Annotated in this window: 238 protein-coding genes, 2 pseudogenes and 1 riboswitch (2 of these 241 running past the window's edge); of the genes and pseudogenes, 65 read left to right on the top strand and 175 right to left on the bottom strand. The window is 43.4% G+C overall.

Annotation, left to right across the window (positions count from 1 at the left end):
* The 3 genes in view from PFZ69_RS11485 to PFZ69_RS11475 are tightly spaced (each overlapping or abutting the next) and all read right to left on the bottom strand, a layout consistent with a single transcriptional unit that may run on beyond the window.
* Window positions 1-393, bottom strand: partial view of a DMT family transporter gene (locus tag PFZ69_RS11485; protein ID WP_270181222.1) — the beginning only. Its footprint begins 486 nt before the window's first position; 393 of the gene's 879 nt are visible here — the first part of the coding sequence; it begins with the start codon at window positions 391-393; its stop codon lies off the left edge, out of view.
* Window positions 390-1,631, bottom strand: a complete 1,242-nt coding sequence (locus PFZ69_RS11480) for an opine metallophore biosynthesis dehydrogenase (RefSeq protein WP_270181221.1) — start codon at window positions 1,629-1,631, stop codon at window positions 390-392. The genes PFZ69_RS11485 and PFZ69_RS11480 overlap by 4 nt, the downstream gene beginning before the upstream one ends.
* Window positions 1,628-2,434 carry a nicotianamine synthase family protein gene (locus tag PFZ69_RS11475; protein WP_270181220.1) on the bottom strand — a complete coding sequence of 269 codons (807 nt, stop codon included), beginning with the start codon at window positions 2,432-2,434 and terminating at the stop codon, window positions 1,628-1,630. Before PFZ69_RS11475 ends, PFZ69_RS11480 begins: the two co-directional genes overlap by 4 nt.
* 451 nt (window positions 2,435-2,885) lie before the next feature.
* On the opposite strand from PFZ69_RS11475, the gene arr reads away from it, so the two are divergent.
* A complete protein-coding gene (gene arr / locus PFZ69_RS11470; protein WP_270181219.1) occupies window positions 2,886-3,299 on the top strand; it encodes an NAD(+)--rifampin ADP-ribosyltransferase in 414 nt (137 codons plus the stop codon).
* Between the two features lie 51 nt (window positions 3,300-3,350).
* Here arr and PFZ69_RS11465 read toward each other — a convergent pair whose 3' ends face one another.
* The 3 genes from PFZ69_RS11465 to PFZ69_RS11455 all read right to left on the bottom strand — a co-directional run bounded on the left by PFZ69_RS11465 (window position 3,351) and on the right by PFZ69_RS11455 (window position 4,844).
* Entirely contained in the window at window positions 3,351-3,728 is a 378-nt protein-coding gene (locus PFZ69_RS11465; protein ID WP_270181218.1) for a VOC family protein, read from the bottom strand.
* A 119-nt stretch (window positions 3,729-3,847) separates the two neighbouring features.
* Window positions 3,848-4,570, bottom strand: coding sequence for a DUF421 domain-containing protein (locus PFZ69_RS11460; RefSeq protein WP_270181217.1), 723 nt, complete (start codon window positions 4,568-4,570; stop codon window positions 3,848-3,850).
* Between the two features lie 55 nt (window positions 4,571-4,625).
* A complete protein-coding gene (locus PFZ69_RS11455; protein ID WP_270181216.1) occupies window positions 4,626-4,844 on the bottom strand; it encodes a hypothetical protein in 219 nt (72 codons plus the stop codon).
* A gap of 238 nt (window positions 4,845-5,082) precedes the next feature.
* Here PFZ69_RS11455 and PFZ69_RS11450 point away from each other — a divergent pair, with 238 nt between their 5' ends.
* Window positions 5,083-5,604: a CPBP family intramembrane glutamic endopeptidase gene (locus PFZ69_RS11450; RefSeq protein WP_270181215.1), complete on the top strand. Its 522-nt coding sequence runs from the start codon at window positions 5,083-5,085 to the stop codon at window positions 5,602-5,604.
* Window positions 5,605-5,639: 35 nt separating this feature from the next.
* Here PFZ69_RS11450 and PFZ69_RS11445 read toward each other — a convergent pair whose 3' ends face one another.
* Both PFZ69_RS11445 and PFZ69_RS11440 read right to left on the bottom strand, forming a co-directional pair.
* Window positions 5,640-7,427, bottom strand: coding sequence for an adenylate/guanylate cyclase domain-containing protein (locus tag PFZ69_RS11445; RefSeq protein WP_270181214.1), 1,788 nt, complete (start codon window positions 7,425-7,427; stop codon window positions 5,640-5,642).
* A gap of 18 nt (window positions 7,428-7,445) precedes the next feature.
* A complete protein-coding gene (locus PFZ69_RS11440) occupies window positions 7,446-7,793 on the bottom strand; it encodes a DUF3307 domain-containing protein (RefSeq protein ID WP_270181213.1) in 348 nt (115 codons plus the stop codon).
* A 154-nt stretch (window positions 7,794-7,947) separates the two neighbouring features.
* Here PFZ69_RS11440 and PFZ69_RS11435 point away from each other — a divergent pair, with 154 nt between their 5' ends.
* Window positions 7,948-9,069 carry a GAF and HD-GYP domain-containing protein gene (locus PFZ69_RS11435; RefSeq protein ID WP_270181212.1) on the top strand — a complete coding sequence of 374 codons (1,122 nt, stop codon included), beginning with the start codon at window positions 7,948-7,950 and terminating at the stop codon, window positions 9,067-9,069.
* 83 nt (window positions 9,070-9,152) lie between these two features.
* Complete coding sequence (locus PFZ69_RS11430) at window positions 9,153-9,701, top strand: CBO0543 family protein (RefSeq protein WP_270181211.1); 549 nt, start codon at window positions 9,153-9,155, stop codon at window positions 9,699-9,701.
* Window positions 9,702-9,822: 121 nt separating this feature from the next.
* On the opposite strand, the gene PFZ69_RS11425 is transcribed toward PFZ69_RS11430, so the two are convergent.
* The 13 genes from PFZ69_RS11425 to PFZ69_RS11365 all read right to left on the bottom strand — a co-directional run bounded on the left by PFZ69_RS11425 (window position 9,823) and on the right by PFZ69_RS11365 (window position 18,199).
* Window positions 9,823-10,002, bottom strand: coding sequence for a YjcZ family sporulation protein (locus PFZ69_RS11425; protein WP_270181210.1), 180 nt, complete (start codon window positions 10,000-10,002; stop codon window positions 9,823-9,825).
* A gap of 218 nt (window positions 10,003-10,220) precedes the next feature.
* Window positions 10,221-10,322, bottom strand: coding sequence for an HTH domain-containing protein (locus PFZ69_RS11420; RefSeq protein ID WP_270181209.1), 102 nt, complete (start codon window positions 10,320-10,322; stop codon window positions 10,221-10,223).
* 20 nt (window positions 10,323-10,342) lie between these two features.
* Window positions 10,343-10,837, bottom strand: a complete 495-nt coding sequence (locus PFZ69_RS11415) for a GNAT family N-acetyltransferase (protein ID WP_270181208.1) — start codon at window positions 10,835-10,837, stop codon at window positions 10,343-10,345.
* Window positions 10,838-10,918: 81 nt separating this feature from the next.
* Window positions 10,919-11,302, bottom strand: a complete 384-nt coding sequence (locus tag PFZ69_RS11410) for a DUF4181 domain-containing protein (RefSeq protein ID WP_270181207.1) — start codon at window positions 11,300-11,302, stop codon at window positions 10,919-10,921.
* A gap of 223 nt (window positions 11,303-11,525) precedes the next feature.
* Window positions 11,526-12,002: a GNAT family N-acetyltransferase gene (locus tag PFZ69_RS11405; RefSeq protein ID WP_270181206.1), complete on the bottom strand. Its 477-nt coding sequence runs from the start codon at window positions 12,000-12,002 to the stop codon at window positions 11,526-11,528.
* A gap of 132 nt (window positions 12,003-12,134) precedes the next feature.
* Window positions 12,135-12,971: a DUF2785 domain-containing protein gene (locus tag PFZ69_RS11400; protein WP_270181205.1), complete on the bottom strand. Its 837-nt coding sequence runs from the start codon at window positions 12,969-12,971 to the stop codon at window positions 12,135-12,137.
* Between the two features lie 51 nt (window positions 12,972-13,022).
* A complete protein-coding gene (locus tag PFZ69_RS11395; RefSeq protein WP_270181204.1) occupies window positions 13,023-13,541 on the bottom strand; it encodes a GNAT family N-acetyltransferase in 519 nt (172 codons plus the stop codon).
* Between the two features lie 17 nt (window positions 13,542-13,558).
* The gene (locus PFZ69_RS11390) at window positions 13,559-13,744 is read right to left on the bottom strand and encodes a hypothetical protein (protein ID WP_270181203.1); all 186 of its coding nucleotides are present in this window, start codon (window positions 13,742-13,744) and stop codon (window positions 13,559-13,561) included.
* 13 nt (window positions 13,745-13,757) lie between these two features.
* Window positions 13,758-14,645, bottom strand: a complete 888-nt coding sequence (locus PFZ69_RS11385) for an EamA family transporter (protein ID WP_270181202.1) — start codon at window positions 14,643-14,645, stop codon at window positions 13,758-13,760.
* A 36-nt stretch (window positions 14,646-14,681) separates the two neighbouring features.
* Complete coding sequence (locus PFZ69_RS11380) at window positions 14,682-15,083, bottom strand: hypothetical protein (protein WP_270181201.1); 402 nt, start codon at window positions 15,081-15,083, stop codon at window positions 14,682-14,684.
* Window positions 15,084-15,238: 155 nt separating this feature from the next.
* Window positions 15,239-16,114 (bottom strand): phosphotransferase family protein, encoded by an 876-nt coding sequence (locus tag PFZ69_RS11375; RefSeq protein WP_270181200.1) that lies wholly within the window; start codon window positions 16,112-16,114, stop codon window positions 15,239-15,241.
* A 90-nt stretch (window positions 16,115-16,204) separates the two neighbouring features.
* Window positions 16,205-16,933, bottom strand: a complete 729-nt coding sequence (locus PFZ69_RS11370) for a PAS domain-containing protein (protein WP_270181199.1) — start codon at window positions 16,931-16,933, stop codon at window positions 16,205-16,207.
* Window positions 16,934-17,212: 279 nt separating this feature from the next.
* Window positions 17,213-18,199, bottom strand: coding sequence for a bile acid:sodium symporter family protein (locus PFZ69_RS11365; protein ID WP_270181198.1), 987 nt, complete (start codon window positions 18,197-18,199; stop codon window positions 17,213-17,215).
* 483 nt (window positions 18,200-18,682) lie between these two features.
* On the opposite strand from PFZ69_RS11365, the gene PFZ69_RS11360 reads away from it, so the two are divergent.
* From PFZ69_RS11360 to PFZ69_RS11310, 11 genes are all read left to right on the top strand, one after another.
* Window positions 18,683-19,243 (top strand): glycerol-3-phosphate responsive antiterminator, encoded by a 561-nt coding sequence (locus tag PFZ69_RS11360; protein ID WP_270181197.1) that lies wholly within the window; start codon window positions 18,683-18,685, stop codon window positions 19,241-19,243.
* Window positions 19,244-19,259: 16 nt separating this feature from the next.
* The gene (locus PFZ69_RS11355) at window positions 19,260-20,057 is read left to right on the top strand and encodes an HAD-IIA family hydrolase (RefSeq protein ID WP_270181196.1); all 798 of its coding nucleotides are present in this window, start codon (window positions 19,260-19,262) and stop codon (window positions 20,055-20,057) included.
* Window position 20,058: 1 nt separating this feature from the next.
* Window positions 20,059-21,348: an alkaline phosphatase family protein gene (locus PFZ69_RS11350; RefSeq protein WP_270181195.1), complete on the top strand. Its 1,290-nt coding sequence runs from the start codon at window positions 20,059-20,061 to the stop codon at window positions 21,346-21,348.
* Complete coding sequence (locus PFZ69_RS11345) at window positions 21,329-22,291, top strand: carbohydrate ABC transporter permease (protein ID WP_270181194.1); 963 nt, start codon at window positions 21,329-21,331, stop codon at window positions 22,289-22,291. Before PFZ69_RS11350 ends, PFZ69_RS11345 begins: the two co-directional genes overlap by 20 nt.
* A 15-nt stretch (window positions 22,292-22,306) precedes the next feature.
* A complete protein-coding gene (locus PFZ69_RS11340) occupies window positions 22,307-23,134 on the top strand; it encodes a carbohydrate ABC transporter permease (RefSeq protein ID WP_270181193.1) in 828 nt (275 codons plus the stop codon).
* A gap of 27 nt (window positions 23,135-23,161) precedes the next feature.
* Window positions 23,162-24,445 (top strand): ABC transporter substrate-binding protein, encoded by a 1,284-nt coding sequence (locus PFZ69_RS11335; protein ID WP_270181192.1) that lies wholly within the window; start codon window positions 23,162-23,164, stop codon window positions 24,443-24,445.
* A gap of 27 nt (window positions 24,446-24,472) precedes the next feature.
* Window positions 24,473-25,603: an ABC transporter ATP-binding protein gene (locus PFZ69_RS11330; RefSeq protein ID WP_270181191.1), complete on the top strand. Its 1,131-nt coding sequence runs from the start codon at window positions 24,473-24,475 to the stop codon at window positions 25,601-25,603.
* Between the two features lie 286 nt (window positions 25,604-25,889).
* Window positions 25,890-26,567, top strand: coding sequence for an ArsR/SmtB family transcription factor (locus tag PFZ69_RS11325; RefSeq protein WP_270181190.1), 678 nt, complete (start codon window positions 25,890-25,892; stop codon window positions 26,565-26,567).
* A gap of 5 nt (window positions 26,568-26,572) precedes the next feature.
* On the top strand, window positions 26,573-27,787 hold the full coding sequence (locus PFZ69_RS11320) for an MFS transporter (RefSeq protein ID WP_270181189.1): 1,215 nt from the start codon (window positions 26,573-26,575) through the stop codon (window positions 27,785-27,787).
* Between the two features lie 147 nt (window positions 27,788-27,934).
* Window positions 27,935-29,542 (top strand): ATP-binding protein, encoded by a 1,608-nt coding sequence (locus PFZ69_RS11315; RefSeq protein ID WP_270181188.1) that lies wholly within the window; start codon window positions 27,935-27,937, stop codon window positions 29,540-29,542.
* The gene (locus PFZ69_RS11310; protein WP_270181187.1) at window positions 29,535-30,221 is read left to right on the top strand and encodes a response regulator; all 687 of its coding nucleotides are present in this window, start codon (window positions 29,535-29,537) and stop codon (window positions 30,219-30,221) included. Before PFZ69_RS11315 ends, PFZ69_RS11310 begins: the two co-directional genes overlap by 8 nt.
* Window positions 30,222-30,277: 56 nt before the next feature.
* Here PFZ69_RS11310 and PFZ69_RS11305 read toward each other — a convergent pair whose 3' ends face one another.
* The 17 genes from PFZ69_RS11305 to PFZ69_RS11225 all read right to left on the bottom strand — a co-directional run bounded on the left by PFZ69_RS11305 (window position 30,278) and on the right by PFZ69_RS11225 (window position 41,714).
* A complete protein-coding gene (locus PFZ69_RS11305; protein ID WP_442865182.1) occupies window positions 30,278-31,795 on the bottom strand; it encodes a tripartite tricarboxylate transporter permease in 1,518 nt (505 codons plus the stop codon).
* Between the two features lie 15 nt (window positions 31,796-31,810).
* A complete protein-coding gene (locus tag PFZ69_RS11300; RefSeq protein ID WP_270181185.1) occupies window positions 31,811-32,260 on the bottom strand; it encodes a tripartite tricarboxylate transporter TctB family protein in 450 nt (149 codons plus the stop codon).
* Between the two features lie 63 nt (window positions 32,261-32,323).
* Window positions 32,324-33,337, bottom strand: coding sequence for a tripartite tricarboxylate transporter substrate binding protein (locus PFZ69_RS11295; protein WP_270181184.1), 1,014 nt, complete (start codon window positions 33,335-33,337; stop codon window positions 32,324-32,326).
* Window positions 33,338-33,664: 327 nt separating this feature from the next.
* On the bottom strand, window positions 33,665-33,859 hold the full coding sequence (locus PFZ69_RS11290) for a helix-turn-helix transcriptional regulator (protein WP_270181183.1): 195 nt from the start codon (window positions 33,857-33,859) through the stop codon (window positions 33,665-33,667).
* 6 nt (window positions 33,860-33,865) lie between these two features.
* Window positions 33,866-34,399, bottom strand: coding sequence for a DUF6773 family protein (locus PFZ69_RS11285; RefSeq protein ID WP_270181182.1), 534 nt, complete (start codon window positions 34,397-34,399; stop codon window positions 33,866-33,868).
* Between the two features lie 17 nt (window positions 34,400-34,416).
* On the bottom strand, window positions 34,417-35,136 hold the full coding sequence (locus PFZ69_RS11280; protein WP_270181181.1) for an ABC transporter permease subunit: 720 nt from the start codon (window positions 35,134-35,136) through the stop codon (window positions 34,417-34,419).
* On the bottom strand, window positions 35,133-35,981 hold the full coding sequence (locus PFZ69_RS11275) for an ABC transporter ATP-binding protein (RefSeq protein ID WP_270181180.1): 849 nt from the start codon (window positions 35,979-35,981) through the stop codon (window positions 35,133-35,135). The genes PFZ69_RS11280 and PFZ69_RS11275 overlap by 4 nt, the downstream gene beginning before the upstream one ends.
* Before the next feature lie 184 nt (window positions 35,982-36,165).
* Complete coding sequence (locus PFZ69_RS11270) at window positions 36,166-36,744, bottom strand: GNAT family N-acetyltransferase (protein ID WP_270181179.1); 579 nt, start codon at window positions 36,742-36,744, stop codon at window positions 36,166-36,168.
* 29 nt (window positions 36,745-36,773) lie between these two features.
* A complete protein-coding gene (locus PFZ69_RS11265; protein WP_270181178.1) occupies window positions 36,774-37,391 on the bottom strand; it encodes a hypothetical protein in 618 nt (205 codons plus the stop codon).
* 40 nt (window positions 37,392-37,431) lie between these two features.
* Window positions 37,432-38,379 carry a phosphotransferase enzyme family protein gene (locus PFZ69_RS11260; protein ID WP_270181177.1) on the bottom strand — a complete coding sequence of 316 codons (948 nt, stop codon included), beginning with the start codon at window positions 38,377-38,379 and terminating at the stop codon, window positions 37,432-37,434.
* Window positions 38,380-38,399: 20 nt separating this feature from the next.
* Window positions 38,400-38,606 (bottom strand): hypothetical protein, encoded by a 207-nt coding sequence (locus PFZ69_RS11255; protein ID WP_270181176.1) that lies wholly within the window; start codon window positions 38,604-38,606, stop codon window positions 38,400-38,402.
* A 287-nt stretch (window positions 38,607-38,893) separates the two neighbouring features.
* Window positions 38,894-39,157 (bottom strand): SunI/YnzG family protein, encoded by a 264-nt coding sequence (locus PFZ69_RS11250; RefSeq protein WP_270181175.1) that lies wholly within the window; start codon window positions 39,155-39,157, stop codon window positions 38,894-38,896.
* 225 nt (window positions 39,158-39,382) lie between these two features.
* A complete protein-coding gene (locus PFZ69_RS11245) occupies window positions 39,383-39,784 on the bottom strand; it encodes a hypothetical protein (RefSeq protein ID WP_270181174.1) in 402 nt (133 codons plus the stop codon).
* A gap of 153 nt (window positions 39,785-39,937) precedes the next feature.
* Entirely contained in the window at window positions 39,938-40,249 is a 312-nt protein-coding gene (locus PFZ69_RS11240) for a hypothetical protein (protein ID WP_270181173.1), read from the bottom strand.
* Window position 40,250: 1 nt separating this feature from the next.
* Window positions 40,251-40,451, bottom strand: coding sequence for a helix-turn-helix transcriptional regulator (locus tag PFZ69_RS11235; protein ID WP_270181172.1), 201 nt, complete (start codon window positions 40,449-40,451; stop codon window positions 40,251-40,253).
* Window positions 40,452-40,582: 131 nt separating this feature from the next.
* Window positions 40,583-41,317 carry a M48 family metalloprotease gene (locus tag PFZ69_RS11230; RefSeq protein WP_270181171.1) on the bottom strand — a complete coding sequence of 245 codons (735 nt, stop codon included), beginning with the start codon at window positions 41,315-41,317 and terminating at the stop codon, window positions 40,583-40,585.
* 130 nt (window positions 41,318-41,447) lie between these two features.
* Window positions 41,448-41,714: a hypothetical protein gene (locus tag PFZ69_RS11225; protein WP_270181170.1), complete on the bottom strand. Its 267-nt coding sequence runs from the start codon at window positions 41,712-41,714 to the stop codon at window positions 41,448-41,450.
* 163 nt (window positions 41,715-41,877) lie between these two features.
* On the opposite strand from PFZ69_RS11225, the gene PFZ69_RS11220 reads away from it, so the two are divergent.
* From PFZ69_RS11220 to PFZ69_RS11210, 4 genes are all read left to right on the top strand, one after another.
* Complete coding sequence (locus PFZ69_RS11220) at window positions 41,878-42,408, top strand: hypothetical protein (RefSeq protein ID WP_270181169.1); 531 nt, start codon at window positions 41,878-41,880, stop codon at window positions 42,406-42,408.
* 145 nt (window positions 42,409-42,553) lie between these two features.
* On the top strand, window positions 42,554-43,840 hold the full coding sequence (locus PFZ69_RS11215; RefSeq protein WP_270181168.1) for a purine/pyrimidine permease: 1,287 nt from the start codon (window positions 42,554-42,556) through the stop codon (window positions 43,838-43,840).
* Between the two features lie 141 nt (window positions 43,841-43,981).
* The gene (locus PFZ69_RS21025; RefSeq protein WP_442865152.1) at window positions 43,982-44,302 is read left to right on the top strand and encodes a transposase; all 321 of its coding nucleotides are present in this window, start codon (window positions 43,982-43,984) and stop codon (window positions 44,300-44,302) included.
* A complete protein-coding gene (locus tag PFZ69_RS11210; protein ID WP_442865150.1) occupies window positions 44,299-45,162 on the top strand; it encodes an IS3 family transposase in 864 nt (287 codons plus the stop codon). The genes PFZ69_RS21025 and PFZ69_RS11210 overlap by 4 nt, the downstream gene beginning before the upstream one ends.
* Window positions 45,163-45,261: 99 nt before the next feature.
* On the opposite strand, the gene PFZ69_RS11205 is transcribed toward PFZ69_RS11210, so the two are convergent.
* From PFZ69_RS11205 to PFZ69_RS11185, 5 genes are all read right to left on the bottom strand, one after another.
* Window positions 45,262-45,501 carry a hypothetical protein gene (locus PFZ69_RS11205; RefSeq protein ID WP_270181166.1) on the bottom strand — a complete coding sequence of 80 codons (240 nt, stop codon included), beginning with the start codon at window positions 45,499-45,501 and terminating at the stop codon, window positions 45,262-45,264.
* Between the two features lie 798 nt (window positions 45,502-46,299).
* Window positions 46,300-46,554 carry a hypothetical protein gene (locus PFZ69_RS11200; protein WP_270181165.1) on the bottom strand — a complete coding sequence of 85 codons (255 nt, stop codon included), beginning with the start codon at window positions 46,552-46,554 and terminating at the stop codon, window positions 46,300-46,302.
* A gap of 128 nt (window positions 46,555-46,682) precedes the next feature.
* A complete protein-coding gene (gene larA, locus PFZ69_RS11195) occupies window positions 46,683-47,945 on the bottom strand; it encodes a nickel-dependent lactate racemase (protein WP_270181164.1) in 1,263 nt (420 codons plus the stop codon).
* 59 nt (window positions 47,946-48,004) lie between these two features.
* Window positions 48,005-49,126, bottom strand: a complete 1,122-nt coding sequence (locus tag PFZ69_RS11190; protein WP_270181163.1) for a 2-keto-3-deoxygluconate permease — start codon at window positions 49,124-49,126, stop codon at window positions 48,005-48,007.
* Window positions 49,123-50,286, bottom strand: coding sequence for a glycerate kinase (locus PFZ69_RS11185; RefSeq protein ID WP_270181162.1), 1,164 nt, complete (start codon window positions 50,284-50,286; stop codon window positions 49,123-49,125). Before PFZ69_RS11185 ends, PFZ69_RS11190 begins: the two co-directional genes overlap by 4 nt.
* Window positions 50,287-50,429: 143 nt before the next feature.
* Between PFZ69_RS11185 and PFZ69_RS11180 the strand changes: the two genes are divergently transcribed.
* Window positions 50,430-51,509, top strand: coding sequence for a CdaR family transcriptional regulator (locus tag PFZ69_RS11180; RefSeq protein ID WP_270181161.1), 1,080 nt, complete (start codon window positions 50,430-50,432; stop codon window positions 51,507-51,509).
* 61 nt (window positions 51,510-51,570) lie between these two features.
* Here PFZ69_RS11180 and PFZ69_RS11175 read toward each other — a convergent pair whose 3' ends face one another.
* The 11 genes and pseudogenes from PFZ69_RS11175 to larE all read right to left on the bottom strand — a co-directional run bounded on the left by PFZ69_RS11175 (window position 51,571) and on the right by larE (window position 63,843).
* Window positions 51,571-52,182 (bottom strand): urease accessory protein UreH domain-containing protein, encoded by a 612-nt coding sequence (locus PFZ69_RS11175; protein ID WP_270181160.1) that lies wholly within the window; start codon window positions 52,180-52,182, stop codon window positions 51,571-51,573.
* An 81-nt stretch (window positions 52,183-52,263) separates the two neighbouring features.
* A complete protein-coding gene (locus tag PFZ69_RS11170; protein WP_270181159.1) occupies window positions 52,264-53,508 on the bottom strand; it encodes a lactate racemase domain-containing protein in 1,245 nt (414 codons plus the stop codon).
* Between the two features lie 69 nt (window positions 53,509-53,577).
* Window positions 53,578-54,579: a 4-hydroxythreonine-4-phosphate dehydrogenase PdxA gene (gene pdxA, locus PFZ69_RS11165; protein WP_270181158.1), complete on the bottom strand. Its 1,002-nt coding sequence runs from the start codon at window positions 54,577-54,579 to the stop codon at window positions 53,578-53,580.
* A 17-nt stretch (window positions 54,580-54,596) separates the two neighbouring features.
* Complete coding sequence (locus PFZ69_RS11160) at window positions 54,597-55,874, bottom strand: TRAP transporter large permease (RefSeq protein ID WP_270181157.1); 1,278 nt, start codon at window positions 55,872-55,874, stop codon at window positions 54,597-54,599.
* Window positions 55,871-56,362 carry a TRAP transporter small permease gene (locus PFZ69_RS11155; RefSeq protein WP_270181156.1) on the bottom strand — a complete coding sequence of 164 codons (492 nt, stop codon included), beginning with the start codon at window positions 56,360-56,362 and terminating at the stop codon, window positions 55,871-55,873. Before PFZ69_RS11155 ends, PFZ69_RS11160 begins: the two co-directional genes overlap by 4 nt.
* A gap of 72 nt (window positions 56,363-56,434) precedes the next feature.
* Entirely contained in the window at window positions 56,435-57,466 is a 1,032-nt protein-coding gene (locus PFZ69_RS11150; RefSeq protein WP_270181155.1) for a TRAP transporter substrate-binding protein, read from the bottom strand.
* Window positions 57,467-57,486: 20 nt separating this feature from the next.
* Window positions 57,487-58,803 carry a four-carbon acid sugar kinase family protein gene (locus PFZ69_RS11145; RefSeq protein WP_270181154.1) on the bottom strand — a complete coding sequence of 439 codons (1,317 nt, stop codon included), beginning with the start codon at window positions 58,801-58,803 and terminating at the stop codon, window positions 57,487-57,489.
* Window positions 58,804-59,091: 288 nt separating this feature from the next.
* The gene (locus tag PFZ69_RS11140; protein WP_270181153.1) at window positions 59,092-60,855 is read right to left on the bottom strand and encodes a sigma-54-dependent Fis family transcriptional regulator; all 1,764 of its coding nucleotides are present in this window, start codon (window positions 60,853-60,855) and stop codon (window positions 59,092-59,094) included.
* A gap of 17 nt (window positions 60,856-60,872) precedes the next feature.
* Window positions 60,873-62,225: pseudogene (larC, locus tag PFZ69_RS11135) on the bottom strand (nickel pincer cofactor biosynthesis protein LarC).
* 13 nt (window positions 62,226-62,238) lie between these two features.
* Entirely contained in the window at window positions 62,239-63,006 is a 768-nt protein-coding gene (gene larB / locus PFZ69_RS11130) for a nickel pincer cofactor biosynthesis protein LarB (RefSeq protein ID WP_270181152.1), read from the bottom strand.
* Between the two features lie 18 nt (window positions 63,007-63,024).
* Complete coding sequence (gene larE / locus PFZ69_RS11125) at window positions 63,025-63,843, bottom strand: ATP-dependent sacrificial sulfur transferase LarE (RefSeq protein WP_270181151.1); 819 nt, start codon at window positions 63,841-63,843, stop codon at window positions 63,025-63,027.
* A 355-nt stretch (window positions 63,844-64,198) separates the two neighbouring features.
* Here larE and PFZ69_RS11120 point away from each other — a divergent pair, with 355 nt between their 5' ends.
* From PFZ69_RS11120 to PFZ69_RS11110, 3 genes are all read left to right on the top strand, one after another.
* The gene (locus PFZ69_RS11120) at window positions 64,199-65,134 is read left to right on the top strand and encodes a hypothetical protein (RefSeq protein ID WP_270181150.1); all 936 of its coding nucleotides are present in this window, start codon (window positions 64,199-64,201) and stop codon (window positions 65,132-65,134) included.
* A gap of 175 nt (window positions 65,135-65,309) precedes the next feature.
* Window positions 65,310-65,516: a zinc ribbon domain-containing protein gene (locus PFZ69_RS11115; RefSeq protein WP_270181149.1), complete on the top strand. Its 207-nt coding sequence runs from the start codon at window positions 65,310-65,312 to the stop codon at window positions 65,514-65,516.
* A 55-nt stretch (window positions 65,517-65,571) separates the two neighbouring features.
* The gene (locus PFZ69_RS11110) at window positions 65,572-66,306 is read left to right on the top strand and encodes a potassium channel family protein (protein WP_270181148.1); all 735 of its coding nucleotides are present in this window, start codon (window positions 65,572-65,574) and stop codon (window positions 66,304-66,306) included.
* Window positions 66,307-66,384: 78 nt separating this feature from the next.
* Here PFZ69_RS11110 and PFZ69_RS11105 read toward each other — a convergent pair whose 3' ends face one another.
* The 16 genes from PFZ69_RS11105 to PFZ69_RS11030 form a co-directional block, all read right to left on the bottom strand.
* A complete protein-coding gene (locus tag PFZ69_RS11105; RefSeq protein WP_270181147.1) occupies window positions 66,385-67,170 on the bottom strand; it encodes a sulfite exporter TauE/SafE family protein in 786 nt (261 codons plus the stop codon).
* Between the two features lie 52 nt (window positions 67,171-67,222).
* Window positions 67,223-67,450, bottom strand: a complete 228-nt coding sequence (locus PFZ69_RS11100) for a sulfurtransferase TusA family protein (RefSeq protein WP_270181146.1) — start codon at window positions 67,448-67,450, stop codon at window positions 67,223-67,225.
* A gap of 19 nt (window positions 67,451-67,469) precedes the next feature.
* Window positions 67,470-68,603 (bottom strand): MBL fold metallo-hydrolase, encoded by a 1,134-nt coding sequence (locus tag PFZ69_RS11095; RefSeq protein ID WP_270181145.1) that lies wholly within the window; start codon window positions 68,601-68,603, stop codon window positions 67,470-67,472.
* A gap of 21 nt (window positions 68,604-68,624) precedes the next feature.
* Window positions 68,625-69,023, bottom strand: a complete 399-nt coding sequence (locus tag PFZ69_RS11090; protein ID WP_270181144.1) for a DsrE/DsrF/DrsH-like family protein — start codon at window positions 69,021-69,023, stop codon at window positions 68,625-68,627.
* Between the two features lie 24 nt (window positions 69,024-69,047).
* Window positions 69,048-69,620 carry a sulfurtransferase TusA family protein gene (locus tag PFZ69_RS11085; RefSeq protein WP_270181143.1) on the bottom strand — a complete coding sequence of 191 codons (573 nt, stop codon included), beginning with the start codon at window positions 69,618-69,620 and terminating at the stop codon, window positions 69,048-69,050.
* Between the two features lie 13 nt (window positions 69,621-69,633).
* Entirely contained in the window at window positions 69,634-69,933 is a 300-nt protein-coding gene (locus tag PFZ69_RS11080) for a rhodanese-like domain-containing protein (RefSeq protein ID WP_270182021.1), read from the bottom strand.
* A 483-nt stretch (window positions 69,934-70,416) separates the two neighbouring features.
* Complete coding sequence (locus tag PFZ69_RS11075; RefSeq protein ID WP_270181142.1) at window positions 70,417-71,325, bottom strand: collagenase; 909 nt, start codon at window positions 71,323-71,325, stop codon at window positions 70,417-70,419.
* A 190-nt stretch (window positions 71,326-71,515) separates the two neighbouring features.
* The gene (locus PFZ69_RS11070; RefSeq protein WP_270181141.1) at window positions 71,516-72,874 is read right to left on the bottom strand and encodes an SLC45 family MFS transporter; all 1,359 of its coding nucleotides are present in this window, start codon (window positions 72,872-72,874) and stop codon (window positions 71,516-71,518) included.
* A 311-nt stretch (window positions 72,875-73,185) separates the two neighbouring features.
* Complete coding sequence (locus tag PFZ69_RS11065; protein WP_270181140.1) at window positions 73,186-73,563, bottom strand: hypothetical protein; 378 nt, start codon at window positions 73,561-73,563, stop codon at window positions 73,186-73,188.
* 14 nt (window positions 73,564-73,577) lie between these two features.
* Window positions 73,578-74,243: an ABC transporter ATP-binding protein gene (locus tag PFZ69_RS11060; protein WP_270181139.1), complete on the bottom strand. Its 666-nt coding sequence runs from the start codon at window positions 74,241-74,243 to the stop codon at window positions 73,578-73,580.
* Complete coding sequence (locus tag PFZ69_RS11055) at window positions 74,240-74,785, bottom strand: stage II sporulation protein M (RefSeq protein ID WP_270181138.1); 546 nt, start codon at window positions 74,783-74,785, stop codon at window positions 74,240-74,242. The genes PFZ69_RS11060 and PFZ69_RS11055 overlap by 4 nt, the downstream gene beginning before the upstream one ends.
* On the bottom strand, window positions 74,778-76,283 hold the full coding sequence (locus tag PFZ69_RS11050; RefSeq protein ID WP_270181137.1) for a hypothetical protein: 1,506 nt from the start codon (window positions 76,281-76,283) through the stop codon (window positions 74,778-74,780). The genes PFZ69_RS11055 and PFZ69_RS11050 overlap by 8 nt, the downstream gene beginning before the upstream one ends.
* 71 nt (window positions 76,284-76,354) lie before the next feature.
* A complete protein-coding gene (locus tag PFZ69_RS11045; RefSeq protein ID WP_270181136.1) occupies window positions 76,355-76,681 on the bottom strand; it encodes a hypothetical protein in 327 nt (108 codons plus the stop codon).
* A gap of 845 nt (window positions 76,682-77,526) precedes the next feature.
* Entirely contained in the window at window positions 77,527-77,838 is a 312-nt protein-coding gene (locus PFZ69_RS11040) for a hypothetical protein (protein WP_270181135.1), read from the bottom strand.
* 7 nt (window positions 77,839-77,845) lie between these two features.
* On the bottom strand, window positions 77,846-78,052 hold the full coding sequence (locus PFZ69_RS11035; RefSeq protein WP_270181134.1) for a helix-turn-helix transcriptional regulator: 207 nt from the start codon (window positions 78,050-78,052) through the stop codon (window positions 77,846-77,848).
* Window positions 78,053-78,371: 319 nt separating this feature from the next.
* Window positions 78,372-79,145: a metal-dependent hydrolase gene (locus PFZ69_RS11030; RefSeq protein ID WP_270181133.1), complete on the bottom strand. Its 774-nt coding sequence runs from the start codon at window positions 79,143-79,145 to the stop codon at window positions 78,372-78,374.
* Between the two features lie 452 nt (window positions 79,146-79,597).
* Between PFZ69_RS11030 and PFZ69_RS11025 the strand changes: the two genes are divergently transcribed.
* Genes PFZ69_RS11025 through PFZ69_RS11000 form a run of 6 tightly spaced genes read left to right on the top strand, consistent with a single transcriptional unit; the run spans window position 79,598 to window position 85,028 of the window.
* Window positions 79,598-80,590: a tripartite tricarboxylate transporter substrate binding protein gene (locus PFZ69_RS11025; RefSeq protein WP_270181132.1), complete on the top strand. Its 993-nt coding sequence runs from the start codon at window positions 79,598-79,600 to the stop codon at window positions 80,588-80,590.
* Window positions 80,591-80,637: 47 nt separating this feature from the next.
* Window positions 80,638-81,069 carry a tripartite tricarboxylate transporter TctB family protein gene (locus PFZ69_RS11020; RefSeq protein WP_270181131.1) on the top strand — a complete coding sequence of 144 codons (432 nt, stop codon included), beginning with the start codon at window positions 80,638-80,640 and terminating at the stop codon, window positions 81,067-81,069.
* A 12-nt stretch (window positions 81,070-81,081) separates the two neighbouring features.
* On the top strand, window positions 81,082-82,578 hold the full coding sequence (locus PFZ69_RS11015; protein WP_270181130.1) for a tripartite tricarboxylate transporter permease: 1,497 nt from the start codon (window positions 81,082-81,084) through the stop codon (window positions 82,576-82,578).
* A 10-nt stretch (window positions 82,579-82,588) separates the two neighbouring features.
* Window positions 82,589-83,551 carry a sugar kinase gene (locus tag PFZ69_RS11010; RefSeq protein ID WP_270181129.1) on the top strand — a complete coding sequence of 321 codons (963 nt, stop codon included), beginning with the start codon at window positions 82,589-82,591 and terminating at the stop codon, window positions 83,549-83,551.
* Between the two features lie 13 nt (window positions 83,552-83,564).
* A complete protein-coding gene (locus tag PFZ69_RS11005) occupies window positions 83,565-84,224 on the top strand; it encodes a bifunctional 4-hydroxy-2-oxoglutarate aldolase/2-dehydro-3-deoxy-phosphogluconate aldolase (protein WP_270181128.1) in 660 nt (219 codons plus the stop codon).
* A 45-nt stretch (window positions 84,225-84,269) separates the two neighbouring features.
* Window positions 84,270-85,028, top strand: coding sequence for an IclR family transcriptional regulator (locus PFZ69_RS11000; protein WP_270181127.1), 759 nt, complete (start codon window positions 84,270-84,272; stop codon window positions 85,026-85,028).
* Between the two features lie 200 nt (window positions 85,029-85,228).
* Here the strand turns inward: PFZ69_RS11000 and PFZ69_RS10995 are convergent, their stop codons facing one another.
* From PFZ69_RS10995 to PFZ69_RS10910, 18 genes are all read right to left on the bottom strand, one after another.
* Window positions 85,229-86,062, bottom strand: coding sequence for a hypothetical protein (locus tag PFZ69_RS10995; protein WP_270181126.1), 834 nt, complete (start codon window positions 86,060-86,062; stop codon window positions 85,229-85,231).
* 198 nt (window positions 86,063-86,260) lie between these two features.
* Window positions 86,261-86,446, bottom strand: coding sequence for a hypothetical protein (locus tag PFZ69_RS10990; RefSeq protein ID WP_270181125.1), 186 nt, complete (start codon window positions 86,444-86,446; stop codon window positions 86,261-86,263).
* A 103-nt stretch (window positions 86,447-86,549) separates the two neighbouring features.
* Window positions 86,550-86,744 carry a hypothetical protein gene (locus PFZ69_RS10985; RefSeq protein WP_270181124.1) on the bottom strand — a complete coding sequence of 65 codons (195 nt, stop codon included), beginning with the start codon at window positions 86,742-86,744 and terminating at the stop codon, window positions 86,550-86,552.
* A 616-nt stretch (window positions 86,745-87,360) separates the two neighbouring features.
* A complete protein-coding gene (locus tag PFZ69_RS10980; RefSeq protein WP_270181123.1) occupies window positions 87,361-89,784 on the bottom strand; it encodes a DEAD/DEAH box helicase family protein in 2,424 nt (807 codons plus the stop codon).
* Entirely contained in the window at window positions 89,777-90,103 is a 327-nt protein-coding gene (locus PFZ69_RS10975; protein WP_270181122.1) for a nucleoside triphosphate pyrophosphohydrolase, read from the bottom strand. The genes PFZ69_RS10980 and PFZ69_RS10975 overlap by 8 nt, the downstream gene beginning before the upstream one ends.
* Before the next feature lie 74 nt (window positions 90,104-90,177).
* Window positions 90,178-91,365, bottom strand: coding sequence for a DUF6339 family protein (locus PFZ69_RS10970; RefSeq protein ID WP_270181121.1), 1,188 nt, complete (start codon window positions 91,363-91,365; stop codon window positions 90,178-90,180).
* Window positions 91,355-92,203 (bottom strand): hypothetical protein, encoded by an 849-nt coding sequence (locus PFZ69_RS10965; RefSeq protein WP_270181120.1) that lies wholly within the window; start codon window positions 92,201-92,203, stop codon window positions 91,355-91,357. The genes PFZ69_RS10970 and PFZ69_RS10965 overlap by 11 nt, the downstream gene beginning before the upstream one ends.
* 3 nt (window positions 92,204-92,206) lie before the next feature.
* Window positions 92,207-94,135, bottom strand: coding sequence for a hypothetical protein (locus PFZ69_RS10960; protein ID WP_270181119.1), 1,929 nt, complete (start codon window positions 94,133-94,135; stop codon window positions 92,207-92,209).
* A gap of 526 nt (window positions 94,136-94,661) precedes the next feature.
* Window positions 94,662-96,326 (bottom strand): DUF262 domain-containing protein, encoded by a 1,665-nt coding sequence (locus PFZ69_RS10955; protein WP_270181118.1) that lies wholly within the window; start codon window positions 96,324-96,326, stop codon window positions 94,662-94,664.
* A gap of 299 nt (window positions 96,327-96,625) precedes the next feature.
* The gene (locus PFZ69_RS10950) at window positions 96,626-96,988 is read right to left on the bottom strand and encodes a hypothetical protein (RefSeq protein WP_270181117.1); all 363 of its coding nucleotides are present in this window, start codon (window positions 96,986-96,988) and stop codon (window positions 96,626-96,628) included.
* A gap of 76 nt (window positions 96,989-97,064) precedes the next feature.
* Window positions 97,065-98,198, bottom strand: a complete 1,134-nt coding sequence (gene dcm / locus PFZ69_RS10945; RefSeq protein WP_270181116.1) for a DNA (cytosine-5-)-methyltransferase — start codon at window positions 98,196-98,198, stop codon at window positions 97,065-97,067.
* Window positions 98,199-98,683: 485 nt separating this feature from the next.
* Window positions 98,684-99,853 carry a restriction endonuclease PLD domain-containing protein gene (locus PFZ69_RS10940; RefSeq protein ID WP_270181115.1) on the bottom strand — a complete coding sequence of 390 codons (1,170 nt, stop codon included), beginning with the start codon at window positions 99,851-99,853 and terminating at the stop codon, window positions 98,684-98,686.
* A gap of 407 nt (window positions 99,854-100,260) precedes the next feature.
* Window positions 100,261-101,073 (bottom strand): hypothetical protein, encoded by an 813-nt coding sequence (locus PFZ69_RS10935; protein ID WP_270181114.1) that lies wholly within the window; start codon window positions 101,071-101,073, stop codon window positions 100,261-100,263.
* A 764-nt stretch (window positions 101,074-101,837) separates the two neighbouring features.
* A complete protein-coding gene (locus PFZ69_RS10930) occupies window positions 101,838-103,502 on the bottom strand; it encodes an ADP-ribosylglycohydrolase family protein (protein WP_270181113.1) in 1,665 nt (554 codons plus the stop codon).
* On the bottom strand, window positions 103,489-104,175 hold the full coding sequence (locus PFZ69_RS10925; protein ID WP_270181112.1) for a DarT ssDNA thymidine ADP-ribosyltransferase family protein: 687 nt from the start codon (window positions 104,173-104,175) through the stop codon (window positions 103,489-103,491). Before PFZ69_RS10925 ends, PFZ69_RS10930 begins: the two co-directional genes overlap by 14 nt.
* 10 nt (window positions 104,176-104,185) lie before the next feature.
* Window positions 104,186-105,628 (bottom strand): 3'-5' exonuclease, encoded by a 1,443-nt coding sequence (locus PFZ69_RS10920; RefSeq protein ID WP_270181111.1) that lies wholly within the window; start codon window positions 105,626-105,628, stop codon window positions 104,186-104,188.
* Between the two features lie 318 nt (window positions 105,629-105,946).
* Complete coding sequence (locus PFZ69_RS10915) at window positions 105,947-106,237, bottom strand: hypothetical protein (RefSeq protein WP_270181110.1); 291 nt, start codon at window positions 106,235-106,237, stop codon at window positions 105,947-105,949.
* A gap of 133 nt (window positions 106,238-106,370) precedes the next feature.
* Window positions 106,371-107,069, bottom strand: a complete 699-nt coding sequence (locus PFZ69_RS10910) for a DUF421 domain-containing protein (protein WP_270181109.1) — start codon at window positions 107,067-107,069, stop codon at window positions 106,371-106,373.
* A 284-nt stretch (window positions 107,070-107,353) separates the two neighbouring features.
* Here PFZ69_RS10910 and PFZ69_RS10905 point away from each other — a divergent pair, with 284 nt between their 5' ends.
* From PFZ69_RS10905 to PFZ69_RS10895, 3 genes are all read left to right on the top strand, one after another.
* Window positions 107,354-107,656, top strand: a complete 303-nt coding sequence (locus tag PFZ69_RS10905; protein WP_270181108.1) for a hypothetical protein — start codon at window positions 107,354-107,356, stop codon at window positions 107,654-107,656.
* A 97-nt stretch (window positions 107,657-107,753) separates the two neighbouring features.
* Window positions 107,754-109,295 (top strand): multicopper oxidase family protein, encoded by a 1,542-nt coding sequence (locus PFZ69_RS10900; RefSeq protein WP_270181107.1) that lies wholly within the window; start codon window positions 107,754-107,756, stop codon window positions 109,293-109,295.
* Window positions 109,296-109,632: 337 nt separating this feature from the next.
* Window positions 109,633-110,418, top strand: a complete 786-nt coding sequence (locus tag PFZ69_RS10895; RefSeq protein WP_270181106.1) for a TerC family protein — start codon at window positions 109,633-109,635, stop codon at window positions 110,416-110,418.
* Window positions 110,419-110,704: 286 nt separating this feature from the next.
* On the opposite strand, the gene PFZ69_RS10890 is transcribed toward PFZ69_RS10895, so the two are convergent.
* The 5 genes from PFZ69_RS10890 to PFZ69_RS10870 all read right to left on the bottom strand — a co-directional run bounded on the left by PFZ69_RS10890 (window position 110,705) and on the right by PFZ69_RS10870 (window position 116,007).
* Window positions 110,705-111,178, bottom strand: a complete 474-nt coding sequence (locus tag PFZ69_RS10890; protein WP_270181105.1) for an S-ribosylhomocysteine lyase — start codon at window positions 111,176-111,178, stop codon at window positions 110,705-110,707.
* 165 nt (window positions 111,179-111,343) lie between these two features.
* Window positions 111,344-111,499, bottom strand: coding sequence for a hypothetical protein (locus PFZ69_RS10885; RefSeq protein ID WP_270181104.1), 156 nt, complete (start codon window positions 111,497-111,499; stop codon window positions 111,344-111,346).
* Window positions 111,500-111,923: 424 nt separating this feature from the next.
* Complete coding sequence (locus tag PFZ69_RS10880; RefSeq protein ID WP_270181103.1) at window positions 111,924-112,070, bottom strand: hypothetical protein; 147 nt, start codon at window positions 112,068-112,070, stop codon at window positions 111,924-111,926.
* Between the two features lie 119 nt (window positions 112,071-112,189).
* Window positions 112,190-115,354 (bottom strand): bifunctional cytochrome P450/NADPH--P450 reductase, encoded by a 3,165-nt coding sequence (locus PFZ69_RS10875; RefSeq protein ID WP_270181102.1) that lies wholly within the window; start codon window positions 115,352-115,354, stop codon window positions 112,190-112,192.
* A gap of 74 nt (window positions 115,355-115,428) precedes the next feature.
* Window positions 115,429-116,007 (bottom strand): TetR/AcrR family transcriptional regulator, encoded by a 579-nt coding sequence (locus PFZ69_RS10870; protein ID WP_270181101.1) that lies wholly within the window; start codon window positions 116,005-116,007, stop codon window positions 115,429-115,431.
* 278 nt (window positions 116,008-116,285) lie between these two features.
* On the opposite strand from PFZ69_RS10870, the gene PFZ69_RS10865 reads away from it, so the two are divergent.
* Window positions 116,286-119,321, top strand: coding sequence for an efflux RND transporter permease subunit (locus PFZ69_RS10865; RefSeq protein ID WP_270181100.1), 3,036 nt, complete (start codon window positions 116,286-116,288; stop codon window positions 119,319-119,321).
* A gap of 49 nt (window positions 119,322-119,370) precedes the next feature.
* Here PFZ69_RS10865 and PFZ69_RS10860 read toward each other — a convergent pair whose 3' ends face one another.
* A complete protein-coding gene (locus PFZ69_RS10860) occupies window positions 119,371-119,835 on the bottom strand; it encodes a GNAT family N-acetyltransferase (RefSeq protein ID WP_270181099.1) in 465 nt (154 codons plus the stop codon).
* Between the two features lie 194 nt (window positions 119,836-120,029).
* On the opposite strand from PFZ69_RS10860, the gene PFZ69_RS10855 reads away from it, so the two are divergent.
* Window positions 120,030-120,620 (top strand): helix-turn-helix transcriptional regulator, encoded by a 591-nt coding sequence (locus PFZ69_RS10855; RefSeq protein ID WP_270181098.1) that lies wholly within the window; start codon window positions 120,030-120,032, stop codon window positions 120,618-120,620.
* Between the two features lie 63 nt (window positions 120,621-120,683).
* On the opposite strand, the pseudogene trxA reads toward PFZ69_RS10855, so the two are convergent.
* Window positions 120,684-121,004: pseudogene (trxA, locus tag PFZ69_RS10850) on the bottom strand (thioredoxin); the annotation flags it as partial.
* 99 nt (window positions 121,005-121,103) lie between these two features.
* Between trxA and PFZ69_RS10845 the strand changes: the two are divergent.
* Together PFZ69_RS10845 and PFZ69_RS10840 are read left to right on the top strand one after the other, a co-directional pair.
* Window positions 121,104-121,673: a CGNR zinc finger domain-containing protein gene (locus PFZ69_RS10845; RefSeq protein WP_270181097.1), complete on the top strand. Its 570-nt coding sequence runs from the start codon at window positions 121,104-121,106 to the stop codon at window positions 121,671-121,673.
* Between the two features lie 45 nt (window positions 121,674-121,718).
* Window positions 121,719-122,249 (top strand): GNAT family N-acetyltransferase, encoded by a 531-nt coding sequence (locus tag PFZ69_RS10840; protein ID WP_270181096.1) that lies wholly within the window; start codon window positions 121,719-121,721, stop codon window positions 122,247-122,249.
* 18 nt (window positions 122,250-122,267) lie between these two features.
* On the opposite strand, the gene PFZ69_RS10835 is transcribed toward PFZ69_RS10840, so the two are convergent.
* From PFZ69_RS10835 to PFZ69_RS10790, 10 genes are all read right to left on the bottom strand, one after another.
* Entirely contained in the window at window positions 122,268-124,274 is a 2,007-nt protein-coding gene (locus tag PFZ69_RS10835; protein ID WP_270181095.1) for a sigma-54 interaction domain-containing protein, read from the bottom strand.
* 25 nt (window positions 124,275-124,299) lie between these two features.
* A complete protein-coding gene (iadA, locus tag PFZ69_RS10830) occupies window positions 124,300-125,460 on the bottom strand; it encodes a beta-aspartyl-peptidase (protein WP_270181094.1) in 1,161 nt (386 codons plus the stop codon).
* Between the two features lie 24 nt (window positions 125,461-125,484).
* Complete coding sequence (gene nhaC / locus PFZ69_RS10825) at window positions 125,485-126,939, bottom strand: Na+/H+ antiporter NhaC (protein WP_270181093.1); 1,455 nt, start codon at window positions 126,937-126,939, stop codon at window positions 125,485-125,487.
* 270 nt (window positions 126,940-127,209) lie between these two features.
* A complete protein-coding gene (locus PFZ69_RS10820) occupies window positions 127,210-127,908 on the bottom strand; it encodes an ABC transporter ATP-binding protein (RefSeq protein WP_270181092.1) in 699 nt (232 codons plus the stop codon).
* The gene (locus PFZ69_RS10815; RefSeq protein ID WP_270181091.1) at window positions 127,905-128,285 is read right to left on the bottom strand and encodes a GntR family transcriptional regulator; all 381 of its coding nucleotides are present in this window, start codon (window positions 128,283-128,285) and stop codon (window positions 127,905-127,907) included. Before PFZ69_RS10815 ends, PFZ69_RS10820 begins: the two co-directional genes overlap by 4 nt.
* 3 nt (window positions 128,286-128,288) lie before the next feature.
* Window positions 128,289-129,059: a hypothetical protein gene (locus PFZ69_RS10810; RefSeq protein ID WP_270181090.1), complete on the bottom strand. Its 771-nt coding sequence runs from the start codon at window positions 129,057-129,059 to the stop codon at window positions 128,289-128,291.
* A 259-nt stretch (window positions 129,060-129,318) separates the two neighbouring features.
* The gene (locus PFZ69_RS10805) at window positions 129,319-130,461 is read right to left on the bottom strand and encodes a glycerate kinase (protein ID WP_270181089.1); all 1,143 of its coding nucleotides are present in this window, start codon (window positions 130,459-130,461) and stop codon (window positions 129,319-129,321) included.
* 11 nt (window positions 130,462-130,472) lie between these two features.
* Complete coding sequence (locus tag PFZ69_RS10800; RefSeq protein WP_270181088.1) at window positions 130,473-132,137, bottom strand: alpha-amylase family glycosyl hydrolase; 1,665 nt, start codon at window positions 132,135-132,137, stop codon at window positions 130,473-130,475.
* A complete protein-coding gene (locus PFZ69_RS10795) occupies window positions 132,134-134,785 on the bottom strand; it encodes a glycoside hydrolase family 38 C-terminal domain-containing protein (RefSeq protein WP_270181087.1) in 2,652 nt (883 codons plus the stop codon). Before PFZ69_RS10795 ends, PFZ69_RS10800 begins: the two co-directional genes overlap by 4 nt.
* A 68-nt stretch (window positions 134,786-134,853) precedes the next feature.
* Window positions 134,854-136,818 carry a fructose-specific PTS transporter subunit EIIC gene (locus PFZ69_RS10790; RefSeq protein ID WP_270181086.1) on the bottom strand — a complete coding sequence of 655 codons (1,965 nt, stop codon included), beginning with the start codon at window positions 136,816-136,818 and terminating at the stop codon, window positions 134,854-134,856.
* Between the two features lie 166 nt (window positions 136,819-136,984).
* Here PFZ69_RS10790 and PFZ69_RS10785 point away from each other — a divergent pair, with 166 nt between their 5' ends.
* On the top strand, window positions 136,985-137,734 hold the full coding sequence (locus PFZ69_RS10785) for a MurR/RpiR family transcriptional regulator (protein WP_270181085.1): 750 nt from the start codon (window positions 136,985-136,987) through the stop codon (window positions 137,732-137,734).
* Between the two features lie 77 nt (window positions 137,735-137,811).
* Here the strand turns inward: PFZ69_RS10785 and PFZ69_RS10780 are convergent, their stop codons facing one another.
* The 10 genes from PFZ69_RS10780 to fbp form a co-directional block, all read right to left on the bottom strand.
* Window positions 137,812-138,300 (bottom strand): hypothetical protein, encoded by a 489-nt coding sequence (locus PFZ69_RS10780; RefSeq protein WP_270181084.1) that lies wholly within the window; start codon window positions 138,298-138,300, stop codon window positions 137,812-137,814.
* Window positions 138,301-138,567: 267 nt separating this feature from the next.
* Window positions 138,568-139,338, bottom strand: coding sequence for a TerC family protein (locus PFZ69_RS10775; protein ID WP_270181083.1), 771 nt, complete (start codon window positions 139,336-139,338; stop codon window positions 138,568-138,570).
* Window positions 139,339-139,509: 171 nt separating this feature from the next.
* A complete protein-coding gene (locus PFZ69_RS10770; RefSeq protein ID WP_270181082.1) occupies window positions 139,510-140,430 on the bottom strand; it encodes a DUF6843 domain-containing protein in 921 nt (306 codons plus the stop codon).
* Window positions 140,431-140,664: 234 nt separating this feature from the next.
* A complete protein-coding gene (locus tag PFZ69_RS10765) occupies window positions 140,665-141,141 on the bottom strand; it encodes a GyrI-like domain-containing protein (RefSeq protein WP_270181081.1) in 477 nt (158 codons plus the stop codon).
* A gap of 27 nt (window positions 141,142-141,168) precedes the next feature.
* The gene (locus tag PFZ69_RS10760) at window positions 141,169-141,876 is read right to left on the bottom strand and encodes a DNA alkylation repair protein (protein ID WP_270181080.1); all 708 of its coding nucleotides are present in this window, start codon (window positions 141,874-141,876) and stop codon (window positions 141,169-141,171) included.
* 25 nt (window positions 141,877-141,901) lie between these two features.
* A complete protein-coding gene (locus PFZ69_RS10755; RefSeq protein ID WP_270181079.1) occupies window positions 141,902-142,273 on the bottom strand; it encodes a nuclear transport factor 2 family protein in 372 nt (123 codons plus the stop codon).
* A 22-nt stretch (window positions 142,274-142,295) separates the two neighbouring features.
* The gene (locus PFZ69_RS10750; RefSeq protein ID WP_270181078.1) at window positions 142,296-142,826 is read right to left on the bottom strand and encodes a DinB family protein; all 531 of its coding nucleotides are present in this window, start codon (window positions 142,824-142,826) and stop codon (window positions 142,296-142,298) included.
* 72 nt (window positions 142,827-142,898) lie between these two features.
* A complete protein-coding gene (locus PFZ69_RS10745) occupies window positions 142,899-144,356 on the bottom strand; it encodes a CoA-acylating methylmalonate-semialdehyde dehydrogenase (protein WP_270181077.1) in 1,458 nt (485 codons plus the stop codon).
* A gap of 19 nt (window positions 144,357-144,375) precedes the next feature.
* The gene (locus tag PFZ69_RS10740; protein ID WP_270181076.1) at window positions 144,376-145,563 is read right to left on the bottom strand and encodes an iron-containing alcohol dehydrogenase; all 1,188 of its coding nucleotides are present in this window, start codon (window positions 145,561-145,563) and stop codon (window positions 144,376-144,378) included.
* Between the two features lie 191 nt (window positions 145,564-145,754).
* Window positions 145,755-147,683: a fructose-1,6-bisphosphatase gene (gene fbp / locus PFZ69_RS10735; protein WP_270181075.1), complete on the bottom strand. Its 1,929-nt coding sequence runs from the start codon at window positions 147,681-147,683 to the stop codon at window positions 145,755-145,757.
* A 224-nt stretch (window positions 147,684-147,907) separates the two neighbouring features.
* Here fbp and PFZ69_RS10730 point away from each other — a divergent pair, with 224 nt between their 5' ends.
* Together PFZ69_RS10730 and PFZ69_RS10725 are read left to right on the top strand one after the other, a co-directional pair.
* A complete protein-coding gene (locus PFZ69_RS10730; protein ID WP_270181074.1) occupies window positions 147,908-148,762 on the top strand; it encodes a dimethylarginine dimethylaminohydrolase family protein in 855 nt (284 codons plus the stop codon).
* Window positions 148,763-148,788: 26 nt separating this feature from the next.
* On the top strand, window positions 148,789-149,523 hold the full coding sequence (locus PFZ69_RS10725) for a YqcI/YcgG family protein (protein ID WP_270181073.1): 735 nt from the start codon (window positions 148,789-148,791) through the stop codon (window positions 149,521-149,523).
* Between the two features lie 216 nt (window positions 149,524-149,739).
* On the opposite strand, the gene PFZ69_RS10720 is transcribed toward PFZ69_RS10725, so the two are convergent.
* On the bottom strand, window positions 149,740-150,237 hold the full coding sequence (locus PFZ69_RS10720) for a cupin domain-containing protein (protein ID WP_442865146.1): 498 nt from the start codon (window positions 150,235-150,237) through the stop codon (window positions 149,740-149,742).
* A 245-nt stretch (window positions 150,238-150,482) separates the two neighbouring features.
* Here PFZ69_RS10720 and PFZ69_RS10715 point away from each other — a divergent pair, with 245 nt between their 5' ends.
* Window positions 150,483-151,538, top strand: a complete 1,056-nt coding sequence (locus PFZ69_RS10715; protein ID WP_270181071.1) for an AbrB family transcriptional regulator — start codon at window positions 150,483-150,485, stop codon at window positions 151,536-151,538.
* 74 nt (window positions 151,539-151,612) lie between these two features.
* On the opposite strand, the gene PFZ69_RS10710 is transcribed toward PFZ69_RS10715, so the two are convergent.
* Window positions 151,613-151,996 (bottom strand): hypothetical protein, encoded by a 384-nt coding sequence (locus PFZ69_RS10710; RefSeq protein ID WP_270181070.1) that lies wholly within the window; start codon window positions 151,994-151,996, stop codon window positions 151,613-151,615.
* A 268-nt stretch (window positions 151,997-152,264) separates the two neighbouring features.
* Window positions 152,265-153,422 (bottom strand): hypothetical protein, encoded by a 1,158-nt coding sequence (locus PFZ69_RS10705; RefSeq protein WP_270181069.1) that lies wholly within the window; start codon window positions 153,420-153,422, stop codon window positions 152,265-152,267.
* 263 nt (window positions 153,423-153,685) lie between these two features.
* Between PFZ69_RS10705 and PFZ69_RS10700 the strand changes: the two genes are divergently transcribed.
* Window positions 153,686-153,931, top strand: coding sequence for a hypothetical protein (locus PFZ69_RS10700; RefSeq protein ID WP_270181068.1), 246 nt, complete (start codon window positions 153,686-153,688; stop codon window positions 153,929-153,931).
* Window positions 153,913-154,152 (top strand): hypothetical protein, encoded by a 240-nt coding sequence (locus PFZ69_RS10695; RefSeq protein ID WP_270181067.1) that lies wholly within the window; start codon window positions 153,913-153,915, stop codon window positions 154,150-154,152. Before PFZ69_RS10700 ends, PFZ69_RS10695 begins: the two co-directional genes overlap by 19 nt.
* Before the next feature lie 66 nt (window positions 154,153-154,218).
* Here the strand turns inward: PFZ69_RS10695 and PFZ69_RS10690 are convergent, their stop codons facing one another.
* The 10 genes from PFZ69_RS10690 to PFZ69_RS10650 form a co-directional block, all read right to left on the bottom strand.
* A complete protein-coding gene (locus PFZ69_RS10690; RefSeq protein ID WP_270181066.1) occupies window positions 154,219-154,545 on the bottom strand; it encodes a hypothetical protein in 327 nt (108 codons plus the stop codon).
* Window positions 154,546-154,584: 39 nt separating this feature from the next.
* A complete protein-coding gene (locus PFZ69_RS10685) occupies window positions 154,585-154,875 on the bottom strand; it encodes a hypothetical protein (RefSeq protein WP_270181065.1) in 291 nt (96 codons plus the stop codon).
* Window positions 154,876-154,892: 17 nt separating this feature from the next.
* Window positions 154,893-155,132, bottom strand: coding sequence for a hypothetical protein (locus PFZ69_RS10680; protein ID WP_270181064.1), 240 nt, complete (start codon window positions 155,130-155,132; stop codon window positions 154,893-154,895).
* A gap of 174 nt (window positions 155,133-155,306) precedes the next feature.
* Window positions 155,307-155,900 carry an NUDIX hydrolase N-terminal domain-containing protein gene (locus PFZ69_RS10675; protein ID WP_270181063.1) on the bottom strand — a complete coding sequence of 198 codons (594 nt, stop codon included), beginning with the start codon at window positions 155,898-155,900 and terminating at the stop codon, window positions 155,307-155,309.
* Between the two features lie 44 nt (window positions 155,901-155,944).
* Window positions 155,945-156,769 (bottom strand): sugar nucleotide-binding protein, encoded by an 825-nt coding sequence (locus PFZ69_RS10670; RefSeq protein ID WP_270181062.1) that lies wholly within the window; start codon window positions 156,767-156,769, stop codon window positions 155,945-155,947.
* A 106-nt stretch (window positions 156,770-156,875) separates the two neighbouring features.
* Window positions 156,876-157,424, bottom strand: coding sequence for a GNAT family N-acetyltransferase (locus PFZ69_RS10665; RefSeq protein ID WP_270181061.1), 549 nt, complete (start codon window positions 157,422-157,424; stop codon window positions 156,876-156,878).
* Window positions 157,425-157,531: 107 nt separating this feature from the next.
* Window positions 157,532-157,807 (bottom strand): CD3324 family protein, encoded by a 276-nt coding sequence (locus PFZ69_RS10660; protein ID WP_270181060.1) that lies wholly within the window; start codon window positions 157,805-157,807, stop codon window positions 157,532-157,534.
* A gap of 218 nt (window positions 157,808-158,025) precedes the next feature.
* Window positions 158,026-158,358: a hypothetical protein gene (locus tag PFZ69_RS10655; protein WP_270181059.1), complete on the bottom strand. Its 333-nt coding sequence runs from the start codon at window positions 158,356-158,358 to the stop codon at window positions 158,026-158,028.
* 62 nt (window positions 158,359-158,420) lie between these two features.
* Entirely contained in the window at window positions 158,421-158,723 is a 303-nt protein-coding gene (locus PFZ69_RS21020) for a TIGR04104 family putative zinc finger protein (RefSeq protein ID WP_442865145.1), read from the bottom strand.
* A gap of 82 nt (window positions 158,724-158,805) precedes the next feature.
* A complete protein-coding gene (locus PFZ69_RS10650; protein WP_270181058.1) occupies window positions 158,806-159,489 on the bottom strand; it encodes a VOC family protein in 684 nt (227 codons plus the stop codon).
* 254 nt (window positions 159,490-159,743) lie between these two features.
* On the opposite strand from PFZ69_RS10650, the gene PFZ69_RS10645 reads away from it, so the two are divergent.
* Together PFZ69_RS10645 and PFZ69_RS10640 are read left to right on the top strand one after the other, a co-directional pair.
* Window positions 159,744-160,577: a YitT family protein gene (locus PFZ69_RS10645; RefSeq protein ID WP_270181057.1), complete on the top strand. Its 834-nt coding sequence runs from the start codon at window positions 159,744-159,746 to the stop codon at window positions 160,575-160,577.
* A 267-nt stretch (window positions 160,578-160,844) separates the two neighbouring features.
* Window positions 160,845-160,947, top strand: a riboswitch (purine riboswitch).
* 119 nt (window positions 160,948-161,066) lie between these two features.
* Complete coding sequence (locus tag PFZ69_RS10640; protein ID WP_270181056.1) at window positions 161,067-162,257, top strand: NupC/NupG family nucleoside CNT transporter; 1,191 nt, start codon at window positions 161,067-161,069, stop codon at window positions 162,255-162,257.
* Between the two features lie 90 nt (window positions 162,258-162,347).
* Here the strand turns inward: PFZ69_RS10640 and PFZ69_RS10635 are convergent, their stop codons facing one another.
* Window positions 162,348-163,517, bottom strand: coding sequence for an MFS transporter (locus PFZ69_RS10635; protein ID WP_270181055.1), 1,170 nt, complete (start codon window positions 163,515-163,517; stop codon window positions 162,348-162,350).
* Between the two features lie 128 nt (window positions 163,518-163,645).
* On the opposite strand from PFZ69_RS10635, the gene PFZ69_RS10630 reads away from it, so the two are divergent.
* Window positions 163,646-164,089: a MarR family winged helix-turn-helix transcriptional regulator gene (locus PFZ69_RS10630; protein WP_270181054.1), complete on the top strand. Its 444-nt coding sequence runs from the start codon at window positions 163,646-163,648 to the stop codon at window positions 164,087-164,089.
* Between the two features lie 75 nt (window positions 164,090-164,164).
* Here the strand turns inward: PFZ69_RS10630 and PFZ69_RS10625 are convergent, their stop codons facing one another.
* Complete coding sequence (locus PFZ69_RS10625) at window positions 164,165-164,761, bottom strand: nucleotidyltransferase family protein (protein ID WP_270181053.1); 597 nt, start codon at window positions 164,759-164,761, stop codon at window positions 164,165-164,167.
* A gap of 169 nt (window positions 164,762-164,930) precedes the next feature.
* Between PFZ69_RS10625 and PFZ69_RS10620 the strand changes: the two genes are divergently transcribed.
* Window positions 164,931-166,400 (top strand): FAD-dependent oxidoreductase, encoded by a 1,470-nt coding sequence (locus PFZ69_RS10620; protein ID WP_270181052.1) that lies wholly within the window; start codon window positions 164,931-164,933, stop codon window positions 166,398-166,400.
* Between the two features lie 19 nt (window positions 166,401-166,419).
* Here PFZ69_RS10620 and PFZ69_RS10615 read toward each other — a convergent pair whose 3' ends face one another.
* The 5 genes from PFZ69_RS10615 to yfcC all read right to left on the bottom strand — a co-directional run bounded on the left by PFZ69_RS10615 (window position 166,420) and on the right by yfcC (window position 182,321).
* Window positions 166,420-167,421, bottom strand: a complete 1,002-nt coding sequence (locus tag PFZ69_RS10615) for an aminoglycoside phosphotransferase family protein (protein ID WP_270181051.1) — start codon at window positions 167,419-167,421, stop codon at window positions 166,420-166,422.
* Between the two features lie 124 nt (window positions 167,422-167,545).
* Window positions 167,546-177,832, bottom strand: a complete 10,287-nt coding sequence (locus tag PFZ69_RS10610) for an MSCRAMM family protein (RefSeq protein ID WP_270181050.1) — start codon at window positions 177,830-177,832, stop codon at window positions 167,546-167,548.
* Window positions 177,833-178,121: 289 nt separating this feature from the next.
* Window positions 178,122-179,459, bottom strand: coding sequence for a cyanophycinase (locus PFZ69_RS10605; protein ID WP_270181049.1), 1,338 nt, complete (start codon window positions 179,457-179,459; stop codon window positions 178,122-178,124).
* 171 nt (window positions 179,460-179,630) lie between these two features.
* Window positions 179,631-180,797: a beta-aspartyl-peptidase gene (iadA, locus tag PFZ69_RS10600; RefSeq protein WP_270181048.1), complete on the bottom strand. Its 1,167-nt coding sequence runs from the start codon at window positions 180,795-180,797 to the stop codon at window positions 179,631-179,633.
* Window positions 180,798-180,815: 18 nt separating this feature from the next.
* The gene (gene yfcC, locus PFZ69_RS10595) at window positions 180,816-182,321 is read right to left on the bottom strand and encodes a putative basic amino acid antiporter YfcC (protein ID WP_270181047.1); all 1,506 of its coding nucleotides are present in this window, start codon (window positions 182,319-182,321) and stop codon (window positions 180,816-180,818) included.
* A gap of 184 nt (window positions 182,322-182,505) precedes the next feature.
* On the opposite strand from yfcC, the gene PFZ69_RS10590 reads away from it, so the two are divergent.
* Window positions 182,506-184,533, top strand: a complete 2,028-nt coding sequence (locus PFZ69_RS10590) for a sigma-54 interaction domain-containing protein (protein WP_270181046.1) — start codon at window positions 182,506-182,508, stop codon at window positions 184,531-184,533.
* A 28-nt stretch (window positions 184,534-184,561) separates the two neighbouring features.
* Here the strand turns inward: PFZ69_RS10590 and PFZ69_RS10585 are convergent, their stop codons facing one another.
* Both PFZ69_RS10585 and PFZ69_RS10580 read right to left on the bottom strand, forming a co-directional pair.
* Window positions 184,562-184,966, bottom strand: coding sequence for a VOC family protein (locus tag PFZ69_RS10585; RefSeq protein ID WP_270181045.1), 405 nt, complete (start codon window positions 184,964-184,966; stop codon window positions 184,562-184,564).
* Between the two features lie 72 nt (window positions 184,967-185,038).
* A complete protein-coding gene (locus tag PFZ69_RS10580) occupies window positions 185,039-185,407 on the bottom strand; it encodes a MerR family transcriptional regulator (protein WP_270181044.1) in 369 nt (122 codons plus the stop codon).
* 91 nt (window positions 185,408-185,498) lie between these two features.
* Between PFZ69_RS10580 and PFZ69_RS10575 the strand changes: the two genes are divergently transcribed.
* Entirely contained in the window at window positions 185,499-186,269 is a 771-nt protein-coding gene (locus tag PFZ69_RS10575; protein WP_270181043.1) for an SDR family NAD(P)-dependent oxidoreductase, read from the top strand.
* 77 nt (window positions 186,270-186,346) lie between these two features.
* Here PFZ69_RS10575 and PFZ69_RS10570 read toward each other — a convergent pair whose 3' ends face one another.
* The 5 genes from PFZ69_RS10570 to PFZ69_RS10550 are packed head-to-tail and all read right to left on the bottom strand — an operon-like array spanning window position 186,347 to window position 188,855.
* Complete coding sequence (locus tag PFZ69_RS10570; protein WP_270181042.1) at window positions 186,347-187,219, bottom strand: DUF4097 family beta strand repeat-containing protein; 873 nt, start codon at window positions 187,217-187,219, stop codon at window positions 186,347-186,349.
* A gap of 20 nt (window positions 187,220-187,239) precedes the next feature.
* Window positions 187,240-187,416 (bottom strand): hypothetical protein, encoded by a 177-nt coding sequence (locus PFZ69_RS10565; protein ID WP_270181041.1) that lies wholly within the window; start codon window positions 187,414-187,416, stop codon window positions 187,240-187,242.
* Between the two features lie 39 nt (window positions 187,417-187,455).
* Window positions 187,456-187,692 carry a hypothetical protein gene (locus tag PFZ69_RS10560; protein WP_270181040.1) on the bottom strand — a complete coding sequence of 79 codons (237 nt, stop codon included), beginning with the start codon at window positions 187,690-187,692 and terminating at the stop codon, window positions 187,456-187,458.
* A gap of 26 nt (window positions 187,693-187,718) precedes the next feature.
* The gene (locus tag PFZ69_RS10555) at window positions 187,719-188,165 is read right to left on the bottom strand and encodes a GNAT family N-acetyltransferase (RefSeq protein WP_270181039.1); all 447 of its coding nucleotides are present in this window, start codon (window positions 188,163-188,165) and stop codon (window positions 187,719-187,721) included.
* 15 nt (window positions 188,166-188,180) lie between these two features.
* Complete coding sequence (locus tag PFZ69_RS10550) at window positions 188,181-188,855, bottom strand: GntR family transcriptional regulator (protein ID WP_270181038.1); 675 nt, start codon at window positions 188,853-188,855, stop codon at window positions 188,181-188,183.
* A 175-nt stretch (window positions 188,856-189,030) separates the two neighbouring features.
* Between PFZ69_RS10550 and PFZ69_RS10545 the strand changes: the two genes are divergently transcribed.
* From PFZ69_RS10545 to PFZ69_RS10535, 3 genes are all read left to right on the top strand, one after another.
* Window positions 189,031-190,713 (top strand): M20/M25/M40 family metallo-hydrolase, encoded by a 1,683-nt coding sequence (locus tag PFZ69_RS10545; protein ID WP_270181037.1) that lies wholly within the window; start codon window positions 189,031-189,033, stop codon window positions 190,711-190,713.
* A gap of 73 nt (window positions 190,714-190,786) precedes the next feature.
* Entirely contained in the window at window positions 190,787-190,966 is a 180-nt protein-coding gene (locus tag PFZ69_RS10540) for a hypothetical protein (RefSeq protein WP_270181036.1), read from the top strand.
* A gap of 166 nt (window positions 190,967-191,132) precedes the next feature.
* Entirely contained in the window at window positions 191,133-191,318 is a 186-nt protein-coding gene (locus PFZ69_RS10535; RefSeq protein ID WP_270181035.1) for a YjzC family protein, read from the top strand.
* Window positions 191,319-191,460: 142 nt separating this feature from the next.
* Here PFZ69_RS10535 and PFZ69_RS10530 read toward each other — a convergent pair whose 3' ends face one another.
* Together PFZ69_RS10530 and PFZ69_RS10525 are read right to left on the bottom strand one after the other, a co-directional pair.
* Window positions 191,461-192,075, bottom strand: a complete 615-nt coding sequence (locus PFZ69_RS10530) for a DUF3885 domain-containing protein (RefSeq protein ID WP_270182020.1) — start codon at window positions 192,073-192,075, stop codon at window positions 191,461-191,463.
* Between the two features lie 160 nt (window positions 192,076-192,235).
* Window positions 192,236-193,114 (bottom strand): LysR family transcriptional regulator, encoded by an 879-nt coding sequence (locus tag PFZ69_RS10525; protein WP_270181034.1) that lies wholly within the window; start codon window positions 193,112-193,114, stop codon window positions 192,236-192,238.
* 135 nt (window positions 193,115-193,249) lie between these two features.
* Here PFZ69_RS10525 and PFZ69_RS10520 point away from each other — a divergent pair, with 135 nt between their 5' ends.
* A complete protein-coding gene (locus tag PFZ69_RS10520; protein ID WP_270181033.1) occupies window positions 193,250-193,828 on the top strand; it encodes a LysE family translocator in 579 nt (192 codons plus the stop codon).
* 137 nt (window positions 193,829-193,965) lie between these two features.
* Here PFZ69_RS10520 and PFZ69_RS10515 read toward each other — a convergent pair whose 3' ends face one another.
* Window positions 193,966-194,883 (bottom strand): AraC family transcriptional regulator, encoded by a 918-nt coding sequence (locus tag PFZ69_RS10515; RefSeq protein WP_270182019.1) that lies wholly within the window; start codon window positions 194,881-194,883, stop codon window positions 193,966-193,968.
* 113 nt (window positions 194,884-194,996) lie between these two features.
* Between PFZ69_RS10515 and PFZ69_RS10510 the strand changes: the two genes are divergently transcribed.
* A complete protein-coding gene (locus PFZ69_RS10510; RefSeq protein WP_270182018.1) occupies window positions 194,997-195,917 on the top strand; it encodes a DMT family transporter in 921 nt (306 codons plus the stop codon).
* A gap of 807 nt (window positions 195,918-196,724) precedes the next feature.
* On the opposite strand, the gene PFZ69_RS10505 is transcribed toward PFZ69_RS10510, so the two are convergent.
* The 4 genes from PFZ69_RS10505 to PFZ69_RS10490 form a co-directional block, all read right to left on the bottom strand.
* Entirely contained in the window at window positions 196,725-196,874 is a 150-nt protein-coding gene (locus tag PFZ69_RS10505) for a YvrJ family protein (protein ID WP_270181032.1), read from the bottom strand.
* A 60-nt stretch (window positions 196,875-196,934) separates the two neighbouring features.
* The gene (locus PFZ69_RS10500) at window positions 196,935-197,150 is read right to left on the bottom strand and encodes a DUF2922 domain-containing protein (protein WP_270181031.1); all 216 of its coding nucleotides are present in this window, start codon (window positions 197,148-197,150) and stop codon (window positions 196,935-196,937) included.
* A gap of 37 nt (window positions 197,151-197,187) precedes the next feature.
* Window positions 197,188-197,406, bottom strand: a complete 219-nt coding sequence (locus tag PFZ69_RS10495; protein ID WP_270181030.1) for a DUF1659 domain-containing protein — start codon at window positions 197,404-197,406, stop codon at window positions 197,188-197,190.
* A gap of 180 nt (window positions 197,407-197,586) precedes the next feature.
* A complete protein-coding gene (locus PFZ69_RS10490) occupies window positions 197,587-197,844 on the bottom strand; it encodes a hypothetical protein (protein WP_270181029.1) in 258 nt (85 codons plus the stop codon).
* A gap of 209 nt (window positions 197,845-198,053) precedes the next feature.
* On the opposite strand from PFZ69_RS10490, the gene PFZ69_RS10485 reads away from it, so the two are divergent.
* On the top strand, window positions 198,054-198,602 hold the full coding sequence (locus PFZ69_RS10485) for a hypothetical protein (protein ID WP_270181028.1): 549 nt from the start codon (window positions 198,054-198,056) through the stop codon (window positions 198,600-198,602).
* A 148-nt stretch (window positions 198,603-198,750) separates the two neighbouring features.
* Entirely contained in the window at window positions 198,751-199,353 is a 603-nt protein-coding gene (locus PFZ69_RS10480) for a cupin domain-containing protein (protein ID WP_270181027.1), read from the top strand.
* Window positions 199,354-199,409: 56 nt separating this feature from the next.
* On the opposite strand, the gene PFZ69_RS10475 is transcribed toward PFZ69_RS10480, so the two are convergent.
* On the bottom strand, window positions 199,410-199,847 hold the full coding sequence (locus PFZ69_RS10475; RefSeq protein ID WP_270181026.1) for a cell wall hydrolase: 438 nt from the start codon (window positions 199,845-199,847) through the stop codon (window positions 199,410-199,412).
* 83 nt (window positions 199,848-199,930) lie between these two features.
* A complete protein-coding gene (locus PFZ69_RS10470) occupies window positions 199,931-201,205 on the bottom strand; it encodes a histidine--tRNA ligase (protein ID WP_270181025.1) in 1,275 nt (424 codons plus the stop codon).
* Window positions 201,206-201,710: 505 nt separating this feature from the next.
* On the opposite strand from PFZ69_RS10470, the gene PFZ69_RS10465 reads away from it, so the two are divergent.
* The gene (locus tag PFZ69_RS10465; protein ID WP_270181024.1) at window positions 201,711-201,869 is read left to right on the top strand and encodes a hypothetical protein; all 159 of its coding nucleotides are present in this window, start codon (window positions 201,711-201,713) and stop codon (window positions 201,867-201,869) included.
* A gap of 55 nt (window positions 201,870-201,924) precedes the next feature.
* On the opposite strand, the gene PFZ69_RS10460 is transcribed toward PFZ69_RS10465, so the two are convergent.
* The 3 genes from PFZ69_RS10460 to hmpA all read right to left on the bottom strand — a co-directional run bounded on the left by PFZ69_RS10460 (window position 201,925) and on the right by hmpA (window position 204,392).
* Window positions 201,925-202,548, bottom strand: a complete 624-nt coding sequence (locus PFZ69_RS10460; protein WP_270181023.1) for an HAD family hydrolase — start codon at window positions 202,546-202,548, stop codon at window positions 201,925-201,927.
* A gap of 51 nt (window positions 202,549-202,599) precedes the next feature.
* Window positions 202,600-203,046: a pyridoxamine 5'-phosphate oxidase family protein gene (locus tag PFZ69_RS10455; protein WP_270181022.1), complete on the bottom strand. Its 447-nt coding sequence runs from the start codon at window positions 203,044-203,046 to the stop codon at window positions 202,600-202,602.
* Window positions 203,047-203,177: 131 nt separating this feature from the next.
* On the bottom strand, window positions 203,178-204,392 hold the full coding sequence (gene hmpA, locus PFZ69_RS10450) for an NO-inducible flavohemoprotein (protein ID WP_270181021.1): 1,215 nt from the start codon (window positions 204,390-204,392) through the stop codon (window positions 203,178-203,180).
* A gap of 192 nt (window positions 204,393-204,584) precedes the next feature.
* Between hmpA and PFZ69_RS10445 the strand changes: the two genes are divergently transcribed.
* Entirely contained in the window at window positions 204,585-205,031 is a 447-nt protein-coding gene (locus tag PFZ69_RS10445; RefSeq protein WP_270181020.1) for an RrF2 family transcriptional regulator, read from the top strand.
* A gap of 23 nt (window positions 205,032-205,054) precedes the next feature.
* On the opposite strand, the gene PFZ69_RS10440 is transcribed toward PFZ69_RS10445, so the two are convergent.
* Window positions 205,055-205,636: a helix-turn-helix domain-containing protein gene (locus PFZ69_RS10440; protein ID WP_270181019.1), complete on the bottom strand. Its 582-nt coding sequence runs from the start codon at window positions 205,634-205,636 to the stop codon at window positions 205,055-205,057.
* 93 nt (window positions 205,637-205,729) lie between these two features.
* Here PFZ69_RS10440 and PFZ69_RS10435 point away from each other — a divergent pair, with 93 nt between their 5' ends.
* Entirely contained in the window at window positions 205,730-206,704 is a 975-nt protein-coding gene (locus PFZ69_RS10435) for a DMT family transporter (RefSeq protein ID WP_270181018.1), read from the top strand.
* Between the two features lie 21 nt (window positions 206,705-206,725).
* Here PFZ69_RS10435 and PFZ69_RS10430 read toward each other — a convergent pair whose 3' ends face one another.
* Window positions 206,726-207,163, bottom strand: coding sequence for an NUDIX domain-containing protein (locus tag PFZ69_RS10430; RefSeq protein ID WP_270181017.1), 438 nt, complete (start codon window positions 207,161-207,163; stop codon window positions 206,726-206,728).
* 442 nt (window positions 207,164-207,605) lie between these two features.
* Here PFZ69_RS10430 and PFZ69_RS10425 point away from each other — a divergent pair, with 442 nt between their 5' ends.
* Window positions 207,606-208,565 carry a sodium:calcium antiporter gene (locus tag PFZ69_RS10425; protein WP_270181016.1) on the top strand — a complete coding sequence of 320 codons (960 nt, stop codon included), beginning with the start codon at window positions 207,606-207,608 and terminating at the stop codon, window positions 208,563-208,565.
* 35 nt (window positions 208,566-208,600) lie between these two features.
* Here PFZ69_RS10425 and PFZ69_RS10420 read toward each other — a convergent pair whose 3' ends face one another.
* The 3 genes from PFZ69_RS10420 to PFZ69_RS10410 all read right to left on the bottom strand — a co-directional run bounded on the left by PFZ69_RS10420 (window position 208,601) and on the right by PFZ69_RS10410 (window position 210,253).
* Window positions 208,601-208,918, bottom strand: a complete 318-nt coding sequence (locus PFZ69_RS10420) for a hypothetical protein (RefSeq protein ID WP_270181015.1) — start codon at window positions 208,916-208,918, stop codon at window positions 208,601-208,603.
* A gap of 104 nt (window positions 208,919-209,022) precedes the next feature.
* Window positions 209,023-209,604: an ATP-dependent Clp endopeptidase proteolytic subunit ClpP gene (gene clpP, locus PFZ69_RS10415; RefSeq protein WP_270181014.1), complete on the bottom strand. Its 582-nt coding sequence runs from the start codon at window positions 209,602-209,604 to the stop codon at window positions 209,023-209,025.
* A gap of 16 nt (window positions 209,605-209,620) precedes the next feature.
* The gene (locus PFZ69_RS10410) at window positions 209,621-210,253 is read right to left on the bottom strand and encodes a sigma factor-like helix-turn-helix DNA-binding protein (protein ID WP_270181013.1); all 633 of its coding nucleotides are present in this window, start codon (window positions 210,251-210,253) and stop codon (window positions 209,621-209,623) included.
* 214 nt (window positions 210,254-210,467) lie between these two features.
* On the opposite strand from PFZ69_RS10410, the gene PFZ69_RS10405 reads away from it, so the two are divergent.
* Entirely contained in the window at window positions 210,468-211,943 is a 1,476-nt protein-coding gene (locus PFZ69_RS10405) for a flavin monoamine oxidase family protein (protein ID WP_270181012.1), read from the top strand.
* 89 nt (window positions 211,944-212,032) lie between these two features.
* Here the strand turns inward: PFZ69_RS10405 and PFZ69_RS10400 are convergent, their stop codons facing one another.
* The 9 genes from PFZ69_RS10400 to PFZ69_RS10360 all read right to left on the bottom strand — a co-directional run bounded on the left by PFZ69_RS10400 (window position 212,033) and on the right by PFZ69_RS10360 (window position 219,841).
* Window positions 212,033-213,178 (bottom strand): ABC transporter permease, encoded by a 1,146-nt coding sequence (locus tag PFZ69_RS10400; protein WP_270181011.1) that lies wholly within the window; start codon window positions 213,176-213,178, stop codon window positions 212,033-212,035.
* Window positions 213,175-213,873 carry an ABC transporter ATP-binding protein gene (locus tag PFZ69_RS10395; RefSeq protein ID WP_270181010.1) on the bottom strand — a complete coding sequence of 233 codons (699 nt, stop codon included), beginning with the start codon at window positions 213,871-213,873 and terminating at the stop codon, window positions 213,175-213,177. The genes PFZ69_RS10400 and PFZ69_RS10395 overlap by 4 nt, the downstream gene beginning before the upstream one ends.
* A 147-nt stretch (window positions 213,874-214,020) precedes the next feature.
* Entirely contained in the window at window positions 214,021-215,442 is a 1,422-nt protein-coding gene (locus tag PFZ69_RS10390; protein ID WP_270181009.1) for an alanine/glycine:cation symporter family protein, read from the bottom strand.
* Window positions 215,443-215,586: 144 nt separating this feature from the next.
* Window positions 215,587-216,345, bottom strand: a complete 759-nt coding sequence (locus tag PFZ69_RS10385) for a MerR family transcriptional regulator (RefSeq protein WP_270182017.1) — start codon at window positions 216,343-216,345, stop codon at window positions 215,587-215,589.
* 111 nt (window positions 216,346-216,456) lie between these two features.
* Window positions 216,457-216,579 (bottom strand): hypothetical protein, encoded by a 123-nt coding sequence (locus tag PFZ69_RS10380; RefSeq protein ID WP_270181008.1) that lies wholly within the window; start codon window positions 216,577-216,579, stop codon window positions 216,457-216,459.
* Window positions 216,580-216,693: 114 nt separating this feature from the next.
* Window positions 216,694-217,257 carry a GNAT family N-acetyltransferase gene (locus tag PFZ69_RS10375; protein ID WP_270181007.1) on the bottom strand — a complete coding sequence of 188 codons (564 nt, stop codon included), beginning with the start codon at window positions 217,255-217,257 and terminating at the stop codon, window positions 216,694-216,696.
* Window positions 217,258-217,272: 15 nt separating this feature from the next.
* Window positions 217,273-217,893 carry an NUDIX hydrolase gene (locus PFZ69_RS10370; protein WP_270181006.1) on the bottom strand — a complete coding sequence of 207 codons (621 nt, stop codon included), beginning with the start codon at window positions 217,891-217,893 and terminating at the stop codon, window positions 217,273-217,275.
* Window positions 217,875-218,987, bottom strand: a complete 1,113-nt coding sequence (locus tag PFZ69_RS10365; RefSeq protein WP_270181005.1) for a peptide ABC transporter permease — start codon at window positions 218,985-218,987, stop codon at window positions 217,875-217,877. The genes PFZ69_RS10370 and PFZ69_RS10365 overlap by 19 nt, the downstream gene beginning before the upstream one ends.
* Window positions 218,984-219,841, bottom strand: coding sequence for an ABC transporter permease subunit (locus PFZ69_RS10360; RefSeq protein WP_270181004.1), 858 nt, complete (start codon window positions 219,839-219,841; stop codon window positions 218,984-218,986). Before PFZ69_RS10360 ends, PFZ69_RS10365 begins: the two co-directional genes overlap by 4 nt.
* 220 nt (window positions 219,842-220,061) lie before the next feature.
* Between PFZ69_RS10360 and PFZ69_RS10355 the strand changes: the two genes are divergently transcribed.
* Both PFZ69_RS10355 and PFZ69_RS10350 read left to right on the top strand, forming a co-directional pair.
* A complete protein-coding gene (locus PFZ69_RS10355; protein ID WP_270181003.1) occupies window positions 220,062-220,244 on the top strand; it encodes a hypothetical protein in 183 nt (60 codons plus the stop codon).
* A gap of 17 nt (window positions 220,245-220,261) precedes the next feature.
* Window positions 220,262-220,711 (top strand): hypothetical protein, encoded by a 450-nt coding sequence (locus tag PFZ69_RS10350; protein ID WP_270181002.1) that lies wholly within the window; start codon window positions 220,262-220,264, stop codon window positions 220,709-220,711.
* Between the two features lie 219 nt (window positions 220,712-220,930).
* Here the strand turns inward: PFZ69_RS10350 and PFZ69_RS10345 are convergent, their stop codons facing one another.
* Window positions 220,931-221,128, bottom strand: a complete 198-nt coding sequence (locus tag PFZ69_RS10345) for a hypothetical protein (RefSeq protein WP_270181001.1) — start codon at window positions 221,126-221,128, stop codon at window positions 220,931-220,933.
* 361 nt (window positions 221,129-221,489) lie between these two features.
* On the opposite strand from PFZ69_RS10345, the gene PFZ69_RS10340 reads away from it, so the two are divergent.
* A complete protein-coding gene (locus tag PFZ69_RS10340) occupies window positions 221,490-223,013 on the top strand; it encodes a BCCT family transporter (protein WP_270181000.1) in 1,524 nt (507 codons plus the stop codon).
* A gap of 43 nt (window positions 223,014-223,056) precedes the next feature.
* Here PFZ69_RS10340 and PFZ69_RS10335 read toward each other — a convergent pair whose 3' ends face one another.
* The 3 genes from PFZ69_RS10335 to PFZ69_RS10325 all read right to left on the bottom strand — a co-directional run bounded on the left by PFZ69_RS10335 (window position 223,057) and on the right by PFZ69_RS10325 (window position 226,216).
* Window positions 223,057-223,554: a DoxX family protein gene (locus PFZ69_RS10335; protein WP_333489745.1), complete on the bottom strand. Its 498-nt coding sequence runs from the start codon at window positions 223,552-223,554 to the stop codon at window positions 223,057-223,059.
* Window positions 223,555-223,810: 256 nt separating this feature from the next.
* Window positions 223,811-224,314 (bottom strand): hypothetical protein, encoded by a 504-nt coding sequence (locus tag PFZ69_RS10330; RefSeq protein ID WP_270182016.1) that lies wholly within the window; start codon window positions 224,312-224,314, stop codon window positions 223,811-223,813.
* A 93-nt stretch (window positions 224,315-224,407) separates the two neighbouring features.
* The gene (locus tag PFZ69_RS10325) at window positions 224,408-226,216 is read right to left on the bottom strand and encodes a sulfatase-like hydrolase/transferase (protein WP_270180998.1); all 1,809 of its coding nucleotides are present in this window, start codon (window positions 226,214-226,216) and stop codon (window positions 224,408-224,410) included.
* 156 nt (window positions 226,217-226,372) lie between these two features.
* On the opposite strand from PFZ69_RS10325, the gene PFZ69_RS10320 reads away from it, so the two are divergent.
* On the top strand, window positions 226,373-227,149 hold the full coding sequence (locus PFZ69_RS10320) for a 3-hydroxybutyrate dehydrogenase (protein WP_270180997.1): 777 nt from the start codon (window positions 226,373-226,375) through the stop codon (window positions 227,147-227,149).
* Between the two features lie 343 nt (window positions 227,150-227,492).
* Here PFZ69_RS10320 and PFZ69_RS10315 read toward each other — a convergent pair whose 3' ends face one another.
* The gene (locus tag PFZ69_RS10315; protein ID WP_270180996.1) at window positions 227,493-227,693 is read right to left on the bottom strand and encodes a tautomerase family protein; all 201 of its coding nucleotides are present in this window, start codon (window positions 227,691-227,693) and stop codon (window positions 227,493-227,495) included.
* Window positions 227,694-227,792: 99 nt separating this feature from the next.
* On the bottom strand, window positions 227,793-228,671 hold the full coding sequence (locus PFZ69_RS10310) for a LysR family transcriptional regulator (protein WP_270180995.1): 879 nt from the start codon (window positions 228,669-228,671) through the stop codon (window positions 227,793-227,795).
* 130 nt (window positions 228,672-228,801) lie between these two features.
* On the opposite strand from PFZ69_RS10310, the gene PFZ69_RS10305 reads away from it, so the two are divergent.
* The gene (locus PFZ69_RS10305; RefSeq protein WP_270180994.1) at window positions 228,802-229,566 is read left to right on the top strand and encodes an NAD-dependent epimerase/dehydratase family protein; all 765 of its coding nucleotides are present in this window, start codon (window positions 228,802-228,804) and stop codon (window positions 229,564-229,566) included.
* A gap of 74 nt (window positions 229,567-229,640) precedes the next feature.
* Here the strand turns inward: PFZ69_RS10305 and PFZ69_RS10300 are convergent, their stop codons facing one another.
* Window positions 229,641-230,686: the 3' portion of an MFS transporter gene (locus tag PFZ69_RS10300; protein ID WP_270180993.1), read on the bottom strand. It continues 220 nt past the right edge of the window; the window shows 1,046 of its 1,266 coding nt (coding positions 221-1,266); the start codon falls outside the window, past its right edge; its stop codon occupies window positions 229,641-229,643.

Below are 230,686 nucleotides of genomic sequence, written 5' to 3'. Positions count from 1 at the left end.
CAGCACGATCCCAACAAGAACAAGCGGTAGGATGAGCAAAACTTGCTTAGACACCCGCTCTTTTAAGAACATGTATGAAAAGAACACCGCAAAGAAAGGTGATAGATGCGCGAGAATACTCGCATCCGCTAGCGGTATCTTAGAAATCGTATAGAAATATGCGAGCAAATACAGCGCTCCAAACGCACCTCTCAGCATCAGAAACGGAATTCCTTTTCTCGAGAAAGAAACCTTTCTGCTCCTCATAAAGAAGAAAATCAGGACAGTTCCTATGAAACTTCTAAAAAACACGATTTCAGAAGTCGGCACCGTGTCACTTATACTTTTCACGAGGGCGTTCATGATACTGAAGATCAAGGAAGATAGTATTGCAAGCAGGACGCCATTTTTCATCGAATCTCCCTTTCTGCAAGTCTCTGAAACCCTCTTACCTGCTCACCCTTCAAGCTTTGCCACTCATGGACTTTTTGCTCGAAAGATTGAATCAAGCGAAACATTTCTGGTAATCTGATTCCCCTTTCAAACCCAAGGTGGTGCATTTGCTTTAAGTTCATATAATCTTCGAATGGGATTCTAGGAACGCACCATTCCCCAGAAGGGCTCCTTGAAATTTGTTGAAAAGGTACTTTCGAGAAATCAAAGTATGCACCGTTTTTATCAGGTTGTGAAAAAGGATCGATCAAGATCGACGCATAGCGAATGTAGAGTAAATACTCCTGTTTCACAGCTTCTAACTCTTGAAAGCCATCAAGATCCGAACGGGACAGCGACTCCTCGTGTACAGGGTAGTTATCATCGTTAAGGAATTGAAGTAAATTGATCGGTTCCCCTCCTAATTTCACAGTTAGCGCTGAGATCTCTTTCCACAGCTTCACCATGACCATGATCGTTTCTTTCGTGATCGGTCCTTCAGGATAAAGCTTGTAGAGGGACTTCAAGGATTTCTTCTCTGAAAAGATCTCATTCAATGAAAAAGAATTGATGAAGAATGCAGGATGCACATAGGTCGTGATGTTCCGACATTCCGCATCGATCGGGTTTTCTTTTACAACGGTCTCGACCCCAGCTTCTTGTAATAGCATTTCGATTTCATTTAGAGACCCTTCATTACTCGTAGCTAAGTAAACCCGTTTTTTTACCGCCTTCGTAAACGCAACAAGGTCGCCCTCAGGCACGAATTTAGTTGCGGCATAATAATTTGAAAGGCTAATTACTTCAATGCTCTTATCTGTTTCAGAAACGATCTCTCTAACAAGTTCGTTCGATCCTATTACGGGTGACAGCAAAATAATCTTGTTAAGTTTTGTTAGCCTTCCAATCCCAATCGATCGAAGGACATCTTCATAACTGTAGCTTGGAACACAGACGATCATCGTGTCGAACCGATCTTCAACGCTCTCTAAGCCATTGTAGAAACGAGAGATTTCTACTTTTCCAGAAAGGGAAGGCCAATTCGGGGCGATTGCCGTGACCACATGTTGAGTATTCTTTAGTTGATTTTGCACCCGTCCTGAATAGGAGCCATTACGATTTACAATCGATACGTCTCCCTTCCAGCTCTTCTTAACAGCAACTGCTGTTTGGATGGCCGCAGGACCTGCCCCGACAATCAATGTATGCCTTCCACTCATGAGATCACCTGAGTCTTTTTCTCAAGAACGAGTGTTTCATAGATTCTGTCACTGTTTTCAGTGTGAATGTACGTCTGAACCCAGTTTCCTGTGATGATGTTATCGATTGGGTAATTAAAGATCGACTTCAAACCGTTCCCGAATCGTACGATGACTTTTGTACCTTCCCATACCTTCTCCTTAAGCACCTCGATGACTTCATGTTTGTCTTTCACAAGTGAAGCAATAAAAACATGTGTGATGCCCTCGAAGCTATGGTGAGCGTGGATGTCACCGTGGAAAAATGAGATCTTCTCTTCTAGTCCTGAAGCACGCGCCACTTCTCGAGATAACGCAATCGCTTCTTGATCGATGTCCAAACAAATCACTGCAGCACCCGTCTCTTTCGCAATCGTTAAAGCTGTCGTTGGAAATGCACCAGAGCCAATAAATAAAACGTTTGAATTACTATGTATTCCGAAGTTGTTGTACTCATCCCTTACCGTTTTCGCTAACGAGGATAAATATTGTCCGACGGGAAGTCCCACCTGCTGAGCGCGATTGGACTGGTATTTCTCTACTTCACATAACGCATTGACTGATGTTTCGCGAAGTTGATGCGAAAGGACTTGAACTTCTTCGATCGCGCCCCATTGGTCCCATTTTTGATCGTTCTCTTTACTCGTGATGAACGTACACAAATCATCCAACTTGCTCTTTAAGAGATCGTAGCACCCATCGAATTCCTTTGCATACCTGGCGAGTTCTGCAATTTCGACTTCGATTACTTTCAACGAACAAAGTAGTTCATATTTTTCTTTCAATAAGTTCACCTCACAATAGTGGTTTTCACAAATCGAAATCGTTTCGATTTATAAACTATAGTATAGGTAAACCCTTTTGCTCTGTAAATTCTTTTTTCCAATTTCTATATAAATGAGCCAATAGTCTTTATAACGCTGACTCCATCAAAAACACCCACGGTATCATTCTCAAACGTGGGTGTTGGCGTGATCTATACATTTCTTTTATTACTGAGTAAAAGGTGATGAACAGGTCAAAATACCTATTCACGATTCGTTACCGGTCGTATGTACACAGAATAGAAAAAAGCACCGCCAAAAACGGCACTGCTCATTAATTCATCCTATAAACGACTTACATTTCTTCCTTCTACTTTTATTATAATCCTGAAATCAGAAAATTTATAGACTACTTTTTTTAATATTTCTCCCCTATACTCTTACTTACAAATCAAATGAGAGGTGGATTCGAATGAATGATAAAGATGTGTTGGATAACGGTCCTTTCTTTCATGGAACGAAAGCGAAACTCAACATCGGAGATCATTTGAAGCCGCAGCATTTATCAAATTTTCAGGACAAAAAATCGAACCACATTTATTTTACCTCGACGTTAAATGCTGCAAAGTGGGGTGCTGAACTAGCGAAATCAACCGGAAAAGAAAGAATTTATATCGTTGAACCATTAGGTGAGTTTGAAAACGATCCAAATCTAACGGACAAAAGATTTCCAGGAAACCCAACACGTTCGTATCGCTCGAAATCACCTTTGAAGATCATAGCAGAGTTAAAGTCATGGGAAAGGCACTCAGATGAAGAAATCAACCAAATGCTTACTTCACTGAAAAAATTGCGTGAAGAAGGAAAAGACGTGATCTATGACTGATTCTTTGTATTGTAAAAAAGGGAGTCTGGTTTAAACCAGACTCCCTTGCAACTACTCCGCTCTCTCCCCAACCGCAAAATAATTCTCTTCAAAATCCGAAAAGTTAAAGACGCGGTTAGTTCCCATCTTCACGATTTCCCCAACCTTCACACCTTTCAGTTTTAGATCTTCATGCAGATGATCGAGCTCTTTAGTAAAAAACATGAGTGAAGGCGTGTCGAGATTCATATCTGGCTGCATTTTTGCGATAACGTCTTTGTTATGAAGAACGATGCTCGTTTCTGCAGATGTAGACGGTGCTACTTCGATCCAACGCATCCCCTTATTTTCTTCTGTGATGACGTCAAACCCCATTTTCTCTGTCCAAAACGTGACGGCTTGATCTTGATCCTTCACATACACCATTACCTGTCCAAGCTTTGCGATCATGGATTTTCCTCCTCGTTTCCTTCAATTCTCTCTTGCGCCTTTTCTTTTCTCTAAGCGCTTAAAGATATCCTTTAAATGTCGAAATGATGAGAAGAAAGTCGGTAGGAAAATAAGCCCGATTAATGCTCAATAGGAGGAGCATCATTCGTTTGAAGATCTTTCTTTGAAACGGAAAGCTCTCCCTGGCCCGTAACACCAGCATAAAAAATCTCACTTACGTCGCCTTTTCCAGTCGTATGTAGTTCATTCAATAGCCATTGCTCCGTCTTGCCGATTCGCTCAAGCAGATCCCTCTGCACCCTGCCATCTAAAATCACAGGAATTTCATAGTCGTTCCCAGCTTTGTAGATCTGCATATCTTCCCGTAAAATGCCTTCTTTACCAGGATAGAGTTTTACACTCAGCTGTCCGTTCGCTTCAACAATCGCAAGCTCAACGTCACTCGTATGAAACACATCTTTTTCTCGTAACATCTGCAGGATGTTGTCGACCGAATACTGAATGCGTTTCATATTTTTCTTTAGAAACGTACCTTGGTACATCACAACGGTTGGCTCGAAAGTAAAAAGCTTCCCTAGCTTTGGATTCTTTAGTTTCACTTTAATAATCAACTTTTGTAAAAGCGCAATCGCAATCATCGCGATAACCGTATGAACATGGTCGATCTTAGGATCTGCGATATCCGCTCCGACAACAGCACCAAATACGAGTACGACGAGAAAATCAAAAACTGGGAGCTCTCCGATCGAGCGCTTCCCCATATATAGTCCGATCGCAAGCATGAGCGGAAGAATTGTAGCAATACGAAAGATAACCTTCAAGGAGTCCATTAAAATGTCCATGATGAGCACCTCTTTCATTCTTTACGCTCATCATTCCCAAACTCTCCTTAATCCATTAAACGCTTTTAATGACTCTCGACACAACGTAAGCGATCGCTACACTGAGTAAGAGTAAGATAAGTGAGACGCTGTTTTCTCCAAATTGAACCGTTTGTAGGAACGTGGACTCACCAGCATCCGGTGTATGTAACGCCGTTAGGAGAAACCCTGAGCCCCATTGCAAAAGAAAAAACACCACGATAAAACTTGCGATAAATACGACAAATCTTTTCATACAATCACCCCGTAGTAGTGTTTACGATACAGAACGGCTTTCGTTTCACTTCGATGTGCTACGATGTGCTACGATGTGCTCCTTTCAGCATGATTGCATCACTCGATGGGTAATCATATGTAGATACGTAGAAATCAGAGACCAGATAGGATGATGACATATTCAAAAAACAATACTTTTCAGCTCTCTGTTTCTAGCTCATGCACTACTTTTTATTAGCTTCGTCTACTTTCCAATCATGTTTTGGCCTGTTTTCTCTGTAACGCTTGCGATCTTAATCGTGATCAGCATCACGACCGGCAAGCTGGTATTTAAGAAGATTACAGGAACGGACCTCATATACATCATCGTCAGTGCACTCTTCCTGTACGGGTTAAGCTATGTAGGGATCGAACTCATCATCTGGGCGACTCCCTCTCTATTTGATAACATGGAACAGTTTTATGATATCGTGCAGCCTGTTAAACCGTGGCATTTCATCAGCCTTATTCTCATCGTAATTCCAGGTGAGGAGATTTACTGGAGAGGCTACGTCCAGCAGCAGTTCAAAAAATACAAAAGTGGGGATACCATCGTTCTCGCAACGCTTCTCTATGCAGTCGCTCACCTTTATTCAGGTGCCCCGCTTCTCATTGTCGCCGCTCTTGTTGGAGGGATCGTGTGGGGATGGATTTATGAGAAACGGAAGAATTTCTGGGTGCCGCTTCTCTCACATATTTTGTTCGACCTGCTCATCCTCGTCTTCATTCCACTGCTTTAGATATAAAAAAGGAGCTTGCGAAGGCAAGCTCCTTTTTACACAGTAACAAATTCCCTCGTTGTCTTTATTCGAACAAGCGAAACTTCCTTTCGAATTCCCATCAACGCTGCTTCGTACGATTCCATTTCGTACACTTTTAGAATCGCTCGAATCTCCTTCCGTTCAAGCATATCAGAGGAAAGCATAATATCGTTCCCTTTGCTTTCTTGCTCGATTCTTGAAGCCATGTTGACGGTATGACCGAAGTAATCCAGTTGGTTGTTCGCCGTTACCGCGATCGCTGGACCTGTATACATGCCGAGTTTTATCGTTAAGTTCGTTCCATGCTCTGCATTGAAATCGCCGATCGAATGTTGAATGTCGAGCGCCGCTTTTACCGCATTCTCTGGTACAAAAAAGGCTGCCATCACAGAGTCGCCGATCGTTTTGATAATCGTTCCCTTATGGTTCTTAAATTTCTCTGATAGAAACTGAAAGTGATCGTTCACCTGGCGATAAGCGCGCGCATCTCCTGCTGATTCATAAAGGGAAGTTGAGCCTCGCAAGTCACTAAAAACGATCGTCACATTTTCAACGCCGATCTCCTGGCCTTCTGCTAGTACCTCAGACGAAAAGAGTCGTCGAAACTTTGTCATCGTCGTTACGTTAGCAGCGGTCACAACGTTCGGATCGCGCTCGACTTCTTCAACCACCGCTACGATATCGCGGCTGCTCTCATTTTGAAGGGTGCAGCCTTGAATTGAAAAATGATCGCTATCAAATCCATCATCACGATACGTTAGCGCCACACCCTCCTCATCACATTGAAAAACGAGATGACTCCTTGTTAAAATGCGGAGCCTCACGTCTTTTTCTGAATGAATCGCAGGGAGTTCACTTGAAGTCCCTGAACGGATGCGTTTCTGCAAAAGGATATGCGGCGTAATATTTGGCCCTCCGATACAATAAGTCTGTGAAACGGCTTTTCGAACCGCCGGGTGGACCGTAAATCGCAGTTCGATCGTTTCATCGAACGTCATGTCGTACGTTATGCCGCAAAGGTCACAGTGCACCTCGTTTTTCACATCTCGAAGGGAAGACGCGCTCTCTTTTGCGACACGACACGTCGGACACATCAAACTCCAGGATAAGGTTAGGACGCCAGCTTTTGTTGCTTCAAGAAACAGCACTAACACTTCTTCGCGATCGATCCCCCATTGATCTGCAAGTTTATACGGCTGCATCTCAACAAGCGCTTGATCATGAGACTGAATGATGTGCTGCTTGAGGAACTCTTTTGCTTTCGAAGGTTCGAGCTTGTCCATCGCATAGGAAAGGGCTTGTTTGTTTGTGGATGAAAGGTGTTTTGGTGGAGGCAACACAACGATTCGTGAGTCGAGCGCTATGTATTTTTCAATATATGCGATCGTTTTTTTCATACCAGGAATCGCAATTGCAGGGATCGCGAGTTTTCCGATGATGTTTGCCGGGCGTAACATCGAAAATACCTCGACTTCTGTCATTGGGTTCTCATCGACCGATACATCCCTCATTTTGATTCCTGCATAAAATTCAGCGAGTGGACCTGCTGTGTACAGCCTTTGAACCGAATACTGTTCTCCCTTCACCCATTCGAACGGATACTCCTTCCATTCAAGCGAGACGCCACCTAGCTTTGCCTTTGCAGGACGGTAAAAAAGAGATTCATCGAATCGCGCATCTGAGAATTCTACTGGAAACAAACCGATGAGCCTGTTCAAATGATCGTTTGTTGCGAGAATGTCCCACGCTTCTTCTTTCCGTATTGGAAATTGCTTCACGAGTGAAAAGTGACGTTCCTTCATCTAGTAACCTCCCAGACATTATAAAATCGATACGATGATCGCAATAACGATAAGATGAAACACTTGGTCTGTGATTACTTTCAACCACCCTACAGAATCATCAACATCCCTCATTACAGTCCTCGTCCACCATGTAACGAACGTTCTCCGGTCGAGAATGACATGAGTGATGAAGATGAAGCCGAGCTGTAACATCGAAAGGCCTCCGAATCCGAACCAGGCAACGATACCTAACACGCCTGTATAGATTAAGACGTGAGATAACAGTGGAAGCCACCTGTTATGCTTATGCTCAGCCATCCATTTCGTCTGAAAAAGAAAATCTCCAATCAAATGGGCGATAAATAAATATTCAAACGGAGTCATGTTTTGCCTTCCTTTACCTACCGCTTTAATACATCAGCGTGTATGATAGAATTATCCTACAAATCCTTATTTTTCTTATCATACCATTTTTTATAGAAAGAAATAGAACGAATAGACTAGAATCCCAAATAGGTAGACGAGGAGGTCTCGACTTGTGGAATCGAATCAGTATCATAAAAGTGAATTAAATTCTGAAGAACTTCTCCAAATCATATTCGATTATGCTGCACAGATCACGACCGAAAACAGCCTCGATCGTTTGCTGATGTTGATGGCAGATATGGGACGAAAGATGACCTTAGCGGATCGGTGTACACTTTGGCTTTATGATGAAACAAAAAATGAGCTATGGGCACGGGTCGCCCATGGAATGGAAGAAGTTCGGGTCCCTTCATCAGTAGGTCTCGCGGGACACGTATTCCAATCCGGGGAACCTCTTGTAATCGATGATGCTTATCAAGATGAGAGATTTCATTCTGTCATCGATATACAGACCGGGTATCGAACGAAATCCGTCATGGTGATCCCTGTGAAGAACAAACTCAATAAAACGATCGGTGTTTATCAGGTGATCAATAAGCTAACGGAAGAGTCTATTTTTCATCCGAATGACTTGAAGTACTTAAGTCTTGCAGCCTCCTATACAGGTCAAGCACTAGAAGCGATGCTCGTCAACATCGAAATCGAAGAAACGCAAAAGGAAATCCTCTTCAAGATGGGAGAGATCGGAGAAGGACGCTCGAAGGAAACCGGTGCACATGTGAAACGTGTCGCTGAGTATGCGAAACTCCTCGCATTAAAGGCAGGGTTAGATGAAGATGAAGCTGAACTGATCAAAGTTGCTTCTCCGATGCACGATATCGGAAAAGTCGGGATTCCAGACGCTATACTGAATAAACCAGGAAAGCTCTCTACGGAAGAATTTCAATTGATCAAAAAACACTCAAAGATTGGGTACGACTTATTGAAGAGCTCAAAAAGATCGATTCTTCAAGCCGCTGCGATCATCGCAGAGCAACACCATGAGCGCTGGGATGGTAAGGGTTACCCTAATGGGCGGAGCGGAGAAGACATCCACCTATATGGGAGAATCGTCGCCGTCGTTGATGTCTTCGATGCCCTTGCATCACACCGCCCGTATAAAGAAGCATGGGAGCTCGATCGCATCCTTACATACTTTAGAGAAGAAAGAGGCAAACACTTTGATCCGATGTTAGTCGATATGTTTCTTCGGAATGTTGAAGCGTTTGTGAAGATTAAAGAGCAGTATTCGTAATGAAGGATTATGTGTATAAAAATAACAAACTAGCCAACTTTAAGTACTAACCGAAAAAATAATAGTGGCGAGGTAATATGGAAATGGGAGCACCTTCATGGGAATCGATTACATCCATCAGAGAGTCTTTTCAAGTACAATATTGGAACCATTGGTTACATGATGATTTGTTTTCATTTGGTTGGTGGTTAGTACTGATCATCAATTTGATTTTTCTATATGTAGCATTCAAACTCATTGATCGCAAACGTTTATTTGAATTATTGACTGTTGGTGGAATCGTCATCGCCATCAGTACGTTGATGGATGTTATTCTGATACAATATGGTTTTACTGCCTATCCAACAAGTATAACACCATTAAGCCCATCGTTTTTTGTTTCAACCTACATCGTTTTACCAGTGATCTTCATGCTGTTATATCAATACTTTTTCACTTGGAAGAGCTATATGCTTGCTATGATTATCACATCGTTACTACTCGCTTTCATTGTAGAAAACCTTCTTCGCTGGGTGAACGTGTACGAATATATCAAATGGAATAATGTTTATTCCATGATTGCTTATTTATTGATCGGTATCATCGTGAAAGTTCAGATGACTATCTTTAGTAAAGCATCGATCCGCTCGTAAGAAAACCATCTGCTAAAGTATGAAAAGATCGCATTCGCATCCAATAAAAAAAGCGTTCCATAAACGAAACGCTCTTTTCCACTGGTTTTATAGGGGCATGTCCGATGCCCAGCAGCTCATTTTAGTAGAAGCCGCCTCCGAAACCACCGTAGTTTCCGCCGTAGTTGCCTCCAACATTACAACAACGACCTCTTCCGCCTGCGTAGCCAGCAGCACCAACGATAATTAATAGAATAAATAGAACCACAACTAAAGCAAATAGTCTGCCATCATCGCGTCTATGCTTCTTGTCAGCACCCATCTTCTCAACCTCCCTATTCTAGTTTCTATACAGTGTATGTCCAAGCTACCATGACTGGATAGGCAGGAATTGAAGTTATGTGAAAAGAGGCATCTACCTCTAGTACTGTCTATCATATTCTTCAAGAAAACTATGAAAACGCAAAAGAAATGCGGATCTCATAGAGAAGTGATTGGAATACCCGCTAGTTCAATGGACTCCATATCACGTTGAATCGTTCAAACGGAAACTTCGAAATAATCCGCTAGTTCTTTTGCCGTCATCTTCTTTTGATTCAAGAGTTTAATCACAATGGCGAGTAAACGCTCTGTCTTCATCATTCAACACCCCACCGTCTGCACTAAACACCTACAACATCACTTCTTTTTTCGAATAGAATCACATCTCGCCATCGCCCATCTTGCATGCGTCCCACCCTTTTCCGAATTCCTAGTTTTTCAAAACCATTCTTCTTATGTAACGTAATACTACCGATATTTTCAGGAAAGATCCCAGCACTTAGCGTCCAAAAGCCCGCTTCTTCAGACCTTTTGATTAACGTTTGCAGCAACAAATTCCCGATTCCCTTCCCCTTTTCACGTGGATGAACATAGACGCTCACCTCTCCGACTCCGCGATACACGTATCGACTCGACGATCGATTGCATTTACACCACCCTTGAACACCACGTTCGTCCACTGCGACCAAGGTACATTCATTAACAGCGTTCGAGATGAACGCTTCGTAGGTAGGTGTGCTATGCTCAAATGTTGCGTTACCCGTCTCGATTCCGAACCGATAGATTTCTTTCACTTCTTCCCAGTCTTCCCTCGTCATTTCTCGAATGTTGGTCATTGTTAAACTCCTTATTTGATCGACTAGCGGTATTTATACGACCTAAAAGCAGAAAACTTCCTAGCGAGAAGTTCATCCAATTCAAATGCTTCCTCTTTCCCATAAATAGAACACTCCAAATGCAAGAACGACCATACATGCAGCTAACCACTCATGGTAATGTGCTTTACTCGTTGGATCTTGAAGATAATCCTCCACTCCACGATTGATGGATATGAGAAAGGCCATGATCATCGATGGCATTAACATCACGATCGCTGGGGAATTTGGTCTCTCAACGATGAATTCAAATGAGATAAAAATGAAGGCAAGTACAATCACAACATCGATGATCATCGAAACTTTATACCTCTCATCATGGAAAATCCATCTACTACGCTCTTTAATACCTAGCATTCGCTTCATGTAAATTTCGCTTACGAAGAGATAGATGACGGTTAAAACGATTAAATAGAAGAACAACACAGTACCGCCTCCTCTAAAATCTACTGTTCTTGCCTATACTCCTTTGAATTCCATGCCCAAGAGAAAAACATATGAATGAGCATCGCTAAAAACGACACCATGAAATATTCCCCCCACGTGAAGGGGCTTCCGTTGAAGGTATCTACAGTAAGATGACCTAAAAACAAACTAGCAAAAGTAACAAAAAACCTGCTTTTTTTCTTATTCTCCTCTTCTTTCATTCTTAGAACCTCGCTAACGTTTTATCTAAACTATAGTATTGCTTCCCTTCGTACGCCCGCTCATCATAAACTTCAAACCCAATCGAACGCCAAAAACGTAACGCGTATGAATTTTCCGCATGGACAGCGATTTGAATGAGATCGGCACCTTTTTCAACCATCTTACTCTCATAAAGACCGTACACTTTCCTAGCATAGCCTCGCCCCTGGTATTGCCTATCGATTATCAATAAACTTAACCACGGCTTTCGAGATCGAGGACTCTCCATGCCGTATTCGATGACCCCTAGAACGTGATCATTCTCCTTCACCAAGTACCGTTCAGTATGAAACTCCTTCATATCACGATACTGCTCTTGTAGATCTGAGTCATCTAGCGTTTCTTTATCAAACGCGATCACATTATATGCAGGGTTACGATTGAAAATCTCCTTCTCAACTTCGAGCTGCGTGCCATCACATGGTACAAATGTAATCATTCTCCCTCTCCTTTTATCAGAAAAATCGCATGATCATGCGTGGAATGAACATGAGGATATTTGCGATGATCTCGAGAAACGTATATTCTCCAAGTTCTCGTAGAAACCCTTTTTCTTTCCGCTTTCTCACCGTTACTCACCGCTTCCATAAAACTTCTTCATCCATTTCTCTAGTACATGCTCGATCGCAGTCATCGTTTCTTTTGCCTCATGACGAAATTTTAGTCTGAAATAACAACTTTTAAGAAAGCCTAATACGTTCGCTTTCGTATGAGAAAACGCGGCGCTAAATCCTTCTTGGTCGAACGAAGAAGTGAGCTCATCGTCAACTCGCTTCACCCATGTTGCGAGGACATCATCTTTTAACCCTTTATGAAGAAGTGCCTCTATCGCCATCAGTAACCGCTCGTCTTCATCGTCAACGTACACACCTTTTTTAAAGAGACAGCCCGCAATCGTATTCAGACAAGAATCGATCTGTTCTCTACGAAACACATCATGACGAATCGCTTCATCAAGTGCATCAGCACCGTGCGCGATACTGTGCGCCCAGCCCTTCCCCTTCACATAACCTCTTACATCACACTCTTCCTGAAGGTAGCGCACTACTGCTTCAGTTGTAATTTGAATCAGTTCATCTGGTAAAAAAGAGGATTCGCGGTCTTTATGTAAAATCAATGCGATTACCAGTACAGAAAATGAGCGAGTAAAAACGGCTTCACCTTTTTCCGCTCCAATTTTATAGAAAAGATGCTGATCATCAAGACATGTCTTCAACGTTTCGATCAACTGCTCTTCACTTAGATGATTCTCCATCACAAGATGACAAAACGTGCGATAGATTAACTCATCCCGCAGCACCGGATCCGTCGTCCCGATTTCACTTAGCATCTCTTGAAGAAGCGCATCCATGTCAACGGCTTCACAATCTAACTCTCTTAACGTCTTCTCTAGCGTTTCAACACTCACTGACACCACCCCTTCTTCCATAGTTTAACAGGTTTATTACGAATGTCAGACTTAATCTAACAACCGACGAATCGAAGACCATCCATAGTTTACCGTGACAAGAGGATGGCCGTTGATAAGATCGGTCTGCTCACTGAAAACCTCCCCATCCAATCGGTCATAAAAAGCTCTGGCAGCTTCGTTCGCTTTGAAAGTCCCGATAAACATAGACTCCACATGATGGTTCAAGAAATGCTGAACCGCGTTTTGTAGGAGCTGCTTCCCTATTCCAACATGTTGATACTCCTGCAAGACATAGAGCATCTTGATTTCACCTTTATGACCTTTTGGAGGATGTAACGCGAACGTTCCAAGAACAAATCCTACGATTTTCTCATCGCATATTTTTACGAAGGAAAAAGGACGTCGAACGTCACTTTGGAAGATGCGCTCAAATCGATCGAGGACCGTTTTATATGTAACCGTTTCTAAGAAATCTCGTGGTAGAATGGCTGCGTGACTTGATAGAAATACTTCTATATAGATATCCACCAACTCTGGTAGATCTTCTGATGTCATCTTTCTGATCAACGTTATCCCCCCTCTCATTACCTTATTGCCTGCGTTAACACATACATGAGCAGCAGCGCACCGATTCCAGCAGCGCGTATCCCGTAGAGCTTTTTCTCACTAACCTCTTCTCCTTTCATCCTTAACCAAGCAGGATAAAAGAACCCGATTACCGGCGCAAGTATGAGTCCGATCGACATCAGTACAACTGCAATAACATCCATATTTAACACGTCCTTACTCAAGAGCTTTGTCTCTCGCCATATCCCCGAGTTCATTAATTACGATTGCTGCAACGATCAACAGCACCCCTATCCACTGTAAAAACGAAACGGCTTCCGACAGCACGATCATAGCCGAAATAATGGCAACAGGGAGTTCGATGGAACTTAGTACGTTCGCGAGTCTTCCTGAAATGAGCGGAGCGCCCTTTGCAAAGAACAGCGTGGGAATAACACCTCCAACGAGCGCAAGCCCTACCCCTAATAACCACAAACGACCGTCTATCACAGCGATCGTTGGGATGTCTCTGATGAACACAATTAGGACGAGAACGAGAGAACCAGCCACCATCAGCATACTGCGTACGATTGGGTTGGACTCTGTTGCGACTTGCCCACTAAAGAAAATAAAACCGGCATAAGATGCACCTGCGAGAAACCCTAACAATAAGCCGAGGGGATGAAGTGACGACACCCCGCTAACGATGATGTTCGATGCGAACACAACTCCTGTCAACGTGACGAGTAATGAGAGGAAATTCATTCTGGTCGGCTTGACCTTGCTGAAGATCCACTCGTAGATCATGCCGATCCAAACGAATTGAAAGAGCATGATGATGGCTAATGATGCGCTCAAATACAACATGGCACCGTAATAGAAGATGCTCGTTAGTCCCATCGCCGTCCCTGTCATCATGATTTTTATCAAATCATTTTTCGACTGGTTAACTCTTAACCCTTGTAACAGGCATAAACCGAGCAATAATAAAAAGGCGAGTAGCATCTGAACAAGATTGACCTGCCCTAATGTGTACTCATAGCCAAAGGCTGTCTTCACAAAGATCGGTGTGAACCCAAAGCTTCCTGCCCCGATTAGGACATAGGTGATTCCTCTTATCTTCATACAGTTACCTCCTTCCCTAAACAAAAAGACGCACCCCTACTTAGGAGTTACGCCTTTGTCATACCGTTGCTGCTTGAAAAACAATACATCGAAGAACGTGATCCCAACCGCAATCCCGAACGACGTGAAGAAATCAAGGGGACGTATATCCGTTGACGTGATCAACGAGACCGCAACATCCATTACGGTCAGACCTCCAAACCAAGCTAAAAACTTAAGGAGCCTCCCCTTCTTTTCATCTCGGTCCATTCCAAACAATTTCACGATTGCAAGGATGGCAAGATAAAAAACATAGAGAAATACGAACACCAAACCAGCGATCACGATCCCTATCCCTAAGTTGCTGTTTATATCTCTGTAGACGATCAGCACCATGAGCACTAAGCTGATTAGTAATAAGCTAAACAACGTGACATTTACTTTATGTAGTCTTTTCAACGTAATTGCTCCTTTTGCGGGACAAGGGGACAGGTTCACTGTCCCTCTCACGTGAATATCAATTAGTTTAATTGGGACATGGAACCTGTCCCTACGTCCCTCTCTCCTTCCATAGTTTAACAGATTGCAAGACAAGGGGACAGGTCCTCTGTCCCTCAAGTCTTATGGAGAAACCCTCTTAACAAACCATAGTTCCGCTCCATAAATGACCGATTTCTTTCAATCCCTCTCCTTTTGCACCAGCCAATCGAGTTGAAAGCATCTACGAATGCATAAAAAGGTAAAACTTTTTCTAGATCGATGAGTGGGCGAACCGTTCGATACCCTTCCTGAAAGGCTTCTAACGTTCCGGGAAAGACGCTGAAGATATCACGATTAATCTTTGTAAAGTCGATTTCTGTTGAACCGATTCTGACACTTTCAAAATCAATAATCCCTGCAACGCGATTCTCATAAACCAAAATATTTCCTGGACGAAAATCCATATGTATAAAACTCGGACCATCTTTAGGTGGAAGAGAATGCTGGAGCTGGTGAAAATGGTGAAGTGATCGCTCATACAACCTGTGATCGATGACTTCCTTCACATCCTCCGCAAATGAATAAAACTGTCGTTCAATGAACTGAGACCAATCGTCATACTCGTTCGAAACGGCACTCTCGAAATCCAATTTCTCTGGAACGATGGCATGTAGTTTGGCATGATGAACACCGATATCATACGCCAAAGCGGGGTCAACTTTTTCAGAAAGAGGAACCCCATCGATTGCAGATAATAATAGTGCTCCAGTGATGTCATCATCACCTTCCCAGTAATCTAGCAGTTTCGGCACAGGCAGTTCGTTATGTAAACGCTTGAGAACCGTTACTTCACGATCCCGTTTGACCTTGGTGTATTGAATTTTAATATATACAAGCTGTTGATCACTGAGTTTCACCTTGTATACAGTCGAACTAAATGACTCTGGAACATTCTCGACTGCTAGCACGTTCAATTTGAAGGTGTCGATTACTTTCTGTAACTCATTCATGGGCATACCTCTTTTCTGGGACACAGGGACAGGTTCACTGTCCCGCTCACCTGATATGTCACTGGGACAAGGAACCTGTCCCTTCGTCCCTCACCCAAACACGTCTCTTAATGCGATTCCTAAATTCTGATAAAAAGCTGCTTGAACGTTCTCTTCATGCGATTTACTCCATTCGATTGCGACAGACGGACGGACTCCCGTGATGATGACGTTCGTACCGATGAGGGAAACTGTTTTTACTAGCTTTTGAATGTTTGCGAGAAGAACTGGATCAATGTTTCCAATCGAGGAAAGGTCGAGGATTAATCTACTCACCCTGAGCTCCGAAACCCTTTCGACCCCTTTATCGATGATATGATTAAACTCATTTTCATCCATCGTGGATTGAAGAGGAAGTACCGCGATTCCTTTACTAAGAGGAATGACGTTTACTGACAAGCTTTCGACACGACTTACGAGCTGCAATTGTTTTTTATAGAGGTCCGTGACATCTGTAAACTCAACCATTGCACCGACGACGATGTCATCTTCTCGTAGCAGTCTCGTTTGAATCGAGAGGAATGTATCGTATTTCCCATATTGATAAGGCATCACATCGATGTGATATTCTTTATGAGTTTTAACCGTCCTCTCTACGTGCCGAACCTCTTCAGGAGCATCCGGGAACACCTCATACATGTCTCTCCCCAGCACTTCTTCAGGTGATAATTCTAGTAAACTTGCTCCGGATTTATTAAGTAACGTGATGCGATATTCCGTGTCGATGGCTAAGACTCCGTAAGAAACGTGATCTAGCACTGCACGAGAAAGGTCGTTCACATTCATTCCCCCTTCACTACTTGAGTGATTCTTGATTTGATGCCGAACTTTAGTAATAGGAGCTATTCTCTATTAATTCGTCATCGTTCGTCATGTCTCCTTTTTTTGGGGGACGGAGGGACAGGTTCACTGTCCCTCTCACCTACAGGGAGCGTGGAACATGCTTGAAGCGATCCATCTACTAAACATATAGCGTGTCAGACTTTGTCGGTCTGACACGCTATGGCATATTTATTCAAAGAAAGCCCAGGTCATCGAGAATATGACCTGGGCTTTCTTTTAAATTCCGGTTCTTTGCAATTCAGTTTTAACCTGAGTGGTTGAATCACTCTCTTTTCCTTCAATCGGCTTCTTCGACCAAATCGTAGCAAGAATCGGCCCTGATATATTATGCCATACTGCTGCGATGACATTTGGAAGTGCCGCTAGTGGACCGAAGTGAGCCGTTGCGAGGGCAACACCGAGTCCAGAGTTTTGCATACCGACTTCAATCGAAATCGCACGGCGTTTACTTTCATCTAACTTCATCACTAATGCTGTAACGTAGCCTAGCGAGAGTCCTAATAGATTATGAACCATCACAGCTGAGAAGATCAATAAACCTGACGTTGTAATACTTTCAACGTTTGCTGAAACAACAGCAGACACGATGATAATGATCGCCATGACTGAAATCAGAGGGATAACGGCAGAACTTTTATCAACCGCGGTTGGAAACACTTTTCGAACGAGTACCCCTAACGTAATCGGTACGATGATGACTTGTACGATCGATAGAAACATAGCGATGGGATCCACTGGTAACCATTGCCCGGCTAGTGCTAACAATATGAGTGGAGTTACGATCGGTGCGAGCATTGTAGACAACGATGTCATCGCAACAGAAAGAGCAAGATTCCCTTTTGCTAAATAAACCATCACGTTCGACGATGTTCCACCAGGTACAGATCCTAGCAATACAAGACCAGCAGCTAATTCAGCGGGCAGCTGAAAGACGATGGCTAGAAGCAAGGCGATCAAAGGCATGATGATGAATTGAGCCGCAACTCCTATGATGACAGGAACAGGCTTTTTTAGAACCAATTTAAAGTCTACTGGCTTTAGTGTAAGTCCCATTCCAAACATCACGACTCCTAATAGAATCGTAATGTAACTTCCTAACCCCAAGAACGGTGTTGGAATGAAGTAAGCAATCAGTGCTACTCCAATCACCCATAGAGCGAAGTATTTTCCTGCAAGATTACTGATTGATTCTAAGATTTTCATAGACTACACCCCCTTATGCCAGTGGTTTCGACAGGTAAATCGACGGATCAAATGCTCACCTCGTATGACAAGTCGAATAGCTAATGAATCGAATTATACACAATAATCTAAATATTTCAACAGGAACAGCACAATTCTTTGGGACAAAGGGACATGGGACAAAGGGACAGGTTCACTGTCCCTCTCTTCCATCTCTACTAATTTGGGACATGGTACCTGTCCCCACGTCCCTTTACAAACCCTCCATATTTATTTACAAAATTCGACGTTTTCCTTAATACCGACTTTATAAACACGTTGTAAGCTGTAGTTGTAATTGAATAACTGATTGATAGAACAAGTGGAGATCATACGGAGAAAATCTTGTTCATGTCAAAAGAAGGAAACACGTTCCGGAGCACTATGCTCTTATTTTCGGCGCGTCCTCTTTTGACATGGATGGATTTTCTCTTTTTTATTTCGTGAGTTCAGGAGGGAATTTACATGATTCAATTAACTGATCTAAACCCGATGGTCGCTGCCGTTCGCGAAGAAGCGCACGTACAGGAGGCGATCGATTCGAACGTCGATATCATCTCGATGATGACGGGGAACTTGTCGAACATCGAAGACATTGTGAAAACAATCCATGAGGCAGGAAAATACTCCTTCCTTCACGTCGATCTCATCAAAGGACTCGCGAACAACAACGAAGCTGTCGACTACCTGGCAAACAGAGTTCAGCCTACAGGCATCGTGACGACGAAGGGCCGACTGATCAAACGTGCAAAAGAGTCCGGGCTTCTCGCCATTCAGCACAACTTTATCATCGACACACAGGCATTCGCGATGAGCATCCGCTCCGTGAAGCAGAATCAACCGAACGCGATTGAAATCATGCCAGGCTTGATGCCTCGTGTGATACGGGATCTAAAAAAGGAGATTGAACAACCACTCATCGTCGGTGGGTTGTTGAACACACAGGAAGAGATCGAGGAAATCCTCGAAGCCGGAGCAAGCGCAGTTGTATCTGGGAAACCAGAGCTTTGGAACTTGAAACTTTAGGATTGGAGCAGTAAGGATGAACAACTTCAGAGGATTTTTATTTGATTTAGATGGCACGATTTATGCCGGCACAAAGCTGATCGACGGGGCAACTGATTTACTTACCCTTTTACGCAAAGAAGGAAAAACGATCGCGTTCATGACAAACAATTCGACGTTGAACGCTGCAGAGATCAGAATGAAGCTCGCAAAGTTCGGTGTTCCCGCTGAAGAAGAGGAAATCATTTGCCCAACCGATTGCGCAGGGACATTCTTAACCGACCACTTCGGTCCTTCTAATGTATACGTGATTGGCTCAGACGCACTTAAGGAAAACGTCGCACGAAGCGGTCACACGCTTTTACATAGCGTAAATGCCCATTGTGACGTCGTCCTCGTCGGAAGAGACCTGGAATTCACTTACAGAAAGCTCGAGGATGCGTCCATCCACGTTCAAAAAGGCGCTCTGCTCGTAGCTACAAACATGGACCACACGCATCCGATTCAAACGGGTGATGACGTTCCAGAAACAGGTGCCCTCGTTGCGGCCATTCAGGCAACCGTGAGCATCGAGCCACTTATTATTGGAAAGCCTGACGCCTACTTATACGATACCGCTTTGAAACGGTTCGGGCTTACGCCAGAGGATACGGTGATGATCGGCGACAACCCGCTTACGGACATCCAGGGTGGCATCAACGCAGGTCTCCATTCCGTTCTAATCGATTTACATGGTAAGAAAATGCTTCCAATGACGGGAGACGTTCGCACCGTCGAACGACTCAAGGACCTTTATGATACCTATCGTCAATCACTTGTAACAGGAGGATTGTGAAATGAACAACCGAACGCTTCTCATCTGTATCGATGGATTAGCTGGAGCATATTTGGAAGACCCTTCCGTAAATGCGCCTCATCTTAAAAAGCTGATCAAAGAAGGCAGTCTCGTTTCCAGATTGACGACGACGTATCCGAGCGTCACATGGACGGCGAACACGAGTGCAATCACAGGCTGTCATCCTGATCGTCATGGGGTTCTAGGCAATTCTGTTTATGACCGAACAACGAACGAAATTCGGCATCATTGGGGCGATCAGCTTGGGTCGAAGGAAGACATCATCAAAGTTTCAACGCTCTATGATCTCCTCGCTGAGAAAGGGATGAAGACGGCGTCGGTGTGCTGGCCGCTAACGAGAGAGGCTACAAACATTTCTTACAACATCCCTGAGTTTTATGACCAGGCGCTTTTTGAGCAATACGCTACTCCAGACTTCTGGGATGAGCTAAAGAAAACTCTCCCGGTCGATCGCTATGGTGAGTGGAGTTCCGATTTTGCACTAGGAGATAAACAGGACTGGCTCACAAAGGAAATCTTGCTCTACATCCTTAAAGAAAAAGACGCTGATTTCATCATGGGACACTTCCTCTCCATAGACAGCTTGCTTCACGATTATGGGAATCGTTCATCACAAGTGTACGACGCCATCACCTATATCGACGAACTCGTTGGCGAACTGATGGCGTACCTTGATGAGCAAGAGACGGACGTGATCCTTTATTCCGATCACGGTCACCTCGACGTGCATACGGCGTTTTATCCGAACCGCCTCCTGAACGAAAACGGGCTCGGCTATTCCTTCACTGCTGTCAGCAACGACGGGTGCCTCTTCGTTTACGGAACGGACCAGACGATCGACCGCCAACAGGAAGCAAAGGACCTGTTCCAATCGCTGCCGTACGTAGCTGACGTTCTTTCAACGGACGCCTTCCCTGAACGAGGCTTACCGAAGATTGACCTCGACGAATTTGGTCATACGCCTGACTTTATCGTTGAGCTAAAAGAAGGCTACCTTTCAAAAGATGACGTTGAAGCTGGAGAGCTTCTAGGTGATAGTTCTTACTTGGCAACGCACGGCTACTCTCCTGAACATCCGCTTTTAAAAGGATTCATGATTGCGAGCGGCCCTTCTTTCTCCAGTGGAAGCAACATCGATGAGGCGCACATCGTCGACATCGCACCGACAATCGCAGTAACACGAGACATCATGCCTCATAAAATGGACGGCGATCCGCTCTCTTCGATTCTAACAAAAGGAGGAAACACGATTGAAGAACCAGCTTACTGATTCCAACTATGCAATCCCTCGCTCCTCCTCTCTCACGAAAGGGCGAGAGAAGACGGGGGCAAAAAGGCGACGTACCATTTTCACCGTCGAAAATATATCAGGTTGGCTGTTCATCCTCCCTGCCTTCATTCTTCTAGCGGTCTTTTGGCTGTATCCAATCGGGTATTCGTTTTACTTGAGCTTTTTCGATTGGGACATGTTGAGCACGCCGCAGTTTATCGGGATCGAGCATTACGATGCGCTCTTGAACGATCCAGCATTCGTTAAGTCGATGATGAACACATTTTATTACACGACGTTCTATGTGATCGGAGTCGTTGTGCTCGGGCTCATTCTTGCCCTACTCGTCAATGACAACATCAAGGGTATCTCGCTGTACCGTACGCTTTTGTTCTCGCCGCACATCACACCGATCATCGCGGTGTCGATCGTGTGGATGTCCCTTTACGATGTTGACGATGGGCTGTTCAACCAGATACTACGAGCACTTGGACTCCCAGAAAGCGCGTGGCTCTCTTCGCCTGACACGGTACTCCTCTCCCTTATCATCATGGGACTTTGGAAGGCGATCGGCTACTACATGATGTTTTTCCTGGCTGGACTCCAGTCGGTACCGCACCACCTCTTTGAAGCAGGCAAGCTTGACGGAGCGAACCGGATGCAGCTCTTCCGCTACATCACGCTGCCGTTCATTTCACCAGTCACGTTTTTCGTCGTGATCGTCGCGATTATCGAAGCGTTCCAAACGTTCGACCAGATCGCTGTTATGACGCAAGGAGGACCATCAAACTCATCGAACGTGCTCGTCTATATGCTTTACCGACATGCGTTTCAGTTCTTTAACATCGGCTATGCGTCTGCGATCGCGATCATTATCTTCTTGTTCTTAATCGCATTTACAATCGTTCAATACGTCATCTCAAGAAAATGGGTTCACCATTAGAAGGGAGAGAAACACGTGTCTATAGCAGGCAAATTCACAAAATATACCGTGCTCACGATCATCAGCTTTCTCATGAGCATTCCGCTCCTCTGGATGATCTTAACGAGCTTGAAAACGCAGGACGAAGCGAATTCATCCCGCATGTCCCTTTGGGTATCAGACCCACAGTGGTCAAACTACTTGGAAGTGTTCCGATCTGGTGAGATTCTACAATACTTATCCAACACGATGGTGTATGCCATCTCTGTCGCGGTCCTTTCCGTTTTGTTCGCGCTGTTTGCGAGCTACGCGCTCACGTTCATCTCGTTTAAAGGTAGAAAACTCTTATTGATCATCTTCATTTTTACGATGTTCTTGCCAGCGCACATGACGCTCATCCCATCGTATTTGACGCTCGCAAACCTTAACTGGCTCGATACGTACAAAGGGCTCATCATCCCGAGTGCCGTGACCGGGTTCAACATTTTTCTTATGTATCAAGGCTTGAGACAAATTCCAAAAGCGTTAATCGAGTCGGCTAAAATTGACGGGGCATCGCACCTACGCATCCTTTTTAAAATTGTCACGCCACTCACGCTCCCAACGATGGCAACGCTTGGCATCATCGTGTTTACGTATCAATACAACAACTACTTCTGGCCTCTCGTCGTTACAACGAGCGACAGCGTGAAGACGATCTCCCTGGCACTATCTGAGCTCGTTCAGGTTGACGGGGCTTACGGAATCCAGTGGCCGATCGTTATGGCGGCAAACACCGTCAGCGTTCTACCGGTCATGGTGCTGTTCTTGCTTTTACAAAAGCTTTATATACAAGGTGTTATGTACCAGGGCATGAAGGATTAACAAAACCATCCAAAAAGGAGCTTTCTCATGACTTTCAAACCGTTCAAACTGTTTACGTTCGCACTTCTGTTTCTCGTCGTTCTAGCAGGCTGTGGATCAAGCACAACCAATTCGGGTGAAAATACAAACGCCTCAAGTGGGCCCGTTGAAATTGAATTCTGGCATGCGATGAGTGGCAACCTCGGGGAAGAACTCGAAGCGATCACGAAGGAGTTCAACGAAAAGCACGAGGACATCAACGTGAAACTTGTATTTATGAAAGACTATCCGACAATCACAAACAAGTTCCAACTCGCTCTTCAGTCTAAACAGTATCCGGCGCTTTTACAGTTAGATGATGCGACCCTTCAGACGTTTGCGTCTTCCGGTCACCTACATGAACTAAACGATTCGATTACAGAAAGCAATCTCGAACTCGATGACTATGTAGATGGTTTTATTGAAGCAGCTTCACAGGACGACAGTATTTATGGTCTTCCATTAAACCGAAGCGTACCGATGCTTTACTATCGAAAAGACATTTTTGAACAAAATGGAATCGATCCTTCTCGCATTGAAACGTGGGAAGGTGTGAGAAGCGTTTCGAACGAACTTGTGGAAAAAGGCGCAATTGACATTGGTTTCGAACCGATCCGCTACCCTTGGTTTTTCTCTGGGCTCGCTTGGTCAAACGGCGCAGAGCTAGGCGATACGGCAGAAGAGGTTTCGCTTAACTCACCAGAAGCGAAGGAAGCACTCCAGTTCTGGGGCGACATGATTCATAAGGACGGCGTCAGCAAAGTGCACTACGGCGGTGAAGGCTGGGCGTACTGGTATGACACGATCGGAGATTTGTCAAAAGGGAAAGCCGCAATGGTAACAGGATCAACGGCGGACATGGCTGCGATGGATGAGAACATCGGGGCGGCGTTCTTCCCGAAGTTTGAAGGAGAAGAGCTCAGGGTTCCGATCGGTGGATCGAGCGGCGTTATACCAAAGGAAGCATCTGATGAACAGAAACAGGCTGCATTTCAATTCATGACCTACTTCTCAAAACCAGAAGTGACCGCACAATGGTCGAAAGGTACCGGCTATCTACCAGTCCGATACTCAGCAAAAGAAAACATGCAGGAATTTTTAAGTGAGAATCCAAACTTCGAAGTCGCGGTCGACGAACTGAAATACGCTCGCCCTACCCCACTCTTCCCGAAATGGAACCAGGTGGAAACCGAAGCGATTAACAAGGCGTTCGATCAAGTCTTCGTAGAAGGCATCTCAGCGGACAAAGCGCTCGATGATGCACAAAAGAAGGCTGAGAACATCGTAAAGTAAAGACTAAGCGTAACGGGAGGTCTTCCAATGGCTGAAGTAAAGCTACATGACGTTAACAAATATTATGATCGAAAAACAAAAGCCGTCGACAACTTTTCCATCGACATCAAAGACGAGGAGTTTATCGTCCTCGTCGGGCCATCAGGTTGTGGGAAGTCGACAACACTCAGAATGATTGCTGGGCTTGAAGAAATCTCAGACGGTGACCTGTTTATTGACGAAAAGCACATGAACGGTGTTGCACCGAAAGATCGCGATATCGCCATGGTGTTCCAAAACTACGCCCTCTATCCGCACATGTCCGTGTACGACAACATGGCATTCGGGTTAAAACTTCGAAAAATGAAGAAAGCGGAGATTAACGAACGCGTTCAAAAAGCAGCGAAGATCCTAGGACTTGAAGCATTGCTCAATCGAAAACCAAAGGCACTATCTGGCGGACAGCGACAGCGCGTCGCATTAGGACGGGCCATCGTGAGAGATGCGAAGGTGTTTCTCATGGACGAGCCGCTCTCAAACCTCGATGCAAAGCTTCGTAGTCAAATGCGCGCGGAAATCATTAAGCTGCACCACAGGCTGAAGACGACGACGATTTACGTTACGCACGACCAAACGGAGGCAATGACGATGGCAACCCGCATGGTCGTCATGAAGGACGGTGTGATCCAGCAAGTTGGCTCACCTAAGGATGTTTACGATTATCCCGTTAACACGTTCGTGAGCCAGTTCATCGGCTCTCCTTCTATTAATCTCGTAACCGGTGTTTTGAAAGAAGGGTACGTGGAGATCAAGGGCACAAACCTAACCGTTCCACATGTTCACATGACGAAGCTAAAGGCAGACGGCTACCTGAACAAGCCAATCACGCTCGGCATCCGACCGGAAGACTTGTATCACGAGAATGATCAAACTGAGCTAACGAACGCGACCACCATTACCACCACCGTCGACGTCGTTGAATCACTCGGTGCCGAAACGTACTTGTACACAGAATCAACGGAGCTCCCTCTCCTTGCAAGAGTGGACGCCGCACTCCGTCCGGAATCAGGGGAATCCGTCACCCTGAAGCTCGACATGGATCGCTGTCACTACTTCGATTATGAGACAGAGCAACGTATTCAGCTTGAAGAAGTTCGTGAGAAAGTTGCTGTTGGATAAAGAAAACCACCCGCCTCCTTTTGTGAGGCGGGTGGTTTTTTTTCGGGACATGGGGACAGGTTCATTAAGACAAAAACCAACCGTTCTCCTTTTGTGAGGCGGGTGGTTTTTGCATTTATGAATATCCTCTCACTATTCACCCCAAAAAAGATATTCTAAGTATTCCTCTATACTATCCATCAAACTAACGCTGTCTTACGCTTTCTCTAACAAACATGTTCCTTTACAAGGAAGCAGCCATACGCTACTATTCAACTAATTAGTTGAATAGATAGGAGGACTTCCATTGGATCCAAGAACGTTCAAAGACCAAATCTATGCGGGATTCACACAAATTGGAAAAGTAGTATCGAGCCCTAAACGAATCGAGCTTCTCGATCTGCTTTCGCAATCCCCAAAAACCGTTGAAACGCTAGTGAAGGAGACAGCGATGAGCACTGCGAACACGTCCAAGCATCTCCACGCTCTATTGGAAGCGCAGCTAGTCCGCTATGAGAAAGAAAAAAACTACGTCATCTACCAACTTGCGAACGAAAAAGTCGTCGACCTCCTTTTCGCAATCAAGACAATTGCAGAAGAACAGATCGAGGACGTAACTCGATTACGTGATGAATTTATCGTCCGTAGCGACGATCTTGAAACGATCACGCTCGAGGAATGGCTTAACCGCCGAGATACGAACGAGCATGTTCTCATCGACGTCCGCCCTCAAGAAGAATATGTGAACGAACATATCGATGGCGCGTTATCAATTCCAATCGAGGCATTGAACGAGCACATCAGTCTCCTGCCTATGGACAAAGAAGTCATCGCCTACTGTCGTGGAGCATACTGCGTGTATGCGACAGAAGCCGTCGAGCGTCTGAAGGTTCTAGGCTATCAAGCGGTCCGGTTAGAGGCCGGTGTACATGAATGGCGCGAACATTATCATAAACAAACAGACGACTTCGTAAGAAAGAGGTGATACCTTTGACAAAACCTGTGGAAATTGGAATTAAACAAAATCTCATACCATTTTCTCTTCTCGTCCTTATCAACCTATTTGTCGGGTCGATGGTCGGGCTTGAGCGAACGATCCTCCCAATAATCGGTGAAGAGCGGTTTGGGCTCGCTTCCACGAGTGCAGCTCTTTCCTTCATCGTGAGCTTTGGATTTTCAAAAGCAATCATTAACCTTTTCGCTGGGGAACTTGCAGATCGCTACGGAAGAAAGCGTGTCCTTCTCATTGGGTGGGCGTTCGGATTCTTCGTCCCTCTTATGGTCATCTTCGCTCATGCGTGGTGGGTCGTCGTCGCCGCGAACGTATTACTTGGAATCAACCAGGCGTTGACGTGGTCGATGACGGTCAACATGAAAGTCGACCTTGCAAAAACTAATCAACGGGGGCTAGCAATTGGCTTGAACGAATTCGCAGGCTACATCGGCGTCGCTCTGATGGCGATCGTCTCTGGATACATTGCCTCTGTCTATTCTCTAAGTCCAGAACCGTTCTATATTGGCATCGCTCTCGTCGTAATCGGGTTCGTTTTATCACTCGCCGTCCAAAATACCGACGAACACGTCAACGTTCAAGCAAAGCAAGAATCAGAAGATCCTCTTTCCTCGATAGAGATCTTTAAGCGAACATCCTGGAGTGACCGTAATTTATCTACGAGTAGCTTCGCTGGGCTTACGACAAATCTCAAAGACGGCATGGCGTGGGGACTGTTTCCAATTTTCCTCGCAACGAGCGGGCTAACCGTTGGCCAAATCGGAACGGTCGTCGCCGCATATCCTGCAGCCTGGGGTTTCTTCCAGCTTTTCACGGGGATGTGGAGTGACCGAATCGGACGAAAGAAGCTCATCGTATCGGGAATGCTACTCCAAGGACTCTCACTCTGGCTTATGCTGCTCGTCAGCACGTTTTCTCTGTGGCTATCTTCAGCCATCTTGTTAGGAATCGGAACAGCACTCGTCTATCCGACTATCATCGCCTCTGTCAGCGATGTCGCTCATCCGAAATGGCGCGCGACATCACTAGGAATCTACCGCTTTTGGCGTGACAGTGGCTATGCGTTCGGAGCAATTATAGCCGGAGTCGTCGCCGACATGCTATCGGTATCCTGGGCGATCGGACTCGTCGCCCTCCTTCCTATCTTAGCCGGTGTTCTGGCTATGACGAGGATGAGAGAGACGCTCACATAGGAGGGACATGGGGACAGGTTCATTGTCCCGCTCACCTGTTATCTCAACTGGGACATGGAACCTGTCCCTACGTCCCTCCTTGTACTCTTCCAATGTCATCGGTAGAATAATAGTAAGACAATTCAGTCAGGAAGTGTATGCAACTAAATGAATAGAATGAAATCACTTTCTCTTCAAACTAAATTATCATTAATGATATTGGCACTCTTATTTACAGTTTTGTTTAGTATTGGACTGATTTTTACACATTTATATTCAACAAGTGTTGAGGAGCAGATGGGAGAGCGTGCGTTAAATGTAGCGCAATCTGTCGCGATGATGCCAGCGGTGATCGAAGCGATGAAGTCAGAGAATCCATCGGAAATCATTCAACCGATCGCTGAGGATCTTCGGTCTAAAACAGAAGCTGAATTTATTGTGGTTGGCGATAAAGATGGCATCCGTGTAGCGCACCCTGTACTTGATCGGATTGGAAAACCGATGGTAGGTGGAGATAGCCAGCAAGCTTTGGTGGGCGGGGAATCCTACGTCTCAAAAGCAGAAGGATCTCTTGGGTCCTCCTTAAGAGGGAAAACGCCAATCTTTGACGATGGAGAGATTATCGGCATCGTCTCCGTAGGCTTTCTAATAGAGGATATCGAACAGAAAGTCGATCGATTCGAGTTAAAAGTGATGAGTTTAATAGGAACGATCTTGTTACTCGGTTTAGCAGGTGGTTTTTTCATTGCAAAAAACGTAAAGCGGTCTATTTTTGGTCTCGAACCTTCCGAAATCGGAGCGATGTTTTTAGAACGAAATACCATTCTTCAAACGATTCGAGAAGGAATTATTGCGGTTGATAAGAAGGGTGAAATCACACTTGCCAATCAAGAGGCGCATCGCATGCTGAATCGAGATGAAAAAGAAAGTTTAGAAGGACAACATATTCTGTCCGTTTTACCAAACACAAGAATGCCAGATGTTTTACATTCCGGAAAAGCAGAATATGATCAAGAAAGCATCATAGGGGAAAATCATGTGATTGTGAACCGAATTCCAATCATTCAAAAAGGTGAGGTCACGGGCGTTGTTTCTAGTTTTAGAAGAAAAACTGAAATCGAAGCGCTATCACGAGAACTCTCTCAAGTTCAAAGCTACGCGAATGTGCTTCGCTCTCAAACACACGAATACGCCAATAAGCTGTATACCATTTTAGGATTGATTCAGTTAGGTGCATATGATGAAGCCATCGACTTAATACATAAGGAAGCGATTGGATATCAGGAGGTTGTTCAGCTATTAGTGAAGGCTGTACCAAACCCTATCATCTCAGCGCTAATACTGGGTAAGTACCACCGAGCTCATGAGCTGCATATTCAGTTTTCAATCGATGAAGAAAGCAATATGAGTGATCTTCCTGAATGGGTGGAGCAAGAAAAAATCGTTACGATCGTTGGAAACTTAATCGATAATGCAATGGATGCTGTCCTTGAGAAAAAGGAAGATGAGAGAATGATTCACCTCTTCATGACGGATATTGGAAGAGACTTGATCTTTGAAATAGAAGACTCGGGGAACGGCATACATGATGATGAAATGGAACAGATCTTTGTAAGAGGGTTTAGTCGTAAGGATGGAAAAGATCGAGGAATCGGACTTTCTCTCGTGAAAAATGCACTCGATTATCTCGGCGGATATGTCACGATATCCAGAAGCCGTTACGGTGGCGCTGCTTTCACAGTTGTGATTCCTAAGGAGGATGATACCAATGTCTGAAATTGAAGTATTGATTGTTGAGGATGATCAGCGAATTGCTCGAATCAACCAGAAGTTCACGGAAAACGTCCCTGGTTACACTGTTATTGGAGTTGCTTCAAGCATTACCGAAGGAAAAGAACTTCTTGAAATTCTAGAGCCAGACCTCGTTCTACTCGATATCTTTTTTCCAGAAGAAAGCGGACTGGGATTGCTGTGGCACATTCGTGAACATTACAAAGAAACGGACGTCATGATGATAACCGCTGCAAAAGAAATAGAAGCAGTTCAAGAAGCGCTTCGTGGCGGTGCGATCGATTATATCATTAAACCGGTTATCTTTGATCGTTTTAAGCAAACTCTTGAAAAATTCAAGGAAACCCGTGGAGAAATGAACCGTCAGAAAATCGTGAGTCAGGAAGAAGTAGATCACTTGTTTACGAGACATGGCGCTAAGAGGGCTACCGTAACCGAAGCCGCTCCAAAGGGAATCGATCCTTTAACACTATCGAAATTGAAAGAAGTTCTGCTAGAGCACACGCCTCAAGGCATGACGGCAGAAGAAGTTGGCAGTGTGATGGGATGTAGTCGAACAACTGCAAGAAGATACTTAGAATACATGGTTTCGCTAGGAAATGTGGATGCTGATCTGTCCTATGGATCGGTAGGCCGACCTGAGCGACGCTATCATCCAGTATAACTAACAAATGTAAAGAGCCGCTTTCAAACTATCATGAAAGCGGCTCTCTCTTTCTTTTAAGATGCTAAATGCTCCTTCTCTTCTTCTTCTTTCTTTTTACTTAGCTTGCTTTTGATAAAAGGCAGCGTGAGAGAAAGAACTGAAAGAACAAGTAGAACGACGGTTACCGTGCTATCAAAAAACGTCATGTAGCTTCCGTTTGAAATCGTAAGTGCTTGCCTAAAGGATTGTTCCATCATTCCTCCTAGAATAAATGCAAGAATGAGTGGCGCTGCTGGAAAGTTTATGAGTCTCATAATAAACCCGATTATCCCAAATGCTAGTAGAAGATAAAGATCAAACGTGCTGAAACTAACCCCATACACTCCGATCATACAGAAAATAATCACAAGCGAGATCAACAGCGCTTTTGGAATATAGAGAATACGCGCGATAAACGGAATGAGCGGCAAATTCAGGACAAGTAAGAAAATGTTACCGAGATACATACTTGCAATCACACCCCAAAATACATCTGGGTGATCAGTAAGCATCAAAGGTCCAGGTTGAACACCAACAACGAGGAGAGCCCCAAGAAGAACTGCAGTGGTCCCAGAGCCAGGAATCCCTAGTGTTAAAAGTGGAACGAAAGCCCCGCTCGTTGCAGCATTATTCGACGTCTCGGGTGCAGCTAGTCCTTTGATGTTCCCTTTTCCAAACGAAGAAGGGTCCTTTGAAATCTTCTTCTCTGTAATATACGACATGAACGAAGCGATCGTTGCACCAGCACCTGGGAGCACTCCAAGGATAAATCCGAGCACAGAGTGCCTCGCAATCGGTCCCGAGATGTCTTTTGCTTCTTTCTTCGTGATTTTCAACGAGCCTACGTTCGTATTTCCGCCCATCATTTTCGATTTCCTAGACAGAATTAACGAGCATACTTCAGCAAGCGCAAAAAGTCCAAGTGCAATGATCAAAAAGTCGATACCTTCAAGAAGATTCGGGCTACCAAACGTGAAACGCTGTGTCCCTGTCTGCTGATCGACGCCAATCGTAGCGATGATCAATCCAATTGTGGCAGATATCAATGCTTTTACAGTTGAGCCTTCCGACAAGCTCGCGATGGCTGTTAACCCGAGCAGCATGAGAGCAAAGTATTCAGTTGGTCCGAACGAGACCGCAAAGCTTGCCATCAGGGGAGCAACTAACATGAGGGCAACGACACTCACTGTCCCACCCGCAAATGATGAGATGGCGGCAATGGCTAGTGCTTTCCCTGCCATACCTTGCTTCGCGAGCGGGTACCCGTCGAAGGAGGTTGCAACGGTCCCCGATATTCCCGGTGCGTTTAATAAAATGGATGATGTTGAACCGCCAAAAACGGCCCCGTAGTAAACCCCAGCCATGAGAATAAGAGCTGAAGCCGGGTCCATGCCATAACTTAACGGAATCATGATCGCAATCGCTGAGATAGGACCAAGTCCAGGGAGCATTCCGATTAGTGTCCCAGCAAGAACGCCGATAAAGACAAACAGGATATTTTGGAACGTTAAAACAACTTGAAAGCCATACAGCATATTCGAAATCGTATCCATCATCTTTCCTCCTTTCTAAAAGGGTAAGATCCCCTGAGGTAAATAGATTTGTAGTAAGTAATTAAAGGAAAAATAGAGCACAAGCGTAAAGCCAACCGCAACGGCAATCAACGACTTCCATTTTGTATAACCTAACAATCGCGACGTAACGAGTAAGAAAAGAATCGTGACCACAACAAATCCAAGTAGCTCAAATAAAAGAATATAGACGAATATGAGGCCAGCAACTGCAAGCAACATCAGCACTTCATCTTTTTTCATATTACTTTTCTTTCTGTCATGAACAGGATTTTGAATAAACAATAGAATTGAAAGTGCCGCGAGTAAAAATCCGAGTCCTTTCGGAAGCGCATCAGCATCGACGATGGCATACGGAAATGGTGGTAGGTTAAAAGTAAAGACGAGATATGCAAACGAAAATACGAACAAAAACAAAGCTACTTTTCGTTCAACACTAGCGAGCATAGCGTGTCACCTGCCTTTTATGTAATACGAAAGGTCAGCATGTGCTAACCTTTCGTTCCCTTCTTATTTTGCTAGACCGACTTCCTTCAAAAGTGATTCCATCGTTTCTTTTTCTTGATCAAGGAACGCTTGGAATTCTTCACCTGACATAAAGTTATCATTCCAACCAAAGTTATCGCGCTGAGCTTTCCACTCGTCCGTTTCCATCATGTCTTTCACAGCTTGCTCATAGAATGCTCTCGCTTCAGCACTCATATCTTTTGGTCCCATAATCCCTCTCCAAACAATGAATTCGTCATCGATTCCCTGTTCTTTTAGCGTTGGAAATTCTGATACCGTTTCACCTTCAAGCGGCTCAGGAGACGTCACGGCAAGCACTTTCACTTTACCAGCGCGTGCCTGTTCCGTTGCTTCAGCGAGACCAGTTGAGTAAACATCGACTTTGTTACCAAGCAGCATGCTCATCCCACTGCCATCTTGAGCTGACACGTATTTCAGCTGCTTAATATCAACACCTGCTGCTTTTACCGCTTTAACGAAGGCCATGTGATCCATACTACCAGGAGAAGAATCCCCCACAACCGAAACGGAAGTTGGATCTTCTTTTAGAGCTTCAACAAGATCGTTCATAGAGTCGTACGGTGAATTAGCAGGGACTGTAAAAGCTGAATAGTCTGCGATAACACCAGCGATCGGCGTAAAATCATTATGACCAAGATCAGATTGACCGTTTAACGGAACGAACAAAATCGGCGGTGATGTGACGAAAAGGGTGTGGTCGCCGCCTTTCTTATCCACATAAGACCAACCGACGGCTCCTCCACCACCAGGTTTATTGGCAACAGCCATACGCTTATCGATCACGTTTTCTTTCTCCATCACTTTTGAGATGGTTCGAGCCGTGGTATCCCAACCACCACCAGCTCCAGCTGGTGCAATCATCTCAATCGGTTTTGTTGGACTCCATTCACCACCATCTGCTGATGAACTACTAGAACTTTCACTACTACCACACGCGCTCATGACAAGTGCGCTTCCTAACAATAGTGACATAAACATGCTTTTTCTTTTTTTCATCTTGATAACCCTCCTAATTTGTAATCGCTTACATTTCCGATAACCAAACTATATCTAATCTTTTGTAAGATTTTAATAAAACGGAAATAAGAAAGGTTTGTTTCATTTTGAGCATTTTGTTCATAAAGTTCATCAGGGGACATGGAACCTGTCCCTATGTCCCTCCGGTGTGACGTTTCAAGTGTAGACGGAGGTTGAAAGCTAAACGAAAACCGGAGTGTATGCATCATTCGCATACACTCCGGTTTTTGTTGGGACATGGGGACAGGTTTACTGTCCCTCTCCCTCGATACATCAGCTGGGACAAGGAACCTGTCCCTCCGTCCCTCACTCCTCCCAAAACAAATCATCCAGCGTCTTTCCGAGCGCCTTACAGATTGCCACACATAGTTGAAGCGTAGGGTTATACTTTCCAAGTTCGATCAGTCCGATCGTTTGCCTTGAGACACCTACCTTTTTCGCAAGCTCCTGCTGCGATAAGTCATGTTCGACTCTGGCCATTTTCAGCTTTTTATTTTTCAACGTTGATCACCGCACATCCTGTTCATCTTCATCGTCCATGTCCTCAAGCTCTTCCTCGTTCACGTTATCACTCCGGTACTTCGCCATCGCGTAAGGAAGGACAAGAATGGCAAACATAAAGGGAATATAAATCATCATACTCACGAAAAAGATAACGAAGAAAAACTCTATCGTCTCTGATCTCGTTTCACCAAATCGCTGTGAATTGATTGTTGCGAATGTTAACGAAATCCCCAATCCAACAAGCACGCTGATCACCATATTTTTCGTATTCATCTTCCACTTACTCGACCGATCATGCATCTCGACCTCATCCGTGAAAATGCCAAGCATCGACGAACGTAGAAGATAATATGCGCCGCCCCCAATAATGATCACGAGCTCAAGCCAGACTTTCCCCAAACTAATGTCTCCAAAGAACTGCTCATAGAAAATCGACAATCCACAAAGACCTACGACGATCGCATAAAGTTCTCGAAAAATACCGTCCTGAAGCGCCGTTACCCGCTCATCTAACACTTTTCGTCTAAACAATCCCATGCCTCTTCCCCCTCCTATCAATAATCGACCTTAGGTAGTTTTATAAAAGCGAACGCGAACAAGCCGAGCGACACAAACACCGTTATCATCATATCGTACCCCTCCATCGCAAGAAAGCCAATGGTATTCGTCAGCGTATACAGAGGGAGATGACCGATGAACTCTCTCGCAAAAGCAGGCAAGCTTTCAACCATTTGCACCATTCCGAGGATGCCTGGTAAAACGAGAATCGTCACAAGCGCAATAATCATGATGTTCATCGTCTTTTGATAAAACATCGAGATGACGAAAAACAGGAGCGTGAAAAACAATCCGAATAGCACGTAATGAAGAATAGCCACCCCAACGTCACTCCAGCTAAAAGCCTGCCCGTTCAGCACATGGTTCACATACAGAAGTACTCCGCAGCCGATTCCGAACAGCGTCGATACAGCTCCCATTACGACGAGCCTTGAAACCAAGAACGTGATACGGTCACCAGTAGAAGAAAAAAGCAGGTAGATCGTTCCGTGATGAAGATCAGCGACTACAACCTTTGCAGAGTAGATGCCAAGTGCAACCATCGCGATCGTCGCATAAAGCCCCGCAACGTTTCTTGGCTGAAATGGTCCACCTAGTTCATGGATCGAATAGATGATTCCGCTCCCAAGTGCCAGTGAAAGTCCGATCGATAAAAACAGCGGAAGACTGATCACATTTCGTTTTAATTCGAGTCCTAGGAATTTTCCAACGTTCATGTCGCTTCACTCTCCATCTGTTCAAAATAAAAGTCCTCTAACGTCGCCTGCTTTTTCTCGACGTTTTCTGGGTAAATTCCTTCCTCAGCAAGCTCCTTCAACACACTTTTTACATCCTCCGACAGTACACTTACCTCTGCTCCGTTATGCGTCACATCCCACCGCTGACTTAAAATGGCGACCGCCTTCTGTCGATCTTGATTAGATAGCGTGATGCTCAAAATGCGCTCAACTTGCTTACCGGTATACTCGCTGATGATCGCCCCGTTTTTAATCACATAAACACGGTCACTGATGTTCTCAACATCCTCTAAGATGTGACTCGAGATCAGCAACCCGATGTTCCTCTCCTCCACAAGACGTTTTAGGTAGCTTAAGATATTCCGTATCCCATCAGGGTCCATCCCGTTCGTCGGCTCATCTAAAATGAGATAGTCTGGATTCGAGACGAGCGCAAGCGCAATTCCCAACCGCTGCTTCATACCGAGCGAGTAATGCTTTACTTTCTTTTTTAGATAAGGAGCCATTCCAAGTGACTGAACGACTTCATCAACCTGCTTTGTGCTAGCGCCATTCAGTGCACAAAAGTACTTGATGTTGTACGCCCCACTCTTACTTGGAAAAAACTTTGGCTTCTCGATCAAGCTTCCGACTTTCACCGAATCGTGAACGAATTCCCCATCATACGTGACGATAAGACCTGATAACACTTTCATCAACGTTGTCTTCCCAGCTCCATTCGGCCCAACTAACCCAACGATTTCTCCCCGCTGTAACATAAAGTCGATCTCAGACAGGGCAAACTCACCCTTCTTGAACGACTTTGAAAGACGTTTCAATTCCATACTCACTTCCCCACCCCACAAATTGTTAATGACTACCTTCTTTTTCCATTATATAATAAGAATGTCTTTTTGCAACATATATATGTCATTTAGGTTATTATATTAATTAAAATCCCTTGATGTTCCAGTGTTCAAGCAAATAAAAAAGAGCTTGGAGGCAGTTTTGCCTTCCAAGCTCTTATCGTTAAACTCTCTCAAAGGTCCCTCTTCTACGTATCGTCTTAAATCCCAACTCTTCATATAGCCCAACCGCACCTGGATTATTTTGATTAACATGGAGCACAACCGAGTTCTTTCCATCTTGACGAAACGCTTCCAAACAGCAGCAAGTCAACTCCGCAGCAATCCCCTTACGACGCCACTCAGGGATAACCCCAACTTGAACAATATATCCTTTCTCATCTGGAAACTCCTCGTCAACATCGGCCGCAATAAACCCGACTCGTTCATCTTCAACAATTGCGAGGTACGAACGTTTAGGAAGAAAGGTTGGACTCGACGAGATCCACTCCACCCATTTCTCCATCGACCACCCTGGAAATCCTGGCCGATCTTTGAACGACGCAGTATACACATCGTAAAAGTTTTTTTCAGAAGATGCAGTCCAACTTCTAAAAGTCAAAGGAACTGAGTGGACCAGTTTAGGAATCTCTGACAAGTCACGTTCCATCACATATTCCATAAATACTAATTCGTATCCCTGTTGCAAAAACGATTGAACCGTGTCATCCGTGATGTTTTCACTTTTTACTTGATCAACCATCTGCTCTCCTCTTTTCAAGATGCCTTCAGTTAGAGCGAATGAGCATTCTCTTCTTCATCCTGGTTCGAATGCTCCTCAGACAAGTTCATTAAAGCAGTAGTCACCACTTTTACAATCAGAATAAACATGAACACTAGCACAGCATCTCCTATATACGAAACGACCCAAATGAACGTAAAGGGATCGTAATCTGACTGCATGTTGAGAGACGAATTGATAACACTCGTAATCACGTAGAGAAAATAATAGATCGGCGTATAGATCGCGAGCTTCTTTCCTGCTTCAAAGGCTGGAGAGCTCTCTTTAAAATACTTCGCCATCGTGGCGTACACGTTCCATAAACCGTATAGGTTGTAAATCGGGATCATCACGCGTGCTAGCGCTCCACCTGGAGTGATTGGGTACGAAGCATTCATTTCTCGTAAATCGTTATGTACTTTGTAAAGCCATACAAGGTACAGCACGATACAAGTTAGAAAATTAATGCTCAAAATAACTGTGACGGCTGAATCATAGTACAAGAAAGATTCACTAACACCAATCGTTCTCACTATAAAAATATTGATTAATAAAATCGTAGATAGGACAATATCCACCCATAGAAACTTTGTTAATACACTTCCTAGTTTTTTCGATCGTAAATTCATCTGCATTCCTCTTTTCAACTAAAATTCATAGAAGTGAACCTTACAGATCAAGAAACGAATGACCTCGTTCGATCCTCATTCTAAAATGATTCATGATCCGCATCTGGTCCTCAGTAAGCTTCTCTTTATCCCAGTACATGTGCATCAGGCTGTACTCAAAGAGTTCTTTTAACTTGATAAATAGAGGAAGTTTCTCCACCATCTCAGATGAAAGTTCATTCTCCTCTTCGTACCCTTCGAGGATCGCACTCGTAATCTCACGTCCAAAGTCCACGATGTTGCCTCCACCTGTGTACGTATATTCGATCGCACTATAGATCGGTACGGCTAGGTCAAAAATATAAAAATGCTTCTCGCAATCTTGAAAATCGATCAACGTCATATTCCCATCATCATCAACAACGGTGTTTTCTAGCCAGATATCGCCGTGCAGTAATCCATAATTCTCATCTGTTCTCGGTATGTTCTTAATCGTTGTATGAACGTCTTCCGCAATTGCTCGGATCGCACGTTCTTCCTCTGGAATATGAGCAAGAAAGTCATATTCCCCGCTAGCATACCAGTCATCGATGTGCTCGGTAGGATGAGTTTGTTCAAACTTCTTAGAAGCGCGATGAAGTCGTCCAATCTGACGCCCCAGCTCTTTTAACACATCTGCGTCCCATTGACTCAGCGGCAGGTGTTTGCCAGGCGCAGCTTCGTACAGCACCGTTAATACATCTTTATCTGGAAGCGAAAGGCTTTCAACAACGTTTCCATTTCGTGACGGTATTGCAGGAGATGTGCCGACGCCTTCGTTTCGTAGAAATTCCGTATAGCGCACTTCCTCTGCCTGCTCATCGAAACTCTTGTAATTCGTAACTCTCGCATAGTACGTTCCATCTTCAGCATGACACCGATACATCTCATTTGTGACGGCTTCTACATTGTTTAGATCAACTGGGTATCGTTCATTTAGTCGTTCACGTATCGTTTCTACCAACGTCATTCTTCCCTTCATGAAATCTATTATTCTCTTAAAACCTTCATTGCGAGACTTGCTAGTAAGAAGGAGCTCCCCACCATTACCGGTAATACGAAAAGGAGTCCAATCAGATCGGTCTTATAATGAAATGGTATGTACTTATTCCAAAGCCACCCTACCACTCTCCACTCGATCAGAAAGATACAGAGTGTCATCATTAAGTAGATGGCTTTCCTTACTAGATGCTTCAAATGACTCCCTCCATAAGGAATTAGGTAGTTCGCGGCGATTGTCCTTCTCTAACCTTCCTACCAATTATTTCAAAACAGTGTAAAAACAGCAATCGTTGTTTTCCTAAAAAAAGAAGCTTACATTGGATAAGCTTCTTAACGAATGGCAGGTAAATGAATATGGTAGGTATCCTTTTCTCCTACTTTATTGGCTACATATAGAAAAGCTGCCGTAAATAGAACCACTACGTAGATCTCCATTTAATAACTTCCTTTCAATTTAATGTTAAGCTCATACTCCAACGTCACTAAGCTACATACGATAAAATTCTTTCCTTCATCCCACCAATATTCGTAAATAAAATGTATGTGTCTTTTGTTGTCTTGATCACGACTGTATCCGTGCTTGCATAAGGGTTGCCAACCCGGATAGCCGATTTCTCTTCCCCACCAAACGTATTATCATAATTGACTTCTACGATTTCCGATAATGGAATCTCAATCTTACTTAGCTGCCATTTAATCACAAGGTTTTCATCTTTCTTCGTCACATTAACCTCAAATAAGTGCATGTGATTCACTCCCGTCATCTTAGTAATAGATACGATTGGCAGTGGGAAAAGTTTCAATTAATTTCCATACAAGATATAAAAAACAGGAACCTATTTTACTTAGTTCCTGCTCCACTATTTCCTCATCTTATTTAATCATTGTTGTAAAATAATGAACCAATTTCTCTTCTCCCCAATAGTACCAACCCCGATGTTTAGTAGGATTACCATCAACGTGGTAATCCCTCATCGCCTCTTCTCTCTGTCCATAAGTAGAAAAAGATTTATCACAACTAAGAAGCCAATATGCAATACTGGTGCTAATTGAAGCTGTGCAACAGCAGCACTATCATTCGTAATGTCAGTTTTCAAGACTAATAGATTGAATAGAAAAATGAGAACAAGTACGCCTAACGAAATACCTCGTCCAAGCTTACTTTTTAATGACATTAGTGCTATTGCTAGGAGTAACGTTGAAACGAAAAAGAACGTCTGTGACCAAATAGCTTCAGTTGTTGTGAAGGAAACGGGGATATCTGATAGGATGAGCATCTTGTACCCAAATGCCATCAGGCCAACGAGACAGCCCATCGTCATCGTTACCGCTGTTAAGGTTACTTTCAAAATTGATTTGATATGAACACACACCTTTAATATCTACTCCGAATATCAACCACATATGTTGAATGCGGTAAGGAATGAACCTCCCACTGTTCTTTTCGTCGATTATGTAAAAACTAATGTATTCGGTGTTATTAATCTCAAAACTTTCCTCATTCGTTCGTCTTCTTTAATGACAAACTACGCACTCATCTTCTTCGAATTAATCCCATAAAACATCATGTACGAAAGAACTGCAATTCCTATGTAGAATAGCTCTAAACTTGTATTACTTAGTTCTGTGGCACCACCACGGATATTAAAGAAACCATATAAAACGTTGATGACGAGAAACAGCAATACCGTTAACCAACTCTGTGTAATCGAGCGCTTCTTGATTTCACGCTTCCTCTCATCGTCACTCTTGCCAAATGGATAGTCTCGTTTGCCAGTTAGGAATCCTGCTAAGAATATCCAGATGACAACCACGATACCTTGGATTAGTAACTCCATCTCATTCACTCCTTTTGTAGTTAAATAACTCTTCTAGAGGGGTTTCGAGAACAGAAGCCAATTCAAACGCAAGATGAAGCGTAGGATCATACTTATTGTTCTCGATGGCATTGATCGTTTGCCGCGAAACGGAACAAGCCGTTGCGAGATCTTTCTGCGAGAGGTTTCTTTTCTGGCGAAGCAACTTGATGTTATTTTCCACATTCATCACCACTCATATGTCAAATACTCTTTACACCTACACTGTAATATAATCCCAACTGTGTGTCAAAATGTTTTGACACACATTCGACAGGTACCAGGCACCTGTCGAGGTGCCTGGTACCTGTCGAATTAGCTTACCTTGCTTATCCTCTTCTCTATCGAAGGGTGCGTCGCAAACAAACTGAAGCTTTTTTCATCCACTAACTTGTGTTCTTTTAGCTTCTCTAACGTTTCGCTAGCATCAGTCGCTTTTACGAATGACCTCCCAAATTGATCAGCTTCGAATTCTCGCTTCCTAGAGAAAACAAAGTGCATCATGAAACAGGAGATATAAGTAACAAATGCAAAGATCACAAGAGGAATGATTGGAATCATTGATCCTACATTCGACGTGATGATTAGTATAGCGATTGGCACACCTGACAGAACAAAAATAAACGAGAGAGCATTCTTAATTAGATGGTTCTGTTTTACATGGTAGTATTCATGAGCGACCAAAAACGTTAACTGCTTTTCATCAAGTGTATGTAAAAGCTTTTCTCCAACTACAATCACCATCTCATTTTTTCGATAAAGCGCTGCGGCGTTATTCTTCAGAACCTTCGACGAAACAAAAATTTCCGTCTTATTCGTTGGATCGATTTTCTGAAGGATATCATCTAGAAAACGTTCTTCCTTCACGCCCGCTCTTTTCAACTTCGCATAAGAGACGAGCGGTACAATCATGCTGAAGATCGTTAACATCACGCTCGCATTGAATAAATAATGAATAATATTATCGCTTACCCCAACTGAAACGACGTCGAACTTCAGTAAAGCGAGGAATACCAAACTCGTCATAGAAATAACCTGTAAAACTATCATGCATCAGACTCCTCCACCTAAATAATGGATAAAACCACCCAACCATCATAACATTCATACCAGTCAGAGAAGCACAAAAAGGGAACTTCTTGAAAAATCAAGAAGTTCCCTCTATCCAACAGTACGATATTTAAAAGAGTAATAAACTTACACCAGTAGCAAGAATCACAACGCCAGCAATCGAAAAGAATAAGCCAGACCGGTTTTCGCCTTTGATTCGATTCGAAAGACCAGCTAGTAGATTCAGCGCACCAAATGTGATCAAGCTTCCTAATAGAAGACTTTCCTGTTCAGGATACATTAGGTACATCAGTGGTAGGAAGAGAATTGAGGTAGCAAGAACCACCTGAACAATACTTAATGAATATAATAGTTTGGACTGTGCTTCTGTACTCATACCATTCCCTCTTTCCTGTCATGACTTCTAACCTAATTATAGCAGGACTCTTTGGGAATAAGTTTGACAGTGCTGTGACTTTTGGTCCCTTTCCAGTTCATTTCTTATAGTTTTGAAACGTATTCGGTTCTGTTTCGTAACCCTAACTAGGAGGGCTATACATATGAAACTCAAACTAACTTTTTTAATCGCTGGTTTACTCATCGTATTAGCAGCTTGTAATACTAGCGGTGCTAGCTCTACGGAAAATGAACTCGAAGCGCTTAAGGAAAACCATCCTGAAATAAAAAGCGAACTTGAAAAACTACCAGAGGAATTTAGAAATGAAATTACGGTTCCTGATCTCGATGCCATTCCTCTTGATATTCGTACGATTGAAGGAGAAGCAGGAACAGAACTCACTCCCCATACGATGGACATCTATTACCAAGATGGCAAGAAGCAATTGAACCTATGGATAAAAGATCAAAAAGACATAGGCGTATCGATGGGCAGTGAACCAAATCAACAACTTAGTAATGATATCGATGGTTATTACAAGGAAAACGACGGGATATTGGAGCTCATGTGGCTGAGTAAAAACGAGAATGCACTATTCTCAATACAAGGCGTTGTGGCCCCTGGTGAAGAATCACCTTTTAATGAAGAAAATATGGTGGAAATTGCGAACTCAATCATTCAGCAAAGGAACTAAAAGCGAAATAAGGAAACTTATTCTAAAATAGGGTAAGCTCCCTCTCCTATGAATTGAATTCCCCCTATAGTCTTCCACCACTTTCCTTGAAAGACATGATAGACTAATGGGGTTGTTCAAAGAGAAAATCAAAGGAGCGTTTAACGTGGCAAAACCCAGCCTGGCAACCGACATGCTAGAAACCTTTCAATGGTTCGTGTTTCTAATCGCGAGTGCGGTTGCCTTGCCCATTGTAATCGGATCGATTTATGAACTTAATTTTGTACAAGTATCAGGGCTTATGCAGCGAACATTCTTCACCGTTGGCATCGCCTCCCTACTTCAGGCGCTATTCGGACACCGCCTCCCCATCATGGAAATTCCAGCTGGCATTTGGGTTAGCATCTTCACCGTGATGGCCGTGACAAGCGTGCAAGGTGGCGGCACTTACTTAGGAACGTTACAAACGTTAGAAACAACGATGATCGTAACGGGTGGCTTCCTTTTTTTATTCGGAGCTTTTAAGATTTCGCAAAAAATCTTGCCGATCTTCACCCCGCTCGTAACGGGATCGTTCTTCTTATTGTTAACCGTTCAGTTAAGCGGCCCGCTTCTGAAAGGGATGCTAGGAATACAAGGAAGCTCAGACACCTTTCAAGGAACAGAAGCGGTCATTGCTTTCCTCACCTTCTTTTGCGTGATCGGCTTATCGACGTTCGGTAGAGGGTGGGTGAGCAGCTACGCTGTCTTTATCGGCATCATCATCGGCTGGGTGCTTTTCCGAGTCATACTAGGCGGACAGGAGCAAGCATCCTACAGCTTATTCTCCGTACCGGAGCTATTCGCATTCGGCCCGCCTCAATTTGATTTGAGCGTTTTACCGATCGCATTTATTACTGCAATCATTTCGATATCCAACATCGTTGCCTCGATCGTCGCTGTGAGGCAAACGTTAGGTCGTGACGGGGAAGAACGCGGTACACAGATGAACAAAGGGACGATGTTCTCTGGCATCAACCACATCATTGCGGGAGGGATGGCTACCGTTGCGAACGTACCATCCGCAACGTCATCCGGATTCATAGCTCTTACCGGACAAAGGCGTAAGAGACCGTTCGTGTACGCTACAATTTTATTAGTGTTGTTTGCCTTTTTCCCACCGATCATGGCATTGATTTCAAGCATCCCCTCTCCTGTTGCAAACGCCGCACTCATGGCGTCATTCGTTCAACTTGTTGCGATTGGCATCAAGAGCTTCACCCTAGAACCACTCGATTCTAGGAAACTAACGATCATCGGTGTCGCCTACCTGTTCGGCATGGGAGCGATGTTCCTTCCATCAGAAGTGTTTCGTGAGCTGCCAACCCTCGTCCAAAATGTGATGAGCAACGGGCTACTTGTTGGAACTGGACTTGTAATTGTGCTCGAACAGTTGTGGCGGAGTAACCAATAATAGCGACATGACAAAAAAGTTGTCCCAAACTTACTTCTTTTTAAAAAAACCACCCGTCTGATATTATCCCCTTTAAGTAGACATTCAAAAAAGCCTCCATGATATTGTGGAGGTAAGAATAATACTTAGAGGGGATTTTCTATGGCTAAAAAAGGACAGAGGTTTCAGAAGTACACAGACGAGTTTAAACATAATGCCGTGATGAGATATGTAAACGGTACTAAAAGTTATGAAGCACTAGCTGAAGAAATTGGATTAAGAAGTTGTACACAGCTTAAAGTCTGGGTTAAGAAGTGGAAGAACGGTGATGCGTTTGATTCCCGAAGTCAAGGTGGGACAACTCCTATGAAGGGCAGGCCAAGAACAAACTTTAAAACAATCGAAGAAGAAAGAGATTACCTGAAGGCGCAGGTGGACTATTTAAAAAAGCAATATCAAAATCTAGAAAACGAGGGGAAGTGACACAATTAATAAAATATGAAACCGTCGAAGAATTAAGGGAAGAAACTCCTGTTAGCTGGTTATTAGAGATTGCTTCCCTACAGCCATCAAGCTATTACAAATGGAGAGCCTGTAAAGCAAAGCGAGAAGAACGGGATAATCAAGATCATGACATCAAAATGCATATGATGGGCATTCATTTTCTGCATCCAGAAACAGGTTATCCTACCATGACGCGTTTACTTAAAGAAAGTGGTTACCAGATTAAACACAAAAAAGTTTATCGGATGATGACGGAAATGGGCATTCAATCGGTCATTCGTAAAAAGAGAAAAAGGCATGGGTACACGCCGTCTGTCATCTATCCAAACAGATTAAAACGAAAGTTTAAAGCATATGGACCTAACCAAAAAATGGTTACGGACATTACTTATGTATCAGATGGAAAACGATTCTATTACTTATCGGTGATTCAAGATTTATTTAACAATGAGATTGTAAGCTGGAAGCTTTCTAAAAGAAATGATTTGGAACTTGTTTTGGATACTGTAGGCCAATGGACCAAGAAAAAAGACGTAACTGAAGCCGTGCTCCATTCGGATCAAGGCTTTCAGTATACGTCTAAGGCATACAACACACGAATAAAAGAATATGACATTAAGGGCAGCCACTCTCGCAAAGGAAACTGCCTGGATAATGCCTGCATTGAATCCTTCTTTTCGCATCTCAAAACAGAGAAGTTGTATATCAATAAGTGTAAATCAGAAAAAGAAATCAGACAAGCAATTGAGGATTACATCTACCACTATAACTACAGACGTTTTCAGAAGAAGTTAAAGCAACGCGCGCCGATTGAATATCGACACGCGTTGGCAGCGTAGTTTTTTATACTGTCTACTTGACAGGGGTAATTCCAGTCTCCGTGGTTTTTTGTTACGTCGCTAATTGATTTTCACAGCTAGTTTTAATAGAATCCCTTTCTAGTTCTGTTGTTTGGATGATAAAATCCCCTCATTTCCTTCAACCGTTCTGATTGCATAAAACACAACGCCTTCATCATGATACGCTTCGTCTCCTTTAAGAACACCCCTAACCGAATCAACACTAGTAAACCCAAACGGTAAAAACAAATCGGTTACATCTTTTTCGTTTAAATAGTGACTCCAAAAACGATAGAGTTTTGTAGTATCGTCTTCATGGAGGACAATATGTTGGTCCAATGCGCATTGAGATCTGGAAAATGATAGCGTTCAGTTAAACAAAGATAAGGATCCGGACTGAAAAACCTGTATATTTCGAAATGTGCGACTGGCCGCACCACTATTCGGGTTGAGGTGTGCTTCTAACAAATACTTAGAGATATGTGGATCCGTCCACATCATATCCGTTCCACGGACGTAGGGTTTTGGTGAAACAATCTGGTCCATTATCGTAGAAATGTTCATGGTAATCCTCCTATTCATCAATCAAATTCAACGGTGGAGCGATGAAAATCTTTTATTATGCACAGATTTCTAACCGCTTTATCCTTAAAATCATGTATACTAACACGTAACTCATATCGCGTTGGAGGGATCACTCTGTTTACCGCAAAAATTTATTGTGATGTATGCAAAAAGAAGATTGAGTACTTAGAAGACTACTTCTTCCAAAGTAACCTACAAACTGGCCTTGGAATGACGAACTTAAAAAGATACTACAAAGAAAACGGCACGATTTACTGTCGAAGCTGTTTGAAAGACTCGCTAACGAACTAAACCGAAAGTCCCGCGCGGACTTTCGGTTATTTTGAGCGCTCCAGAGGGTGCTCGGAGCACTCCAGGGAGCACATATCGGCGATCTTTTCATTTTATCAGCGAAATAAGAGAGTATATCAGCGATTTCATTACTTTTATCGGCGAAAAATCAATTTTATCAGCGAAACCGAGATTTTATCGGCGAAACCAGAATCCACGCTCCGTTTTTATAGCCCCAAACAAAAAAAGAACCATGAGCACCACCCCATGATTCCACTTTCCCTATCGATAAACCGTTCCATGTCCGTGGTGGTACCCATACCACGGGGAATAGCCGCTTTGTCCGTGATGATAGCCGTATCCAGGAGCATATCCGCCTTGACCATGGTGATAGCCGTACCCTGGTACATACGTGCCGTGTCCATGATGATACCCGTAGCCCGGGATATAGGTGCCATGCCCGTGATGATACCCATACCCAGGAATATAGCCGCCGTGACCAGTATGGTACACGGGTCTTCCAAACGCTCGATACACCAAAAGCCCCCCTCATTCGTTCCTACACGATAGTCTATGTGGTGTGGCGGAGAGGCGATTGGGCAAAAGCCTATAGAAGTGAATTCCCCTGGAGGTTCCGTCCCATAAAAATGACCCCTATCCAGGAGTCATTCTTCAACATAAGGAATCGTGAGCGGTCCGAGCGGCAGCACCGCGACCGACATATCTTCCCCATACGTTTTCTTTAATTCATCTAACGTCTCTTCCATGTTGTGGATCGGCTTCAACATAGCACCCTTCACCTGTTCTTCCGTAAGCTTCGAGTACACGTGTACATCCGCCCACACTTGAATCACCGCTTGCTTCTGTACCTGCCACTGATCGAACATCTTGAATTCCGGGTTGTTGATCATGTCGAGCAGCTCTTGTGGACTGTCTGCCATTTCGAAGATCTTCGAATAATTTCCGTGACTCGGTAAGCCATCCGAACACTCAGACGCGACGAGAATCGCGCCGCCTTCCTTTACGATCTTATGCGCCGCACTCATACCTTTTACAGCTTGGTATAAGTTTTGGTCGAGCGGATAACCGGAGTTCGACGTGATAACAACATCAAACCGTTCATCGCACTTAACCATCGCATGCTCCTTCGCATACTCACAGCCTCTGTCATGCGCTTCGTAAAGTTCTCCTGCGAACACTTCTGTAATTTCTTTTTCTTTATTTAACGTCACGTTCAGCATGAAATCTGCTTTACACATCGCATTGATCTCTCTCGTCATATCTTGAACAGGATTATCGACCATGTTTCCCCAGGTCGCGAGCGGGTCACCGATCATGCGCGCGTTATGAAACGTCATGATCGTTTCGATTCCGGCGATGCCAGGCATAATCCCCTTTGGACCTCCTGAAAACCCTGCGAAGAAATGCGGTTCGATGAATCCCGTTACGATTTTGAAATCTGCGTTCACGTATTCTTTGTTCAAATACACATCGCAACCGAACTTGCTTTCACCGAGGTTCACGAGCGTCTCCTTGTCGTGACATTGGTTGTTTATGATGCGGATGTTATCGACGACCCATTCCCCTAGCATCCCGACGAACTCTTCACGCGTCTGATCACGGTGAGTACCTGTTCCGTTGATGATCACGAAGTTTTCTAGCGGAACGTGACTTAGTTCTTCAATCAAAAGTGGAACTAATATGTGGTTCGGCGTTGGTCGCGTGATGTCGCTGATGACGATCGCGACCGTATCGGACTCCTTCACCATCTCTTTTAGAGGCGGTGTGCCGATCGGATTCTTAAACGCTTCTTTAATGCTTTCCTTTTCATCATCAAGTGGCTTCAGGTTCTTTGGTTCGACCACGAATGCGTTTTCAGGCAAATCGATGGTCAAGTTCTCTTTTCCATAAAGTAATGTCGTTTCCAAGTTCGCTCCCTCTCTTTCTCTAGCAAAGATTACTCGTTGTATACCCTAAAAGGCGCTTACTACGCAGATTCAACCGCCTTACGCTCAGCTGTTTTCTTTTGTTCAGTCTGTTCAGCCGTACCATCGATGCCTTTATTTCGCTGATAACGATCGACGAGGATGACGGCGATCGGACATAAGATCGCTGTTGTGAGTGTCGCGATTGATATTTGTGCTGTCGCAATCGCAGCGATGCTTTGAAACGACGCCGCTTCCCCAGCGGACATCATGCCTGAACCTGCAGAAACGGACGCGGCTGCTGCGATCGCGGCTGGAGTTGCCGCTGCGTTACCTGCCGTTGACGCTTCCGAAACCGGTGCGATGTAACTTTTTTCTTTGAATAGTTTAAAGACAAGAATTCCTGTACCACCTGTCAGAACGGTCGTTAAGATACCGATCGTTAGACCCGCTGCTACAACTTCTGGGTTAAAGAAGTTCGCAAGGTTCATTCCAGCCCCTAACGCGAATGCGAAGAATGGAACCGGTAGAATTTCTCCAGGCTTTAAAAACTCTCTGATCTCACTGTCTAGGTTACCAAGCAGCATTCCGATCGCAATCGGTAGAAGCACTGCGATAAAGGCGATGATCGGGAAGCTCGAACCTAATAATCCTAGCGCAAGAAGTGTTAAAAACGGACCATCGTTTAACGATAGAATCGCGACAGCACCGACATCTGAACGGTTTCCATACTGACTCGTCAATGCGGCGTACATTCCACCGTTTCCATTCGTCATCCCTGCGATGATCGCAAGCGTGGATAGTCCGAATAAGCCTGACATCGGATCGAAGAAATAACCGAACAATAGACCAACAGATAGCCCTGTAAGATACTTCGTCGTCGTGAGGAGCACACCTTTTTTCAGTGCGGATCCGCCGATACGTAAGTTCATCTGACTACCAGCTGAGAACAAGAAGAGTGCGATCAACACGAGTGCACCGTTTTTGAAGAGGGCTTCAGAAAAGCCTCCGATACGAAGCATTTCGTAATATCCTTCTTCAGTTGGAGAAACGCCGAGCGCTTCTAACGCATTCATGATAAAAGGAAGGTGCATCTGGTCGATCGTGTTGATCAAGGCACCAAACATCAATGGGACAACCATCAAACCACCAGGAACTTTTTCAATCGTCTGCTTAATTCTCATAAAACAAGACCCCCTTGTTTGTTTTGAACATGACTATGGAAAAACGATCGAACGACTTGTTCTGTACTGCTTTCTAATAAACGTGACGCTTCCTTCATCGCGGCATCTAACGTCATCGGCCGGTTCACCATACTATGTACGCCTATGACGCCATAAGGGTAAAGAGCCTCGATTCCGTCCCCAACAGAACCAGCGATGACGACCGTTGGAATACCAAGGTCATTCGCTGCTTGCGCAACACCCATCGGCGTTTTACCGGATGCGGTCTGTGAATCGACCTGTCCTTCACCGGTTATGGCGAGTTCCGCGCCGACGAGCTTTTCCTCAAGATCCGTATAGGCGATCACAACGTCGATCCCTCGTTCCATCCTAGAAGGAAAGAACGCTTGAAACGCTCCGCCTATTCCTCCTGCTGCACCTGCGCCAGGCTTGTCATGAAGTCTAACGCCTGTTGTTCGCTCAACTTCATCTGCCCAGTGTTCGAGGTGTTGATCTAATACCTCTACACCTTCAGCACTCGCACCTTTTTGAGGACCGAATACGAAAGAAGCACCAGATGGTCCGATCAGAGGATTTTCAACATCCGAAGCGATGAGAAACGTGCTGTCTGCAACTCTCTCGTCAAATCCCTCCAGGTCGATTTTACGAACGTGTTTTAGATTACCGCCTCCAAAGCCTACTGAGCCACCTAATTCATTTAGAAGACGAGCACCCAATGCCTGCAGCATACCGGCACCGCCATCGTTCGTCGCAGATCCTCCGATCGCCAGAATGAATTTCCGGTATCCGTCATCAAGCGCCTCAGCGATCAGTTCACCTGTACCGTATGTCGTCGCGAGAAATGGGTTTAACTCCCCCTTCGGCACGAGGCCGATTCCTGAAGCACTCGCCATCTCGATCACACACGTTTCACCATCACCCAGAATGCCGTAGATCGCTTCCACGTCATCACCAAGCGGTCCCATCACCGTAACGCTTCTCGTAAAACCGCCTGTTGCGACGACAAGCGTCTCTAACGTTCCTTCGCCGCCATCTGCGATCGGAACCATCGTCGCGTCGCTTTCAGGGAGAGCCTTCTTCACTCCCCGCTCGATTGCTTCAGCAGCTTCAACGGCCGATAAACTCCCTTTAAAGGAGTCTGGAGCAATAACAATCTTCATGTCTGCACCTCCTAGAAAACGCTTTCATCTTACAACCAATTATACGTCCCTTGACGAATGAATGCGTTGTCTATAATGTATAAAAAAGATACAGATTCATCTAAATATTTTGTCAATAGTAACTAAAAGGAGGTTCGTCACCCATGTTAACGAGAGAAATCGCCAAAACGATTGTCATTGAGACCTCACTCCGCCTGAACCGAAACGTGAACATCATGAACGAAAAGGGCGTCATCATCGGTTCTGGAGACGCTGAGAGAATCGACCAGATCCATGAAGGTGCCCTCGAAGTACTGAATACAAAAGAGCCTTTAGCGATCTATAAAAATGATGATGGAAAATGGCGTGGCACCCAACCTGGTCTCAACCTTCCCATCTCATTCCAAAACCAAGTGGTCGGTGTTATCGGAATCACCGGAAATCCTGATGAAATGAACGATGTTGGCGGCCTCGTAAAAATGACGACAGAACTCATGATCAAACAGGAATTTATCGCACGGCAGCTAGAATGGAAGCAGCGAACGAAAGAGATGATTATCGAGGAACTGTTGAGAACCGCCCCTTCCTACGAACAAATTGAACGTGGGATGAAATTAATCGAACTCAATCTCCCTTCTCCCTATACGATTTTAGTCGTTCAGATTGGCAACCGCTCCATGCCGAATCATGAGTTGATTCAACGAATCGAACGTTGCATCTCTCAACACGATGCGCTCGTTGGATTCATTAATGTGAACACGTTGTTTATTAGCCTCTGTGGGGTTGGGGATGAGAAAAAGCCTCTTGACCAAATTTCTTTAGAATTGAACCGACTGTCTCTTGATTATCGACTTGCCGTTAGTAATGTGATCACCACGTTCGATGACTTCAGTCAGGCCTATCAGGACTGTAAGCTCGCACTCGAGATTGTCACTAATCAACAGCTTATTTTTTATGCAGACATTGAACCGCAGGCCCTTCTTCATCAAACGAATTCCACAGAAGCCGTTCGGTTTCGAAAAAGAATCGTCACGGACACCGTCGAAAAGTATGAAAGTACGTTAACAGCTTTTTTTGAAAACAACCTCAACATCCAACAAACGTCTGAAGCGATGTTCATCCACCGAAATACGCTTGTGTACCGCTTGAATAAAATCACAAAAGACACCGGCTACGACCCGAGGGAATTTCGAGATGCGCTGACGCTACAGATGGCGCTATGGATGCCGGAGAGCAGTGATTAACAATACGCTATAGAAAAAGCACCTGTTGAACAGATGCTTTTTTTGTGCTAAAAATGTTTTCCTACCACACGCTATACATGTAATAAACCCCAAACACTACGCTGACAAGTCCTGCGAATCGCGTCAGGTTGTAGTGAATGCTCTTTGATTTACTCAGCAGAAATGGTACCGCGAGAACTGTTGTGAAAAAGAGCATTCCAATAACGGTCCCAAGTCCGAACATAAGAATGTACAACGCGCCTTCCCAGATGTGATCGACGGATGACATCGTGAGAAGAACGAGCGCACCGCTTCCCGCTAACCCATGAATACTCCCGATTACGACTGACTTCAAATACGGAGATTTCTGATCGTGTGCGTGACCTGCTTTCTGCTTCCTAGCAAGTACGATACTCTTAAATCCAAGATAAACGAGCATCACACCGACGATCACTTCCATCCAAAGTGACCATCCCTCAGGTATCGTGCCTTTCAGCGCGATGACCATGATGCCGACGATAAAAAGCGTCGCTGTGTGACCGATCCCCCAGAAAATTCCCGCCAAGGAGGAACGCCACCATTTCTTTGTATTGCTCGCAACGGTCGAAACCGCAATCACGTGATCGGGTTCGATCGCATGTTTGATACCAAGAATAAGTCCAACGAATAAAACCGACATTAAGCTGCTGACCATATCTTCCCTCTTTTCTTACATTCAATAGAAAAAGGTAGATGCCTTAAAAGAGGCAGCTCTACCTAAAGCTGTTCTTTAATCCTATACAAAATAACCGTTTTCATCAAACACCATTTCACGCGGTTCTTCTAACGTTTCAATATGATCAAAATGTTTCAGCTCATCATAGATCACTTCTGAAACAAACATCTCACCGATATGAAGCGTGTTCGGAATCCGAACGATTCTCGCTTCTTCATCCTCAACTCCCCACGTCGCGCGAAGGGCAGCTTTCAATGCATCTTGATCGTTTTCAAGCACGATCGGAATCTTTGCGCGATCAAGAAAGGTACTCGTAATCACGTTCTCGTTCATCGCTTTCATATCGATCTTCTCGTAGAGTCTTTTCGTCGTGAGATCAGCGAGTCCGATGCCAAGCGCGTTCCCGTGGCTCGCTTCACTTAAGTTCGATGCGATCAAATACTTCACTCGAGGAAGCTCAGGCTCCTCGACTCCAAGCACACGGATGCGTCCGATGATGTTCGTATCCATCCCGGTCCCGCTGTAGTTTTTCCCGATTTCATCGACGACGAGGATGTCGATGTCTTCGACCGGTAAGCTCGGCATGAACGCAAAAGCACGTTTTAGAAGCTTTCTTTCCTCTTCAAGAATGTTCTCTGGCTCCATTACTTTGATGATTGCCGTGTCTTCGTGCGCATTTTCTACAATTGCAACACCATAAAGCGTCTTCGAGTTTTGGATTGCAACTTGCCCGACTTCAGGCATCATGTCTCGGATACCTTTGATTCCGTGTGTATGTAAAGCGAGCGCCTGCTTGTGTTTTCCCATGCCGATCGAAGCCATCTTCAGGACGCCGCTTTCGATATCTTTCTTAAAATCAGTGTGAGGCTTGACGCGGTTCATGACGATGATGCCATCTGCTTCATACGCATGCTTATCGATGTAGACGGGAATCCCTGCAGATGTTTTCCCAATCTCAACAACATCCATCGATGACCGAATCTCACAACCCGTCGACGCTTCCGTCACCCCGAGTCCGTCCAACACTTCGATTTGACCTTCCGCTGTCGCGCCACCGTGACTTCCCATCGCAGGAATGATAAAAGGTGTCGCGCCAAGCTTCTTCACTTCATCCGCGATTCCTTTCACGATCGTCGGGATGTTTGCGATGCCGCGACTTCCGACTGTAATCGCGATCTCCATCCCTGGCTTTATTTTCTGATTCGCTTCGATCGATGAAAACTGCTCTTCGATGACGGTTGAAACGTCTTGAATGCTTTCAACGTCAAACGATTGCCTGATCTTCGCAACCTTTGGAAATGCCATCTGTCTCCACTCCTTTTTTATAACGACTATAGCAAGAGACAGAGGTGTCTCTTGCTATCGCTGAGTTCTTTATTTTACTACCTTTGTCGGCGCTAACTCATAGGCCATCCGGATCGCTTCTTTCAACGACTTTTCATCTGCGATGTTTTTCCCAGCGATATCGAATGCCGTTCCATGGTCCACACTCGTACGGATCGTTGGGAGTCCAACCGTGATGTTCACGCCAGACTCAAGCCCGAGCACCTTGATCGGTCCGTGACCTTGATCATGGTACTGCGCGACGACGATATCGAAGTCCCCGCGCTTCGCTCTGAAGAAAAGCGTATCTGCTGGGAGCGGCCCGACAACATCGATGCCTTCAGCTTGCGCTTTTTCAACGGCAGGAATGATCTTCTCTTCTTCTTCACCGTTTCCGAAAAGCCCGTTCTCCCCAGCATGAGGGTTGATCCCACAAACCGCGATCTTCGGCTTCTCGATCCCAGCTTTTTGGAGCGTTTCGTGTGCAAGCTTGATCACCGTGTACTGACGCTCAACGTCGATCTTATTCACCGCATCGATGAGACCGATGTGTGTAGTCACATGGATGACGCGAAGTCCTGGAGCGGAAAGCATCATCGCAAAGTCTTTCGTATTTGTAAGCTCTGCTAAAATTTCGGTATGGCCCGGGTAAATATGCCCCGCTTTATGAAGCGCTTCTTTATTAAGAGGTGCCGTACAGATGCCCTGGATGCTTTGCTCGTTCGCATACGAAATCGCTTTTTCTAAATAGCGAAACGCTGCGTTTCCAGCTTCTTTTGACACTTCGCCCCACGGAAGGTCTTCACTAACGAGATCAAGATCGACAACATCGATCGTTCCGTGTGTAAATGATGCCTCCTCAGGTGAAGTGATGCTTCTCACTTGAAGGTCGACACCCGTTACGTCGATCGCCCTCTTGAGCATCTTTTCATCACCGATCACAAATAGGTCACAGTTTTCATGTACCGCTTTGTCTTGAAATGATTTTACGATAATTTCAGGTCCTACGCCAGACGGATCGCCCATCGTAATCGCAATAATTGGTTTAGCCATGCGTTCGTCCTCCTTTTTTACTTATCGAAAAGTTCCACTAGGAATAGTGATATCTCCGGTATATAACTGATGAGTAACACATCGACGATCAAGATGAATAAAAACGGCAGGACCGCTTTTGATAACGTTTCTAATCGTATCCTGGATATTTGCATCGCAACGAACAAGTTGACGCCAAGCGGTGGTGTTACCATTCCGATCGCAAGGTTCACGACCATGATGATTCCGAAATGGACCGGATCAACACCGAGTTGGATCGCAATCGGTGCGAGGATCGGCGCTAAGATGATGACCGATGCAGACGTTTCGAAGAACATTCCTACGATGAGTAGGAAGATGTTCACGATCAATAAAAACACGAACGGGTTATCCGAAAAGCTCATAAAGGACTGTGCGACCGTTTGAGGAATGCGCTCCTTCGTCAACAGCCAGCCTAGTAGACCTGCCGTACCGATGATCAGCATGATCACGGACGTCGTTAACCCTGATTTCACAAACACTGGAATCAGGTCTTTCAGTTTGATTTCTTTATAAACGAACACGCCGATGATGAGGGCGTATGCAACAGCGACGACCGCTGCCTCCGTTGGTGTGAAGATCCCTCCGTAGATTCCACCAAGGATGATCGTCGGCATCAACAGGGCGAAGATTGCATCTTTAAATGCTGTGAAGCGCTCTGCCCATGTAAAGTGCTCTGTTCCTTTGTACCCGCGTCGCTTTGAAAAGATAAACGCTGTTAAAATCAATGAGAACCCGATCAGTAGACCAGGAATGATGCCTGCCATAAACAAGTCACCGATCGAAACACCTACGACTACTCCGTAGAGAATCATCGGAATACTCGGTGGGATGATAACGCCGAGCGCACCCGATACTGCTTGGACAGCGGATGCGAAGTTCACATCATAATGCCTCGCAACCATCGCAGGGATCATGATCGAACCGATCGCCGCTACTGTCGCTGGACTCGATCCAGAAATCGCTGCAAAGAACATCGACGTGATGACCGTTACACCTGCAAGTCCACCCGTCATGGAACCAGCGAGTGTATTTGCGAAATGGACGAGTCGTTTTGAGATGCCTCCCGTTTCCATCAAGGCACCTGCCAAAATGAAGAACGGAATCGCCATCAGCGGGAACGAATCGAGCGACGTAAAGATACGCTGAACGATAACGAGCATCGGGAGATCACTTGTTAGCCAAATCGCAATCGCTGAAGCTAATCCGATCGCAAGCGCGATTGGAACCGTAAAGAGGAACAGAACTAACATCGTTGTTAATAATACCGTTGTCATTGTTCACTGCCCCCCTTTAGGTCCAAGATCACTTCTAAAATCACAGCCACACAGTTGATGATCATCAACAGAGAGCCGATTGGAATGGCTGAATACGCCCACGCCATTGAAATATTCATCGCAGGAGAAAGCTGTGCCGAGATATTTCCTACTAAAACAAATCCATAGTTTACGAGAATCGCTAGAAACACGATGCTCACTAAATAGACGGCAATATTCAAGATGTTCCGTGCGCGAGCGGACATCAGTTCTTTGATCGCATCGACCGAGATGAGATCGCGTTTTCTGATCGCAAGTGCAGAACCGATAAACACGCTCCAGACCATGATGTACCTTGCCAATTCTTCTGACCAGCGCAATGAATCTTCTAAAACAAACCGCGAGAACACTTGATAGAAAATAACGGCGGACATCACCATGATGAGAAGAGCAAGGACGACACCTAGTAGTTTATTAAATCGATCGATCGTCTTTATGATGGCATTCATATGTATCTAAACCTCCCCCATACAACAATATGATGGGGGAGGTCATCCCCGCATCATAAGTCTCATGCTTTCTTATTCGTTTGCAGCATCCTGGATTTTCTTAATCAGATCTTCTCCAACTTGATCCGCATATGTTTCGTATACAGATTCAGTCGCTTTTTGGAATGCCTTCTTGTCAACTTCTTCAACCACGTTCATGCCTTCGTCTTTTAATCCAGAAATCATTTCTTGTTCCATCTCAGCAACAAGCTCACGCTCATACTCTGCACCTTCAACCGCTGCTTCTTGTAGCGCTTTTTGCTGATCTTCTGTTAAACCATCAAACACTTGAGAGCTTACGAGAAGGGCAGCTGGAGAATAGAAGTGACCCGTTAGCGTTAAGTGATCTTGAACTTCATAGAAACGAGAAGTCGAAATGATTGGAACAGGGTTTTCTTGTCCATCAACAACGCCTTGTTGTAGTGCTGTGAATAGCTCAGTAAAGGACATTGGAGTCGGGTCTGCACCTAGTGCTTTAAAGGAATCTTGGTGTACGTTGTTTTCCATCGTACGGATCTTCAAGCCTTCAAGATCTTCAGGCTTTTCGATCGCACGCTCACTGTTCGTCACGTGACGGAATCCATTTTCCCACCATGCAAGGCCTTTTAAGCTCTGGTCTTCAAGGTTTGTTAGTAGACTTTGTCCAATTTCACCGTCAAGCACCTTGTACGCATGTTCACGACTTTCAAAAAGGAATGGAAGGTCAACGACGTTGATCTCTGGTGCGAATCCACCTAGAGGACCAGTTGAAGATAAGACCATATCAAGAGAGCCAACCTGTAGACTTTCAACCATGTCACGCTCTCCACCTAATGAACCGTTCGGGAAGATTTCGATCGCAAGCTCACCGTCAGACTTTTCTTCAACGAGTTCACCGAAATGCTCAAGACCTTTGTAGTAATGAGAATCCTCAGCAAGCGTGATGCCGACTTGCAGCGTTTTCGTGTCGTTAGAAGCCGCTTCACCGTTCGAACTTGCTTCCTGATCCGTTCCACCACAAGCAACAAGTGCACCTAGACTTAGTACTGACACAGCACCCAATACTTTCTTCTTAATGTTCTTCATCTTGTTTCCTCCAATATGAGTTATTTTTGAACCTTTTCATATGCGTGTTTCGTAACGGCCCGTAACGTTTCAAGCGCCTTTACAAGTGCCTGTTCACTGCCGAACGACCCTGCTTTCGTCGCAAGCGGCAGCCTGTTGTATCGGCCACCAAGCAACTCTCCATAAGGAAGTCCGTCTTCCACTTCTCCAATGATGCGGATGCCTTTTCCATTCAGAACTTTGCAGGTTGCGCCGGCAATGTCGCCACCCGTTAAGACAGCGCCCTGAATTCGTTTCCTGTCGATCAAACGACCCGCGATCTCACCTAGCGCATCTGCGATTCGGCTGCCAACATCCATGTTCGTGATGCCGAGCGACTGCTGAACCTTCCTCACCTCGTCGATCGCTTCAGGATCACGTTTTGTGGAGACGATCACATCACCTTGCTCCAAGTACGCGTTTCCAAGTTCGACAGCTCGGTCGATCTCACTTCCTCGCGTCTCGTTACTTAAAAAGTGATGGGGCGAAATCACAACTTCTTGAATCGCCGTCTTTTTCTTTAATTCCTCCACTTGCTTTTGGGTGATAGCGCTGATACTTCCTGCAACCACGAGTAATGGAAGCTCTGTCTCAACCTGATGCTGCGATTTCGCGCGTTCTTGAATCGAGTTACAAAGGTGATACGCGATTCCGGCCGATCCGACCCAAAGGACATCTTCATCTAAAAGCTTCTTCGCTTCGACGATCGTATGTAACTCCTCGTCCGTTTCAGCATCGACGACGACCAGCTTAGATCCCCCGTGGGACAGCGCTTTCATTTTTGATGCGAGCTGTTCTTTTCCTTCTCGAACATCACTTATCGAAATACGCGCGATTTCTCGTTTACTCTGCTCTTGCAATAGTTCTGGCAAGTAACTCTTATTGACCGGGCAAGTCGGATCGTTCGCCGTTTCAGTTTCATCGAGCGGAATGCCATCGACATAGTGGACACCTTCAACGGTGATGCGTCCGCTTTTCGGAAAAGCCGGAACAACGTATGCTGTTGTAAAATCATACACATCCATCACGGCGTCGATTTCTGCACCAACGTTTCCTCTCATCGTAGAATCGATCTTCTTTAAGACTGATGTTACGCCTAACTCATAAAGCTGTGACGATACGTCTTTCACGATGCGATACGCGTTCTCTCTTGGCAGCGCTCTGCTGTTTGAATTCAACACGATGACGTCTCCATCAAGATGCGCTGGCTGTAAGACCGTATCTGGAAACAAGACGGTCGTGTCTAACCCTTGCTTCGCAAATTGGACGCCCGTATCGTTTGCTCCTGTTAAATCATCTGCGATCACTGCTAATTTCAAACCCGCTTCTCCCCCCTTTCCGCTATGTTTCTCTTTCTCTAAACCTAAGCCTTTTAGACTAGCAACAAAGTCATGATGTTTTATTTTCGAACATATTAAAACGCTTACAAGAATTATAGTAAATGAAAGCGTTGCATTTAACAATACAAATTTCAAACAAATCTAGTAAAAAACCGAATTATTTTCTAAAAACTCAGCAAACACCTCATGTTCGTTGCATATTGAAACACTAGAGCTGTTTTTCAGTGCTTCATTTCCTTTTCTTTACAACAAAAAAAGACGCAAGCTTTATTTAAGCTTGCGCCAAAGTGTGGATCGATTAATACCAAGCCGCTTCGCAGCCTTGGATTGATTCATCTCTTCTTCCTCAAGAACTTTCTGAATGATTTTCTTTTCGATATCCTTTAATGATCCGCTAACTTCAATCGTACAGCTGCCATCTCCTTCAACCTTCGGACGCTGCTTTAACAGGTCGATCAGTGATAATACGGCGTCTTTCTCGATGTAGTACGAGTTCGAGTGGAGCACGAGTTGTTCGATTACCTGCTTCAGCTGATCGACGTTACGCGGCCAGTCATATTCCTTCAGCTCATGCATCGCATCCTGTCTTACCCCGACGATCTGTTTTCCGTATTTCGAATGAAATTCAGAAATGAACACAGGAATCAAGTTCTCGATATCCTGCGCACGTTCTCGAAGAGGTGGAAGATAGATGATTAAGCGTGCGAGGAGCGTGAATAAATCATGATCGATCGTCGCATCCCCTTCATCCATACGAAGCTCATCTTTTGATGAAACGATCAACCTTGGAAGCTTATCTGTTTCATTACGCAAATAATGATACAGTTCTTTTTGAGCCCGTACGTCTAACCGGTCGATGCGCTTCAGGTGCACGACCCCTTCAGCATGGTTCGTAAAGAACTGTTCCTCAATCAAATCAGATATCTGACCTTCTTTTAGTAATTCACAGTTGATCGTAATGAACGGTTCATTGTTTCGCTTGCTTTTCAAGTAGATCGACTGAGCGACCGAATCCTTCCCTGTGCCGGTTTCTCCGATCACCCACAGCGGCTCGTCCATTCGACTATATTTTTCAACCTGTTTGATCACTTCCTGCATCTGTTCACTCTTTCCAGTCAAGAGAAAGTGAGGAACGGCTGTGACAACATCGATCGCATATTCCTTCCGCTCTTCTATCCCACCTTGGGATTGATTCGGAAAAGCTTTCTCCATATACAGGATCACGCGCTCTTCCGCCTCATTCGTCGTGAGGTGCCAGAGCTGATTTTCAACCGTCACCATTTTCTTTTGCAGCGTAGATGACGTGTTTTTTACGATGTCTAGAATCGGAGGAGAATTCTCGATCTTCTCTCTAGAAAACGCGTTTTCAAACCGTTTATTCGAACAGATCACTTTCCCTTTCCTATCCATCACACCGATCAACCGCTCATCAGAGTCGATGATCGACTGATACAGCGATACTTCTTTATGTAGCTCTGAAAATAGGCCAAACACTCGTCGCGCTTCATCCAGCGCTTCCATCACAGCTTCCTTGCCAGATGTGATGAGCACCCCGTTCATGCCAAGCTGCTTCGCTGTTTCAATAGTGACCACGTCTCCGATCACAACTTCATATCCGTCGTTTTTCAAGCTCTTCAACTTTTCCTCAACTTCATGGTCCTTCTCGATCGTGAGCGTATTGATATCAAGATCGAGGAGGTCACAAATCGTTGAAGCACCTTGAGAAATATTCGGAAACCCTACGATGGCAGCTTTTCCTGAAAAGCCCTTCACGAGCGTCAAAAGACGGAGGATATCATAGCCCGACACCTGTATATCGATGACCGGAATCGACACGACTTCTTGAACGAGTGAAGCGGTTCCCCCACGGCTGATAATCATGTCGAACCCATTCTTCTCATACTGTTTCGCGACCTCTACCCCTTCATACAGGTTCCCGAGCGCGGTATGGATCTCGAAATCTTCAACGTCTATGTCACGCATGATTTCGATAAGCCCCTCGTAAGGAGCGATTACTAATGCTTTAATCATATCGTTTCACCTTCTGGTTAAAATTCCCACTTCTGATGACGAAGCTTCTCCCATACGACGCGGTATACCTCTTTGATCGGAATCTCATATTTCTCCGCGATCGCTTTGCAATCCTCGTATTCAGGAGCACTTTCGACGGCTTCTCCACGATGGACGCCTCGTTTAATCGTCACAGGTCCCCACTCCGTCTCGATTTCATCGAACGATCGCTCGAGGCGATGAACGGAGATCGGGTAGTAACGAATCCCAAACGTCGTCGTTTCTTCGAACAGCACACGCTTAATGTCATCTAACTTTTCCCTGTCACATAGTAATTGAAGCAAAATGGCAGGACGGTTTTTCTTCATATAGATCGACGAATAAAACACGTCGTTCGCACCGTGATCGAACAGCTTTTCCATCACATACCCAAGCCACTCGCCCGGCATGTCATCGAGGTTCACTTCGACCTTCAGCATCTCGTCGTCGATATGTTCCTCCTTATGCGAAAAAGGTTGAGACATCAAAACCGACCTCCATTCTTAACTGCCTAGAACCGCTCGGAGAACGTTCGGGTGATCCGGGAAATCCTTCGTACCCGCTCCATACCCGACTGACTCGACAACAAACGAAGGCATCGGACCAAAATCGTTCGCAAGCGCAGCTAATATACCGCCCCCTGTCGGCGTTGTCACTTCTCCTTTGATCGCCGTCTCTTGAATCGGAATCCCTTTCAGTAACTCTAACGTCGCAGGCGCCGGTACCGGATAAATCCCATGCGCGATGCGGATACGCCCGTTGCCTACTGGAACAGGAGAAGAAACGATCCTCGTCACGTTGAGAGAATCGATCAAGATACACGCACCCACAATATCCACGATCGAATCAACCGCTCCCACTTCGTGAAAATGTACTTTTTCAAACGGCATGTTGTGAATCTTCGCTTCCGCTCGGCCGATCTTTTCAAAAACAGAAAGCGCCATCTTCGTCACGTTTTCATTGAGTTCAGCACGATTGATCATGTCAACGATGTCCGTGTAGTGGCGATGGTGGTGATCGTGACTATGATCATGATCGTGGCCATGATGATGACCGTGGACGTGGTCATGACTATGATCGTGCTCGTGACCGTGATTGTGGTCGTGGTCATGACTATGATCGTGACCGTAATCATGGTGATGCTCTTCCTCATGTGTAAGGAGCACATCAAACTTCGTTGCAGAAACACCCTGTTTCACCACGTTATACGTTTTCAACTTGTATTCTGATTCAATATTAAGCTTCGCGATGTCGCGCTCAAGTACGGAGTAGTCCGCACCTAGATCGAGGAGCGCTCCGATCGTCATATCGCCGCTGATTCCTGAGAAACAATCAAGGTATAGTGTTTTCATCTTCTTCCCCCAGTTAATCGATTATCGTATCACGATGATTTTTATGAATTAATGTCGCATAGTATCCTGCTCCAAAGCCGTTGTCGATGTTCATCACGCTGATGCCAGGTGAACAAGCGTTAAGCATGGAAAGGAGAGAGGAGAGCCCCTGGAAGTTTGCTCCGTACCCGATGCTTGTTGGCACGGCTACGATCGGATTACTGATCAAGCCGCCAACAACGCTCGTTAACGCACCTTCCATCCCAGCGACCGTGATCGCGACCGTCGCGTTCTCGATCTCGTCAAGGTGATGGAAAAGGCGATGGATGCCCGCTACACCAACGTCGTAAATCCGTTTCACGGATGCACCGAACGCTTCAACCGTGACAGCCGCTTCTTCTGCAACAGGAAGATCGGACGTCCCTGCGCACACGACGGCGATGTACCCGCCATAGAGGACCTCTGGTTCGTCTGGATGCTTCCAGTACAGCGTTCGAGCTGCTTCATTGTACGTAAGATCTTCTACTTGTTCCATCACAAATGCCGCCTTGTCAGGTGAGATCCTCGTTGCGAGAACGCGGTTTGTATGGCGCTTCAGAGAACTTAAGATCTCGACCATATGTTCAGGCGTCTTGCCCTCTCCGTACACGACTTCAGGAAAGCCCGTCCGCTCTTCTCTCTGATGGTCGACCTTTGCAAACCCGATATCTTCAAACTTCGAGAGAAGGCTCTTCGCATCTTCAACTCCTAGACTCCCATCCTTCACTCGCTGTAGAACGTCATCTACGTTTCTCTCTCTCATCGTGAAACACCTCTTCGTTTATATAGTAGATTGTTCGACTTCTAACACTTTGTTCATGCTGCCGCTCTTATATCCTTCAAGGTCGATCGTGACATACTGATATCCGAACGACTGCAGCTTCTTAGAAATACTGCGATGATTGTCCAACACCACCTGCATATCCTTCGGCTCGACTTCGATCCGCGCCATATCCCCATGCGTCCGAACGCGAACCTGTTTGATATCGAGACTCTTCACATACGCCTCAGACTTATCGACCTTCGTCAATTTCTCCTGCGTAATCTCTTCCCCATACGCGATGCGCGATGATAAACAAGCGAAGGAAGGCTTCTCCCAAGTCGGGAGTCCCAGTTCTTTTGACAATGTACGAATGTCTTCTTTGTAAAACTCCGCTTCCTGAAGCGGTCCACGCACGTTATGTTCCTTCGCTGCCCGCGCACCAGGTCTGTATTCACTCATGTCATCCGCGATCAAACCGTACACGACATTCTCAAATCCTTTTTCTTTCATGATCGGCATCACTTCTTCGAACAAACCGTTTTTACAGAAATAGCATCGATTTTCATCGTTCTGCGTATACCCAGGAATCGCAAGCTCTGACGTCTCGATCACCTGATGATGCGCACCGATCAAAACCGCAAGCTCCTTCGCTTCTTCTAACTCACTGCTCGGATACGTCTCAGAATCCGCCGTTACCGCGAGAACGTTCTCTTTTCCTAGTTCGTCGATCGCGACTTTTAATAGGAACGTACTATCCACACCGCCAGAAAACGCGACGACCACACTCTTCATTTCTCGTAAAATCGCTTTCAAATTTTCGTATTTATGTTCTAACACCCGTTCATCACCTCTCCGACTTATGTATCGTCTTAAGAAAAGCCGACTGTAACCGTTTACAACAATGTTATAAAAAAACGTTGCAAAATAAGTCGGTTCATCTACGTTTTATTAAACAACAATTCTACCCTTATGCATTTTGCAACACCTCAATTATAAACCAATACCTGGAGAAAGTAAAAGGATGGATTGATCTTTTTTATAGTAAAAGTAGAACAGATGCATACTAGTGAAACTAGTAAACTCTTTCGCCTATACCCCTATGTGTTTCTTACCATTTTCACATCAAACACTACACTACTTTCAACTTCCAACCGATAATGGTAGTAACGTCATTAGAGAGGAAGAACTTTTCATGAAACGTTGGCTGCTCTGTTTTACAATCATCTTGATGTATTTCCCTATTCATTCAACTGCAACGGCTAGTACCCATAACGATGCTCGGTACGGATCCTGGATGTGGGATGCCTCCTACGTGTACAACCAGGACCAAGAATTTTTCGGTGAATTAGACGCGCTTAAGATCGACACGGCGATCATGAACGTCGGGTATGACCCGAACCTAAAGGCGCACGTGCTACAGTCAAAACCTGAAAGCTATGATTCTTTTATCCAGACGCTGCATGAACAAGGGCGAGAAGTCGAAGCGCTTTACGGCAATTCCGACTGGGCGCTAGATGCCTACTATTGGCATCTAAAAAAGAACGTACAAATCGTGCTCGATTACAACCGTGACTACTCCAACCGGTTCGATGCGCTCCATCTCGATATCGAGCCTCATACGTTTCCAGACTGGGAGCAAAACAAAGAGTCGTACTTAACACAGTACTTGGCGAACTTGAGAAAAGTAAAGAATTTGATCGATCAGCACAACATCGCTGCTTCAGACTCGCTTCGCTTAGTCGTCGTTGTGCCATACTGGCTTCACGATTACAAGTTTTCAGACGGACGCAAGTTCCTTCCGAAGCTATTCGGTATCGTCGATGAAGTTGCGGTCATGAATTACACGAGGTTTAACAGTGTGTATATCGAGGCTGGTGTAGAATTTTTGAAGGCAGCGGAGGCTGCAGGTAAGCAAGTCTCAATAGGTTCCGAGTTTCTAAGTGGTACGCCTGAGCTCGACTGGATCTCTCTGTCTTCCTTCACGCGCGCTGAACTGAACGATTACCTGAACAATGCGTACAGCGTTTTTCACACCTATGATAGCTTCAAGCAGTTTAACGTTCATACCTTTGAAGCTTACAAGGAGTATATTGAGACGCATCCTGCGGGTGATCCTGAACCACAGTAAGATCGATTAACAGGACCTTCATTGTGAAGGTTCTTTTTATGTTCTAGACGCCTACGATGTCTTCATAGACAAGTTGACGCTCTCCACTTCATGTTAAACTAGACCTAGAACAAAGGTTTTTCTTCCATTAATGAAAGAAAGCTTAGTTTTGATTAGTAAAAAGGAGCTGTTGACTATGAGCGAAAAAGGCTGTATCAAATGCGGAAGCACCGATGCTGGGGAGAAAGAAGTGGCGATGACCGGAGCAGGCGTTGCCAAGTTTCTCGATGTACAAAACAATAAATTCAAGGTCGTGTACTGCAAGAACTGTGGATACTCTGAATTCTACTCGAAGGATGCCTCGAAAGCTGGAAACGTGTTAGACTTTTTCTTCGGCGGTTAAGTGATTGTAATGCCTCACCTAGAGTGCTCTACTAACGACCAAAACAAACTGTGAGGTGATTTCTCTGATCGACTTCTTTAAGCGGTACATCACTTCGAATACTGCCGGAAGATTACATATTATTTATGAAGTCACGCTTGCATCACTCGTGATCTATTCCATTATCGTGGATACGAACTACAGCTTAGACTGGTTCATCTGGGGAATCTTTGTGATCGATTACTTCACGCGTCTTATCATTAGTGATAACAAGGTTGAATTCGTGAAATCGAATGTGTTGGAACTGATCGCTATCATCCCTCTAGGCGAGATTTTCCAATCCGCACGATTAATTCGCCTCTTCCGAGTGATAAGACTGCTTGCGATCATCAAGAAGCGAAAGTCGTCATTGAACGAAGTGTTCAGTCGATTGAACATCGACCGCTACATCATCCTTCTCATCGCATCAATGTTCATCGCATCGCTCCCGATGGTGTGGTTAGAACCTGCCTTCGAACATTACGGGGATGCATTATGGTGGGTGATCGTAACGACCACGACTGTCGGGTATGGTGACCTTTATCCTGTAACAGGCATCGGTCGAATCATCGCGATCTTCTATATGCTGGTCGGGATCTCATTGATCGGAATTGTAACGGGTACCGTCGCTTCCTTGATTACGAAACAGAAGAAGACGACCCTGCCGCCTGAACTCGAATACGTTCATAATAAGATTGAGGAGTATCCGGTGCTGACGGATGAAGATTACGATGAGATGGTAAAGCAAATCAAGAAAATGAAAGAAGGATAGCGCGGCGCGCTATCCTTCTTTTCGTGGTGCCTGTCACCTGTCGAATCTTCCTAGTGCCTGGTACCTGTCGAATTATCGTTACATAAGGAGTTCCATCCAGATCTTGATCGCGGTTCCTAAGATCAAGAGCGCGAGGATCACCTGCAGGATCTTTGTATTTACTTTCTTCCCGAAGTTCGCTCCGAGCGGTGATGCGATCAGACTTGCGACGATCATCACAATCGCAGGAATAAACAGCACCTGACCTGTAAACACCTTACCAGCCGTCGAACCGATGGAAGAAATAAATGTGATCGCAAGCGATGATGCGATGGTCATGCGGGTTGGAATCTTCAGCACGAGCAGCATGATCGGCACGAGAATAAACGCACCTGCTGCGCCGACGATTCCTGCACCGATTCCAACGAGAAACGCAAAGAATGCAGCTAACCATTTATTGAAGGTTACCTCATCCAAAGGCTGGTCGTCGATGCCCTTCTTCGGAATGAACATCATGATCGCAGCGATTGTCGCGAGGACCCCGTAGACAAGATTGACGCCATCATCACTCATGAATTTAGAGCCAAATCCACCGATAAAGCTCCCGATTAAAATGCTAACACCCATATAGAGTATTAACGTCTTGTTTAAATAACCGCCTTTTCGGTATGCCCAAACGCCGCCGATGGTGGCGAATAGCACCTGGACGGCCGAGATCCCCGCTACTTCATGCGCCGTGAATGCAGAGAGTCCGAGAAGTGCTGGGATATAAAGCAGCATCGGATACTTGATGATCGATCCACCGATCCCTACCATTCCAGATACGAATGAACCGACGAAACCAATTAGAAAAATAACGATTAAAAAATAAATGCTATAGTCCATGTCCGTTCACCTTCTTATTGAAATAAGGACCGTTAAAGGTCCTTATTTCGATTTATGCTTTTTTAATCCAGAATTTCAGTACGCCGTCTTCTTCCGTATCTTGAAGAAGCTCATGGCCACCGGATTTCACCCATGCTGCGATATCGCTTTTTGCGCCTTTGTCTGTAGCATGGACTTCAAGTACGTCACCAGAGTTTAGTTCCTGGATGCTTTTCTTCGTCTTCACGATTGGCATTGGGCATGCGAGTCCTTTTGCGTCTAATACTTTTGTTGATTCCATTGTCTTATCCTCCTTACGTTCATTCGTGAACCGCACAGCGGTTTGGTCCAATTTCCATTTCACGTTGTTCTTCATCATCAGGGGTAACTTTCCCCATGTTTGTTTTTCTGATTTCTTCATAAGCGTTAGGCTGTGGCGGGAGATTATCCGTCACCATGCTTCTAAACTTCTCTTCATCCTCAACCTGTAGACCTTTGTTCTTCTCGTAAAGCTCACCAAGGCGCGCAGATACCTGTCCGCCTTCTCCTAGTTCGCTTGAGAACGAGAAGTGTGCTGGGAGAACAATCAAGTCATCCGAGAGCTCCTTGTAACGACTGTATAGCGTGTTACGGAGATCACCGACCCAGTCTTCAGCTTTACCAGCAAGGTCAGGGCGGCCGATCGATTCGACGAACAGAATGTCACCTGTTAAAAGATACTGATCATCGATGATGAGTGACGTACTACCGATCGTATGCCCAGGTGAATAGAGAGGCTGAACCTTAACCGTTGTATTTCCGACCGTAATATCGTTGCCTTCTTCAAGCGATGAGTATTCGTACGTTACTTCTGTCGCATCCTTTTCAGGAAGGTGGTATGTTCCACCAGCCTTTTCTGCTAGGTTGCGTCCGCCTGAGATGTGGTCTGCATGAAGGTGAGTGTCGATCGTATGCTTGATCGTCACACCTTTTTCTTCTGCGAATTTCTCATACACATCGATCATACGGTTCGCATCGACGATCGCAGCTTCTCCGTCTGACTCGATGAAGTATGAAAGACACCCTTTTCCTAGACGAACGAATTGATAAAGGCTTCCTCCGCCGTTAAGGTCTGCGATTTTCGTTGGTTCAAGGTGCTCACTCCATGCCTTCATTCCACCTTCAAGGGAATAAACATCTGTGAAGCCAGCTTCATCGAACATCTCCGCAACCATCTGAGATGAACCGCCCTTCGCACAGACAACGATGATTTCCTGATCCTTGTCCAATTTATGCTCCACATCTTCAATCCCATCAAGAAGGTTGAAGTATGGCTCGTTGATTACGTGCACACTTCCGCCTTCAATTTTCCAATCATCGAATTCATCCGTGTTACGAACATCAAGAATCGTTGTCTCTTCATTCGTCACAACTTTTCTTGCGATTTCTTTCGTCGTAATATGCTTTACAGCCAAAACAATGATCCTCCTTTATTCTTAGAATGTTAACGAGATGTTAGCATCCTTCGCATACTCGATATATGATGCAGCACCGCCTACTTCGATGCCGTCTACAAATTCATCTTTTTCAAGACCCATAACGTCCATCGTCATCTGACATGCGATTAGTTTGATGCCAAGTTCTTGTGCAATGCCAACAAGCTCTTCGATCGACGGTACGTTAGTTTTTTCAAAGCCTTCTTTGAAATGCTCTTTTCCTTCAGGAATAGGCAGGTTCTTGTGTCCTTCTTTGTGAATTAAGTTCAAGCCTTCAAATGTAAAGAAGATCCCTACTTCTGCGTCAGAAGCTGCCGCTGCTGTTGCAACGTTGAATACTTTATATGCATCGAAAAGACTTCCGTTTGCTGCGATAATCGCTACCTTTGTGTCTGCCATTTTAAAAATCCTCCCATTATAAAATTAATTATTTGTTTCAGTCGGTCCCTGCCATTCTTTCATTCCAGGAACAATGTTTTTTACATTCTGATAGCCTTTTTCACTTAGCTTTTGTGCAGCTAAATCACTTCGGCTTCCCGTACGGCAAATGACGTGGATGTCATCGTCTTTATTCAACTCTTCAAAGCGTTCTTCCAACTCCCCGAGGGGTATATTAATTGCGCCAGGAATATGACCAAATGCATATTCAGCAGGCTCACGAACATCAAGAATCGAAATGGTTTCATCGCCATCGATCTTACTTCGGAGACCATCTAAATCGAGTACATCCCCATGCTTCTTCTCTTCAGATGTCTCTGCTTCGCTCGCCTTTCTGATGTAATGCTTTAGCACGTCACCTTCTTCTACCGTTCCTAAATACTGATGCCCGGTAGATTCTGACCATGCTTTGATATCAGCTGTTGAACCCTTATCCGTTGCATGAACCTCGATCACATGACCTGGTTCAAGGTTCTTGATCGCCTTCTTTGTTTTTACGATCGGCATCGGGCATGCAAGGCCCTTTGCATCAAGCGTTTCATTCGCTACAAGATTCATGCTGAAATCCTCCTTATTTTTCTACGTCGTCTTTCCACTCGAGCATACCGCCCGTCATGTTCTGAACATTGTAGCCCTTCTCTTCAAGGAACTGATAAGCTTTCCCGCTTCGACCGCCTGATCGACAAACCATGATATGCTCTTTCGACTGATTGATCTCATCCAAGCGATCTTCTAGATCTCCTAATGGAATGTGCGTTGCACCAGCTATCTTACCCTGTGCGACTTCTTCGTCCTCACGCACATCGATGATGCTTACGTCCTCATTGTTCTTCACTTTCTTCGCTACTTCTTCTGGTTTAATTTCCTTCATCATTCGTACCTCCTTGAATTCGTAGTATTACCTTGTAATCTCTTTTCTTATACCCTATAGGGTATAAGAAAAACTAAAAATTTTTAATCACTTTTCTGTTGACTACGATGCAATTGTATACCCCTATGGGTATATTGTCAAATGCAGTAGTTCTACCACTTTCTAACTAAAATTGGATTCATCACAGCATTTTCACTTTTCCTAATACCCTCTTAAAGCTAGATTACTGCAATCCGCTTTAAACCTACCAGGGTACATGAGGCATGGTTTTTCTTGCGATTTACAGTTGTTATTTTATACCCCTACAGGTATATTGTCAAACAGAGATGGTTGTGCCTGATGATTGCCTCAATAATGCTATAACCCGTATGGGTACTGAATAAACGTAATTTATTAAAAAAACTCAAAGCCATTTGCTTTGAGCCTTAGAAAAGACGCCATGTCTTAAAAGCAGCTACAAGTAGTGAACATTGGCAGCTGCCTTTATTCATGAACGCTTCTATCCGTTTTTACCTTTTCAAATAAATCACCATAAGACAATCCAGTTATGTTTTCGAAGCTTTGTTCAAAATCACCCGACTCACTCGTCGCGTCGATGATCTCCTTTATCACTTCTTCCCCATTTTCTTCAATCACGTACGTAACGGTGAAGTAGCTCTGCCTGTACACATCCGTCATTTCTCTTGCCCCTGCTTCCTCCCACTGTTCGTGCGTGATGAGCTGATCGAACGGGACGAGTTCATAGTCCCACGTTTCTATGATACTTCCTTTGTTCGCTACATAATCCGCTACGCCCTCTTGGAACCAAAGTGGATAGAAATGCAGCCCAGCGTTCGTCACTTCGACTTTACGATCTAACGCATAATGCGTGTATTCGTGCAAAATCTTACGTTGAAAATGATAAAGCGCTTTTTCATCACCTTCTACTACGCCCTGTTTATCATCAACGAGCACACCAATCATCATCGAAAAGCGATCATAGAAACCTTCCACGTGACTCAATTCACTCAATCCATTAAATTCTTCTTCATTCGTAAACAGAATAAGGTCGACGTTTCTCTCATCCACTCCACCGATTAACGCCTTCGTTGTCGCTCTCGCTTGCTTGAGTGTATCTTTTACGAGTGGAAAGAGATCCATATCTTCACCTTCTACATAAATCGTGACGTCCCTATCTACCAGTTCGTCCCTCGACTGCTTTGCTTCCTTCTCCAACTCCCCATCGAAGTTTAACGTAACGATCGCTTCAACAGCATGATAGTAGGACACCGTCTCACCAGCACTCTCTTCTATGAAACTATGAATGAAGAAAACGGCAGCTCCTACGAGTAGCAGCGTGAGTGTCAGAACACTTGAGATAACAATTAGCGTTATTTTTAAAGTTGTGTTCATAGGTACCCTCTCGTCCATTTTTATCTTTAATCATCGTACCATAAATGGGACATGGGGACAGGTTCATTGTCCCTCTCACCTGTTACATCAACTGGGACATGGAACCTGTCCCTTCGTCCCTACATACAAAAAGAGGATGCAATCTGCACCCCCTTTTACATTCATTCTTTATAACCTTACTCCATAAATCCTACTTCGCATACGTCTCCTTAATCACCGGTACTGACAGCGCCCCAAGAACAAGCAAGATTCCTGAGATCAAAATCATGAACGGCATGGAAGAACCGATCAGTGGGAATAACACGAAGCTTAATAGTGAAGCGATAATTTGCGGCAAGCAAATGCTTCCGTTAAACAGGCCAAGGTATGTACCCATGTTGCTTCCCTTCAAGGCGTTCGTTAAGATCGTGAATGGGAACGTCATCATTGCTGCCCATGCGATTCCGATCAGTGTGAACGAAATGACCAATGCCCATTGATCTTGAATGAAGAAGACTGAGCCAAATCCGATTCCACCTAGCAATAAGCTGATCGAGTAATACGGCTTTCTCTGATTGTTCGGAATACGCGCCAACACGAGGGACCAAACAACTGCGCCGATCGATTGAACCGCTGTCATAATTCCGAACCAGTTCCCGGCGTCCTGATATGCCGGGCTTGACGGATCACTTGTATTCCACACGTTAAGCGCAATCGCGCCTGTTCCGTACGTCCATAGATACTGGAATCCCATCCAACAGAACAACTGAACGAGTGTGATTGTCCAGAATACTTTTGGAGCGCTTCCAAGTAATTTGAAAAGGTTTACTTTTTCCTTCGTCGATTCCTTCGTAATGCCGTGATACATCGCATACTCATCCGGATCATACTCACGGACTTTGATGACCGTAATCAAACTACATACGATGAGGATTACCGCACCAGCGTAAAATGAAATGACAACGGATTGAGGCACGACTCCTTTTGGTGCACTATTCGATACACCAAGTAGCGTTAATCCGAACGGGAAAATACTCGCGAGTACTGCACCACTGTTCGATAGAAAACTTTGAATTGAATAAGCAAATCCTTTTTGTTCCTTGTTGACCATATCTCCAACCATCATCTTAAACGGCTGCATCGCCATGTTTGACGAGAGGTCCATAAACAGGATCGCAATCGCACCGAACGTCATCGCCGTAACGGCACTAAATCCAAAACTACCGGAGTTCGGCAATAAACACATCACGATGACCGCAACCACCGCTCCAACTAAAAGATACGGAATCCGTCGACCGAGCCTCGGCATCCATGTCCGATCGGAAAAGTACCCGACTAACGGTTGAACGATTAATCCAGCCAGCGGTGGCAGGATAAAGAAGATTCCTAAATTATGCGGGTCCGCACCGATTGTTTGGAAGATACGTCCCATGTTGGCACTTTGCAGTGAAAATGCCATCTGTACGCCTAGAAACCCGAAACTGATCAACCAGATCGTCGTGATCGGGAGAAACGGCAGTTCTTTTTGATACCTTTGGTCATTTGTTTGTTCTACTGTTTCTTGTAGCATGATTTCCTCCTATACGTGCACGAACAGCTGCGAAACGAAATGTGTTTATTATTGATTTGTGCAATCGCTTGCATTAAAGATTAAAAAAGTAGGCTAATTCCACATTGATCGACTGACTGCGTGCAATGAATCTATCCTTTTACGTCACTGGAAAATTATACTTTCACAGTATATACCAAACTACAGCAGTTAAGCAACCGTTTGCACAAAATTGAATAGTAGAAATTGATGCATGATCAAAAAAGATTAAGGCAATTGCGCCTCAATCTTTTATAAAAAATTCAACTGCTATAACTTTGAGAGTATTACGTTTAATCTTCAAACTCGACAGTGATTGCATTGCCTCCTGATTTTGTTAAGTAAAGTTCTGCTTTATTATTCTTTCCATCAATCTCATCTGACAATCCATACCAGACTTTGCATGTTCCAGGAGAAAGCAATCCATATGCTAGTTTATCATCAGGATTACTGTCAGCTTCCCATAGTGTTACTTCGTGAACACCACTACCACCAATCATACAAGCTTTAAAGTTTCCTCCCCCAGAATAAATCACCTTACTTTTGGTTTTAAATGTGTCAGTACCCTTATCATCCCATTCGCCAGCTCCATACTGAATGGATGAGGCTCCAGTCAATACCGGAAGGGTCATACTTAAAACCAGTACCAATAAAATCGATAGTTGTTTCATATTTCTCACTCCTATTATATTTTCTTTAAAACAAGCTTTTCTAGCTCTTCTTCGGAGAGATCATTCGGTATGATATTAACCGTTCCATCTTTTAAAATTAGTATTTCATCCGCCAATTTATTTGCAATGGGCAGCATGTGTGTGGATAGAAATACAATGTTGCCTTGTGTAGCAAATTCTTTTAATTTTTTTTGCATGGTAACGATATTAACCGGATCCAGAGATACAAGCGGTTCATCTAATAACAATGCGTAAGGGTTGATTAGGAATGCAATCGCTAAAGACAATTGATGTTTCATTCCTTGCGAATAATTCACCACTAAATCATCAGCGAATTGTTCTAAACCCTGATTTTGTATAAACTTCTTTAATTGCATGTCTGTTAAAGATAAATTATGTAATTGGGAAACAAACTTAATATTGTCAAAACCCGACAAGTAATCAAGAAAAACAGGTGGCTCAGTTACATAGTGAAAACACTCTGAATGGTTTTCATCATCAACCACTTGTATGTCACCAGCATCATATTCGAGCATTCCTGCCATGATTTTCATGAGGGTAGTCTTTCCCACGCCATTTCTCCCAAGCAGACAATATATTTTTCCGTACTCTAATTCAAAGTCAACTTCTGATAGCACTTTCTTTTGATACGATTTTGTAAGTCCCTTTACTTTAATCATTTTGCTTTACTCTCCAATATAATTTCTAATACGATCGGTGTGATCTGTGACTCAAATAAAGCAGCTATGCCTAACGACACAACCATAACAATCAATAGTTGTAGAAACTGATTTAAACTCTGCACATGGAAAATTCTCTTATTGTATAGCTTGTTAATAGCTAATCTTAAACTGATTGTTGAAAGATAGAAACTAAGAACGATAGCAACGATTTCGATAATTCCATGAGTAAGAATGACAAATAAAGAATAGAATACCGACCCACTATGAACGTAAGCAGAATGAATTGCTATTGATAATAGATACAAATTATAGATAATTATTCCTGAAGATACTGCACCAAACGAAATAATCCCGGTCAATAAAATAATCGTTGAAGAAGAGATATTCTGGATAAAAATCTCTGTAAAGCTTACTTTTTTTATTAATTCAGCAGGTGGTAGTAGCGTTATGTTAGTTGTGTACATAAATACTAATACGAACACCATCGTTAGAATCAAAAAGTAACTAATGAGTAATCTGTTGTAAAATAGATTAAACATGGTCTTTGTTAATTGCAGTTCTTTCATACATAAAACTCCTGATATGCTTCAAATTCGTTAAAAGAATGTAGTAGAGCGCTGCTAAGATGAGCAACGGTAGAACAAATAGATAAACAAACGAAGTAATACCTGCATACACCAATAAAACTTCGAGAGCGATCGTAAGGATCAAAAATAGGATAATCAAGAATTGTACGAGCTTCTCTAGTAATCCAGCTTCAAAATAGTATTCAAATCGGTATGTGCTCGCTGTGTAAAGAAATAAGATACTAGCGATGAGCAATAATCCACCGAAAAGAAAGGTAAGGTGATTGTTAATTTTCCCTAATGAAGGAGACAGGATCAAGTAGATCACCAAGAATTGCAATCCTGGATAAATAAGAAACAACATCGTCGTATTCAAGATCGAACTATGATTTCTCTTACAAAACAATACAAGCTGAGTTGATTTCTTACTAAGGTATAAACTTACCAACAAATACGCAGGAAACATCGTTCCGCTAGCTATGTTAAGTCCTTCCTTTTTTATATAGACGGATATTGCCAACGTCCCGACAAACGTTACTAAGAAATTCATATTAATAAGCCCATATTGTCTTACTTTATTCATATGAATACTGACCACTTGGTGCGGTACAGATTTCTTCTCTTTTGTGGTACTGTTCTTTTCACGTACTAGAATTTTTGCAAAGAGAACGGAAAGCCATACACAAAGTAACACTACTCCCCCCAAGGTACCAATCCATAACATGTCGATTTTAAGTTCATACAAACTAAATTTACTAGGTGAAAACTGAATGATCCATCGCGCTAAGTTTCCTTCCAACACTGTTTTAATAAAGAATAAGATACTTTCAAAAATGATTTCTCTCTTAATGAAGATGAAGATAGAGAGTAATAGGTAAAGTACTTCTCCCCCTCTTCTCCACACCTCACTCGTATATGTAAACTGAAGTGTATAAAAGAAAAATTTCAGAAACCCAACCATGTAACCCGCAATAAGGACTACCAACAAGAATTGGAGGATAAAGACCATTCCATTCAATCCATTTAAAAGCGGTTGACCCACAACAAAAGGGAACGACATCAAAAAGATAAATATCCATATAATTCCTGCGCTTAAATATTCATTTGCTAGAATAACCCTTTTCTTTTGATAGATTGAAAATGTATTGTTCATAGCGTATTTTCTAATATCATCGTTCACCGTATAACCTAGGAAAAAGCACAGAGATAAAATCCCAAATAATAAAATGACAATATTTAATTGTTGTGAATCTAAATTCATGTAATGAAAGAAAATTTGAAACAAAAATGCGATAATAAACCAAAACAAGTAGATGATGGTGAGTGAAATTCTAACGTATGATCTTAAAGAAGTGATTAGTTTTCGAGTAAAACCTGACTCTACTCCAACTTCGTTACTGCTATATAGAAACTGATTGAACATTGTTTTTAGGATTGTTTGTACTAACAATATGTTGATTGAATTCCTCACGATCATTCAACTCTTTCAAAATAAAATTAATCTATGCTAAACCCTTCTCTTTACTTAATAGTCTCTATTACTTAGTAGCTAGCCAATTTTTCAATATGGTGTTCTAGTAAATATCCAATTGCCCAGTCGCCGATTAAGCTTACAAGAAGTCCAATTACGTTCCAACCGAAGATAACAGCAATTGCTTTCTTAGCACCCTTACCAGCTTTGTAAGCACTATATGCTTTCTTTAAACCTACTAATGCAGCTGCAGTTGAAATACCCGGTACTACCTTATGTATATCGAAAGCAACACCCATCTGTGCACTCACAGCGATTAATACCATAGTTGCTAATAGAGCAACTGTCCCAAGAAGATCTTTTTTGTTGATTGCTTGCATGTTCAATACGTTTGTCATTTTAATTTCCCCCTAAAGATAATGATGTAAAGATAATAAAATTCACATAACAAAATAAAGTAAAGAGAAGAGGTTTAACCTGGTTTATATTAACTACCCCTCTTAGCAATAGGAAGAGTACAAGCATTCCTATTAAAACCAAAGGATTAGTAGCTAGCAAAAAGATTTCATATTGATTGTTATAAAAGAGTACTTGCCAAAAAATGCTTAAAGAAATGATAATAAGAAAAATCAAGTAAACTCGATGAAACGATTTAAAGGAGATCGGAAGCCGAAAGATAAACTTCGCTATAATATGTAAGAACACACTACTAAAGAAAATTTGAATTAACATGAACAATAGAGTAAATGCTATGACTACACCAACAAGGGCATAGGCCTGTGCGCCGTCTTTTTCCAAAAGATTATTAACTAACTCTAGTTCGGTTGGTCCCATTTCATTCAAAACAGAATATACCATTGTACCCAAGCACGTAATGAATGTAAGCGTAAAGATATAGTATGTAGAACGGTTGTCACCCGTTAACCAATTAATCATTTGATCTTCCTCCGTATTCTAGTAAAAACTAATTAATATTCTGGTTGTTAATTCCAATTTTGTATTACGTTTCAAATCCTAGCACAGCAAACTTACTGAATTCCATAAGATTTTTACTATTATTGTAAACTGATTCCAAATAACTACAAATTTGTACATTTTTTGTATAACTATAGTTACAGAAGATTTTAGAACGTTTTTACACTCGGTTACTTTAGACCCAAAACAAAAAAGCCGAGGAAAATTATCCTCGACTACTAGAACTTTAATTTACAGTTCTCTATCTAAAGTGTTTAACAAACTAACATCAAGCGCTCATTTTCTTTGAGTTGATAACATAAAAGAGTAAATATGAAAGAATCGCAATTACTATGTAGAATAATTCCAGGTTTGCAGAACTTAGCTCGGCAACTTCTTTATTCACATTAAACAGATCAGTTAAAAAATTAATAAGTAAAAATAACACCAATGTCATCCAACTTTGAGTGATCGATTTATTCTTAATCGCTCTCTTCCTTTCATCGTCATTTGGTCCAACCCCGAACTCTTTCTTACCCGTTATCAATCCAATTGTTAAGACTACGAATACTACTGCAATTGTTATTACTAAGAATTCCAAAAATGTTTCACTCCTTACTACTGTTTTCATAAATGAACAACTCATCAAGGGGCGTCTCCAACACAGACGCTAATTGAAAGGCAAGCTGAAGCGTTGGATCATATTTATTGTTCTCTATCGCATTAATCGTTTGGCGCGAAACGGAACAAGACTCTGCAAGATCTTTCTGAGACAACTTTCTTTTTTGACGTAGCTCTTTAATATTATTTTCCAATTAACCACCACTCACCTGTCAAATACTTTTTACATTTATAATATTAGTATAAGCTACATTTAATGTCAAATACTTTTGACACACTCATTACTCTCATCATTGCTTTTGCCCTCACCTATTTAAACCCTCTATATTTTCCCATGAATGGAAAAAAAGATTTTCCCTGAATCAGCTTCACTAACGTTTAATTATCAATTAATAAAGGATAACTAAAGTGACCAGGCTGAAAGTTGACCAGCCTGGTCATTAGGTAGTAGTACCTTTTACAATCTCTATAAAATAAGAAATATCCACTAGTTTACATCAAAGCTGATTTCAATCACAGCTCAACTTCTTCCCCGTACCCCATCACGAGAACCTTCGTATTCGTTCCCGCCAACTCATGCGCAAGCTCATCATCTCTCCCCATCATGCTTTGAACAACAGGAAACGCATCTAACAATTTTTCTAGCGTTTCAGGTTGGGCAGCTGTTTCTTTCGTCGGAAAGGTATGACTCGGAATAACCGTTTCCACATTCAATAGGTTTTTCACCGCGTACGCCGCTTCCTTAGGTCCCATCGTAAACTGGCCGGAAGATGACAGGATCGCGATGTTCGGTTCATACACATCCTGGATCAGCTTCATATCCATCATGAGCGCGGTATCACCTGAATGATAGACGGTATGGTCATCTGTAAAAGTAAACACATAACCTGCTGACTCCCCAGCATAGATCGGGGTCCCCTCTGTTTCCTTGTAGCTCGAAGTATGCTTCGCCTGTACCATCGTTGCTGCCACATCATCTAGCTGAAGCGTTCCACCGAAATTGAGTGGATAAGCATTCTGAACACCCTCTTGGATCAAAATCATCGCTAGTTCATACTGCGCCACAACAGTACACTCCGGATTATGTACAAGCAATTTCTCAAGCCCGCTTGCATGATCGAAATGCCCATGCGTCAAAAACACCGCATCGATACTTTTCATAAATTCCTCAGTTTGATAGTCATCCGGACACCCAGGGTTCATATCAAAGAATGGATCGACCAAATACCGCTTTCCACCTTTACTTGTGAACAAGTACATCGCATGACCAAGACGAGTGAGTTTCATACGAATTCCTCCTTTGAATAATACCTTCAGACTTAAAATCCTATTTCACTTAATAAAACTTCGGTGTACTTCGATCTAAACCTTCCATCAAGTCATAATAAAAAACGCTCAAATTTTTGAGCGTTTCTGGATCGTCTTTTAGTAATTTGTTTGTTCCATTAGATATGAAAATGAACTACCACAACTACTTCTTCTTCCTTCGAAAACTACTGAACGCTAAAAAGAGTACAAAGAAAACAGCAATCCAGAAAGCAGTATCCACGCTACCCCACCTTATGATCGTTAATTTACTTTATATACGAACAGAACAATATTTCGTTTCATTTTGGTGTGAACAAAAACAAAAAATTCTCATTGACACCGTTTTCATAACCAGTTATGCTTGTTACATAATAAAGAACAACGTTCCTTATTAAGGAACAAGACTTAATTTTAGGAGGAGATTAAAGGGTATGAGTATGAATTTGATTCGTTTCACATTAGTAATGTCACTGGTACTTGTCTTGGGCGCATGCAGTAATTCTGCTTCTTCGGGTAGTGCAGGAGACGATGAACAAGCAAGTGATTTCCCTACTCAATCATTGGAATTAATCGTTCCGTATGCAGCTGGGGGTGGGACTGATTCCCTAGCACGCTCTTTTGCTGACAAAGCTGAAGAAAATCTTGGTGAATCGATCGCAGTTGTAAACCGTGAAGGTGGCGGGGGTGCTGTTGGAATGCAAAATGGCATGAATGCGAAAGCGGATGGCCATACCGTTACGATGGTTACCGTTGAACTTCTTACACTACCTCACTCTGGTCTTGCACAGTTCTCTTATGAAGATCTCCAGCCAATCGCTTTGCTAAATGAAGACCCTGCTGCGATTACAGTAAAAGCTGATGCACCTTGGGATACATTAGAAGATTTCGTTGAAGAAATGAAGTCAGGGGATAAGTTGAAAGTTGGAAACTCAGGAACTGGGGCAATCTGGCATCTCGCAGCTGCAGCACTTGAGCAAGAAGTTGGTGGAGAATTGAACCATGTTCCTTTTGAAGGAGCTGCACCGGCAGTGAATGCGTTACTTGGCGGCCACGTAGATGCAGTATCTGTTAGCCCAGCAGAAGTGAAATCTCAAGTTGAGTCTGGAGAACTAAAGGTACTCGGTGTCATGGCGGATAATCGCGTCGACTCTTTACCTGAAGTACCAACTTTGAAAGAAAGTGGAATCGATCTATCGATTGGTACATGGAGAGGTCTTGCTGTACCGGCAGATACTCCTGAAAACGCTGTTAATACATTACAGGAATCCTTCAAAGAGACAGCTCAAACAGAAGAGTTTAAAGATACCCTTACCAAACTCGGAATCGGATATCGCTATGAAAATGCTGAAGGCTTTTCTGAACTACTTAAAGAACAGGACGAATTATTCGAAGAGCTCATCCCTTCTCTTAATCTGAATCAATGATAATCGAATAGGCTAGCTTACTAGCCTATTTTTCTGGAGGTTACATTATGTTCAATCGGTTACTAGGTCTTGGACTCATTCTGTTTTCAGGAACGGTATGGATGCTGGCAGGTGCATTCCCTGAACAAAATACAAGTGGACCAGGACCAGCTCTTTTCCCTCAAATGCTAGCTGTGTTATTACTCATCCTATCAATCTCATTGATGCTAACTAAAGAAAATCGTCATAGTGAAGGACTTGATAAGCGTGGAAAGATCTTTTTTTCATTAGGTGTACTAATGGTGATTCTGTATGTTGCCATCATTCAACTGATCGGTTTCGGTGTTGCAACCCTTCTCGTTACGATTGGCTGGATGTGGCTGATGAAAATTCGAAAATGGTGGGTTTTACTAACAACCTCTACCCTACTACCTGCATCAGTTATCTTCGCATTTGAATACTTACTAAGAGTCCCCATCCCACATGGGCTACTCTACTAAGGAGGTTGTTTGATGGATCTGTTACTCCTAGGATTTGAAAGACTACTTCATGTTGATATCATATTGCTTCTTGTGGCTGGAGTAATTGCTGGGATTATCATCGGTTCGCTTCCAGGATTGACCTCCACCATGGGAGTCGCTCTCTTCTTACCCGTAACGTTTGGAATGGATCCTGTAAATGGATTACTGCTTCTGATCGGGATTTATTTTGGTTCGATCTATGGAGGTTCAATCGCAGCGATTCTATTGAATACTCCTGGAACTCCTGCTTCTGCCGCAACTGCGATGGATGGGTACCCGATGACACAGAAAGGAGAGGCCGGGAAAGCGCTTGGAATTGCGGTTATTGCTTCTGGTATGGGCGGAATTGTAAGCGTATTGATGCTGACATTTATTTCCCCTCAACTTGCTAGGGTCGCACTCAATTTCAGTGCCCCCGAGATGTTTGCACTCGCCCTCTTCGGTCTTAGTATCATCTCGAGTATCTCCGGTAAGTCGGTATTAAAAGGGTTGATTGCAGGCGTTGTTGGGCTGATCATCGCAACGATTGGAATGGATCCTATGACAAGTTTTCCCAGATTTACGTTCGATCAACTTTCATTATTAAACGGTGTTTCCTTTATCCCAGTTATGATCGGCTTGTTTGCAGTTTCAGAAGCTCTCCTTGGGCTTGAAGAGCAGCTTCGCGGCAGTAAAAAAATAAATAAGGTTATCGCAAGCTACGTATTACCAAAATGGCATGAAGTGAAACGACTCATCAGTTCGATGCTCCGCTCTTCGTTCATCGGCACATTTATCGGAATCATACCTGGTGCTGGAGCTGATATTGCAGCCTATGTCGCTTACAACGAAACAAAGCGATTCTCTAAGAAAGAAGAAAAGGAATCATTCGGTAATGGGAATCCGAAAGGCGTCGCCTCTGCGGAAGCAGCGAATAACGGTGTGACAGGCGGTGCAATGGTCCCTCTCCTTACACTAGGTATTCCAGGAGATGCTGTTGCGGCTGTTCTTCTTGGAGCATTGGTTGTTCAAGGCATTCAACCTGGTCCTCAGCTTTTTACAACAAGCAGCGACCTTGTCTACACCCTTTTTGCAGGAATGTTTCTAGCCACGCTTCTCATGATGCTGTTTGGATTCCTTGGAATACGTTTGTTCACAAAGATATTAAAGGTGAAGAAGAACATTCTCATCCCCATTATTCTTGTGCTTTCCGTAATCGGGGCTTACGCCATCAGCAATAATTTCTTCGATGTGTATGTAATGCTCGTTTCAGGAATAATAGGTTATTTCATGAAAAAACACGGCTTCCCTGCATCACCAGTCGTACTTGCTTTGATTTTAGGTCCAATGGCAGAAAGTGAGTTTAGAAGGTCCCTCGTCATGTCAGAAGGTGCTTACTCGATCTTCTTCACTCGTCCGATCGCTGCCGTACTCATCATTCTTGCAACACTATCACTCGTGGTGCCGATCATGTTTAAGAAGCGAAAGACAATCGAACAACTAAACTAGGAGGCTTTCAATGAACACTCAACTAGACGTTATAACGCTCGGTGAAACAATGGTCTTATTTGATGCCGGTTCAAATGGTCCACTCCGATACGTAAATCAATTCAATAAGCGAATTGGCGGAGCGGAATCCAATGTTGCAATCGGACTATCCAAACTAGGTCATTCGGTCGGCTGGGTCAGCAAAATCGGCGATGAAGAACTCGGGCATTATATGATCAATACAATACGCGGAGAAGGCGTTGATATTTCAAGAGTGGTTCTAGATCCCACCGAACGCACAGGATTATATATTAAGGAAAAACTAACGGATCGAAACCAAGTTTATTATTATCGTCAAGGTTCTGCAGCTAGTAAAATGGCCTCTTCAGACATCGATTGGGAGTATCTATCAAATACGAAAATCATTCATTTAACTGGTATTACCCCCCTGTTAAGTGAATCTTGTTTTAATCTTGTTGATGAACTGTTTCATTTTGCAAAAAAACATGCGATCCCTGTCTCCTTTGATCCTAACCTACGTCATAAACTTTTGGAAAAGGTCCCAAATGGCAAAGAACGATTAATGGATTTTGCAAAAAGGGCAGACATCCTTCTCCCCGGGTTGGAAGAAGCAGAATACTTACTTGGCACAAGAGATTATGATGAGATTGCAGATTTCTTCTTAGCATCTGGGGTCAAAAAAATTGCAATCAAAAATGGTGCGATCGGTACCTACTATGCAACGTCTGATAACGAACGAGGTTTCGTAAAAAGCTATCCTGTTTCAAAAGCAATTGACCCAATTGGAGCTGGAGATGGATTTGCAACCGGTGTCCTTTCTGGTCTATTAAACGGGAGCACGTTCGAAGAAGCCATCGATCGCGGATCTCTCATTGGCTCAATGGTCGTTTCCGTAAGCGGAGACATCGAAGGCCTCCCAACGAGTCGTGAAATTGAAGCTTTCCGAACAAATAAACAGGATGTACTACGATAAAAGGAGTGGGCGTATGAAACAGGAGAACCTTACCAAAATGATGGATGGTGGAATTGTAGCTGTTGTTCGTAAAATCGATCGCAACAAGGTCATTAAAGTGATTGAATGCCTCATCGACGGGGGAATTACTGCAGTAGAAGTCACACTAGATTCGGAGGATGCCCTTGGTGTCCTTAAGGAAGCAAGTCAAACCTTCAGAGGTCGAGCCGTCATCGGTGCAGGTACCGTACTCGATGAGCAATCAGCGAACATAGCCATTCACGCTGGGGCAGACTTCATCTTCGCACCGACAATTGATGAAGGCACCATAAAATTGGCAAACCGTTATGGTAAAATTGTGATACCAGGCGTTTTCACACCAACCGAAATATTAAATGCCCAAGAATGCGGGGCTGACCTTGTGAAAGTATTCCCAGCAAGCGTACTTGGACCTAAATTCATCAAAGATGTGAAAGGCCCGCTGAATCATGTGAACATGATGCCAACTGGTGGTGTCAACCTACATAATACGGCAGAATACATTCGTGCTGGCGCAGTTGCTGTAGGTGTCGGCGGCTCCCTTTTACAAAAAGAATTAATCGACCAAGAGCGGTGGGGAGATCTTGAAACACTCGCAAGGGACTATACCGAAGAAGTTCAAAAAGGACGTGCTGCATTGGTCAGTTCGAACTAAAGTAAAGAATTTGAGCGGCCACCAGTCCGAGAAAGGAAGGGTTTTATGATACAGTCAGTTGATCGATCACTTCAGATATTAAATATATTAAAAGAACACCAAGGAGGACTCGGCATTACTGAGCTCGCGAATAAGCTGGACGTTGCCAAAAGCACCATCCACCGGCTTGTTTCCACGCTCGAGTCACATCAGTATATTCAACGAACACCTGATCATAGCTCTTACCAGCTCGGCCTGAAATTTATTGAGATGTATCACGTCGTCGTTGATAATTTAAACATATTGGACGTTGCACGAGACGTGCTCGAGCAATTAAGTGAACGAACACAGAAGATTTCACACCTCGTGATGATCGAGGAAGATCATCAAGTGATTTACATTGATAAAGTAGAATCACAATCGACCATTCGCATCTACTCCCGCACCGGGAGAAAAGCTCCACTTCACTGCACAGGAGTAGGAAAAGCGATTTCAGCCTACTACACTAGCGATCAGCTTAAAGATTTCTTTGAAACGAGAGAACTAACACGTTTCACTGATCATACAATCACGAGCAAAGAGCGTTACGAAGCGGAGTTAGCGAGAATCAGAGAAAGCGGTTATGCAATCGACGATGAAGAACACGAAGAAGGCATCCGATGTATCGCCGTACCGATTTTTGACCACCAAGGTAAACCAACATACGCAGTCAGTATAACAGGTACAGTGCAACAAATGACTGAACAGCACCTTGCAGAATTCCTTCCTATCTTACAGGAAGCAGGAAATGAAATCTCAAAAAGGCTTGGTTATTCGTCTAAATAGCCGTCTAGGGACACAGGGACAGGTTCATTGTCCCTCTCACCTGTTATATTAAAACTGGGACACTTTCTGGATTGCTGTTTTTTTCTTTGTACTCTTTTTAGATTTAGTAGTTTTAGCAGAAAGAAGAAGCTACAACGCTACTGTTATATCGAAAAGCCTGGAATGGCAGCATACCCCCAGGCTCTTCTTTTTGGTACTAGCTAGTCACTCTCCATCACAACCTCATCCATCACCATCTCATCTACCCACTCCGAAATCGTTACCGGCAATTTTCCTTTGTACTCTGGATCGTTTGAGTGATAACGAATCACATCAGAATCCGTCACAGCAGCATAAACATACTGCTCGTTGATCATGATGATTCCGCCATTTGAAGCGGCGATTCCTCTCACAAACCCCTTTATCACTTTTGTTTCAAGTCCATCGTGATCTTCAACTTCCATATAGACATTGAAATTATTTAAATACAGCTCATAGTCGTTTCCAACCACATCTTTAAAAAGGTGATCTTCTGATTCAGAGAGAACGCCTTGCTCGATGAGATCTGTCTCGATCTTCACATCCCCTCGCTCATACTCTCCGTTGAAGAACGTTCCGACACCACCCCAGATCATGCATTCATCACTTTGTTCGATCGTGATGAGGTCCTCTGAAAAATGAAACGTAAGCTCACAATTGATTTCAGACGTCTTGAATGTAGCACTGTCGCCTGAAATCACCGCCTCCCCTTCCATACCCCCAACATTCGCACCTGCGATGACATTCAGCGTGAATCGAAAACGCTCTTCCGTTACGTCTAGTATGTTGAGATGTCCCGTGTAATGGAGGATATTCCGAGTCCATTTGCCTGTTAAGTCACCTGGCTTCACTTCAACAGCTGGTTCTAAGGTTTCCTCCGCTTCCTCTTCCACTCGCTCATTTTCCTCGACCTCAGACACCTCAGGTACTGATTCATCATCTAAAAACTGATCAACCGCAAACCCTCCCACTCCAACTAGTAAAACAATAAGCAAAACAACGAGCGTTTTTTTCAACGACCACTTCCTCCTTCCACCATAGCTCTATTAAAGCTATGTACCTCACCAACGAAAATGCAGGTCTTTATGGATGCCAGCTTAAAATAGGTCTTTCTACCTCTCAACGACATCCCCATGTTTCCGGAGTAGCAGCTTTCTAAATGGAGAAAGCCCCTCTATCGCAAAAAAAAATGGTCTGGCATAATGCCAGACCACCTAGTTCATATTCCCTAACTTATGAATTGCCCTCTCTCTAAAATCACGATCTTCGACCATCGCCTTCAAAAAATCATGAAAAACATTCCGAATCCACAACAACTCGTACCGCTTCTCATCTTGAACGAACACGGAAAGCGCGACAGAATCTTCACCATTACGATGATACAGCGCCGAAGTCAGCATAAACGCCGTGGATCCTCCCTTAAACCAGCGTCGCTATAGAATTGCAATAGTAGGTTCATAGACATCTTGAATCAACTTCATGTCTATCATGAGGGCAGTGTCTCTAGAATGATAGAGCATATAGGTCATCTGTAAAATCAAACACATATCCTGCCGCTTCTCCAGCATAGACCAGCGTCCCCTCTGTTTCCTTGTAGCTCGATGTATGCTTTGCTTGCACCATCGTTGTTGCCACGTCTTCTAACTGACACGTGCCACCGAAATTAAGCGAAAAAGCATTCTGAACCCCCTCTTGCAATAAAAATCATCGCAAGCTCATACTGGGCAACAATTATACATTCAGGGTTATGTACAAGCAGTTTCTCAAGCCCGCTCGTATGATCAAAATACCCATGTGTTAAAAACACCGTATAGATGCTCTTCATAAATTCCTCTGTCTGATACTCATCCGGACAGCCAGGATTCATATCGAAGAAAGGATCGATTAGATGTCATTTACCAGACTTACTTGTTAATAGGTACATGGCGTGACCAAGGCGTGTGATTTTCATAGAAACCCACCCTAAGGTGTTTAACAAACATTTTAAAAATGAGACTCTATAAATGTCCACCTGCTCTTTAAATATTCGATTTAGCTACATACAAACCTTCAGATTTCATAATAAAAAACGCTCAGATGCCTGAGCGTTTTTATTAGGTAACTAATAGCATTACTTTTTAAAGAATTAGAAAGATATATGAATCAAATCAAAAAATGCTAGAGCTCCTACTACTGTACCTAAAATGACATTAACAACAAATCCAGCTTTAGCTGATTTTACTAAGAAAGAATACATGAATATATTACCTACCTTCTAACTGATTTAGTAATCTTTAAAGGTGTGTATACTTTCTATATCGGTAATATATAGCCATTATTTAGCTTTTTTCTCAAAGTGCTCACGCAATCGATACTCACATATTTCCTTTGTCCAGTTGTATAAATAGTTGTTTTCTTCTTCATTAGCAACTTCAACATTAAATTGAAATACATTATCTTCGAATAAAACTAACCCCTTGGAACTACCACTCCACTTAGTCATCGGCATGATTGCAATCAAATTACTTACTTTCTTTTCATCATATACCCATAATTTTTTCGTTGTTTTATCTGAGAAATCTTTTAATTTTCGGTAGTCCACCTCAGTAAGGTATTGGTGGAAAAAGGGAGCTACTTCGGTTGGCGCAACAGAATCTAACCAATGTTCTACCCCTCTACTTAACATATACTTAAGAACGACCATCTTATAACTCTTGGTCATGTTTGTTCGCTCAACCTCTGTAATCCACTTACTATGCTTATTAAATACTTCCTTTTCGTTCTCATCCAGTTCGTCTGCCCAATCAAGAAAACCTATGTATGACTTAAACTCCTGCTTATATCCTTTACTTTCTTCAGAGCCTTTCCGGTGGAGCTCTGTATAACTTGGACGCCCCCCAAGTTCTAGCTTTACATTATAATAAGCATCATACAACTTCTCCTTACGTGGCTGCTTTTTGCGATTAAGCTCCTGCAGTAAATCAATAACTTTTAAGTCCAGGTTTAACTCGCAATTAGCTGGGACAACAGGTTCAACATTATTTGTTCTAGTATCTTTAGCCGGGGCCGTATCAAACAAAGAGAGTTTAATATCAGCATTACGATAGTTTCCAATCAGGTCGATAATATTACAATAAGATTTACCTTCAAATAACCTCAGCCCTCTACCCACCTGCTGGGTAAAGACGGTCAATGATTCAGTTGGTCTTGCGAACAGCAAAGTATCTACAGGGGGAATATCCACACCTTCATTAAATAGATCTACCGTAAAAATTATGTCTATTTCACCAGAAGATAAACTTTGGATCGCTTCTGCTCTATTATAATCCGATTTGGAATGTAAGCTAATAGCTTTATAGCCATTCTGATTGAAATAATTAGCTAGAAACACGGCTTGTCTGATTGAAGAACAAAATCCAATCGACCTTGTTTGCTTATATTGAAGCCATGCTTCCAGGATTTTTTGGGCTAATTCTTCCTTAAGTTGTACTTGTAACAACTCTTCTTTATCGTATTTATTCCCCAACCAGGTAATGCTCGAATAGTCTGTCTCATCATAAACACCATAGTAACGAAATGGAGTCAGCCAGTCTTGCTCAATTGCTTCTATAAAATGCATGTTATAAGCCACATTTCCATTACACAGTGCATAGACGTCCTTGTTGTCCATCCTGTCAGGGGTTGCGGTTATACCTAATAGGAACTTAGGATTAAAGTAATCTATTATCCCTTGATAAGAAGGTGCAGCTGCGTGGTGAAATTCATCCACCACAATAAGATCAAATTCATCAGGAGAAAAGCGATGTAAATTCTTTTCCTGTCCGATAGTGAAAACAGAAGCAAACATCATATCAGCCATCTCTTTTTCCTTACCATTGTAAATACCTGTAGAACGATTGTGAATAACATGATGGAAGGAACGCTTCGCTTGATACAAAATCTCTTCTCTATGGGCAATAAAAAGAACCCTTTTAAACGAACGAGCAAAAAAAGCAGCTAGATATGTCTTCCCTATTCCAGTTGGTAATACCACCATTGCGCTTGTATAATCCTCTTCAAGAGTTGATTCTAGCGCTTCGAGAGCTTCTCTTTGAGCTGGTCTAGGTGTTAACTCAGTTTGTGTATTCACCTCATATACCTCACCGCGTTCTTTTATCTTATCTTGTGAAGAGGGAACACCTATTGTCATATCGATTTCTTCTAAATCAGTCCAAGTTTGATGAAGCTCAGGATGGTTTAAATGGTACTGTTCGTACCTATTATAATAAGACTTTAAAGTTTCATCATTTAGAGGAATGGTGTTTTCATGGTAGAAGGTATGTAGAAACTGATCTTCTGCTTCTTCATATGTCGATGGTGCACTACTCTCAGTAACATAGAGGTTCCACTCTACACCACCAGTAAGTGCTGATTTTGATAGATTTGATGAACCTACAAAGAATGCTCCATTCCCTTTCTCCTGTCCGAACAGATAAGCTTTTGGATGAAAAGATCGGCCATTACTTTGGAACAAGCGGACTTCAATTCCTTCAAGTTCTAGTAACAAGTTTAATGCTTTCGGCTGCGTAACAAAAAGGTAATCACCAGCGCACAATTTAACACTTGCTCCTCTTTTAAGTGCTTCTTTTAAATAGGGATATAGTAAATCAACTCCTGAACGCATTACAAATGAAGTTAGAATATAAATAGAATCAGAGCGATCTATCTCTGGAACAAGGTAGTCGTACAGTCTTTCAGATACTAGTTGAACCTTACTCATCTTCCACATCAATCAAATAAATTTTTTTTTCGAATCCTCCGCGTTTAACTTTCTTTTCTTTCCTTACCTTTTCTAGTTTCTCAATTGAAGAATGGTGAATAGTAGTTAAAGAATAGATTATTTCTAACATATCCGCTAGTTCTTCTATAGACTCGTTGTCTTTTGTTGCTTTTAGATATTCTTCCAGTTCTTCTTTGAGCTTTGTTTGGAGTTCTTCTTTGTATTCAACATCATTAAGATTTTTAGTATTGAAGTCTTTCCCTGTGGCTTTAATAATTTGTGGAATATTATCTCTAATGAGTTTGTTGTATGTTGGCATATAATTCTCCTTTTTTATATCATTTAAAAATTAGTAAGTTTAAAAGAAACCTATAATGAAATGTGAAATTATTTTCACTTCTCATACCAAAACCATGCTGACCTAAACCTGGAAGTTCTCCCCCCAACTGCCTTATACCTAAAGTACATACCTAAGTTTTCCAAAGGTTTCAAGATTGAGCCAATCCGCTTATCCCCTATTACCCAAATAGATCCGCCTTTGTGACGCTTATCTATGTACTCCAAATCATGTTTTTGCAAATATTCAATCAAAAGATCTTTTTCTTCAGTGTCACTTTCTACACTTGGTTTACTAGGTTCTTTAACTTGAGTGCTTGTAACACTACTAACGGATACAAAGTCTTCATTTACAAATGCATTGGCTTGATTGTCTTTTCCAGATAATCCTACTGGTTCATAGTAATTATTCTCTACTTCATAAGGATCATACTTATCTACTTGAACGGATTCTGCATTTTTATAGCTTTCTCCGTCTACACCTTTAAACGAAACCTCTTGCTCTGATACTTCATGATAATAACTTAAGTACTCTACAAAAAGCTTCTTAAGCTCATCCTTTTCGAGCATTGGCGACATAATTACTGGATAGCTTTTGTTAAATTCAAATATTACTCTTCTTCCTACACGTTCATCGTCACCTAGGTCTTCTCGTCCTTTGATTTTTGCCTTCAGTACTTTTGATAGGTCTAGTTCATCTATAATACTCAATATATTAATTAGAAACTTGTCATTCCTGAAAATTTCATATTTAATAATGTAATTGTAAAGATCAAGGTTTTCAGCAATTAATCCATAGTATCTGTTACGTTCGTTATCATCCTGGATATTATCAACAACATATTGCGCTCCTAAGATGATTTTATAGATATAATTCTCCCAATCAAATTTCTTTAGCACAATATTGTTAAATACATTCTTACCATTTTGAACATCTGAATAGCTATTCAAAATAAAATCTCTTTTCTGTGTTAGCAGTAACGAGTGCCAAAACGTCTCATCTAGAAGATGTGCTCTATCCATATCTAAATATGATTGAGATATGACTTTAAAAGCTTTAAGAAAACCTTGCTTTTTTTCTTCTTCACTCCCTTTACCCATATAGAATGGGAAGTCAGGGGCTTCTTTAACAAAGACAAAGTCATTTGAGAAATATTCGTCTTTTTCAATTAATTTCCCATCTAAAAAATCCTGATACAACGTCTCTGAGTTTTTATACCCATTAGCTAGTAGTCTAACTTCCATCCGTTACTAGTCCCCCCAAAGCAGTAGTAAACTTTTCTATAATACGATCAGAAATCATATAGATCACTTCATCAATATTTTCCATATTTAACTCTGTAACTTTTTTACTCTTCATTAGGTTATATAATTTAAAATCCAAAGATCCTTCAGGTTCCTGCATCTCTTGAATATCAACATCACCATCGTTACTATTATTAGTAATAAAAGTCTGAAGAGCTTTTGACAAACCTGTATAAATATATGGATTATTTAGTACATTGCTTTTTGGTAAGTTGTTAAATTGATATTCAGGATTTTTATAGTGAATGATAATTGTTTCGTTACCCAATTCAACTTTTATATCTGATTTCAAGTTCTCATTGACTTTTTTCTCAAACAGATCAAAAGGCTTTGTAATACTACCATCGAAAACAATAACACTCGAATATCCTAATAACGAGAACTTAGGAACAATTATTTCTTCTTTGAATTGCAGGTAGAATTCGCTCAAGTCTTCATTGTTCTCGAAACTTATATCTTCCAGAGCTTGGATGTGCAATTGAATAGAAGTCCGTTTATTTAAGGACACTCGAGACTTGTGGATCTTCACAGTTTTTTGGTCTGGATTTAATTTAACAAATTTATTGTCTTTAGATTGAATGATTAAGATTAACTGAGCATTCCTTCTTTTAATCTGTTCTCTAATAAACTCTGAATCTATCATATATTCAAAGTCAAAGTGGTAGTACTCTGCATTCTCTATAACATTTACATCCAAATCAAAAGAGTTGGTTGCATAGCTGTATGAAGTATTAGCAAGAACAGGGTAAGGGAAATTTGCGTCTTTTCTATAAATCACCTTCTACACCTCCACATAATAAACAAATTTTAATGATCTGTTGAAGGTGTCCCTCAATTTTAAATTAAGCTGAGCTACTCCATTATTAATTTGAACACCCTTAATTACATTTTTTCTGTAGGAGCAGCTTCCCCCTGAATTAACATCAATAATATTTATATAGTTATTCTGAATTTTAAATTCATCTTTGTACTCTACACCCATTCCATCAATGAGTGATAAAGCGATATCGCAGTTCTTCGCATCCCCTAATTTTTCGCTCTTAGTAAAGTCAAATTTAATCATTTCTTTTTCAGTCAAGATAATTCTCTCTACCATCTCAGGGTGTGCACTATATCGTTCTTTTCCTTCCTCATTATTCTCCTTCTCTTCCTCACTTTTCTGCCATTTTAAAGGATCGCGTTTTTTAGGTTTCTTTTTCTCCTTACTCTCTTCTCTACCTTCCTTATCCTTTTCTTTCCGCTTTTCCTTCTTAGATGGGGCTGTTGTAGATTTTACTAACGATTTACCCTGGTTGACTTTAACAGTTCCAATTGATTTTTCTAAGTCTTTTTTGAACTGTGTCTCTACTACATAGAGAAGGTCTTGTGTATCCATTATTCCGTCTGTAGGATTGTTTTCTTTAATTGCATTTTCAATTACTTTGGAGATTTCTTTCGATAAATTATTAATGAACCTTGTAGCACGTCTCTTTAATGATGCATCATTAAAATGATCCTTTGATAGCTTTGTATGGGATTCATTTTCTAGCGACTTCAAGTAAGCGTCTTCTTTTGGTCCACCAATAAGCACAGCATTAAATGGTTTTGTAGCACTACCTTGGACTTTAAAATCCTCAATTTTCATTCCAATAGTTCTTACAATAGCAACTCTTCCTTTTGGTATCCGCTCATCGAATCTAAAGTAGAGTTGGAATTGAAATTCTTCTGATCCGTTTGATACTGTAATTCCTTGAGAAGGAGCATCCAAATATGTATCTAGGTATAGTGGTGTGAATTCCTTCTTGGCATCTGCAATTTCCTGAATGTAATAGTCTTGATCTTTAACATAGTCTAGTATGGTTTCTTTATTTACTTCTTTTTCATTTATATGAACTTCAAGCTTGTTGTTTAGGATTGAAACGAAGAAGCTGTCACAAATACTTTTTATAATTGCTGTTTCATCATCATATCCACTACGAAAATATGGAATGATGATTTTCAATCCTCTTGTATCTTTCTTAAACACATCATGAAAAGTATTTTCATAGGGGTAAAATTTCGACTTGTTGTCATCATAGACTTCGATATCTGTAAAATACCCAGATGATCTATAGGCCTGACCCTTATACAAATGTTCAATTAATTGAACAGTCCCACCAAGGTGCTGATCCCCATTTTCATCACAGTTTGCAAAGTACATCACATGCAAATCTGACGCTGCGTTTGAAGCAATTTTCCCCACTCCGTGAGAGCCACCTCTTGAAACTTCAATTTGGCTATTCTCTTCTTCAAAGTGAACTCCTTTATTGTAGGCATAAATGCCCCAAGTGTCTTTCTTGGAATTACTTTGACCATTTCGTGCTCCAGTCAATCCTCTTGTGTTGATGTCTTCAAAAGAAATATATCTAACTTTTTCCTGATTTATTTTATTCTTCATATGATTGATGGTTTCATTCGTATAACTATTTCGGCCTTCTAAGCTCATAATACGCTCTTCCACATCATCAATACCCGGTATGTACTTCTTTTTGATAGATCCTGTTTTAACTTTAACTACAACTGGACCATCGTAGTTAACTAAACGTCCATCAAGGGAGTTTTGTATATTCTCTCTAACTAAACCTACTACTCCCATGTTGTAAAAGCGTTCTAAGGTTTTATTGAAATTTGATTCTTCTATGTTAGGTATAGGCGAAAATTTCCACTTGTTATTTCTAAGTGTATGTAACATCCTTACAAACCACCTCTATATATGTAATTGATTTGTTTATGATAAATGAAGTAAATTAGCAATAAATAAAGTATCAATTAAAATCATCAAAACTAAAAAGCAATAATTTTATATATTCAAATAGTTCTTCATTCCCATTATTTTACCATGCAACACCTCTTGAGTAACTAATAACTTTTTCAATTTGGCAAACTGAATGTTAAAGGTTATCGAAGCCTAATTTTTGGAGAAATCTCCTTTCAATATAAAACTAAATTTCCACGCGAGAAGATTTCTACTCATCCTAAATGAAGAAAAAATATACACCTGACACTTCGACTCTCTAAATATATTTCTTGATAAGCAACTTAGCGTAGTTAGATGCTAGTTTATTTTATTTAGTGTAACAACAAATAGATCAGACAAACCATAGATATTTATTGGTTCGCCTGATCCCCCTTTAGATAAACTGGATGAATTAAGTGGTAATAATCGTCAACTTATCAAACCCTTATTAAAGTATGAGTCTCAATTACTAATCTAAGTATTAACACAATTTCCATCTTTCCACAGCTATCTTAAATAAGTCCATTTGTCTATTTTCTATTTCTTTAAGAGTCCACTGAGTATATTTGCTCAATGGTTTAGTAATATTAATATTTGATCTTTCATATACACCTTTTTTTACTGTGAATACCTTGTTTTGTATGCTTCTGTTATACTCATTTCCTAGTAAAGTCAAGTTTCCAATTCTATTTAAATACTTTCTGTGCGTCTCCTCATCAATGACCCAATCTCCTAACGATTTAGGCATTATGTGCTCTAAATGAACTCTTCCATCTCCAATTACATTAACCTCATTTTCAGTAAAATCATTAATTTCTTTTAATATGTATTTTGCAACTGTATTTGATTTCACACTAAAAGATGCAAATAAATTTTCAAACTCTTCATCACTTAATAGTTCATGCTTAAATTCTTTATATATTTGATCTATTGTTATTAATTCTTTTTCAGAAATATTATGTGCAATCTTAGCAAAAAGCACTTCATATTTATTTGCAACTTTCCCAGCGACTACATTATTTCTAACTATAAAAGTTTCTATTAGATTTAATACATACCTAATATCATTTTCTACAAAATCGTTGTTTTTCATTGCTAGTATTATAGGGTAAAATGAGCTTGCTTTTAAAGTTTTTAAGTTAGTCAATACTTTCTGAGTTTCAGAATTAGTAAAATGATATTCTTCTGAAGGGTTTACTAATGCCTTGTAAGTATCAGACATTTTAAATAAATTATCCACAAATTCTTCTGATTTTTTTGGAGAATTAATATGAGTCCTAATTTTTTTGTAGAGGTCTTTTTCTCTTGTGAATTTGTATTGAGAATTCCAAAAGTGACGTAAGAATTTTGTAATATCTATGTTATCTAAATTATCTACTGTTTTTAACCATTTATTTTTCACTTGATCAATTAAATTACCCGAAGAACGAAATAAATGATTCTTTAACAGATCAGAAGTTTCCAAATCCTTTCCTCTTGCATTTAAAGTTTCAAATATAATGAATGCTTCATTAATTTCATCAGTTTCTACATACATAAGTTGAAATCCGTTAATGAACTTATTATAATATTCAACTAATATGGAATATTTATCTCGATCATTTGATCTATTTGAAATCTTTTCACGCATTTTGGTTTCAAAATATTTATATGCTTCTTTTATACGTTTATGGGAATCTTGTGAAGGTTCTAATTCTAACGGGCTACTAATTTGAATATTTTCTCTGAAGTAATCTTTATCGATTCTCCCTAAGGTTAACCTTAATTCATCCTCTTCTTCAGACCACCTACCAATATACTTCAACCTTATATCTTCAAACTTATTTCTAGAGCTTGAATTATCAGTATCCTTGTATACTTCTTCAAATAAGTCTCTAAGAACTGCTAAAAAAATAACAGAAGTTGTAGTTCTCTGTTGGCCGTCAATAATATATTTTTTGTTTTCATTTTTGTCATCATGAATAACAATTTGACCAAAAAAGTGTGTATCTGTATTTTCTTTTACCGAATGATCAAGATCTGTCCAAAAGTCTTCCACCTGATCATCTTTAATCCAAGAGTATTCTCTTTGATAATCAGGGATATAGAAAACTCCTTTTTGTAAGTAGGTTTCTACAGTTTCAAATCCAAAATTCTTAATGCCCATTTTCATTCTCCTTTTTCTATATGTAATACATATATCTATTTTAATAATAAGTACCATGTATACTATTGACAACCTTATTATAACTCGCTCCAAGCAATATAAGCGAGATTACTTATTTTCAATAATTCATCAATGTGGGTTGTAACACGTTTTATAATAAATGATAAGAGGTGCTCAGAAGTCTATAATTACTTTAAGTCTTTCCTGTGGTTAATTAATTTGAGGATAATATCTCGAATGAGTTAATTGTAGGTGGGTATGATAATTCTCGCTAAGGGTTACATTCGGTAGAAGAACAATTACCGTCCAATTATATCTTGATATATATTGTAAAGAGTAATAACTTCACCTTTATCTAACCAGTAATTATGGGCTATTTTATTCCTAATCGTTTTAATTGATTTTAGTTGGACAAAGACTTTTGGTGGCATCAGTATATTCAAACAGTTAAACAAGCTAATGTAAGCAAGTAATTCATGATAATAAAGGTCATTAACCTGCTTATTTGTCAGGGAATTATTGTATAGTTTATGAGCAATCACCTCCCAATTAGTGCCATATTTTAGTTCCATATTATGCTCAATGAATTTTCTAAGGTAATTTTCAACTTCAAACAAGTAACCATAACTTTCTTTCATAACATTCAAATCAACTTTATCCATTATGACTTAACCTCTTTTATATTAAAATTGCAACTAGGGAAAGAAATTAAATAAAAGACCCGCCAAAACGAGTCTTTTAAGCTGTTGTCAATTCTTCTTTATTCTGTGTATTATTTTTTGTTTGCTTCTTATAAACTTTTTCAAGTGCTTCTAGTTGTCGCTCTGCTATCCGTTTAATAACTGGAACACTTACAGCATTACCAGCCTGCATATATAAATGAGAGTTAGCCATATCCTGTGGGAGAAAATAATCATGATCAACAGGGAAACCTTGGAAGCGGAAAGTCTCCTTGGGTGTTAATTTCCTTATTCCCCAATCATCAAGAATTAAAGGGACATTATGGCCTCCCCCCCCCATATTAGCGGTCAAGGTTGGACAAACATTGCTTTGATTTTCTCTTACATAAACACGGCGAAGTTGGTAAACCGTATCCCTTCGTTTAATGGCTTCACGTAGCATAGGATAGTATTGTGAACTCTCGCGATAATAATATTTTTCATCTTGCTTTTCATGACGATCTAAAACATGATCTATTGTATTAGTTAACTCAATTTGCTCGTCAGGCCATATAAACTTTTGAAATGCCTTTTTATTCTTAAAGCCAACAATAAACACACGTTCACGGTTTTGTGGAACATTTCCATGAGTCATAGTATTATAAATTCTGTCATCTATATAATACCCGCTATCTTCTAACATCTGTTTAATAACTTTAAATGTTCTTCCTTCATCGTGACCATGTAAATTCTTCACATTCTCTAAAAAGAAAGCTTTAGGTCTTTTTGCACGAATAAAACGAACCACATCATAAAATAATGTTCCCCTTGGGTCTATAGCTTCAGTGTGACCATTACAGTTAGGGCAAGTCGCACCCTGAACATATTCATCGTAGGTTACCATATGTTCATGACCACAATCATGGCATTGATATTTCATGCCGTGTCTTTGACCAGCTACGGAAAATGCTACACATGGCCAACCGGCAGTAATAATATCTGTATCTGGCATTAAAAACTCATGCACATCCCGCACATCATCGTCCAAAAGAGGATGTTCCTTAAAGTTAGTACGATAAGTGTGGCAGGCCTTTTTATTATTTTCATTTGCCCAAATAATTCTTGCTCCTGCTTGCTCGAACCCTTTATCAATCCCTCCCACTCCTGCAAAAAGGGATGATACAGTATATTTATTATCATTCTCTATTGTCATTGTAAAAGTACACCTCCATACGAACCGACGTTCGGTTAATTTAAGCATACTTTATTGTATCATGTTTCGACATTTTTGGCTGCCCCCAACGCTTAATTTCCTAAATGGTACTCTATAAAGTTAAGAATTTCGTACATATCACCAGATTGGATGTAATAATTAACAGCCTCGATTTTAGTCCTATAGTTCTGAAGTAATTACCTTTAAGAACAATTTTCGAATTAGTTATTACTTGTCTTATAAAGTTAACAGGAACACAAAGAATTTTAAATTCATATAAAAAATCCGCCAGTTCTTTCCCTAGGAGTTTTGGTTGGAAGATGTTATTTCCAAGCATCTTTCTTTTTCTTAGTCTAGTTTCTGTACCATACTTCACCCTAACAAGTTAGAAGTAATCACAATCTGCATTAACTTTATTTACATTAGGAATATATTGTCCTTTTTATATTTATATCATTAAGTTTGTATCCCATGGTTAGTTCCTATCATTCCTTAAAATCACCTTCAAATTCAGAATAAGATCCTATTGAAGCAAACCGGATACTGAAACAATAACTATCGTATTTTGTAATAAGAACTGAATCTATACCTACACGATCTAAATCAGAATACGTTACAAGTTGACCTATTGGTATTTGTAAAATGGTACGAAGTATCCAATACCCTAATTCTTTATTTGGATTGCTCATAAATCCTTTACCGCCGCTTTGGCAAATGCTAGCATCGATTTCTTTACCACCAGGTAGAACTAATATAAAAGGCGTTTTTTCTCCTGTATGTCTGTCATACGGGAAAAAGCCTTCAAACTGTTTATGAATCCATGAGGGGATTGGGATATAAATCTCATCGACATGCCTTGATCTGCCACCCGCATTCCACTGGTTCAATCCACTTTTTTCCTCCACTTGACCACTTCTTGCTGAATAAAGAGGTAAGAAGATTTGCTCGTATTTCTCTTCTTCTAAATCGTGAACCATGTACTGCTTTGATTCTTCTGATATTAAAAATTCAAAAGGATTATTCAGAATCTCCACATCAAATGAAGTAACTGGGTCATCACAATAGAACTGTTTATACAATGTACTTTTCGCAATATAAAACTTATAATTTGAATGTTTATCTCTAAAGAAGATATTTTTATCTGTCGTCTTCCTTTCATCTAACTTTAAGGTCTTAAAGTCAATGTAATGCATGTCTTCTTCATGTATCTCAAATTCACCTTCTTTCCTTGTGACTAGGTGGTAGATCATTTCATCAGTTCCGTGTGCACGCTCAGTAGCAGCTATTCGATCATTACGTAACTCAGCAATTTTCCTTACCGTTTCCTCATTGTTTAACCATCGGAACTTGTCTATATCTTTATTAAATTCTGCGATTTTCTCAAATTTCTTGCCGTTTCCATGCACGAATGTTTTTAATCCAACCCCTACATTGCCTTTGAATGCATCAAAGGATACGTCCCCTCTCGCAAGATTATTTGCACCTAAGGCCTTACAGAAAATATTTTCTGCTGCGCGATAATATAAGTATGGCGTTTTACTTTCACTAAATAGGTTTGATAGAGAACCAACCACTTGCAACAATTTAATGTAGTTTTCTTGCTGTTCTCTTGACTGCTTTTTATAAACCTTAATTACCTCCTTTTCTTTATTCACCATTAAACATTTGTATAAGAGTATATATACATTAAAAAAAAGAACAGAGAAAGTACTTCTGTCCTCTATTAAACTTTACGAGAATTCACAGCAAATTACCGTAATTACTTCTTATTGTACATCCTAAAACAACCCTAATTTAGGATGTACAATCAACTTTCCATCAAGAATAAGTTTATATGTTGGTAACCAATTATTCTCAAGCAAATCTGGATTTTTAAATAATAGTTTCTTACCTTATAGAGAACTCAATTCTAAGCGCTCTTTATTTTCTGTGATCGGTCATAAGCAAATTAACCTCTATTATACTTAATACTTAAGTCTCTGTTTTTTTTATAGTCTAGTTTCTCTCTACTAAACTCATAGCATTAGGGATTTCCTCTTAAAAATATTGTATGTCGAAATGACTAAACTTGCATCGCACTCAATATTTTATCTTGGTAGATCATGTCACCACACTGTATATAATAATTATTTGCATCAAGTTCATTAGCTTTGGCCAAGTTGTTCAAATAATTATCTTTTAAAACTATCATTTCATTTTTTATTGCACTTTTGATATATTCCATAGGTATGTAATGGATATCAAAATTATAATGTGCATCTGATAAAACTGATGCAAATGATTCAGGGCTTATATTTTTTTCTTGATAAAAATATCTCCCTTGTAAATTTCTGATTAAATCATAACTAACTCTAACAAAAAAGAAACCTGTATATTCATCTGCTTCCTTTTCTTTATTAGGGATATACTTTCCTTCTTCATCCCAATCCTCAGTCTCTAACATCAATAACTGGCCAAAATGCTTAGTAGTTTTAACACCTATATTTCTTGTCTTTTTTTCATGTTCAAACGTAAGGTCATAACTATCCCATTTCCCTTTCCCTTCAATAGTATTATCTGGTAAGGATAGCTTAATGTCTTTAATATTATCCTTTAGATATTGATAAGCTCCATATTCACCTAGCTTTCCAAGAAAAGTATCACAAAAGACGTCAAAATCTTCTCTCGATTTAGATCCGCCTGATCTTTCTCTGCGATGGTATCCTTCTTCAGAATATGCCATTGCATATGCAAATGAAAAACTTAGTGCAACATACTCATATTTTATTACTTCTTTAGAATAAAATTTACGTGTTGAATTAAATTTGTATACGTCCTCGTATTGATTTTTAAATGTATTATACATTTTCGTTAAATCAAGTTTTTTAAAGCTCATATTACTAAGCCCCCTGTTTTGATATTTAATGTAAAGATGAGATAAATCTCCAGTTTTCCAAACTTGTCTTGGATTATTATGTATATTATATCAATATTTTATAAAAATTCTATTATTTTACTAATTAATATTAGCAAAGAACTTTTTCTCAGCTCTTAGTAACATTCACTTTTTTTCCTATACGTAGGTTAAAACAATTATATTTATTTAAAAACGTGATCGCTTAAAGCTCGTTGTATTTAACTGAATAATTTTCGAAAAAAACTGCTAAATTCCTTACTAACTTGTTATACTCCTCGTTTAATCCTGTTATGGTCACGACTTTTCCTTTTGCTTTAAAGTTAGACACGATTTTATCGACGGCAACTACTGCATAGTTGCTCCATATATGTAAACCACTTAAGGTGATTTCAACTTCTTCAACATCAGCATGTTATTGAGATTTATCAAGTATTCCTAGTAACTTCCTTCAACTGAATTCCAGTGTGTGAGAACATCGCTGTTTGCTCGATCTACATCGACGACGTATACTTAGCTTTGATACTTCTTAACAGTTTGCAATATTTACAGTGGTTTCCGTAGCTCTCTTGGAATGTTCTGTTTCATCCGTTGCAAGCAAGATTTTTTGGTATTTAGTGGTTGCCCGTAGATATGAACAAACTGCTCATTGATATTGTAATAGACTGAATCAAAGAACACAGTTACAAACGATGAACAACAAAGGGATTGGATATTTCAAATAATATCCAATCCCTTTTATTATATTAATATTTTAAGATAGCTTTCACAGCTTTCTCTATGTCTTTCATATCAATTTGATGTTTAATCCATCGCTGCTTAAGAAAGTTGAAACCACTCTGATTTATACCACCGTCTCCATTTCGTTCAATCTCATCCATAACATCGGCAATAAATTGCAAACATAAATCAAATTCTAACTTTTCAGGTAGAATGTTTAATAAACCTCTAATCTTTTTAGAGTCTAGAACTGGTTTATTTGGATATCTTAAAGGCTGTGTTTGCTGTTGTTGCCTAGTATTGAATGGATTAGTCTGCCCATTGTTTCTGTTATCTTGTGGTAGATATGCATCTCCTACAGATCCTTTTTCATAGGTTTTAACAAATATATGCTGTCCTTCTTCAGTAACAAATTTCAATGTATTAACAACTGCATTTTTCGCATTTGGTTGATCTAGGCGCTTATCTTTTAGCGTTAATTTCCCAAAAGGTTCTGCTTTTAATTGGTCCCCAACTTGTAAGTGCTTAATTTTCGCTTTCATCTCAGGATTGTAATAATCAAACAATGGACCACCAAGTTTTGTATCATCCTTTGGTTCTTGATTAAGGAGACTCTTAAGGTAGTCATAATCCTGAACGTCGAGCCATGAAACTGAAAGGAATTCTGAACCATGTAAAATACCTAACAGACCACCTACCATTGAAGCTAATGTATCGGTATCAGCATTTTTCAAATAAGCCGCTTCAATTATGGCTAAGCGTGGGCTTGATGCAAATTTTGATGAAAGATAAATCGAAGCAACCGCTGTAACTGTTCCTGATCCATTAACCTTTCTATCAAAGCAACCTAATTTTTCAAGGACTTCATCTCCCATATCTAAAGCACCTTCGTCAAGTCCTTCTTTAACAATTCGCAATTGCTCAATAACTTCTTCTGTCACTTCATTCCACAAATTCATATAATTATTCTGAAATATTGCATTTGCAACGTCCATCCATTTATCAAGCTTTTGCACATTTGGAAATGAACCCCATTCCTCTTTCCTATCTAACAGGTAATCAACAAGCTCCCCATATCCGAGTGTCTTCTCAATGTTTTGGAGGTAAGTTAATGCATCTGCATAAACTAATGCACCAACTAATGCTCTTGGATGTCCATGTGTAAAGATACCATTTAAGAAAACCTGGTGTTTAACCTCAGACCATGTTCCTTCACGCCTAAAAACATGGGGTAAGATACGCATTGCTACGCCATTTCCACCAGCGTTAAAATACTTTTGAACATCAGCCTTGCTTTCTTTTTCTACATTCCAAGGATTGCTCCCTTTTCTCCAAGTTTCAGCAGCTCTTTTAGTAGCGCCTCCGCCACCTCTTTCATATGAAACCCAAGCTGGGAGCTCTACCTTTGAAAAGAACTTATTCCAACTAGATCCATATCTTAAACTTCGAGCAGTTGCAATAATTAACTGTGTATCGTCACTATATTCCCCTGGATGTATCTCTTCATTATGCGACCAGAACCTGCCACCATCACGCCTTACCCATTTTTGAAACATCTCTTGTTCTTTATGTTGAGCCTTACTAATATTTTTACTATTTTGTTCATTGGGCCATCCTAGTGCGTCACCTACAGCAGCCCCTACCAAAGCTCCTAGCCATTTGTCTAGCTTATTATTCTCACTCTTTTCCAAGTAACTCACCTCCTCGATACTTATACTCTACTGGCCTTATACCTCTACGAACTTTTGTACTCCATTCACCATTAAATAAGTCAGGGGCAATAAATATATCAAACTTAGGAATATTCAATAATTCCCATCTAACAATTTCACTTTCGCCTTGGTCTTCATTTGGTACCACTACACCTATAATATCTTTTCTTGATATATTTTTATACACCAATACTTCCGCTTGATCATCTGTCGGGCAACAAGGAAGCATCTGAGAAGACCTAAAACGAGTTTGGACCCTCTCATCAAAAAGTTCTTTAAAACCGACATATCCGTCATTTATATAAGCCCCTCTGCCTTTAGCTGCATTAACTGGGCAAAACTTAGTAGTTTTTAATGTTAGTATCTCAGGATTGATTAATAAGATAACCCAATCTTTAAATAGTGGATCCTTCCCCTTTACTCTTTTCCAATACCAATGGTTCGGGTATTCGATAGAGCAATTTATAAAATCTTTTTTACCATCCAACCGTATTTCATCATTAGCATCATATAGACTCTCATCCAGGAAATCAACAGCCTTTATCCCATCTTCAGAACTTAATATATGCATAGCTTTTTGTGAACGAGTGATGTGACATAATCGAGTAATATTTCTACCTTGATATTCTTGTCTTTTTAAAGATCCATCCATAAACTCATACCTACTTTTCTATTTCTCTTTTAGAATAAAGAGAATCGTCTTGAGGGATAATTTCAGTCCCTTCACCTGTATAACTCATAGCTAACAAACGCCTAGCTCGAGTAACTGCAACATAAATAAGTTTTGATTCTTCACCTAATGCTTCATCTCTGTCTTCTAATGCAGTGATTTTATCTTCATCTGGTAATCTTTCAGCACTACAATACGGAATCATTACAGCATCAAATTCCAGTCCTTTTGCAGAGTGGTATGTTCCAATAGAAATCCCTGGTTTGCCATTCCATCTCTTTAATTCTCCATCTAACTCTTGAGGAATTATACGTTGTTCTCTTAATAATTTTCTAAGCTTTTTGAGTGATTGTCTAGTTCTCATCAAAATAGAAACAGTCTGTCTTTCACCAAGTTTAGCAGCATTCCGAACAACCCACTTTAATTCGCTATCCTCATTATTAAATACAGCTAAAACAGGTTTTGGACCAGAAGCAACAGGCGCTTTTGGTGTGACTAAATCTGTACTTTGCTTAAAGAACGGTTGCTTAGAAATAGCAATAGCTAAATCTGCTATTTCAGTACTATTTCTATAGTTCTGATCAAATTTCCAAGTCTCACTTCGAGTGACATTAAGACCAGCATCTCTCCAAGATATACGCCCCCCATATATTTGTTGAGCCACATCTCCAAAAAAAGTTATACTTCCATCTTTTGGCACTGCTAATGCCAAAGACTGAAGCATTACCGGCGAAAGATCTTGTCCCTCATCAATAATAATATGCTTGTACATTTTATCATTTTCATCATTGTCTAGTTCACTTTTAACTGTATGAGCAAGATCGTCCCAATCATAACGATATCCATTTCTCTCTCTAATATCAAGATACCTTTCATACACTGCAAAGAAATATTTCCTCTTGTCTCTAGTAACCCTTGTACCTGAACGGCCGATTCTCTCTGCTTCAATATATTCGTCTACCGAAGAAAGACCTATTTTCTGTATCCACGATATTTCTTCATAGAACACTTCAGGAGCTCTTGTTAGTGTAGAGTTTTCACCTTGTTCTTCAGTAACTTCATTAATTGCTTGTTTAATAAAAGTAAGCTTTTTATTTTCTTTATTGTAATCCATAGATGGGACTATATCCCCCCAGCTAAGCATACCTCTATGAGCTAGATACCCTCTGGCAAACCAGTGGTAATTTCTAACATCAACTTTATATAAATTGTTTTCTGCAAGTGAATTTAAGTAGGTTACTAGAGACTTATTAAACGTAACTAACAAAACCTTTTCTTTCGATTTTGTACGTTTTGCTAAATAGGCCGCTCGATGAATTGCTAAAGTGGTTTTACCACTCCCAGCTGTCCCTAGAACAACATAATGGCCTTTTTCTGGTAAACATAATACTTCTTTTTGTCTTCCCTCTGGAGTAGGTAATGGCAAATGTCTCATCCCCCTTATATCGATATTCCGAAATATAAATACGATTATACATCGAACTAATATAAACAACCATAATTTGGATTATATTTCTTATAAATCCCATAAATTTATGATATATTGAAAATGCTCTACAAATTTTTCCCTATCCTGGACAATCTCTTCATAGTTCTCATTAACTTTCCTCACACCTTTAGGGGACTGCTTTTCATCGAGTACTAACAACGAAAAATAAAAGTCCTTTTTCCCTGCATAGTTCGATCCCACATCGATGTTGCGCAACATCATTTACCTCTTAACATGATTATTTCAATCTAAAAAACTATAAACCTACGATGCTGTAGCTAAACGAGCGCCCAACTGTACTACGAGTGGAATCGATGCCCAGGTGATTAAAATAGACAAAAACAAATACATCCCACGAGCTTTTCCACGATAAATGAGCAGACAGACTAGTAATCCCAGCGCCCAGATAAGGAGAATCACAAAAAACTCGGGTGCAACCCACGTTTTATCCGTATAGTTCTCGGCAATCGCCCCACCTGCAAAAAAGGTAGAGATCAGGACTGCCAGCACGCCACTAATAATCGAATTGATGATGTAAGTGATGTTGATTTTCATCAAGACCCCATCCTTTCTTTCTTCGAATCGAGCTGATTTCCAAAAAGTGTTACAACTATATTAACATAAATATCCAGTTACAGGGACAAAGTGACAGGTTCATCGTCCAGCTTTCCTACTTTGTCCCTCCCCCCTAACGAACACCATAACCATCCTTCATATCTAGATGTATTGTCCCATCTTGCTGTACCTCAGCATAGAACACTTCAGAAGGTGAAGTAACTCCCGCTCTCTCCATTTGTTCAGTCAACCACTTCTCATCCAGATTCAACAGCAATAAGTTCTTAAAGTTAACGGCACCATCTGAGATGACTTCCGTCGCAATAGGAAACTGTTTTGGTTTGCTCGAAACATTCATATCATTTCTCGTAACGAACTGATGAGGATCGGTTTTCAAAACAGACAGCTTTCCATTCGTTTCAAATATCGCAAGATCAACCTCTGATAATTGGAAGACATTTTTTTCTCTTAGAAGCGTTCGCAGCGTATCGATATCCAAACGGGTTCGGCGAAGAGAATGTTCCAGAATTTTGCCTTCCCGAACGACTATGACTGGCTCACCTGTCGTTACTTTACGTGCCCATTTGAACTTTATATCAATAAATCCAATCAAAATCGGGATTGCAAGCCATGCCACAAGCACGATTACACCTTGGAACAAACTTAGTTCCTTATTGACCACGATATCCGCAGCTAGAGATCCAATTGCGACGGATGATACCCAATTGAAGAACGTCATCTGACTGATTTCTTTCCTGCCGGCTAATCTCGCGAGTGCAAATAGGACAACGAATGTAACCGCTAATCGAAGTAATAATTCTGACATACTCATCTTAAAACACCCTTCTATCGTAAACAGTCCACACTATGAATAGATTGCATAACATCTATACGTACTATCTGTTATATCCTTGAGGACTATGCAAGCAGGGACAGGTCCGTTGTCCCCCAACAATAGGTAAGTCATTGGTTCGTCTCTTTTCATATAATTATGTTACGATCAAATAGATAAAAGAATTAAAGCGTATTCATTTAACTTCACTTACATAAACTATCGTTTAAAACGTATTCCTTACGATGTCACTTACACCGGTCAACTTGGAAAGGAGCCCACTCATGTACAACATGTACCGATCAAAGATGACGACCTGGAAATCATATCTCTTCTTAATCATAAGCCTGTTAACAACACTCGCGATGTTCCTGATCGATCCGATCGCAAACAACTCAGGTGAAGCCCTTGCCCTCAATGTCCTCATCTTTATCTTTGTTGGTTGTGCGCTTTCTATACTGTTCGCTTTTATCGTTTTTCGATCGAGTGATGAGAAAAAAGGACTTGCGAGTATTGCGCTTCTTTTTACGATCTTCAACGTTGTCATCACGCTTTACTTTATATGGGTTGGGATTAGCGCAGCCTAATCCTTCTCTCTTTCTCCCCCTTCTCTTCTTAAAGACGCAAAATATCACTTCCAACACATATGCTTTAAAAAGCCGTGTTTTGGAAGGAGTGGCACACATGCTCGAACAGTTTGTGGATCGCCTCCCCATCATGCCAGTGATTCAACCTCAATCGTTTAAAGATCAGATTCCTTTTTATGAAGTGACGATGAAAGAAAGCTTACTGAAGCTTCATCGTGATTTGCCTCCGACGCGGGTCTGGGGGTATAACGGTCTGTTTCCAGGTCCTACATTTCAGGTGTTTCGCGATCACCCTGTGCGTGTTCTTTGGAAAAGCGATCTCCCTCAAAAGCACTTTCTTCCAATCGATACGACCGTTCATGGGGCGAATCATGGTGCTCCGAAAGTGCGTACGGTTGTCCACTTACATGGCGGGGTGACGCCTGATACGAGCGACGGATATCCTGAAGCATGGTTTACGCCGGGATTTCAACAGGTTGGTCCCTATTTCACAAATGTGGTATATGAGTATCCGAACGGTCAGGCTGCGACGAACCTCTGGTACCATGACCATGCGATGGGCATCACAAGGTTGAACATATATGCTGGGCTTGCCGGGATGTATATCGTGCATGATGAGGTTGAACTGTCTCTCCCGTTACCACGAGGAGAGTATGAAATCCCGCTAATTATACAAGATCGGTCTTTTCACGATGATGGGTCTTTGTATTACCCTTCAGAACCTACTCCTCCAGTGGAAGGCGTTGATCCGTCTGTTATTCCTGATTTTTTTGGTAAAACGAATCTTGTGAACGGAAAGGTTTGGCCTTATCTTGAAGTGGAACCTCGGAAGTATCGCTTTCGGATATTAAACGGGGCGAATGCAAGGTTTTATGGGTTATCGCTTTCGAACGGACTCCCTTTTGTACAGATTGGAACGGATCAAGGATTGTTGGAACACCCTGTGACAGTGCCCTACTTGCTGCTTGCGCCAGCTGAGCGTGCGGATGTGGTGATTGATTTCAGTTCTTCTGCTGGTGAAGAAATCGTGATGAAGAATGATGCTGCCTCTCCTTTTCCTCAAGGAAAAAAGCCAAACCCGAAAACGACTGGTGTTGTGATGCAGTTTCGTGTTAAGAAAGAGCTTGCTTCAAAGGACCAAAGCAGCGTTCCTTACGTTTTATCAAACTATCATGTGATGAGTGAGAAGCAGGCAAACAATGAAAGAAGCCTTACATTAGGCATGAGGCCAGATCAATATGGACGTGAAATCCACCTTTTAAACGATGACCTTTGGATAGATCCAATTACGGAAAAGCCAGGGTTAGGTGATACGGAAATCTGGAGCCTCGTGAATTTATCGAAAGCGACGCACCCGATCCACCTTCATCTCGTGAAGTTTCAAATTCTCGATCGGCAGCCGTTTGATGGGGACGTGTATGAGAAAGAAGGAAGAATCGAAACGACTGGGCCTAGGGTGAAACCTGATTTAAACGAGCGAGGATGGAAGGATACAGTAAGAGCGAACCCAAAAGAAATTACGCGGATCATCATGAAGTTCACCCCGTATGCCGGTTTGTTCGTTTGGCACTGTCATATATTAGAGCACGAGGATTATGAGATGATGCGGCCGTATCAAGTAGTTTTGAAGGGTAACTGATTGGTACCTGATCACGGTGCCTGTCACCACCCGAATGAGCTCACAAAATGCCGAAAAAAATAGATTGACTATTCCATCAAAACCGCATATGATTATCTTACAGTTACCGAGTAAAAACTGTGCTCACTAAGAGCTTATAACACTCCAAAGGGGAGTAGCTTACAGTTATGTCGACATTACGTGATGATACATCACCGGCTTAACTGGCAACAGAAATGTTGTTTGCGAGACCTTTGCCAATTTTGGTAAAGGGATATATACGTACATCCAAACCTTTACCACATTTGTTGGTGAAGGTTTTTTATTTGGTCAAAATTCGATTAAGGGAGAATGTTAAATGGATTTAGCGCTAGTAATGGAGTACGGATGGGTATTGCTTATCCTGATTGGTTTGGAAGGGATCCTAGCAGCGGATAACGCGCTTGTGATTGCTACAATGGTAAAGCACCTTCCTGAAAACAAGCGTAAAAAAGCTTTATACTACGGACTCGCTGGTGCTTTTGTTTTTCGATTCGGTTCACTCTTCATCATTTCCTACCTTGTTCACATCTGGCAAGTGCAGGCGATCGGTGCACTCTACTTATTCGGTATCGCTGCGTATCACCTTCTTAAGAAGCACGTATTAAAACCTAAGCTTGAAAAAGCTGTAAAGAAATCAAAGGGTTCTGGCTTCTGGGTAACGGTTATCAAAGTTGAGCTTGCTGACATCGCTTTTGCCATCGACGCAATCCTTGCAGCAGTAGCTCTAGCTGTTACGCTATCTCCTACAAGTCTTCCTGAAATCGGTGGGTTAGATGGAGGTCACTTCGCGATTATCCTTACTGGTGGAATCATCGGTCTTGTGATCATGAGATTCGCCGCTGGTTACTTTGTTGGTATCCTTGATAAAAGACCTGGTCTTGAAACGGCTGCATACCTTGTCGTTGCGTGGGTTGGTGTGAAGTTAGCAGTCTACACACTCGCTCACCCTGAACTTGCGATTTTATCCGAGAGCTTTCCTAAGAGCGCAACGTGGAAAATCATCTTCTGGACAGTTCTTCTCTCCATCGGTGTAGGTGGTTGGTTGATGTCTAAAGAAAAGAAAGAAGAAGTAAAATCGAATCAAACTGTTGAAGCCAACTAATGAAGAAAAAGGACCGTTCCAGTACTGCTTGATGTACACAACTACAATTGTTCATGTGAATGGCTATCTAATCAGCGATTCAAAGAACTAGAAAACCACCAAACAAAAACGGTTAGCGGCAGTAGCCACTAACCGTTTTTTTATATGGACGTGTTTAATCAACGCTCCCTTTCACCCGAGTACCTTTAAAACAGCTTCAGATAGTCTGTGCCTTAATACCTTGTCTAGCATAACGGATGGCAGACAAAAAACAGCGCCCCGCATCGCAGGACACTGCTTTCATTTCTTATCCGAATACCTTTGCCAATTCTTTTTTATCCTGATTAAGCCAGAAACGCATAAGGCGCTTAGCACCTTCTAAGTCATGAAGTTTAGCCTGGCCACACTGTTTTTCGTTCGCTGCAGGAATGTCAGTGATTTCGATGGCATCTTTCAGTGTGTCTTCTATAAGATCGATGATTTCTTCAACTTTCGCCTCACCGCTTACTACCAGATAGTAGCCTGTCTGGCAGCCCATTGGCGAAATGTCGATGATCTCAAAGTGATCATACTTTTCTGCATGCGTGCGGATATTAAAGGCAAGCAGATGCTCAAGTGTGTGGATTACGTCTGGCTTCATCGCCTGTTTATTCGGCTGGCAAAAGCGAATATCAAATTTGTTTACAAGTCCGTCTGTTCCTATTTTATGAACGCCGCAATGCCTCACATACGGGGCAACAACTGCGTTATGATCAAGCTCAAAGCTTTCTACTGATGGCATAGTACCACTCCTTTTATTACGTCTAATTTCATCATACACTCAATTCCGATAAATTTCATCTGTTTTGTCTGAATAAGTGCTTTCGATTTTGCTTTTTCTTACAAAAAAACGCCGTCTGAAAAAGCGCTAATGGTTTTCTTTATTCAACGAATGCCGATTTGTTTCCTAATTTTTCTCCAGAATAACAAGTGAAGAAATCGATGGTACCAATCCAACTGGACTCTGAGAAACAACCTTCCATCCCTCTTGAAGAAGTTGATTTAACTCATCTACGTTATTGTTTTTATCGGATTGATATTTCACAGTGATAGCCTTTTGCATCGTACACCTCCAATTTGTAATACGTAATCGTCTAACTCTTTTTGTAGTAATACCACATTGAGTTTTCAGATTAACCTGCTCGTTAACTAATGAATTACTTCCTATATTTCACCATACTCATTTAGTTTCCTTCATTGTCTGGTAGTTTAATGGTCTCTCAATTAGCTCACCAGAAATAAGAGCACCAATTCCAATGGGGTTTGATGCTCCATTTTATACGAGATTTTAGTTTTTGTGCTCAAGTACCCGTTCGTTCACGCAGTCCTATTTACATGGAGGAAATTCGGACCTCCCCCCACTTCTATTTCACGATCAACACCGGACAATTCGCTCTATACTCACGCTCACCCTGAACTTACGATTTTATCCGAGAGCTCTCCTAAGGGCGCAACGTGGAAAATCATCTTCTGGACAGTTCTTCTCTTCATTGGTGTTCTTTATTCTGCTTACCTTCTAATCCAATCCTTTTAATCTCTTCCGTCTGTTCCTTGATGGTGGTATTGATCTTTAGTAACGCACCGTATATCGCAAAAATCCCAACAATCACTAAAATGATAAACAAAGTACCCATATCTTCCACTTCCAATCATTTGTCTTTTTTTACACGATCGCCATTATTCCAGAAATTACTGGAATTCTCAAATCAATCTTCTTTCATAGAAAAAGACGGCGCGTTCACGCCGTCATTCCTCACACTCCAGCCCATACGTCTTTCGCATATCGGCCTTCGCGTTCCAGTTCTTCTAACCACTCAACCGCTTCTTCTTCGGTCGTCCCATAGAGCGAAGCGAAGCTCATGATGAGCGCTTGTTCCACTTCTGGCGCCATCTTGCTTCCGTCACCACAGATGTACAAGCGTCCGCCTTCTTTTAATAGTGGTAAAATATCAGGGGCGTTTTCAGTTAAACGATGCTGCACATACCTTTTTGGCTGATCAGGACAGCGCGAAAATGCCGTATGAAGCGTGATGAGTCCTTCATTTTCCGCCTGCTTCAATTCATCTTGATACAAAAAGTCGTGTTCAGGATTGCGGCAGCCGAAGTAAAGATGCGCTTCACCGAGCGTAGCACCCTCTCTCTTCATCTCTCGTCGTGCTTGCACGAAACCTCTGAACGGAGCGACACCTGTTCCTGGTCCAATAAGGACGATCGGAGTTTCCGGTTTCTCTGGGAGCTGGAAGTTCGATTGCGGTGTGTTGATAAAACACGCGACTTTATCGCCAAACTCTCGCGTTGCAAGGTAGTTAGACGCCACTCCTTTATACTCTCCCTTTCCGTTCCAAGCATTGTCGCGTACGACGCTCACGGTGATGCTCGCTTCTCGTTCGCGGTGCTTCGGTGAACTTGAAATCGAATAGTAGCGTGCTTTTAGCGGCGGCAGCAGTGCGATGAACCGCTCGAACGGCATTTCACACGCCATGTAGTGCTCTACAAGTTCAAGCATCGTCACACGCTTTTCGAGCACTTCTTTTTTATAGGTTTCATCTTCAAGCAATTGCTCGAGTTCCACAACGTGTGGCGGACACACCGTGTGTTTTGCGAGCGAACGAATTTGCGAGCGTGTCGCAGGTTCTTGAAGCTCGACGTAAGACGATAGCAATTCCTGCAGCTTCACCGGTTTATCGGTTGGAAGGTGCGCTGCTTTTCCGAGATCGCCAGTCAACAGCACGTGGTCTTCACCGTTTAATGAGAAACGATCAAGAACGCGGTTCACCATCTCGTCTCGGTTTTGAGGAAGGATGCCGACATGATCGCCTTCCCTGTAAGATACCCCATCAGGAAGCATAAGTTCGATATGACGCGTACTGCGACCACTTTCGGTATGCTGGAGCTCCACGTTTCGATTGATGATCGCCGTGAACGCATGATGCGTCCTTGCTACAGGCGTATCACTCACACCGCTCACGAAGCTCATCGAGATCGCGCTGTTCTCTTCAATGTTTTCGTGAAGTTCGATGTTCATCGCATCTGCAAGTGGTTCCCACAATGTTGCTTCCCATTTCTCAAAGTCGCCTTCAAAGTCATCGCTCGCATCACCGAATCCTGCTTCTGTGATACGCTTCGCTCCTTTTTGCGAGAGCTCTTCATCGATGAGTGAAGGAATACGCTGATACGTGTTCGCCCAGTTCCGATCGCCACATCCGAACACCGCATATTGAACGCCTGCGAACGCACCTTGTTCAGCTTCATCGAGCCATGTGACGAACTCATCTGCATTATCAGGTGGATTTCCGTTGTACGATGCCGACACGATGAGGACCGCGCCTTCTGTTGGAAGCTCGTTCACATAATCATTCAACGGTGCCACTTTATAATGAAAGCCAAGCTTCCGGCCGCTTTCAGAGAGGTCGCGTGCTATTCCTTCAGCACTTCCTAAGTTCGAACCGTATAAAACGAGAAGTCGCGTACCGTGTGCGTTTTCTGGCAGCGTTGAGACTTCTTTCTTTTCTTTTTCAGGCTTTGTCGTTTGCACCGCAAAGGAAAGCGATTCTTTTCTCGGATTCACCTTCATCTTAAAGCCCTCCGGCTTTAACGTGAGCGTTTCTTTTACCTCTAGCTCATAGTTCGCATGATCAATCAGGTCGAAATGCTGAACGACCATTCCGAGTACAAGCGTTGCTTCATGTAAGGAAAACTGCTGACCGATACAGGCACGCTGGCCGTTTCCAAACGGTTTGTACGCATGCTGCGGGATGGCGGATGGATCTTCAAACCGCTCTGGAACGAAGGATTCTACATCTTCTCCCCAGATCGACCTGTCGCGATGAAGTTCAGGAAGAAGCAGTGTAAAGACGTCTCCCTTCTCAACATTATACTCTCCACCGAGCGTCGTACCTTCTTTCGCATAAAGTGAAAACGCTGGTGCCGTCGGCCATAAGCGAAGCGTCTCGTTCAGGATCATGCGCACATACTTTAGCTGCTTCACCTGTTTGTAGTCAGGAATGCTGTCCCCTGCAACACGGTCCACTTCTTCCTGCGCTTTCTTGAGCTTTTCAGGGTTGTTCATCAAATAATAAAGCGCGAACGACAGCAGCCCGCTCGTCGTTTCATGCCCGGCGATCAGGAACGTGATGATTTGGAAGCGGATGTTTTCGTCATCGAGCGCTTCACCCGTTTCAGGGTCTACTCCTTTTAGCATGAGTGAAAGAAGATCGCCTTCGTTTCCATCGCCATTCTTCTTACGATCTGCGATGAGATCATCAACAAGTGAAAACATATACTGAATGTCATCTCGAAACTGTTTCTTCGACTTCACCATGAGTTTATCTTGAACGCCGAGGCGCTGTGATTGCGACATCGCTTCATCCATCGCACGGACCATCGCGTCGATGAATTCATGATTGTTTTCACGGTAGAAGCTGTTGAAGCGAAAATTAAAGCCGCATAGCCCAATCGTATCGAGCGTTAAGCGCGTCATGTCTTCTGCCACGTCAACTTCTTCATCAGGGTTTAACCTTGCCCACTTCTGAACGAGCTGCGTCGCAAGATCGACCATCTTCGTATGATAGTTTTTCATCGCCTGCTGGCTGAAGCTAGGCAGAAGGATATTATGCGCCTTCTGCCAGTTCGGCTCTTCGGTTTCACTTGTAAACAAGCCGTCGCCTCCGAACGCGCGAACTTTTTGAAGAACGGGGCCTACCTTTTTATCAAAACGCGTTTGATCGCTGATTTCTTCTACAAGCGCTGCGCTTGAAACGAACGTACTCGTCCGAGATGGAAACTGAAATTGATAGATTGGTCCAAACTCTTTTGCGAGTTTCATAAACGATTGAATCGGTTTCTCTTTATCAATTAGAGGAAGGCTTCCTAACGGGCCGTATGTCTTCGGTTGTGGAATCGATTTCTTAGCTAACATGAATGGATCACCTCATCTATAAGTTGTGCGGAATGAACGTTCATTCATTCCATATTATGAAGAGCAGCTGCTCTTCACGTATGACGGCGAACGGAATCCCAAAGGCTTTCTTCTACTCCAGATGAAAGTTCAGGAGATGGTTCAAGCTCGCCTGCTCGAATAAGGTTTTGAAGCTCGAGGAATGCGCCATACAAAATGGCGATCAGCGCTTTGGAAGGCAAGTTCCGAATCTCGTTCTTCTCTTTTCCTTCATCAAAAAACGTACTGAATAACTCCAAAAGCTGTGTGAAGTCTTCCCGGCTCTGTTCATCAAGAAAATGGCCGGCACTATGTTTTCGAATAAAATAAAGCGCATGTTCATGTTGATTCGTAAATAGAATCATATTTTTAAAAAGATGATGAAACTGGTCACGAATGGACTCATGGTATGGAAAGCCCTCTTCGATCGTCTTCATAAACGTTCCAACGTATTCTTGAAAAAGGGTGTTCACGAGCACCTCTTTGTTTTCAAAATATCTATAGATCGTTCCAGCTCCAACATTGGCAGAAGTAGCGATCATCGGAACCGTTGTCGCATCAAAGCCACGTTCAGCGAAGAGTTCGAGCGCGCTGCTGACGATCGTATCTCGTTTGTTTAGGGTCGTCACAGTCATCCCCCTTTCATTTCGAAATCATGCGGAATGAACATTCATTCCTATCTTTATTTTACCTACCAAGGAAAACATTAACAATGAAGCAGAAGTACTAGAAAGCGTGAAGAGTTTGTAAACGAATCGGTTTTAGTGGAATAGTTGAAACCTTTCTATCGTACAATCGTACGTGTACATAACAGCGTTCTAAGTCTTTGGGCTTAGGGAAATGGAAAACGTTTGAAGTCCATTTTAAGTGAAGACATCTTGGGGGAGAAATTAAAAACAAGGGGGAAAATACGATGCAAGCGATCACGAATTGGGCGTTTCGAAACAAAGCTGCGATGGGGTTGTTCATCGTCATTACGATGCTTGTCGGAACCGTGAGCTACTTCATGCTGCCGATGGAGTTTTTGCCTGAAGCAGACAACCCGCAAGTAACCGTCGTCACGTTTGGGCAAGGATACGATGCTGGGTCCATGACGTCATCTGTCACGGAACCGATCGAGCAAGCCGTCGCATCGATCGAAGGAAAAACGAGTGTCCTATCCACCACGGGTGAAGGGTACTCACAGATTGTCATCAACTTTGACTCGAGTACGGTGATGAAAGACGCAAAGAACAATGTGAGCGATGCGATCGCATCAATCTCGCTTCCAGAAGGTGTTTCAGCACCTCAAGTCTCTCAGCTGAACACCTCGATGATTCCAGTCGGTCAAGTGTCGGTCACGTTTGAAGACGGATTAACGAAAGAAAACACGGAACTTGTAAAAGACGAGATCCGACCGATGTTTGAGAATACCGATGTGATTTCTCAAGCGAGCGTGATGGGCGAAAACACGTCTCGCGTTCAGATCAACCTTGATAATGATAAGATGACCGAACTTGGTATCCCTGTGAATGCGGTGATGGGTGTCCTCCAAGGACAAAGCATCTCAGCCTCCGCAGGAACGAGTAACATCGATGGTCAGAAAAGCACGATCAACGTAACGGATGACCTTGATTCGTTAGAAGGAATTGAGAACCTTGCGTTGCCGCTTCAGATCCCTGATGCGCCTGCCGTTAAGCTCTCGGACGTTGCGTCTGTTGAAAAAGTAAAATCAGACAGCATGGTCACAAGAGTGAACGGAAAAGAAGCGCTCGCCGTTATTCTTTTTAAAGAAACCGACGCGAGTGCTGTGACGGCTGGGAATCAGGTCGTCGATACCGTTGAAGAGATCAACAGCACGTATGGTAACGTAGAAGCACAGACACTTTTTACAACGGGTGATATGGTAAAGAGTTCCGTCAACAGCATGGTGCGTGAAGTTGGACTCGGCGCCTTGTTCGCGACGCTCGTGATTTTGCTCTTTTTACGAAAACTAAAGCCAACGATCGTGACAGCGATCTCGATTCCGCTCTCACTCGGCATCACGCTGCTCCTTCTCTGGCTATCAGGCGTCACGCTTAACATCCTGACGCTTGGTGGGATTGCGGTAGCCGTCGGGCGACTCGTGGATGACAGCATCGTTGTTGTCGAGAACATCTTTAGAAAAAGTCAGAACGAACGATTATCAAAAGCAACCGTCATCGACGCAACGAAAGAAGTATCTCGGGCGATTACGTCTTCAACACTGATCACCGTTGCGGTGTTCCTTCCGATGGGACTTGTGAACGGATCGCTAAAAGCTTTCCTCCTTCCGTTCGCACTAACGGTATCGTACTCATTGCTCGCATCGCTTCTTGTTGCGCTTACTGTCGTACCGGTCTTGAGCCGCGCGATGCTGAAGAACACGACCCTTCCTCCACACCGGAGACCTGAAGGCTACTTGCGCGTATTGAAATGGTCACTGAACCATAAGTTCGTACCGATTCTTGTCGCGGTCGTCGTCCTGTTCGGTTCAATCGGCCTTTACGTAAGCATGCCAAAAGCGGCAACTGGTGCTAGCGACGCTTCTATCGTTGTCGTCGACATGGTCTTCCCGAGCGATACGCCGGAAGAGGAAATCAAAGAACGCATGTTGTCGTTTGAAAAAGAACTCACAGACATTGAAGGCTATGAGCATTTCATCACGCAGTATGGCTCGAGTACAGAAGCCGCTCAGTATGGCGAAGTAAGCGATCCTGATACGGTCATGTACACCTTCATCATGGAAGAAGGTGCTGATGCGGAAGCCTTCATTGAAGACGTGAATGAAGCGAAAAAAGATGAAAAGAACGTGGAGATCGAAGCGTACCCGACGTCCATGTTCGGCGGATCTTCCAACTCCTCCATCACGTATGATGTCGTTGGAAACGACACGAAAGACATATTGAACACATCTGAAACACTCATGGAAAAGATCGAAGGCGTTGACGGTGTCCAGAAAGTATCGAGCAACCAGGATAAAACGACTCCTGTCTACACAGTCGAGATCGATACTGAAAAAGCGAACACTCAGCAAGCAGCGATGCAGATCAGAAGCCTCCTGAACCCGCAGCCGCTCGGTACGGTCACTCTCGATGAGCAAACGACACCAGTCTTTCTAAACGCTGGCGTTACCCCGGATACACTAGGCGATCTAGAAGAGCTATCGATCACAACGAACGCTGGGGTCGTACCACTTTCTGACGTCGCATCGATCACGCAAGAGGAAAAGCCAAGTACGGTTCTTCATAAAGATGGTGACCTGTATGCGAGGGTGACCGCAGAAGTGACGCCTGAAGAGCTTTCTGTTGTTTCAAAAGATATTCAGCAAATCATCAACGACCTCGACTTACCAGAAGGCATGAGCATCGATACCGGAGGCGCTTCCCAGCAGCAGGCGAGCGACTTCCAGGATCTTGGACTCACGATGCTTGCGTCCATTTTAATCGTATACCTTGTGATGGTGCTGACGTTTAAAACGCTTCGTGCACCGCTCGCGATCCTTGTTACCCTTCCGCTCGCATCGATCGGTGCCGTGCTCGGACTTCTCATCTCCGGCGTTCCAGCGGACGCAACCGCCTTGATCGGAGCACTGATGCTGATCGGAATCGTCGTCACAAACGCGATCGTCTTGATCGACCGCGTGAAGCAAAACGAAGAAACGATGATCATCCGCGACGCTATCATCGAAGCATGCGGAACGCGCCTTCGCCCGGTTATCATGACCGCGATCGCAACGATTTGTGCGATGATCCCGCTCCTATTCGGCCACGCAGGAGACGGAAACCTCGTTTCGCAGTCACTCGCAGTGGTTGTCATCGGTGGTCTTGCCGTTGCGACAGTACTGACGCTTGTAATTGTTCCAGTGTTTTATGAGTTGTTGTACTTTAAGAAATCGAAAAAACAGCGAATTGCGCAGGTAGATGTGAAACAAGAAACGATCGCGAATTAAAAAGAAGAGCTTGGACGTGGCGACTGCCGCTCCAGGCTCTTCTTTTCTATCAAGCTCGTTCTTCATCCACCCACTCATACAAAAGATCAGGAAGATTCTCCTCGTTTTCATGTCCTCGACCGTTGATCGTAAACCCGTGCTTTTCGTAAAAACGCTGTGCGTTCGTATTCACTTCAAATGTATAGAGTGTAAGTCTTTCAGACTGTGCTTTCGCTTTATGTAGAAGAGCATTTCCAATCCCGAACCCTTGATAATCGACATGAATATAGAGCTGATTGATCTCGTTTTGATTGTACACAATCATACCAACAACCTTATCATTCAGCAGCGCAATTTCAATCACATACTGCTTATAAAGAACATGATTAAGGAAATGGAGATGGTTTTCAAACGTATGAATTTCTTTCTGCCCTAACGCTCGTTCCTTACTTTCCCTCCACATCGAAACCGTTTGTTCCCCGTACGTTGGATGGTATGGAGCTAGGATGATGTCTTTCTTAGAATGATTTATCATTACCGCTTCCTTTCACAACCCGATGGATTACTGTATAACGTTACTTCCATCCTATCATACACCTATTCAGAAAGAGGCAGCACACTCGCTGCAAAAACACCGATCTAGTTGCCTAAAAATTCACACCTTACATTTTCTGGCTAATAACCTTATGATTGATCTATCAACCTATATTTCTGGAGGTGCTCTCACCATTGCTCGTTGAAAATCGTATTAAGGAAGTAAGAAGACAGCTCAACGTTTCACAACTAGATTTGGCAGAAGAAATACAAGTGACGAAGAGAACCATCATCGCGTTCGAAGAAAATAAGTATCACCCTAGCTTGGAACTAGCTTTAAAGATTAGTACATATCTCAATACATCTGTGGAAGAATTATTTCAATTTGATGAGAGTAAGCAAAAGGAGAAGAAAAAGAGTAAGGCTGTTCCCTTTACCCTCATTGCAATTGTTGTTCTGTTTTTTATCGCTTACTTTACAGGAAGCCTAGACTACTTCGCTCCTATATTGGCAGGACTAGTTGGTTCTCTCATTGGAATAGGAATATCAAACTACAAGTCTAAACAGGAAAAACCGAAGCATCCTAGTCGTGATGAACGAGTAGATGCGAGGGTAAGCAAATTCACAACCATTTTCTTAACGGTCGCAATCGGTATCTTTACAATCAATGGAATCACCCTTGATTACCTTGGCCACGAAACAATTTCTGTTCTGTTTTTCTTCCAATTTATGATGGCTGCTATCATTTTGTTGGCAATAGGTTCGAATATTGCAGGAAGAATGTAGAAACTAGCATACATACAAAAAAAGTAGCGCCACTTCCATAAGAGGCGCTACTTTCTTTATCGTTTAGCCGTGTTTCTTCGCGATCGATGCTAGTTCTTCTTTCGTACGGAAGCCAACTGCGTTATCAACGAGTTCGCCGTCTTTAAAGAATAGTAGCGTCGGGATGCTCATTACGTCGTACTTGCGTGCTGTTTCAGGGTTTGAATCGACGTCAAGCTTTACGACTTTTAGGTCTTTTTCTTCTTCATCAAGTTCATCGAGAACGGGTGCGATCATTTTACAAGGGCCACACCAAGGTGCACCTAGATCTGCTAAAACGAGTCCTTCTTTTGTTTCTGCTTCAAAGTTATGGTCTGTTACTTGTTGTACTGCCATGTTATCTCTCCTCTTTTTGAATCTAACTACTAAAAATTTATTTAGTGGTTAGAATAATACATTATGTTATAATCGTTGTCAAAGATAACGCAAAAGGTGTGTCTCATAATGAATCAACAAACGAATTTTCCACATTTCTCTGATCACCTCTTCATCAACTTGATGAACACGATGAAGATGCATGAAAGTAGTCCGACAGATCTGTTAGCAACAGCATCGGATGGCTTGGAATGGATCGAGTTGATGAGGGAAAAGGGATTACTAACAACTAGACAGGTAGAGCGGATCAATGAAGGTCCTCTCCATATGAACGATCTTAGAAACTTTCGTGATCAGTGTCGCGCGTACTTTGCTGAGGAAGATGAAAACGTGATCGGCGTGCTGAGCACGATGACGGAAACAGCACCGCTTTCTTTTATCATAGAAGACGGAAGCCTAACTCCACTCCCTTCACAAGGTGGTACGAACGGACTTCTCTCGATCATCGCGCTTTCAATGCTGGAGCTTCAGGAAAGTGGGACGTTAACAAAGGTTAAAGCATGCGAAAATGACGAATGCCTCGCTTTTTTTGTGAATCAAAAAGGAAAGCGAAAATGGTGCTCCATGGAGGTTTGCGGAAATCGCACGAAGGCGAAGAAGCATTATCAAAAAACAAAAATGTCCCAAAACAAAGGATGAGGCCACTTGGGACCTCATCCTTATTTTCTGTAGAGGAGTGAAACAATGCTCACGATCAAGCAAATCACCCCGTCTGATCTATACCCTTCTATGCTAGACACGTTTAATAGAAACCAAGAAACATCGCGCGTGCTCGTGAACGAAAATGGAAGTCTCGTCGAAAAAGAAGATCACTTCAAAGACAAATGGTCCCTAACCCGTAAGCGAGAAATCGTCCAGCACTTTCGAGATGTGACTGAAGGCGGTGGCGCAGTGATCATTGCGAATATGGATACGACTGTTGTAGGTTTTGCCGTCATCGAATCAGAAGTATTCGGAGACCGATCCCGCTACCGAGAGCTATCCTACATCCACGTCTCTTCAGAACATCGCGGGAATGGTATTGGCAGGAAGCTTTTCAACGTCGTGACCAACGTCGCAAAGCAGCTTGGTGCTGAGAAATTGTACATAGGCGCGCACCCGTCGATCGAAACGCAGCGCTTCTATTTCAGTATGGGGTGCGTGCTCGCGGAAGAAATGAACGAAGACATTTACAACCGTGAACCGCTGGATCTTCAGTTAGAATATACGTTGTGAGGTAGGTTCGGGCGACTCCTACCTCAACAACGCCCGTACTTCATTAACACCATCATCCGTAATCATACATCCCCTAACGCCTTTGTTCACTTCAATAAACCCTTTATCGCGGAGCTCACTGAGCACACGTTTTACTTTCCCCTCTCCTATCACGATTCCTTTGTTCTTAAGCTCCGATACGATTTTTCTTCGGCCGATGCCATATTTTTTATGAATCATGAGAAGAACTTCTTCCTTCTCACTTAATACACTGACCGGGCGTGGCGATACCTCCGCTTCCTTCAAGAAATAGCGCGGAAGATCACGGAGCGCAATTCGTTCATTTGGGAGCTTCATGCTCACGATGTATTCAACAACGTTGATCAGCTCTCTCACGTTCCCTGGCCATGGGTGTTGGATCAAGAAATCCACGGCATCTTTCTCAATATATTCATTGGCGTGATACACTTCTTCTTCCGTGAACGTATTAAGATAGTGATGCATCAACGGGAGAATATCTTCTCGCCTTTCCCGCAGTGGAAGGGTGTTCAACGGTAACACGTTAAGCCTGTAGTAGAGATCCTGTCTGAACGAGCCTTCTTGAACTTTTTCTTCAAGATCAAGATTCGTCGCGGCTATGATCCTCACGTCGATCGGCACTTGTTCCGTTCCACCGACGCGTCTCACGCTTCCTTCTTGGAGAACCCGCAATAGCTTCACCTGAAGATCGAGCGGCGCATCACCGATTTCATCCATGAAGATCGTGCCGTTGTGCGCCTCTTCAAACAAGCCCCGCTTTCCACCTTTCACAGCCCCAGTAAACGCGCCTTCTTCGTAACCGAACAGCTCACTTTCTAAAATAGTTGGCGATAGCGCAGCGAAGTTCACCGGAACAAAGGGCTGGTGTGACCGGAGCGATTCATTGTGGATCGCCTGAGCGAGCAGCTCTTTTCCAGTCCCGCTTTCGCCCTGAATCAAAATTGCCGCATGACGTTTCGCCATTCGCTTCGCTAACGCTGTCATCTCCATCATCTTTTCATTTCGCGAATAAAGGTGATGAAAATCGTAGCGCGCGACAAACTTCTTGTTTTTGATTTTTGATCGAATGACCGTGTCGAGTTCCTTTAACGTATCGTAGTTTTCAATCTCAAGTAAATAGCAGATGACGCCTTCTTCATTCTCGACCCGATCGACGGAGACGATGTACGTATTCCCGTTAAGTTCGACCACTTCGTCCTCATGTTCGCCATCCGTTTTAAACTGAAATTCTTCTCCAAGAAAATCGCTGATCGTAGGCTGCTTCCGAGGCGTATCGTTCAGCATCCAGTTCATCTTTTCATTCGAATACATGATGTTTCCGTCATCATCACAGAACAGCAAGGCCTTTCCGAACTTATCAAAAATCGTCGTTAACAGGAGGTTCGATTGATCGTACTTCTGGTTCAACGTTGATAGGTATTTCGTTAAGCCGATGATATCACTTACGAACTCAGACGATGCGAGCGTTCCTGCTTCGTGCAGATGATCGAGCTCAAACATGATTTCAGTAATCGTCGTGATGTCCACCTGACGATTTCCAATGTCGATCACGTCATGTATTTCTTTCGGAACAAGCTGGCTCTCCCCTGGTGTGATTGCGACCTGGCACGTTGGATAGCCATCGATGCCTGGATAGTAAGGATGGAGCGAAAGCGATTGAAAACCGTGGCTCTTCAACTGATCCATCGCTTCGAGACAGCTTTCTTTCGTATCGTTCACAAGAAGAACATCCGTCTTTTCTTTTAGCGAAAATACAGGTTCGATAAAATCATAGCTAAGAGCTCTTCTCGCGACGATAATTTTCTTCGCCCCTTTTATATAGTCAGCAGCAAGGTTCAAAACAGTTTCACCTGTGACGAGGACAACGCTGTTTTCAAAGCGTTGATGAATGCCTCTTTCAATCGCATACCCTTTCACGACCACGTTGTTCCCGAGATACCGTTTTACCTGTTCGACGACACTATGTAATGTATTTTCTCCTAATGAAATGACGATGAGTTCTTTCATATGCAAGCTACCTCTCATTCTGTATCTATTCGAACACGCCTGATCTTGTTATCTCGTATTCTCTCATAAAAGCAGATCCGTTGATATATACGTCCTTTATGTTCAGCTCTTCATCAAGGAGAAGTATGTCTGCGTAATTTCCTTCAAGGAGTGAGCCACGCTCATCAGCTAGTCCAAGTCCCTTTGCAGGCGTGATCGTAAACGGTTTGAGCGCTTCTTCTAATGGAAGTCCGCATCCTTGAACGAGTTCTTTGAACGCTTGTAGCGATGGTTCAAATCCTGCCACCGCAAGGCCGTTCAAGTTTCCATCATGATCAAATGATGGAAGACTACCATTCGCATCGGAGCTCATCGTGATGTTCTCTGTCGGCACCCCGTTTTCAATAAGGTACTGCATCGCCTGTGCTGGGCTTAACGACCCGGTACTTGTTTTCGTGACCGTGTTCGTCGTGATATCTAGCAATCCACCGCGACGGCCAAACTCGATGGAAGCTTCCAATAGACTTTCCGTTCGATTAATATGCGTTGGACTGAAGAGGCTGATCGGAAAATCTGTTTCTTCAAGTACTTCATAGATTTGCTCGTAGTGATTCTTCCCGCTTCCCATGTGAAGGTGAACGAATCCTTTTTTCTTAGCGAGCATCGAAGCAACCCTCGTGTAGCTAGCAAGACGCTTCAGTTCTTCGTTCGTGACGTAAGAAGAACGATGATCCTCGATTGCAAGCTTCAATCCGAGCACTTCTTGAAAGAAAAGAATATCTTCACGCAGGTCGCCGGTAATGGTATTCGATGGATACCCATAGCCACCGGTTAACATGTAGGCGTTCATGCCCTCTTCCCTTAACGCCTTCGCCTTCGACAGCAAGTTCTTCGTGTTTCGTCCGATGTCGTTTGTTCCAAGCAATCCAACGACCGTCGTGATCCCGCTTCTAACGAGCGTACCTAGCTGAACTTCAGGGGTCGAAGAGGAGAAGCCCCCTTCACCTCCACCGCCTGTGATATGAACGTGTCGATCGATGAAACCAGGCACGCACGAGGTGCCTGTCCCATCGATGGTTTCAAACTCCACGCCGCTCAACTCGATCGAATCCTCGATCGTGACGATACGGTCACCCGCAATCAGCACATCTTTTTTTCCTAAAAAGTCCGGTGCGTAGACGTTTGTTTGTTGTATTAACTTCAGCATGAATGATCCTCCTGTCGTCCCGTACTAAATTTTATACTGTGCTTCTTGCTCTGAATCGACCTTCATCGCCCCAGGCTGTTTCTCTACTTTTGTAATCGAAAAGCCTGTGAACCCGAACAAGATCGCAAAAATGAATCCGACGTAACACATGATTGCCCATGGTAAGTATTCGATAACCGGTACTCCGAGCGTGCTCGACATGTACACACCAGCGAGTGACCATGGCACGATCGGCACGACCACTGTTCCGGAATCCTCAAGCGTACGAGATAAGTTCTTTGCGTGAAGACCTCGCTCTTTGTAAACATTTTTAAAGAGTTCACCTGGAATCAAGATCGATAGATAAGAACTACCCGTGGTGACCGCCATCGTAATACACGAAAGCACTGTCGCAAGGACCATGCTGCCTGTTGACTTCGCTTTTTCATTAACCTTTGCAAGTACAACTTCAAGCGCGCCGATTTTACTCAACACCCCAGCAAAGGAAAACGCACAAAACGCGATCAGCGTGGTGCCCATCATTGAACTCATTCCGCCACGGTTCATCAAGTTCGCAACTTCTGGCGCAATGGTAGCTGGATCCATCGATGCTGCCATCATCTCAACGTTAAATCCATTCACACTTGCAAGAAACGCACTTTCAAGCGTCACACCTTGGAACACGAGTCCAAGAAGAATCGCAACGATGGAAGACGTAAGCATAACTGGAATCGTTGGAAACTTCATGATCGACCCACCGAGCACGATGATGACAGGTAGTATCAATAAAATGTTCCAATCAAACATCGTCCCTAGCGTCGACGTCATCATTTCAAGCTTTTCTTCGTTCCCACTATCACCCGTCAGCGCAGATTTCCCAACAAAGAAATAAATAATCAAGCCGACTAACGCTGCTGGAATCGAGGTGTACAGCATATGTCTGATATGCTCATACAGCTCACTTCCCGCTGCAGCTGGTGCAAGGTTCGTTGTATCAGAAAGTGGTGATAGCTTGTCACCAAAGTAAGCACCCGCGACTACCGCTCCTGCCGTCATCGGTAACGACACACCTTGAACGATCGCGATCCCCATGATCGCAACACCGATCGTACCCGCAGAGCCCCAAGACGTTCCTGTGAACGTCGATACGACTGCTGTTACGATGAATGCTGTGATCAACAAGTAACTAGGATTGATGAGTTCAATTCCGTAGAAGATCATCAATGGGATCGTCCCAGATAACATCCACGTCCCAATCAACACACCAACCGTGATCAAAATCAGAATCGCCGGCATCGCTTTCGCCGTCTTTTCGACTATGCCATCCTGCATCTCATTCCACGACACGCCAAGTGACTTTCCGATGATCGCTGCAATGATAGCCGCTGTAATCAATAATGGCTCAGCACGTAGATGAAACACCCCGTACCCAATACCTAGCAACAGCAACATCGAGACAATTGGAAGTATGGCTAACAAAAATCCTGGCTTTCTCTTCATGAATAGTTCCCCCTTTTATTTTTACCGCTACTTTTATACAAGCAAGTTCCGTGCCAACATTTTAATTCTTCAAAAAACGGTGAAAACAAAGGGGGTTCTTTGTTTGGAGAGATTAGTAAAACGAGAATGAAACGGGATAAAACGGGACTGTCGGGATGTAGTGGACCACTCAAGATCCCCTCACCCCAAAACAACAATTGGTTCTGTTTGGGTGTTGTAGGATAAAAAAGAGGTGGTCAGGTATGTTCCTGACCACCTCAGATGTGTAGATCAAGCCTCCGCTTGATACTGCTTCTTCAACCAATCGACGATTCTCATGCCATCGCGCTCACGAATTGTTTCAACGTCTTCAAGCGCAAGAACTTTCCCATTTCGAATCGCAATGACCATCTCGAGCAACGGCTCGATCTCCGCCACTTCGTGCGTCGTGATGATAACGGTTTGTTTTTCTAGATCAATAAAAGAAAGCAACCCTTTTACAATTGAATCTCTTACCATAGGGTCAAGTCCGGATAGCGGCTCATCCATTAGAATGATCGGAACATCTCGCGCAAGCGTGAGGGCGATCTTCACCCTTCCGCGGTTCCCTTTCGAGAGATGCTTTACCTTCTGTTCGCGATCAACTTCCATAAAATCAAGAATTTCGAATGCCTTTTCTGTATTAAAATCAGCGAACTGACTTGCAAAGAAGGAGATCGTTTCTTTCACAGAATAAAAGGAGTAATATTCATCTAACTCTGAGAGGTATGCAACTTTATCTGCTGTTCGCCTCGTGACAGGCACTTCGTCGATCGTTACGTTTCCTTCAGTAGGTCCAACAAGGCCTGCGATCATCTTCATAAACGTCGATTTCCCGCTGCCGTTCGATCCAACGAGACCGATGAGCTTTCCTTCTGGGATCGTTACATTCACATCTGACAGGGCACGTTTTGTTAAATACCGTTTCGATACGTTCTCAAAAGTAATCATGCGTTATTCTCCTTTTCATTCGTGACGTACGTTCTGATGCCATCGATCATATCTTCTGATGAAAATCCCATCTGCTTCATTTCTTCAATAAAATTCTGGATGTGGTTGAGCTTCAGCTCTTCTCGAAGTTCGCTAAGCCTTTCTTTTTCCTCGGTCACAAACGTTCCCTGCCCTCGTTTTGTCTCCACGATCTCCATCCTCTCCAGTTCATTGTAAGTGCGTGACACTGTATTTGGATTCACACCCGATTGAATCGCCATTTCCCTTACAGAAGGAAGCTTTTCACCGGCTTTCCTTTCGCCTTTAATGATTTCCCAGCTAATGCGATCTACGAGCTGCAAGTAAATCGGCTTTGAGGGATTAAACTCTTCTCCCATTCCTTACACCTCCACTTTTCGATCAAGTAACCAACTTGTTACGAAGAAAATAACGACTAAGAGGATTGTATCGAAAATCACGTTTCCAATTGGAAATGGAACCGTAGACGTGGATATTTCAAACGCTTCCTGCGTCACTTCCATACTTAATGGAGACGGAAATTGAACGTAACCCCAGTCCATCAATGCTTCTCCAGCACGCGTTCCGCTAAACCATCCTCCAAACCAGCTGATTAAACCGATGAGCACAAGAACAACAAGCAGCGCCCAGCGCCCGATATACGTTTTCAACACTTGATACGCCGTCCAATAAAAGGTAACCCAAATCCCCATCGTGAGGGCACCTGCCAAAATGACGGCTAAAACGTAAGCTCCTAGCAGCCAAACGTTGTCGATCGGAAGCACAATGTCAGCTGTCTCAAGGTTAAACGCTATGAGAGACAGAACACTGACAACAACGAGTGAAATCAACAGTGCGAGTAATCCATTCAGCACTTTTGCGCCAATAAGACGCGATCCAGACTGTGGATTATGAAGCCAAAGATGCAGCTTCCGTCCTTCACTGTTCAAACTAATCAATAAGTAAATGGGCAGGAAGAACATGTGCATAAAAGCGAGTACGCCTCCAACTATTGCGGTCAGATAGGGCACTTCCCATCTTTCTGATGCCACAAAGATACCGATCATCATCACTATGTCAAACGCAATCACGGCAAATAAAAACGTTCTCGTCACGCGAAATTCCTTCCGAAAAAGCCCACTCCAATTCATCATTTTACAACTCCCCTTAATTAATGTGTTGGTGTATTAGTTACATAGTACACTGGTATCCTAGAAGAGTCAATCGGTTTTTTGTAAATATTTGTTTTTGGGCTGTCTTATTAGCTGAGGAAGCGCGCTTTTATTGGGGTTTCTTCTGTAAAAATAAAAATTCAGGCAGCTTTTTTGGCTGCCTGATTCTTGAAAGGTGAACAAGAGGGTCACTAACTAGATACCCCAGTGCCTGCTCTTCCCTCAATTTATCTTCTTATAATCACTTTCTATTAACCTTCAATACTCGCGCAACATTCTCCGCAGTCCTCTCCACATTCAGAGCTCCATTCCGAAGCGCCTCATCAAGCGTCACCACACCATTCACCACGCTAAATGCGGCATCGATGCCGTGATCAAAGACCGCTTCATAACCCTCTCCAATACTTCCTGCAATCGCAATGACTGGTAGGTTAGGCTGAAGCGCCTTCGCTCGTTTTGCAACACCAACCGGCGCTTTTCCATGAATCGTCTGTGAATCGATGCGTCCCTCTCCTGTTATTAAAAGGTCAGCACCGTTGATGCGGTTTTCAAATCCAATTACATCGAGCACTAGGTCGATACCGCTACGTAATTCTCCGTCAAGAAAAGCGAGGATGCCAGCACCAAGCCCTCCGGCCGCCCCAGCACCGCTCTTGTCACCAACGGATTTCCCTAAGTCTCTCTGAATTACTTTCGCGTAATGAGCAAGACACGCATCTAGTTCGCTAACCATCTCTGGTGTAGCTCCTTTTTGCGGCCCGAATACGGCAGATGCACCGCTTTCCCCCGTCAATGGGTTCGTCACATCACACGCAGCTTCGATCGAAACTTCTTTCAAGCGGCTATCGAGTCTAGTCGCATCGATGGAATGAAGTTTCGCTAATGCTTCGCCCCCAAAAGGCAGTTCTTCACCCTTTGAATCTAGCAACCTAACACCGAGAGCCTGTGCCATGCCTGCGCCACCATCGTTCGTCGCGGAGCCTCCGAGACCGAGCACGATTCGTTCGACACCGTGATTCAGTGCGCCTAGAATCAGTTCACCGGTTCCAAACGTCGTCGTCACGAGCGGGTTCCGCTCACCTCTTGGAACGAGATGAAGCCCAGAAGCAGCTGCCATCTCGATGATCGCTGTCTTCCCGTCACCCGTTATTCCGTAGAAGGCTTCTATCTTTTTTCCAAGTGGACCTGTGACTTCTTGCGTGACGATCTTACCCTCTGTCGCATCGACGACCGATTGAACCGTTCCTTCACCACCATCTCCGACAGGAAGATGTGTAAAGGAGGCTTCAGGATACACCTTCAGAAACCCCTTTTGTACAGCGTCGCACACTTCTTTCGCTGTTAAACTCTCTTTAAATGAATCTGGTGCGATGACGATGTTCATTTCATCACCCTTTACGATTTAATCCACATGTATTGATAAGGAGATAGTGTGATAGACTTCTCAACGTTTTTCTTACTGATTACATCATGCCCACCATACGGAAGTTCGACCGAAACCTCCTCATTCGCTGCATTCACAACGAACAGAACCTCATCACCTTCACTTCTACGAATCAATGAAAATACCTTTTCGTCCACGTCGATGATTTCTTGTTCTGCGAAAGGAGAAAATGCTGGTTCATTCTGGCGAAGACGAATCAAGTTTTTCATACCATTGAAAACATCATGACGCCTCTTTGACGACTCTAACTCTTCAACAAGTGCATCATACTGAAACTTTTCACGATTGATCCGTCGGTTGATCCCAGAAGACTCCAGTCCCTCATCATCATTCTCAGAACCTAGCAGAGAATGGTAGTAAACGGCTGGGACACCCATCACTGAAAAGAGAATCGAGTGCGCAGCTAGCATTTTTTGAATCTGCGTATCTTCATCTTGCTCATCAGAATTGATGAGCGCATCCATGTAATTGATGTTCAGCTCATATGGTGACTCTGTGCCGTCAGGGTTACTTTTATACGAAACGCGTCCACCGTTCGCTAGCACTTTATCCGCAAGCGCAACCCGCTCTTCTTCTTCTAAAATTCCTTCCGTCGGACGCATACCGATGCCGTCGTGACTCGCGAGAAAATTGAAGTACGTCGCTTGATCAGACACTTTACCGATCGTTTTCGCCCAGTCCGTGAGCGTACGGGTGTTATGTGTTGTGAACGTGTGGAGCACGAGTGGCGGCAGCGAGAACTGATACACCATATGCGCTTCGTTTTCTCCGTTACCGAAATAGCTGATGTTCTCTTTGTGCGGAACGTTCGTCTCCGTGATGAGAATCGTGTTGAGCTCAAGCTCTTCTAACAGTTCACGCCACAACTGAATGATCGCATGCGTCTGCGGCAGGTGGATCGACGTTGTGCCGGATTCCTTCCACATAAACCCGATCGCATCGAGTCGGATGCTCGTCCCGCCGCGATACGCATACTCTAGCAGTATCGTCGTCATCTCAAGTAACGCTGGGAAATGCCTGAAGTTGATGTCGACCTGATCTTCACTGAAGGTTGTCCATGCTGTTTTACCGTTTTCGTACTGATGGAAAAGGGGGGACGTACGCGGACGAACAACGTTCGACGCATCGAAACCTTCTTCTTCACGGATAAAATAGTTCGCATACGTCGGATCATCGTTCAAGTACCCTTGAAACCACTTGCTTGATTTCGACATGTGGTTCGTCACGAAATCAAACATAAGACGGTAGTTCTCTGAAAGACGCTCGACATCAGACCAGTCGCCTAGATCCGGATGAATCTCACGGTAATCCACAACCGAAAACCCATCGTCAGACGTATACGGGAACATCGGCAGCAGATGAACGTCCGTGATCTCATTTTTTGCGTATTCGTTTATAAACGTATTGAGCGTCTGAAGCGTAGGCTCATCACCCTGACGAATCGCGTCTCCATACGTAATGAGGTACACGTTCTTCTCTGTTAATGGAGAAATGTCCTTCCAATCCTTCTTCTTCCATTCCTCGACGATGTTCACGATTTCTTCTTTGTATGACGGAGAATACTCCTCACCATAAATGGTTTGGAGTAAACTCTCGACCTTCTCTTTAAACTTCATCGCACATCCACCTTTACGTTAAGCGTCACATACCCTTTCGGCGCTACTGTTACGTCGCCTTCGATCACGTTTCCATCCTTTTCATCGAGCTTCGTTTGCATGATCGACTCGATCGAATCACTCGTTAGCGCAACGAGCTGTTCTTCGTTCGTCGGGTTAAACAGGCGAAGAATAAGATTTTGATCATCGTACGCTTGTTTTATCGAGCTAAAGAAAACATTCTCGTTCGAAGCGTTCAACAAGCTGAATTCTGTTGGCAGCGCATCGACCGGATACGGAATTTCAAAGCGATCCAATCGCTCTTCAAATGTGTTCAGGTTTTGCTTCTGATAGCTCACACCGTGGTCGTTGTACTGATCGACGAGACGGAATAGTGAAGACTCATCGAATCCTTCTGCAAAATGAAGCGCGTATTCGAACGTCATCTCGCCCTGCATCTCGGCGTCAGGTGTATACACGACTTTGTTGTTGATCCCTGATGCGCGACCAGGACGCCATGCGAGGTTGTCTCTTCCAAGCAGGCCAACGCTTCTGAATAGGGTTAGCGCGAGTTCTCCTGTTTCTTTTAAAAGCTGATACTCTTTGATCCCTTTTGTCACAACAGCTGACGTTAGCTCGCCATTCGTCGCACCAGCAAGGTTTTCGAGCGGATAGATCGGGACAGGTGCTTCTGCGAACTTCTGCTCTCTCCAGTTCGCCATGTACGGGTTAACCGTCGGGCGCTGAATCAAGCTGAATCCTTGATCACCGAAAGAGTTCTCCGGTTTTTCAAGCGACGTTTTTAGCAGCACGCTTACTCTGTGGTCTTTCACGTCGTTGTCGATGTGATGGTTCACTCGAATGAACGCTTCGTTTTGGTGAAGCTCGAAGCTTGAGCGAATCACGAGCTCTTTCGTCGTGATGCCAGCTTTTCGCTCTTCAAGATCAGCTGGTACCGTTAGCGAATGCTGAACATCCATCACTTCTACGCGAGCGTGCTTCGTAACAGAAACTCGATCCACTTCAGAAGTGAAGATCGGCTCGTCGCCATCTAACGGGGAGAAGTCATATGAATCACCTGCGTCCGCAACGTCTTCAAAGCGCAGGAAGTTCGGAATCGTCACATCGTTCGCTTTGATGTGAAGTAGAAGCGTACCGTTTTCCTCGCTGATCGAGAACGCCTCGTTTTCAATTTCTTTCTCAGTTTCTACGCTCGCGGTAACTCCTTCACCTTCAACCACTTCATACGTCTGATACCCCATCGCAGGCAGCTCAAGTTCATGAAGGAGCACTTCACTTCTGTAGTAGCCAGGTGCTTCCACCTGCTTTTCACCCTCAGCCGTCACGACGATCGTCTTTCCACCGCTAATATACTCTTGATTCAGCGTATCGAACGGAACGTTTTCCCCATTCATCGTCTTCACTGAAAGCTCCTTCTCTCTTGTGAAAAGAACCGCCTTCTGTGAGCCTTCAAACGGACTCGGCAGCAGGTGGAACAAAACGAGTACGGCGTCTTTTCCGAGCTTTCGGCTCACCGCTTCTGTCATCTGCTTTTTCAGTAGGTTCAAGCAACCGTCGGCCATGCGGATGACTTTTGTTAGTCGGTTTACGATCTCCTGATTCGTATCGTCAGAGTTACATCCGCCGATGCTGTCGTGGGCGTGGACGTCGAACAGCATCTTCCACATCTCATCGAGCCATGCTTTCGGATACTTGAAGCCAAGCGTACTCGCGATGCTTCCAAGCGGCTCGAGTTCGTTGATGATCTTCTTCTCAGCGATGTCGTTCAACTTCTTGATGTCATAGCGCTGTGAACGGATCGTGTTGTGGATCCGTGATTTCTGAGTTGCGATGAGTTCGCCCTGTATTTCGTTTGTAAAATCGCCATCCTTAAACGTTTCTTCCATGAACGTTTCAAAGTCTGACAGCACGTATTCATGCTTGTCGTCCTTCTCGTTCAGCGCCTTCACGGTTTCAGGGAAATGCTCACGAACGAGCACCTGATCACCGCCTGAAGGAAGCAAGAGGTTATCCGTGCTTTTATTCAGCGCTGAAATTTTATCTAAGATCGGAAGCAAGCGCTCTTCCATATAGTCATCGTCTGAAGAGAGAAATTTCCCAGGTCCATAGCCGAAGTACATGTTGTTCGCTTTGATGCTCGCACCGTCCGGAGACGTCCAGTGAAAGTTCAGGTCGCCGTTCAGCTGATCCGTGTAGATACCACGCTGTAAGATACTGTAGTCGATCCCGAACTCTCTAAATAGCGATGGCAAATACGTGTTTTGCCCGAAAATGTCTGGGAGGTAGCCGATGTTCATGCTGTGACCCATTTTTTCTGCGATTCGCGTTCCGTAAAGCAGATTCCGTATGAGCGACTCTTTGTTTACGAGGAGCGAATCTGCCTGTGTGTACCACGGTCCTACGTAGATCCGCTTTTCTTTGATCAACGTGCTAAGGCGCTCTTTTTCCTCTGGTCGAATGCGTAAATATTCATCGATGATGGAAGACTGCGCGTCGAACACGTAGCCCGTGTAATGCGAGTCGTTTTCCATCACGTCCATCAAGCGATCCATATTTTCAACGAGTAAAAGGTTCGAATCTTCTATTGTGAAATACCACTCACGGTCCCAGTGGGAGTGCGGTACGACGTATACTTTTTTTTGTTTCAATCTGTTTCCCTCCAGTACCTTTTAAAAGAAAAAGGGCACTCTTTTTCAAGATGCGCCCTCTATGTGATTTAGTTTGCTTGAAGCTCTCGTTTTTTGATCATCGCAAAACGGATGAAGATGTTCGCGAATGCGATGAACGATGCACCAACGATCAGGCCTAATAGATATGCCCATAGGTTATCGACAAGCGGCCAGCCCCAGAATGCTGGGAGCGGGAGCCACTGAACGGCACCTAGTAGAACCGCCGTACTCGCACCAACGATCGCACCGATGATGTTGATCGGAATCGTGATGAGCGGGTTACGAAGCATGAACGGAATCGCCCCTTCACTGATCGCGATGAATCCTAGTAGTAATGCCGTGTTTCCTGCGACACGAAGGTCAGCTTCAAATACGCGACGACCGACAACGTACTTATCGATAACCGTTGCGAGTCCAAGTCCAATTGGCGGAATAACGATCGCAAGAACACGTGCTGTTAATGGATATACTTGATCTGCTGCGAGTCCGATCGCGATCGCACCAGCTGCTTTGTTGATCGGTCCGCCAAGATCAAATGCTGTTGCTGATGCGATGATCGACGCGAGCACAACGTCACCTGTTCCTTGAGCGGATTCGATCCAGTTACGAAGAACAACATTCAGTCCTCCAAATACGGGATCGATTACATAAAAGTTTAAAAAGAAGATCGATAGAACACTGATTGCAGGGATGAGGAACATCGGTTTCATCGCCTGGAAGTTCTTGCTGAGCTGAATCTTTTGATTTAAGAAACGGGAGATGTATCCTGCTGCTAGACCGAGGATAAGAGCTCCTAAGAATCCTGATGGAATGCCTTCGATTCCCCAGAACGTGTGGTGAAGACCGCCTGCGAATGCGCCTCCGATAAAGCCTGCCACTAGCCCAACGCGGTCAGCGAGTGAGTACGCGACGAATGCTGCAAAGATCGGGTACATGAACTTAAAGATCAAGACGCCAAACTTGTCGAGGTGGTGCAGGATCACGAATAGTTCATTTGAGTGTGTTGCATATTTCGCTTCATGAATTTCATTCACAAGACCAAATGGCATCGCGCCAAGCTTTGCGATTCCCATCATAAGACCAGCTGCAACGATGACCGGAATCATGTAAGAGATCCCTGTCATAACCGCTTGTACCGCGTCTTTTAGGAATCCGCCACCGTTTGATCCAGTGGACTTAGATTCTTCCTCTTCCCCGTTCGTTTCGACAACACCGTCCGGTTTCGATAGTGCTCTTTGAAGCATGTCCTTACTATGCTTCAACGGTTCAGCAACGCGCGTTTGAACGTAGTTCTTTCCTTTAAATCGCTCTTTCTGCTTTGGTGCAATATCTGTTGCGAAGATGACCGCGTCAGCTTTTTCGATCACGGGTGCTGTAAGCTCATCTTCAATTCCGTTTGCACCTTGCTTTTCAACGAGTACATTGATACCGAGTTCTCGCCCCGCTTTTTCAAGTGCTTCTGCTGCCATGTACGTATGGGCGATACCTGTCGCACATGCTGTGATAGCAACGACCGTTTTCGTGTATTCTTTTTCTTCACTAACTTCTTCTTTCTCTTCAATATCTAGTCGAGATAGAAATTCCTCTGCGCTATTTGTCGCCATCAACCCTTCCATATAGCCTTCGCGCATTAAGTTCGTACTCAATGTGGACAATACTTCTAGGTGTGTGGAACCCGCTTCACTTTCTGGAATCGCTATCAAAAATACGAGTTGTACGTTGTTCGTAGGATCGATGCTCTCCCAATCTTCAAGCGGCGTCTTCAGTCTCGCTACGGCGAACGTTGCTTTTTTCACTGCGGATGATTTTCCATGTGGGATCGCAAGCCCTCTCTCCATTCCGGTCGGTGATAGCTCTTCACGCTTTAAAACCGCTTCCAAAAATGGCTGTTCCGATTCAACATAGCCTTCCTTTACTAAATTTGAAATAAGCTGTTTGATCACTTGTTCTTTACTCTCTGCTTCAACGTCGAACAAGATTAAATTATGATTCGTCATCTGTCTTAGTTGCATCTCGTCACTCCTATCTATTCCGATATGAAAACACTTACAAGTTCTTATATTATTGTTTTATCATGAAAACAACGGGTGTTTCTGTACATTGTCTGTACAATTGTACAGACTGACGCGTCAGCATGCTATACTGAAACGAGCATATATCGAAAAAAGGAGCAATCACATGGGCAAGATCATTGATCAGTTTGGTAATAGCCTTGCGAACTTAACGCCGACAGAAAAGCAGGTGCTCTATTACATCGATCAGCATTTAACAGAGGCGAAGAACCTTTCACTAACGGAAATCGCAAAAGTGAACAACGTGAGCACGACGACCGTCGTCAGGATGTCACATAAGCTAGGGTTAGAAGGATTTTCTGAACTGAAATATAAACTGAAAAGCGCGGATGAAGAGAGCGGAGAGCTTGAAGAAAACCCGATCGAAAGCTACAAAAAGGGCTTCGTTCAAGCGTTTGAAACGATTCAGCTTCATGAGCTCGACCGTCTGAGCGAGCGAATCCATCAAGCGAATCGCGTCATCGTCGTCGGGGTAGGTTTGTCAAAAATGATGGCCGAATACTTCAGTAAGCTGCTCATGCAGACGAACAAACAGACGCATTATACATACGAATCGCACATGATCGACCTTCTTCCGAACATGGTGAAGGCAGACGACCTCGTATTTTTCATCTCGACAAGCGGCGAAACAAAAACGCTCATCCACGCAGCAGAAAAGCTCTCGTACTTGGTCGCAGACACCGCCGCGATCACGAACTCATCCGACTCTACGCTCGGCAGCATGGTCAACACGAACCTCAGCATGACCGTTGGGAAAGTGAAGTTCGCTGGGTATGATATCACAGCAAGATCGACGCTCATGCTGCTGATCGATTTATTGTTTGAGAGTTATTTGAAGAAGAGTGTAGGGAGTTAGGGATAAAAAAAGCTCCGCAGTCACCAGCTGACTGCGGAGCTTTCGCAACTCCATTTGATATTCTTCATTATTCACCGTCAAACTTCGTTTGTAACATACGTACTGTTAATATTTTTTATTTCATTTTTCCTTATTGCGAATATAAAGAAAGGTGTAATTACAGGAAATATTATGGAGAGGATAAGCATGATTAACGATTGGTTTGAAAATTTTTCATAGATCCAATAAAGTGAAATATAATAAACCACCAAATAAGCAATGATTACAAAGATGCCTAAAATCGGTATCCACCCTAGAAGAGCAGCGCTTAAGAGCATGACAATCAAAATCGTTCCACCATTATTTTTAAGCTTTTCTGATACTACTTCTCCCATTGTGTAGTGATTCAATATTGGAACAAAAGCAAACCATCCATTCTTTATTCCCAATCTCTCAGCCATTCTCATAAGACCAATCCCACAAAATATCTGCCAAACGATTGCACAAAACACAAATAACCCAATCCCGATAACTAGAGCCATTACAAAATACCCTTCCGCTTCTGATGGCGCATAGTAGTTGTTCAATTAGCTCCCCCCTTTTTTAAAAAACAATACTCTATATATAAGCTTCAACACCGTGACTTAGACTAAAATTACTCCTTCACATAACCCTTTACTTATTATTCGTCTTAACTTTAAATCAGTTTTGTATTGTTGTTTTGATGCTACCCCATATATGCCATGTTCCTCTCTAAATAAACAGACAATTCCAATACCATTTCTCCATAAAAAAAGAGCTAAGGTTTCTCCTCTTCACGAGAAAACCTTAGCTCAATCAAACGCACTATACAGTTATGTGGACTCTTCCTGAACGGACTCTTTTGTAGGTGAAAACCACCCGATCAGTGCGATCGCGACTAATACACCATAGAAAATCAGCGTCCAAAGTAGACTATGTGGGAAATGATGATCGATGATCCCAATATCTTTGTGTGCAAGAGTAATGATGGCAAGTTTTACACCCACCCATGCAACGATCGCATACGCGGTTGTTTCAAGTGCAGGACGTTTTGTAAGAAGCTTTACGAACCACGTTGCAGCAAACTTAATAAGGATTAGTCCTGCGATACCGCCGATCAAGACAACGGTAAACTGTCCGCCGTCCATTCCACCAAAGTCGCCTAGAGGGGAATCTGGTAGACCGAGTGCGATCGCAACCGCTGCTAAGATCGAATCGATTGCAAATGCGAGGTCAGCCAGTGCAATCTTCCCAACTGTCGGCCAAAAGCCTTTGCCTGCTGCTTTCTCTTCTTCTTCCTTAGAAGGCGGTTCATGCTTGATGCGTGCCTTTATAATGTGTTTTAACCCTAAGTAAAGAAGATAAGCGGCACCGATCGCTTGGATCTGCCATACGTTTGCGATGAATGAGATTGCAAAGAGTGCACCAAATCGAAAGACAAACGCCATGATGATTCCATAATTGATCGCCTTCTTCTTCTCATCTTCTGGTAAGTGCTTGGCGATTACAGCTAGTACGAGCGCATTGTCTGCAGATAGCAGCCCTTCTAATCCGATCAGGATTAATAATGCCCACCCATACTCTAGCCAAATTGTTGATTCCATTTCGTTCTCTCCTTCCACAATCAAAGGTGTGCTGAGTTTAGATTCTCCTATTAAACCATAGACAATTCCATTTAGTCTTCTTTAATGGCTTTAGGGAACGTAAGCATCCTTTTATGTATTGCTTCAACCTTCTTTAAGTTTAAGTTTAAAATTGGAATATGTATCGGTGTCTTACTCCTCTACCGTAAACAACTCACTCATAATCTTTTCTTCCTGCCGTTCATAAACTTCACTACCATATCTCATGAAATCAAATCCACAGTAAGTTTGCGTCACTTGTAAAATTTCATATTCTGCATTCTCTTCATATGGACCGACATCCCCCGCTATTCCACGATAAATGCATTCTTCATCAATAGCTATTCGCTCACCTTTTTCATCGGAATAATAGTAAGTATCGGTTACTTCCCCTTCCGTTCTATCAGATGATGTTCTTGCCTCTGCATATTGAACCACATCTCCTACATACGTGTAGACCTGTTCTGCTATATGTAACGAAACTACGTCTCGATCGTTCTCTTTTTTAAGCTCTTCTTCACCAGGCATATTGTATAAAACCACGATCGTCCCTTCGTATCCTTCAGGAATCACGTACGTTCTGTTCGTTTTTTCTGTTGTGTGTAGTTGAGAAACTGGCGTTTTTTCTGCTATTTCGAGTTTCGGAAGCTCCCATATACCAAATAGCAATGCGAATAATACAAGAGCATTACCTATTGCTATCTTCACTCGAAAAGTTCGAAGCTTCCGATGTTGCCACTCTTCCGCTATGAAGAAAAACACGGCTGCTATAACTGCAAATAAATACAACCCTTGGATTGCCACAAATGTAACAACTGCCATGAACAAATGAATAAATGCCGCTATGATGAAGCGAAACGACGGGACTTTGTTTGAAACCCAATCAGATAAAAAGGAGACAGGGATACCATAGACGAAGTTGCCTATCGCCGTTAGTACCATAACCATCATCACAAATCCAAAATCACCAATACTGGGCATTCGCCCCTCATCAAAGGTTCCTAGAATCAACCCAGCCGTTCCTATAAGTAAAGTAGAAAATAACGCTGATAATACCTTAGTCTTTACCCTCATCTTCCTCCCCCATAACCTAGAACTATCATGTGAATTACTTCACATTGATTGTATCATAAATAGAAAAGGTTTCCATTAAAAAAATTGGAGCCTAAGAAAGAGGAAAAAGTCGTTCAGAATACGTGAAACCTGGAGTGCTTGGATGTAAGCACTCCAGGTTTAGCTTTGAACCTTAGTAAAATCCTTTATGAAATTTTCAGGTCGCCTATCGCATCTGATCCCGTTTGTCGGATTTTAGCGCACCGGATCACAAAGCTCTACGACATCCTCATCTTCCGTCCACTTTGAATACAGTTCCAGCGTCCATTTTTCCGGAACCCTTTTATAACCATTCTCATCGATCCATTCATGCAAATGAGAATAAACTTTAAAAATGTCAGATGCATACCCTTTAAACGTTAGAACAGCACGTTTTTCTTTCGGAACAGTAAGCGAAACCATGTCTTCCGGAATGTCTTCATGCTCCTCTACTTCAAAACAAACCCAATAGCCATCATCTTCTGTAGATTCCGCCGCCTTAAAGGCACCGATGAGCTTCACCGGTTGAACGAGATGCTTGATCTCATTTTTTCGACGAACGAGTAACTGCGAGGCTTTAGGAATCTCTTCCGCATATCCAGCCATATCTTTGCACACAACCCGAAAACCGACCAGCTTCTTTTCACCGATTTCTTCTACACCCTTGATCTTCACCGCATCGAGCTTTTCCATGTGTATCCCACCTCGTAGCGTATTGTATTAACACCTCACGTACTTTCGCTTAAACCCAATCTTCCCACGGTCGACTTGTTTTTGAATCGTTTCAGAAGCGTTCAAGATGCTGCTCTTTTTCTTGTCACGCTTCATCTCAACCGGTCCAACTGCTTTCGCAACCTCGACCGCCTTGTCGTGGAGTGACACGTAGGAGATGCCTACAGTTGAAATAAAATTGTTCATCGATGCCTTTGTCCGTTCTGGCGCGTCATGAATGGATTCTGAGGCTTGATCAAGCATCTTCGAAAGCTTATCCGTGTCGAACTCCTCATCCTTCCGATTTCCAAGCAGCCAGCAGTAGCAGCTCCAGCCGGCAGACATCTTCAGGTCTTCCCCACTCGCGATCCATTTGTCACTCACCTGTTGCGCAATTTCTGTTTCCGCTAACGTGACGGCAACAACATAGTCTGAAATCATATAAAAATACGCATCGTCGATCCACCGCTCAAAATCTGCTTCCGTCATCGCTTCTGGTTCAGCGATAATTCCTGCAAAATACATCGCATCGTAGTTCCCAGTCGCATAAAGCTGCTCAGCAAGCTCTTGATCTTGCTTAATCTTTTTCGCGATCGGCTTCATTTGCCCAGTAGCCACACCAAAAACAGGCTCGTGTGCACCGCTTGAGATGTACATTTTCTTCGTACGTTCCTTACCAAGCGTTTCTAATTCATGCAAGACCGTTTGTGCATCCATGCTTAACACTCCTTTTTTTGACGGTCTAGAAAACACCATTTTCGTTTGGAGAATCCTCTGGCACTGCTTGACCGATATCCCATGCTTCTACGACAAGACCATCTTGAAAACGGAAGAGATGAACAACAGCGGCACCGAGGTCTTCAGGGTGTTGTTTAATATGGGAATGAACGGCAACGACGTCTCCGTCCTCGACCACATGCTTCACGTCAAACACTTTATCAGGTGCTGCTTCATCATTCTCTTGCATCGCGGCCATCAATGATTCGCGATCACCTTTAAAATACGGATTATGGTGGATAAAGTCCTCTGCTATGTACTTGTCAAACGCGACTCTGACCTCGCCTGCCACAACGTGTTCTAGTAACGATACTGCTTTTTCTTTATTGGATTGCATTTTCTTCTCATCCTCTCGTTGTTCAATGATGGTCTTTCTTCAACACACCTAAATATGCTTCCCACGGACCAACATCTTCACGATAGCGTTCTGCCATCACGCGCACGATTTGCGAGATATGCGTTAAATCGTGTACGACCCAGGTGGAAAGCAGTTCTCTTAGCTTTACTTCACCGAAGGCAGGATGGTTTCCTGTAAGTTCAAACTGTGCGTCGGATTTAATCAGGCCGATCACGATCAGAACGTTTTGTGCTCTAAGTCGTTTAAACGCTGCGAGCTTTTGATCGATCGAGCTATCCGATGCCTTACTTAAGTGAGCATCACGATCGAAAGGAGGAAAATCTTTATTTTCACTTTCCACAATCGTCCGTAACCTCGGAATCCAGTTCGTTTTCTCACACTCGATCAAATGATCGATCACTTGTGACGTGCTCCACGTGCCTTCTCCTTCATTGCACGTTAACCATCCTTCTGATAATCCAGAAAGAAAGCTCTCCAACGTTTTTGGCGTTCGTTCAAGCATCCCGATCGCTTCTTTAAGATTAAAATCCATCTGCTGTCTCCCCCATCCCGATAAAAAGTGTAGAGAAGCGTTTGCTCCTCTACACCGTTCTTTTTTAAACCCTTACCATCTAGCTGTTAGCATTTTACGTCTCGTATAAAACTCTACCCCGTCAGACCCGTTCGCATGAAGATCTCCGTAGAAGGAATTCTTCCATCCAGAGAACGGGAAGAACGCCATCGGAGCAGGTACGCCGATGTTCACACCAAGCATGCCCACTTCGATTTTCTCACGGAACGTGCGAACATTGCTACCGTTCTGAGTAAACAGGCATGCGCCGTTTCCGAAGTCTGATTCATTCGTTAGTGCGATCGCGTCTTCAAGACTCTTCACTCGCACGATTGAAAGCACCGGCGCGAAGATTTCGTCTTTCCAAATTTTCATAGAAGATGTCACGTTATCGAAAATAGTCGGTCCGATGAAGTAGCCGCCATCATGATACGCTTCATCTTTTCGACCGTCGCGCACGAGTGTTGCGCCTTCCTTCTCACCGTGCTCAATGTAGCTTTCCGTTCTCTGTTTATGTTCTTGTCGAATGACTGGGCCGAGGAACACGTCGTCTTCAAGTCCATTCCCGATCTTGATTTCGTCCGCTTTTTCATTCAGCTTTTGAATGAGTGGATCTGCCACGTCATCAACTGCAACAACGACAGAGCATGCCATGCAGCGCTCTCCTGCTGATCCGTAAGACGCTGCGATAATTTCTTTTACCGCGCTATCAAGATCAGCATCAGGCATCACGATGGAATGGTTTTTCGCACCCGCGAGTGCTTGGACACGTTTACCGTGAGAAGATGCCGTCTTATACACATACTCCGCAACTGGCTGAGATCCTACAAAGGAAATGGCAGGCACGTCTTTATGCTCAAGAAGCCCGTTCACAACATCATGTGCACCATGGACGATGTTCAAGACACCATCAGGTAACCCCGCTTCTTTAAAAAGCTCCGCGAGTCGGTTCGCGAGCAGCGGCGTGCGTTCTGACGGCTTCAGGACGAACGTATTCCCCATTGCAATTGCAAGTGGAAACATCCAGCATGGCACCATCATCGGGAAGTTGAACGGCGTGATGCCGCCGACTACTCCGACTGGGTAGCGATACATCCCCGATTCGAGGTTCGTCGCGATATCAGGAAGCTGTTTTCCCATCATCAAACTCGGCGCGCCAGCTGCGAACTCAACGCACTCGATGCCTCGCTGAACTTCTCCATACGCTTCTTTATAGCTTTTCCCATTTTCTTCTGTGATCAGTTTCGCTAGCTCATCCCAGTGATCGACGAGAAGCTGCTGGTATTTAAAAAGAATACGCGCTCGTTTTGGAACAGGAACTTGACTCCACGACTTGTAGGCATCCTTCGCTACCTGAACGGCCCACTCTACGTCAGCTTTCGTTGAGATTGGAACTTGAGCGATCTCTTCACCCGTCGCAGGGTTTGGAACAGGCTGAAACTGATCCGTTTTTGCATCTACCCATTCACCGTCTATATAGTTCTTTAGTACGTTTGTCGCTGTCGTCGTCATGTTTCGATCTCCCTTCGTTTTAGCGCGTTATTTTTTCTAATCGATAGTCATAGCACATCGTATACAGATTTTCTAACTCTTCTTGAGAAGGCAGGCGCGGGTTATTTTGAGGACTGCCGCTATTGAGCGCATCCATCGCCATCTTTGGAATCGCCTTTTTAAACGCCCCTTCATCGATTCCCCACTCTTTCAAGTTCGGAATCTCAAGCGTCGAACAGAGCTCTTTCACGGATTTCACGGCGATCTCGGCTGCTTCGCTGTCTGAACGTGCTTCATCAGGCTTAAAAATACGACCAAGATCAGCCAGTCGATCGGTACAAAGGTCTTTGCTGAATTCGAGCACGGCTGGCAGCAGCATCGCGTTCGAATAGCCGTGCGGCACATGAAAAAGCGCTCCGATCGGACGAGACATCCCGTGCACGAGGCAGACGGACGCATTCGTAAATGCCATTCCAGCTTGGAGTGCCCCGAGACTCATCGCTTCGCGAGCATCAAGATTGTTTCCATCACGGTAGGCGGTGACGATGTTTTCGACAAGCAGTTTCATAGCCGAAAGCGCGATCGTATCCGTCATTGGGTGCGCACGCTTTGAAAGATACGCTTCGATCGCATGACTGAGTGCATCGACGCCCGTTGCAGCAGTTACGTGCGCTGGGGACGATACGGTTAAAAGCGGATCCACGATCGCAACGTCCGGCATGAACGCAGGCTGTTTCATCATCATCTTCACATCATCTGATGTGTTCGTGATGACCGTGACGTCCGTTGCTTCTGACCCTGTTCCTGCTGTCGTTGGAATCGCAATATGCGCTAGCGGCGCTTTCTTGGCAGATGTACGATTGGCTCTGTAGTCCCCTATGTATCCTCCGTTCGTCGCAAGAACCGCGATCGCTTTTGCCGTGTCGATACAGCTTCCCCCACCGATTGAAAGAACGAGGTCACATGCGGTGTTCTTCAGTTTTTCAAGAGATTCACTCACATAGAGATCTGTCGGCTCAGATTCCACGCCCGTATACGTTTCGCTCTCGATCCCTTCCTTCTTAAGCAGTTCCTGACATTCATCCACATATCCGAGTTTCAGCATAACCTCGTCCGTTACAATGAGGGCTTTCCGTCCTTTCAAGGCAGCTTGTACGCCAACTTGTTGGAAAGACTTCCTCCCATATAGGATCGTCTGAGGTGTACGAAAAACAGCAAAATGTTCCACAACATCTCTCCTTTTTTCTACCAAAAGTAAGACCGTTCTGGATGCGCTAGAATCTCTGTAAAGTCTCGCCTTACTATCTTCTTGATAAAGAGATGTCATTCCTACTTAATCAGAAAATTTAGACGAAAGAAGGAAAGATGTCAACCGTTTCTCTAAAAAAAAGACCCGCAGACGTAATCTGCGGGGTATTCTCAATCGATGTAGCGGTATTCCATCAAGCTGTTTAGAATCTGAAGCTCTTGCAGCAGTGCTTCTCCTACGTTCGTTTCGAGAACCTTCTTCCGCTCAAGCTCTTTATCGACTAGTCTCCTAACGGATAAAACATCCGCCCCATTTAAGAGGACTTCTTCTTTTGAATTAAAATGCTTATGAGCGACGAGCTGCATGCCGAAGGAGTTATAAAGTAACGTGTATCCAGCGATCCCGGTTGTCGATTGATACGCTTTCGAGAAGCCTCCGTCGATCACGACCATCTTCCCGTTCGCCTTCACCGGATTTTCCCCTTCGATTTCTTTTACCGGCGTATGCCCGTTGATGATATGGCCTTGATCAGGATTAAGATCGAATTCAGCGAGAAGCTTTCGGCACGTTTCTTCTTCTTCTCGTAAATAGTAGTAAGGGTTTTTCTTCTCTTTATGAGATTTTTTATCTTGAATAAAGTAACGCTCGAACGTCGTCATCTCACGTTTTCCAAAGAGTGACGAATACTCGCCTGTCCATAAATACCACACCATGTCTGTTGCGAGGTCATCCGTTTTCTCAGGGTGCGCGTACGCTTCACGGAGATATCGTTCAAATACATCGAGCAAATCACGCCCGGCGTACGATTCCCCTTCGATCATCATGCTCTCCATGTTTCCTTCTTCATCAAGCGGAATGCAGCCGTGGATCAGGAGGTTACCATTGTATTTCAAATAAAGGCTTCCTTTTTTCATAAGAAACTTCATGTGGCGCGCAAGCTTTTCAGAATGCTGAACAGAAAACAAGAGCTTGTCCATTACTTCTTGTTCTTCCTCTAAAAGTTTCTCCGGCTGTTCAGGGTCGATCGTATTAAAACACGTATTTTCAAGGTCGTACGTTTTCCCGTGAATCGTAATCGTACTGTTCTCATGATCGATCTTCTCAAGCAAGAGGCGCTCTGACATATTGAAGTTCGGTCGTCTCTTGATGATTGGGCTTTCGAGCTTAAATTGAATCATTGCAATAGCCTGGTGAATCTTCGTGATTTGCAGCAGCTCATCTTCTGAAGTTTTATCGTCTTTATCTACTTTCGGTCTAAATACCGGGTTGTCACCATAGTACTTCTCCGCAAGGTTCAAGAGCGGACGCAGGTTGATGCCATACGCATCCTCGATGATCTCGAGATTGTTGTAACGCGCACAAATTCGGATGATGTTCGCGAGACAAACCTTCGACCCAGCAAATGCCCCAACCCACAGTACGTCGTGATTTCCCCACTGAATGTCGACAGAATGGTAGTTGATGAGCGTCTCCATGATCTTATCAGGCTCCGGTCCACGATCATAAATATCGCCAACGACATGAAGGTGATCGACGACAAGTCTTTGGGTCGTGTAAGATAGCCCGATGATGAGCTTGTCCGCCTGACCGAGCGAGATCACCTGTTGAAGGATCTTCTGGTAGTACGGTTCCTTATTCGCATCGTCCGATTTATAAAGCAATTCTTCAATCACGTACACGAACTGTGCAGGCAGCGCTTTTCGCAGCTTCGAACGCGTATATTTTGAAGAAGCATAGGAAATCAGCTTGAACATTCTCTGAATCGTATCGTTATACCACTCGTTCAGCTCTTTATCGTTATCGAACGAATTCTTGATGAGCTTGATTTTTTCTTCAGGATAATAAACGAGGGTAGCAAATTCATTTAATTCTTCCTCAGATAGTTCCTCTTTAAAAAGGTCGGAGATTTTCTCCTTCACTTTCCCCGATCCGTTTCGTAACACATGTTGAAAGGCTTGGTACTCCCCATGTAAATCACTCACAAAGTGCTCTGTCCCCTTCGGCAGGTTTAAAATCGCCTTCAGGTTGATGATTTCTGTTACGACTTTTTCTTCACTATCATACTTCTGAGCTAGCAGATCTAAGTATTTCGTGTTCACGATGATGTAACCCCTTTCAAAATCAGTTACGAATGATGTAAGTCCTCCCTCTATTATAAGAGAAAACGTTTTTGAAATTAAACCCTCTTTGCAACAAAAGGGAATCCAACATTCTCCATCATCAAAAATCTCCTAATTTATCGTTCTAGCGAATTCCATTCGATAGGTTTTACAGATATTTACTAGGGGAATAGGGGACTAAATGTGCGATGGAGGTTTTTGAGATGAAAACAATAACAGCCAACAAAAGCGTGCGATGCGCTACAGAATACGATGCACTAAACCATGTGCTTGTTGTGAAGCCCTCATTTATGAAGATCACTGAAATCATAAATGAAACGCAGAAACACTATGAAAAAAGCAACATCAACGTGCCGCTCGCACTGAAACAGCATGAGAACTTCGTCTCGACCTTAAAAGAAAACGGCGTGAACGTAAGCGAACTTCCGACCGACCCTCACCTTCCTGAACAAGTGTTCACGAGAGACATCGGGTTCACGATCAACGATGAACTGTTCGTCGGAACGATGAATGAGCGAGTACGCCGCTCTGAAACAAACATTTTGAAAACATGGCTCAGCGATCGAGGAATCGGTTTTCAAGAAGGACTACCTGGTTCAATCGAAGGCGGCGATGTCGTTGTCGATGGTTCGACGATCTGGATCGGTGTAAGCGGGCGTACGACGAAGCGTGCGATCGATGAGTTACAGCGAAGACTGCCAACGTATCGTATCGAAGCGATTCAACTGACGGAAGACATTCTTCACCTTGATTGTGTCTTTAATATCGTTTCAAAAGATACTGCGCTCGTGTATCGTGAAGCTTTTACAAAAGAAGGTTTGAAGAAAATCTCCGCTCGCTTTCAATCACTCATCGAAGTGACAAAAGAGGAGCAGTTCGAGATGGGGCCAAACGTGCTCTCGATCGGAAACGATCATATCGTGAGCCTTCCTCAAAACGAGCGGTTGAATGCGATTCTTCGTTCAAAAGGCTTTCACGTCATCACCGTCGATTTTTCAGAAATCATCAAATCAGGCGGTTCATTTCGCTGCTGTACCTTACCGCTTGTCCGTCGTTAATTATACAGCCCAAAGGAGACCGAACGATGTTAAAAACAAAAAGCCCCCATTTACTTACGAAAGAAGACATGGAGAATGGCGAGAACCTGCCTGACTGGCTGATCAACGAATACCAGACGTTCAAAGAAGTCGTGACCGACCCGACATTCCCATGCTTCTTTGGCAGAACTGGACAGAAAAAAGGAGAGTTAAGATACGCGTATATCGAACATAATCACTGGGCGAACCTGCCTGAAGCGGTCGAAAGCTTCCTCAGCCTGTTCGAGGAACCTACGAAAGTGCGGCACGGTTTATTTATTTTCGTTGAGCCAGAGAGTAGTGAAAAGTCGATCGAGTATTATCGCTCGTATTTCTGGGACATTCTCCAGTATTTACATAGTCAGGACCGCTTCCCATGGCCAAGTGACGCACCGAAAGATCCCGATCACTACTTGTGGGATTTCCACTTCGCCGGACAGCCGATCTTCACTTTTGGAAATGCGCCTGCATACAAGCAGCGAAAAACGAGAAATCTAGGGAACAGCTTGATTCTCGGCTTCCAACCACGTGCCATTTTCCAGGGTCTTGAAGGGACCGAGAAAGGCGGCATCATGTCCCGGGAAAAGGTACGCGCACGCGTTGAGGCCTGGGATCAATTGCCGAAGCACCCTGATATCAGTCATTTTGGTGACCCTGACCATAACGAGTGGAAGCAATCGTTCATCGGAGACGACATCGAACCGATCGAAGGAAAGTGTCCGTTTCATCATAAAGAGAGTTAATTCAAAGAAAACTTGGAAGCGTCATTCCAAGTTTTTTCTTTTATCTTCGTTACGTTAACGTATCAAATGTCAAAGTTCTCACATAATCGCTAGAATCGCTAAATCCTGTGATAATGTATGAACCAAGGAGTCCCCCCAAACTCCTTCCCCCCTTAAATTATGATATAAAATGGTCCCCCTATACGATGTATAGGGGGACCCGTGTGTTACATCCTTTTACCCGTGGTCGTGTCCATACCCCTCTTCCATTTCGATCGCTTCGGCTTTTGTTCGATGAACCGTACCGAACGGATGGTTTGGAGGTGCGTAGATCGAATAAAGCTTGAGCGCATCTTTTCCTGTATTGATCACATTGTGCCACGTGCCTGCTGGAATGATGATTGCAAAGTCATCGTAAACAGGTACTTCAAACGGCAGCTGATGTTTATTCATCCCCATTCTCACAAGTCCCTGCCCCTGTTCCACTCGTAGAAACTGGTCTACATCAGGATGCATTTCTAATCCGATGTCTTCCCCTACTCCAATACTCATCAACGTAATTTGAAAATAATCTCCTGTCCATAGTGCTGTACGGAACGTGTTATTTTTTAACGTTGCTTCATTGATATCCACCACGAACGGCTTCGGTCCATAATCTTGAATCTTTACTCTTCCTATTCCTTTTGAAGCTCGATCTTCGCTGAACGAACCTGAATCATAGGACATCCAACTCATTCCCTTCACAGTTTCTAAAACTATGCTATTCAGCGTGCTAGGGAATGTGCCTATGCGGGACATAGGGACAGGTACCTCGTCCCTCCAATTAACAACATGAGCGGTTACTCCTTATGAAGAGGGACACGGGACCTGTCCCCTTGTCCCAAACCCTCATCCATGAATTGTATACAGGTGCTGTGCTAAACTGATTGAAATAAGCTTCGTGTACTGAAAGAACTCTCATTTATTGAAGGTGCTCCTATATGATAAAACTTTTATTATTAATGATTGCGTTTGGCGTAGGATACTTGTTCGACTTGATGAGCATTCCAGCGGGCTGGTTACTCGGTGCGATGCTTGTCGGCGTTTACTACCGCCTCATGATCGATGAGATCTCCTACCCGAACCTTCTATTCGACCTATCACTCGCTGTGATCGGCGTCAGTATTGGCATAAGTATAAAAGTATCCATGTTTACAGAGGTCGCAAGCTATCTGTTCCCACTAGCCGTTTCGCTAGTTATCCTGCTTGTTGCGAGCTGGGTTCTCGGAAAAGTGCTCGGTCGATATTCGAACCTCGATGCGAAGACAGCTCTCTTCTGCTGTCTCCCTGCAGGGGCTTCCGTCATGATGGCACTCAGTCGAGAGTACAAAGCAAACATGGGCATGGTCGCAGCCTTTCAAACAGTGCGAATCATGATGCTCGTTGCGACGATTCCAATCGTCGCTGGGTTTATGACTCCATATTTGAAAACGAAGGAAGTGGAATCGAGCGGGTTAAGTAAAGCTGTAGAAGGTGCGGCACCCATGTGGCTCGCTATGCTTTTTTATCTCCTACTCATAGTGGTGACGCTCGTACTGGCAAAGAAATGGCGAATTCCAATCGCACCGTTTCTCTACGCGATCGTTCTCTCCTTTATCTTTCATTCGTTCGTCCAGCCACTCCCTTCGATGCCGAACCTTGGTGTAGGACTTGGGATGGCGATGCTTGGTGTAATCATCGGCGTTCGGTTCGACCGTAAGTCTCTTTCCGATATCAAACAGATCGGATGGACAAGTCTCTGGATCCTCGTATCCTTTTTCTTTCTTACGTTCGTCGTGACGTTCGTGTTCTACCTCATGACACCGCTCGACTTCATCACGAGCCTGCTCGCAATCGTACCAGCAGGTGCACCGCAGATGGCATCCGTCGCCGCATCACTAGACCTCGACGGAAGCGTCGTCGCTGCCATGCAGGTTATTCGACTGCTGATTCTTATTCTATTTATTCCAATGCTTGTTCCGTTTCTTGTGAGGCGGGAAGTGACCAGCGGGACGTAGGGACAGGTACCTCATCCCATCAATCATTAAAAAATCCAACCCTCGAGTTGAGGGTGGGATTTTTTAATTGATACTTATTTAATTCTACGATCTTCCCCGTGAAAATCGATTATGTTTGCCTCCAGCACCTCTCCACTCAGCTGATCAATGTACACTTCTGCATAGTTGTTAGGAGCAAACTCGATGACGACCGCGATTCTTTCGGATTCCATATTAATAACTTCGATTTGATTCTTCTTCAACTTCACATCACGATAAGGAGATACCGTTTTTTTCGCTAATGTGATCGCCTCTTCATTAGATAAGTGAGAAGCAGACCACCCAATCTGAAACATACCAACGATCAAGATCGTTAGAACAAGCAAGGATAGCACTTTCTTATTAAACAGCTGTTTTCTTAATGTGATGATGAACATCGCTCCTAAGACGCCTACCATCACACATAAGATATTAATCATGATAGACACGTTAAAAGGCAACCATCATTTCTTACACTCAAACGAGTAACTTTTCGTAAAGTCATTATGAATCTCTAAGCTTACTTCCCCATCGATTTCATAGCACCTAGACGTTAGCAAACTGATCTCTTTACTATGAAAATAGTTTGACGTTAGGATAAGAAACGAAATGGCGAAGGCGGCTAATCCCGCTAAACTAACTCCTATTATGTATGTACGGTTCAAGCTATCAATCCTTTTTTAAATATTAATCGTTATTCAGCCTTCTTTACGATCGACTCTCCAGCTCTTCTAACCACTTTTCAAATGAAGCTCTGCTTCTTGAATCGGTCATTGCTAATCCGCGTTTGCCATACTCGATCGCTAAAACAGTATCACCCATGTTAGAAGCATATTCAGAGAGTATTTTCCAATCACTGTATGAAGAAGGTACATAATTCATCCTCTTCAGTCCAACCGAAATAGCAGCTTCCCAATTCTGTTCATCAGTATAGATCGTCTCGAGGGTCGAATAGATGAACGGCGCTTCAAAATAGTATGGACCTTTCGTTTCCTCAAACTCGAGTAACTCTTTCTTGAGCAGATTACGATCATATCCTTCAGCTAATTTCGCTGGTGTTTCTTCATAAATCTCTTCATTTCGAATTAGCCACTTATGAGTATCAGAAAGTGGTTGCTTCGTAATTTCAGTGAGCTTTTTCTCAAACGATCCTTGCTCCTCAGCAATAAGTTTAGAAACGACTTGCTCACCGTGGTCTTCTAATAGTTTCTCCACGATAAATTGCGCCATCACATATCGCTCGCTAGCTCCTGGACCTTTCATGTCCATTTCTGCAACTGGCACAACATCCCAGCTCCCAATGGCTTCATAGAATGGAAGCGGAGCGAACCGGTGCGCGAAAGCTTCTGATACTCCTTCATGAAACCAGTCTGGTAGATCCGTAATTTCCATCTCTTTATCTATGCTGTTCATCAAATAGTAGTGAGCATATTCATGCGAAAGTGCGTGTACCCTTTCCTCTTTTGATAATTCCCCGTTAATGAGGATAATGTTGCTAAGTGAAAGATAAAGCCCATTGCGGTGCAGTAATATAGGATGAGGGAGCTTGCCCTGTTTTGTGAGTATGACTTCTAACTGAGGCAGATCGCTCTCGCCAAACCAGGCAACACCTAACTCCTGAAATCCTTCGATTTCCTCAGCTAGTTCATTCGCTACTTCTTTTTGCTCACTGTCATACGTTAGCACCATGTTACCTTCTTCAAATGAAGGATCTTTAAAATGGTACAACTGTAATACAGCGTTTGATGTAACGTTGCCTAAGTATCCTTTAATCGGTGTGAACTCTATTATTCCTCTAATAACAAAAAATGTGACTGTCACGATAAGGATTTGAACAAGAATCTTCTTCATTTTCTTTCTTTTCAAAACTACCAATCTCCCAGCGCCATCGACAACGTATTTTATTCCAATTATTTCAAACCCTTCAAGACATTGCAAGGGACATCAGGGACAGGTACCTCGTCCCACCAAACGTATACTCCCTTGTGAATGAAGAAGGGTACCTTAACTATCGGTTACTAATCTATCCATCGGGACACGTTACCTGTCCCCTTGTCCCTTTTGTCACGAACGCGTATCATAGAAACTAGCATCTACCGGAAAATTCCATCAAGAAATGAGGGTATGTAATGAGAGAATATCCACTAGAAACCATGGTTGAGATGGTGCTTGAACATTTCGAAATCAATACGATAGAAAACGAGCACTTTCGAATGAACACACTCAGGTACATGATCGAAGAAGGGCTGCTGGAAGACCTCCCGCATCTTGCAAAAGAAATCAAACGTCAGCGCGCCGAGATACTTATTGAACCGATGCGTTCTATTGATCCTGAAGCAGCCAAGCAAGTAGAACTATGGCTGCAATTCGTGTAACTCTTTTTACGGAAGAGGTGATCTTCTTGTATTCGAACGCCCTCAGCATGACGGACTTCATAGCATACATAATAGTCCTAGGTCTTATCTTCACGATCCACATCTATAAAGAAAAAGTAAAAGAAAATCGAGAGCGAATCGCAAGACTTGAAGAAGAGAATTCGAAATTAAGAGAAGCAGTCAGCTTTTACCATGATAAGGTTAGTCGAGAGTTTGATTGATGGTGATAGAAGCGAAAACAAAAACAGGAGCCCACATAGGCTCCTGTTTTACTATTTCTCTATCGATCATTCCGCAAACGAAATGGTAATCATCGCAATGTTCTCTATCGAAATATCCCCCATCTGTGTTGAAGTGATCGCTTCAAGCGGATTCTCGATCACGTCCCAATTCTCACTTACTTTTTCTAAGTAAACTGTGAGATCCTCTCTCGAAAAGTCATCCTGTAAACTCACTTCTGCCTCTGTCACAAACATCATGTCGATCTTCCAGTATTGCTCAGACTTTATTAAGTGTCTAGAGATCACATGCTGGCTTAGAGGCTCAAGTACTTTAGAAAGAACGGCCAATGCATGATCCTGACTATCAGACACTGAGTGAACTCGTATAAACATTCTATTCTCCTTTGCGTCAAATTCTTCTTGGTAAATGAATCATTCAACGTACACTCCTATTAAGAACAGAAAGTATACAATCGAGGAAGGCAGCGCAATGAAGATGATTATTCGCTTAATTCCTTTTGGTAGTTCATTAAATCTAAGATAAGTATCAATAGCTAGATAAATACATGAAAGTTGAATAACACCGATCATCACTATCCTGACTACATCCATTGAACTTAACGTTGTAAAAGGAATATTGAAATTCTCTCTAAGATAAATTCCTGATACACCAAACACTCCAGATAAAACAAAGAAATACATAAACATCTTAATCTTTTCCATTTTTCTCTCCAGCTTTTCTAAGATAAAAACACGCCAAGTGTAAAAATAAACGCAACGACGAACCCTAGTGTAAAGAGCAATACTCGTTTTACTTTTATCGACGAAAACTCAAAAAATAGATTAAAGATAAATTCAAAAAAACCATGAGAAAATCCCTCTGCCATATTCTCTATATCTTTTCTCTTACCGAATACTGAAAACCACATTAAAGCTATGCCAAGTAATGCAAGTAATGCTAGAAATACCTTTAACCACACTGATGTTATCCTCCGAGTTAAATTACCTAATTTGTGTTATACAATTGATTATCTCAGATCCTTACGATTCAGGTGTTGGTAAGTTAAGGTAGTTAACAACGTAGTTCATGAAAAAAAACGCTAATTTTCATTAGATCTTTGAATAGAGAATTTCGATAAGACATGAGACCTACTCTATTCCCACTTATACCCCATATACTCATACGCTTTTTTAGCCACTTCGAAATGATCGGCATGCCAATTTTCTACATCGAGCAGATGATGGTATTTAAGTTCTATGCTTTCTATAGATGTTCGAAGGTTTCCGTCCTGTATCTCACATATAAAAAGTGGATGATACGACGTATGAGGCTGACCAAAATCTTCTGGTTTTCTTGTAAAGATGCTAACTAGATCTTGGACTTTTACATTTAATCCTGTTTCTTCTAAGAACTCTCTTTTTAGTGATTCCTCGGGGCTCTCCCCCGCGTCACACCAACCGCCGATAATTCCCCAGGTTCCATCATCAGCACGACGTTCTAATAGTATTTTCTTGTCAGAAGAAAAGACGATACCGTTCACGCCAACTTTAGGTGTGATGTGTCCCAGTTCACTTTTAAACCTTTCTACTACGATACTTTCCTTAATTTCACTTAATTCAGAGTATTCTTCGCTTGCCAATTGCAATAGTTTTTCATATCTTTCAATATCATAAGGGTCTTTTGCATATCGTCTCCCCAATTGCGCAATTGAACGAACCTGTTCTAGTAATGAAAGTCTATTTTTCAATGGTAAACCTCACTTTCGGTTGAGAGTATATCAAACTCAGTTTTTTACATGCTACGGAAATTAGTTTGGAGGATCCCTTTCGCTTTTTGAGTATCTAAAGATGTATCTAACGCTAGATGAGGGAACGCTTTCTGTGAAATTTCAACTGGGCTTAGGAGTCCATCATCCCACCCAAGCTGATTCAGCCGCTTTTTAAAAAAGGTATAGTAGCTTTCTTTATGTAATGGCCCAGCATGTAAGACTCCATTAAATTCTATCTCGCAAAGCTCAACAACCGCACGAGCTAAATCATCCACATTAACGAACGTTCGATACACATTTTCCCATGCTTCAATCGGTTGATTTTCTTTTACTTTATCGATTAAGTTTAACGTTCGCTTCTCAAGGTAATCACGATTTCCGTATAGTGGTCCAGTTCTTAAAATTACGTGATTAGCATGATTAGTAAGAACTAAGTGTTCTCCAGCATATTTTCCGTTCACATAGTTAGCTAAAGCTGCTTCCTTTGGTAAAGTTCCAGTGGAATCATTTTCTGTGTATCCTCCTACGCCATCAACAAAAACGGCATCAGTTGAAAGAAAGATGAACTTTGTTTTCCCTTCTATCACTGATAACACATTTTTAAGGCCTACATCGATTAACTGCATCTCTTCTTCAAAATTCATTAAAGACCAAACAACAACATCTGGATCAATGGTTTCAATGGCATGGGTAATCGATTCATTATTCGTGACATCGACTTGGATAATCGTAGATTGCTCATTTATCAACCTTGAGGTACCTACAACTGTGAAGCTATCGTTTTCTGAAGCCACTTGGTAGATTCTCGAACCTAGAAACCCTGTAGCTCCTAATATGAGTATCTTCATCTCTACCCTCCTTAACTGTTCCTAACATAAACTTCCCTATAATTGAATAAAACGCCTGCTATTATTATAGCAAGCGCTCCATCTTAATAAATTTTCACTAGTCATTTCACTTCAACTCTTCAAATTCCCGCTTCAATATCCCCATCAGCACAGAATCATGATACTCGCCGTCATAAAACAACTCTTCTCTGATCCTGCCTTCTTCTTGAAATCCTAACTTTTTGTATGATTTTATTGCTCGTTCATTATAAGAAAATACATCTAACCCGATTCGATTTAAATTCAAGATTTCAAATCCATATATTAAAAGCAGCGACATTGCCTCAGTACCATAGCCCTGCCCCCAGTACTTCTTATCAAATATGGAAATTCGAACGACGGCTTTTTTATTATGATGATCAATGTCCATCATCGCTACGTCACCAATGATTTGGTCAGTTTCCTGTAAACAGGTGACAAGGTCGATCCTCGATTGATCCATTACAATTCGATCGTACCAACTTTGCACACCCTGACGACTGAACACAACCTGTGTACCTGTAAGCTTTCTGCCTTCAGGATCCCAAAGCGCTTTGGCGTAGAATGTGTCTAAATCTTCCTGCTCGATCGGTCTTAAATAGACGCGATCAGCTTCAAGAAATTTAATGTTCTCCATAACCGTTCCTCCTCATCATGACCTTGGTTCCATTTTAGAGGCAAGGATGAAGAAAATGATATGACGAGTTTTTTTTAGAAAGAAACTACCTAAAAAAGATTACCCAATCAGGTAACCTTTTTCTTAGAATAGATGATCTTCTTTATCGTTTCTACGGAAAGATGATGCTTCTCCGCAATCGTTTCTACCGAATGTCCGTGCAAGTACTCTTCTTTTATCGAACGATTTCGCTTCGATAGTTCACTACGAATACCAGTCGAAGCTCCCCACTTTTCTCGATTGCGTTGAGGTTTTGGTATATAAAGTGTTTCGCCTTGTATGTATTTTTGAATTTCTTTTAACAACTCATTAGGTAACGCTTTTTCTGCATTTACATATTTCATTCTTGCCAGCCCCTTATTTTTATTCCGATAACTAATAAGGTGCAAAACCTAATGAATGAAGTCGATGGCGACGTTTAGTAGTATGACCTCATGCAAAGAATCGCCATTTCATAGGCTTTGCATGAGTTTCTCTCGTTATCTCGTATTGAGCATCTCGTTTCATCTGGTCCACCTCCGCCTTTTCTTGTTTTCGTTTTCATCATCTCAAACTATTCTGTCTAATTCAATTTAATAAGGTCTACATAACCGGAGGTAGAGATCATGTTAATTTTATTCCGATCCTTACGATAAATCACCGAAGCACCCAGCCTCTCTTCCTCTTTCCATCCCTTTGCCTTCAAAACGAATTTGTATCCAAGTGGAATGCCATTCTCCTCAGAAGCCTTCGACCACTCGTACCTTTCGCGATCTTCACCTTCCTCAATAAGAACCGCACGTTTTGGAACTGGGAAATCAGATAGTTCATCTGAAGGTGTGAAGGAGGAAAATACGATGGTAGGCCCAATTAAAAATATGGAAAGAACGAGTGTCGCAATTGCGATTTTCTTCATATCAGCTACCTCTTATCTCATTAGATTGCTTTCTTATTGAGCTCTTTTTCCAATAAAAAAATTCAAAACAAATTCTCTTGTTTATCCGTCAACTTCACTATAAATGGATATGCGGATAATAGAATTCCAAGCAATAACATGATTGTTAATCCTGAAATTGCTTCAGGTATATCGTACAAAACAAAAACAATCAGCAATATAGGTAGAACCGGGATGAAGGAGAAGGAGATTTTCAAAGATCTTGCAGTAAAATATAGATTTTGAGAGCAGTGAGGACACGCTAATGGGTATTCTTTTTTTAATAGTGTCCTCTTAAATAAATACCACCTTGAAACGGTATTATAGCAGCTAGGACAGCCGTTCATGTTTATCACCCTTATGATCGTAGTGCTTATCTCTTACTTACATTAGCTAATAAGAAGCAAATTCCTCTTCCTAGGTTCCTTTTTACTTAGAACGCAGTCCTATCACTACCTCCTTGCTGTCTTTCACTTCAATTTCAACATGATTACTTAGTTTAATAGAGAGAGGATGAACAGCAGATCGTTTGTTGGAAAATATCCATCTCCTGCCTGGTTTAGTTAATAAAAGAAAGCTCTCTTTTGAACGATCCCCCATAAAATTAAGCGCACGCTCACTTAGTTCATCGTTATCACGCTCTCTAATGCCTAATTCAATCAATTCTTGACCAGTCTTTATAGGGTCATCCACTGTAAGACTTATTTCACTCAGATTTATTATGCTATGTTGTGAAAATGGTGCTACATCATACTTGATAACTGACTGTCTGGAGATAAACTCAACGATGTTTCCAGCAGGATCATAAAAGTAAAGCGATTTAGCTGGCAAATGGGTAAAGTGCGCTTCATCTTTTCCATCTTCATGATTTAATTCAACTTTGCTTTTAACCCATGCCTTCGCTTCCCTGAACTTGTTTGAAGGAATATTAAAAGCAAAATGATAGAAAGGTTCTCCTTCTACGCCTGACGTGAATATAAGATGACTAGAACCAACTGCTAGTTTAAAATATTCGTTTTTATCCTCTATTAAAGACAACCCGAGAATTTCGGAATAAAAACGTCTCATCTTTTCAAGTTCCTTCGTTCTTAACATTACCTCACTGATTTCCAATGCCAAGCCCCCCATGTCTTTTTATCGATCATAAAACCTTTACCATTCTTACACCACACCCAAAAGAATGAGACGATCTGCGACTATCGACTGAGTTTTTCTATATAGCCGTTGCAACCTCTACCATTCTATCGGGACACAGAACCTGTCCCTACGTCCCTCTCCTATGATATATTATCCTACGTACTAGATTTGAACGGGGGCACAGGGACAAGGAACCTGTCCCCACGTCCCCCTCGAACGGAGTTGATACTATGAATCATACAGGAAAAGAAATAACGCTGATCATCATCGGTTCACTGTTCTTTGCGCTTGGTGTAAACTGGTTCGCGATCCCAAACGAACTAGGTGAAGGTGGCGTAACGGGGATCTCGATGGCACTCTATTACGTGCTCGGATGGTCACCAGGTCTTACAAACTTTATTATGAACGGTGTGCTCCTTGCGATCGGATATAAAGTGCTCAACAAACGCGTCACATGGTATACGATGCTCGCGATCTTCTTCACATCTCTATTCATCCATCTAACAGAAGACATGGGTAACCCAGTCGACATCATGCTTGGTACAGTGTTTGCCGGTGTTTTCATCGGAATCGGACTTGGACTCGTCCTGCGTTCAGGTGGAACGACAGGTGGATCGACGATCGTTGCGCGCATGCTGAACCAGCACTTCGGCTGGAGTGTCAGCACGTCGATGTTTGTATTCGATATCTTAGTCGTGATGGGATCATCCTTCATCATCGGAATCGAGAATACGATGTACACAGGGATCTCGATCTATATCAGTACGAAGATACTCGATTACTTGATCGATGGTTTCGATACGAGAAAAGCCGTTACGATCATCTCACATAACACCGCTGCGATCGCTGAAACCGTGAGCGCGGAGATGGATCGCGGCGTGACGATCATCAATGCACGCGGTCACTACTCGAATGAATCGAAAGACATCTTGTACGTTGTCATCAACAAACAGGAGCTGTTCCTGTTGAAGAAGATGATTCAACAAGCAGATGACAAAGCATTCGTCGTCGTACACGACGTGCGTGATGTGTTCGGAGAAGGTTTCACCTTCCCAAAAACGTAACGCTCTTCACTAAGGCTCCTCATCAAGAGGAGCTTTTTTCTTTTTACCACAGCTAAAAACTTAAAAAGCAAATTGTTCCAGCCCACTCCCTTTTCGCTTTAATCTATGAAAACGTTCTATCTATTATCCCCTCGCACTTCCCTGATCCTCACCTCGCACAATAGGTCATATTTTGTCGAACGCTTACATCTCCCCACTGAATTTTTCTAACATTGTTACTATTAGACTAGGTATTGCTACCCCCTTTTGCATCTGCTAGATTGTTAAAATAACTTCACATCATTTCTCTATATAGTTTTGGAAATACGGTCCGATAAGTTTCTACCCTGCAACCATGAATTGCAGGACTATAGGGAAGGTAAGCTGATTCGTTGTTCACAACGCCTAAGCCTTATTCATTCTTCCTGAACCCGGACTTTCCATAAGTGCGGCTTTTTTTATAGATCTGTTTTTGTGAAGCAACACTTCTTTCAGGGGGATTTCATCACCATGAGCATCATTTTTGGTCTATTATCCATTGCGGGGATTCTTGGCATCGCATGGTTACTCAGTAACAACAAGAAATCAATAAACTGGCGAACGATCGGAGTCGGACTCGCGATCGAGGGGGCTTTCGTTCTTTTCGTACTAAAAGTTGAGGCAGGTAAAGCGTTTCTTGAAAAAGCATCTGCAGCCGTCCAGAAGGTCATCAACTATAGTAACGAAGGCATTCAGTTCGTGTTCGGCGGGTTGTACGAGCAAACAGAGTTAACGTTCGTGTTTGCGATCAACGTACTTTCCGTTATCATCTTTATCTCAGCACTCGTCTCTGCTCTTTACTACTTACGCGTCATCCCGTTCATCGTACAGATCGTCGGTGTGACGGTCGGAAAACTGATGGGCACAACAAAAGTCGAATCGTTTAACGCAGTTGGGAACTCGTTCCTCGGCCTTGCTGAAGCACCACTTCTCGTTAAACCATACTTAAAAATCTTAACGCGTTCAGAGATCTTCGCGGTGATGGTCGGAGGAACGGCTTCCGCGAGTGGAGCGATTCTCGTCGGGTACTCTCTCATGGGTGTCGACATCAAGTACCTCTTGATTTCCGTGTTCAGCGTTCCGTTCGTCTCCCTTGTGATCGCAAAGATCATGGAGCCAGAAACAGAAGTATCCCAAACGAACGATAACGTGAAGATGAAGCGTTCAGATCATGCGAACGTGTTCGAGTCGATCGCAGATGGAACCGTTAGCGGTGTCACGCTAGCCCTAAATATCGGTGGTCTTCTAATCGCGTTCATCAGTATTCTTGCGCTCCTCAACGGACTACTCGGTTTCGTTGGGACCGACCTAAGCACGATCTTTGGCTACGTCTTCTATCCATTCGCACTTCTTGTCGGTATCCCGCTCGACGAAGCGTTCCGTGCTGCTTCGATCATCGGAACGAAGATGTCGATCAACGAGTTTGTAGCGTTTCAGGATTTAACGTCTCAAGAGAGCGAACTTACTGAGAAAACGGTCGCGATGCTGTCTGTCGCACTCTGTAACTTCGCAAATCTTTCTTCGATCGGTCAGCTCATCATCAGTCTTGGTTCACTTGAGCCTTCGAAGCGTCCACAAGTATCGAGGCTTGGTTTAAAAGCGATCATCGGAGGTTCGCTTGCTTCGTTTATCACTGCGATCTTCGTAGGTATGTTTATCTAATATGAATGTAGAAAAAAGCCACATTTCAATTCTGAACGGATTGCAGTGTGGCTTTTTTTATAAGATCTATTAGTGGGATTTTCCTTGTAGTTAGAACGACGATTTTTGTGCTTGTACCATTTGACGAGCGCTGCTTTTTTTAAGCCATAGCGAGTAAAACAAAATTACTAAGATCCCAATCGAAATAGCAACGGAATAAAGAATAACAAGGTTCGTTGAAGTCCCTTCGACGAGCGAGGAAAGGAATTGTCCAAGAAATGTAAATGATGAGAAATACGCTAGATTCCTTCCACGATTGCTAACATTACTTTTTTCGACGACCATATGATTCGCTAGAGGAATCGTGAAGCCAAACCCAAACCCGATAACGATTCCAGCTATGATCGTGATGATTAATAAACTCTGACCTATGATTAATAGGAAGAAGCCTAGCGTAAACAGAGTAAATCCGGTGAGAAGCGTTTTATAATCGGTTAACTTCTTGACCATTTTAGGCATAATGCTAGCTGAAATGACGGCTACAAATGAAATCATAGCTAAGAAATAGCCCGTTGTCGCTGATCCTAATTGAAAATGATCTGCTAAGTAGAATGGCAGTGTGATAAATGCGATAAAGAACATCGTCATCGCTAGTAAAGCTGATAGCAGCACTGGAAAAATTGTTCTCATACTCCTCGTTTTCGGTTCTTGTGCCTCTTCTTTGACCACGGATTTCTTATAAGGCACGAAGATCAAAATAAATAGAAGCGCAACCCACGCGATCAAATAAATCATAAATGGCCACTGCCATCCTAATCCACCAAGGACCCCTCCGATACTTAGAAAGATAATTCCTCCAGTTTCGATCGACATCCCTTGCAGAGCAACCATCTTCAAGCGTTCTTCCCCTACAAAGAATTCAGCAAGAAGACCTGTCGAAGAAGCCATCACGATTGCTGTAGCTCCACCTAGTAAAATCCGGTCCGTAAAGATCGGAATCGTTCCGGACAACCAAATCGCAGAGACCCCTAGCGCTCCATACAGTACTAACCCTATGCACAACGAAAGATAGGAGCCCACTCGGTCAATGAGCCGACCAGCAAGTGGTGCGAAAAGAACAACGCCAAGTGCTGGCAGTGTCGTTAGCCAGGTGGCCATCTCCTCTACTCCGTAGTGCTGTGATATGTCTATGAGAGCCGGTGTAATCACGCTCCCCACCATGATTGTTAAGCTTGCAGTAAGCATTAATGAAAAGATGCCAACTTTCGATAATTTGTTCATCGTTTTCCCTCCTTGATTACGAAAAACAGCATACCACAATTAAATTAGTTAGGAAACTAATTAAACTCCTATCGATATTCTTTATTTTTTTATGCTAGAATACAGTTAGTTTAGGAGGGAATACCCGAATGCATAAATCACACAAGGATGATATCGGATATCAAGTTCAGCAAATTTCCCATTTAGTTAAACAGCTTCAAAACGAACGATTAGTAAAAGAGGGGCTCAGTATCTCTCATATGAACGTCATGTTTGTGCTGTATGACGAAGACCGAGTCAATCAATCTCACATCCAACATCACCTCGGAATAAAAGCTTCCTCTCTTTCTAAGCTGATCGACATCTTGATACAAAAAGGGCTAGTAACACGAGAATCACTAGATGGAGACGCTCGCTCTAAAATCATCTGTCTCACTGATCTCGGTAAAGAAAAACAATCGCAGCTCTATAAAATACGAGATGAATTAGAAGGGCAGCTGACAGAACATTTAAGTAAAGAAGAAACGGAAGAGCTTGCAAGGATGCTTTCACAAGTAAAAAGCAACGTCGATAAGTACTATTACTCTTCATAAAAAAGAACTCCTATCATCAGGAGTTCTTTCTGCTTTCACCATTGATTTCAAAACACGACTCGAAAACACTTACACTCAAGCATCTTCCCACGGAATCACTCGAAGATCCCACTTGCTCGTCCACTTCGCAGCTTTCGCTTCATACACTTCTCTCGTAACCATCGTTTTATTTGCTCGAACCGTCATTGTAAAAAGGTCGTTCAAACCGAACGGAGCGTAGATTCTGAAATTCCCTTCGTCATCCTTCCTGACCCCGAGCGCCGTTGCCGTCGTCGGCCAGCTGTTGATGGCGTCCTCAAGCGATTCGTACTGCTCGATCTTCTTCCCGAATTTTTCTTCATACCAAAGGTGAACCCTTGCTTCGTTCTTCACGTCGATTTCAAGCGGCACGTCATGAAGTAACGCTTGCAAGTGCTCTTCCGTACGCTTTTCCTTCTCTCGACTCAAGTCTTCATCATAATAGATGATGTCGATATCACCGATGCCATGATTCAGCGGATTTCCTGATAAGGAATTCCACACCGTTTGAACGATGCTTCCGGCCCCTATGTAATAATTTTCGAGTTCTGCATGCGCAACGTTCAATACACGTTCGATCGTTTCATTTTTATGTACGATGTCTTCTAGCATTTCCATTTGACTCTGTAAATCAAGATTCCTACCACTTTGCATGAGACGACCCTCCTCTTCTAGGTTCCACCTCATTATCTCGTACTACTGATGAATTTTCAGCAATTGAGCAGTATTTCTCACAGCCCTTAGCACACATAAACCATGCAACTCGTCCGATTCACCTTTATAATAGAACATATAAGTACCGGAAAATCTTGGAGGGATTCGTTTGGATATCACGATCATCGGGGGCGGAATCGGTGGATTAACTGCCGGGGCGTTACTCACAAAGGACGGGTATAATGTGACGGTGCTAGAAGCGTCGAACGAATGGGGCGGTTCTGCCGGTAAGTTCAGCCGAAAGGATTACCTGTTTCCTGTCGGTGCGACGATGGGGATGGGGTTTGAGGAAGGCGGCGTTCACCACCGCATTTTTGATGAACTTGGACTTTCAATTCCGTTTGTAAAATTAGACGAAATCATGAGAGTGTATAACGGTTCTTCTGTTATGCCTTACTATGCTGATCGAAACCGGCACCTCGCTGAATGTACCTCTCAGTTTCCTGATCATGCGGAAGCAATCGTCTCGTTCTATCAGGAAGTGTGGAAAATAGGTGCTGAAATACGGAAACTCATCAAGCCGCTGCCCGTCCTGCCACCCGTCACCATAACGGAATGGAGAAAACTGCTCTTCTCAGTCAACATCGGAACTCCAAAGCTTCTCCCTTATTTACGAAAAACGATGGGTGATCTATTAAAGAAACATCACCTTCATGAAGCGCATGCGTTTCGCCATTTTATCGATGGTCAGTTGATCGACAGCATGCAGGCAACGAGCGGTGAATGTTCAGCACTCATGGGAGCGCTCGCACTCGATATTTACCATGAAGGCGCATACTACACGGAGGGCGGTCTCTTCTCTATCGCTGAAAAACTGCAGGCTTATATTGAAGAGCATGGTGGCAAAACGTTTAAACGAAAACACATTCAAACGATTCGTCGCGAAAAGAAAAAGTGGGTTGTGGTCGATCAGCGCGGAGAGAACTGGAGAGCAGATCATCTGATTTGTAATCTTCCTGTACAGAGCTTCGTCCCCCTCCTCTCAGAACCCCTTCAACTTGAGCTTCCGAACAAGCTTCAAAAAAGAAGCAGAATTTCACAGTGGGGAGCGTTCACGATGTACCTTGCGATCGAGGAGAACGTGATTCCAGAATACACCGCTCTTTTCAATCAAGTATTGGTTGAAGGCGGAACCATGACAGAAGGGGACCACCTCTTTCTCTCTCTTTCAAGCTCAAAGGACCGGATACGTGCACCACAAGGTTACCGAACACTTACTGTGAGCACACATACAGAGCTTCATCGCTGGGATACGAAAGAAAAATACGATCAGTACAAAGCGTTCTTAACGGAAAAAGTTCTGAGTGGCGTCGAGCGCGTGATCCCTGAAGTAAGAAGCGGCATCGACATGATGATGGCTGGTGCCCCTCGTGCTTGGGAGCGATTCACGAAACGACCGAATGGTATGGTCGGTGGGTTTCCACAAACGAACGAATTCAGCTTGTTCAATAGCCTATCGCATCGAACAGGACTCGATGGATTATGGCTTTGCGGTGATAGCGTATTCCCAGGTGCTGGTACGATCGGCGTGTCGACGAGCGGGTATCATGTGTATCAATCGATCGCAGGGAAGCGATAGGAAAAGCTGCGCCCCCGCCTTATCCTCTATCCTTCTCCTGCAACCAATTCTCGAGCGTCGGCAGGGAATCGGCATACTGCTTGATCTCGTTTAACGTTTGCAGCACTTGGTCTGTACCCATTTTCTGTCCTTCATCCAACGACCCATCTAGCTTCAGCGAACGCTTCAGGTTGTACTCTAGCCAGCCAAGCTTTCCTGAAAAGCCTGTTGCGAGTACCTTTTTCCAGTCGGCATACGGTTCACACGTTTTCTTATAGCCGTCGATGAATGAGAAAAAGCGCTCTTTGTCGATCTTCCCTTCCCCCGTCATCGCCCAGTAAACAGCCGTTTCAAGAAGATCTTGCATCGGATTGATATACCCAGCCGATTCCCAATCGATGACGATCGGCTCACCGTTTGACCAAAGCACGTTTTTCGGATCAAGGTCTCGATGACTGATCACTACTTCTGAGGAAAGGATTTCGGATGCTTTCTTCGCCATCGCTGTCCACCTGTAAAGGTTCTCTACATACGTATCAAATAGCGGAACCCAAGGCGCATCGGCTTCTTTACCGAGGTGCAAGTAGTACTCCCAGTCCGTCACCTCACTTTCCTCAATGTCATACGGAATGTGTAACGTGGAAAAATCGGTCCGATGAATGTCTGAAAGCAGCGCGCCAACTTTTTTGCTATGGTCACTCGTGATCGACACCGGTTTGAGGCTTTCCCCTTCAATCCAGTCGTACACAAGAAAGTACTGTCCATCGAGCTGTTGAAGGAACGTACCGTTAAGCCACAGAGCAGGAAGGGCTGGGATCTCGTTCGACACGACCGTTGCGACTTCTTCTGAATTCAAGAAGTTTTTTACAGCAGAAGGTCTCGTAATGACCTCCTCGTTCAACACTTTAATCGCGTATTTCCCTTTCGTAGTCAAAACAGCATACATCCGGTGTAAGAGCCCGCCATGAATCCGTTCAGGTAGCGTGATCTGCTTACCGAGCCCGCATATCTCACACATCCGTTCTAAATCGGGTTGGCTCATCTGCCGTCCTCCTTTATAAAGAATCTCTATCCTGTAGCATACAACTTTTTTGCTTATAAAACGAGGGCCGTATTTCGTTATAAAAATGAAAAAGCCCAGGAACAAACGTCCCTGGGCTAGCTTATTATCCTCTTACTGGACTAATCGTGATCGAAGACAGATCGAGCGTGATCGTTCTCCTCGCTCCCGTTTCACTTACATACGAGAACGTTCCACATCCTCTTGATTCATTGATGCTCTCCATCCTGAACAGCGTTGGAACCATCCCTCCATCTAATCGTAAGAACTCTCCTCGATTCGTCGTAATATAATACTCGTCACGAACCGGTGGCGGCACTGGTGACGTTGAGACCAAGCTGATTTCAAGGAGGACTTCCTCATTCGGACGAACGCGAACGGTCGTGCTGAACGGTTCATATCCTGCTCTCGTCGCCCTGACTTCATACAGGCCAACAGGAAGACCAGAAAGTGAATAAACTCCTTCTTCGTTCGTTCTCACTTCTCGAACCAGCGTCCCATCTTCATTATAAAGCCTGATCAACACACCATCGATCGGTACTCCTGTTCCTCGGTCAGTTACCCGGCCAGCGATTCCTCCGTCCTCACCAGGGCGAAGTGCAAAATCGACTCCTTGACGCTCTTCACCAGCTGCTAGCACCACTACCTGCCGATCTTCTAGATAATCGATCGCATCGGCTGCGACCGTAAAGGTTCCTGCACTAAGGTTCCCAATCGTATACGCACCATTTTCATCTGTGAATGTGTCTCCAACGAGCACGCCTTCTTCATCGAAAACACTGATGGTCGCTTCACTAATCGGCTCCTCCGTCGTTGCAGATCGAACCGTACCTGAAATGGAAGCTGCGGCTTCTCCAAGCGCAAAGTTCTCTACGTTCGTATCGTTCACAAACAACGTGGACTGCCTTCCTTCAGAGCCATATCCTTGCGCTGATGCACGTAGTGCATACGTTTCATCACTGAGTCCTGTGATCGTGTATCTTCCGTTGATGTTCGTTAGCGCAACCGCAACCGGGCGATTGATGAGATCGAACACTTCAACGATCGCACCTACGATCGGAAGACCTGTTTCAGCATCTGTAACGAGTCCTGTAAATCGACTCGGAATTGCTACGAGTGAACTATTCACGACAGTCGGGGCGTCAGGTTCAGCCTGGAACGATACGACGTTTGCTCGATAATCTGGGTTGATCGTTGAGATGTTGTACTCTCCAGGGTTCAGCCCTTCATACTGGAAGTTCCCGTCAGCATCTGTCTGAACTTCTGCTACAACTACTTTATTTTGATCAGATATTCGAACGAGCGTATTCGCTAAAGGTTCCGTACCCTCTCCTGTCACGCGTCCTACCACACTTGCTTTTGTTAAGGAAAGCTGAAGATCAGCAAACGTGGTTTCACCAGACTCAACAGATACTGCATCAGCATCGTCACCATAGAAGCGACTGCTCGCAACGACCGTATAGTTGCCCGCTTCAATGTCTGGAAGTACATACATGCCTTGTGAATCCGTCAACGTGGATGCGATGACTGGACCTGACGAGCTAATCAGACGCAGCTCCACGTTCGTCCTCGATAAAAGCGCACCTGTTTCTGAATCTGTGACAACACCCTTCACGGATCCTGGTACGGATGGAAGCGAGATACTCGTCGCGGTCGTTTCACCTGAAGAAATATCTGCACTTAACGACTGCTGTTCATATCCTGGACTGTTCACGAGCATCGTATAGATGCCTAGCGCAAGGTCGAACACTTTATATGCCCCATTACTCTGCGTTAACACCGTCGTGATCACGGAACGTTTCGAATCAAGGATCTGAATGGTTGCACCAGCGATCGGATCACCGTTCGAATCTGTAATAACACCTGCCAAATCACCGGTTTCAGGAGATAGAACCAAGGTGGCCTCTTTTGTAACACCTGGCTCAATAATCGCTCCTTGCGAGGAGTTCGTATAATTTGGTGCGGCTGCAGAAACAACCACTGTCCCTGGTTCTAAGTCTTCAACAACAGCGATTCCATCCTGATCTGTCACAGCTGAGGTGATCGGAATACCGGTTTCATTTTTTACATTGGTCACGACGCCCGTTACAGGTGTGCTCGTTACGTCATCGACAACGAGAATGGATAATCCGCCAGCACGAGGGCTCAAAGGTACTCCGAGCGTGCTCTCTTCACCTGCTTCGACCGGAATGGCAAAACTTGCTGGACTGAACCCTTTGGTGGTCGCAGTAAGAAGGTAGTTGCCCTCTTTTATGTCCGGTATCGTGTACGTGCCATTCGTCTCTGCTTGAACTGACGTGATCAAGGCATCGTTCTGGTCAAACAAATTGACCAGAATGGTTCTATCTGTAAGCACGTCTCCATCAGCATTCGTGATCGTTCCGGTAATACTTCCAAACGTTGGAGGTGTTTGAACATCAGATGTTGTGGTGTCATTTGGTTCTACAATTCCCCCTACTGATGTGGTTGGTTGATTAGGTTTATCAGCAATGATTTGATACGTCTTAGGCTCTAGATTCTGAATGGTATAAAATCCTTCTTCATCTGTTACAACGGAATCAACAATTGTTCCATCAGGCGATACGATATTCACAACGGTTCCAGGTTGAGGATTACCATCTGCATCCGTTACGATTCCATCGATCGATCCATTGTTTGCTCCAAGTTCAAACGACACCGTTACGACTTCTCCTGGTGTAATCGCTACACCCTGCTTCGCATTTTCATGGTCAGGAGCAGTACAAGAAACAACATAGATTCCCTCTGGCAGATTTCCAATCGAACACGTGCCGCTCGTATCCGTTACTCCCGACCCGATGACGCTTCCGTTCGGATCAATGACTTTTACTGAAGCACCCGCTACCGCTCCGTCTGGTCCAGCAACCGTTCCCGTCACGACACCAGGATCTGGAGTGAGGAAGCCATCGATCGTTGTTGTTTCATTCGCTGCAACAGTTGCTCCGGCGGTGAACGTATCAAAGTTCGGGGAGGTGATGATGACCGTGTACGCACCAGGTGCAAGACCTGTTACGGTGTATTCACCCGCAGGATCTGTAACGGCTCGTTCTGATGGCTGCACGCTATCTCCATAGAGAATCTGCACAATCGCACCACTCACAGGGAAGTTCGTTTGTGTATTTAGAACCCTACCAGAAATGGCACTCGGACGTGGGACGAGATCAAAATTAACGGTTGTCGTTTCTCCAGCTCCGATCGTAAACCCTTGCTTTTCAGATTGATAATCAGGATTGTTGACCACGAGTGAATAGATACCAGGATTAATGTTTTGAATGAGATACCTGCCCTCTGCGTCCGTTTGCACCTCGAATAGATTTGTATCCGTGATATCTAACAGTCGCACGACTGTATTCGGTGCAGGAACCCCGTCAGTCGTAACTACACCTTCCACGCTAGATGGATCCGGCGTAAGTGCAAATTGCTGGATCGTTGGCACACCTGCCTCGATGAGGACAGAGCCGCTTTCGCTTCCATAATTCTCAGCGGTGACGACAAGGGTATACGTTCCATTCGAAATCGTACCGAAATCGTAATTTCCGTCACTATCGGTCAAAACCGTACTTATGACCGGCCCGAACGGACTGACCGACCTCAGTTCCACCGTTGCCCCTACAACGACCTCCCCGCCGACATCCAATATCGTTCCTTGAACAACTGCGCCTGTCGGAATCAATGAAATATCTACGACAGTCTCTTCATCAGGAGTTACTGTTCCTGTTACAACATTTGCACCGGTACTGCTTTCACTAGCCGTAACGGTATACTGATCAGGATCTAACTGCGGGATTGTATAAGAGCCATCGCTATTTGAAATAACCGTTGCGACTGACGTGTTCGTACCGTCCGTCACGGTAACTGTCGCATTGCCGATCGGCGTCCCATCGGTGTCTGTGACGACACCTGAAATGGTACCCGTAATCTCTGACAGAGCGAGTTGAACAGGTGATGTTTCAGCCGGCTCCACGATCACTCCGATCGTTGTAGCGCCATAGCCAGGGGCAGTGGCTTTTACATTGAGCTGACCTACCTTAATATCTGAAAGAAGAAATTCTCCATTCTGATCCGTCGTGATCGTCGCAACGAGGACACCATTCACATTCGTTACCTCAACAAAGCTCCCCGGAAGCGGCGCGCCGCTCGTATCGGTGATCGTACCTTGAATCGATCCTCCCGCTAAAGATAGAGGTACGGTTAGCTCCGTTATCTCTCCATTCTCTACGATCGCACCGACTGTAGCTGCTTGATAGCGATCCGCGATCACATTGATGCGATATGATCCAGAAGGAAGGTTCAGGACTTCAAACGTTCCATCCGATAAAGCTTGGAGCGTCTGCAGCAGTGCACCGTTGTCGTTTAACACCCTGATGGCGATCGAAGTATTTTCGATCGGATCGCCGTCCACTCCAACAACGGTTCCAAAGATGGTGCCACCGACTTCTTCAAGTGAAAAACTGATCTCTGTCGACTGATTGGATACAACGATAACCCCTGTCTGATCTTGAACGAAATATGGTGAGCTCGCGATGACGGTGTACATGCCAGGCGATAAAAGCGGCGATACAAATTCACCGTTCGTTTCAGAGTTTGTAGAAATGATCGGAATTCCTTCAGGTGTACTCACGGAAATCAACACACCAGGGATCCCTTCACCAGTTGATGCATTAACGACGCTCCCGGTAAATGTTCCCCCGAGAGGGATCATGACAACCGTGAGGTCACTGTACTCTCCTCCTGGTGGAACGGATACACCCGTTGTATACTCTGCATAATCATCGATTCCTGCTATAACTGTGAAAGAACCTGGAGGCAGATTACCCACCGAGAAGTTCCCATCAATATCTGAAATCCCGTTCCCTACCTCGACTTCATTTTCATCGATAATTCGTACACTGACATTTCCTAATGGCTGACCGGTATCATCCACTACTGTGCCTGAAATTGTAACAGGATCTGGGACAAGGCGGAATTCTAACGTCGTGGTTTCGTTTGCTTCAACGGTGATCCCCTTTATTTCTTGACTATAATTAATCGTGTACGCATTGATCGAAAAGGACCCTGGAAATACCCCTGTGATCGAAAAGTCTCCGCTCGCTCCTGCGGTTCGACGCGCTACTGGTACAGTGGATCCTGGAGAATACACTTCAACCTGTGCTCCTACTAACGGTGAATCCGTTTCTGCATCGAGGATGATCCCCGAGATGCCACCTGGTTCAGGTGTGAAGAAGATATCGCTTACGACCGTTTCACCCGGAAGCGGATTGATCGATACTTGCACACGCTGGTAATTCGGTGAAATAGCAGAGATCAAGTACTGACTCGCTGTGAAATTCGTAAAACGATAGAAACCGTTCATATCTGAGTTCACTGTTTGAATGGAACTTCCGTGTATATCTAGTAACCTCACAAAGACATTTGGCACTGGTTCACCAGTCGTTTCATCGCGAATCGTTCCTTCTGCAATCGCAGGAAACGGTTCGAGCTCAAAATCTAACGTCCGCGATCCATTCGCAGGAACTTTAACGGACGCACTCGAAGAACCATAACCCACTTCTGCGAAAGCGATCACCGTATACGTTCCCGCAAACAACCCAGGGGTATGATACACACCTGAAGCATCTGTTAACGTTGTCGCATAAACAGGGCCAGTCGGTGTTAAATAACGCACTTGAATGTTGACTCCACCGATCGGATCGCCTGTTTCAATATCTGTTACCGTACCGATCAGATCACCTGGCTCAGGTGTAATAATAAAGCTTAATGACGTCGTTTGGTCTGGTAAGATTTCAAACGTAGCACTCTGACTTGAAAACCCTTCAGCAGCAACGATCGCACGATATAAACCTGGAGATAAATTCGGGAACGTAAATTGACCGAAGCTATCTGTTACCACTTTACTTTCTAACGTTTTACCGAAATTGTTTACGGTGACCACTGCATTATTTAACGGTTCACTCGACAATTGATTCGTCACGAACCCAGTGACCGCACCCGGGTTCTGTTCAAGGGCGATATCCATTTCAACGCCTTCAAGCGGTACGGTAACCGTGATGACTTCATTCCCATATCCCTCTGCATTCACGTTCAATAAATAGGAACCTGGCAATACCGAATCGAATAGATACACACCATTTTCACTCGGATAGATACTCGACACAAAAACGCCCGTGCTCTTTGTGAGCGATAGAAAAACAGCGGTTCCTGTGATCGGGGCACCTGTATTCGCATCGACGACATTCCCGGCAATCGTTGCAAGGATCGGCGAAAGCTGAACGGTAACGTTGCTTACTTCACCTGCAGTGATGATCGTAGACACAAGGTTAGCAGTATACCCAGCTAATGTTGCAGTAACAAAGTATGTTCCTTCCGATAAACTTGGGATGACGAACGAACCATCTGAATTTGCCAACAGCGCTTGCAGCAGTTCTTTGTTTGCCCCGAGTAACTTTAGTTGGATGTTATCTCCACTGATTGGATCACCGTTTTCATCAACAACCTGACCCCGAATATCTCCAACCGTTGTTTTCAGTCTTACATTCGCACCCGTCGTTTCTCCAGGCGGAACGATAACTCCTGTGATCTCAGTAGAATAATTCGGCGCCGAACACGTAATCGTATAGGAATCTGGACCAATGTTTCGATACAGAAACTTTCCGAACTGATCACTTGTGGTGTACTTGATGAGAATTCCGAGACTGTTTCTAAGAAGAACTGAAGCTCCAGTGATGACCTCGCCTGTTTGAAAATCAGAGACACCGCCTGAAATCGTCCCGAGCACCCTCGCCATGACAAAATCGATGTTTTGCACCTCTTGCCCTGCTTCAACGGATACTGTACCTGATGTCGTCGTGTGCAGCATCAGCTTCGCGATGAGCGCATAACTTCCTGGTGGCACGTTGCTGATAAAATAGTTCCCATCAACGTCCGTATTTCCGTATGCGATCGGCGTTTCATTTTCATCGAGAAGCGAAATGGTCACGTTCGCTAATGTCGTACCTAAATCATTCACGATGTTTCCGCTGATCGAACCCGGATTTGGCTTAATCGTCATGGGTACGTTCGAAACGGTATCTGACTCTACGAAAGCCCCCGTACAAGCAACAGAATAATTCGGAGCTGCAGCTTTTAAAATATAGTTTCCAGGCGCTAAATTTTCAAACTGATATGCACCTGTTGGGTCAGCCGCCGTTGCGTTTACGAGCTGGTTATCGAGCGAATATAGCTGAACGATTAAATTTTCAGCTACCGGCGTAACGGTTCCGATTATTGAACCTGGATTTGCTTTTAATTCGATATCGATGCTCTTCGTAAAGCCCCATGGTACGATTTCTCCGATCAATGCCGTTTCATACCCTTGAGCGACGACAGCCATCGTATAAATTCCTGCAGGCAGCCCTACTGTAAAAAACTCCCCGTCTCCACTCGTAATCAATGAATCTACCTGAAAACCAAGTGCATTACTGATGTTGATCGTTGCACCGGCAATGGGCAAATTCGTGTCCGCATCACGTAACGTACCGGTAATAAACCCAGGTAATGGGACAAGCCCTACGCTTGTTGTCACCGTTTGACCAGGCTCTGTTTTCACGCTCGCATATGAACTACGATACGCGGCTGTATTCGCGTTGATCGTATACGTGTTAACGAGCACATTCTCAAACGTAAATTCACCTTCGTTCGTTGAGAACGTTGTGGACAGCAACACACCGTTCGAATCGATCAGCTGCATTTGGATCGATTCACCTGTAATACGGTCGCCCGTCTCTTCATTGATAATCGTTCCGACGATGGTGGATGGATTAGGTGTTAATGAAAAATTAAGCTCTGATTCATTTCCAGGAGTAATGATCGCGCCGCCTAATAACGATTGATAGTTCTTAAATGAAGCTGTGATCGAATAGCTTCCCGGATTAAGATCACTCACTGAATAGTCTCCGTTCGTGTCGGTGACGCGCCTCGACACGAGAACATCAGAATCAGAGTTATTCACGAGAATCACGGCTCCAGCAAGCGGAGCGCCTCCATCTGTCGTTACAGCCCCTGTTAACGACCCAAAAATCTGCTGAAGCTCAGCATCGAGGGTAAACGTTTGGTTATTGCTGATCAATGCACCTAACGTTGTTGTCGAATAACCATCCGCTGTAAAAATACACGTGTAGCGCCCAGGAGAAAGTCCTCTAATCGTATAGGTACCGTCATCGTTTGCGACGGTTTTTGCGACGACGACGTTATTCGCGACCACATCGATCTTCGCTCCTCCTACTGGACTTCCATCCGATACGACAGTACCAGCTAGAACTCCCGTTAAACGCTTCAGAAAACAGTCGAGCGTCGTTGTCTCATCAGACCGAATATAGAAGCCGAAGTTCTTCGCTCCGTGGCCATCAGAAGCGAACGTTGCAACATAGTTTCCAGGAGCGAGTGAACCGACTGCAAATTCCCCGCTCGCATCCGTCGTCGCGTTCGCAATCGTTAATCCGAAGGCGTTCGTTATTTTAATAGTCGTGCCTTCTAAATCTTCATTCGTGTCTTCATCTTTCACACGACCTTCGAGTGATCCTGGATTAGGAAGAAGATCAACATCTACCTCGACCGTTTGACCTGCAAGAACAGTAAACCCTACGTTAAAGGTCTGGTAAGAAGCTGCTTTTGCTCTGAATCGATACGTGCCAGGAGCTAGGCGATTGATGACACATTCTCCAGCTGCATCTGTCGTAGCTGAAGCAACGACAAGGCCTGTCGACCCGATGATGTCGACCGTTGCATTTGCAATCGGCACCCCATCGCTCGTCACTGTGCCTTCCACTATTCCAGGGTTAGGAGCTAGCGAGAAGTTTTCCGTCGCTGTAGCGTTCGAGATCACATCTTTCCCGATCGACTGAGACTGAAACCCATCAGCCGTGACCGTCATCACGTAATGACCAGGCTGAAGGTTGTTTAACGTATATTCACCTGCACCGTTTGTCGTCGTCGCAAGAATTTCCTGCCCAATATTGTTCGAGATCGCTACCTTTGCACCTGAGATCGGAACACCGCCTGAATTAACGGTCCCAGCTAGATTTCCTAGTACAGGTGCTAGATAGAGATTTACGATCGTAACGTTGTCTTCCGTGACTTCTACAACTCTTGTAACACCGTTAAAATCAGCTTTTGAAAACTCAAGCGTATACGTATCTGCCGGGATATTCGTAAAATTGTAATCCCCAAACGCATCGGTTTGCGTTGTGGCTATTTCCGTTGCACCGGATAGCAAGCGCACCGAAACGTTTTCTTCTGGAAGTCCGTTCACCTGATTGAGCACGTTTCCAGCGACGCCACCCGTTGCCTGAACATCGACGGTAACCGGTGACCGAACGATCGCCAGCTCCTGACCTGTAAACAAATCAAAGCCGATGCCTGTTGCGACATTCAAAACCTGGTTTCCGGATGTATAAAACAAGCCGTTTTCTATAAAATCTAAGGTTGCACTCTCACCTGCTTCAAGGTCTCCAACCGTCCACGTGAGCGTTTTATTCCCCTCATTATAAGCAGTCGAGCCTTGAGAAACGGATGTAGCTTGAAAAACGGACACGACATCAAGCGCGACTACATCCACAACGTTCAAGATCGTCGCCTGACTTTTACCTATATTCGTTAGCGTGATTCTACCAGTCCACTCATAGTTCTGCCCAGCAACTGGTTCAGTAGGACCTGAAATCATCGTCTTAGTGATTTGTAAGTTCGCTTTTACATTCCCATCGTTCACCGTCGTTGGATCAGAAAGAGCATCCTTAAATTCATAGTCTTCTTTTGTACGTAATGAATCTTTGTTATAGTTGTTGTTATTTGTAGCAGTAAAAGCTACCATTTGGATCGGATCTGCTGGCTTGATATCTAGATAAGAGAAGAACGTGGAAGCTGGAATAAGAAAATCAATAAAGAAGTTCTGTGAATCCCCAAACGTCGTATCCGCCTGGACAACTCTCGCTACATCAAAGTTAATAATCTGTCGTTGAAAATTCGGCTCCCCTTTTCCATTCGTTCCTTCGGCTGAGTCTTTCCATGAGTTAAATTCTTTGTCTACGTTTTGAATTAAATTCACGCGATTTTTCAATCCATTAACTGCAAGCATCCAATCGTAGGTTCCAGCTACTCCTGATGTATTGAGCAGCACTCCCCATGCATTTCGTTTAAACGACGTTTTTGACCGGTTACGTGGATCCGCTCTGACCCGCATACGAAAATAGACGTTGATCGTATCATAGGCGTAATAAAACGACGGATTGCTTTCATCCCCAACGATATCAGTCTGAGATGGATTCATATCCTTGATTAAATCTGCATAAACCTCCCCACCCACCAAGATCGGCGTAAACTGATTGTTATTAGGAAACGGCACGCGAACACCTCCAATAGGTTTCAATCTTTTTACTATACGCACGACTGCCCAATCCGGAAGTAAAAAATTAGAAAAAGTTAAACTTCTACGTAATAACGTTATGACTGAAATAGAATTCCATGACATCGTTTTTTCCAATATAAAGAAGCTCTTCCAGTTAGGAAGAGCTTCTAATGATCATGTCCATATTAAAATTGAAGCGTTAAGGCTTTGAAAGGTAACCTGCACATGTAGATTCTAGTAAACTACTAGTAGCAAGGTTGTCGAAGCAACTATTCTATCGTCGCCGTTACTCAAATTCCTCCATCTTCTTTTCTTTCATGTTATCTACTTTCAACTTCACTTTCATCGGGGCAAGGTCGAGATTTACATTTACTGCAGCGTACGATTCGACGCCGTCAATTTTACCCCAGTAGCCCTTCGTGTCCTTCGTTTCTTTAAACGTCAGCTTGAATCCTTCACCACGGTCCTCATCCGTTAAATCGATCGCTAGTCCAACGGCTGTCGTTGCGGTATTATCGATAAGATCATAGGTTAACACCTGCTTTAGCGCATCTTCACCAAAGATCCCTGTGTTCGCAGAATTCGGCTGATAATAAGGATCGGTGATGAGTGGCTTGTCCTCTGTAATCTCATAGGTTTTCGACTCAAAGTTGTAGCGGTCTCCCTTTTCAATATAGCTGATCTTTACATCTTTCATCGCAGCAGGGTAGTCTTTCGTCTTTTTTGCATCAGCGAGGTCGACGATAACGAGTCCACTTTCACCAACCACTTCAATCGTTTCACGTTCAGGGTAAACGACCATCGCGCTGTTCTCATCGATTCCGTACGCCATTTCATGCTGTGATTCCCATGCAGCAACCATCAATCGACCGAATCGGCCACGTTTTACGAAGTGCTGATCGACGATCCCTTCTTCAAAGAATCCTAGCCCCTCCGTTAAGAAGACACGATTATCCTCGGCGTCACCGTAGTTATCACGATCCGTCACACCGTCGCTCAACGCACCAAGGCTAGAGCCTGCTCCGATCATCGGATCACTCATGATCGCAGCACCAGCGCTCGAACCACCGAGCACCGCTCCTTCTTCACGGATGTCTTTGATCGCCTCGAGAACCGGCGTTTCTTCATCATCTTTCAATAGTGTTGTCGTATAGTGAAGCTGATTTCCTCCTACGAACCAGATCGCATCGTACTGTTTCACCTGTTCTGCAAGTTCCTCATCCGATCCGTTATCAATCCACTTCGATTCGTCTTCTTCTGTCGAGCGGTCATTGTTGACTGCGATCGGAAGAATGTCGATGTTTCCTTCCGTTGCACCGTACCTCACAAAGTCTTTCTTATAAGAGGTTGCACTCTCGATCGGACTTGAGCTTGCCGTTGGCAGGATACCGATTTTAAGGTCTTCCTTTTCAACGCCTCTTTTCGCTTGAGCTAGCGCGAGGAACTTGTTGTACACTTCTTCATTGTCCGGGCTAAGTGCACCCCCAACGATCACAAGCGCTCCTTCTTCGCCTCCACCGGAAGTACTCGCTTTTGGCTCGGGCTTTTGAATCCCCTGTACGACTAAAAAGATTCCTAAAAAGGCCGCTGCTAGTAAAGCAGTCGTTCGTTTCCATCTACTCATGACACTCTCTCCCTTCTTCTATTGTCAAACTATTATGCAAGTTCCGTGCCAAGTGGAAAAACCTGCTATATTGGACTTTTTCAATGTACCGTTTTATAATCTGGTTGTTCTCGACACCCAATAACGACCAATAAAAAAGGCACCGCACAGGTTGTTGTGCGGTACCTTGTTTTATTCGAACGTCCCCTTCACGAGGACTTCTTTGTTTTCTACCATCAGCTGTCCCTTTGCGAACACGGTATCGACTTCAAAACCTTTGTTCACAAGAACGAGGTCAGCATCCTTCTCTACCGCAATTTCGCCCTTATCCTTCAGTCTTAGAAGGGAAGCGGGATTTTTCGTAATCACTTTAATAGCGTCAGAGATTGGAACGCCATCTTCCACGATCGCATCTCGCACTTCTTTGTAGAGAGATGCAACCGTTCCGATCTGCAATCCTTCAAATTCACCGTTCGCATCAAACGCTGGCAGGCTTGCCTGACCATCTGAAGTGAACGTGATCTGTTCCACAGGTACACCTGCTTCTAACGCACGTTTTAAACCAGTGCTGCACTTCACTTCTCCCTCTTCTAAAAATTGCGGGATGGTGCTCGTTGTGAAATCGATGTATCCACCTTTTTTCGCATAGTCTAGTCCTGAACGAAATAGCTCTTCCGTTCGATTGATATGCGTCGGGTGGAACGTTTTGATCGGAATATCCGTTGTTTCTACCACTTCTTCAAGAAGAGCTAGCTTCGTAGGGGAATCTCCCACGTGGATATTCACGATGCCGGCCTTACCAGAAAGCATGCCTCCGATACGTGCGGCTGACGCAATCTTCGCCATTTCCTCCACTGTTGGCTGTGAGGAGCGATGGTCGCTGATCGCAATCTCTCCTGCTCCGATCACGCGGTCGATCAAGATGAGGTCATCCTCGATTTTACCTGTTAACGTTTTTACCGGAACTTGATAGCTTCCCGTATGAACGTAGCAAGTGATTCCTTCTTCCTCTAACCCTCTTGCTTTTGCGATAAGATCTGGCATCGTTCTCGTCGTGCCATCCGTTCCGATCACACCGATCAATGTGGTGACGCCTGAAGACGTCGCTTGACTAAGCGTGAGTTCTGGTGTTCGCGTGCGGTAGCTTCCTTCTCCACCTCCGCCCATGATGTGGACGTGTGAATCGATGAAGCCTGGGAAAAGGAGCTTCCCATCTGCTTCAATCACGTTGTGTGGAATGTCTTCAGGAAGCTCGATGCGCTCATCGATCATCGCGATCTTACTGAACGCGATCAGCACATCTTTTTTCCCTAGATGATCAGGATTGTAGATTTCTGCATTTCTTATGATAGTAAACATGTACGATCCTCCAAGCTATTACTGAAAATTCATGAGTGACGCTGTGATGACAAAAATGGATGCTAGCGCAAACAGCACGAGTTGGAACTTGATGATGAATTTAAACCATGTTCCCCAGTCCATTCTCGCAGCACCAAGCGTTCCCATAAGGGCTGCTGACGTTGGAACGATGATGTTCGTTAATCCGTCTCCAAGCTGGAATGCAAGAACGGCAACCTGTCTCGTTACACCAGCGATATCTGCAAGCGGAGCCATGAGTGGCATCGTGAGTGCAGCTTGTCCTGACCCTGATACAACGAAGAAATTAAAGACAGACTGAAACAGGAACATAAACCACGCTGAAACCGCCTGAGGGAAATCGTCCACAACGTTCCCAGCACTGTAAAGAAGCGTGTTCAGAACGGATGGTTCTCCAGCTGCATCGCCTCCAAGTATGATGACGATTCCCTTTGCCATCCCAACGACGAGCGCGGCAGGAAGCAAGTCTTTCGCTCCGTCTGTGAATCCTTCTGCAATATCATTGACCGTCATGTTGTTCAGTTTGAAGATGACGCCGATAATACCGGCAACAAGACCGATCGTAAAGAACTGTGTTGCGATTTCTGGAATGTAGTAAGCATCTTTAATAACGCCCCAAATGATCCAGCCAACCCCAGCAAACAACGTGATCACAACGAGTCCATGACCGAGACTGAATCGCGAGTCCAGTTCTTGATTTTTATTGTAATCTTTAAAGTACTGATTCGATTCTGTTGAGAGGGACTTCGATGGGTCCTTTCGGATGCGGTTCGCGTACCACATCGTGTAAAGAACGCCTACAAGCGTGAAGACGATCCACATTACGATTCTGAACGGTGCACCTGACAATACAGGTATTCCTGAAACACCCTGCGCGATCGCAACGCCGAACGGGTTCATCCACGATGTTGCGAATCCTATCTGCGTCGCAACGTATGTAATCATGACACCTGTGATCGCATCATATCCGAGCGCAACGACGAGTGGGATCAGGATCATCGCAAACGCGATCGCCTCTTCTCCCATTCCAAAAATCGCGCCGCCTAGTGAGAACAAGACGAACATAAGAGGGATGATCAACACTTCTCGCCCTTTTGTTTTATCGATGATCGAGAGAATTCCCTGATCGATCGCTTTCGTTCGCATGATGATCCCGAAGGCACCACCGATAATCAGGATAAAGGCGACGACTCCGACAGCCGATCCCCACTTACTCCCTGATACGAGACCTTCGAATACATAGTTTAGAAACCCTGCTTCACCAAAAGGCTCAAACAGACTCACACCTTCACGTACAGCGTTACCTTCATCGTCCTTTACATAAGAAAAGCTATCAGGAATAAGTACGGTCTTCGTTTGCTCCTGCCCCTGGTGTACGTAGGTAACATCTTTTGTTTCAAACGTTCCCTTTGGGATGAAATACGTAAGAACCGCCGCTGCCAATACGACAAAAAAGACAATAACAAACGTATGAGGCATTTTAATCTCTTTCTTTTCTTTCTTCATGTTTCCCCTTCCTTCCGTTACTACTATTGGTTTTAGACTGCTTACTATATACAATGCAAGTTTCATGCCAAGTTTTGATCTTCCTTAATCGTCAGAAAAATCACGAAAATACGTCCTGCTATCGGGTTCATTTGTTACTAATTGGTGATACAATAGAACCAATAAGAAAAAGAAGGTGTTCTATATGAGTCAGCCTACCCTTACGCTCATCGCTGGGAGTAGTCGAACAAAGGAAGTATTACGAGAGCAGCTTGACCAGCTGCTTGGAGATTACATCTCTGTCACATCGTTCGCAGTCGATGAAGGGCTCCCTCTCGAATGGTCTGATAAGATCATTCTGTATTCTTCTGAAGCCGCTAAACTGGAAGCGGAAGCTCTCTCAACGATCCAAAGTCCAAAAGTCGTCGTTGGCAACAGAACGATTCGTCACGATTACATCGAAGAACTGTTGACCCTCCCCGATGGCGAAACCGTCCTCATGGTCAACGACGACGATCAAACGACGGTCGACGTGATCGAATCGCTCTATCAGCTTGGCATCAACCACATCAAATTCGTCCCTTATAAAAAAGGAAAGATGTTTTATGACGATATCACGATCGCCATATCCCCTGGTGAAACGCACCTATGCCCCGCCTACATCGATACGGTGATCGACATCGGCGTCAGGCCCTTCGATATGGCCACCATCCTTAAGATGATCGATCACTTCGATCTTGATGACGTGATTTCTTCTAAAGTCTCTGAGCGCTACATTCGCAGTATGATCACGTTACATCGAAAGATCCTGTTCGCTGAACAAAAAGCAACGAGGACGACTGAACACTATCAAAACGTCGTAGATACAGTTGATGATGGGATCCTTGCGATCAACCGAAAAGAACGCATCACCCTTTTCAACCATCGACTTGAAGCCCTTTTTCAGCTTTCAGCAAAAGAAGTCGTCGACCAGCCACTAAAGGACGTCGTCGATGAAGAACTGTATGAATTCATTCTTCACGATACAGAAGAAAACAAGTACCTTTCGATGAACGGCGTCGACGTCGTCGCGTTCAGACAGCACATGGAAGGTGAGCACACGATCGTCGTAACGTTTAAAAGTGTAAACCAAGCGTTTGAAATTGAAAAAACTGCCCAGCGAGAGCAGCATAAGAAAGGATTCGTAGCGAAATACGACTTCGACGATATATTAGGGGAGCATCCTCATTTAACAGAGTGCAAACGGATTGCGAAGAAGCTCTCGATGTCAGAGCACCCCGTTCTCATTCACGGCGAAACAGGCGTTGGAAAAGAACTTTTCGCTCATGCGATCCACCGCCACTCCCTTCGGAAAAACGGTCCTTTCATCGCCATCAACTGTAGTGCATTAACAGAGACATTGCTCGAAAGTGAACTGTTCGGGTACGAGGAAGGAACGTTTACTGGAGCCAAAAAAGGCGGTAAGAAAGGATTATTTGAACTCGCCGATAACGGCACGATCTTTCTTGATGAAATCGGGGATATCAGTTCGACCGTTCAAGCTCATCTCCTTCGTGTTCTGCAGGAGAAAGAAATCAGAAGGATCGGCGGAAGAAAGATCATCCCCGTTAACGTTAGGGTGATCGCCGCCACGAATAAAAACCTTCAGGATAAAATCGCAGAAGGGTCTTTTCGGTCAGATTTATTTTATCGATTGAACGTCCTTCATCTCTCCATCCCACCACTCAGAGAACGTGTGAGTGATATTACGCTTCTGATGAATTATTTTGTTACAAAGAGCGGCAACTGGATGAAGATCGATGATGATGTGATTCAGCGATTTCAAACGTACGACTGGCCAGGGAACATCCGCCAGCTAAAAAGCATCATCGATTATGCACTTGTCGTCGCAAGCGGTTCAACGATTACATTAAACGATCTGCCTCATGACAGGTTGCAAAAAATTTCGACAGAGCCTTCAACACTACCCGAAAGCAGTATGGAAGCAAACGAACATGAGATGATTTTAAAAGGAATTAAAGAGAGAAACGACGCAGGAAAATCTGCAAGCCGAAACCACTTATCCGAGAGTAGTCAAGGTTCCACCACGCCACTCACTCCACAACAAGTCCGTCTCCGCCTGAACGACCTCGAACGAGAGGGATACGTGATCAAAGGACGCGGACGAGCTGGTACTCACATTACGTTAGAAGGGGAACGGTATTTAGCTCAATTACAAGCACAAAGCCGCTAGGGATTCTAGCGGCTTCGTGTATCAGAACCTAAGCGGGTTGCTCCATCGACAGCACTTCAAAGATGTGACCATCAGGGTCTTGAAAGCTCGAAGCATACATAAACCCGTGATCGACTGGATCTGAGGACGCTTTTCCTCCAGAATTCAGAGCTTTCTCCACAACGCGGTCGACTTCCTCTCGGCTACTCACCGATATCGCAACGATTGCCTCTGTTCCATCCTTTGCATTCACGACCTCTTTTTTTGTAAACGTCTTAAAGTACTCTTCTACTAACAGCATGATGTAAGTATTGTCGTTGATCACCATGCATGTTGCTTTATCATCCGTATACTCAGCGTTGAATTCAAAGCCTAGTTCAGTGAAGAAGGATACCGATCGATCAAGATCTTTTACAGGTAAGTTCAAGTAAACTTGATTGACTTGTAACGCCATGCCATCACCTCATCTTCAAATTTTCAATCCCACCCCACTCACTTTTCTACATGAAGCGTTGGAACCCTTTTTTCAACGATGACTTTTATTTAGGACATGTTTTTTGTATGCAGCGATCTTTCCATCGAGCATCTCGTCTGTTGCCTTGAGCGTTTCAATCTGGTGCTGAATCTTCTTTTGGTGATTCTCTAATAGCATGAGCCTCTCTCGTGCAGTGTGATCACCCTCTTTAAACAGAAGGGCATATTTCTTTAAGTCCGTGATCGGCATCTGGGTTTCTCTTAACTTTTTAATAAACATGAGCCATTTGATGAGGGCGTCATCAAACTCTCTGACACCATTTTCATCCCTAAGCGGCTCGATGATTCCTTCTTTCTCATAAAAGCGTATTGTATGCGGCTTTATATTGACCTTTGCGGCAACTTCACTTATCGAATACATAGCAACCTCCAATTTTTTAAAACAAACGGCTTGCCTTAAAGTGAACTTTAACAGTTACGCTATGATCATAGCAAATAAAGGAGGAATTCACATGACATACACCGTCATTACTGGAGCAAGCTCAGGGATAGGCTATGAAACGGCGTTAACGTTTGCCGAAGAGGGTAAGAATCTTATTCTTGTCGCACGAAGAGAAGAAAAGTTAGAAGCACTAAAAAAGGAAATCCAAAACATCAATTCAGAATTGGACGTCGTCGTGCGCGTCGCCGACTTATCGATCAACGAACAAGTGTATAACCTTTACGAAAACCTTAAGGAATATGAAATCGACACGTGGATCAACAATGCCGGGTTCGGGAACTTTGATTCTGTAGGTGATCAAGACTTACCGAAGATCGAAACGATGCTTCGATTAAATAACGAAGCGCTCACAATTCTGTCGTCTCTTTACGTTCGCGATTATGCGGATAAAGAAGGAACACAGCTGATTAATGTCTCATCAGGGGGAGGATACACGATTGTCGCCGATGCCGTGACGTACTGTGCAACAAAGTTCTTCGTTAGTGCGTTTACAGAAGGATTAGCGCAAGAGCTCGAAGGAAAAGGGGCGAAGCTAAAAGCGAAAGTCCTGGCACCTGCTGCAACTGAAACAGAATTTGCCGAACGCTCGTTGGATGTTGATGAGTTTAGCTATGAACAAGCTGTTCCGCAGTATCACACAGCAAAAGAAATGGCCGCGTTCATGCTCGATCTCTATAAAAGCGATAAAGTCGTCGGAATCGTTGACGGGTACACGTATGAGTTCTCATTACGTGATCCCATCTATCCTTACGCGTCGAGAGCAGCAGATTCAGATTCATAAAACGAAAAGGGAGTTCGTCAGTACGTTGACGAGCTCCCTTTTTCAAATAACCGTTTCAATCAAGAGGACCAAGAGACTTATTTTACCGAGAAATCTCCTGACGTAGTTTCGACCACTAGCTTATTCGTCGCTTCTCCGATCACACCATGAAATTCGTTCTCTTCTTTCTCCTTGTATAACAGATCCTTCAGGCTACTATCAGCTTCGCCCGAGTTTCCATCGAACGTTATCTCAAGGTCTGTAGGCTTCTTTGAATAGATCACCTCGACACTGCCGCTCGTCGTTTCGATCTCAAACGTTTCGCTTTCTTCTTCCGTTACGAGCGTGACATCTCCAGACGTTGCCTCGATCTCCCCAGAGGTTGCAGTTAGACGATCAACCTCGATACTTCCGCTCGTCGACTCTATCGAAAGATCTTCGATTGTGCTCTCGCCTAGTTCTATGTTTCCGCTTGTAGCTGCTAACGAAACGGTTGTGGCTGTAAATCCTTCAAGCGTATGAGAACCAGAAGTCGACTCGATCATGACGGTATCGGTCGTAAGTGCTACCCCATCAATATCCCCAGACGTGGAACGAACGTTTAACGTTTCAAAAGCATTCTCTGGTATTTCGATAACGAGCGTTACATTTTTGCTTACAAGATTAACTCCAAGCTTACTATCAGGTACATACGTAACCTCAAGATTTCCATCTTTCTCTGTCACGTCGATCTCCTGGTTATCGCCATCTTTCTTGACTGTTCCTTCCAACGTTACAGAAAGCTTCTCCTCTGTTGTAGAACGAAAAACAATGTCTGCTGACGTTGTTTTGACATCGAGCGAGCTCATCCCTTCTACCGTAACTTCTTCATTTACATTTAACGAAACTCTTTCTGCCCCAACATCGGTAAAATACATAACACCCGCTATAAGAAGTAAGATGATTCCCAACAAAAGAACGAACTTTTTCACTACCGCACATCCCCCATCCGCTACGTTTTCCTACTTTGAATGATGACCGTTAAAAAGAAGATGACAAGATACCCAACCATTAAATAAACGAGTAAGAACGCAGTCGGAACTGTACTCCAAACGAGCTTCGTGATGAAAAAAGCAACGAGAGCGAAAATCACAGCACCGAGCCATAGCTTAAATCGATTGACATTCATCGTTCACTTCCCCCTTGCTGCTATGAATTTGTCTTTGTATTAAATGAATTGAAACCCATAAACATACCAGAATAATAGAATCGTAAAGATTCCTGCATACACCCATTTTTTCTGTTTGAAATGGATGACGCTGATCAACGCGAGCACAGATAGCATGAAGAAATAATAAAGATAATCGAACCATTTCGCTTCGATCAGAAACCGATCGATCGTGATCAAAATAAAAAATGCGACGACAAATAATACGTACTTTCTAGATTCCTTCGCCTTATTCAATCAACTAACCTTCCAATCATTTTGTGTTATTCTACATCTCTCTTCATGACAATGTCGTCATCCGTTTCGTCCACTCTCTTAAATCCTGCTTTCTCATAGACTCGGATGGCTGCTTTATTTGTTTTCTCCACTTCTAACCTAACCACGTCGATCCTCGCGTCATAGTAATTTAATCCGAACTGAATCCCCTCGTTTACATAATCGACGGCGAGTCCTTTCCCAACTAGACGAGGATGAAGAGCAAGTCCGATCTCCACTGTATTACCGCTTACTGTGAACTCAAAAAGTCCAGCAACTTTTTCCCCTTCAAGAGCCACGAAACCATCACATCCACCAGGACCGATCAGCACACCGTCTTTCTCATAAGAAGTAAAGTACGGTTTCATAAAGAGGTTTTCGAAGCGGCCTTCATAGTCCCATGCGTCAATTTCTTTCAGGTATTCCAATGTGATTGGAACAAATGTATACATCATTGTCATTTTCCTTTCCTACAACATTTGATCGAGCGATTTATACCCTTCTGCAGTTTGCTTCAATGTATCGAGCGTACTCTCTAAATGATGGCGAATTGCGTTTTGCACTTCTTCGACGTCTCCGCTCTTGATCGCTTCGATGATCTTCCGATGTTCATCGAGACTTATGTTCTTTTCCTCACTCTGCGTATCGACGACATCATAAATTCGCAGGTAAATATCGATTTGATCGATCACCTTACGCAAAAATTCACTTATGTATTTATTATCGCTCCTGTCTGCTAGAAGCATGTGGAATCGTTTGTTAAGCGCGATGTATTCTGGGATATCTTCTGTTTTATAAACGCTCACCTCTTCTTCGAGCGTCTCTTCTAACCTTAAGATATCGTGATCTGAGACCTTATCGAGCCCGAACTTTACTGCGATACACTCTAGCTCGATCCGCAGTTCAAACGCCTGAATGATCTCCTTTATGTCTGGCTGTACCACGTACGCACCCTTGTTCTGTACAAGCGTCACGTAGCCTTCTTCTTCTAGTTTTCGAAACGCATGACGGATCGGGGTCCTGCTTACGTTCAGCTTTTCCGATATGATCGCTTCTACTAATTTCGTTCCGGGCGCAAGCTCTCTCCTCAAGATAGCTTGTTTTAACTTATCGACAATCCTTTGTTCAGCAGACTTTTTTGTCATAGGTGATCCCCTCTACTTTAAATGTACGGTACTACTAGCATAAGCGACCTACGCTTCTAAGCCAAGCACTTGCTTGAAAAATTTAGGCTATTCAAATCGAAAGAAAGGCCTTACAATAAAATTGTAGTACAATTTTGAACTACATTAATGAACAGAAGTAAGGGGGCACAAGCTCATGTATCATAAATTGATCGATAAAACGATACCAGAGCAAGTAGAAATACTAACTCGGGCTTTGGTTGAGATCGAAAGCATCAACGGTACATCAGGAGAAGCAGCTGTTGCGGACTTTATTAAAGATACGCTGCTATCCTTTCCATATTTCAAAAAGAATCCTCACCTTGTTTGGGAGCAGGCTGTCGATCAGAAACTAGGTAGAAAGAATATCTTCGCATTCCTTAAAAGTCAAAACGATACGAAGAACACGATACTGTTCCATGGGCATCTCGATACAGTTGGGACGGATGATTATGGCAGCTTGAAAAAAGATGCGCTGAACTCCGATGCGTTAGAGGCCTTTTTCAAAAACTATCAGTTTGATCAAGACGTAAAGAAAGATGCGGAGTCTGGTGATTGGCTGTTTGGTCGAGGGGCACTCGATATGCAGAGTGGTGTAGCGGTCCATCTTGTAAACTTACTCTATTTTTCGATGCATCAAGAAGAGCTCAATGGAAACATCCTCTACATGGGGAATCCCGATGAAGAAAGCCAGCATAAAGGGATCACGACGGCGATATCAGAGTTAAATCGATTGAAGCGACAAGGGCTGAACTTTGTTTGTGCAATCAACGCTGACTTTATGACGCCTCAATACGACGGTGATCCACATCGCTATATTTATACCGGTTCAGCCGGAAAGCTTTTACCGAGCTTTTATATTTATGGGAGAGAAACGCATGTTGGTGACACCCTATCTGGAATCGACTCAACGTTGATCTCAGCTGAAATCAATCGAAGAATCAACAACAACATCAACTTAGCAGAAAATATTCCTGGGGAGCTCATCCTTCCTCCTTCGTGTTTGTATCAGAAGGACACGAAAGATTTCTATAACGTTCAGACCGCGAAAAGCAGCTACTTGTATTTTAACTATTTTATTTATGAAGCGACGGCGAAGGATGTGATGAGAAAGCTTGAGGAACTGACGGTGGATGCTTGTATAGAGGTCGAAGCAACGCTTTCAGCGAACTACCAAGAGTTCATCAAGCGAACGGGACTTCCGACTCGAAATCTCTCGTGGCATATCGAAGTTACGAGTCTTGAATCATTTATCGATGAGTTGAAAGGAAAAGGCGCAGATGTCGACTCAGTGACTGCCCAAGTCATCGAGGAAAACGAAGACCTCGAGGCGCGCATGCTTTGTTTTAAAATCGTAGAAGCACTTCAACAGCTTGATCCAGATAAGAAACCAAGAGTGATCATCTTCTTCGGTCCTCCTTACCTTCCCCACAATTATTTGGGAGAAAGTGAGCGTGACCAGCTTTTGCTTGATGTTGTGAAGCGTAATCTAGATGAAACGGCAAAGCGCACAGGGGAAACGTTCGCAGTGAAGAAGTTCTTTCCATACCTTGCAGATGGTAGTTTCTTATCGCTGCATGAGACGGATGATGAAATCGATGCACTCGTGAAGAACTTTCCTGAGCTCTCAAAAACGTATCCGATTCAAATCAAAGCCATACGTGAATTAAACGTTCCGTCTGTGAACATGGGCGTGTATGGGAAGGACGGACACAAATGGACGGAGCGTGTCTATAAACCTTATTCGTTCGATGTCCTGCCAACACTCATCCGAGATACTACGAAGATGCTGCTCGATCAATCAAATGAAAGGCACGGAAAAAAGGTAGTCACTGAGTAGATGCCACTTCCTTACAAATATTGTTTTTTTCTACCTGAAGAGGGTAATGGATAAAAAACAAGGTGGTGTGCAAATGAGTAAGGTAAAACTGATTGTTTTCATCCTAGCTGCTATCTTCTTCTTAGGGGCGATCATCTTTGACTTAACCAGAGGGGACTTTGGCTATATGTTTCTGAAAGCCATCGGCATGGTCATTACAATCGGGATAATTCTTTACAAGTATGCGAATGGGAAAGAGGAAAGTGAGATGTAAGCTACCTTTACACAGAAGATTGTGAGTAAAGCAGTTCAAAAAGGCCAGAGGCAGCAGCCTCTGGCCTTTTTTGTTTTGATTGCACATTCAGCGGTTTGAAAACGATCGTATCGTGATACATACGCTATGTAGTTACCTAAATTTTAAACGTAGGAGTGATGAAATCATGGCAGATCGTTACAAAACTGGAGAAAAAGCACCTGAGAACGGAAAGTATGAATTTGATGGTTTAACAAACGGAAATGGAAGTGGAGACGTAACAGAGGATGAAAAACACATTAGCCTCGAAAGCGGGGAAACGTTCCCTCCTGTACGTTCTAGCAAAGAATCAGCATACTGGAAGAAAGCATAAAAAGGTGGAGCCCTGAAGACTTAGGTCTTTAGGGTTTTTGCTTGGATCAATTATAACCGCCATTAACTCCCCGTTTTCATAATGATCATTCAGTCGAGGAACAAAAGTGAATTATTCCTGAAGTAGAAAGAAGCATAGATCTCTACTTAAATACCTTGTCTATCCTTTCTCGGTCATATCCTAATATCCAATCGTAATATCGCTTATAGAGTTCCCCGATTGTTTCAGGAGAGGCAGCCAACACATCACAACCCCTATCGTCATACACGTGAAATATCGTTTTCTTATTAAGATTTATGAAATACACTCTGTGCTCAATCTTAGGTTTTATCCCCATATCTTGATTACAAATCGCCTTTAACATCTGCTTGTGTTTAAAGTCCGGTGTTTTACACATTAATGTAAATCGATGTGTTTTGAATCTTTCATCTTCGTCGTGATCTTGAAGAATCGATTGATGTCTCACCTTATACAATACGGATTTCTCCTTAACATATGGAGAAAAGTTCCGTAATTTAGGTTTTAAGGGTTTTCCGTCCCCATAATCATTCACATCGACTACAACGAACATGTTATCTGTGTGGGAATGTAAGCACTCAAATAACGTGATCGCTCTGTTGTACACCCCTTGTATGTAGGCAGGATCGTCGTTAGTACTTGCTTCACTTAGTTCCACTCCTAATTGAAATCGAATTCCAATGTCCCAGTTATAAAATAAAGGCGGTTTGAGTTCTAGGTTAGGGTAATTGGACTCCATATACTCATTTAATAACACAACTTCACCCTCTAGCGGTTGTTTTATCAAGTTCCTCTTTAACATCCATGAAAAGCTCATCTAGCGCTTCTCTTCCGAGTAAGCAATCCCATCCATTCAATACAACCTTCTCATAGATAATACATGAATTTTTCGCATCTTTTTAGTTACTGAATGATGAATCTAATACTAGCTCAGCAAAGGCTTCTACGGCTGGAGACAACCACTTTTTCTTCTTTATCAGCATATGGGAATAAAGCGGATCAAGCTGTTCAGTATGCTTGAGGACCTTCAGTTTACCGCTTTCTACCTCTTCTTTTACAGTAATGTAGGGCAACACTGCAAATCCAAGTCCACTTATGACCATTTGTTTGATAGCTTCAATGCTCCACAACTCCATCGTTTGAAACTGATGAATGCCATGCTTTATAAGATATCTTTCGAACATAGTCCGATAACTGCAGCCTTCTTCATTTGTTATAAAAACCTGATTTTCGTCATGTTTATACTCATTAAAATGATCCGGACCATCATTGCTGCTTATAAGAACGATCTCCTCTTTTCTTAACGTATGATGGATGCATTTTTCTAAACTTATTTCTGGGTATACCATCAAAGCGATGTCTACTCGTCCGCTTAATAAATCGGTTTGGTTTTGTCCGCAAGTCCCGTTGGTTAAGATCAGTCTTACTTCCGGATACCTTATGGAAAATTCTCTTATGATCGGTCCTAAACGAGAGATGGTTAATGACTCTGGAGCCGCAACTCTTAATACACCTTTAACTTCCCGGCTGTTTTGTATGTTTTTAATCTGTTCATGAGTAGAGAGTAAATCTTCTGCTAAAGGAATTAATTCTCTCCCCAAATGAGTCAGCTGTAGTTTTCGTTTTACATAAGTAAAAAGCGCCCCTCCGATTTCGTTTTCAAGTGCTTGAATATGAGAGGTTATGGTGGATTGCGTGTAACCTAAATTTGCAGCTGCGCCCGTATAGCTGCCTGATTCTATAATGGATTGAAATGTAATCAAGTGTCTAATTTCCATATCATTTCTCCTTACAGTTTCTTATCTATCGAAAAAAATGATAATACTTTTTATAATTTCAATTTTATTTATCGATATGACCATCTTACAATAAAAGCTATCAGAAAGTAAATTTAGTAAGTGAAGGTGAATGATATGAGCATGTTAGCGTTTCTTTCATATGTGATTATTACGTCGATCACACCTGGACCCAGTAACATTCTAATGATGAATGAAGCAAGGCGTTTTGGATTTACAGGGGCATGGCAATTTAATAGCGGCATCATGACAGGATTTGCCGTCCTCGGAGTAGTCAGTGCACTATTCACAGCAGGCCTCTACAATTGGATTCCTATCGTAGAGCCCTACTTTAAACTAGCTGGTGCCGTCTACCTTCTTTACCTCGCTTGGCAGGTGAGTCTGTCTAATAAGCAAAAGAAGGATACTGAAGAAGTTCATTCTTCTTTTTTATCAGGTTTCATTTTTCAAGTGATTAATATCAAAAGTATTTTGTTCTTTTTAACAGTCATGAGTGCCTTTATCTTACCGTTTCACCATTCGCTTTTTTCTATCGTATTCTATTTGATGATCACCATCTTTTTAGGATGGCTAGCATTGCTAGTATGGTCAGCATTCGGTTCTATTTTAAAAACCTTTCTCGCAAAACACGACAGAGCGTTTCGAATGATTATGGGCGGACTACTGATTTATTCTGCAGTTTCAATTTCACTCTAGTGATTCACTTATTAAACAAACCTCTCAACGTAAAGTGAGAGGTTTGTTTTTGTATCAGGTTCTTTGAGGGTAAAGGCCAACTTTTTTTGTTACCCACATCCATCAGCTAAAATCCCATCCGAGTGGAACTGAATGTATCAACCATTACCATCTTTCTCCTTCTCTTCACCCAAATAATTACTGAGAAACTCTTTTTTGTAGGCCAAGGGAGTCATATCCATTTTATTTCGAAACTTACTAATGAAATAACTTGTACTATTGAATCCTACTTCATAGCCTACGTCGGTCACATTAGCGTCAGGTTGCTGAAGAAGAACTAAACTCTTCTGGATACGATAATCCAAAACATAGGTTAACGGTGTCTTCCTTAACATTGCTTTAAAATATCGACAACATTCAGCCCGGCTTAAGTGTCCGGATCCTGCAATATCATCTAACGTGATTTTTTCTCCATAGTGATGATGTATGAACGTTACCATTTGCTTCATCCGACTTTGTTTTACAGCTTCTACTTCGTCGTACTCTAATGGCAGACCATTCATAATAAGTTCTTTCCACATTTGGTTTATCACCATAAACGTATCAAGTTCAAAATATGGGGCTTTTTCTTCAATTAAAAAATGAACGCTAAGAATCGAGTTCAATATATTTTTCTCCCAGGAACTCTTTGTTCCGATGAATCGGTAAGGCAAATTCGTTGCTTTAATATACGGAAAAACATATCTCGAATAGAGTTCATGTGGCAGCACATAATGAGGTGAAACATTTAAGCAAATATAGTCACAGCCTGTTTGCAGGTTTTCTTCAGCCATGTGCAACTGACCACTATTTATGAATAAGCCTTCTCCCTCTTTCAATACAACCTTCACTTCATTTATTTGAAAGATTCCTTCCCCTCTCCTAACAAGTACAAATTGTACTTCCTCATGCCAATGGAGGGGGATATACCCATTTACATTTTTGGAAATTGTCGTTTCATAACAGGCGATCGGTAATTCGATGGTACGGTGCTTTGTCAGTTCTTTTAATTCTTCGTCTAACTTAAAATCTTTTATCTGCAAACTACCACCTCAATATATTTATATTTTTAGATTCAATATGACTATAAACTCCGCTTTTTTTCAACTATTATATCATTATCTTTATAGTATTGAGGTGAATGCATTTGATAGAAAGACATATTAGAAGCAAAGGGTTACTGCTGGTTATAACAGGTGCTGTCTTTTGGGGAGTAGGGGGCACGGTTTCACAAAAACTTTTCCAAGATTTCGCGATCAATGTCAATTGGCTCGTAACCATTCGTTTACTTTTAGCAGGGATTTTACTGTTGGCTGTTCAATCATTAAGGAAAAACAGCTTAAGCATGATTAGGATCTGGAAGAATAAGCGCAGTGCTGGTCAGATCGTCATTTTTGGATTATTTGGCATGCTGGCGGTCCAATACACTTATATGGCTTCTATTAATTATGGAAATGCTGCTGTTGCTACACTGCTGCAATATCTCGCTCCAGTTATGATCATCGTTTATTTGTTCTTTCGGAAACAAACTTCTTTCAATAAATACGATGGGATGACTGTCTTTCTTGCTTTACTCGGGACCTTTTTATTACTTACCAACGGATCGATTTCTGAACTATCGGTGCCTGGGATCTCTATCTTTTGGGGCATTTTATCGGGGGTAGCCCTTGCCTTTTACACGTTATATGCTATTCCTTTACTTAGAGAATTTGATTCCCTTGTTGTTGTTGGATGGGCAATGATTATTGGAGGAATATGCTTAGGGTTTATACACCCTCCCTGGCGAGCAGAATTTTCAACCTTTACAGTTGAGATTTATATGTATCTTATCTTTGTCATTATATTTGGTACAATGGTTGCGTTTTGGTTTTACATTGAAAGCCTTAACTATCTAATGCCTAAAGAAACAAGTTTAATTGGTAACTTGGAACCACTTTCCGCGGTATTAACGATGGTTATCTGGTTAAGTGAACCCTTTGGCTATTTTCAATGGATCGGTATGACCTGCATCATCGGTATGACGCTATTCCTTTCCATTAATAAAAAAGGTGCTCCAAAAACAGCCGGATGAATAACAAATTCCTCAGCGATGACGGAACGCTTTGATGAATGAGTCTGTAAACTAGTGAAGGGACAAGCTCACGTGCTCCTTGTCCCTCTCTATCTAAAACACTATTTGACTTTATAAACGTTATGGATTCACCCCTCTAAATCTGACCCCGCCCCTCACACTACCTACTAACTTAGCACCTTCCCTATTCACTCTTTCTATTTCCTCTACCTTTTAACGGCTTTTCTTTTTTCATAAACATCTACGATTCCCTTGACTTACCGCTCTTCAATAACCTGAATGAACTAGATTTGATAAGGAAACATTGGACAGAGAAAGACTACCTTTTCTACAGCACGAAGTACTGTAGAAAAAAGCAGACGTCCTGAATGGTACTGAGTTTGTCTGAGGGGGCCACCGTATCACCCAATTTGAACGCTTGAATTCCTTCAACAGAGAGCTTTCTACACATGAAACCAGTCCCATGTGCGTCGTCTTCTCCCTGCTACCCGTACCGTAGTACGCCTGGTTACCTCACCGAACCATTAGGGCTGTTCACGCCATAGTCTCCCGCCGCAGAAATCGGGAACTGCGTGTTCTGCGGGAACGCTAAAGTTATTTCATCGGCTTCAGCTAACCTGTCAAGTTTAGATTTAAAACGTGTTACTAGGGTTCCACGTTCTGAACAGCTTTCAGAAAAAAGACATTACGAAAGACACCTCGCACCATTCTGCTTTTTTGAAAATGGACGAGGACTTGTTCACTATGAAGTTGGTATTTCAATATGTATAAGCGTGAGGTGGTGAGGGAGCCCTCACCATCCTCCTGTTAGTGATCGTTACGTAACGAGATATTCTCTGGCAGCTGTAGAATCGTATCGTTCAGCGTGTCGAGCTTCTGTTCGATGCGGTGAAGCAAGTAGAGCGTCACCACGACCGGAAAACCAACATCACTGATGAGTGTCATCCAAGACTCCACGACAATCCCTCCTTTTTTTAGCTACTGGAAAAAGAGAGAGCAAGTGCTCTCTCAGGTAGATTAGATGATCACGTCGCTCGTGTTACGTTCAACGATTCTTGCGCCTCGTTTTGATACAAGATCACCACCGCTAGTAGAGAAGATGTTCTGTTGAAGCAATGTGTCCATCGCAGCGGAGATCGCTGCTGCATCTACCGGCTCGACCGGATCGTTAAGTGAGATCGAGAACGGCTTGTTGTCAGCGTTAAGAAATTGAAGTTCAAGTGTTTTTGCCATGTCGGGTACCTCCTCCCTTATTTAGTTGGATAGCGTACTAGCCTAGTAGATCAGAAGAATCATTGCGCTCAACCGCAAACATCGTGTGCTGTTGTAGTGGAGCTAGCGCTGCTGCAACGGTGAACAATGCGTCCGTCGAAGCTGTGACTTTGATGTTGTTGAAGTTCTTGCTGCGAAAGATCGTCTTACCTTTCTCATCGACTCCAACGTCAAGTACCATACGAAGCTGCGTGCTATTAAGAGAAGCTGTTGCCATGTGTGTCACCTCCTTTCGCTTTCACCCTATATATCGAAACGAAAGCGCAAAAAGGGGCATGTCCAAAAAAAAGATTCGGGTGCCTGTCACTCCCCGAATCCTGTCGAACGCAAGAAAGGGCGTTATGAGATAATCTCATAACACCCTCTTCACCTCATATTTAGTTATTGGCTATGAAACTCATTTTTCTTGGACAAGTGAGTATTTCGTAATGTATGCCCCTACCAACAATAAGATGATGTTTAGGGACCATATGAACACTCCAAGAAGATCAAACCACATTCCGAACAAGTTGATGATGGCGATTGAAAAGAAGCAAATCGGTGTTAGCGCACTCTTCAATCCAGTTTGCCCCGCCTTTCTTCGTTTCTTTATAACGAGAACGATTGAAGCAATAAGAACGATCGCGAGTAATAGTGACATGATGGTTGTGAACATAAGCGCTTCCTCCTGATAGGCTAAAGATCTTCTACCTTATCTACGGCTTACCCCATCATAAAGTTCCCTATGGAGTGCCTGTCACTCCCCGAATGGTGTCGAACTCACCTTCGTTATCCACTTCCCAAAAATTAGACGCAAGTCATCCAATCCAATAAAAGCCCGTTTGCATATACTTTAAGATAGATTATGAAAGGTGGTTAATTCGGTTGTCTCTTTATTTAGTCGTCAGAAACCCTTCTATCGTCGATACGGATGTACAAAACATCTTGTCTATCTGTGTATTCTCAATCGACTGCAATCCAACATTAAATACAAACGTTCTCGTTTCATTGGGCAATCCCGATCAGGCCCAGAATATTGATTTATTCTTTATGGATGGTACACCGATCACGTTCGATAGCCTCGGTACGTTTGTGTTCGAGGGCGTTAACCCGGATACGTGCGCAACGATCCTCGGTACATTTAGAGAACTTGGCAACTACGAGTTTCACTTCGCATTGTTAGAAGAAACATCGAACGCACCGATCGATCGGGTATCAGAGACGGTTCGTGTTATTGGCGAGAGTAGCGGAACGATTCGAACACCAGAGCCTCAAGTAGCTCCAAGTACTAATAACGAACGAACAAAGAACGGTCGAAGCGAGAACGGTCAAACCGACCTGGCTCAGAAGCTCCAAATGAAGCAGCTGCAAAATAGCTCCTCCAAAAAGAGTAAATACAAGAGACCAAAGGTCATCAAGAGTTCAAAGCAATGAACGCTTCCCACGTATAAGAGAGCTTATCCAAGCAGGGTAAGCTCTCTTATATTGAAGGATACAAAGGACAAGAACATAGTTCTCTAGAAACTAGACCCCTAACTAGTCCAAATAAAGTTACGTACATATGATAATAGAGAAGTTTGACATGAAAAGAGGAAATCATATGACGAGTCCCGTTTCAGGGTATATCACCGATAACCGAAATCTAGTCGGTGGAAAAGGTACACCAAATTTGTTTTTTGATATAAACAACAGCGTGTTGTTTGAAAGAGATCCAGAAAACATCGTCTATCTTTTATCTTCCACACAGATGCCTGCCATGATCGGAGGATCTGTCGCAGAACTAAATATGTCGAAGGGGTTTATTAGAGAACCTCACTGGCATCCGAACGCATGGGAGTTGGACTACCTTATTTCTGGTTCGGCAACCATTGGCATTCTTGACCCTAACAACAATAAACTACAAACGTACAAGCTGACAAAACCAGGCGAAACGGTGTTCATCCCAATGGGTTACTGGCACTGGATCTCAGCTGATTCTGACGATACAAAACTGCTTCTATTCTTTAACAATGATCAGTTTCAAACGCAGGAAGGTTCTACGATGTTAACGCAAACGCCACTTCCTGTTTACGAACAAGCATACAATATTGAGCCGAAGAAAATGGCTGCAGCGCTAGAGCCGATCGAAGGTGCTGGCGCAGTCGTCATCGGACCGCCACCTCCACTCTCAAGGAAGCGAAAATAACAGAAAACCATAGCGAGCGAGCCCGTTCACTATGGTTTATTTGTTACAAATAACACCTATCGATAAACACTCGCACACGTGCCGCCTTCTGGCTCGTAGTAACAGTGGTTTTTGTATTGACCAGAGAACGGCTGACCGTACCATGTTGAAGGACATGGCCCGTAAGGATTGAAGTACCAGAGCGCGTATTTCCCTGGATGTTGCCTCCAGTAATCCAAATTTTGTTTCGCTAATCGCTTCTCAGATTCTCGCGCTCGATGGTAGAAAACGTTCCCTTTTTGGACAGCTTCAAATGAATAGTTGCCTCCCTGAACCTGATAGATCACCTGAGGAATGGTTCGTAACCCCTGGAAATCCAAACAATCGGCCTGCGCACGATTGACGATGACGTTTCCTACATAGAGCATCCCCTGTTTCCCTTCTCCTTCGGCTTCGGCTCTCATCATCCTTGCCATCAAGGCAACATCTGAATCTTTGTACTTTACTCTTGGCATTTTCCTCACCCCAAGATAGTGTATGATGAATGCCCATGGTGATGTCACTAATCCATGAAAGAAAAGTAGCGATGGGCTCGTCATCAAAATTCAAACCGCTCTGTATTCTCATCACCCGTTGCCATGTTTTTCACGTTGTACGTTCCGTTTTTCACTTCCTCTTCACCAATGATGATCACGTAAGGAATGCCTTCTCGATGCGCTTTATTCATCGCTTTCCCTACCTTCCGTCCGCTCATATCAACCTCAACACGATTTCCTTTGTCCCTGAAAGCCTTCGCAAGCTTCAACGCCTGCACCCCTGTGTTTATTGGGATGATAACATACTCGATCGCGCTCTCTTTTACCTCAATCTCCTCTTTCATCGCCGTATAAATGACGTCCAGTCCAAAAGAAATTCCGACCGTCGGAAGCGGCTCATCACGTCCGATCAAGCCAGCGACCGCATTGTCATACCTTCCCCCGCTTCCGATGCTCGATGTTACGCTGCCGCTCCTCAAAAACACTTCATAAATCGTTCCCGTGTAAATATCCAACCCTCTCGCTAAAAAAGGATTGAAGACGCATTTCTCATCGATACCGAGATACATTAAATAAGATTGCAATTCCCTAAGCTCTTCAATCCCTTCTCTCAGTACGTTCTCAGACTCACTGAACCGTTCAAAATAAGAAAGCTCCGTATTCCCCTCCTCTTCAAGAAACTGCTTGATCGCCGTTACACGCTGAGGTGATACTTCTTTGTCTTCTAGCTCGTTCACCACAGCGTCCACACCAATCTTCGGCAGCTTATCAAGTGTTAATATCACATCGTTCACCCTGTCACGCGGCGTTCCGAAAACGTTCAGCATGCCGATCAACAGCTTCCGATTGTTGTACTGAATCACCACATCGAGGTTTAACCGACGATAGCCTTCTAACCCCATCATCATCAACTCTGCTTCAGCAAGCTGTGTATCCACACCAACGATATCAACATCGCACTGCGTGAACTCGCGGAACCTCCCCGCTTTGATGGGACCGTCTCGAAATACCTTTCCGATCTCGTACCGTTTAAAAGGCATGCTTAAGGATGGATTCATCGCCACCACTTTTGCGAACGGAATCGTCAAGTCATATCGTAACGCAAGGTCTCGATTTCCCCGATCCGATAATCGATACATCTCCTCCAAAATCTCATCGCCACCCGCGTATTTCGAAGCCATCAAGCTCGTTTCATTCAAGATTGGCGTCTCAAGCGGCTGGCATCCGTATTGAATGAACAAATCTTCAAGCGTTCGGACGATCTCCCTTCTTACCCTCTGATCCTTAGGCAAAAAATCCTGCGTTCCTTTTACATTTTGAAAGCTCTTCATATCCATTCCTCCTAAAAAAGTATAAAAAAACCGCATCGATTTAAGTTCGTCACTTAATCGATGCGGTTTCATGAAGAATAGCCTTCCTATGTGCGATTTCTTTTTAGAAAATCGGATAGCAAGGCTAGTTGTTATGATGAAGTTGTGTGAATGACAATCGTTCGTTGACCATGTGAACTCACACCTTTTCCTCTATTTCAAATTACATTATCAAAACCGTGCTGGAAAATCAATGCAAAAGTTGTATGTAAAATAGTCTTGCGATCAAGATGGAAAACAAAACGAGCACGATGCCATAAAACAGCTTCACGTTCTTACCTGCTCTTCGATCCATACGGCTTTTCTTCACGCTTTTTTACCTATCACAAAATCGGCTTATTGCTGTCGTTATCTCAAAACAAGAAGCATGCCAATTCTTCGTGTCCCTTCTTAAAAAAATTGGTCTGTACACGTATATTTTTATCGAAAATCACCGAACATGGAGGATACTTATTGAATAAAATAAGAAATAATGATTACGGAGATGATCGGTGTGTGGGTGATCACAGTACTCGAAGACAACGGTGCTCGGACCACGTTAGATGTTTGTTTCAGTACGTACAAAGAAGCTGCGTCTTATGCAGAAAGAGCTAACTTTCCATCGTTTACGATCAAAGTTGCAACGCGATAACGACCTTGGAAACCGCACCTTATTAATGGCAGTGCGGTTATTTTATTTTACCCATCTATTTCCCGTACAATGTTAAAAGATCATCGAACCTTTCGATCACATCGTCATACTCACTCACTTGACCAAACCCATACTTTGCATAAACAAAAGGAATCTGAGCGAACCTGGCAGCCTTTCTGTCCCCTTCCGTATCGCCTACATAAACAGGATTATGAAGGTTGTTTCGTTCCATGATCAACTTAATGTTTTCACCCTTTGAAAGCCCTGTTCTACCCGGGTTTTCATAATCTAAAAAGTGTTCACCTAGTTGATGATAGTCATAAAACACCTCGATATACCCATCCTGACAGTTGCTTACGATATAAAGCTTGTACGACTGAGCAAGAACCTTGAGAACCTCAGGAACGTTCTCATAAAGAGATCCACCTTTTTCGGCAATCGTACCTAGTTCATTCTTCCCGCATGCATCGATGAGTTGTTTTCTTTCTTCTTCACGAACATCTGGAAAAAACATTTTACTGATCTGATCCATCTGCAATCCCATCGACCGTTCGAAATCTTCACGCGTTAGCTGTTTGTCCGTGTGAGGACTTTGACTGATACTCTCATTCCAAGCATCGATCACCGTATCGATCGGATCCCATATCGTTCCGTCTAGATCAAAAATTATACTATCCATATGTATTTTCTCCCCTCTAAGCTATTGTTGTTCAGTATATAGTAGATGGATTCATTTGGAAATACTCGGGCCATACGATTGATCTCTCACTACAACTGTTTCAGGTACGAAGCGAATCAAAACATTCTCTTCATCCTGGTGCTGAAACCTTTGGTCCCAAACCTCTTTATTTTCACCTAAGTATTTTGACAGTAAGCGCTCTGCTAGTGCTTGATCGAACGGTTCGACCGTCGCTTTTCCTCTAAAACCGGCGTGCCATACTTTCCCCTTGTTGTGATCAAAATCAACGATTCCAATGGCACACTTCGGTTCTTCCTTAAGCCGTAACGGGAAGGTGTTTCCGGGGTTGCCGATCATCCATAAACACTCGTCTTCCCAGTGAAACCACACCGGTGATTCTCTTGGTCCATTTTCAGATGATGTTGAAAGATGAGCGAATAAAGGTTTGTCTAACAACATACGCAGCTCGAACGTTCGCTTTCCGTTGACAATTCTCATGATACCCTCCTATCTATGGGGTCAGGTACGTACCTGACTCCGCCTTCTAACAATTATTTCAAACCGGCAACCAACCCTCAACAATTGAAAAAAAGACATTTCCACATTAACGGAAATGTCTTAACAGCATTTTAATGAATCGATGGCTCGAGTGCGACTGCTGGTCCAAAGAATTCATAATGCATTTGTTCTTCTTTCACACCGAGCGATTCAAGGGCTTCCCTCACCGCTTTCATAAAAGCTAATGGGCCGCAGAAATAATAATGTGTTTCCTGATCAAACGTAAGAATTTCTTTTAGCCATTCACCTGTTACATAGCCTTCTTTATTAAACAATCCCATCCTTCGATCTTCACTCGTAGGCGATTCATAGCACGTATAATAATCAAGAGCAGAGTGATCCAGTGCCCTCACTTCCTTATCGAATGCATGAACATTTCCATTGATCGCCGCATGAATGAACGTCGTGTTTCTGTTCTGTGTTGCACTAGCCTTCACCATACTCATTAGTGGCGTGATCCCTACTCCACCACTCAATAGAACGATTGGATTCGTACCTTCTTCTAAATAAAAGTCTCCTGCTGGTGCAGTAACGCTCAGCGTATCGCCTTCTTTTACCCCTTCATGCAAAAAGTTTGAAACGATGCCATCAGGCTTCGTAGGGTTTTCTTCCTTTTTCACAGAAATGCGGTAGTACGGTTTACCCTGAACATCTGAAAGACTATATTGACGGATGTGCGTGTAAGTATCTCCCGGTATGTTTACTTTGACACTGATGTATTGCCCTGGTTTGAACGGTGCGAGCGGTCTACCGTCAACAGGTTTTAAATAAAATGAGGTGATCACGTCACTCTCTTGCTCTTTACGCTCCACTACGAAGGTGCGATCGTTACGCCAGCCACCTACCTGTGCCTCTGCTTCTTTATACATTTCTTCCTCAACGTCGATGAACACACTTGCGATGACGCCGTACGCTTCTTCCCATGCGCTCAAAATCTCATCTGTCGCCGCATCCCCGAGCACTTCTTTAATCGCTTTTAATAAATACTCCCCGACGATTGGATAATGTTCTGGTTTCACACCAAGACTTCGATGCTTATGCGCAACTTGTTTCACGACAGGAAGGATCGATTCCAACTGATCAATGTGCTTCGCTGCTGCGTAAACGGCATTCGCTAACGCTTGCTGTTGACGTCCTTGCTTTTGGTTCGCATGGTTAAAGATGTTTAACAGTTCAGGATGGTTTGTGAAAAGCATGTCATAGAAACGTGTCGTGATGGCATTTCCGTGGACTTCCAACACAGGCACAGTCGATTTGATGGTAGCAATCGTTTTAGGTGATAGCATAAGAAAACCTCCATAATTTTAAAGAAGTATTTTGTTTACATCTTTATGGTAAAGGGGATCTCTTTTTAAAGCAATATAAAAAATACATCTTTACGAAAGTGTTCACATTTCGTTTAAAACCTTACAGAAGTTTTCATAATGGCAGATGTGCTAAAATAAAGGGAAAGTGGACTGAAATGAGGATGAACGATCGTGCGTTTAAGAAATTATACGGATTACTCATTAAGAATGTTGATCTATCTTGGGAGTATGAAGAATGATAAATTAGCGAGCATCCAGGAAATCGCAGATGCTTACAATATCTCGAAAAACCATTTGATGAAAGTCGCTCATGAGCTCGGAAAGAAGAAGTATATCGAAACGATCCGAGGAAGGTACGGCGGACTACGACTCGCAAAACACCCTAAAGACATAAACGTTGGGGAGATCGTACGAAGCATGGAAGAAGATTTTCATCTAGTCGAATGCTTTGACCGAGAAACGAACACGTGCATCATCACACCCGCGTGTCAATTGAAGCATGTGCTCAACGACGCACTGCAAGCTTATTTTAAGGTTCTAGATGGCTATACGCTCGATGATCTTATCGTGAATGATGACACCCTGCGACAATTGTTCGATCTCAATAAGGGAGAATAAAGCTGCCGAATCGGCAGCTTTTTCTATGCCTGCGTATAGATCATCACGAAATGTAGAACGGCCCGAGCTGAGTCTGGATTGATGTAAGCATGCTCTTGATCAGCCTGAAACTTGATCGAATCATACCGTTCTAGCTCATAGATCTCATTTTGCACCCTCACGTTCACACGGCCTTCCATCACAGTGATATACTCGATTACACCTTGCTGATGGGCATCTGCGCTGTACTCACTGTTCGGCTCCAGAAACGCTCGATGCGTTTCCAATGAACCGTACCCCTTCATGTTGAACATCGGTTCAAGGACTAAAGATTCATCTGCGCTAAGCACTTTCTGCCCTTCATGTTTCTTCGATATCACCACGTCTTGTTTTTCTGCGAGCAGCGATGAAATCGGAATCGCGAGTCCATTCGCAATCTTCCAGATGATCGTTAACGATGGATTCGCTTCCCCTCTTTCAATTTTCCCTAACGTTAAATTGCTAACATCCGTTCGTTCTGCTAGCTCTGATAACGAAAGATTTCGTTCCTTCCTAATCGATCGTAGCGTTGCCCCGACTTGCTTCGATAATTTCTCAGGGTCTCCCCAGTTATTTTTTTCACTCATACGATAACCTCACAATGATTTGATTTTACAAACTACTACATATACTATAATATACATATTATTAACTATACTATACAGAAAAGAGCGATTTTATTGAAAGAGATAGCCCTCGGTATTCTTTCGTCGATGTTTTTTGCCGTTACATTTATCTTGAACCGCTCGATGGAACTTGAAGGTGGAAGCTGGATGTGGAGTTCTTCCCTCCGTTTCCTCTTCATGGTTCCCTTTCTACTCCTCATTGTACTGATGAGAAGCAATCGAAAACAAGTTTTCATCGAACTAAAAAAAGAACCGTGGAAATGGCTGACGTGGAGTTTTGTAGGTTTCGTCCTTTTCTACGCCCCTTTAACATACGCAGCTACGTATGGACCAGGATGGTTAGTCGCTGGCACATGGCAATTCACGATTATCGGTGGGATCCTCGTCGCTCCTTTCTTTTTCAAAGTAGAACGAACCTCCACTGGCATCGTGAAACGACGACACCGCATCCAAACAAAATCACTCGCCATTTCGCTAATTATCTTGATCGGAGTCCTTTTGATTCAACAGCAAAAAGCGAGTGAGCTCACGATCGTTCAGATCATGATCGGCATCGGTCCTGTTATTTTAGCAGCATTCGCATACCCACTCGGAAACCGCAAGATGATGGAGTTATGTGAAGGAAAGCTCGATACGTTTCAGAGAATACTGGGGATGACGATCGCTAGTTTGCCATTTTGGTTGATTATTAGCGGGGTTGCAGTCGCCAAAGTTGGCTTACCGAGCACGAGTCAAGTGACACAATCGTTTATCGTCGCGATTTGTTCAGGCGTCATCGCGACAACGCTATTCTTCATCGCAACGAATCGCGTGAAGCATCACCAAGGAAAGCTCGCAACAGTGGAAGCCACGCAGTCGACCCAGATTCTATTTGTAATCATGGGTGAGACGCTCCTGTTAACAAGTCCACTCCCAACTGGACTCGCTTTAGTAGGCGTTCTGTTCATCATCTTAGGAATCATTGTTCACACGTTTAATATGAAAAAGATGAGTACGGTTGCGGTACCGAGAGCGTCGAAAGCACATTGATTTTGAAAAGGAAAACCTGCTTTACCGGATAAAAGCTCCCTCTCTCTGTTCAAGTGCATCTTCTAACCATCTCGGATGCATCGTTAATAAGTTTTCCGGAAGCTTAGATGCCTGAAAGAACTTCACGTCAAGTGATTCGTCTGAATTGGACCTGAGATCTCCACCTATGATTTCAGCGAGAAAGCACGTTGTAATAAAATGAACGACTTTTCCATCTGGGTAGTGAAATACTTGTGAGGACGGCTCCGAATAAACGCCGATCAGCTTTTTAACCGCAACATCTAAATTCGTTTCTTCTTTCACTTCTCTTACCGCTGCCTCAGTAACCGTTTCTCCAATCTCGACATGCCCAGAAGGAATACCCCAAAGTCCTACATCCTTCCTTTTTTGAAGCAGCACGTCATTGTTCTCATTCAGAATAATCACCGCTACACCTGCTTTTAACGCATCGATTTTCATCTCAATAACCTCCTTAAAAATAAAAAAAGGCCCGAAGAGAAAGTTTTCAGCGCATGCGAAATACGCTGAACCTTTCCCCTCGGACCTTTTATGTCAATAGGTGCCTTCTACTTTCGTAAAAGATGCAGCCCTCGGTCACAGTCCTATCGAATAGCGGAACCCTAGCTGCAGTTTTCCAGTTCACTACTAGTCTACTACGGATGGAGAGGGGATGAAAGTGTTTTGCGGCAGGGCGTACGTACATTTTGTCCCTTATAAATTGACTTAGAAATGTGTTCGAGCTATAGTTAAAGTAACAAGGGGAGTAGCGGCCGATACGGTTGGTGGATCACCATTACGGTATTTCGATACCTGGTCCATCACGCTAAACTTTTAGTACGCAAGACCTTGGTACAAAACGTGCCAGGGTCTTTTTGTATGCACTGGCAGAGAGGAGTTCACCATGCTAATCCTATCCTTTATACTCGCAGCAGCAGTTGTTGTCATTGCCGCTATTTATCTGAACCAGTTCGGTGACGTCATCAGTAAAAAATCTTCATTGAGCGGTGCAGTCGTCGGTACGTTCTTGATTGCAGGAGCAACGTCACTTCCAGAGTTAACAACGAGCTTAACCGCAGTGTACATCGATAATCCGGATATCGCGGTCGGAAACATGCTAGGAAGTAACGGGTTTAACCTACTAATTCTCGCTGTTGTCGACTTGATCTATCGAAGAAGAAGATTGTTTCAACAAATCGATACGAAGGCCAACGTCCCATCAGCGCTCATCGGTTTACTCTTTTTCGTGATCATTATCGCATCGTTCCTAATTCCCGGTTCCATTTCAATCTTTGGAGTTGGAATCGAAATGATCATCGTCGTTCTCGCTTACGTCCTATGTATGAAATTCATTTCAAGTGATGATGAGAAGCAAGAAGAGATTCCTGCGAAGGATGTCTCCCTTCGAACAGCGGTGATCGGCTTCATCATCGCAGCGGTTGTTGTTTTTGCTTCAGGTAGTCTTCTATCGATCACAGGTGACCGTCTTGCGCAAGCAACCGGCATGAACGCGAGCTTCGTCGGAAGCTTTCTCATCGCTGCTTCTACTTCACTACCAGAGCTCGTGACAGTACTCGCTGCTTTTAAACTAGCAAACTACAACATGGCGATCGGTTCGATTCTAGGAAGCAACCTTTTCAACATCCAACTTCTTGCATTAACGGACATCCTTTACCGAAAAGGACCGATCCTCGCAGCGGTCGATACGTCGAACATGTTCATTGCAGGGCTCGGCCTCGTCATGACGCTCGTGATCATCTACCTACTCGTGCGTCCAGCTCGTACCCTAAGTCAGTGGCGATATGCCGCCCCGTCACTCGTGATGGCTCTGATGTACGTTGTTATTTCATATGTATTGTTCTAATAAAAAGCGTGCTGTCCATGTGGGCAGCACGCTTTTCACCGCTCATCACTTCCTACTTCAACGACTTCCTCCTGCATTGACTCGTGTACGTAACCTTGTTCTTCATAGATTCGGTCTTCCTCTAGGTGGTTCTCATAATAATCAAACTCATCCTCATATTCAACGTTCGATACTTTTCGGATGGGTGAAGTGACCTCTTCACTCGGCATGCCTGATGCTACACGAACCCGACGTGGTAGATGCCGAATCGCAAAGAAAGCTCCAATCATAAAAGTGAGCGCAAACTCGATCCGGGTAAAAAACAAAAGCATCAAAAAAACGATGACGTATAAGACCCAATAAATCGTACTCAACCCCTTTAACTTATTGGATGATGTACCTATCTTATTCATCGATCCGGAGAATCATGTCATTTTTATAACAATGAAAAAGACAACAGCGGACTGTTGTCTTCCTGTTACTTCCTTTTCAAAATGTCATCGACGATACCATACTCTTTCGCTTCTTGTGCACTCATGAAATAATCACGATCCGTGTCTTCTGAAACCTTTTTAATCGGCTGACCTGTTCGATCAGCGATGATTTCGTTGATGTGCTTACGAAGCTTGATGATTCGTTTCGCGGATATCTCAAGGTCCGTCGCTTGCCCCCTCGCGCCTCCGAGCGGCTGATGGATCATGACTTCACTATTCGGGAGAGCGAACCGCTTCCCTTTTGTTCCAGACAGGAGCAGCATCGCTCCGAATGAAGCTGCCAAACCCGTACAGATCGTTTGGACGTCTGGTTTGATGTATTGCATCGTATCTAAGATCGAGAAGCCCGCTGATGTCGAGCCGCCTGGACTGTTGATGTAGAGCGAGATGTCTTTATCAGGATCTTCTGCAGCTAAAAATAAGAGTTGAGCTACAATGCTGTTCGCCATATGATCGTTGATTTCTTCACTCACCATGATGATGCGGTCTTTTAACAAACGTGAGTAAATGTCGTACGACCGCTCACCTCGATTCGTCTGTTCCACTACGTAAGGTATCGCATTCACGTTATTGCCTCCTTCGCTATGCTGCTAATGAGAGGATCATGGAAGGTGACGACAGGCGTGACGCCCTTGGAATGAGGGTTGGGATCAGCTTGATGAATGTGGCAGGGTCTTGAATCGCGATCGCTTTCACTAATGACCGGTACAGCACCTCGTCATAAGCGTTTTGTTCATCAGCGTCCGCTACCTTTTGAACCCTCGATCGGGCTCGGTTCAACAATGCCTTCACACCTGTTTCTGACATCTCTAACAGCTCCGCGATTTCAGAAATTTTATACTGAAACGCTTCTTTTAAAACGAACGTCACGAGCTGTTTTGCGGTTAACGTTAACAGTTTCTCAAGTATTTCAGGATCAACATCGCTTTTTTCAGTTGCCTGCCCCTCAAACCCTTCGTCTGAAACAAGGGTTTCCTTTTCTGCCTTTCTCATGTGATCGATCCACCCATGGTAGGCAATTTTCTTCAAAAGGGCTGGTGTAATCTCGCCTCCATACGTCTTAAAAGCCTTCACTACTGCATCGTGAGCGAGGTCCTCTCCAAGCCATTTGTCTTTTGTGAGAAAGGTGCAGTACGCATACAGCTTCGGCAGCAGGGTCTCTAGCTGCTTTTCCTTACCGTTCTTCATTGAAGGGAATGTCTTTTCCACCATCATCACTCCTTTATCCTCTCACTTCTATAACGGATGAACCTTACTAAAAGATATGGGTGGGAAGAAAACTTTTTTCTACCTTATTTTGGAATGCATACTTGAACCAACCTCTCCTCATCGTACCCTATAGCCCTATGCCAACCAACTTATATGGTTCTTACAAAGCCAATATCTCATAACCGTCTTACTTTATTCATATGTATAGGTGGGAAGGTAGGTGGGTGTGGTGACAGAATCGTTTTCTTCATTAAAGTACCCTGATGATTTACTATCCATTATTCGAAACGGTTTGCCGAATTCCTGTCCTCCTCGACACATCATCATTATCGGGGCGGGTTTGTCAGGATTAGTCTCGGCTTCATTATTAAAAAGGGCTGGTCATCGCGTCACGATTCTTGAAGCAAACAACAGAATCGGTGGAAGAGTGTACACGATTCGAGAGCCTTTTTCAGAGAACAAATACATGGATGCTGGGGCGATGAGAATCCCTGATAATCATGCCCTCGTATTTGAATACATCAAGCGGTTCAAGCTACCTGTTAATCCGTTTAAGAACGCTTCTCTAAATGACTTGATCTATGTGAACAATGTCCTCACGACACGAAAAGAATACGAGGAAAACCCAGATATATTAAGGTTCCCAGTGGATGAAGATGAAAAAGGAAAAACGGCAACAGAGCTTTTTCTAGAGGCCACACAGCCTTTTATCGACCTTTATCAAAACAGCTCAGACGAAGAAAAGGAGAACTTGATCAAGGAATATGGGTCCTACTCAATGGGAAGGTTTTTACGGAGCAACCCCTTCGGACGCCCTCTTTCTCTCAATGCGATAAGAAGCATTGCTGTAATGCTCGGTATCGAAGGATTCCCTAATTTTGCTTTTACTGACATTTTAACTGACATCATCTATCCAATCTTCAGTAATGACATAAAGTTTTATGAGATAAAAGGCGGGAATGATCGTTTGCCGTATGCCTTCTTCAATGAACTGCGATCAGATATTTATTTCAATCGTAAAGTTGAGAAGATTGTCCAGAACGATAAGGGGGTACGCGTTCAAGCGGAGAACCCACTAACTGGGCAACGGTTCAGCTATATAGGTGATGCGGCTATCATTACGTTACCGTTTCCTCTAATTCAATTCATCGATGTATATCCATACGATTCGATTTCGTTCAAAAAATGGCAGGCAATCCGAGAACTGGTCAACGTACCAGCTGTAAAGATCGGAATCGAATTCGGGAGGAGGTTCTGGGAGGATGACGGAGTCGGAAATGCGCTCAGTGATTTGCCAACCCGATTCACCTATGTCCCAAGCCATGCCATCGGTTCGCCTGGTTCTGGTGTGTTGTTGGCGAGCTATAGCTGGGGAAATGACGCTGTCCTTTGGGGCAGTTTATCCGAAGAAGAACGCATTCAGATGGTACTAAAAGACTTAGCGAAGATTTATGGAAGCAAAGTCTACACAGAATATAAGAATTCGGTTACGTTCAATTGGAGCGAGAACCCATACTCCGCCGGTTGCTTTACACTCTTTGTCCCAGGACAGGAAGCCAATTTAGGGCAAATCATCAGACAGCCAGAAGGAAAGCTTCACTTTGCCGGCGAGCACACCTCCTCCTTCCACGGCTGGATGGAGGGCGCCATCCAATCCGGGGTAAGAGCAGCGTATGAAGTGAATAACAGCTGTTGAAGCCTTACGGTGCCTGGTACCACCCGGTTTCTGTCGAAACAAGGGTTCCGAGTCAGCGCTGACTCGGAACCCTTTGCTTACTTCCTTACTCACATGACCTGCATCCATACCACACCAACCGTTACGATACAGAGTAAGAAGAAGGCTGGCATACTGATGAGCTTCACTACTTTCCCCTCCGCATCCCTTCGAACACCTTCATCCCACTGAAACAATTTTCCGTATTGATGATCACTGAACTCTTTCCAATCTGAACGAGATAAACTCGTAAGCGCGTACAGAGCAAAACCAAGTACGATGAATTTGACCACGAGTGGCAATAGATAGATCGCTACGTTGCTCCACCCTACAACCTGCAGGTAGAACTGAAGTTTATCAAACGATCGAACTAGCCACTTCAAGTAGAGATCGAGAATACGTGAGACCGGATCATTTTTTTTAATCCATTTTCCCTTAACAAGTAACGGTCTTCTTCTCTCGATAAGCGGCTTAGAAACACTTCCGCTCGGTCCTAGGAATAGCTTTGTAAAGTGCTGTTTATAGCCTCTCTCAAGAATGACATCTTGAAAAAACGTTCCCTTCAATGTAAGGCGCACACGAATGAGGAGAGAGAGGATAACGGCGAGAACAGCACATACGAATACTAGAATACCTTCACGATCGATTACGGTATGTAAGACGAGAACCGTTCCAACACCAAGGGTGGTTAGTAACCCAATCATCACCCACTTTACCCAAACGATTGAGATGGTGACTTGAAGAAGATGCTTTCCTAACGTCACGATGACACTCATCAAAAGAATATAGGAAGCAAGACTCGCAACCTCAGAAACTGACCATCCCCATCCTACGATGAGTAATGGGAGGAGAACTCCTAACCCAATGATTCCCCATCCGACAGTCCTTACTACTGAAAACAGCGTATACCACTTTTGGTAAGTGACCATCAGCTCAGTATTGCCCATAATGAACACTTGATCTGCCTCTTCTACATATGTTCTGAAGGAAAGTGTCGTTGCAAAGAAAAATAACCCGATCAAAGCGACTTCCTCTGGCACACTCGCTGTCCACTCGGGTGCTTCAATCCACCATGATCGATACATCGCGATGAAGATCACGGTTGCTGGGATAAGGATATACAGAAGGACCGTCCAATCGATCGCTGTACGAAGATCTCGATATTTATAGTCAAAATCGCTTTTGATTCGTTTCCTTAACAGCGAAAGAGCTTTCATCGCTCTTGCTCCAGCAAGGTATCTACGCAGTCAAGCAACGAGCCCGTTTCTTCTCCAGACGTTAACTGAAAATCATGCAGCGATCCTTGCGCCAACAGCGTTCCATCGTTCAAAAGGATGAACCGATCGCAGATTCGCTCAGCCGTATCCAAGACGTGGGTACACATTAAAATACCTGCGCCCCTCTCTCTTTCAATCTCGATAAGCGTTAGAAAATCTTTCGTCGCACGAGGATCAAGTCCAAGAAAAGGCTCATCGATAATATAGAGATCTGCCTTTAACATAAACGCTGTGATCAACATGACTTTTTGCTTCATCCCTTTTGAAAAACTCGACGGATAGTCATCCACCACCTTCTCCATACGGAAATACGCGATCAGCTCTTTCGCCCTTCTTTCCCACTCTTCCCCTCCTTGAGAGGAAGCAGCAGCAAGTTCAAGATGCTCATAAAATGTTAAGTAATCATATAGAACTGGTTGTTCTGGTATGTATGCATAGCGAGCGCCGTCTTTTATCTCAACATTACCTTTCCACCCTTTCAATAGACCAAGTAATGCCTTTATCGTTGTACTTTTCCCTGCTCCGTTACCACCAAGAAGACCGACGAGCTCTCCTGCACCTACGTCAAATGCAATGTTTCGAACCGCCTTCCGATTATCCTGATATCCTGCACTCTCAATCGCTACGTTCAGCATGGTATCACCTCACTTACTAGTACGACTGTGGCAGCTGAAGGTTTCGCGTTTCTGGTTCCGTTTCTATTCTGGTGCCTGGTACCACCCGGTTTCTGTCGAAACAAAAAAAGAGCCTGATACAACAGGCTCTTTCGCTAAGCTATCGAATTAACCAACCTTCTTTTCTTCCTGCTTCGTCTCCCATGCCTCAGTATCTTTAATACCGAGCGCTGTAGGGTTAAACACTGGATTCTTTCCTGCTTTACGCTGTACCTCGTAATCTTTCAGTACCTTCATCGCTACTTTTGCCAGCATGCCGATCGCGATCAGGTTGATGATCGTCATCAGTGCCATGAACAAGTCTGCCATCTTCCATACAAGAGATAGACTTGAAATCGATCCGATCATCACGAATGCCATCGTAAGGATACGGTAGCCAAGAATCGCTGGCTTACTTTCTTTAATAAACTCGATGTTCGTTTCGCCGTAGTAGTAAGAACCGATGATCGAGCTGAATGCAAAAAGGAAGATTGCGACTGAGATGAAGATTGCTGCCCATCCACCGATATGAGAGCTTAGTGAGTTTTGCAGCAACTCGATTCCAGATACTTCTCCTGTACGGAACTGAGGAGCAAGTAAGATGATGAAAGCTGTTGCGGAACACACAAGAATCGTATCGACGAATACACCTAGAGACTGGATAAGTCCTTGCTTCGCCGGGTGTGACGTTGTTGCAGTAGCTGCAGCGTTTGGCGCACTACCCATACCAGCTTCGTTCGAGAACAAACCACGTTTTACACCGTTCATGATCGCTGCACCGATCGCACCACCGACAGCTTGCTCAAATCCAAATGCACTTTGTACGATTAATCCGATGACGGCAGGAAGTTCAGTAATGTTGATCAACATCACAATGATCGCAATCGTAAGATAAAGCACTGCCATTACTGGAACGATGATACTCGATAAGTTCGCGATACGGTGTACCCCACCGAAAATAACGAGACCTGTCACAACCGTAATCACTACCCCAACCATAATACGGTTCATGCCGAACGCATTCTCAAACGCTAATGCGATCGTATTACTTTGAACGGAGTTAAAAATGAGTCCGAACGTAATCGCGATTAAGACTGCGAATATGATTCCTAACCATCTTTTCTTTAACCCTTTTTCTATGTAATATGCTGGTCCTCCTCGGAACGCTTTTGTATCTTTGATCTTATAAACCTGAGCTAATGTACTTTCAATAAACGCTGTTGCTCCTCCCAGTAAAGCGACGATCCACATCCAAAAGATTGCACCTGGTCCACCAAGCGTGATCGCTACTGCTACCCCCGCTAAGTTACCAGTACCGATACGAGTCGCTGCTCCAACACAGAAAGATTTAAATGGTGAGATATTTTTCGATCCATCTTTGTATTCCGGTTTCTCAGACATCACCCGGATCATTTCTCCGAAGAAACGAAATTGCACAAAACGAGAAGCCACTGTAAAGTAAATGCCTATACCGAGTAATCCTGCAATAAGTACGTAACCCCAAAGAATGCCATTTGATGCATCGATAATCCCATTCAAAAACCCTTCCATTTACACATTCGCCCCTTTTTGTTAATTCTTTTTAAATTTTCAGAAATTTGTATATTTTTATTATACAAGTAATTCCGGGGAATGCAATACATTTTTCGACGAATTGTGAGGGGTGCCTGTCACTACGACAAGCACCCCTCTCATTCAGGCTTTTCGATCCGCATAAACGGCCATCGCATCGCACATAAACACCGCTAACCCTTCACCGTATTTATCGATATTCTTCGTGAACCGCTTATCATCCACGTACATTTGCCCTAGCCCGCGGAACGCTTCATAAGAATAATCTCCAAAATTCTTCAAGAACTCATACCATTCATGAATCGCTTCCTGCGCCTCAGCCAAATCAGGAGCACCGTCACGCAGCTTCGCAAGTCTCGTATAAATCCGATCCCAGCCCTCTGATAGATTCTGCTGCTCTTCCTTAGACATTCCTCGCACCTTCTTATTCGTTTCATCGATCTTCTTATCACCCCAGCGCCTGCGCGCCTCCTCTTCATACGGGTTATGATCAAAGTTCATCCCCTCAAACTTTTCCTCATTTGTCATTTCGACCTCTCCCATCATTTGTTTTATCGTTTTATCGATTGTCTTAATCATCCGATCCACATGACTGCGCTTTTCAACAAGCATCCTCCGCTGTAACTCCAGCGCCTCCTTCCGATCAAAGGCAGGGTCTTCAAGAATTCGCTGAACTTCCTTCAGAGAAAACCCAAGCTCTTTAAAAAACAAAATCTGCTGCAGCGTCTCTAAATCATTTTCAGAATAAATCCGGTAGCCTGCTTCAGTCGTCTCTGGCGTTAACAACCCTATTTCATCATAATGATGAAGCGTACGAACACTGATTCCTACAAGGTCCGCTACCTCTTTCACTTTCATTTCGACCAGCACCTCCTTACTCATCACTATAGGGTATAACGTAACGTGAGGGTCAATGGGTTTTATCACTATATTCTCCTATTAGTAAAAAACATAAAAAAGCCGTATTCGACTCCCGAATACGGCTTCACCAGTTCATTTAAAAAGGAACTGAACAAACGCTACGATCAAAGCAACTAGAAAAAAACAGACGATTCCTGCCATGATAACAGATCGAAAAAACTTTTTTCCTTCCGCGAACGCTTTTATTATTTTCACGTGCACCCTCCTATAAATGAGTTCTTACTGTCTAATTCCCAATTATTTCAAAACGAAACAGTAAAAATTGCTCATTACGAGAGTCGCACATTGAAAAGTCGTGCCCATCGGTCGCTAAACATCACCTTCACCATTCTCATACTCCTCACGCAGCATTGAATACATATAGAGATCATCAAATTTTCCACACGTATATTCATAGTGTCTCAATAACCCTTCTCTCATAAAGCCTTGCTTCTCAACTAACTTTTGAGATGAACGATTCTCAAGCTCAATCAACGCTTCGACCCGTTCCAATTCGAGCTCTCGAAAGCCGAACGCAATAACGGCATGAAGCGCTTCACTTGCTAACCCTTTTCCCCAGTAACTCTTATTTAGCTCAAAACCTATCTCTGCCCGCCTGTGTCTCGGACTACGATTTAAAAACCCACAGCTACCAATCATTTCATCCGATTCCTTCAGTATCAGTCCCCACCGCATTCCGGAACCTTCTTTATGTATGGATTTGTACCAGTTAATCTCATCTAACGCATCGTCGATCGACCGAAACGGCTCTAGCCCCATGTGCTTCACCACATCTGAGTCAGACAAATAGCCCAACATCGCTTCAGCATCCTCCGTTCTCACTTCTCTCAGCAACAACCGTTTCGTTTCGTGTGTTGGAAACTCGTTGTTCATCACTTCACCTCCGCTCTACCATTCATTCTTTATCCGCTCGATCACCGCTTTATAAAAAGAAACCTCGTGTGGCACGAACTTTTCTTTCCCAACTCTTTCATTGATCAACCGTTTACATCCCTCTTGATCGATTTCAAATCCTTCCACCTGAATTGTCTCAGCAGTGTCATCCCAAAGCGCCTCAAACTCATCGAGTTCCACCTTCACCATTCCGGCCACTTCTTCCTTTTGAAGCGTAAGGTCTTCGAACCTAAGCGACGCGAGGTGGAGAAACACATGAGCAATCTCCTTATCTATGAAATCGCCCCGATGAACGGAATAATTCAGGACACCAAGCGGTAAGAGCGACTGAAACGCCACATCGATCCCGATTTCTTCCTTCACCTCTCTCACGCCATCTTTCACCGTTTCATTCGATAAAAGGTGACCCGCAGCCGTAATATCTAGCAAATAAGGGTAGTCTTTCTTTTCTTGACTACGAAGCTGTAAATAAACGAACGGACACCCATCTTCCATACTCACAATCCAGCAATGAAACGCCTCATGCCAATAGCCTTTTTCATGCACTTCTTTTCGTGATGCCACACCGATATGGTTATATTTTTCGTCGAAAATGTTCAGTTGTTCTTGTTCCATATGTGAACTCCTTTTACTTCATCTACGTCTTCCATTTTAAATTCTCGTACCAACGAAAAATCTCCCTTCTTTCTAGCCTTGAACGAACGATCATCAATTTTTTTCTGATCATACTCCTCTAGACTCTTTTTCTCTTTCCGAACAACCATACCCTTTTTCGAAGCATGTGCTGAAGCTTCTTGAAAGCCTTGGACCATCATTTTTAAAGCGAGAATCGTTACCGTAAAACAAATGATCGGAACGAGTGGAATCCAATAATAGGTTGTGAACAAGAACTTAAGGTTATTTCCAATCAGACCGGACCATTCGTTGGAAAGCGAAACAAACACACTGTTCCCAAAAATATCTTCTTCGATCGCAGCACCTCCGAACAATATGTTTAAAATCCCAAGGTGTGCTAACAACAACAGGACGAGGATGATTTCTCTAATAAAAATGATGAAAAGCTGTGGTTTGAAGTATGGCATGAGATGCTTCATCAACATATGGAAGCGACTTCCACCTAAAACCTTTGCACTCGTAATAAACTCCTTTTCTTGTAAAAGCTCTACTTCTCTTGCAATCGTGGTCATCGTAATCGGCACCCCGATCATGATCAAGACAATGACTTCGAACACCATTCGCTCTGTAAATGTCGTCGAAAAATCGCTATCCATAAACAAATCTCTCATTAGAACATAACTTAAAATCAAATAAGCAAGAAGCGGTGCAGGAAAATAAAAGAACCCTTCTAGTAACGGTTTGACTTTTTTCAAAATCGGCGCAGCATACAGCTGCATCCCAACCCCAAGCAGAAAGGATAGTACAAATCTCGCTAAAGCGATCACTAGAGCAATGCCGAGCGTGTATTTTGCTCCAACTAGCAACAAGAAAAACAAATCTTGAGAAACATTATCTGTTCCAAAAGGAGGGTGCTCAACTGGCGAATAAGGAGGCCTCGCAAGGATATCTCCGTTTTGATCATACGTTAGCTCTGCAACGGGAATATGATCTTGAAAGAAAATCGTGTAAAAAAAGCTTGCCGCCAGTACACTGAAAAAGAAAGTCGAGCCGATCATAAATTGTGCGTTTTTTATCAGTGCCTTTCCCATCAATCAGCCAACTCCTTTCCGGTTATACGCTGAATGAAAAATCTCGAGCAAGCTTCAATAAGAAAGAGCGGTACGAAAATCATCAGTATGCCGATTATTACGATTTCAACTCTTAAGTTGTTCACCATAAACCACACTAGTCCATATAAATTAAAGAGAATTTCAAGCATCACCAGGTTCGAAAGCATGAGAACAATGATGGTTCGCGAGTGATTTACAACGGTAAAAAGCGCGTTTCGTAACACGTGCTTCCACAAGATTCTACTCTTTGAAAGTCCCTTTCCACTCGCAAGTTCTACGTAAGGCGAAGCTAATTCATCCTCGAACGTGAGCAGCATGACTCGGTAAAGAAGAATAGCCGGCAAGACCGCGTACGTAATAAGCGGAAGAACGACTGGACGTTCGAATCCCCCAACGACTTCAAAGATTAATAATCCCGTCTCTTTGTACAATGAAACGATCGCAATCTGAAACATTACGATGATAAAAAGATCAGGTATGGCCTCAAGGATGCCCGTTACTCTAATAAACATCTTCCTCAATCGATATGGAAGAAAAAACGTGATATAGGTTAACCCTAAGCTTCCGATCAACGCTATACAAAATCCTGCAACCAAGATAAAAAGGGAATAGCCATAGTATTCAAATATCCCTGGGAAAACTGGATATACCGTCGTGCTTCCGAACAATGGTTCATAAGTTAGTTCCCCTGGATTAAGAATTGCTCTTATTAATTGGACGAACTGATTCCAAAATTCCTTGAGACTCATCTCAATTCCATTTTGGAACATGCCAGCAAAGCTTCCGATCAGTAATATACTCACTATAATCGAGACAAACTTCATTCCCGTTCTCATATAATCTCCTCCAAACATTCTCCACAAAAGGAAAGACGAATGAAACGAGAAAAAGTTCCCATATTATGTTATTTCAATAAAAACACTTACATTTTTTGGTTTATCTTTCATAAATAAAAGGTAAGAAGATAGTAACAAGATAGAGAACCTTTTTGTTCTTTTTGGTGACCAGTTTCTCGGCTGTTTTTATCACTTTAGAGGGTAGAGAGGAGTTACGATCATGAAAGAAATTGTGCTGAACCTTGTTTTATTTCTCTTCTTATTTCCTGCAGCCATCATCGTTTACGTGGATTCCCTTCAACATGGGAACGTACCGATGTCACCATTCGTTTCGATTTCAATCGCCATCGCAGTTGGATACATGCTGCTAAATATGAACAGACGTACACCTAAAAAACGATGAAATCTGGAGGCTAGTAGATGTCGAAAAAAAGCGGCTTATCGTTTGGGCAACAGCTACTTCTATTAATCGGGCTTGTTTTATTATTAATAGGCAGCGTTACGACTGCCTTTTATTTTTTTGGACTTTCAGTTGGCTTTCCCACGTTTCTCATTATGATCGTCATCATCGGTTTGATCGGCAGACGATACTTTGACGTCACGAATGAACATTACCTTGCACCTCTAGACCGGAAGTTGAACATAACAATACTTTTTTGGTTTTTCGTTATCCCTCTTTTTATCTTTATCGTACTATGGGATACATTCACGATCGGATCGAGTGTCATACTTGGCGCCATTTTAGGGTTGATTCGGGCCACCATATTGCTCGGAATACCAACAGGGCTTCACTTCCGCAAAATGAAGAAACTCGGCTATCACCTGAATAACGGAAAATGGGACAAAGAAGGAGTAGAAACAGATGCGTAAGGCTCAAATTAGAGCCTTCTTTTTTGTGATTCTATCTACACAATCTGGTTCTTTCATTAGGTTTGAACAAAGACACACTCCTCTCCTTCTTTTTGGCTAGTCATTTAACTCTTATAGTAATACATCCGTTTTCGAGACCTGGGCTATGAGTTGAAGAACGGTAAATGGAGAAAAAAAGACCATATACACACGTAAAGAGGGGGCAGCGAGCCCCCTCTTTCACATTTCCTCCGTCGCATTAGACTTTTCTTTCATCTTCAAGATGAAAAACACCAGTACACCGATTACCCCGACTATCGCGGCTATAAGATGATCAACATACAAATCGCCATCCCTAAAATACCTGATCGCGAACCCGCCGCCAAAAATAGTAATGATCGTAACCGACACATAAAGTAAAAAGAATTTCCCTTTCATCGTGATTCACCTCTATATCTTATCCATCTTCTACTAGTTACTACGTATATCCCCTACCAAAAGTTTCTTTTTTAGGAAAAAGACGCTCTTCCCTCCTCATATCAGCGAAAATTTCATTTTATCGGCGAAATATCATTTTTATCAGCGATTTCAACCTATATATCAGCGAAAATCACTCTTTTATCAGCGAATTCCAACATATATCAGCGAAACCGTATTTCTCTACCAATTCACTCATGATTTGGAAGAAAGCTGGACAAAATACATCACAATACGACAAAATTCTTGCATCCGCAATATTCAGGTGGTAGAGTAAATCTTTGTGCCTAAAGCATTTCTAGAAAATTTAAAGGAGTACGATATGGAAAATAAAGAATCAGGCCGGATCGACTGGCCGGTATTTGGTATAAGCGGAGGAATTCTCGTTCTCTTCGTTGTTCTCGCACTATTCGATATCAGTCTTGTAGAAGCAATCGTTAGTAATAGTTTCTCATGGTCAGCAACCTACTTTGGGGCTTTCTGGCAAGTCCTTATGTTAGCGACGTTCTTCGTTGGAATCGGACTCGCTTTCTCCCGATACGGTAAAATCAAAATGGGGAATTTAGACAAACCCGAACTAAGTTTATACAAGTGGCTCTCCATCATCATGGCGACACTTCTCGCAGGTGGCGGTGTATTCTGGGCAGCGGCCGAGCCGATGTACCACTTCTTAACCGTTCCACCTTCTCAATCTGGGATCGAAGCAGGCACGAACGCTGCCATCGACCCAGCACTTGCACAAAGCTTTATGCACTGGGGTTTTCTCGCATGGGCAATCCTAGGTACGATCAGTGCTGTCGTGATGATGTACGGTCACTATCATAAAGGCATGCCGATGAAGCCTCGTACGCTTCTTTATCCGATCTTCGGCGAACGACTTCGACACAGCTGGATCGGAACGGTGATCGACGCGTTTTCAGTTATCGCTGTTGCAGCTGGAACGATCGGACCGATCGGATTCTTAGGTCTTCAAGCAAGCTATGGCCTGCAGGAGATCTTCGGCATTCCGAATCAGTTCAGCACACAGTTCTCGATCATTTTAGCAGTTGTCGTGATCGCGACGATTTCTGCGGTAACGGGGCTATACAAAGGAATCCAAATTCTAAGTAGCTTCAACGTACAGCTCGCGATCGTATTGATGGTCTTCATCGTGATCCTCGGACCAGGTGGCTTTATTATCGACCACTTCATCTCAGGATTCGGTTACTATGTTGATCAGTTTATTACGATGTCAACGTTCCGTGGCGACACGGGTTGGCTCTCGTTCTGGACAGTGTTCTTCTGGGGCTGGTTCATCGGATACGGTCCAATGATGGCGATACTCGTTTCTCGTATTTCTCGCGGTCGTACGATCCGTGACATCATCGTCGCAGTATCGATCTTTGCGCCTGTTATCTCAACGTTCTGGTTCACCGTTCTTGGTGGGTCAGGCATTCACTTTGAACTGACAAACCCTGGCTCGATCTCTGAAGCGTTGAACGCTGCTGGTAATCCAGCCGCAATGTTTGCGATCACCGAGCAGTTCCCGCTCGCAGCGATCGTTTCACCACTGTTCTTGATCCTCACGATCCTATTCGTAGTGACAACGACGGACTCGATGTCCTACACGATCGCGATGGCCGTTACAGGTGAAGGAAATCCGAAGAGCTGGTTACGTATATTCTGGGCAGTGCTTCTCGGCGCTATTGCCGTCATCCTATTGATCACGGGTGACAGTGGCATCACGCAGCTTCAGAACTTTATCGTTGTAACAGCTGTTCCGGTTTCACTCCTTCTCCTTCCGATGGTCTGGCTCGCACCGAGAGTCGCTCGAAAGATGGCGAAGGAACAAGGGATCAATAAATAATAAAAACGAGCAAGGAGCTAGTAGTCTCCTTGCTCATTTTTTATTACGCTGCAACTCCTCTTTCTTCACCTTCAAAGCGTTTCTTTTTCAGTTTAAGTAGAAAGTAATCGAGTCCTATCTTTCCTGCATTCCATCCTCCAACTAATAGTAAAAACTCCATGATCATAAGGTTTGGATTCGTGCTGATCGCACCTGCAAGTAAAAAGTTGACGTTCATGATTAATCCCATAAATGCTGAAAAAGTTGTTAATAACCCTAGGATTAATGCAATTCCTACTAACAACTCTCCCCAGGGAACCAATACGTTAAAGATCGATACGTTCGGCAAAGCAACGTTCTCAAGGAAGTTCGCATACCATCCTTGCACTGCTGGATGCTCTCCTGTCGATTTCTCGATTCCTCCTTGTAGGAATCCTGAAGCATCAAATCTCTCCTCACCTGAAACTTTTCCCCACCCTGCCATCAAAAACGTATATCCGACATAAACGCGAATCACTGTTAGTAATGAGGCGGCAACAACGTTATTTCGAAACCAGTTCATTATCAAAGCTTATCTACTCCTCTCTTTTTTACCTCAAGACAAAAAGTTGACCTAAGGAAACATTTCTTATCTTTAAAATAACGACTGTAGAATAGTTCGTCAATAAAACCTTTTATAGTTAATCCAAAAGTCCCCGTTCTTTTATCGAACAACAGGACAATACTCCTGATAAAATGGTTTTCTGTTTCCAATAAAAAGAAGCATTTCGCTACGCCTATGCGTAAAACTAGCGAAATGCTTCTCACGAAGAACATTCTCAGCCTTCTTCTGCAAGCTGCGTTTTCTCTCCTCCTCGTTTTCTTAAGCGAAACTTTTCATACAAAACCTGCAATCCGTACAGCAAGTACGCCTTATAGTGGATATAGAGAAAGAACTGAAAGTACGTTAACTTATGCAACCGAGCGATCTTTATCTTCTTCAAAAAGGGAAGGAACAGAAAAGCGAATAGTGCATTCGCAAGAACATTTAATCCCACGAACTTTTTAAAATTACCGTAAGAATGCTTTAAGATCCACATCGATATGGGCATATATGGACCAATGTCGAAAGGAAATTCGTCTCTTAAGAACGACTTCGGTTTATCATAAAATTTCCACCATTTCCGCTTTCGGCCGTACAAATGATTGATCACTTCGAATAGGAAAATGATAAAGCTCGCAAAGAAAAACCGCTTGATATGTCGCTTTCCGATAAATCGTAAAGAGAACCACGGGATCAGGATCATCGCAAAATTGAATACAACGTGCCGTTTTGATGTCATAAGGGCATCGACCTCGATAGTAATTATTTCAATCACTCTTACTATCTCCTCATGAATAAAAAAAATTCGTACCTAGCCCTTATTCGAAGCGTTCTATCCCTGTTCACACGAAGGCATACCTGGCACAGGTCCGCTCGACGGCTCCAGCCTCTTCTGTTTACACTGTTCCTCGAGTGCGATCATCAAAAGGTTCATAACCTCGATCGACTCAGGCGTTTGAAACGCAGGATCCGCTAAGTTCTTTTCTTCAAGAGGATCTGTCGTCAAATTATATAGCTCAAACTCGTCTGGCAGGGGATTTACTTTTGTTGTCGTGATACAGAGAGAGACTTCGACGTTCTCAGAGGTAGGAACTGATTTTTGCTCATGCACGACGACATCCGATACACCAGGGTTACTCCAGAACTGAGGGTTGTCATAGTACCTTGAAAACTTCCATAGCTCTTTAGCTCGGTTGGCTCCAGTCGGAAGCCTCGTGATGATCGCTTCGATGTGGTTCGGCTGAATGACCGATTCATACGGCTCGCCGGTTACCGTAACCTGGTTCAACCCTCTCGTCACATCATCATCCGTCATAAAATAAAGCGGTTCGTCGGCTCGATAAAAGGCTTTTTTTCCTTCTAACAATGGGGTGAGATCACGCCCAACGAGAGGATGAACTTCGTTATGACTTTTGTTTAGCTTTTCCTGAGCTTCTCCTGCATCGATGCCTGCAAGCCCGAGCATAGTTGGAAGAATATCCACATGACTCGTCAACATCTCTGTACTCGCTCGTCCTGAGAACAGCTTCGGACTATGGATGATGAAGGGCACATGAATCGATTCCTCATACGTGTTGTACCATTTTTGAAACAGTCCACCGTGCGCCCCCAGCATATCCCCATGATCTGAGAAAAACAACACGATCGTATCGTCATAAAAAGAGGAGTTCTGAAGCGCCTCGAAAACCTTGAACATTTCATTGTCGACTTGCTTCTGAAGAGAATAATAAAGCTGACGATAAAATAGCGTGTCTGCGAGCGGTTGTATCGCTTTTGGATAGGTGAGTCGATAGCTTTCTTGCGCTCTCGGCTTCGTAGCTAGCGATTCGTTTGCAGTAGGAGCTGGCGGGATATCAGGGAGGGATGGATCGACTTCAAAATTATACATCGGATTGTTTCTTGTAAACGCCCCGAACAGTGCGATGTCATGTGGATTGATAAAGGATGTCATGATCATCCAAGGAGAGGTTTCGCAAGCTGAATTTCGCTCGAGCGACCTAATAAGATGTACCGCCTCTTCAGCATAGATGACGTCACGGCCACTGATACCGATTCCAGCAGAAGAACCGGAATTCCGAGGAGCGGTTCCATGAGGTTCCGGTCCTACCCAGCCATTGAAGCCAAAGTCATTCAACCGGTTTGCGTTAAGGTATTCATTCACGTTCTCTGGATCTGGCAGCCCTGTATTCGTATAGCTCGGTAAAGCATTCTTCGTACCAGGTATGAGGATGTCCTCGTCCGACGCATGCCACTTCCCTTTCCAAAACGTTCGGTATCCCGCCGTTCTAAGGTAATCGCCAATCGTTGGTACCGTATTCCGGTCAAGCCAAAACATATCAGGATCAAAAGCTCCTTTGGCTGCACCACTTGTTTGTGAAACACCGTGAAGAGATGGATACTGCCCAGTATATAGCGTCGTTCGGCTCGGACTACATGCAGTACTGCCAACATAGTGCTTGTTGAATTCAAAGCCGTTTTCCTTCAAAAGTTCCTGCGTAATTAGATTCTTTCTCCGCCACTCTCGAAGCTCCTCATCCTCATATACCGATGGATACCGCTCCTCATCGACCATCAAGATGAGAAAGTTCGGTTTCTTCCCGTTCTCGATCAAAGAAGAAAACCGTTTCCCCTCACTTCCCATGATGTAGCTCCCCCTTCTTTTGATGGTGCCTGTCACCCCTCGAACAAGCTCGAAGAATGTAGAATGATGCTCGAAAAAATTCCAGCCTACTTTAGTGAAATCAATGCGATTGGGTAATATAAGAAAGTATATCTGAAATAAAGGAGGTTCATGACAATGTTAGACGGTAAAGTAGCATTGATCACAGGGTCAGGTCAGGGAATTGGACTTGAAATTGCAACGGAATTCGCAAAAGCTGGCGCGAAAGTAATGTTAAACGACATCAACGAGGATGCGTTAAACGAGTCGATCAAAGCATTAACAGATGAAGGTCTTACCGTGGATGGAGTGATAGCGAACGTTGCGAAGGAAGAAGACGTGAAGAATGCGATCGAAAAGACGGTCGAGAAATTCGGACGCCTCGACATTCTTGTTAACAACGCTGGTATCCAACACGTTGCACCCGTCGAAGAATTCCCAAGCGAGAAGTTTGACCTTATTCTCGACATCATGTTGAAAGGTCCTTTCTACGGAATCAAGTACGCTTTCCCGATTATGAAGGAACAAGGGTACGGACGCATCTTAAACATGGCTTCCATCAATGGACTCATCGGGTTCGCTGGAAAAGCGGGCTACAACAGTGCTAAACATGGCGTCATCGGTCTAACAAAGGTTGCGGCTCTAGAAGGTGCTGACTCAGGCGTTAACGTGAACGCGATCTGCCCGGGGTATGTGGACACACCTCTTGTTCAAAACCAGCTTGAAGACATTGCAAAAACAAGAAATATCGAAAAAGACAAGGCACTAGACGAAGCGATCTTATCGAACGTTCCACAAAAACGCCTCATCCAAGTACAAGAAGTAGCAGATTACTCAATCTTTCTCTGTAGTGATAAAGCAAAGAGTATCACTGGACAAGCCGCTGTTATCGACGGCGGATATACAGCACAGTAAAAAAATAACACGTTTACAGGAGCACACCTCATTCTGTATCCCAACTATATATAAAACACAAAAAAACATGGTGAGAGCCTAATGCCTCTAACCATGTTTTTCATATGGCTGTGTTTCTCAAATCCTCCTTACAACAGAGACACCCATTCACGAAAATGGTAGTCTTATACCAATAAATGTAATAGCATACAAAAGGCGGTGTATGAATGGTTCAAAACAATAAAGAGAAGAAAGCCTTACTCAAAGTCATACTTACGTGTGCGATTGGTTCCATCTTATTGCTATTAATCCCGAATATCCTAGACTTTTTCTTATAGCCTGCAATGGGTACTCCTCATATTCCCTACCCTTGTTTCTTCCTAAAATCATCCGTGAGCATGCCGCTAAATCCCCAGCTTTCCTCTTCTGTTTCATGAATAACCACGTGCGTATACTCAGGTTCTTTCCCAAGAACCGAGTTCAGAGTGCCTGTGAACTCTCGGACAATTTGCTCTTTCTGTCCACGAGTCGCACCTTTCGTGATATGTACGTGAACGACTGGCATCGGACTTCCTCCTTTTGCGGTATTTTGTTTCCATCACCCTTATTCCATTCGCTCCTGCTATTTCCTTCTTTTCTTACAGTAATAAGTACTCCCCGAAAATCATTCAATACCTCTACTTAATACGAATGATTCAATCACCTCTACTAATTTTTTTGAAGCTGGCGAACCCGTTTTTCTTGTTGCTAATGATATCGAGCGATAGGGATCGCATTCGAGTGGGATAACGGTTATGGCGCTGTTATTCTTAGGTACGATCATTTCTGGCATGATGCTGATTCCTAGGTTTTGTTCAACCATGGAAACAACCGAATTCTCACTCATATTTTCATATCGAATGGTAGGTGTAATCTTGTTTTCTTTGAATATAGCCTGTATATCCTTGTAGCATTGAAACGCTGGCATGATAAAAGGGGCTTCTTCAATCTGCTCGTTCGTTAGGACTTCTTCATTTCCCAATGACGACTGTGAGGATACTACGCATAAAAGGCGATCTTTTTTCAGTTTCGTTAGGTGAAATCCATCTAACTGTTCACAGTTCGTTACGAATCCACAATCGAGCTCCCCTCTAATCAGCCAAGAAACCACTTCATCGTAGTTTCCTTCACGAAGTTCGATCGTAATATTCGGATAGTGCTCTTCCATCTTTTTTAAAATGGCCGGCATCCACGTTGTTGTAATACTACTAAACACCCCTATCCTCACATTTCCTTTCGTTAACCCATTGATGGCATGCACTTCTTCTTGTAAAAGATTTTGCTGCTGGAGCATTTGTCGAATGGGAACCAGTAGTTTTTCCGCGTTATCCGTTAGTTTTATGGAAGAATGGTGACGAATAAATAGTGGAAAGGAAAATTCTTTTTCAAGGCTCGTTATGGCATGACTAACTGCTGATTGCGTGACATTTAACGCTATTGCGGTTTTAGTAAAACTATTCAACTCTGCTACTTTACTGAAGATTTCATACTTCACTAACGTCATCACATCAACCTTCTCTCATGAAAATAATTCATCTCATCCATTATATTTTTTCGCTTTCTTAATAACAATCCTCACCCTATACTAATGACAAACCTACCAGATACTTTCGGTAAAGAAAGGACGATGAAACTTGCAAACTGTATTAATCACAGGGGCAGCAGGGAAAATTGGACGCAATGTTGTAGAAGCCTTAGGGAAAGAGAATACGTATAAGTTACGATTAGCGGATATTAACGAGGATGGGTTAAAGGCGTTTCAAGAATTGGGATACGATGTAATACGATGTGATGTTTCAAATTTAGAGGAATGTCAGAACGTTTGTGAGGGAATTGATGTTGTGATTCACCTTGCAGGAAACCCTTCTCCAGATGCTAGTTTTTATGACGCTTTACTAGATGGCCATATTAAAGGAACGTATAATATGTTTCAGGCTTCAAAAGAAAACAACGTTTCAAAAGTGATCGTAGCTTCCAGTGCTCAAACGATCGAAGGCTATCCACTAGATTATCAAGTACACGAGTCCACACCGCCACGACCTAAAAATATGTACGGCGTCTGTAAATGCTTTGTTGAAGCGGTAGCTTGCTACTACGCTTATGAAGAAGATGTGCAAAGTGTTGCAATTCGAATAGGTGCGTACGACGACTATCAACCAGATGGTCCCGCTCTTTCGGCTAGGGATATGAGTGCGTATGTTAGCCCCCAGGACTTTAATGACCTTCTGCTAAAAACATTGAACACTGAAAACTTACCTCCATACACGTTGCTGCATGCTGTCTCAAACAACCGTTTCAAGCGCCTCAATCTGGATGAAACGAAAAAACAAGTTGGCTATGATCCACAATCCGATGCGTTTAAACAAAGTGGATTTCTCTTTTTTGATCATGACAGGTGACAGGCTGAATAAGCATTAGAGCACAGATTGAAACAGAGCTTGGACGCTCATCCAAGCTCTGTTTCGTTAGTCGACTAAGCGTTAACAGATTGCTTCGTTTTCTGTTGAAACGTTTCTTTCTCTTTTTGTTTCCACAACCCTCTTTGAAAAAGGATCCCTGTTAACCCAATGACGCTCAAACTTATGCCGATCACTTTAAATGCAGCCAACACACCAACTTGCTCAATCAACACACCGCCAAGTAACGGTCCAGCGATAAACAGAATACTCAGCGTTGAATCCACGATCCCTGAAACTCTTCCGATCGCTTCCTTCGGTGGTTCCTTTTGAATGAGATAATGAACTGCGGTGAAGATGATTCCGTTCCCGATTCCTCCAACTAGCGCAAGTGAAATCGCTAGGACGAGCACCTGATACTCTCCGAGAAAGCCCATCCCGAACGTCATCAGCCCGATCAAGAAGCTCCCCACACCAAAATACCAGCCATACCTTTTGATTCCATCCATTTTATTCAGAAGGAGCACGACAAGTAAGGAGCCGCCTCCGATCGCTGCAATGACGAAGCCCGTAATCTCTTCATCATTTGGAAACACCTCGCTAAAGAGCGTCACAAACTGAGCATCGATCATTTGAATCACGAGCGTGCTCACAACTCCAAACAGGATACTCGCCGTGAGGATCCTACTTTGAAAAACGATGTACCACCCTTCTTTCCACGACTCGAAAAACCCTGCACCTTTCATCGAACGAAATTCCTCTTCGATCAAATGCTCCTCTTTTTTTACCGTGATTTTCATCAAAATAACCCCTGATAGCACAAAGGAAAAAGCATTGAGAGCAATCGACGCATTTGCAGATAACAATCCTGCGACCGCTCCACCTAGAAGCGGACCGACCACCTTCACGAGCTGAAACAAACTTCCGTTGATCGTGACCGCCTTCATGATATCTTCTTCATCAACGATCCTTCTCATCAACCCTTGCTGCGCCGGTAAGCTGACGACTCCTACCGTGTTCCGGAGTAACAGGACCGGCAATGCAAAGAGTGGAGATGTCGTCAAAATCAGCGCAATCGTCAAGATCGCCCGAATCCAATCTGAATAGATGAGCACCTTCACTT

This window comes from Alkalihalobacillus sp. CinArs1, from assembly GCF_947387515.1.
GTDB lineage: Bacteria > Bacillota > Bacilli > Bacillales > Guptibacillaceae > Guptibacillus.
Note: the sequence above shows the minus strand (reverse complement) of the source record. Positions and strands in the feature narration are given on the sequence as shown.

Coding starts and splice junctions, on each gene's coding strand:
- PFZ69_RS11480 (WP_270181221.1), bottom strand. CDS start 1,631: ATGAGTGGAAGGCATACATTGATTGTCGGGGCAGGTCCTGCGGCCATC.
- arr (WP_270181219.1), top strand. CDS start 2,886: ATGAATGATAAAGATGTGTTGGATAACGGTCCTTTCTTTCATGGAACG.
- PFZ69_RS11465 (WP_270181218.1), bottom strand. CDS start 3,728: ATGATCGCAAAGCTTGGACAGGTAATGGTGTATGTGAAGGATCAAGAT.
- PFZ69_RS11460 (WP_270181217.1), bottom strand. CDS start 4,570: ATGGACATTTTAATGGACTCCTTGAAGGTTATCTTTCGTATTGCTACA.
- PFZ69_RS11455 (WP_270181216.1), bottom strand. CDS start 4,844: ATGAAAAGATTTGTCGTATTTATCGCAAGTTTTATCGTGGTGTTTTTT.
- PFZ69_RS11450 (WP_270181215.1), top strand. CDS start 5,083: ATGTTTTGGCCTGTTTTCTCTGTAACGCTTGCGATCTTAATCGTGATC.
- PFZ69_RS11445 (WP_270181214.1), bottom strand. CDS start 7,427: ATGAAGGAACGTCACTTTTCACTCGTGAAGCAATTTCCAATACGGAAA.
- PFZ69_RS11440 (WP_270181213.1), bottom strand. CDS start 7,793: ATGACTCCGTTTGAATATTTATTTATCGCCCATTTGATTGGAGATTTT.
- PFZ69_RS11430 (WP_270181211.1), top strand. CDS start 9,153: ATGGGAGCACCTTCATGGGAATCGATTACATCCATCAGAGAGTCTTTT.
- PFZ69_RS11425 (WP_270181210.1), bottom strand. CDS start 10,002: ATGGGTGCTGACAAGAAGCATAGACGCGATGATGGCAGACTATTTGCT.
- PFZ69_RS11420 (WP_270181209.1), bottom strand. CDS start 10,322: ATGATGAAGACAGAGCGTTTACTCGCCATTGTGATTAAACTCTTGAAT.
- PFZ69_RS11415 (WP_270181208.1), bottom strand. CDS start 10,837: ATGACCAACATTCGAGAAATGACGAGGGAAGACTGGGAAGAAGTGAAA.
- PFZ69_RS11405 (WP_270181206.1), bottom strand. CDS start 12,002: ATGATTACATTTGTACCATGTGATGGCACGCAGCTCGAAGTTGAGAAG.
- PFZ69_RS11390 (WP_270181203.1), bottom strand. CDS start 13,744: ATGGATGTTATTGCAGTTGTACTGATGTCGATCGGACTCATACTTGCG.
- PFZ69_RS11385 (WP_270181202.1), bottom strand. CDS start 14,645: ATGAAGATAAGAGGAATCACCTATGTCCTAATCGGGGCAGGAAGCTTT.
- PFZ69_RS11375 (WP_270181200.1), bottom strand. CDS start 16,114: ATGAATGAGTTACAGAAAGTAATCGACACCTTCAAATTGAACGTGCTA.
- PFZ69_RS11365 (WP_270181198.1), bottom strand. CDS start 18,199: ATGAAAATCTTAGAATCAATCAGTAATCTTGCAGGAAAATACTTCGCT.
- PFZ69_RS11360 (WP_270181197.1), top strand. CDS start 18,683: ATGATTCAATTAACTGATCTAAACCCGATGGTCGCTGCCGTTCGCGAA.
- PFZ69_RS11355 (WP_270181196.1), top strand. CDS start 19,260: ATGAACAACTTCAGAGGATTTTTATTTGATTTAGATGGCACGATTTAT.
- PFZ69_RS11350 (WP_270181195.1), top strand. CDS start 20,059: ATGAACAACCGAACGCTTCTCATCTGTATCGATGGATTAGCTGGAGCA.
- PFZ69_RS11335 (WP_270181192.1), top strand. CDS start 23,162: ATGACTTTCAAACCGTTCAAACTGTTTACGTTCGCACTTCTGTTTCTC.
- PFZ69_RS11330 (WP_270181191.1), top strand. CDS start 24,473: ATGGCTGAAGTAAAGCTACATGACGTTAACAAATATTATGATCGAAAA.
- PFZ69_RS11315 (WP_270181188.1), top strand. CDS start 27,935: ATGAATAGAATGAAATCACTTTCTCTTCAAACTAAATTATCATTAATG.
- PFZ69_RS11310 (WP_270181187.1), top strand. CDS start 29,535: ATGTCTGAAATTGAAGTATTGATTGTTGAGGATGATCAGCGAATTGCT.
- PFZ69_RS11305 (WP_442865182.1), bottom strand. CDS start 31,795: ATGGATACGATTTCGAATATGCTGTATGGCTTTCAAGTTGTTTTAACG.
- PFZ69_RS11300 (WP_270181185.1), bottom strand. CDS start 32,260: ATGCTCGCTAGTGTTGAACGAAAAGTAGCTTTGTTTTTGTTCGTATTT.
- PFZ69_RS11295 (WP_270181184.1), bottom strand. CDS start 33,337: ATGAAAAAAAGAAAAAGCATGTTTATGTCACTATTGTTAGGAAGCGCA.
- PFZ69_RS11285 (WP_270181182.1), bottom strand. CDS start 34,399: ATGGGATTGTTTAGACGAAAAGTGTTAGATGAGCGGGTAACGGCGCTT.
- PFZ69_RS11280 (WP_270181181.1), bottom strand. CDS start 35,136: ATGAACGTTGGAAAATTCCTAGGACTCGAATTAAAACGAAATGTGATC.
- PFZ69_RS11275 (WP_270181180.1), bottom strand. CDS start 35,981: ATGGAATTGAAACGTCTTTCAAAGTCGTTCAAGAAGGGTGAGTTTGCC.
- PFZ69_RS11270 (WP_270181179.1), bottom strand. CDS start 36,744: ATGGTTGATCAAGTAAAAAGTGAAAACATCACGGATGACACGGTTCAA.
- PFZ69_RS11265 (WP_270181178.1), bottom strand. CDS start 37,391: ATGAATTTACGATCGAAAAAACTAGGAAGTGTATTAACAAAGTTTCTA.
- PFZ69_RS11260 (WP_270181177.1), bottom strand. CDS start 38,379: ATGACGTTGGTAGAAACGATACGTGAACGACTAAATGAACGATACCCA.
- PFZ69_RS11250 (WP_270181175.1), bottom strand. CDS start 39,157: ATGCACTTATTTGAGGTTAATGTGACGAAGAAAGATGAAAACCTTGTG.
- PFZ69_RS11240 (WP_270181173.1), bottom strand. CDS start 40,249: ATGGAGTTACTAATCCAAGGTATCGTGGTTGTCATCTGGATATTCTTA.
- PFZ69_RS11230 (WP_270181171.1), bottom strand. CDS start 41,317: ATGATAGTTTTACAGGTTATTTCTATGACGAGTTTGGTATTCCTCGCT.
- PFZ69_RS11225 (WP_270181170.1), bottom strand. CDS start 41,714: ATGAGTACAGAAGCACAGTCCAAACTATTATATTCATTAAGTATTGTT.
- PFZ69_RS11220 (WP_270181169.1), top strand. CDS start 41,878: ATGAAACTCAAACTAACTTTTTTAATCGCTGGTTTACTCATCGTATTA.
- PFZ69_RS21025 (WP_442865152.1), top strand. CDS start 43,982: ATGGCTAAAAAAGGACAGAGGTTTCAGAAGTACACAGACGAGTTTAAA.
- PFZ69_RS11190 (WP_270181163.1), bottom strand. CDS start 49,126: ATGAGAATTAAGCAGACGATTGAAAAAGTTCCTGGTGGTTTGATGGTT.
- PFZ69_RS11185 (WP_270181162.1), bottom strand. CDS start 50,286: ATGAAGATTGTTATTGCTCCAGACTCCTTTAAAGGGAGTTTATCGGCC.
- PFZ69_RS11180 (WP_270181161.1), top strand. CDS start 50,430: ATGTTAACGAGAGAAATCGCCAAAACGATTGTCATTGAGACCTCACTC.
- PFZ69_RS11175 (WP_270181160.1), bottom strand. CDS start 52,182: ATGGTCAGCAGCTTAATGTCGGTTTTATTCGTTGGACTTATTCTTGGT.
- PFZ69_RS11170 (WP_270181159.1), bottom strand. CDS start 53,508: ATGGCATTTCCAAAGGTTGCGAAGATCAGGCAATCGTTTGACGTTGAA.
- pdxA (WP_270181158.1), bottom strand. CDS start 54,579: ATGGCTAAACCAATTATTGCGATTACGATGGGCGATCCGTCTGGCGTA.
- PFZ69_RS11160 (WP_270181157.1), bottom strand. CDS start 55,874: ATGACAACGGTATTATTAACAACGATGTTAGTTCTGTTCCTCTTTACG.
- PFZ69_RS11155 (WP_270181156.1), bottom strand. CDS start 56,362: ATGAATGCCATCATAAAGACGATCGATCGATTTAATAAACTACTAGGT.
- PFZ69_RS11150 (WP_270181155.1), bottom strand. CDS start 57,466: ATGAAGAACATTAAGAAGAAAGTATTGGGTGCTGTGTCAGTACTAAGT.
- PFZ69_RS11140 (WP_270181153.1), bottom strand. CDS start 60,855: ATGATTAAAGCATTAGTAATCGCTCCTTACGAGGGGCTTATCGAAATC.
- larB (WP_270181152.1), bottom strand. CDS start 63,006: ATGAGAGAGAGAAACGTAGATGACGTTCTACAGCGAGTGAAGGATGGG.
- PFZ69_RS11120 (WP_270181150.1), top strand. CDS start 64,199: ATGAAACGTTGGCTGCTCTGTTTTACAATCATCTTGATGTATTTCCCT.
- PFZ69_RS11115 (WP_270181149.1), top strand. CDS start 65,310: ATGAGCGAAAAAGGCTGTATCAAATGCGGAAGCACCGATGCTGGGGAG.
- PFZ69_RS11105 (WP_270181147.1), bottom strand. CDS start 67,170: ATGGACTATAGCATTTATTTTTTAATCGTTATTTTTCTAATTGGTTTC.
- PFZ69_RS11100 (WP_270181146.1), bottom strand. CDS start 67,450: ATGGAATCAACAAAAGTATTAGACGCAAAAGGACTCGCATGCCCAATG.
- PFZ69_RS11090 (WP_270181144.1), bottom strand. CDS start 69,023: ATGGCAGACACAAAGGTAGCGATTATCGCAGCAAACGGAAGTCTTTTC.
- PFZ69_RS11085 (WP_270181143.1), bottom strand. CDS start 69,620: ATGAATCTTGTAGCGAATGAAACGCTTGATGCAAAGGGCCTTGCATGC.
- PFZ69_RS11080 (WP_270182021.1), bottom strand. CDS start 69,933: ATGAAGGAAATTAAACCAGAAGAAGTAGCGAAGAAAGTGAAGAACAAT.
- PFZ69_RS11075 (WP_270181142.1), bottom strand. CDS start 71,325: ATGAACACAACTTTAAAAATAACGCTAATTGTTATCTCAAGTGTTCTG.
- PFZ69_RS11070 (WP_270181141.1), bottom strand. CDS start 72,874: ATGCTACAAGAAACAGTAGAACAAACAAATGACCAAAGGTATCAAAAA.
- PFZ69_RS11065 (WP_270181140.1), bottom strand. CDS start 73,563: ATGAAACAACTATCGATTTTATTGGTACTGGTTTTAAGTATGACCCTT.
- PFZ69_RS11060 (WP_270181139.1), bottom strand. CDS start 74,243: ATGATTAAAGTAAAGGGACTTACAAAATCGTATCAAAAGAAAGTGCTA.
- PFZ69_RS11055 (WP_270181138.1), bottom strand. CDS start 74,785: ATGTTTAATCTATTTTACAACAGATTACTCATTAGTTACTTTTTGATT.
- PFZ69_RS11045 (WP_270181136.1), bottom strand. CDS start 76,681: ATGACAAACGTATTGAACATGCAAGCAATCAACAAAAAAGATCTTCTT.
- PFZ69_RS11030 (WP_270181133.1), bottom strand. CDS start 79,145: ATGAAACTCACTCGTCTTGGTCATGCGATGTACTTGTTCACAAGTAAA.
- PFZ69_RS11025 (WP_270181132.1), top strand. CDS start 79,598: ATGAGTATGAATTTGATTCGTTTCACATTAGTAATGTCACTGGTACTT.
- PFZ69_RS11020 (WP_270181131.1), top strand. CDS start 80,638: ATGTTCAATCGGTTACTAGGTCTTGGACTCATTCTGTTTTCAGGAACG.
- PFZ69_RS11015 (WP_270181130.1), top strand. CDS start 81,082: ATGGATCTGTTACTCCTAGGATTTGAAAGACTACTTCATGTTGATATC.
- PFZ69_RS11010 (WP_270181129.1), top strand. CDS start 82,589: ATGAACACTCAACTAGACGTTATAACGCTCGGTGAAACAATGGTCTTA.
- PFZ69_RS11005 (WP_270181128.1), top strand. CDS start 83,565: ATGAAACAGGAGAACCTTACCAAAATGATGGATGGTGGAATTGTAGCT.
- PFZ69_RS11000 (WP_270181127.1), top strand. CDS start 84,270: ATGATACAGTCAGTTGATCGATCACTTCAGATATTAAATATATTAAAA.
- PFZ69_RS10990 (WP_270181125.1), bottom strand. CDS start 86,446: ATGCTGACTTCGGCGCTGTATCATCGTAATGGTGAAGATTCTGTCGCG.
- PFZ69_RS10980 (WP_270181123.1), bottom strand. CDS start 89,784: ATGAGTAAGGTTCAACTAGTATCTGAAAGACTGTACGACTACCTTGTT.
- PFZ69_RS10975 (WP_270181122.1), bottom strand. CDS start 90,103: ATGCCAACATACAACAAACTCATTAGAGATAATATTCCACAAATTATT.
- PFZ69_RS10970 (WP_270181121.1), bottom strand. CDS start 91,365: ATGGAAGTTAGACTACTAGCTAATGGGTATAAAAACTCAGAGACGTTG.
- PFZ69_RS10960 (WP_270181119.1), bottom strand. CDS start 94,135: ATGTTACATACACTTAGAAATAACAAGTGGAAATTTTCGCCTATACCT.
- PFZ69_RS10955 (WP_270181118.1), bottom strand. CDS start 96,326: ATGGGCATTAAGAATTTTGGATTTGAAACTGTAGAAACCTACTTACAA.
- PFZ69_RS10950 (WP_270181117.1), bottom strand. CDS start 96,988: ATGGATAAAGTTGATTTGAATGTTATGAAAGAAAGTTATGGTTACTTG.
- dcm (WP_270181116.1), bottom strand. CDS start 98,198: ATGACAATAGAGAATGATAATAAATATACTGTATCATCCCTTTTTGCA.
- PFZ69_RS10935 (WP_270181114.1), bottom strand. CDS start 101,073: ATGAGCTTTAAAAAACTTGATTTAACGAAAATGTATAATACATTTAAA.
- PFZ69_RS10925 (WP_270181112.1), bottom strand. CDS start 104,175: ATGGATGGATCTTTAAAAAGACAAGAATATCAAGGTAGAAATATTACT.
- PFZ69_RS10920 (WP_270181111.1), bottom strand. CDS start 105,628: ATGAGACATTTGCCATTACCTACTCCAGAGGGAAGACAAAAAGAAGTA.
- PFZ69_RS10915 (WP_270181110.1), bottom strand. CDS start 106,237: ATGAAAATCAACATCACTTACATCATCAATTCGATTATTAGTGGCGTG.
- PFZ69_RS10910 (WP_270181109.1), bottom strand. CDS start 107,069: ATGAGTATGTCAGAATTATTACTTCGATTAGCGGTTACATTCGTTGTC.
- PFZ69_RS10905 (WP_270181108.1), top strand. CDS start 107,354: ATGTACAACATGTACCGATCAAAGATGACGACCTGGAAATCATATCTC.
- PFZ69_RS10900 (WP_270181107.1), top strand. CDS start 107,754: ATGCTCGAACAGTTTGTGGATCGCCTCCCCATCATGCCAGTGATTCAA.
- PFZ69_RS10895 (WP_270181106.1), top strand. CDS start 109,633: ATGGATTTAGCGCTAGTAATGGAGTACGGATGGGTATTGCTTATCCTG.
- PFZ69_RS10890 (WP_270181105.1), bottom strand. CDS start 111,178: ATGCCATCAGTAGAAAGCTTTGAGCTTGATCATAACGCAGTTGTTGCC.
- PFZ69_RS10885 (WP_270181104.1), bottom strand. CDS start 111,499: ATGCAAAAGGCTATCACTGTGAAATATCAATCCGATAAAAACAATAAC.
- PFZ69_RS10880 (WP_270181103.1), bottom strand. CDS start 112,070: ATGGGTACTTTGTTTATCATTTTAGTGATTGTTGGGATTTTTGCGATA.
- PFZ69_RS10875 (WP_270181102.1), bottom strand. CDS start 115,354: ATGTTAGCTAAGAAATCGATTCCACAACCGAAGACATACGGCCCGTTA.
- PFZ69_RS10870 (WP_270181101.1), bottom strand. CDS start 116,007: ATGACTGTGACGACCCTAAACAAACGAGATACGATCGTCAGCAGCGCG.
- PFZ69_RS10865 (WP_270181100.1), top strand. CDS start 116,286: ATGCAAGCGATCACGAATTGGGCGTTTCGAAACAAAGCTGCGATGGGG.
- PFZ69_RS10860 (WP_270181099.1), bottom strand. CDS start 119,835: ATGATAAATCATTCTAAGAAAGACATCATCCTAGCTCCATACCATCCA.
- PFZ69_RS10845 (WP_270181097.1), top strand. CDS start 121,104: ATGAATCAACAAACGAATTTTCCACATTTCTCTGATCACCTCTTCATC.
- PFZ69_RS10840 (WP_270181096.1), top strand. CDS start 121,719: ATGCTCACGATCAAGCAAATCACCCCGTCTGATCTATACCCTTCTATG.
- PFZ69_RS10835 (WP_270181095.1), bottom strand. CDS start 124,274: ATGAAAGAACTCATCGTCATTTCATTAGGAGAAAATACATTACATAGT.
- iadA (WP_270181094.1), bottom strand. CDS start 125,460: ATGCTGAAGTTAATACAACAAACAAACGTCTACGCACCGGACTTTTTA.
- nhaC (WP_270181093.1), bottom strand. CDS start 126,939: ATGAAGAGAAAGCCAGGATTTTTGTTAGCCATACTTCCAATTGTCTCG.
- PFZ69_RS10820 (WP_270181092.1), bottom strand. CDS start 127,908: ATGATTACTTTTGAGAACGTATCGAAACGGTATTTAACAAAACGTGCC.
- PFZ69_RS10815 (WP_270181091.1), bottom strand. CDS start 128,285: ATGGGAGAAGAGTTTAATCCCTCAAAGCCGATTTACTTGCAGCTCGTA.
- PFZ69_RS10810 (WP_270181090.1), bottom strand. CDS start 129,059: ATGATGAATTGGAGTGGGCTTTTTCGGAAGGAATTTCGCGTGACGAGA.
- PFZ69_RS10805 (WP_270181089.1), bottom strand. CDS start 130,461: ATGAACATCGTCATCGCACCAGATTCATTTAAAGAGAGTTTAACAGCG.
- PFZ69_RS10800 (WP_270181088.1), bottom strand. CDS start 132,137: ATGAAGTTTAAAGAGAAGGTCGAGAGTTTACTCCAAACCATTTATGGT.
- PFZ69_RS10790 (WP_270181086.1), bottom strand. CDS start 136,818: ATGCAACTAAGACAGATGACGAATCATAATTTAATCTTGTTCGACGTT.
- PFZ69_RS10785 (WP_270181085.1), top strand. CDS start 136,985: ATGGGCAAGATCATTGATCAGTTTGGTAATAGCCTTGCGAACTTAACG.
- PFZ69_RS10775 (WP_270181083.1), bottom strand. CDS start 139,338: ATGGAATCAACAATTTGGCTAGAGTATGGGTGGGCATTATTAATCCTG.
- PFZ69_RS10770 (WP_270181082.1), bottom strand. CDS start 140,430: ATGAGGGTAAAGACTAAGGTATTATCAGCGTTATTTTCTACTTTACTT.
- PFZ69_RS10765 (WP_270181081.1), bottom strand. CDS start 141,141: ATGGAAAAGCTCGATGCGGTGAAGATCAAGGGTGTAGAAGAAATCGGT.
- PFZ69_RS10760 (WP_270181080.1), bottom strand. CDS start 141,876: ATGGATGCACAAACGGTCTTGCATGAATTAGAAACGCTTGGTAAGGAA.
- PFZ69_RS10755 (WP_270181079.1), bottom strand. CDS start 142,273: ATGCAATCCAATAAAGAAAAAGCAGTATCGTTACTAGAACACGTTGTG.
- PFZ69_RS10750 (WP_270181078.1), bottom strand. CDS start 142,826: ATGGATTTTAATCTTAAAGAAGCGATCGGGATGCTTGAACGAACGCCA.
- PFZ69_RS10745 (WP_270181077.1), bottom strand. CDS start 144,356: ATGACGACGACAGCGACAAACGTACTAAAGAACTATATAGACGGTGAA.
- PFZ69_RS10730 (WP_270181074.1), top strand. CDS start 147,908: ATGAAAACAATAACAGCCAACAAAAGCGTGCGATGCGCTACAGAATAC.
- PFZ69_RS10725 (WP_270181073.1), top strand. CDS start 148,789: ATGTTAAAAACAAAAAGCCCCCATTTACTTACGAAAGAAGACATGGAG.
- PFZ69_RS10720 (WP_442865146.1), bottom strand. CDS start 150,237: ATGAGTTGGATGTCCTATGATTCAGGTTCGTTCAGCGAAGATCGAGCT.
- PFZ69_RS10715 (WP_270181071.1), top strand. CDS start 150,483: ATGATAAAACTTTTATTATTAATGATTGCGTTTGGCGTAGGATACTTG.
- PFZ69_RS10710 (WP_270181070.1), bottom strand. CDS start 151,996: ATGATTAATATCTTATGTGTGATGGTAGGCGTCTTAGGAGCGATGTTC.
- PFZ69_RS10700 (WP_270181068.1), top strand. CDS start 153,686: ATGAGAGAATATCCACTAGAAACCATGGTTGAGATGGTGCTTGAACAT.
- PFZ69_RS10695 (WP_270181067.1), top strand. CDS start 153,913: ATGGCTGCAATTCGTGTAACTCTTTTTACGGAAGAGGTGATCTTCTTG.
- PFZ69_RS10690 (WP_270181066.1), bottom strand. CDS start 154,545: ATGTTTATACGAGTTCACTCAGTGTCTGATAGTCAGGATCATGCATTG.
- PFZ69_RS10685 (WP_270181065.1), bottom strand. CDS start 154,875: ATGGAAAAGATTAAGATGTTTATGTATTTCTTTGTTTTATCTGGAGTG.
- PFZ69_RS10670 (WP_270181062.1), bottom strand. CDS start 156,769: ATGAAGATACTCATATTAGGAGCTACAGGGTTTCTAGGTTCGAGAATC.
- PFZ69_RS10665 (WP_270181061.1), bottom strand. CDS start 157,424: ATGGAGAACATTAAATTTCTTGAAGCTGATCGCGTCTATTTAAGACCG.
- PFZ69_RS10660 (WP_270181060.1), bottom strand. CDS start 157,807: ATGAAATATGTAAATGCAGAAAAAGCGTTACCTAATGAGTTGTTAAAA.
- PFZ69_RS10655 (WP_270181059.1), bottom strand. CDS start 158,358: ATGAAGAAAATCGCAATTGCGACACTCGTTCTTTCCATATTTTTAATT.
- PFZ69_RS21020 (WP_442865145.1), bottom strand. CDS start 158,723: ATGAACGGCTGTCCTAGCTGCTATAATACCGTTTCAAGGTGGTATTTA.
- PFZ69_RS10645 (WP_270181057.1), top strand. CDS start 159,744: ATGAATCATACAGGAAAAGAAATAACGCTGATCATCATCGGTTCACTG.
- PFZ69_RS10640 (WP_270181056.1), top strand. CDS start 161,067: ATGAGCATCATTTTTGGTCTATTATCCATTGCGGGGATTCTTGGCATC.
- PFZ69_RS10635 (WP_270181055.1), bottom strand. CDS start 163,517: ATGAACAAATTATCGAAAGTTGGCATCTTTTCATTAATGCTTACTGCA.
- PFZ69_RS10630 (WP_270181054.1), top strand. CDS start 163,646: ATGCATAAATCACACAAGGATGATATCGGATATCAAGTTCAGCAAATT.
- PFZ69_RS10625 (WP_270181053.1), bottom strand. CDS start 164,761: ATGCAAAGTGGTAGGAATCTTGATTTACAGAGTCAAATGGAAATGCTA.
- PFZ69_RS10615 (WP_270181051.1), bottom strand. CDS start 167,421: ATGAGCCAACCCGATTTAGAACGGATGTGTGAGATATGCGGGCTCGGT.
- PFZ69_RS10605 (WP_270181049.1), bottom strand. CDS start 179,459: ATGAGTAGATGGAAACGAACGACTGCTTTACTAGCAGCGGCCTTTTTA.
- iadA (WP_270181048.1), bottom strand. CDS start 180,797: ATGTTTACTATCATAAGAAATGCAGAAATCTACAATCCTGATCATCTA.
- yfcC (WP_270181047.1), bottom strand. CDS start 182,321: ATGAAGAAAGAAAAGAAAGAGATTAAAATGCCTCATACGTTTGTTATT.
- PFZ69_RS10590 (WP_270181046.1), top strand. CDS start 182,506: ATGAGTCAGCCTACCCTTACGCTCATCGCTGGGAGTAGTCGAACAAAG.
- PFZ69_RS10585 (WP_270181045.1), bottom strand. CDS start 184,966: ATGGCGTTACAAGTCAATCAAGTTTACTTGAACTTACCTGTAAAAGAT.
- PFZ69_RS10580 (WP_270181044.1), bottom strand. CDS start 185,407: ATGTATTCGATAAGTGAAGTTGCCGCAAAGGTCAATATAAAGCCGCAT.
- PFZ69_RS10575 (WP_270181043.1), top strand. CDS start 185,499: ATGACATACACCGTCATTACTGGAGCAAGCTCAGGGATAGGCTATGAA.
- PFZ69_RS10565 (WP_270181041.1), bottom strand. CDS start 187,416: ATGAATGTCAATCGATTTAAGCTATGGCTCGGTGCTGTGATTTTCGCT.
- PFZ69_RS10555 (WP_270181039.1), bottom strand. CDS start 188,165: ATGATGTATACATTTGTTCCAATCACATTGGAATACCTGAAAGAAATT.
- PFZ69_RS10550 (WP_270181038.1), bottom strand. CDS start 188,855: ATGACAAAAAAGTCTGCTGAACAAAGGATTGTCGATAAGTTAAAACAA.
- PFZ69_RS10545 (WP_270181037.1), top strand. CDS start 189,031: ATGTATCATAAATTGATCGATAAAACGATACCAGAGCAAGTAGAAATA.
- PFZ69_RS10540 (WP_270181036.1), top strand. CDS start 190,787: ATGAGTAAGGTAAAACTGATTGTTTTCATCCTAGCTGCTATCTTCTTC.
- PFZ69_RS10535 (WP_270181035.1), top strand. CDS start 191,133: ATGGCAGATCGTTACAAAACTGGAGAAAAAGCACCTGAGAACGGAAAG.
- PFZ69_RS10530 (WP_270182020.1), bottom strand. CDS start 192,075: ATGGAGTCCAATTACCCTAACCTAGAACTCAAACCGCCTTTATTTTAT.
- PFZ69_RS10525 (WP_270181034.1), bottom strand. CDS start 193,114: ATGGAAATTAGACACTTGATTACATTTCAATCCATTATAGAATCAGGC.
- PFZ69_RS10520 (WP_270181033.1), top strand. CDS start 193,250: ATGAGCATGTTAGCGTTTCTTTCATATGTGATTATTACGTCGATCACA.
- PFZ69_RS10500 (WP_270181031.1), bottom strand. CDS start 197,150: ATGGCAAAAACACTTGAACTTCAATTTCTTAACGCTGACAACAAGCCG.
- PFZ69_RS10495 (WP_270181030.1), bottom strand. CDS start 197,406: ATGGCAACAGCTTCTCTTAATAGCACGCAGCTTCGTATGGTACTTGAC.
- PFZ69_RS10490 (WP_270181029.1), bottom strand. CDS start 197,844: ATGTTCACAACCATCATGTCACTATTACTCGCGATCGTTCTTATTGCT.
- PFZ69_RS10480 (WP_270181027.1), top strand. CDS start 198,751: ATGAAAAGAGGAAATCATATGACGAGTCCCGTTTCAGGGTATATCACC.
- PFZ69_RS10475 (WP_270181026.1), bottom strand. CDS start 199,847: ATGCCAAGAGTAAAGTACAAAGATTCAGATGTTGCCTTGATGGCAAGG.
- PFZ69_RS10470 (WP_270181025.1), bottom strand. CDS start 201,205: ATGGATATGAAGAGCTTTCAAAATGTAAAAGGAACGCAGGATTTTTTG.
- PFZ69_RS10465 (WP_270181024.1), top strand. CDS start 201,711: ATGATTACGGAGATGATCGGTGTGTGGGTGATCACAGTACTCGAAGAC.
- PFZ69_RS10460 (WP_270181023.1), bottom strand. CDS start 202,548: ATGGATAGTATAATTTTTGATCTAGACGGAACGATATGGGATCCGATC.
- PFZ69_RS10455 (WP_270181022.1), bottom strand. CDS start 203,046: ATGAGAATTGTCAACGGAAAGCGAACGTTCGAGCTGCGTATGTTGTTA.
- hmpA (WP_270181021.1), bottom strand. CDS start 204,392: ATGCTATCACCTAAAACGATTGCTACCATCAAATCGACTGTGCCTGTG.
- PFZ69_RS10440 (WP_270181019.1), bottom strand. CDS start 205,636: ATGAGTGAAAAAAATAACTGGGGAGACCCTGAGAAATTATCGAAGCAA.
- PFZ69_RS10430 (WP_270181017.1), bottom strand. CDS start 207,163: ATGAAAATCGATGCGTTAAAAGCAGGTGTAGCGGTGATTATTCTGAAT.
- PFZ69_RS10425 (WP_270181016.1), top strand. CDS start 207,606: ATGCTAATCCTATCCTTTATACTCGCAGCAGCAGTTGTTGTCATTGCC.
- PFZ69_RS10410 (WP_270181013.1), bottom strand. CDS start 210,253: ATGATGGTGGAAAAGACATTCCCTTCAATGAAGAACGGTAAGGAAAAG.
- PFZ69_RS10400 (WP_270181011.1), bottom strand. CDS start 213,178: ATGAAAGCTCTTTCGCTGTTAAGGAAACGAATCAAAAGCGATTTTGAC.
- PFZ69_RS10395 (WP_270181010.1), bottom strand. CDS start 213,873: ATGCTGAACGTAGCGATTGAGAGTGCAGGATATCAGGATAATCGGAAG.
- PFZ69_RS10390 (WP_270181009.1), bottom strand. CDS start 215,442: ATGGAAGGGTTTTTGAATGGGATTATCGATGCATCAAATGGCATTCTT.
- PFZ69_RS10385 (WP_270182017.1), bottom strand. CDS start 216,345: ATGAGTAAGGAGGTGCTGGTCGAAATGAAAGTGAAAGAGGTAGCGGAC.
- PFZ69_RS10375 (WP_270181007.1), bottom strand. CDS start 217,257: ATGAACAACGAGTTTCCAACACACGAAACGAAACGGTTGTTGCTGAGA.
- PFZ69_RS10370 (WP_270181006.1), bottom strand. CDS start 217,893: ATGGAACAAGAACAACTGAACATTTTCGACGAAAAATATAACCATATC.
- PFZ69_RS10360 (WP_270181004.1), bottom strand. CDS start 219,841: ATGAGAACGGGAATGAAGTTTGTCTCGATTATAGTGAGTATATTACTG.
- PFZ69_RS10355 (WP_270181003.1), top strand. CDS start 220,062: ATGAAAGAAATTGTGCTGAACCTTGTTTTATTTCTCTTCTTATTTCCT.
- PFZ69_RS10350 (WP_270181002.1), top strand. CDS start 220,262: ATGTCGAAAAAAAGCGGCTTATCGTTTGGGCAACAGCTACTTCTATTA.
- PFZ69_RS10345 (WP_270181001.1), bottom strand. CDS start 221,128: ATGAAAGGGAAATTCTTTTTACTTTATGTGTCGGTTACGATCATTACT.
- PFZ69_RS10340 (WP_270181000.1), top strand. CDS start 221,490: ATGGAAAATAAAGAATCAGGCCGGATCGACTGGCCGGTATTTGGTATA.
- PFZ69_RS10335 (WP_333489745.1), bottom strand. CDS start 223,554: ATGAACTGGTTTCGAAATAACGTTGTTGCCGCCTCATTACTAACAGTG.
- PFZ69_RS10330 (WP_270182016.1), bottom strand. CDS start 224,314: ATGACATCAAAACGGCACGTTGTATTCAATTTTGCGATGATCCTGATC.
- PFZ69_RS10325 (WP_270180998.1), bottom strand. CDS start 226,216: ATGGGAAGTGAGGGGAAACGGTTTTCTTCTTTGATCGAGAACGGGAAG.
- PFZ69_RS10320 (WP_270180997.1), top strand. CDS start 226,373: ATGTTAGACGGTAAAGTAGCATTGATCACAGGGTCAGGTCAGGGAATT.
- PFZ69_RS10315 (WP_270180996.1), bottom strand. CDS start 227,693: ATGCCAGTCGTTCACGTACATATCACGAAAGGTGCGACTCGTGGACAG.
- PFZ69_RS10310 (WP_270180995.1), bottom strand. CDS start 228,671: ATGACGTTAGTGAAGTATGAAATCTTCAGTAAAGTAGCAGAGTTGAAT.